General features: G+C 74.2%; 182 protein-coding genes and 4 tRNA genes. 61 read left to right on the top strand and 125 right to left on the bottom strand.

Going from position 1 to position 189403, the window contains the following annotated elements; all coding sequences use genetic code 11:
• Positions 1-96: 96 nt before the first annotated feature.
• From BD833_RS17205 to BD833_RS17145, 13 genes are all read right to left on the bottom strand, one after another.
• Complete coding sequence (locus tag BD833_RS17205; protein WP_029432918.1) at positions 97-417, bottom strand: DUF2469 domain-containing protein; 321 nt, start codon at positions 415-417, stop codon at positions 97-99.
• Positions 414-1202 carry a ribonuclease HII gene (locus BD833_RS17200; protein WP_166534356.1) on the bottom strand — a complete coding sequence of 263 codons (789 nt, stop codon included), beginning with the start codon at positions 1200-1202 and terminating at the stop codon, positions 414-416. The genes BD833_RS17205 and BD833_RS17200 overlap by 4 nt, the downstream gene beginning before the upstream one ends.
• A 110-nt stretch (positions 1203-1312) precedes the next feature.
• Positions 1313-2035: a LuxR C-terminal-related transcriptional regulator gene (locus BD833_RS17195; protein ID WP_166534355.1), complete on the bottom strand. Its 723-nt coding sequence runs from the start codon at positions 2033-2035 to the stop codon at positions 1313-1315.
• 148 nt (positions 2036-2183) lie between these two features.
• On the bottom strand, positions 2184-3134 hold the full coding sequence (gene lepB / locus BD833_RS17190; protein ID WP_166534354.1) for a signal peptidase I: 951 nt from the start codon (positions 3132-3134) through the stop codon (positions 2184-2186).
• 77 nt (positions 3135-3211) lie between these two features.
• Entirely contained in the window at positions 3212-3568 is a 357-nt protein-coding gene (gene rplS / locus BD833_RS17185; protein ID WP_166534353.1) for a 50S ribosomal protein L19, read from the bottom strand.
• A gap of 144 nt (positions 3569-3712) precedes the next feature.
• Positions 3713-4213: an NUDIX hydrolase gene (locus tag BD833_RS17180; RefSeq protein ID WP_166534352.1), complete on the bottom strand. Its 501-nt coding sequence runs from the start codon at positions 4211-4213 to the stop codon at positions 3713-3715.
• The gene (gene trmD / locus BD833_RS17175) at positions 4206-4943 is read right to left on the bottom strand and encodes a tRNA (guanosine(37)-N1)-methyltransferase TrmD (RefSeq protein WP_166534351.1); all 738 of its coding nucleotides are present in this window, start codon (positions 4941-4943) and stop codon (positions 4206-4208) included. Before trmD ends, BD833_RS17180 begins: the two co-directional genes overlap by 8 nt.
• Before the next feature lie 55 nt (positions 4944-4998).
• Positions 4999-5544, bottom strand: coding sequence for a ribosome maturation factor RimM (gene rimM, locus BD833_RS17170; RefSeq protein WP_208092729.1), 546 nt, complete (start codon positions 5542-5544; stop codon positions 4999-5001).
• Between the two features lie 25 nt (positions 5545-5569).
• Complete coding sequence (locus BD833_RS17165; RefSeq protein WP_104529572.1) at positions 5570-5806, bottom strand: RNA-binding protein; 237 nt, start codon at positions 5804-5806, stop codon at positions 5570-5572.
• A 3-nt stretch (positions 5807-5809) separates the two neighbouring features.
• Complete coding sequence (gene rpsP, locus BD833_RS17160; RefSeq protein WP_166534350.1) at positions 5810-6322, bottom strand: 30S ribosomal protein S16; 513 nt, start codon at positions 6320-6322, stop codon at positions 5810-5812.
• A 164-nt stretch (positions 6323-6486) separates the two neighbouring features.
• Positions 6487-6846 (bottom strand): ribonuclease E inhibitor RraB, encoded by a 360-nt coding sequence (locus BD833_RS17155; protein ID WP_166534349.1) that lies wholly within the window; start codon positions 6844-6846, stop codon positions 6487-6489.
• 4 nt (positions 6847-6850) lie between these two features.
• Complete coding sequence (locus tag BD833_RS17150) at positions 6851-8587, bottom strand: proline--tRNA ligase (protein ID WP_243737745.1); 1737 nt, start codon at positions 8585-8587, stop codon at positions 6851-6853.
• Positions 8588-8749: 162 nt separating this feature from the next.
• Positions 8750-8920, bottom strand: a complete 171-nt coding sequence (locus BD833_RS17145; protein WP_166534347.1) for a hypothetical protein — start codon at positions 8918-8920, stop codon at positions 8750-8752.
• Positions 8921-9220: 300 nt separating this feature from the next.
• Here BD833_RS17145 and BD833_RS17140 point away from each other — a divergent pair, with 300 nt between their 5' ends.
• Positions 9221-10621: an LCP family protein gene (locus tag BD833_RS17140; RefSeq protein ID WP_243737744.1), complete on the top strand. Its 1401-nt coding sequence runs from the start codon at positions 9221-9223 to the stop codon at positions 10619-10621.
• A 20-nt stretch (positions 10622-10641) separates the two neighbouring features.
• Here the strand turns inward: BD833_RS17140 and BD833_RS17135 are convergent, their stop codons facing one another.
• From BD833_RS17135 to BD833_RS17105, 7 genes are all read right to left on the bottom strand, one after another.
• Complete coding sequence (locus BD833_RS17135; protein ID WP_243737743.1) at positions 10642-11745, bottom strand: amidohydrolase family protein; 1104 nt, start codon at positions 11743-11745, stop codon at positions 10642-10644.
• The gene (locus BD833_RS17130) at positions 11742-12320 is read right to left on the bottom strand and encodes a phosphotransferase-like protein (protein ID WP_208092728.1); all 579 of its coding nucleotides are present in this window, start codon (positions 12318-12320) and stop codon (positions 11742-11744) included. Before BD833_RS17130 ends, BD833_RS17135 begins: the two co-directional genes overlap by 4 nt.
• A 32-nt stretch (positions 12321-12352) precedes the next feature.
• The gene (ffh, locus tag BD833_RS17125) at positions 12353-13930 is read right to left on the bottom strand and encodes a signal recognition particle protein (RefSeq protein WP_166534345.1); all 1578 of its coding nucleotides are present in this window, start codon (positions 13928-13930) and stop codon (positions 12353-12355) included.
• A gap of 77 nt (positions 13931-14007) precedes the next feature.
• A complete protein-coding gene (locus tag BD833_RS17120) occupies positions 14008-14199 on the bottom strand; it encodes a hypothetical protein (RefSeq protein WP_166534344.1) in 192 nt (63 codons plus the stop codon).
• 84 nt (positions 14200-14283) lie between these two features.
• Positions 14284-16653 carry a [protein-PII] uridylyltransferase gene (locus tag BD833_RS17115; RefSeq protein ID WP_166534343.1) on the bottom strand — a complete coding sequence of 790 codons (2370 nt, stop codon included), beginning with the start codon at positions 16651-16653 and terminating at the stop codon, positions 14284-14286.
• A gap of 159 nt (positions 16654-16812) precedes the next feature.
• Positions 16813-17151 carry a P-II family nitrogen regulator gene (locus BD833_RS17110; protein WP_104523071.1) on the bottom strand — a complete coding sequence of 113 codons (339 nt, stop codon included), beginning with the start codon at positions 17149-17151 and terminating at the stop codon, positions 16813-16815.
• Entirely contained in the window at positions 17148-18497 is a 1350-nt protein-coding gene (locus BD833_RS17105; protein ID WP_166534342.1) for an ammonium transporter, read from the bottom strand. The genes BD833_RS17110 and BD833_RS17105 overlap by 4 nt, the downstream gene beginning before the upstream one ends.
• A 214-nt stretch (positions 18498-18711) precedes the next feature.
• Between BD833_RS17105 and BD833_RS17100 the strand changes: the two genes are divergently transcribed.
• From BD833_RS17100 to BD833_RS17080, 5 genes are all read left to right on the top strand, one after another.
• Positions 18712-19416: an energy-coupling factor ABC transporter permease gene (locus tag BD833_RS17100; RefSeq protein ID WP_166534341.1), complete on the top strand. Its 705-nt coding sequence runs from the start codon at positions 18712-18714 to the stop codon at positions 19414-19416.
• A complete protein-coding gene (locus BD833_RS17095; protein ID WP_166534340.1) occupies positions 19413-19724 on the top strand; it encodes a PDGLE domain-containing protein in 312 nt (103 codons plus the stop codon). The genes BD833_RS17100 and BD833_RS17095 overlap by 4 nt, the downstream gene beginning before the upstream one ends.
• A gap of 1 nt (position 19725) precedes the next feature.
• A complete protein-coding gene (cbiQ, locus tag BD833_RS17090; protein ID WP_166534339.1) occupies positions 19726-20508 on the top strand; it encodes a cobalt ECF transporter T component CbiQ in 783 nt (260 codons plus the stop codon).
• On the top strand, positions 20505-21248 hold the full coding sequence (locus tag BD833_RS17085) for an energy-coupling factor ABC transporter ATP-binding protein (RefSeq protein WP_166534338.1): 744 nt from the start codon (positions 20505-20507) through the stop codon (positions 21246-21248). Before cbiQ ends, BD833_RS17085 begins: the two co-directional genes overlap by 4 nt.
• A 126-nt stretch (positions 21249-21374) precedes the next feature.
• On the top strand, positions 21375-21971 hold the full coding sequence (locus BD833_RS17080) for a hypothetical protein (protein ID WP_166534337.1): 597 nt from the start codon (positions 21375-21377) through the stop codon (positions 21969-21971).
• 9 nt (positions 21972-21980) lie between these two features.
• Here BD833_RS17080 and ftsY read toward each other — a convergent pair whose 3' ends face one another.
• Positions 21981-23207 (bottom strand): signal recognition particle-docking protein FtsY, encoded by a 1227-nt coding sequence (gene ftsY, locus BD833_RS17075; protein ID WP_166534336.1) that lies wholly within the window; start codon positions 23205-23207, stop codon positions 21981-21983.
• 85 nt (positions 23208-23292) lie between these two features.
• On the opposite strand from ftsY, the gene BD833_RS17070 reads away from it, so the two are divergent.
• Positions 23293-24981 carry an alkaline phosphatase D family protein gene (locus BD833_RS17070; RefSeq protein WP_166534335.1) on the top strand — a complete coding sequence of 563 codons (1689 nt, stop codon included), beginning with the start codon at positions 23293-23295 and terminating at the stop codon, positions 24979-24981.
• Between the two features lie 12 nt (positions 24982-24993).
• Positions 24994-25806, top strand: a complete 813-nt coding sequence (locus BD833_RS17065; protein WP_166534334.1) for an endonuclease/exonuclease/phosphatase family protein — start codon at positions 24994-24996, stop codon at positions 25804-25806.
• A 73-nt stretch (positions 25807-25879) separates the two neighbouring features.
• Here BD833_RS17065 and smc read toward each other — a convergent pair whose 3' ends face one another.
• From smc to BD833_RS17010, 11 genes are all read right to left on the bottom strand, one after another.
• On the bottom strand, positions 25880-29446 hold the full coding sequence (smc, locus tag BD833_RS17060) for a chromosome segregation protein SMC (protein WP_166534333.1): 3567 nt from the start codon (positions 29444-29446) through the stop codon (positions 25880-25882).
• Positions 29447-29571: 125 nt separating this feature from the next.
• On the bottom strand, positions 29572-29763 hold the full coding sequence (locus BD833_RS17055; RefSeq protein WP_166534332.1) for a hypothetical protein: 192 nt from the start codon (positions 29761-29763) through the stop codon (positions 29572-29574).
• A 168-nt stretch (positions 29764-29931) separates the two neighbouring features.
• Entirely contained in the window at positions 29932-30807 is an 876-nt protein-coding gene (mutM, locus tag BD833_RS17050; RefSeq protein WP_166534331.1) for a bifunctional DNA-formamidopyrimidine glycosylase/DNA-(apurinic or apyrimidinic site) lyase, read from the bottom strand.
• A 4-nt stretch (positions 30808-30811) separates the two neighbouring features.
• Positions 30812-31597, bottom strand: a complete 786-nt coding sequence (rnc, locus tag BD833_RS17045; protein WP_166534330.1) for a ribonuclease III — start codon at positions 31595-31597, stop codon at positions 30812-30814.
• A gap of 14 nt (positions 31598-31611) precedes the next feature.
• On the bottom strand, positions 31612-31791 hold the full coding sequence (rpmF, locus tag BD833_RS17040) for a 50S ribosomal protein L32 (protein ID WP_014377519.1): 180 nt from the start codon (positions 31789-31791) through the stop codon (positions 31612-31614).
• A 2-nt stretch (positions 31792-31793) separates the two neighbouring features.
• Positions 31794-32420 carry a YceD family protein gene (locus tag BD833_RS17035; protein ID WP_243737742.1) on the bottom strand — a complete coding sequence of 209 codons (627 nt, stop codon included), beginning with the start codon at positions 32418-32420 and terminating at the stop codon, positions 31794-31796.
• Between the two features lie 134 nt (positions 32421-32554).
• The gene (locus BD833_RS17030) at positions 32555-33250 is read right to left on the bottom strand and encodes an SPFH domain-containing protein (RefSeq protein WP_166534329.1); all 696 of its coding nucleotides are present in this window, start codon (positions 33248-33250) and stop codon (positions 32555-32557) included.
• On the bottom strand, positions 33247-33732 hold the full coding sequence (gene coaD / locus BD833_RS17025; protein WP_166534328.1) for a pantetheine-phosphate adenylyltransferase: 486 nt from the start codon (positions 33730-33732) through the stop codon (positions 33247-33249). Before coaD ends, BD833_RS17030 begins: the two co-directional genes overlap by 4 nt.
• Positions 33729-34283: a 16S rRNA (guanine(966)-N(2))-methyltransferase RsmD gene (rsmD, locus tag BD833_RS17020; RefSeq protein ID WP_166534327.1), complete on the bottom strand. Its 555-nt coding sequence runs from the start codon at positions 34281-34283 to the stop codon at positions 33729-33731. The genes coaD and rsmD overlap by 4 nt, the downstream gene beginning before the upstream one ends.
• Positions 34280-36472 (bottom strand): ATP-dependent DNA helicase RecG, encoded by a 2193-nt coding sequence (gene recG, locus BD833_RS17015; RefSeq protein ID WP_166534326.1) that lies wholly within the window; start codon positions 36470-36472, stop codon positions 34280-34282. The genes rsmD and recG overlap by 4 nt, the downstream gene beginning before the upstream one ends.
• Position 36473: 1 nt before the next feature.
• Complete coding sequence (locus tag BD833_RS17010) at positions 36474-38072, bottom strand: DAK2 domain-containing protein (protein ID WP_166534325.1); 1599 nt, start codon at positions 38070-38072, stop codon at positions 36474-36476.
• Positions 38073-38256: 184 nt separating this feature from the next.
• Between BD833_RS17010 and rpmB the strand changes: the two genes are divergently transcribed.
• Positions 38257-38448, top strand: a complete 192-nt coding sequence (gene rpmB / locus BD833_RS17005) for a 50S ribosomal protein L28 (RefSeq protein ID WP_104523111.1) — start codon at positions 38257-38259, stop codon at positions 38446-38448.
• Between the two features lie 105 nt (positions 38449-38553).
• Here rpmB and BD833_RS17000 read toward each other — a convergent pair whose 3' ends face one another.
• Complete coding sequence (locus BD833_RS17000; protein WP_166534324.1) at positions 38554-38835, bottom strand: helix-turn-helix transcriptional regulator; 282 nt, start codon at positions 38833-38835, stop codon at positions 38554-38556.
• A 67-nt stretch (positions 38836-38902) separates the two neighbouring features.
• On the opposite strand from BD833_RS17000, the gene map reads away from it, so the two are divergent.
• Positions 38903-39685: a type I methionyl aminopeptidase gene (gene map, locus BD833_RS16995; protein WP_166534323.1), complete on the top strand. Its 783-nt coding sequence runs from the start codon at positions 38903-38905 to the stop codon at positions 39683-39685.
• Between the two features lie 22 nt (positions 39686-39707).
• On the opposite strand, the gene BD833_RS16990 is transcribed toward map, so the two are convergent.
• From BD833_RS16990 to BD833_RS16975, 4 genes are read right to left on the bottom strand one after another with little or no spacing between them, the layout of a single operon-like run.
• Positions 39708-40217, bottom strand: a complete 510-nt coding sequence (locus BD833_RS16990; protein WP_208092727.1) for a GNAT family N-acetyltransferase — start codon at positions 40215-40217, stop codon at positions 39708-39710.
• Entirely contained in the window at positions 40214-40840 is a 627-nt protein-coding gene (locus BD833_RS16985) for a cytidylate kinase-like family protein (RefSeq protein ID WP_166534322.1), read from the bottom strand. Before BD833_RS16985 ends, BD833_RS16990 begins: the two co-directional genes overlap by 4 nt.
• Positions 40828-41355 carry a GNAT family N-acetyltransferase gene (locus BD833_RS16980; protein WP_166534321.1) on the bottom strand — a complete coding sequence of 176 codons (528 nt, stop codon included), beginning with the start codon at positions 41353-41355 and terminating at the stop codon, positions 40828-40830. The genes BD833_RS16985 and BD833_RS16980 overlap by 13 nt, the downstream gene beginning before the upstream one ends.
• Positions 41339-42379, bottom strand: coding sequence for a thiamine-phosphate kinase (locus tag BD833_RS16975; RefSeq protein ID WP_166534320.1), 1041 nt, complete (start codon positions 42377-42379; stop codon positions 41339-41341). Before BD833_RS16975 ends, BD833_RS16980 begins: the two co-directional genes overlap by 17 nt.
• Positions 42380-42471: 92 nt before the next feature.
• Between BD833_RS16975 and BD833_RS16970 the strand changes: the two genes are divergently transcribed.
• Positions 42472-42705: an Lrp/AsnC ligand binding domain-containing protein gene (locus tag BD833_RS16970; RefSeq protein WP_166534319.1), complete on the top strand. Its 234-nt coding sequence runs from the start codon at positions 42472-42474 to the stop codon at positions 42703-42705.
• Positions 42684-43289, top strand: a complete 606-nt coding sequence (locus tag BD833_RS16965) for a DUF3515 domain-containing protein (protein ID WP_243737741.1) — start codon at positions 42684-42686, stop codon at positions 43287-43289. Before BD833_RS16970 ends, BD833_RS16965 begins: the two co-directional genes overlap by 22 nt.
• A 35-nt stretch (positions 43290-43324) precedes the next feature.
• Here BD833_RS16965 and BD833_RS16960 read toward each other — a convergent pair whose 3' ends face one another.
• Together BD833_RS16960 and BD833_RS16955 are read right to left on the bottom strand one after the other, a co-directional pair.
• Complete coding sequence (locus tag BD833_RS16960; RefSeq protein WP_243737740.1) at positions 43325-44014, bottom strand: hypothetical protein; 690 nt, start codon at positions 44012-44014, stop codon at positions 43325-43327.
• Positions 44011-45147 carry a D-alanine--D-alanine ligase family protein gene (locus BD833_RS16955; protein WP_166534318.1) on the bottom strand — a complete coding sequence of 379 codons (1137 nt, stop codon included), beginning with the start codon at positions 45145-45147 and terminating at the stop codon, positions 44011-44013. The genes BD833_RS16960 and BD833_RS16955 overlap by 4 nt, the downstream gene beginning before the upstream one ends.
• A 98-nt stretch (positions 45148-45245) precedes the next feature.
• Between BD833_RS16955 and BD833_RS16950 the strand changes: the two genes are divergently transcribed.
• Positions 45246-46043 (top strand): CDP-alcohol phosphatidyltransferase family protein, encoded by a 798-nt coding sequence (locus BD833_RS16950; RefSeq protein ID WP_243737739.1) that lies wholly within the window; start codon positions 45246-45248, stop codon positions 46041-46043.
• Here BD833_RS16950 and BD833_RS16945 read toward each other — a convergent pair.
• From BD833_RS16945 to BD833_RS16935, 3 genes are read right to left on the bottom strand one after another with little or no spacing between them, the layout of a single operon-like run.
• Positions 46014-47156 (bottom strand): cystathionine gamma-lyase, encoded by a 1143-nt coding sequence (locus tag BD833_RS16945; protein ID WP_208092726.1) that lies wholly within the window; start codon positions 47154-47156, stop codon positions 46014-46016. The genes BD833_RS16950 and BD833_RS16945 overlap by 30 nt on opposite strands.
• A complete protein-coding gene (locus BD833_RS16940) occupies positions 47153-48148 on the bottom strand; it encodes an NAD(P)H-dependent glycerol-3-phosphate dehydrogenase (RefSeq protein ID WP_166534317.1) in 996 nt (331 codons plus the stop codon). The genes BD833_RS16945 and BD833_RS16940 overlap by 4 nt, the downstream gene beginning before the upstream one ends.
• Positions 48145-48948, bottom strand: a complete 804-nt coding sequence (locus BD833_RS16935) for a lysophospholipid acyltransferase family protein (RefSeq protein ID WP_166534316.1) — start codon at positions 48946-48948, stop codon at positions 48145-48147. The genes BD833_RS16940 and BD833_RS16935 overlap by 4 nt, the downstream gene beginning before the upstream one ends.
• A gap of 114 nt (positions 48949-49062) precedes the next feature.
• Here BD833_RS16935 and cofC point away from each other — a divergent pair, with 114 nt between their 5' ends.
• Genes cofC through BD833_RS16920 form a run of 3 tightly spaced genes read left to right on the top strand, consistent with a single transcriptional unit; the run spans position 49063 to position 52703 of the window.
• Positions 49063-49710 carry a 2-phospho-L-lactate guanylyltransferase gene (gene cofC / locus BD833_RS16930; RefSeq protein WP_166534315.1) on the top strand — a complete coding sequence of 216 codons (648 nt, stop codon included), beginning with the start codon at positions 49063-49065 and terminating at the stop codon, positions 49708-49710.
• Positions 49711-49714: 4 nt separating this feature from the next.
• The gene (locus BD833_RS16925) at positions 49715-51784 is read left to right on the top strand and encodes an RNA degradosome polyphosphate kinase (RefSeq protein WP_243737738.1); all 2070 of its coding nucleotides are present in this window, start codon (positions 49715-49717) and stop codon (positions 51782-51784) included.
• Complete coding sequence (locus BD833_RS16920; RefSeq protein WP_166534313.1) at positions 51768-52703, top strand: NUDIX hydrolase; 936 nt, start codon at positions 51768-51770, stop codon at positions 52701-52703. Before BD833_RS16925 ends, BD833_RS16920 begins: the two co-directional genes overlap by 17 nt.
• Positions 52704-52768: 65 nt before the next feature.
• Here BD833_RS16920 and leuD read toward each other — a convergent pair whose 3' ends face one another.
• Positions 52769-53377, bottom strand: coding sequence for a 3-isopropylmalate dehydratase small subunit (gene leuD / locus BD833_RS16915; protein ID WP_166534312.1), 609 nt, complete (start codon positions 53375-53377; stop codon positions 52769-52771).
• Positions 53378-53394: 17 nt separating this feature from the next.
• Complete coding sequence (gene leuC, locus BD833_RS16910; protein ID WP_166534311.1) at positions 53395-54801, bottom strand: 3-isopropylmalate dehydratase large subunit; 1407 nt, start codon at positions 54799-54801, stop codon at positions 53395-53397.
• Positions 54802-54856: 55 nt separating this feature from the next.
• Between leuC and BD833_RS16905 the strand changes: the two genes are divergently transcribed.
• Entirely contained in the window at positions 54857-55579 is a 723-nt protein-coding gene (locus tag BD833_RS16905; protein ID WP_481748699.1) for an IclR family transcriptional regulator, read from the top strand.
• A 14-nt stretch (positions 55580-55593) separates the two neighbouring features.
• Here the strand turns inward: BD833_RS16905 and BD833_RS16900 are convergent, their stop codons facing one another.
• The 10 genes from BD833_RS16900 to BD833_RS16855 form a co-directional block, all read right to left on the bottom strand.
• Positions 55594-55881 carry a hypothetical protein gene (locus BD833_RS16900; protein WP_166534309.1) on the bottom strand — a complete coding sequence of 96 codons (288 nt, stop codon included), beginning with the start codon at positions 55879-55881 and terminating at the stop codon, positions 55594-55596.
• 14 nt (positions 55882-55895) lie between these two features.
• Complete coding sequence (locus tag BD833_RS16895; protein WP_166534308.1) at positions 55896-57557, bottom strand: sodium:solute symporter family protein; 1662 nt, start codon at positions 57555-57557, stop codon at positions 55896-55898.
• Between the two features lie 28 nt (positions 57558-57585).
• Positions 57586-58755 carry a galactokinase gene (gene galK / locus BD833_RS16890; RefSeq protein ID WP_166534307.1) on the bottom strand — a complete coding sequence of 390 codons (1170 nt, stop codon included), beginning with the start codon at positions 58753-58755 and terminating at the stop codon, positions 57586-57588.
• Positions 58752-59843, bottom strand: a complete 1092-nt coding sequence (gene galT, locus BD833_RS16885; protein ID WP_208092725.1) for a galactose-1-phosphate uridylyltransferase — start codon at positions 59841-59843, stop codon at positions 58752-58754. The genes galK and galT overlap by 4 nt, the downstream gene beginning before the upstream one ends.
• A 202-nt stretch (positions 59844-60045) precedes the next feature.
• A tRNA-Glu gene (locus tag BD833_RS16880) sits at positions 60046-60118 on the bottom strand.
• A gap of 100 nt (positions 60119-60218) precedes the next feature.
• Positions 60219-60291: transfer RNA gene (locus BD833_RS16875), tRNA-Glu, on the bottom strand.
• 35 nt (positions 60292-60326) lie between these two features.
• Positions 60327-60398 (bottom strand) — tRNA-Gln (locus tag BD833_RS16870).
• A 79-nt stretch (positions 60399-60477) separates the two neighbouring features.
• Positions 60478-61533, bottom strand: a complete 1056-nt coding sequence (locus tag BD833_RS16865; RefSeq protein WP_166534306.1) for a CPBP family intramembrane glutamic endopeptidase — start codon at positions 61531-61533, stop codon at positions 60478-60480.
• Entirely contained in the window at positions 61530-62999 is a 1470-nt protein-coding gene (gene gltX, locus BD833_RS16860; protein WP_208092724.1) for a glutamate--tRNA ligase, read from the bottom strand. The genes BD833_RS16865 and gltX overlap by 4 nt, the downstream gene beginning before the upstream one ends.
• 38 nt (positions 63000-63037) lie before the next feature.
• Entirely contained in the window at positions 63038-63856 is an 819-nt protein-coding gene (locus BD833_RS16855; protein ID WP_166534304.1) for a fumarylacetoacetate hydrolase family protein, read from the bottom strand.
• A 55-nt stretch (positions 63857-63911) separates the two neighbouring features.
• Here BD833_RS16855 and BD833_RS16850 point away from each other — a divergent pair, with 55 nt between their 5' ends.
• From BD833_RS16850 to BD833_RS16840, 3 genes are all read left to right on the top strand, one after another.
• Positions 63912-64292, top strand: coding sequence for a VOC family protein (locus tag BD833_RS16850; RefSeq protein ID WP_166534303.1), 381 nt, complete (start codon positions 63912-63914; stop codon positions 64290-64292).
• A 258-nt stretch (positions 64293-64550) separates the two neighbouring features.
• On the top strand, positions 64551-64877 hold the full coding sequence (locus BD833_RS16845) for a putative quinol monooxygenase (RefSeq protein WP_166534302.1): 327 nt from the start codon (positions 64551-64553) through the stop codon (positions 64875-64877).
• 7 nt (positions 64878-64884) lie between these two features.
• On the top strand, positions 64885-65613 hold the full coding sequence (locus BD833_RS16840; protein ID WP_166534301.1) for a glutamine amidotransferase: 729 nt from the start codon (positions 64885-64887) through the stop codon (positions 65611-65613).
• Here BD833_RS16840 and cimA read toward each other — a convergent pair.
• Positions 65604-67205 (bottom strand): citramalate synthase, encoded by a 1602-nt coding sequence (cimA, locus tag BD833_RS16835; protein ID WP_166534300.1) that lies wholly within the window; start codon positions 67203-67205, stop codon positions 65604-65606. The two genes, BD833_RS16840 and cimA, sit on opposite strands and share 10 nt — an antisense overlap.
• Positions 67206-67400: 195 nt before the next feature.
• On the opposite strand from cimA, the gene BD833_RS16830 reads away from it, so the two are divergent.
• Positions 67401-67796 carry a hypothetical protein gene (locus BD833_RS16830; protein WP_166534299.1) on the top strand — a complete coding sequence of 132 codons (396 nt, stop codon included), beginning with the start codon at positions 67401-67403 and terminating at the stop codon, positions 67794-67796.
• A gap of 35 nt (positions 67797-67831) precedes the next feature.
• Here BD833_RS16830 and BD833_RS16825 read toward each other — a convergent pair whose 3' ends face one another.
• Positions 67832-68854, bottom strand: a complete 1023-nt coding sequence (locus tag BD833_RS16825; protein ID WP_166534298.1) for a 3-isopropylmalate dehydrogenase — start codon at positions 68852-68854, stop codon at positions 67832-67834.
• Between the two features lie 202 nt (positions 68855-69056).
• Between BD833_RS16825 and BD833_RS16820 the strand changes: the two genes are divergently transcribed.
• Together BD833_RS16820 and BD833_RS16815 are read left to right on the top strand one after the other, a co-directional pair.
• Positions 69057-69785 (top strand): proline-rich domain-containing protein, encoded by a 729-nt coding sequence (locus tag BD833_RS16820; protein WP_166534297.1) that lies wholly within the window; start codon positions 69057-69059, stop codon positions 69783-69785.
• A gap of 127 nt (positions 69786-69912) precedes the next feature.
• Complete coding sequence (locus BD833_RS16815) at positions 69913-70488, top strand: hypothetical protein (RefSeq protein WP_166534213.1); 576 nt, start codon at positions 69913-69915, stop codon at positions 70486-70488.
• A gap of 61 nt (positions 70489-70549) precedes the next feature.
• Here the strand turns inward: BD833_RS16815 and ilvC are convergent, their stop codons facing one another.
• The 5 genes from ilvC to ilvD form a co-directional block, all read right to left on the bottom strand.
• On the bottom strand, positions 70550-71578 hold the full coding sequence (ilvC, locus tag BD833_RS16810) for a ketol-acid reductoisomerase (protein ID WP_166534296.1): 1029 nt from the start codon (positions 71576-71578) through the stop codon (positions 70550-70552).
• Between the two features lie 61 nt (positions 71579-71639).
• Complete coding sequence (gene ilvN, locus BD833_RS16805) at positions 71640-72167, bottom strand: acetolactate synthase small subunit (protein WP_166534295.1); 528 nt, start codon at positions 72165-72167, stop codon at positions 71640-71642.
• 11 nt (positions 72168-72178) lie between these two features.
• Positions 72179-74077 carry an acetolactate synthase large subunit gene (locus tag BD833_RS16800; protein ID WP_208092723.1) on the bottom strand — a complete coding sequence of 633 codons (1899 nt, stop codon included), beginning with the start codon at positions 74075-74077 and terminating at the stop codon, positions 72179-72181.
• Positions 74078-74310: 233 nt separating this feature from the next.
• Entirely contained in the window at positions 74311-77037 is a 2727-nt protein-coding gene (locus tag BD833_RS16795; RefSeq protein ID WP_166534294.1) for a putative bifunctional diguanylate cyclase/phosphodiesterase, read from the bottom strand.
• 158 nt (positions 77038-77195) lie between these two features.
• The gene (ilvD, locus tag BD833_RS16790) at positions 77196-78920 is read right to left on the bottom strand and encodes a dihydroxy-acid dehydratase (RefSeq protein ID WP_208092722.1); all 1725 of its coding nucleotides are present in this window, start codon (positions 78918-78920) and stop codon (positions 77196-77198) included.
• Between the two features lie 64 nt (positions 78921-78984).
• Here ilvD and BD833_RS16785 point away from each other — a divergent pair, with 64 nt between their 5' ends.
• Positions 78985-79386: a PH domain-containing protein gene (locus tag BD833_RS16785; RefSeq protein WP_166534293.1), complete on the top strand. Its 402-nt coding sequence runs from the start codon at positions 78985-78987 to the stop codon at positions 79384-79386.
• Here BD833_RS16785 and BD833_RS16780 read toward each other — a convergent pair.
• Positions 79380-80324, bottom strand: coding sequence for a 2-hydroxyacid dehydrogenase (locus BD833_RS16780; protein WP_208092721.1), 945 nt, complete (start codon positions 80322-80324; stop codon positions 79380-79382). The genes BD833_RS16785 and BD833_RS16780 overlap by 7 nt on opposite strands.
• 75 nt (positions 80325-80399) lie before the next feature.
• On the opposite strand from BD833_RS16780, the gene BD833_RS16775 reads away from it, so the two are divergent.
• On the top strand, positions 80400-81530 hold the full coding sequence (locus BD833_RS16775; protein WP_166534292.1) for a PQQ-dependent sugar dehydrogenase: 1131 nt from the start codon (positions 80400-80402) through the stop codon (positions 81528-81530).
• A gap of 127 nt (positions 81531-81657) precedes the next feature.
• Here BD833_RS16775 and gatB read toward each other — a convergent pair whose 3' ends face one another.
• From gatB to gatC, 3 genes are read right to left on the bottom strand one after another with little or no spacing between them, the layout of a single operon-like run.
• Positions 81658-83160 carry an Asp-tRNA(Asn)/Glu-tRNA(Gln) amidotransferase subunit GatB gene (gene gatB / locus BD833_RS16770; RefSeq protein ID WP_166534291.1) on the bottom strand — a complete coding sequence of 501 codons (1503 nt, stop codon included), beginning with the start codon at positions 83158-83160 and terminating at the stop codon, positions 81658-81660.
• Positions 83157-84710, bottom strand: coding sequence for an Asp-tRNA(Asn)/Glu-tRNA(Gln) amidotransferase subunit GatA (gene gatA / locus BD833_RS16765; RefSeq protein WP_166534290.1), 1554 nt, complete (start codon positions 84708-84710; stop codon positions 83157-83159). Before gatA ends, gatB begins: the two co-directional genes overlap by 4 nt.
• Complete coding sequence (gene gatC, locus BD833_RS16760) at positions 84707-85024, bottom strand: Asp-tRNA(Asn)/Glu-tRNA(Gln) amidotransferase subunit GatC (protein WP_166534289.1); 318 nt, start codon at positions 85022-85024, stop codon at positions 84707-84709. Before gatC ends, gatA begins: the two co-directional genes overlap by 4 nt.
• A gap of 166 nt (positions 85025-85190) precedes the next feature.
• Here gatC and BD833_RS16755 point away from each other — a divergent pair, with 166 nt between their 5' ends.
• Positions 85191-85871: an ACT domain-containing protein gene (locus BD833_RS16755; RefSeq protein ID WP_166534288.1), complete on the top strand. Its 681-nt coding sequence runs from the start codon at positions 85191-85193 to the stop codon at positions 85869-85871.
• Between the two features lie 46 nt (positions 85872-85917).
• Here the strand turns inward: BD833_RS16755 and BD833_RS16750 are convergent, their stop codons facing one another.
• From BD833_RS16750 to BD833_RS16740, 3 genes are all read right to left on the bottom strand, one after another.
• Positions 85918-86562, bottom strand: coding sequence for a glyoxalase superfamily protein (locus BD833_RS16750; RefSeq protein ID WP_208092720.1), 645 nt, complete (start codon positions 86560-86562; stop codon positions 85918-85920).
• Positions 86563-86757: 195 nt separating this feature from the next.
• Positions 86758-88896 carry an NAD-dependent DNA ligase LigA gene (gene ligA / locus BD833_RS16745; RefSeq protein ID WP_166534287.1) on the bottom strand — a complete coding sequence of 713 codons (2139 nt, stop codon included), beginning with the start codon at positions 88894-88896 and terminating at the stop codon, positions 86758-86760.
• Positions 88897-88963: 67 nt separating this feature from the next.
• Positions 88964-91204: a peptidase M16 family protein gene (locus BD833_RS16740; protein ID WP_166534286.1), complete on the bottom strand. Its 2241-nt coding sequence runs from the start codon at positions 91202-91204 to the stop codon at positions 88964-88966.
• A 132-nt stretch (positions 91205-91336) separates the two neighbouring features.
• On the opposite strand from BD833_RS16740, the gene BD833_RS16735 reads away from it, so the two are divergent.
• The gene (locus tag BD833_RS16735; RefSeq protein ID WP_166534285.1) at positions 91337-91702 is read left to right on the top strand and encodes a hypothetical protein; all 366 of its coding nucleotides are present in this window, start codon (positions 91337-91339) and stop codon (positions 91700-91702) included.
• A 1-nt stretch (position 91703) separates the two neighbouring features.
• Here BD833_RS16735 and BD833_RS16730 read toward each other — a convergent pair whose 3' ends face one another.
• The 13 genes from BD833_RS16730 to BD833_RS16670 form a co-directional block, all read right to left on the bottom strand.
• Positions 91704-92753, bottom strand: coding sequence for a uroporphyrinogen decarboxylase/cobalamine-independent methonine synthase family protein (locus tag BD833_RS16730; protein WP_243737736.1), 1050 nt, complete (start codon positions 92751-92753; stop codon positions 91704-91706).
• A gap of 31 nt (positions 92754-92784) precedes the next feature.
• Complete coding sequence (gene mnmA, locus BD833_RS16725) at positions 92785-93882, bottom strand: tRNA 2-thiouridine(34) synthase MnmA (RefSeq protein ID WP_208092719.1); 1098 nt, start codon at positions 93880-93882, stop codon at positions 92785-92787.
• A gap of 2 nt (positions 93883-93884) precedes the next feature.
• Positions 93885-95075 carry a cysteine desulfurase family protein gene (locus BD833_RS16720; protein WP_166534284.1) on the bottom strand — a complete coding sequence of 397 codons (1191 nt, stop codon included), beginning with the start codon at positions 95073-95075 and terminating at the stop codon, positions 93885-93887.
• Positions 95072-96460 (bottom strand): MFS transporter, encoded by a 1389-nt coding sequence (locus BD833_RS16715; RefSeq protein WP_243737735.1) that lies wholly within the window; start codon positions 96458-96460, stop codon positions 95072-95074. Before BD833_RS16715 ends, BD833_RS16720 begins: the two co-directional genes overlap by 4 nt.
• Positions 96461-96589: 129 nt before the next feature.
• Positions 96590-97552: an electron transfer flavoprotein subunit alpha/FixB family protein gene (locus BD833_RS16710; RefSeq protein WP_166534283.1), complete on the bottom strand. Its 963-nt coding sequence runs from the start codon at positions 97550-97552 to the stop codon at positions 96590-96592.
• A 46-nt stretch (positions 97553-97598) separates the two neighbouring features.
• Entirely contained in the window at positions 97599-98378 is a 780-nt protein-coding gene (locus tag BD833_RS16705; protein ID WP_166534282.1) for an electron transfer flavoprotein subunit beta/FixA family protein, read from the bottom strand.
• Positions 98379-98495: 117 nt separating this feature from the next.
• Complete coding sequence (gene cds1 / locus BD833_RS16700; protein ID WP_166534281.1) at positions 98496-99614, bottom strand: L-cysteine desulfhydrase Cds1; 1119 nt, start codon at positions 99612-99614, stop codon at positions 98496-98498.
• On the bottom strand, positions 99611-100693 hold the full coding sequence (locus tag BD833_RS16695) for an ABC transporter ATP-binding protein (protein WP_166534280.1): 1083 nt from the start codon (positions 100691-100693) through the stop codon (positions 99611-99613). Before BD833_RS16695 ends, cds1 begins: the two co-directional genes overlap by 4 nt.
• Positions 100690-101568: an ABC transporter permease gene (locus tag BD833_RS16690; protein ID WP_208092718.1), complete on the bottom strand. Its 879-nt coding sequence runs from the start codon at positions 101566-101568 to the stop codon at positions 100690-100692. Before BD833_RS16690 ends, BD833_RS16695 begins: the two co-directional genes overlap by 4 nt.
• Positions 101565-102374, bottom strand: coding sequence for an ABC transporter permease (locus BD833_RS16685; protein ID WP_243737734.1), 810 nt, complete (start codon positions 102372-102374; stop codon positions 101565-101567). Before BD833_RS16685 ends, BD833_RS16690 begins: the two co-directional genes overlap by 4 nt.
• Positions 102375-102469: 95 nt before the next feature.
• Positions 102470-103624, bottom strand: a complete 1155-nt coding sequence (locus tag BD833_RS16680; RefSeq protein WP_166534279.1) for an ABC transporter substrate-binding protein — start codon at positions 103622-103624, stop codon at positions 102470-102472.
• 144 nt (positions 103625-103768) lie between these two features.
• A complete protein-coding gene (locus BD833_RS16675) occupies positions 103769-104554 on the bottom strand; it encodes an enoyl-CoA hydratase/isomerase family protein (RefSeq protein WP_166534278.1) in 786 nt (261 codons plus the stop codon).
• A gap of 38 nt (positions 104555-104592) precedes the next feature.
• On the bottom strand, positions 104593-105360 hold the full coding sequence (locus BD833_RS16670; protein WP_243737733.1) for an ABC transporter ATP-binding protein: 768 nt from the start codon (positions 105358-105360) through the stop codon (positions 104593-104595).
• A 107-nt stretch (positions 105361-105467) separates the two neighbouring features.
• On the opposite strand from BD833_RS16670, the gene glgX reads away from it, so the two are divergent.
• A complete protein-coding gene (glgX, locus tag BD833_RS16665; RefSeq protein ID WP_243737732.1) occupies positions 105468-107639 on the top strand; it encodes a glycogen debranching protein GlgX in 2172 nt (723 codons plus the stop codon).
• A gap of 31 nt (positions 107640-107670) precedes the next feature.
• Positions 107671-108387, top strand: coding sequence for a Clp protease N-terminal domain-containing protein (locus BD833_RS16660; RefSeq protein WP_243737731.1), 717 nt, complete (start codon positions 107671-107673; stop codon positions 108385-108387).
• Positions 108388-108526: 139 nt separating this feature from the next.
• On the opposite strand, the gene BD833_RS16655 is transcribed toward BD833_RS16660, so the two are convergent.
• The 3 genes from BD833_RS16655 to glgP form a co-directional block, all read right to left on the bottom strand.
• Positions 108527-109054: a hypothetical protein gene (locus BD833_RS16655; protein WP_166534276.1), complete on the bottom strand. Its 528-nt coding sequence runs from the start codon at positions 109052-109054 to the stop codon at positions 108527-108529.
• An 81-nt stretch (positions 109055-109135) separates the two neighbouring features.
• Positions 109136-110086 (bottom strand): FHA domain-containing protein, encoded by a 951-nt coding sequence (locus BD833_RS16650; protein ID WP_166534275.1) that lies wholly within the window; start codon positions 110084-110086, stop codon positions 109136-109138.
• A gap of 155 nt (positions 110087-110241) precedes the next feature.
• Positions 110242-112791, bottom strand: a complete 2550-nt coding sequence (glgP, locus tag BD833_RS16645) for an alpha-glucan family phosphorylase (RefSeq protein ID WP_166534274.1) — start codon at positions 112789-112791, stop codon at positions 110242-110244.
• 156 nt (positions 112792-112947) lie between these two features.
• Between glgP and BD833_RS16640 the strand changes: the two genes are divergently transcribed.
• The 5 genes from BD833_RS16640 (at position 112948) to BD833_RS16620 (ending at position 122920) form a co-directional block, all read left to right on the top strand.
• Positions 112948-114981: an alpha-1,4-glucan--maltose-1-phosphate maltosyltransferase gene (locus tag BD833_RS16640; protein ID WP_166534273.1), complete on the top strand. Its 2034-nt coding sequence runs from the start codon at positions 112948-112950 to the stop codon at positions 114979-114981.
• A gap of 130 nt (positions 114982-115111) precedes the next feature.
• Positions 115112-116929, top strand: coding sequence for a maltose alpha-D-glucosyltransferase (gene treS, locus BD833_RS16635; protein ID WP_166534272.1), 1818 nt, complete (start codon positions 115112-115114; stop codon positions 116927-116929).
• A complete protein-coding gene (locus tag BD833_RS16630) occupies positions 116926-118293 on the top strand; it encodes a maltokinase N-terminal cap-like domain-containing protein (protein ID WP_166534271.1) in 1368 nt (455 codons plus the stop codon). Before treS ends, BD833_RS16630 begins: the two co-directional genes overlap by 4 nt.
• A 53-nt stretch (positions 118294-118346) precedes the next feature.
• Positions 118347-121409: a 1,4-alpha-glucan branching protein GlgB gene (glgB, locus tag BD833_RS23305; protein ID WP_166534270.1), complete on the top strand. Its 3063-nt coding sequence runs from the start codon at positions 118347-118349 to the stop codon at positions 121407-121409.
• Between the two features lie 119 nt (positions 121410-121528).
• Positions 121529-122920 (top strand): neutral zinc metallopeptidase, encoded by a 1392-nt coding sequence (locus BD833_RS16620; protein ID WP_166534269.1) that lies wholly within the window; start codon positions 121529-121531, stop codon positions 122918-122920.
• Between the two features lie 25 nt (positions 122921-122945).
• On the opposite strand, the gene BD833_RS16615 is transcribed toward BD833_RS16620, so the two are convergent.
• The 4 genes from BD833_RS16615 to BD833_RS16600 form a co-directional block, all read right to left on the bottom strand.
• Entirely contained in the window at positions 122946-123908 is a 963-nt protein-coding gene (locus BD833_RS16615; protein WP_208092717.1) for a tetratricopeptide repeat protein, read from the bottom strand.
• A gap of 554 nt (positions 123909-124462) precedes the next feature.
• Positions 124463-124828: a VOC family protein gene (locus tag BD833_RS16610; protein ID WP_166534268.1), complete on the bottom strand. Its 366-nt coding sequence runs from the start codon at positions 124826-124828 to the stop codon at positions 124463-124465.
• Between the two features lie 26 nt (positions 124829-124854).
• Positions 124855-126534, bottom strand: a complete 1680-nt coding sequence (gene icmA, locus BD833_RS16605; protein WP_166534267.1) for a coenzyme B12-dependent isobutyryl-CoA mutase large subunit — start codon at positions 126532-126534, stop codon at positions 124855-124857.
• A 40-nt stretch (positions 126535-126574) separates the two neighbouring features.
• Positions 126575-127102, bottom strand: a complete 528-nt coding sequence (locus BD833_RS16600) for a MarR family winged helix-turn-helix transcriptional regulator (RefSeq protein ID WP_166534266.1) — start codon at positions 127100-127102, stop codon at positions 126575-126577.
• Between the two features lie 183 nt (positions 127103-127285).
• Between BD833_RS16600 and BD833_RS16595 the strand changes: the two genes are divergently transcribed.
• Entirely contained in the window at positions 127286-128176 is an 891-nt protein-coding gene (locus BD833_RS16595) for a type IV toxin-antitoxin system AbiEi family antitoxin (protein WP_166534265.1), read from the top strand.
• Between the two features lie 63 nt (positions 128177-128239).
• Here BD833_RS16595 and BD833_RS16590 read toward each other — a convergent pair whose 3' ends face one another.
• Positions 128240-129718 (bottom strand): phytoene desaturase family protein, encoded by a 1479-nt coding sequence (locus BD833_RS16590; protein ID WP_166534264.1) that lies wholly within the window; start codon positions 129716-129718, stop codon positions 128240-128242.
• Positions 129719-129854: 136 nt separating this feature from the next.
• Here BD833_RS16590 and BD833_RS16585 point away from each other — a divergent pair, with 136 nt between their 5' ends.
• Positions 129855-130343 carry a hypothetical protein gene (locus BD833_RS16585; RefSeq protein WP_166534263.1) on the top strand — a complete coding sequence of 163 codons (489 nt, stop codon included), beginning with the start codon at positions 129855-129857 and terminating at the stop codon, positions 130341-130343.
• Positions 130340-131242: an HTTM domain-containing protein gene (locus BD833_RS16580; protein ID WP_166534262.1), complete on the top strand. Its 903-nt coding sequence runs from the start codon at positions 130340-130342 to the stop codon at positions 131240-131242. The genes BD833_RS16585 and BD833_RS16580 overlap by 4 nt, the downstream gene beginning before the upstream one ends.
• A 16-nt stretch (positions 131243-131258) precedes the next feature.
• Here the strand turns inward: BD833_RS16580 and meaB are convergent, their stop codons facing one another.
• Entirely contained in the window at positions 131259-132290 is a 1032-nt protein-coding gene (gene meaB, locus BD833_RS16575; protein WP_243737730.1) for a methylmalonyl Co-A mutase-associated GTPase MeaB, read from the bottom strand.
• The gene (locus BD833_RS16570) at positions 132287-133477 is read right to left on the bottom strand and encodes an acetyl-CoA C-acetyltransferase (RefSeq protein ID WP_166534261.1); all 1191 of its coding nucleotides are present in this window, start codon (positions 133475-133477) and stop codon (positions 132287-132289) included. Before BD833_RS16570 ends, meaB begins: the two co-directional genes overlap by 4 nt.
• A gap of 207 nt (positions 133478-133684) precedes the next feature.
• On the opposite strand from BD833_RS16570, the gene mce reads away from it, so the two are divergent.
• From mce to BD833_RS16540, 6 genes are all read left to right on the top strand, one after another.
• Positions 133685-134161, top strand: a complete 477-nt coding sequence (gene mce, locus BD833_RS16565) for a methylmalonyl-CoA epimerase (RefSeq protein ID WP_166534260.1) — start codon at positions 133685-133687, stop codon at positions 134159-134161.
• A gap of 137 nt (positions 134162-134298) precedes the next feature.
• Positions 134299-135630 (top strand): crotonyl-CoA carboxylase/reductase, encoded by a 1332-nt coding sequence (ccrA, locus tag BD833_RS16560; protein WP_166534259.1) that lies wholly within the window; start codon positions 134299-134301, stop codon positions 135628-135630.
• Between the two features lie 156 nt (positions 135631-135786).
• Positions 135787-136998: a hypothetical protein gene (locus BD833_RS16555; protein ID WP_166534258.1), complete on the top strand. Its 1212-nt coding sequence runs from the start codon at positions 135787-135789 to the stop codon at positions 136996-136998.
• 105 nt (positions 136999-137103) lie between these two features.
• Positions 137104-138009 carry a hypothetical protein gene (locus BD833_RS16550; RefSeq protein ID WP_166534257.1) on the top strand — a complete coding sequence of 302 codons (906 nt, stop codon included), beginning with the start codon at positions 137104-137106 and terminating at the stop codon, positions 138007-138009.
• Between the two features lie 106 nt (positions 138010-138115).
• Positions 138116-138949 (top strand): DUF4397 domain-containing protein, encoded by an 834-nt coding sequence (locus BD833_RS16545; RefSeq protein ID WP_243737747.1) that lies wholly within the window; start codon positions 138116-138118, stop codon positions 138947-138949.
• Positions 138950-138963: 14 nt separating this feature from the next.
• Positions 138964-139584 (top strand): class F sortase, encoded by a 621-nt coding sequence (locus BD833_RS16540; protein ID WP_208092716.1) that lies wholly within the window; start codon positions 138964-138966, stop codon positions 139582-139584.
• Positions 139585-139599: 15 nt separating this feature from the next.
• Here the strand turns inward: BD833_RS16540 and BD833_RS16535 are convergent, their stop codons facing one another.
• The 3 genes from BD833_RS16535 to nucS form a co-directional block, all read right to left on the bottom strand.
• On the bottom strand, positions 139600-139809 hold the full coding sequence (locus tag BD833_RS16535; protein ID WP_166534255.1) for a hypothetical protein: 210 nt from the start codon (positions 139807-139809) through the stop codon (positions 139600-139602).
• Positions 139810-139920: 111 nt separating this feature from the next.
• Positions 139921-141702, bottom strand: a complete 1782-nt coding sequence (locus BD833_RS16530) for a 3-hydroxyacyl-CoA dehydrogenase family protein (RefSeq protein WP_166534254.1) — start codon at positions 141700-141702, stop codon at positions 139921-139923.
• A 74-nt stretch (positions 141703-141776) separates the two neighbouring features.
• Positions 141777-142448: an endonuclease NucS gene (gene nucS, locus BD833_RS16525; RefSeq protein WP_166534253.1), complete on the bottom strand. Its 672-nt coding sequence runs from the start codon at positions 142446-142448 to the stop codon at positions 141777-141779.
• A gap of 106 nt (positions 142449-142554) precedes the next feature.
• On the opposite strand from nucS, the gene BD833_RS23555 reads away from it, so the two are divergent.
• From BD833_RS23555 to BD833_RS16510, 3 genes are read left to right on the top strand one after another with little or no spacing between them, the layout of a single operon-like run.
• Positions 142555-143529, top strand: a complete 975-nt coding sequence (locus BD833_RS23555; protein ID WP_166534252.1) for a sensor domain-containing phosphodiesterase — start codon at positions 142555-142557, stop codon at positions 143527-143529.
• The gene (locus BD833_RS23550) at positions 143412-143774 is read left to right on the top strand and encodes an EAL domain-containing protein (RefSeq protein WP_243737746.1); all 363 of its coding nucleotides are present in this window, start codon (positions 143412-143414) and stop codon (positions 143772-143774) included. The genes BD833_RS23555 and BD833_RS23550 overlap by 118 nt, the downstream gene beginning before the upstream one ends.
• A 55-nt stretch (positions 143775-143829) precedes the next feature.
• Complete coding sequence (locus BD833_RS16510; RefSeq protein ID WP_166534251.1) at positions 143830-144741, top strand: hypothetical protein; 912 nt, start codon at positions 143830-143832, stop codon at positions 144739-144741.
• Between the two features lie 50 nt (positions 144742-144791).
• Here BD833_RS16510 and BD833_RS16505 read toward each other — a convergent pair whose 3' ends face one another.
• The 3 genes from BD833_RS16505 to BD833_RS16495 form a co-directional block, all read right to left on the bottom strand.
• The gene (locus BD833_RS16505; RefSeq protein ID WP_166534250.1) at positions 144792-146138 is read right to left on the bottom strand and encodes a dicarboxylate/amino acid:cation symporter; all 1347 of its coding nucleotides are present in this window, start codon (positions 146136-146138) and stop codon (positions 144792-144794) included.
• Positions 146139-146326: 188 nt separating this feature from the next.
• Positions 146327-147100 (bottom strand): enoyl-CoA hydratase-related protein, encoded by a 774-nt coding sequence (locus tag BD833_RS16500; RefSeq protein WP_166534249.1) that lies wholly within the window; start codon positions 147098-147100, stop codon positions 146327-146329.
• Between the two features lie 77 nt (positions 147101-147177).
• On the bottom strand, positions 147178-149232 hold the full coding sequence (locus BD833_RS16495) for a protein meaA (protein WP_166534248.1): 2055 nt from the start codon (positions 149230-149232) through the stop codon (positions 147178-147180).
• A gap of 59 nt (positions 149233-149291) precedes the next feature.
• On the opposite strand from BD833_RS16495, the gene BD833_RS16490 reads away from it, so the two are divergent.
• Positions 149292-149657: a hypothetical protein gene (locus tag BD833_RS16490; RefSeq protein ID WP_243737729.1), complete on the top strand. Its 366-nt coding sequence runs from the start codon at positions 149292-149294 to the stop codon at positions 149655-149657.
• Here the strand turns inward: BD833_RS16490 and murA are convergent.
• Positions 149654-150931 carry a UDP-N-acetylglucosamine 1-carboxyvinyltransferase gene (murA, locus tag BD833_RS16485; protein WP_166534247.1) on the bottom strand — a complete coding sequence of 426 codons (1278 nt, stop codon included), beginning with the start codon at positions 150929-150931 and terminating at the stop codon, positions 149654-149656. The two genes, BD833_RS16490 and murA, sit on opposite strands and share 4 nt — an antisense overlap.
• A 95-nt stretch (positions 150932-151026) precedes the next feature.
• Here murA and BD833_RS16480 point away from each other — a divergent pair, with 95 nt between their 5' ends.
• Positions 151027-151638, top strand: a complete 612-nt coding sequence (locus BD833_RS16480) for a cob(I)yrinic acid a,c-diamide adenosyltransferase (RefSeq protein ID WP_166534246.1) — start codon at positions 151027-151029, stop codon at positions 151636-151638.
• A gap of 38 nt (positions 151639-151676) precedes the next feature.
• On the opposite strand, the gene BD833_RS16475 is transcribed toward BD833_RS16480, so the two are convergent.
• From BD833_RS16475 to argS, 24 genes are all read right to left on the bottom strand, one after another.
• Positions 151677-152078 (bottom strand): DUF2550 domain-containing protein, encoded by a 402-nt coding sequence (locus tag BD833_RS16475; protein ID WP_166534245.1) that lies wholly within the window; start codon positions 152076-152078, stop codon positions 151677-151679.
• A gap of 21 nt (positions 152079-152099) precedes the next feature.
• Positions 152100-152489, bottom strand: coding sequence for a F0F1 ATP synthase subunit epsilon (locus BD833_RS16470; RefSeq protein ID WP_166534244.1), 390 nt, complete (start codon positions 152487-152489; stop codon positions 152100-152102).
• Positions 152490-152675: 186 nt separating this feature from the next.
• A complete protein-coding gene (locus tag BD833_RS16465; RefSeq protein ID WP_166534243.1) occupies positions 152676-152870 on the bottom strand; it encodes a hypothetical protein in 195 nt (64 codons plus the stop codon).
• A gap of 228 nt (positions 152871-153098) precedes the next feature.
• Positions 153099-154541 carry a F0F1 ATP synthase subunit beta gene (gene atpD / locus BD833_RS16460; protein WP_166534242.1) on the bottom strand — a complete coding sequence of 481 codons (1443 nt, stop codon included), beginning with the start codon at positions 154539-154541 and terminating at the stop codon, positions 153099-153101.
• A gap of 44 nt (positions 154542-154585) precedes the next feature.
• Complete coding sequence (locus BD833_RS16455) at positions 154586-155560, bottom strand: F0F1 ATP synthase subunit gamma (RefSeq protein ID WP_166534241.1); 975 nt, start codon at positions 155558-155560, stop codon at positions 154586-154588.
• Positions 155561-155563: 3 nt separating this feature from the next.
• Positions 155564-157201: a F0F1 ATP synthase subunit alpha gene (gene atpA / locus BD833_RS16450; RefSeq protein WP_166534240.1), complete on the bottom strand. Its 1638-nt coding sequence runs from the start codon at positions 157199-157201 to the stop codon at positions 155564-155566.
• Positions 157202-157247: 46 nt separating this feature from the next.
• The gene (locus BD833_RS16445; RefSeq protein WP_166534239.1) at positions 157248-158120 is read right to left on the bottom strand and encodes a F0F1 ATP synthase subunit delta; all 873 of its coding nucleotides are present in this window, start codon (positions 158118-158120) and stop codon (positions 157248-157250) included.
• Positions 158120-158731, bottom strand: coding sequence for a F0F1 ATP synthase subunit B (locus BD833_RS16440; RefSeq protein ID WP_208092715.1), 612 nt, complete (start codon positions 158729-158731; stop codon positions 158120-158122). The genes BD833_RS16445 and BD833_RS16440 overlap by 1 nt, the downstream gene beginning before the upstream one ends.
• A gap of 26 nt (positions 158732-158757) precedes the next feature.
• On the bottom strand, positions 158758-158967 hold the full coding sequence (locus tag BD833_RS16435; protein WP_166534238.1) for an ATP synthase F0 subunit C: 210 nt from the start codon (positions 158965-158967) through the stop codon (positions 158758-158760).
• 83 nt (positions 158968-159050) lie between these two features.
• Positions 159051-159833, bottom strand: coding sequence for a F0F1 ATP synthase subunit A (atpB, locus tag BD833_RS16430; RefSeq protein WP_208092714.1), 783 nt, complete (start codon positions 159831-159833; stop codon positions 159051-159053).
• Positions 159834-159916: 83 nt separating this feature from the next.
• Positions 159917-160168, bottom strand: a complete 252-nt coding sequence (locus BD833_RS16425; protein WP_166534237.1) for a hypothetical protein — start codon at positions 160166-160168, stop codon at positions 159917-159919.
• A complete protein-coding gene (locus BD833_RS16420) occupies positions 160165-160611 on the bottom strand; it encodes a Cg1360 family ATP-synthase-associated protein (protein WP_166534236.1) in 447 nt (148 codons plus the stop codon). The genes BD833_RS16425 and BD833_RS16420 overlap by 4 nt, the downstream gene beginning before the upstream one ends.
• A gap of 58 nt (positions 160612-160669) precedes the next feature.
• Positions 160670-161884 carry a glycosyltransferase family 4 protein gene (locus BD833_RS16415; protein ID WP_166534235.1) on the bottom strand — a complete coding sequence of 405 codons (1215 nt, stop codon included), beginning with the start codon at positions 161882-161884 and terminating at the stop codon, positions 160670-160672.
• Between the two features lie 4 nt (positions 161885-161888).
• Positions 161889-163187: a serine hydroxymethyltransferase gene (locus BD833_RS16410; protein WP_243737728.1), complete on the bottom strand. Its 1299-nt coding sequence runs from the start codon at positions 163185-163187 to the stop codon at positions 161889-161891.
• A 307-nt stretch (positions 163188-163494) separates the two neighbouring features.
• Entirely contained in the window at positions 163495-164136 is a 642-nt protein-coding gene (locus BD833_RS16405) for an L-threonylcarbamoyladenylate synthase (protein WP_166534234.1), read from the bottom strand.
• Between the two features lie 21 nt (positions 164137-164157).
• Complete coding sequence (gene prmC, locus BD833_RS16400) at positions 164158-165021, bottom strand: peptide chain release factor N(5)-glutamine methyltransferase (protein WP_166534233.1); 864 nt, start codon at positions 165019-165021, stop codon at positions 164158-164160.
• A gap of 2 nt (positions 165022-165023) precedes the next feature.
• The gene (prfA, locus tag BD833_RS16395) at positions 165024-166103 is read right to left on the bottom strand and encodes a peptide chain release factor 1 (RefSeq protein ID WP_166534232.1); all 1080 of its coding nucleotides are present in this window, start codon (positions 166101-166103) and stop codon (positions 165024-165026) included.
• 87 nt (positions 166104-166190) lie between these two features.
• Positions 166191-166427, bottom strand: a complete 237-nt coding sequence (gene rpmE / locus BD833_RS16390; RefSeq protein ID WP_166534231.1) for a 50S ribosomal protein L31 — start codon at positions 166425-166427, stop codon at positions 166191-166193.
• 181 nt (positions 166428-166608) lie between these two features.
• Positions 166609-168699, bottom strand: a complete 2091-nt coding sequence (rho, locus tag BD833_RS16385) for a transcription termination factor Rho (RefSeq protein ID WP_243737727.1) — start codon at positions 168697-168699, stop codon at positions 166609-166611.
• Between the two features lie 370 nt (positions 168700-169069).
• Positions 169070-170020, bottom strand: a complete 951-nt coding sequence (gene thrB / locus BD833_RS16380; RefSeq protein WP_243737726.1) for a homoserine kinase — start codon at positions 170018-170020, stop codon at positions 169070-169072.
• Positions 170017-171090 carry a threonine synthase gene (thrC, locus tag BD833_RS16375; RefSeq protein WP_166534228.1) on the bottom strand — a complete coding sequence of 358 codons (1074 nt, stop codon included), beginning with the start codon at positions 171088-171090 and terminating at the stop codon, positions 170017-170019. Before thrC ends, thrB begins: the two co-directional genes overlap by 4 nt.
• A complete protein-coding gene (locus tag BD833_RS16370; protein WP_166534227.1) occupies positions 171087-172379 on the bottom strand; it encodes a homoserine dehydrogenase in 1293 nt (430 codons plus the stop codon). The genes thrC and BD833_RS16370 overlap by 4 nt, the downstream gene beginning before the upstream one ends.
• On the bottom strand, positions 172376-173869 hold the full coding sequence (gene lysA / locus BD833_RS16365; RefSeq protein ID WP_166534226.1) for a diaminopimelate decarboxylase: 1494 nt from the start codon (positions 173867-173869) through the stop codon (positions 172376-172378). The genes BD833_RS16370 and lysA overlap by 4 nt, the downstream gene beginning before the upstream one ends.
• Positions 173866-175527 carry an arginine--tRNA ligase gene (gene argS, locus BD833_RS16360; protein ID WP_166534225.1) on the bottom strand — a complete coding sequence of 554 codons (1662 nt, stop codon included), beginning with the start codon at positions 175525-175527 and terminating at the stop codon, positions 173866-173868. Before argS ends, lysA begins: the two co-directional genes overlap by 4 nt.
• A gap of 152 nt (positions 175528-175679) precedes the next feature.
• Between argS and BD833_RS16355 the strand changes: the two genes are divergently transcribed.
• The 5 genes from BD833_RS16355 to BD833_RS16335 all read left to right on the top strand — a co-directional run bounded on the left by BD833_RS16355 (position 175680) and on the right by BD833_RS16335 (position 178742).
• A complete protein-coding gene (locus tag BD833_RS16355; protein ID WP_166534224.1) occupies positions 175680-176432 on the top strand; it encodes a DUF3105 domain-containing protein in 753 nt (250 codons plus the stop codon).
• A 48-nt stretch (positions 176433-176480) separates the two neighbouring features.
• Complete coding sequence (locus tag BD833_RS16350) at positions 176481-177152, top strand: DUF305 domain-containing protein (RefSeq protein WP_166534223.1); 672 nt, start codon at positions 176481-176483, stop codon at positions 177150-177152.
• 70 nt (positions 177153-177222) lie between these two features.
• Positions 177223-177294, top strand: a tRNA-Arg gene (locus BD833_RS16345).
• A gap of 75 nt (positions 177295-177369) precedes the next feature.
• Positions 177370-178266: an alpha/beta fold hydrolase gene (locus tag BD833_RS16340; protein WP_243737725.1), complete on the top strand. Its 897-nt coding sequence runs from the start codon at positions 177370-177372 to the stop codon at positions 178264-178266.
• A 56-nt stretch (positions 178267-178322) separates the two neighbouring features.
• Positions 178323-178742 carry a hypothetical protein gene (locus BD833_RS16335; protein WP_166534222.1) on the top strand — a complete coding sequence of 140 codons (420 nt, stop codon included), beginning with the start codon at positions 178323-178325 and terminating at the stop codon, positions 178740-178742.
• On the opposite strand, the gene BD833_RS16330 is transcribed toward BD833_RS16335, so the two are convergent.
• Entirely contained in the window at positions 178732-179502 is a 771-nt protein-coding gene (locus tag BD833_RS16330; RefSeq protein WP_166534221.1) for an SDR family NAD(P)-dependent oxidoreductase, read from the bottom strand. The genes BD833_RS16335 and BD833_RS16330 overlap by 11 nt on opposite strands.
• Before the next feature lie 124 nt (positions 179503-179626).
• Here BD833_RS16330 and BD833_RS16325 point away from each other — a divergent pair, with 124 nt between their 5' ends.
• From BD833_RS16325 to BD833_RS16310, 4 genes are read left to right on the top strand one after another with little or no spacing between them, the layout of a single operon-like run.
• Positions 179627-181129, top strand: coding sequence for a long-chain-fatty-acid--CoA ligase (locus BD833_RS16325; RefSeq protein ID WP_166534220.1), 1503 nt, complete (start codon positions 179627-179629; stop codon positions 181127-181129).
• On the top strand, positions 181126-181521 hold the full coding sequence (locus tag BD833_RS16320) for a hypothetical protein (protein WP_243737724.1): 396 nt from the start codon (positions 181126-181128) through the stop codon (positions 181519-181521). The genes BD833_RS16325 and BD833_RS16320 overlap by 4 nt, the downstream gene beginning before the upstream one ends.
• Positions 181505-182629 (top strand): alpha/beta fold hydrolase, encoded by a 1125-nt coding sequence (locus tag BD833_RS16315; RefSeq protein WP_166534219.1) that lies wholly within the window; start codon positions 181505-181507, stop codon positions 182627-182629. The genes BD833_RS16320 and BD833_RS16315 overlap by 17 nt, the downstream gene beginning before the upstream one ends.
• Position 182630: 1 nt before the next feature.
• A complete protein-coding gene (locus tag BD833_RS16310) occupies positions 182631-183179 on the top strand; it encodes a GNAT family N-acetyltransferase (RefSeq protein ID WP_166534218.1) in 549 nt (182 codons plus the stop codon).
• Between the two features lie 31 nt (positions 183180-183210).
• On the opposite strand, the gene BD833_RS16305 is transcribed toward BD833_RS16310, so the two are convergent.
• Positions 183211-184848 carry an ABC-F family ATP-binding cassette domain-containing protein gene (locus tag BD833_RS16305; RefSeq protein WP_166534217.1) on the bottom strand — a complete coding sequence of 546 codons (1638 nt, stop codon included), beginning with the start codon at positions 184846-184848 and terminating at the stop codon, positions 183211-183213.
• Between the two features lie 63 nt (positions 184849-184911).
• The gene (locus tag BD833_RS16300) at positions 184912-186027 is read right to left on the bottom strand and encodes an adenylate/guanylate cyclase domain-containing protein (protein ID WP_166534216.1); all 1116 of its coding nucleotides are present in this window, start codon (positions 186025-186027) and stop codon (positions 184912-184914) included.
• 156 nt (positions 186028-186183) lie between these two features.
• Here BD833_RS16300 and BD833_RS16295 point away from each other — a divergent pair, with 156 nt between their 5' ends.
• The 4 genes from BD833_RS16295 to BD833_RS16280 form a co-directional block, all read left to right on the top strand.
• Positions 186184-187224 carry an ABC transporter ATP-binding protein gene (locus BD833_RS16295; protein ID WP_243737723.1) on the top strand — a complete coding sequence of 347 codons (1041 nt, stop codon included), beginning with the start codon at positions 186184-186186 and terminating at the stop codon, positions 187222-187224.
• Positions 187221-187970 carry an ABC transporter permease gene (locus BD833_RS16290; RefSeq protein ID WP_166534215.1) on the top strand — a complete coding sequence of 250 codons (750 nt, stop codon included), beginning with the start codon at positions 187221-187223 and terminating at the stop codon, positions 187968-187970. The genes BD833_RS16295 and BD833_RS16290 overlap by 4 nt, the downstream gene beginning before the upstream one ends.
• A 115-nt stretch (positions 187971-188085) precedes the next feature.
• Positions 188086-188883 carry an ankyrin repeat domain-containing protein gene (locus BD833_RS16285; RefSeq protein ID WP_243737722.1) on the top strand — a complete coding sequence of 266 codons (798 nt, stop codon included), beginning with the start codon at positions 188086-188088 and terminating at the stop codon, positions 188881-188883.
• A gap of 138 nt (positions 188884-189021) precedes the next feature.
• Positions 189022-189403: 2-oxoglutarate dehydrogenase E1 subunit family protein (locus BD833_RS16280; protein WP_424945175.1), on the top strand; the 382-nt coding region annotated here is incomplete at its 3' end.

Genomic DNA, 189403 nt, shown 5'->3' with positions numbered 1-189403 from the left:
GACCCCGACAACATGAGGTTCGTCAGCCCAGAGGAGAACGCCCGGCTGCCCCGTGACGAGCCAGAGGCGTGACTACAACCTCATGACACAACACAGCTAGGGCAGACGCGGGCCGTCGGGCAGCTCGAGGTCGGGCTTGTCCAGCTCCTCGACGTTGACGTCCTTGAACGTCAGCACGCGCACGTTGCGGACGAACCGGGCCGGCCGGTACATGTCCCACACCCAGGCGTCGGAGAGCTTCAGCTCGAAGAACACCTCTCCCCCGGCCTCGCGCACCTGCAGGTCGACGGAGTTGGCCAGGTAGAACCGCCGCTCGGTCTCCACCACGTAGGTGAACTGCCGGACGATGTCCCGGTACTCGCGATAGAGCTGCAGCTCCATCTCGGTCTCGTACTTCTCGAGGTCCTCGGTGCTCATCGGTCCTCGGTGCTCGTCAGGGCTCGGGACTCAGGGCGCATGGCCCCATCATCGACCATGCCCCCCGGAGCGGGCACCCGGGCGGTGCGCGCGGCGTGCGCGTCGCGGGCGCTGCGGACGTTCACGAAGCGCATCCGGTGCTCCGGGCACGGCCCGTACCGCTCCAGCGCGGCGGTGTGGACGTCGGTGATGTACCCCTTGTGCCCGGCGAAGTCGTACTCCGGGAAGCGCTCGTGCAGGTCGAGCATGATGCGGTCGCGGGTCACCTTGGCCAGCACCGAGGCGGCGGCGACGCAGGCGGCCACCCGGTCGCCCTTCCAGACGGCGAGGCCGGGCCGGGCCAGGCCGGGCACCGGGAACCCGTCGGTCAGCACGTAGTCCGGCCCCGGGTCGAGCAGGCAGACGGCGCGGCGCAGCGCCTCGATGTTGGTCACGTGCATGCCGCGCGCGTCCAGGTCGGCGACCGGGAGGACGACGACCGACCACGCCACCGCGCGCTCCACGATCTCCGCGTACACCCGCTCCCGGGCAGCAGCGGTCAGGAGCTTGGAGTCGGCCAGCCCGGGCACCCGCCCCCGCCGGCCGGCGGGCAGCACGCAGGCGGCGGCGACCAGCGGCCCCGCGCAGGCACCCCGCCCCGCCTCGTCCGCGCCGGCGATGCTCTCGAAACCGCGACGCCGCAGCGTGCGCTCCATGTCCCAGAGCGCATCGGTCCGGTCGTCGGCGAGCGCGCGCCGGCCGCTGACGACCGGAGCGGCACGGGTGTGGGTGGGACGGGCAGCCATCGCGGACCGACAGTACGACGCCCCGGGGACGTCCTTCCCGACCCCCGGACGCCCCGCGGGCCGGCTCCCGCGAACGGGAGCCGGCCCACGGAGCCAGAAGGAGGATCCGGTCAGAGATCGGCGGTCGCCTCAGGGGCGGACGCCGACAGCGAGTGAGCACCACAGGTGCATCCCGGCGAGCGGGAGGAGAGCACGAGCGACACCGCGTGCGCCCGGTCGCGGGCACCGAGCTTGCGCAGGATGGCCTTGACGTGGGACTTGACGGTGTCCTCGCTGATGAACAGGTTGCGGCCGATCTGCCGGTTGGACTGGCCCTGCAGCAGCTCGTCCAGGACGTCCTGCTCGCGGCGGGTCAGCGGCACCTCGGGGGCGAACGGCTTGGCGGCCGGCACGGCCGAGGGCTCGACCCGGCGGATCTGGGGGTCGACGACGACGCGGCCGGCGCGGGCGGCGAGGATCGCCCAACCTAGCAGGGTCGGCGACGTGTTGATCATCAGGTAGCCGCGGATGCCGGCGGCGAGCGCCTCGTTGACCACGGCCGGGTCCTCCGACGTCGCCAGCGCGATGATCGCCACCCGCGGGAAACGGCGACGCAGATCCCGGCAGGCGCCCAGCGTCGCGGCGCGGCCCGGGCCCAGCTCGACCACGACGGCGTCGGGGCGGGCGGTCTCGGCGAGAGTGAGCGCGCGGCGCAGCTCGCCGGGCGTGCCCACCGACTGCATGCCGGCGGTCTCGTTGATCATGCTGACCAGCCCCCGACGCAGGACGGGTGCGTCGGCGAGGAGGAGCACGCGGGTGACCCCGCGGGCGGTGCTCGCCACAGGTGCAGACACAACAGACTCCGTTTCGACTTCCGGGAACATGCAATACCTGCAACGGAAGGAAGAAAGGAGTACTTGAACGTTTTTCGAGCATTTTCTTGCCGAGAACTGCACCGACCATTCGATCGGGGTGAGTCACACGCGCAACGGCGCGACCATTTCAGTCGTCGGTACGTGCGCCCCGGATGCGCCGCCGCCGGCGCCAGGCGGCGACCGGTGCTGCCCCGAGCAGGCCCACCGCGTAGGGCAGCACGGCGACCGCGCCGACCGGGGAGGCGGGCCCACCGGCGGGCTCGCTCGGGGCGACCGCGGCCGCACCGGCGTCCTGGATGTCGGGTGAGTCGAGCAGGCCGAACCGGTCCAGCGGCCACACGATGACGGCGGCCTTGCCGATGACGTCGTCGACGCCGATCGTCCCGGCGTACTTGTCCCCCATGTGCTCGCGGGAGTCCGCCGACGCCGACCGGTGGTCACCCATGACCCACAGCCGCCCCTCGGGCACGGTCACCGGGCCGAACGCACGGTTCTCGAGCGGGTTGTTCTCGAAGATGTAGGGCTCCTCGAGCGGTTCGCCGTCCACGGTGACCCGGCCCTCGGCGTCGCAGCACTGCACGGTCTGGCCCTCGGTGGCGATGACCCGCTTGACGAAGTCGTCCTCGCTCGGCGGGGCGACACCGACCGCGCGGCCCAGCCACAGCAGGCTGCCGGTGAACCAGTTGTCCGGTTCGTCCACCGAGATCTCCGGCGTCCAGGTGTCCGGGCCGCGGAAGACGACGATGTCGCCGGGCTCCGGCTCCCCGAACCAGTACGGCACCTTGTTGACCAGGACGCGGTCCCCGGTGCACCCGGCGCAGCCGTGCAGCGTCTCCTCCATGGAGCCGGACGGGATGAAGAAGGCCTGCACGAAGAAGGTCTTGACGACCAGTGCCAGGACGAAGGCGACCAGCAGCAGGACAGGCAGCTCCCGCAGCAGCGACCCCTTCTTCGCGTCGGCTCCGCCCCGCCGGCGACGCGGCCTCCCGGCTCCCGTCCCGGTCGTGGACGGCTCGTCGGGCTCGTCCGGTTCCCCCGGAACGACGTCGGCGGGCCCCCCGGGCCGGTCGCTGCTCATCGAGGTCAGCGTACGGCGCGGGGGACCCGCCGAGATCCAGCCGGTCGGGCCGGCTGCAGGCGTGTCCTCGCGGGAGGTCAGCGCGCGACGGTCTCGCGCTTCTCCTTGATCTTGGCGGCCTTGCCGCGCAGCTCGCGGAGGTAGTACAGCTTGGCGCGGCGCACGTCACCGCGGGTGATGACCTCGATCTTCTCGACGACCGGGGTGTGCACCGGGAAGGTGCGCTCCACGCCGACGCCGAAGCTGACCTTGCGCACGGTGAAGGTCTCGCGGATGCCACCACCCTGACGGCGGATGACGACGCCCTGGAAGACCTGGATGCGCGAACGGTTGCCCTCGATGACGCGCACGTGCACCTTGACGGTGTCCCCGGGGCGGAACGAGGGGATGTCGTCGCGCAACGAGTCGGCGTCGAGTGCGTCCAGGGTGTTCATCTCGGCAGTCCTCAGTCTCAGGTGGTCGTTCTCGGTGCGGACAGCGGAACGCCCCGGCTGTCCGTTCCGGGGAGCTGCGGCTCCTCAGGGAGCTCCCGGCGGCGGGGCCGTCGGTCAGCAGCAGCTCTCTACTGTGCCACATCCTCAGCCGACGACGCGCGGGGGCCCCGTCCACCGGCCGCCGGACAGCTCGGCCAGCAGGGCGGGCAGGTCCCCCGGCACGAGATCCACCCCGCCGGCCGCCAGCTCCTCGGGCCGCCACCAGCGATGCGGCTCGTCGGCCAGCAGCTCGAGCTCGGTGAGCGCCCCGGGCACCACGTCGTGGACGACGCCCCGGAGCACGAAGTAGGTCTCCCGCGTGTCGTAGACCTGGTCACCGAACGGCCCCACGTGGCGGCGCAGCCAGACAGGGCCCTCGAGTGCGGCCGCCTCGACGCGCAGCCCGATCTCCTCGGCGAGCTCGCGCACGGCGGCCTCGCGCAGCGTCTCGCCGTCCTCCAGCCCGCCCCCGGGGGTGTACCAGAACAGCACCTCGCCCGGCGGCATCGAGGGCTCGGGGAGGCGGGCGCCGAGCAGCAGCACCCGGCCGGCGGGATCCAGGACGACGATCCGCGCGGTCGTGCGCAGGACCGGCCGGTCAGTCACCGGCGAGCGCCGCCCGCTCGGCATCGGTGAGCGCGCCGTCGGGCAGCGCGGCGAGGAGATCGGGCCGCCGGTCGGCGGTGCGGCGGAGCGATTCCGCGCGCCGCCAGCGGTCGATGGCCGCGTGGTCGCCGGAGAGCAGCACCGGAGGGACATCGTGCCCGCGCCAGGTGGCCGGCCGGGTGTAAGAGGGCCCCTCGAGCAGCCCGTCGGCGTGCGAGTCGAACTCCGCGGACTCCCGGTTGCCGAGCACACCCGGGATCAGCCGGGTGACCGCCTCGGTCATGACGAGGACGGCGGACTCCCCGCCGGCCAGCACGTAGTCGCCGATGGACACCTCGGAGACCGGACCGGCCTCGGCCGCCCGGTCCGCGACCCGCTGGTCGATGCCCTCGTAGCGGCCGCAGGCGAAGACCAGCCCCGGCTCGGCCGCCCACTCCGCCGCCAGGGCGTGGGTGAAGGGACGGCCCGCGGGCGTGGGCACCACCAACCGGGTGCCGGGCGGGCGGACGGCGTCCAGCGCCCTGCCCCACGGCTCGGGCTTCATGACCATGCCCGGGCCGCCGCCGTACGGTGCGTCGTCGACGGTGCGGTGGACGTCGTCGGTCCACTGCCGCAGGTCGTGGACACCGACCTCGACCAGACCCCGCTCGATGGCCTTCCCGAGCAGCGACTGGCGCAGCGGCGCCAGGTACTCGGGGAAGATCGTGACGACGTCGATGCGGAAGGTCACGTGCCGCCTCGTCGCTTCGCTCCCGCCCGGCGGAGCCGGCCGATCACAGAGCCGCTCACAGGTCGAGCAGCCCCTCGGGCGGGTCCACCACCAGGAACCCGCCGGCGACGTCGACGGTCGGCACGATCGCCGAGACGAACGGGATCAGCACCTCACCACCCTCCTCGCGGCGGACGGTCAGCAGGTCCTGCGCCTCGTGCCGGACGGCGGTGACCTCGCCGAGGACGCTGCCGTCGGGGAGGCGCGCGGACAGGCCGACGAGCTGGTGGTCGTAGTAGGAGTCGGGCTCCTCGATCTCCGGCAGGTCCGCGACGGGGACCACCAGGAGGGTGTTGCGCAGCTCGTCCACGGCCTCGCGGACGTCGTACACCTCGCCGGAGGGGGCGGCCAGCTGCAGCAGCAGCGTGCCGCTGTGCCAGCGACGGTCGACGACGGTCAGCGGCCCCCGTTCCGGCGGATCGGTCAGGAGGACCGTGCCGGGGGCGAAGCGCAGGTCGGGATCGTCGGTGCGGACCTCGACGGTGGCCAGACCACGGACACCGTGGGGTCGGCCGATGCGGCCGACCACCACGGTGTCGGTGGGTTCGCGCTCTGCTGTCACGTGCCGGTGTTCACAGAGCTCGTGCTCAGCGCCCGTCGGTGTCGACGACGTCGACCCGGAGGCCCCGTCCGCCGACGCCGGTCATCACCTGGCGCAGCGCCTTGGCGGTGCGCCCGCCACGGCCGATGACCTTGCCGAGGTCGTCCGGGTGCACCCGGATCTCGAGGGTCTTGCCGCGGCGGTTGGTGAGCAGGTCGACGGTGACGTCGTCGGGGTTGTCGACGATGCCCCTGACCAGGTGCTCGAGCGCTTCTTCGAGCACGTCTTACTCGGCCGGCTTCTCAGCGGCGTCCGCGGCCGGAGCCTCCGTCGCGGCATCGGCGGCCGGAACCTCGGGCGCAGCGTCGGCGGCCGGAGCGTCGGCCGGGGCCTCGGCAGCGGCGGCCTTCTTCGGGGCGGCCTTCTTCTTGGCGGTGGTCGCCTCGGTGGTGGGCTCGTCCATGCCCGCGCGGACGGCGGCCTCGTAGAGGGCCTTCTTGTCCGGCTTCGGCTCGGCGACCTTCATGGGGGCCGGAGCCGGCTCGCCCTTGAACTGCTGCCAGTCACCGGTGACCCGGAAGATGGCGGCGACGGCCTCGGTCGGCTGCGCGCCGACACCCAGCCAGTACTGCGCCCGCTCGCTGTTGACCTCGATGAAGGAGGGGTCCTCCTTCGGGTGGTACTTGCCGATCGTCTCGATCGAGCGACCGTCCCGCTTGGTGCGGGCGTCGGCGACGACGATGCGGTAGTACGGCGCGCGCATCTTGCCCAGGCGCATGAGCTTGATCTTGGTGGCCACGGTGTGTGGTGTTCTCCTCGAAAGCTGTGTGGTTGCTCGCCGGGCGACGTGTGGGGTTACGCCGGGGCGGAGCGATGGACACGCGCGGGCATGGTGAGAGGGCCGCACCCGACGTGTTCGACCAGCCATTGTGCCAGATGTGGCTCAGCCGATGACGGGCCGCATCAGGACCCCGCACCGGCCTCGTCGTCCGCAGCCACCAGGAAGCCGCCCCAGCCGTCGTAGGTGCCGCCGTGCCGGTCCACGATGCCCACGACTTCGCGGGTGAACGCGGCGGCGGTGGCGGAATCGACGGCGGTCATGGCGCTGAACTCCAGCCAGACGGTGAGAAGGCGCCGCCGCAGTCCGTCGATGCGGTAGCCGGCGGCGACCAGCTCCTCCCCCGCCGCGGTCGCCGCCCGGCGGGAACGGAACCCGGCGAGGTGGTCGATCGGGCGGGGCTCGTGCACCTGGTCACCCAGGCTCAGGCGCTCCTCGACCAGCTGCGCACCGAGCGCCACCTGCTCCTCGACGTCCCGGGGCACGTCCTCAGCCCCGGACGGCGGACAGCACGCGGGCAGCGGCGCCGTCGACCGGGATCTCCTCGCGCTCGCCGGTCCTGCGGTCGCGCAGCTCCAGGACTCCCTCGGCGAGACCGCGGCCGACGGTGACGATCGTGGGCATCCCGAGCAGCTCGGCGTCCTTGAACTTCACCCCGGGCGACACCTTCGGCCGGTCGTCGTAGAGCACGGTGAGGCCCTGCCCTACGAGCTCGGCCGCCAGCGCCTCAGCGGCTTCGAAGATCGCGGCGTCCTTGCCGGTGGCGACGACGTGCACGTCGGCCGGGGCGACCTCGCGGGGCCAGACCAGGCCGAGCTCGTCGTGCGTGGACTCGGCGATCGCCGCGACCGCGCGGGAGACGCCGATGCCGTAGGAGCCCATGGTGACGGTGACGAGCTTGCCGTTCTCGTCGAGCACCTTGAGGTCCAGCGCCTCGGCGTACTTGCGGCCCAGCTGGAAGATGTGGCCCATCTCCACGCCGCGCGCGAGCTCCAGCGGGCCGGAGCCGTCGGGGGCGGGGTCACCGGCGAGCACCTCGGCGGCCTCGATGACGCCGTCCCAGGTGAAGTCGCGGCCGGCCACCAGGTCGAAGACGTGCTTGCCGGGCTGGTTCGCCCCGGTGATCCACCGGGTGCCCGTCACCACCCGCGGGTCGACCAGGTAGCGGATGCCCGACTCGCTCTCGCTGCCGAGCACCTGGGGGCCGATGTAGCCCTTGACGAGCGCCGGGTGCTTGTCGAACTCGGTGAACGGCTCCACCTCGGCGGGGGCGACCTGCGCCTCCAGCCGCTTGGCGTCGACCTCGCGGTTGCCCGGCAGGCCGATGACCAGCGGCTCCCGGGTGCCGTCGGGGTGCACCAGGGTGACGACGACGTTCTTCAGCGTCGACTCGGCGGTGTAGCCGGCGTCGGGGAACAGCTGCCGGGCGACGGCGACCAGCGACTCGATGGTCGGGGTGTCGGGGGTGTCCTCGACGTGCGCCTCGGGCAGGCCCTCGAGCGGGACCGCGTCGGGGACGACGGTGGTGACGGCCTCGACGTTGGCCGCGTAGCCGCCGGGCGAGCGCACGAAGGTGTCCTCACCGATCGCCGTCGGGTGCAGGAACTCCTCGCTCCTGGAGCCACCCATGGCGCCGGACATCGCCGAGACGATGGCGTACTCCAGGCCGAGCCGGTCGAAGATCTTGATGTAGGCGTCGCGGTGCGCGGCGTAGCTCTTGTCCAGGCCGGCGTCGTCGACGTCGAAGGAGTAGCTGTCCTTCATCGTGAACTCGCGGCCACGGAGCAGGCCGGCGCGGGGACGCGCCTCGTCCCGGAACTTGGTCTGGATCTGGTAGAGCGACAGCGGCAGGTCCTTGTACGACGAGTACAGGTCCTTCACCAGGAGCGTGAACATCTCCTCGTGCGTGGGGCCCAGCAGGTGGTCGACGCCGCGCCGGTCCTTGAGGCGGAACAAGTTGTCGCCGTACTCGGTCCAGCGACCGGTGGCCTCGTAGGGCTCCTTGGGCAACAGCGAGGGGAAGTGCACCTCCTGCGCGCCCATCGCGTCCATCTCCTCGCGGATGATGCGCTCGACGTTGCGGAACACGCGGAAGCCCAGCGGCAGCCAGGTGAACCCGCCGGGGGCGGCCCGCCGGATGTAGCCGGCACGGGCCAGGAGACGGTGACTGGCGACCTCGGCGTCGGCCGGGTCGTCCCGAAGGGTCCGCAGGAACAGGGTGGACATCCGCAACAGCACGGTGCACATTGTCGCCCGCCGGGCTCCCACCGCGGCCAGCGGGTTCCCAGCGCCACGCTGAGCCGAGAACCGTGTCCCCGGCGGGGAGCCTCCGGCCCTCGCGCCGGGTCCACCGCCGGCTGCACCGGCGCCCGTACCGGCGACGGGCGCTCAGGCCGGCTCGGGCACCCCGCCCGGGTCGCCGCCGGGGTCGTCGGGCGAGGGCTCGACCGGCGCGGGCGGCAGCGTGTCCGGGGTGTCGGGCATGAGCTCACCGGGATCGTCGGGCACCGGCTCGGTCGGATCGAGCACCGGGTCCGGCTCCGGGAGTGGCGACACCATGGCAGGAGTCAACCAGCGCGGCCCGCGTCCGGCATCCCTTCGCCGCCGCCGGAACCGCCCGGCCGGAGCGCTCCCTCCCCTGACCGGCCCCCCGGGGGACGCCGTCTGACTACGATCGACGCTTGGTCCACGCGCCGACCAGCGAGCGAGGGAGCAGTGAGCGGAGAACGCCCGCAGCGAGGCGGTCCCGGCCGTCCGCCGCTGCCACCCCACCTCGACCCCCGGGGCGGCGGGCGGCAGCGCTCCGGTGGCCGAGCGTCCGCCGGCGGGCCGGCGCCCTCCGGCCGCGGTCGCCGCGCCGTGGTCGCCCTGCGCGCGGTGGCCGGGGTGCTGTCCGTCCTCCTCCTCGCCGGGTCCGGCTGGGGGTGGCACCTGGGCCAGGTCGCCGACGCGACCGTCAACCGGACCGACGCCATCCCCACCGAGGGCAACGAGGAGACCGGGAACGCCGGAGAGGCGATGAACCTGCTGCTGGTCGGCAACGACAGCCGCAGCAACCTGACCGACGAGCAGCTGGCCGAGTTCCAGGCCGGCGCCGACTCCGGCATCAACACCGACACGATGATCCTGGTGCACGTGCCCGCCGACGGGTCGCGCGCCTCGTTCGTCTCCTTCCCCCGCGACTCCTACGTCGACATCCCCGGGCACGGCAGGGACAAGCTCAACGCCGCCTACGCCTACGGGTACTCGGCGGCCGCGGACGACGCGGACGAGGCCGCCCGCGACGCCGCCGGCGCCCGGCTGCTCGTGCAGACGATCAGCCGGCTCACCGGCCTGGAGATCGACCACTACGCCGAGGTGGACCTGCTGGGCTTCTTCGAGCTCAGCTCGGCCGTGGGCGGTGTCGAGGTCAACCTCTGCAACGCGGTGGACGACCGCGAGTGGTCGGGGGCGTACTTCCCGGCCGGGAAGCAGACGATCAGCGGCGCGGACGCGCTGAAGTTCGTCCGCCAGCGGCACAACTTCGGGCCCGACGGTCGCGGCGACTTCGACCGCATCGTCCGCCAGCAGGTGTTCCTCGCCGGGGTGCTGCGCAAGATGCTGTCGGAGGACGTGCTGCTCGACCTCGGCAAGCAGCGGGAGCTGGTCGAGGCCGCCGCCGCGTCGCTCACGGTGGACCAGGACCTGGACCTGCTGCAGCTCGCCCAGCAGATGCAGTCGGTCACCACCGGCAGCATCGAGTTCCAGACCGTGCCCAACCTCGGGGTCGACCGGGAGGACGGCAAGTCGATCGTCCGGCTCGAGGACCCGGAGACCCTGCGCCAGTTCTTCGCGCAGCTGTCCGCGGAGCCGGAGGAGACCGCACCGGAGGAGGTTCCCGCGCCGGAGTCCGTGGATCCCTCCGACGTCCAGGTCGCCGTCTACAACGGCGCCGGCACCAGCGGCCTGGCCGCGCAGGCCGAAGGCGAACTGGAGGCGGCGGGCTTCCCGGTGGTCTCGACCGGCAACGCGGCCTCCTCCGACCTCACGCAGACCGAGGTCCGGCACGCCGCCGGCGACGAGGCCCTCGCGGCGGCGGTCGCCGCCGCGGTTCCGGGCGCCGTCGTCGTGGCCGCCGACGACGCCACGCCGGGCACCGTGCAGCTGGTCCTCGGCTCGGACTTCAACGGCATCGGCCAGCAGACCGACGCCCAGCCGCCGGCGGCCCCCGTGGCCGACCCAGACGCCCGCACCGCCGCCGATACCGGCTGCATCAACTGACTACAGCGACTGCAACGACCTCACCCGACGACCCGGCCGCGCAGGATCGTCCGCTGCGGTCGCTGCAACGCGTCCAGGTCGGCTCGGGGGTCGGCGTCGTAGACGACGACGTCGGCCTGCGCCCCCTCCTCGATCCCCCGCAAGCCCAGCCACTCGCGCGCCCTCCAGGAGCCCGCGGCCAGCGCCGCCTCGGCGGGGATGCCGGCGTCGCACAGCGCCCGGATCTCGTCGGCGATGACGCCGTGGTCGATGCCGCCGCCGGCGTCGGTGCCGGCGAACACCGGGACGCCGGCCTCGAAGGCGGCCCGCACCACGGCGCCGGAGCCGGCGTGGAGGCGGCGCATCGTGCTGGCGTAGGCGGGGAACTTCTTCTCCCCCGCGGTCGCGAAACCGGGGAAGTTCTCGACGTTCACCAGCGTCGGGACGACGGCGGTGCCACGACGGGCCATCTCGCCGATCAGCTCCTCGGTCAGCCCGGTGCCGTGCTCGATGCAGTCGATCCCCGCCTCGATCAGCCCGGGCAGCGCATCGGTGCCGAAGGTGTGCGCGGTGACCCGCGCGCCCTCCTCGTGCGCGGCCGCGATCGCCGCCGCCAGCGCGTCGGCCGGCCACTCGGGGGCCAGGTCGCCGACCGACCGGTCGATCCAGTCACCCACGAGCTTCACCCAGCCGTCGCCCCGGCGGGCCTGCAGCCGGATCTGCGCCACCAGGTCGTCGGGCTCGATCTCGACGGCGAGCCCGGGGATGTACCGGCGGGTGCGGGCGATGTGCCGCCCGGCGCGGATGATCGTCGGCAGCTCCGGGTCGTCGTCCAGCGCGCGGGTGTCCACCGGGGAGCCGCAGTCGCGCAGCGCGAGGACCCCGGCCGCACGCTCGGCGAGCGCCTGGGTGCGCGCGTGCGCGAGGTCCTCGACGTGGCCACCGCCGCGCGCGATGCCCACGTGGCAGTGCGCGTCGACCAGGCCCGGCACCAGCCAGCCACTCCGGCTCACCGTCTCCGCGCCCGGCACCGGCTCGAACGTGAACCGGCCCCCGCGCACCCAGACGTCGCGGTGCTCGCCCTCGGGGAGCACCACCCCGGACAGGTGCAGCGACGGGAGCTGGTCTCCTCCGATGGCGGTCACGACGTCCCTCCAGCAGCCTGCATGGCGAAGAAGTGTCGCCGAATGCGGCCGGCCACCGCGACAGCGGGTTCCGTCGTCGTGTCGACCTCGAGGTCGTAGCGGATCCCGGTGTGCACCGCCCGGGCCTGCGCGAGCGCCATCCCGGAAGTCCGGTCGCCCCGGCGGCGCTCCCGGTCGGCGGCGGTCACCGGATCGCAGTGCACGCCGATCCACCCCACGGGGACCCGGGCCAGCGCGCCGCGCCACCGCTCCTGGGCGCTCGGGCCGCTCACGAAGTTGTCCTCGACGAGGATCCGGGCGCCCAGCTCCGCCATGCGCGCGACCCCACCCATCCAGAGGTCCTCCACGGCCACGAAGCCGTCGCCGACGCCGACCGCACCGCCGTCCCCCAGGAGCAGGCCGTCGCCGGCGAGGAGCGCCGGGGGCAGCGCCCCGACCAGGGTGTCGACACCGAGCCGCAGCCACACCCCGTCGAGCACGGTCTGCAGCTCCCGCGCCACCGAGGACTTCCCCGAGCTGGAGCCCCCGTTGAGCACCAGCACGCGAGGCGAGGCCCCCCGCCCCACCGACGTCACCGGGGCAGGATCCCGCGGGAGCACGGACCGCCTCAGCGGCCGGGCCGCTCGTCCTTCAGCTGGTCGAAGTTCAGCTTGGTGAGATCGGGCATGCCCTGGCCCGGGGGGAGGCCAGGCATCCCGCCGCCGAATGGGTTGGCCCCGAAGGTGTTGCCGGCGCCCGGGGGCAGGCCGGGGGCGCCGACGGGACGGCGGGCCGGACCGCCCTTCGCCTTGCCCTTGCCCTTCTTGCCCTTGCCTCGCGCCTGGGCCTGCTGCTGACGGCCGCGCGCCTTCTTGGACATGGGCCCCATGCCGGGCAGCCCCATGCTGCCGGCCATCTGCCCCATCATCTTCTGGGCCTGGGCGAAGCGCTCCAGCAGCTGGTTGACCTCGGTGACGGTGACGCCGGAACCGTTGGCGATGCGCACCCGCCGCGACGAGTTGATGATCTTGGAGTTGACCCGCTCCTGCGGCGTCATCGACCGGATGATGGCCGCGGTGCGGTCCAGGTCGCGGTCGTCGATCTGCTTGAGCTGCTCCTTCATCTGCCCCGCGCCGGGCAGCATGCCGAGCAGGTTGGCGATCGGGCCCATCTTGCGGATCGCCATCATCTGCTCGAGGAAGTCCTCGAGCGTGAAGCCCTCGCGGGAGGCGAGCTTGCCGGCCATCTTCTCGGCCTGGTCGGCGTCGAAGGCCTGCTCGGCCTGCTCGATGAGGGTGAGCACGTCGCCCATCCCGAGGATGCGCGAGGCCATCCGCTCCGGGTGGAAGACGTCGAAGTCGGTGAGCTTCTCGCCGGTGGAGGCGAACATGATCGGCTGGCCGGTCACGTACCGCACCGAGAGGGCCGCACCACCGCGGGCGTCACCGTCGAGCTTGGTGAGCACGACGCCGGAGAAGCCGACGCCCTCCTGGAACGCCTGGGCGGTGGTGACCGCGTCCTGACCGATCATCGCGTCGACGACGAAGAGGGTCTCGTCGGGGCTGACGGCGTCGCGGATGTCGGCCGCCTGCTCCATGAGCTCGGCGTCGATGCCGAGCCGGCCAGCGGTGTCGACGACGACGACGTCGTGCATGGTCCGGCGGGCGTGCTCGATGGACTCGCGCGCCACCTGGACCGGGTCGCCGACGCCGTTGCCCGGCTCGGGGGCGAAGACGTCGACCCCGGCCTGACCGGCCACGATCGACAGCTGGTTGACGGCGTTCGGCCGCTGGAGGTCGGCGGCCACGAGCAGCGGCGCGTGGCCCTGCGACTTGAGCCACCGGCCCAGCTTGCCGGCGAGCGTCGTCTTACCGGCACCCTGCAGACCGGCGAGCATGATCACCGTCGGCGAGGTCTTGGCCAGCCGGATGCGGCGGGTCTCGCCCCCGAGGATCTGGATGAGCTCCTCGTTGACGATCTTGATGACCTGCTGCGCCGGGTTCAGCGCCTGGGAGACGTCCGCACCGCGGGCGCGCTCCTTGACCGCGGTGATGAACGCGCGCACGGCCGGCAGCGCGACGTCGGCCTCCAGCAGCGCGATGCGGATCTCGCGCGCCGTCGCGTCGATGTCGGCGTCGGAGAGCCGACCCTTGCCCCGAAGGCCGGTGAAGACCTTGTCGAGGCGGTCGGAGAGGGTCTCGAACACAGCACGTCCTCAGCAGTCACGGGCGCGGGCTCGCCGCGCCACCTGACAGCCAGGGTATCGGGGAACCGCGACGCGGTTCAGGCCGCGCGGGCCAGCCGCGCCGCGACCGGCGCGACGGCGGTGCTCCCGCCGACCACGGCGGCGCCGCAGTCGGCGCAGGCCCACTCGGGGCACTCCCCGCCGTCCGCGGTGTGCCCGTCGACGCACGGCGGCTGCACGAAGTCGCGGTCGTCCCCGCAGGAGGGGCAGGGCCACTGGTGGCTGTCCACGGGAGGCTCCTCTCGGCAGAGGGGACCGGTCCGTCCCCGTTCTCCCGTCGACGGTCGCACGCACCTGCGACAGAACCGGGAACCTCAGGACGGCGTGTCGGGCCCCACCGTCACCGCGCCGCCCCGCGTCGCCGCGACCAGCGCCGCCTCGACCCGCTCCCGCTGACCGGCGTCCACCGGGGAGCCCGACGGGTTGCACACGTAGAAGCAGTCGACCGCGTCGGCGCCCAGGGTCTCGATGCGGGCGCCGGTGACGTCGAGCCCCTCCCCCGCGATCGCCGCGGTCAGCCGGTAGAGCAGCCCGGCCCGGTCACCGGCGCGCACCTCGACGATGCCGGTGGCGCTGCCGCTGACCTCGTGGTTGTGCCAGGAGATCCGCGGCGGCGCCGACCTCGTCTCCTGGCGGTAGTCGGCCTCGCGCTGCCGCAGCCGCTCGGACAGCGACAGCGTCCCCTCCAGGGCGGCGCGGACGCCGTCGGCCAGGATCTCCGGCACCGGCGCCCGGCCGAAGCGGGGTCGGACCGCGAAGACGCTGGTGCCGTAGCCGTCGACGACGGTCAGCTTCGCCGCGCGCACGTCGAGCTGGTTGAGCGCCAGGACGCCGGCGCAGGTGCTGAGCAGCCCGGGGCGGTCGGGGGCGCCGATGGTCACCTGCTGCCCGTCGGCGACCTCCTCGAGGCCCACGGTCACCCCGCGGCTCCCGGCGGGGACCCCGGGGGCGGGCACGGTCGCCGTCGCCTGCGCCGGGTGCAGCACCGGCTCGGGCTCGGCCAGCTGCGGACCGCCGAGCCGCGCCTGCACCCGGGCGACCAGCGCCGCGACCAGGTGCGCCTTCCACGGCGACCACGCCGAGGCGCTGGTGGCCGCGCCGTCGGCCTGGGCCAGGGCGTGCAGCAGCTGGAGCACCGAGGCGTCGTGCCCGATGGTGGCGGCGACCCGCTCGATGGTCGCGGGGTCGTCGATGTCCCGCCGGGTCGCGGTCGCCGGCAGCAGCAGGTGGTGGCGCACGAGCGTGGCGACCACGGTGACGTCGGTGGCGGTGAAGCCCATCCGCGCCGCGATCTCGGCCGCGACGGGCTCGCCGACCACGCTGTGGTCACCGGGCCACCCCTTGCCGATGTCGTGCAGCAGGGCGGCCACGAGGAGCAGATCGGGGCGGTCGACGTCGCGGGTCAGCTCGGCCGCGGCCGCGGCGGCCTCGATGAGGTGCCGGTCGACGGTGTACCGGTGCCAGGGGTGGCGCTGGGGCAGCGACCGCACCCGGTCCCACTCGGGCAGGATCCGGGAGAGCAGGCCCTCCTGGTCCAGCTGCTCCAGCACCGGGACCGCGGACCGGCCGCTGGCCAGCACCCGCAGGAAGGACCAGCGCGCCTCCGGCGGCCAGGGTTCGGGCAGCGGCGGGCTGTGCACCGCGAGGACCTTGAGCGTGTAGGGCGAGAGCAGCAGGTCGGCCCGGGCCGCCGCCGCGGCGGCGCGCAGCACCAGCCCCGGATCGGTCGCGGGCCGCGCGTCGCGGGCGAGGACCACCTCGTCGCCCTGCCGGACGACGCCCTCGGCCAGCGGCTCGCGGCGCACCCGGCGGTACCGGCCGCGCGGCCGGCGCACCAGCGCGGCCTCCACCCGGCGCCAGGTCTCGTCGGCGACGAACGCCAGCCGCCGGCCGGCCAGGCTCACCTCGCGCAGCAGCACGTCCTCGTCGGCGAAGCCCAGCGTCGCGGCGACCGCCCGCTGCTCCTGGCGCACCAGGACGTCGGAGGGGCGCCCGGACCGCCGGCGCAGCTCGTCGCGCACGTCGAGCAGCAGGGCGTAGGCCTCCTCGGCCTCGGCGCTGGGCTCGTCGGCGAGCTGGGCGGCGGCCGCCGCCCGCAGCACCTGCCCCTCGCGCAGCCCGCCGTAGGCCTCCTTGAGGTCCGGCTCGAGCAGGAAGGCGAGCTCGCCCAGCCGCCGGGCCCGCTCCCGGCGCAGGTCGCGCAGCTGCGGCAGCAGACGGGCGGCCGACTGCCGCCAGCTGGCCAGGGTCGCCGAGCGCAGCCGGGCGGCGAGCTCGGCGTCCCCGGCCACCAGCCGGGCGTCGAGCAGGCCAAGGCCGGCCTTGGCGTCGGTCGAGGCGACCGTGACGGCCTCGGCGACCGAGCGCACCGAGTGGTCCAGGCGCAGGCCCGCGTCCCAGACCGGGTACCACAGCGCGTCGGCGATCGCGGCGATCTCCGGACGGTCCTCGTGGACCAGCACCAGGTCCAGGTCGCCGTGCGGCGGCAGCTCCCGGCGCCCGAGGCTGCCGACCGCGACCAGGGCCAGCCCGTCGGTGCCGGTGCGCGGCGGGGGCCCGCCGCGGCGGGCCCGCGGCGGCGGCGTGCCGGCGACGGCATCGGCGAGCAGCCCGGCGAGCCAGTCGTCCAGGGCCGCGACCCGCGCGGCCCGGCCCAGGCCGGGCAGTGCCCCGGTGTCCAGCACGGCTCCCCCTCGATGTGGTCCTGCGCCTGGTGGTCCTGCGCCTGGTGGTCCTGCGCCTGGTGGTCCTGCGCTGGTGGTCCCGCGCAGGGCCGGAACGGGAGTCGGCCGGGGCGGCGGGTGCTCCCACCACCCCGGCCGACGTGTCAGCCCGGCGTCGGGCTAGACGGCGTCCTCGCCGCGTTCCCCGGTCCGGACGCGGACGATCTCGTCGATCGTGGTCACCCAGACCTTGCCGTCACCGATCTGGCCGGTGGAGGCGGCCTCGACGACGGCGTCCACCACCCGGGCGGCGTCGAGCTCGCTGACCACGACCTCGATGCGGACCTTGGGCACGAAGTCCACCTGGTACTCCGCCCCGCGGTAGACCTCGGTGTGACCCCGCTGACGGCCGAAGCCCTGGACCTCGCTCACGGTGAGCCCGGCGATGCCGATCAGCTCGAGGGCGTTCTTGACGTCGTCCAGCTTGAACGGCTTGACGATCGCGGTGACCAGCTTCATGCCATCGTCCTCTCGGTGTTCCGGGCCAGGCTGTCAGTGGAGGTGGCACGCGCCTGGCCGGCCAGTGGGGCGGTCGAACCGCTGCTGCCGAGGGAGGCCAGGTCGTAACCCGACTCGGCGTGCAGGACGTTGTCGATGCCGGTGATCTCGTCCTCCTCGGTGATGCGGAAGCCCATCGTCTTCTGGATGACCGTGCCGATGATCCAGGTGACGACGAACGAGAAGAGCATGACAGCGACGGCTCCGACGACCTGCCGCCACAGCTGGTCGACACCGCCACCGTAGAAGAGGCCGTCGACGCCCGCCGGGGACTCCGCCGAGGCCAGGAAGCCGATGGCGATGGTGCCCCAGAGGCCACCGACGAGGTGCACGCCGACGACGTCGAGCGAGTCGTCGTAACCGAGCGCGTACTTCAGGCCGACGGCGAGCGCGCAGAGCGCACCGGCGATGACGCCGATCAGGATGGCGCCGACGGGCGAGACCGCGTTGCAGGCGGGCGTGATGGCGACCAGGCCGGCGACCACGCCGGATGCAGCGCCCAGCGAGGTCGAGTGACCGTCCCGGATCTTCTCCACGAGCAGCCAGCCGAGCGTGGCCGCGCCGGTGGCGACCAGCGTGTTCACCCACGCCACGGCCGCGGTGTTGTTCGCCGCCAGGGCGGAGCCGGCGTTGAAGCCGAACCAGCCGAACCACAGCAGGCCGGCGCCGATCATGACCAGGGGCAGGTTGTGCGGCCGCATGGCCTCGCGGCCGAAGCCGCGGCGCTTGCCGAGCACGAAGGCCAGGGCCAGACCCGCGGCGCCGGCGTTGATGTGCACCGCGGTGCCACCGGCGAAGTCGAGCGCCAGCAGGTCGTTGGCGATCCAGCCGCCCACGACGTCGTCACCGTCGAAGGCGAACACCCAGTGGGCCACCGGGAAGTACACGATCGTCGCCCAGATGCCGGCGAAGACCATCCACGCGCCGAACTTGGCGCGGTCGGCGATGGCGCCGCTGATCAGGGCCACGGTGATGATGGCGAACACGGCCTGGAAGCCGACGAACGCCATGGCGGGCAGCCCGCCCTCCTCGCTGGTGGCGTCCTCCATGAGGCCGGCCAGGCCGAAGTACTCGAACGGGCTCCCGAACAGGCCGGCACCGCCGACGCTGTCGCCGAACGCGATCGAGTAGCCGTAGAGCACCCAGAGCACGCTGATGAGGGCCAGCGCGCCGAAGCTCATCATCATCATGTTCAGCACGCTCTTCGCGCGGACCATGCCGCCGTAGAACAGTGCGAGGCCTGGGGTCATCAGCAGCACGAGCGCCGCGCTGGTGAGGATCCAGGCGGTGTCGCCGGTGTTGACCACGGCAACCTCCTGAAGGTTTCGGGGTCGTGGGCGACCCTGGGTGTCGAGTGGCGTTCACCGTGCCGGGACCGTGTTTCCGGCGGCTTCGCCGCCACGTTTCGGCGCCGTGAACTCCTGCCCGCGTGTCCCGCTCCGCGTTGCGGGCGTGTTGCGGCGGCCGGTGCCGCGGGGTGCGACGAGCCAGTTGCGAACTATGTGCAATAAGCTCGGCGGCGTGCACGTACCCGATGGCTTCCTCGATCCGGCCACCTCCGTCGCCACCGGCGCGCTGGCGGCCGGCACCGTCGCACTGGCGCTGCGCAAGGCCCGGGAGGAGCTCGACGACCGCACCGCACCGCTGGCCGGGCTCACCGCGGCCTTCGTCTTCGCCGGCCAGATGATGAACTTCCCGCTCCCCGGGCTGCCGGTGAGCGGGCACCTCATCGGCGCGGTGCTCACCGCGGTGCTCGTCGGGCCCTGGACCGCGGTGCTGTGCATGACCGTCGTCCTCCTGGTGCAGGCCGCCCTCTTCGCCGACGGCGGGATCACCGCGCTCGGCACCAACGTCACGCTCATGGCCCTGCTCGCCGTCGTCGTCGGGTACGGCGTCTTCCGCGGCCTCGCCGCGCTGCTGCCGCGGACCCGGACCGGCGTCCTGGCGGCCACCGGGATCGCCGCCTTCCTGTCCGTGCCGGTCGCGGCGCTGTCCTTCGTGGGCCTGTTCGCGATCGGTGGCAGCGTCGACCTCCCGCTCGGTACCGTGGCCGCGGCGATGACCGGGGTCCACCTGCTCATCGGCCTCGGGGAGGCGGCGATCACCGTCGCCGTGGTGGGCGCGGTCCTGGCCGTGCGCCCCGACCTCGTGCACGGAGCGGCCCGGCTGCGCACGGCGACCCCGCTGGCCGGCCGGCCCACCGGCGCCGCGACGGTGCTCCGGTGACCCGCCGCGGCCGCACCCTGTGGCTCGCCGGCCTCGTCGCGGCGCTGCTCGTCGCGGGCTTCCTGAGCTGGTACGCCAGCGGCTCCCCCGACGGGCTCGAGCACGCCGCCGAGGAGGCCGGGTTCGCGCACACCGCCGAGGACAGCGTCACCGCGGGCTCCCCGCTGGCCGACTACCTCGTCGACGGCGAGGAGAACCGCCTCTCCGCCGGCGCGGCCGGGGTCATCGGCGTGGTCGTCACGCTCGCGCTGGCCGGGGGCCTGACGCTCGTCCTGCGCCGGCGCGGCAGCTCCGCCGACCGGAGCTGAGGTGGGCGCCGGTCCCGGCGGCACGCTCCTCGCCCGGTACGTCCCGGGCACCAGCGCCGTCCACCGGCTCGAGCCGCACCTGAAGCTGGTGTCGGTGCTGGCGTTCGCCCTGGTCGTGGTGGCCACGCCGGTGCACGCCCCGTGGGCACCGGCCGCCTACGCCGGGTACCTGCTCGCCGTCCTCACCGCTGCCGCGGTCGCCGGGGTCTCCCCCGCGCGGCTGGCGCGCGGCCTGGTCGTCGAGGTGCCCTTCGTCGCCTTCGCCGTCCTGCTGCCGTTCGTCGCCGCCGGCCCGCAGGTGGAGGTGCTCGGCCTCTCGGTGTCCCGCACGGGGCTGGCCGCCGGCGGCGGGCTGCTGGCCAAGGCCACCCTGTCGATCCTCGCCGCCACGATCCTCTCGGCGACGACGGAGCCGCGGGCGCTGCTGCGCGGACTGGAACGGCTGCGGCTGCCCCAGGTCCTCGTGCAGATCCTGATGTTCATGATCCGCTACGCCGACGTGGTGGGCGGCGAGCTGCACCGGATGCGGGTGGCCCGCGAGTCCCGCGGGTTCCACGGCGGGGGCCTGCGCGGGCTGCGGGTCATGGCGGCCACGGCCGGATCGCTGTTCGTCCGGTCCTACGAGCGCGGTGAGCGGGTGCACCTGGCGATGCTCAGCCGCGGGTACACCGGCCGGCTGCCCACCGGGGCGGTGTCCGCCGCGGCGCCCGGGGCGTGGGCGGTGGCGCTCAGCCTGCCCCTGGCCGCGGCCGCGGTGCTGCTGGCCGGGATGCTGCTGGGGTGACCGCTCCCCCGCCGTCCCTGCTGGTCGAGGACCTCGCCTTCGCCTACCCCGACGGGCACCAGGCGCTGTTCGGCGTCGACCTGCGGATCGAGCGCGGCGAGCGGGTGGCGCTGCTCGGGCCCAACGGCGCAGGGAAGACCACCCTGGTGCTGCACCTCAACGGCATCCTGCGGGCCGGGCGCGGGGAGGTGACCGTGGCGGGGCTGCCGGTGGCGAAGCGCTCGCTGCCGGAGATCCGCCGCCGCGTCGGAGTGGTGTTCCAGGACCCCGACGACCAGCTGTTCATGCCCACCGTCGCCGACGACGTCGCCTTCGGGCCGCGCAACCTCGGCCTGCCGGAGGAGGAGGTGGCCGCCCGCGTCACCGCCGCGCTGGAGCAGGTGCGCATGGCCGACGCCGCCGACCGGCCGCCGCACCACCTCTCGTTCGGGCAGCGCCGCCGGGTCGCCGTCGCCACGGTGCTCGCGATGCAGCCGGAGATCGTGGTGCTCGACGAGCCGTCGTCCAACCTCGACCCGGCCGGCCGGCGGGAGCTGGCCGAGGTGCTCACCGAGCTCCCCGTGACCCTGCTGATGGTCACCCACGACCTGCCCTACGCCGCCCAGATGTGCCCGCGGTCGGTGATCCTCGACGGCGGCGTCGTGGTCGCCGACGGCCCGACGCCGGACGTGCTGTCCGACGCCGGCCTGCTCGCCGCGCACCGGCTGGAGCTGCCCTACGGGTTCTCGCCGGCCGGGTGAGCCCCCGGGCGGCGGCAGCGCCCCCGTGACGCTGCCGCCCCCTCTCCGCCCCTCCTGGGTCACGGGGCTCGCGCGGGTCGCAACTGGTGCCGCGGCCGGTACCCGCGCAACGCGGTCACCGGCGCGGTGCGGGACCTGGACGCCTGGGCCCTGGACCACGTGCCCGGCTATCCGCACGCCGCGGGCGCGCCCCGGCTGGTGGAGACCTGCGGCCCGACCGACGCCCCGCCCCCGGTCGCGGTGCCGCCCGCCGTGCCGGCACCGGAACCCGAGGCGGTTCCCGGCCCCGCTCCGGCGGCCGCCCCCCCGGCCCGCCGTCGGTGGGCGGTGGCCGCCGCGGCGGTGCTCCTGGTCGCCGCCGGGGCCACCACCGCCGCGATGGTCCTCGGCGAGGACGAGCCCGAGGCCCTGCCCACCCTGCCGAGCACCGGAGACGGCCGGCTCCGCCCGGAGACGACGGGCAGCCTCGGGGCGAACACCTTCACCGACCCCCGCACCCTCCAGGGGCAGGCCCAGCCGATCCCGCCGGACACCACCGTGCAGGTGCGCTGCCGGTACTACGCCCCGAGCATCCCCAGCGTGGTGCCCGACGGGTTCTGGTACCTGGTCGACTCCGGCGAGTGGGCCGGGCGCTGGTCACCGGCCAACTCGTTCATGAACGGGGACGTGCCCGGGGAGCCGACCCTGCACAACACCGACCTGGACGTCCCGGTCTGCCGCTGACCGGCCGCCTCAGACCTCGCCGACGAGCCCCTCGGCGAAGGCGCGGGGCTCGAAGGGCGCGAGGTCGTCGGGGCCCTCCCCCAGGCCGACCAGCTTCACCGGGATGCCGAGCTCCTGCTGGACCCGCACCACGATGCCGCCCTTGGCGGTGCCGTCGAGCTTGGTGAGCACGACACCGGTCACCTCGACCGCCTCGGTGAACACCCGGGCCTGGACGACGCCGTTCTGCCCCGTGGTGGCGTCGAGCACGAGCAGCACCTCGGTGACCGGGGACTGCTTCTCCACCACGCGCTTGACCTTGCCCAGCTCGTCCATGAGCCCGGACTTGGTGTGCAGCCGCCCGGCGGTGTCGATGACGACGGTGTCCACCTCGGCCTCGACGCCGGTGCGCACGGCCTCGAACGCGACCGCCGCGGGGTCACCGCCCTCGCGCCCGCGGACGGTCAGCACCCCCACCCGCTCGCCCCACGTCTCCAGCTGGTCGGCGGCCGCGGCCCGGAAGGTGTCGGCCGCGCCGAGGATCACGCTCTTGCCGTCGCCCACGAGCACGCGGGCGATCTTGCCGACGGTGGTGGTCTTCCCCGCGCCGTTCACGCCGACGACGAGCACCACGCCCGGCCGGCCCTCGTGCCGGGCGGTGCCGAGGGTGCGGTCGAGGTCGGGCCCGAGGACGGCGGTGAGCTCGCGGACCAGCAGCTCCCGCAGTTCGGCGCCGGAGGCGGTGGCCAGCACCAACGACTGGGTGCGCAGCCGCTCGACGATCCGGGTCGTCGCCGCGACGCCGACGTCGGCGGCCAGCAGGGTCTCCTCGATCTCCTCCCAGTCGTCCTCGGTGAGCTGCTCGCGGGCGAGCACGGTGAGCAGACCGCGACCGAGCGAGGACTGCGACCGGGCCAGGCGGGAGCGCAGCCGCACCAGCCGCCCGGCCGACGGCAGCGGGGTGTCGAAGACCAGGCCCGGCTCCGGCCGGGCCGGGGGCAGGTCGACGGCCGGCGGCGCCTCGGGCACCCCGGCGTCGGTCTGGTCGACCGGCGGCAGCCCGAGCCCCGAGGCGGTGGCGCCGGTGGGGCGCGGCTGCTGGACCGGGGGCGCCGGGGGTCGTGGCCGGGTGAGCGTCGTGCCGCTGGCGGCGTCGTCGTCGAGCCGCGTCGTCTTCCGGCCGCGGCCGACGAGGAGGCTGACTCCGAGGATCAGTGCGACGACCAGGATCGCGAGGGCGATCAGCACGAATTCCATGGCCCCGAGTCTCCCAGCCCGCGCGGGAAGGAGTCCGCCGGGACGCCGACTGCGGCCGCACAGGTTCGTAGGCCAGGCTGTTCCCATGCCGCATCCCGCCGCCAGCGCCCCCGCCCTCGTGCTCGGGCCCCTCCTGCGGCACGTCGACCCGGTGTCGGCGACCGTTTGGGTCGAGACCGACCGGCCGTGCGAGGTCGACGTGCTGGGGCGCCGCACCCGCACCTTCTGCGTGGGCGGCCACCACTTCGCGCTCGTCGTCGTGGAGGGCCTCGAGCCCGGCAGCACCACGCCCTACGAGGTGCGCCTCGACGGGGCGCAGGTGTGGCCCCCGGAGGACTCCGCCTTCCCGCCCAGCCGGATCCGCACCCCCGGCGGTGCCGGGGCGTTCCGGCTGGCCTTCGGCTCCTGCCGGTACGCCAGCCCCTACACCGTCGAGGAGTCCGAGGGCATCCCGCCGGACGCGCTCGACCTCTACGCCCAGCGGCTGGCCGCCCAGCCCGAGGACCGCTGGCCGGACGCGCTGGTGCTGCTCGGCGACCAGGTCTACGCCGACGAGTTGACGACGCAGACCCGCGGCTGGCTGGCCCGCCGCCGCGACCAGGCGCTGCACCGGCGCGCTCCGGAGGACCAGGTGGCCGACTTCGAGGAGTACACCCGGCTCTACGTGGAGTCCTGGCAGGACCCGCAGGTGCGGTGGCTGCTGTCGACCATCCCGTCCTCGATGATCTTCGACGACCACGAGATGATCGACGACTGGAACACCTCGGCCGCCTGGCGCGAGCGGATGAGCGGCACCGACTGGTGGGCCGGCCGGATCACCGGCGGCCTGGTCAGCTACTGGATCTACCAGCACCTCGGCAACCTGAGCCCCCAGGAGCTGGCCGAGAACAAGGTGTGGCGGGCCATCCAGGACCTGGTGGACGCCTCACCGGGCACGCCGGCGGACGCCGAGCCCCTGCTGCGGGAGATGGCCGCGCGGGCCGACGCCGACCCGGCGAGCGTGCGCTGGAGCTTCGTCCGGCACTGGGGCGACGCCCGGCTGGTCATGATCGACAGCCGCGCCGGCCGGGTGCTCGAGGAGAGCGACCGGCGGATGCTCGACGACGCCGAGTTCGAGTGGGTCGAGGCCGCGATGCGCCGGGCCGCCGAGGAGGGCGTCGAGCACCTGATCCTCGGCACCTCCCTGCCGTGGCTCCTCCCGCACGCCGTCGACTCGCTGGAGCGGTGGAACGCCACGCTCAACCGCCGCCACCACGGCCGGTGGCGGGGGCGGCTGGCCGAGGCTCTGCGCCAGGCCTCCGACCTCGAGCACTGGGCCGCCTTCGGGCACTCCTTCGACCGGCTCGGGCGCGCCGTCCTGGCCGTCGCGCGCGGTGAGCACGGTCGCGCCCCGGCCACCACGCTGGTCGTGTCCGGCGACGTCCACCACGCCTACGCCGCCGAGGTGGTGCGCCCCGGCGGGCTGGAGTCGCGGGTGCACCAGCTGACCGTGTCACCGCTGCACAACCAGGCGCCGCACCCCATCCAGGTCGCCTTCCGGATCGGCTGGAGCCGGCGCGCGCGGCGGCTCACCGAGCGGCTGGCCCGCCTGGTCGGCGCGGTGCCCGCGTCGCTGGAGTGGGAGAAGCAGGCCGGCCCCTACTTCGGCAACCAGGTGGGCGAGCTCGTGCTCGAGGGCCGGGAGGCGCGCTTCGTGCTCTCCGTGAGCGGGAAGGACGGCGTCCACGACGGCCGCCTGCTGCAGGTCCTGGACATGCCGCTGTCCGAGGCCTGAGAGGGTGGTCCGGTGACCAAGCCGGCCCCGGGCCCCGACCAGCCACCCATCCCCGTGCGGCTGGTCACCTTCAACACCCACCACGGCGTCGGCGACGACGACCGGCACGACCTCCCCCGCCTCGCCACCCTGCTGGCGTCGGTCGACGCCGACATCATCTGCCTGCAGGAGGTCGACCGCCGCTTCGGGGAGCGCAGCGAGGACGTCGACCAGGCGCTGCTGCTCTCCCGCGCGCTGGACATGCAGCTGGCGTGGGGGCCGGCGATCGACCGGGGCCCGGTGGACGGCGCCGGCGAGGGCGAGCCGCGCCGGCAGTACGGCAACGCGCTCCTGTCGCGGCTGCCGATCCTGATCAGCGACGTGCACCCGCTGCCCGGCACCGGCGAGCCGCGCAGCGCGCTGCGCACCATGGTGGAGCTCGACGGCGGCGCGCTGTGGGTGACCGGCACGCACCTCACCACCCGGTCGGCGGAGGAGCGCGCCGCCCAGGTGGGCTCGCTGGCCGGCCTGCACACCGACGCGATGGAGACCGGCGTCCTGGTCGGCGACTTCAACAGCACGCCCGACGCCCCCGAGCTCGACGCGCTGCGCCAGCGGTTCACCGACGCCTGGCAGCTCGCCCGAGCCCGCGACGACCAGGCCGGCTGGCGGTTCTGGCAGAGCGACGCCGGCATGACCCACCCGGCGCGCTCCCCGCACCGCCGGATCGACCAGGTGTGGGTCTCCTCCGGCGTCGCCGTGGCGGGGGCCTACGTGCTCGACGCCGAGGGCGCCTCCGACCACCTGCCGGTCGTCGTCGACCTCGAGGTCCGCAGCGGCGTCTAGGCATAGGAAGCTCTACCTACGGATGCGGGCCCCGATCCGTAGGTAGAGCTTCCTATGCCCGGGGGGGGGGGCGTCAGGCGGTCTCGAGCTCGCGGAGCCGCTGGCTGATCACGCCGGTGATGCCGTCGCCGCGCATGCTCACGCCGTAGAGGGCGTCGGCGATCTCCATCGTCCGCTTCTGGTGCGTGATGATGATCAGCTGGGACGTCGACCGCAGCTGCTCCACCAGGACCAGCAGCCGGCCGAGGTTGACGTCGTCCAGCGCCGCCTCGACCTCGTCGAGCACGTAGAACGGCGAGGGCCGGGCGCGGAAGATCGCCACCAGCATCGCGACGGCGGTCAGCGAGCGCTCGCCGCCGGACAGCAGGGACAGCCGCTTGACCTTCTTGCCCGGCGGCCGGGCCTCGACCTCCACGCCGGTGGTGAGCATGTTCTCGGGGTCGGTGAGCACCAGCCGGCCGGAGCCGCCCGGGAACAGGGTGGCGAACACCTGCTCGAACTCCCGGGCCACGTCGGCGAACGCGGCGGCGAAGACGTCGTGGATCCGGCCGTCGACCTCGCGGACGACGGTGAGCAGGTCCCGGCGGGTGTTCTTGAGGTCCTCCAGCTGGGTGGCCAGGAACGTGTGCCGCTCCTCCAGTGCCGCGAACTCCTCCAGCGCCAGCGGGTTCACCTTGCCCAGCGTGGCGAGATCGCGCTCGGCCCGGGCCACCCGGCGCTCCTGCGCCGCCCGCTCGTAGGGCGTCGGCTCGGGCGCCGGCTGCCCGGCGGCCTCGGCCTCGGCCAGCTGCTGCGGCGACGGCGGCACGGCCGCCGCGGGGCCGTACTCGGCCACCAGCGTGGGCAGGTCGACGCCGAACTCCTCGGCAGCGCGGGTCTCCAGCGTCTCGATGCGGTACCGCTGCTCGGTGCGCGCTACCTCGTCGCGGTGCACCTCGTCGGTGAGCCGGTCCAGCTCCGCGGTGGCCGCCCGCACCCGGCTCCGCACCTCCAGCAGCTCCGCCTCGGACGAGTTCCGCGACGCGGCCAGGGCGTCGCGCTCGGCGCCGGCGCGGGTCAGCGACGTCTGCAGCGCCACCCCGGCGGCCTCCGCGTCCGCCCGCACGGCGGCGGCGACGGCCGCCCCGCGCTCCCGGGCGGCCCGGGCCGCGGCGGCGCGCTCGCGCGCGGCCCGCTCCTGCCGGGCCTGACGGCGCAGCGACTCGGCGCGGCCCTGGAGCGCGCGGGCCCGCTCCTCCGCCGTCCGCACGGCCAGCCGCGCCTCGGTCTCGCCCTGCCGGGCCGCGGCCACCTCGGCACGCAGCCGGTCGCGCTCCTCGGTGGGCGGCTCGTCCTCCAGCGGGGCCGCCTGGGCCTCGGTGAGCCGCGCCTCCAGGGTGGTCAGCGCGGTGAGCGCCCGCTCCAGGGACTCCTCGGCGCGCACCCGGGCGGCGGCGTGCCGCTCGGCCTCGGCGGTCGCCGACCGGGCGGCGGCCCCCAGCTCGGCGAGCGCGGTCGCCTCGGCGGAGCGGCTCCGGTCCGCGACCTGCCGGGCGGCGAGCGCGGCGTCGACGTCGACGGAACGCTCCTCGGCGGTGCGCCGCGCCTCGCTCAGCTCCTCGGCGAGCCGGGCCGCGTGCACGGTGGCGGCGTCCAGCTCGGCCGCCGCCTCGTCGACGCGGGCCCGCATCTCCAGGTTGGACGGGGCGTCGGACTGCCCGCCTACCGCCCAGTCGGCGCCCAGCAGGTCGCCGGTGGCGGTGACGGCGCGCACCCGGGGGTGCACGCGCACCAGCGCGACCGCGGCGTCCAGGTCGGGCACGAGGGCGACCCGCTCCAGCGCCCGGGCCAGCGCCGGCCGCAGCGGCTCGGGAGCCTCCACCGCGTCCAGCGCCCAGCGCGCGCCCGCGGGCAGCTCGGGCCACCCGTCGCGCGGCACGGGCGGCAAGCCCCCGGTGACGAGGAGACCGGCGCGGCCGCCCTCGGTGCGCGTCAGGTGGGCCAGCGCGGCGGCGGCCTCGGCCACCCCTGAGACGACGACGGCGTCGGCCATGCCACCGAGGGCGGCGGCGACCGCCACCTCGTCGCCGGGAGCGACGGTGAGCTGCTCGGTCAGCGGCCCGAGCACCCCGGCGAGGTCCCCGCCGAGCACGGCGGCCGCGCCGTCGGCGGGGGTCAGCCCGAGGGCGAGGGCGTCCCGCCGGGCCTGCCACGACGCGCGGTCGCGCTCGGCGGCGCGCTCGGCCTCGGCCAGCTCGGCGACCCGCCGGGCGACCGCCGCGTGCGCCGCGACGGCGTCCTCGTGCGCCGCGACGAGCGCGACGTCGGTGTCCTCCTGCTCCGCCACCTGGCCGCGGCGGTCGGCCAGCCGGTCGGCGGCCACCTCGGCGCGGTCGGCGGCCTCCGCGGCGGCGAGGGCGAGCCGCTCGATCTCCGCCTGGCCGGCACCCGCCCGGGAGCGCGCCGCGGCCACCTCGCCGGAGAGCCGGGCCAGGCTCTCCCGCCGGTCGGCCAGCGCCCGCGCGGCCGCGACCCAGGCCTTCTCCGCGTCGGCGAGCGCGCGCTCGAGCTCGGTGCGGGCGGCGACGACCCGGCCCAGCCGGTCCCGCTCGGCCGCCAGCCCGTCGGCGAGCTCCGCCTCCGTGGCCGCGACCCGGTCGGCCTCGGCGTCCAGCTGCTCCGGGTCCCGCCCCGGCGCCGCGGCCGCGGCGGGGGCCGACAGGTGCCGGTGCCGCTCGGCCGCCAGCTGGGCGACGCTGCGGAACCGCTCACCGAGGGCGGAGAGCCGGTACCAGGTGTCGGACGCCAGCTGCAGCTGCGGCGCGGTCTCGGCCAGCCGGCTCTCCAGCGCGCCCTCCCGGCGGGACACCCCCGCCAGCTCCCGCTCGACGACGGTGCGCCGCTGCCGGGCAGCGGTCTCGTCGGCGACGTCGCGGTCGAGGGCGTCGCGGAGCTGGACCAGGTCGTCGGCGAGCAGCCTCAGCCGGGCGTCCCGGAGATCGGCCTGGACACCGGCCGCGCGGCGGGCCACCTCGGCCTGCCGGCCCAGCGGCTTGAGCTGGCGGCGCAGCTCGGCGGTGAGGTCGGCCAGCCGGTCGAGGTTGGCCTGCATCCCGTCGAGCTTGCGGAGGGCCTTCTCCTTGCGCTTGCGGTGCTTGAGGACGCCGGCGGCCTCCTCGATGAAGGCGCGGCGGTCCTCCGGGCGGCCGGAGAGGACGGCGTCCAGCTGCCCTTGGCCGACGATGACGTGCATCTCGCGGCCGATGCCGGAGTCGCTGAGCAGTTCCTGGACGTCGAGGAGCCGGACCTTGTCGCCGTTGATCTCGTACTCGCTCTCCCCGGAGCGGTACATGCGGCGAGTGATCGACACCTCGGTGTACTCGATCGGCAACGCGCCGTCGGAGTTGTCGATCGTGAGGGTGACCTCGGCGCGGCCGAGGGCGGGGCGGCCGGCGGTGCCGGCGAAGATGACGTCCTCCATCTTGCCGCCGCGCAGGCTCTTCGCGCCCTGCTCGCCGAGAACCCAGGAGATGGCGTCGACGACGTTGGACTTGCCCGACCCGTTGGGGCCGACGACGGCGGTGATCCCGGGCTCGAGCCGCAGCGTGGTGGCGGACGCGAAGGACTTGAAACCCTTCAGCGTGAGGCTCGACAGGTGCACGGTACGAAGACTCTAGCCGCGATCGGGCCTGGTCAGGTGCCCTGCGGGACCGCTGGTGCGGATGTGACAGGAAGCCGGCCGGTCCGGCGGCCCGCGCAGGGGCGGGCGGCCTTGGGGCAGAACCGCTAGGCGAGGGCGGGCTCGACGTTGTCGCCGGCCAGCGAGAGCAGCTCGTGGGCGATCGCCGCGTCGCGCTGGGCGCGCAGCTCGGCGAGCTCGGCCTCGAGCCGGCGGACCTTGGCCCGCAGGACGGCGTTCTCCTCGACCACCCGGAGCTCCACGGGGCTGACGACCGAACCGAACAGGGCCTTGGCCATGGCTGCGACGGCCTTTCGACTGCGAGAGGGATGAGCCGGCGCCCCGGGAAACGGTCGGCGCGGCTGGGTGATTCCAGGGTGACACCCGCTGATCCGCAGGTCAACGGCGGCCGCCCGGGGATGCTGTGTCCGGGTGATGTCGGCTTCGTCACGTCGGGGGAACGCCGGTCAGCGCCGCTTCGCCCGCGGACGTGGTTGGCAGGTGGGGCAGCTGTAGCTCGAGCGGTTCATGAACGACTCCCGGCGGATCGGCGTCCCGCAGCGGGGGCACGGCCGGTCGCCTTGCCCGTAGACGGCCAGGTGCCGGGAGAAGTAGCCGCTCTGCCCGTTGACGTCGACGTAGAGGGAGTCGAACGAGGTGCCGCCCTGCGCCAGGCTCTCCCCGAGCACGTCGCGGACCCCGTCGAGCAGCTCCACCACCTGCGCCCGGGTCAGCTTGTCGGTGGGGCGGGCACCGTGCAGCCGGGCCCGCCACAGCGACTCGTCGGCGTAGATGTTGCCCACCCCGCCGATCAGCGTCTGGTCCAGCAGCGCCCGCTTCACCTCGGTCCGGCGACGGCGGAGCGCCGCCGCGAAGGCGTCGACGTCGAAGGCGTCGTCGAGCGGGTCGATGGCGATGTGCGCCAGCCGCGGGGGGATCTCCTCCCCCGCGCTGTCCTCGACCGCCAGCCCCCCGAAGGTGCGCTGGTCGACGAAGCGCAGCTCGCGGCCGCCGTCGGTGAAGGTGACGCGTGCCCGCAGGTGCGTCTCGTCCGGGGCGGAGCGCTTCTCGACGAGCAGCTGACCGCTCATCCCGAGGTGGGCCACGAGCGCGCGGTCCGACGGCGTGCCGTCGGACTCGGCCAGCGGGAGCCACAGGTACTTGCCCCGCCGGCGCGCGGCGACCAGCGTGCGGCCGGTCAGCTCCCGGACGAAGTGGTCGGCGCCCTCGAGGTGCCGGCGGACGGCGCGGGGGTGGTGCACCTCGACGGTGGCGACGGTGCGGCCGGCGACCCACTGCTCCAGCCCCCGCCGCACCACCTCGACCTCGGGCAGCTCCGGCACGGTCCTACTCCTCCGACAGGGCCCGCCAGGCGGCCTCGGCGGCCTCCTGCTCGGCGGCCTTCTTCGTCCGTCCCGTCCCGGTACCGCGCGGGATGCCCGCGAGCAGCACCTCGGCGGTGAACGTCTTGGCGTGGTCGGGGCCCTCGTCGGCCACCTGGTAGACCGGCGCCCCGAGCCCCTGGGCGGCCCCGAGCTCCTGCAGGCTGGTCTTCCAGTCCAGCCCGGCGCCCCGGGTGGCGGACTCGACCAGCAGCGGGTCGAAGAGCCGGTGGACGACCGCGGACGCGGTGTCCAGCCCGCAGCCGAGGTGGATCGCGCCGATCAGCGCCTCGAGCGCGTCGGCGAGGATCGAGTCCTTCTCGCGGCCGCCGGTCGTCTCCTCGCCCCGGCCCAGCAGCAGGTGCGGGCCGAGGCCGCCGTCCCCCAGGCGCCGGGCGACGGAGGCCAGCGAGGTCATGTTGACCACCGAGGCACGCAGCTTGGCCAGCTGGCCCTCGGGGAGGTCCGGCTGGCTGCGGTAGAGCTCGTCGGTGACGACCAGCCCGAGCACCGAGTCGCCCAGGAACTCCAGGCGCTCGTTGGTCGGGAGCCCGCCGTTCTCGTACGCGAACGAGCGGTGGGTCAGCACCAGGCCGAGCAGACCCTCCGGCAGCTCGACGCCGAGGGCGTCGTGCAGCCAGGCGGTGGCCCGCTCGGCGTGCGCCGCACCACCGGGGTGCGGCACGTCGCCCGGGGCGCGGCCGTCGGCCGCATCCTGCGCAGGATGCGTTCCGGCGGCCGTCGTCCCCATGGCGGTGCGGGAGATCAGACCGAGAGGACCTGGCGGCCGTCGTACTGGCCGCAGGTCGGGCACGCCTGGTGCGGGGGCTTGAGCTCGCCGCAGGCGCGGTTCGGACACGGCGACAGGGTCGGCGCGGTGGCCTTCCACTGCGACCGGCGCATGCGGGTGTTGGCGCGCGACATCTTCCGCTTCGGAACGGCCACGATCAGTTCTCCTCTGGGGTGGTGGATTCGCCGGGGGTGCCCGGCGAGGAAGCGAAACGGTCCGCGAGGGCGGCCCACCGGGGGTCGGTCACCTCGTGGGTGTGGTCGGCCGGCAGATCGTCGATCCGCTGGCCGCAGTCGACGCACAGGCCGGCGCAGTCCTCGGAGCAGACCGGCGAGAGCGGGAGGCTCAGGACGATGGTGTCGCGGGCGAGCGGCTCCAGGTCGAGGAAGTCGCCCTCGAGCCGGCGCACCTCGTCCTCCTCGCTCGTGGCCTCCGTGGTGCTGCCCGCGTAGGCGTACAGCTCCTGGACGTCGAGGGAGAGGGTGTCCTCGATCGGCTCGAGGCAGCGCGCGCAGGAGCCGACGACGGGGACGTCGAGATCGCCGGTGACCAGGACGCCCTCCATGACTGACTCCAGCCGCAGCCGGAGGTGGACCTCGGCCTTCTCCGGGACCCGGATGAGCTCCAGGCCCCAGCCCGCGGGCGCCGGGGCGGTGCGGTCGAGCTCCTGCATGGCCCCCGCGCGCCGGCCGAGCTCCCGCAGGTCGTACTTCCAGGGGTTGGCGGCGGGACGCCGGTCCTCGCGGGACTGGGCGCCGGGGCGGTTCGGGAAAGCGGCAGGCATGTCGGTACTCGCGGTCGGGAGCGGGAGGGGTGGACGACCGGGCGTCAGCCGTCGGTCGGACCAGTGGACGAGCCTACCCGATCCCCGCGGACCCTTTCAGGGTCCGGCTGTGAGCTTGCGGACGGGCGGGCCTGCTAAGGCTCGCGGAGGGCGGTGCGGGCCTTGTCGACCGAGCGCAGCATCCGCTCCAGGGTGCCGCCGAACTCGGCCAGGCGGCTGTCCACGTACTCGTCGACCTCCGCCCGCATCCGGGTGGCGTCGGCGTGCGACTGCGCGCCCAGCTCGTCCGCGCGGTCGACGGCGGTGCGGTAGACCTCGGTCTCGGTGATCAGCCGCTCGTGCTCGGCCTGCCCCTCGGCGATCAGCGCGGCCCGGTGCTGGCGGCCCTCGGCGACGAGCGCCTCGGCCTCCGCCTCGGCGTCGACGATGATCTGCTCGGCCTCGGCCTGCGCCTGGGCCAGCAGCTCGTCGCGCTGCCGGCGGGCGGTGCCGAGGATCTCCTCGCGCTGCCGGCGGGCCTGGGCGAGCAGCTGCTCGCTCTCCCCCCGCGTGCGCCCGGTGAGCCGCTCGGCCTCCGCCTGGGCCTGCTGGAGGATCTCGGTGCGCTGCTCGACGATCGCCCCGGCCGCCTGCACGTCCTCGGGCAGCGACTCGCGCAGGTCGTCCAGGAGGTCGAGGACGTGGTCGCGGGGCACCATGCAGGAGCTGGACATCGGCACGCTGCGGGCGTTCTCGATGACCGTCGTCAGCTCGTCGACCGTCTCGTACAGGCGGTAGACGACCTCGGTCGTGGATCCCCGGGGCGGTCCGCCGCGGGGTGGCCGGGTCACTTGCCGCCTCGCCGGGCGTGCTCGGCCAGCCGGTCGTGCACGACCTTCGGGACCAGCCGGGAGACGTCGCCGCCGAAGGTGGCGATCTGCTTGACCAGGCTGGAGGACAGGTGCCCGACCTGCGGCGCCGTGGGCACGAACAGCGTCTCGATCCCGGCGAGCTCCCGGTTCATCTGGGCCATCTGCAGCTCGTACTCGAAGTCGCTGACCGCCCGGAGTCCCTTGACGATGACCGGCACGTCGTGGGCGCGGCAGTAGTCGACCAGCAGGCCCTGGAAGCTGTCGACGGTGACGTTCGGCAGGTCGGCGACGGATTCGCGCAGCAGCTCCATGCGCTCCTCGACCGGGAAGAACCCGGCCTTGCCGGGGTTGACCAGCACGGCGACGACCAGCTCGTCGTACAGCGCGGCGGCCCGGGTGATGACGTCGACGTGCCCGTTGGTCACCGGGTCGAAGGAACCTGGGCAGACGGCGCGTCTCACGGACGCCGACCGTACCGGAGCACCGCCTCGCCGTAGCGCCGTTCGCGCAGTCCTTCCAGGGGTGTCGGCCAGTCCCACTCCCGTTCCCGGCTGGAGCGCTCGACCACGACGACGCCCCCGGGGACGAGCCACTCGCCCGCGACCAGGGCGCGGAGCAGCTCCCGCACCTCCTCCGCCGGCACCGCGTAGGGCGGATCGGCCAGCACGACGTCGAAGGCCCGGGGGGCCGGGCCGGCGACCACGGCCGGCACGGAGCCCGCGACCACCCTGCCCCCCGGCAGGCCGACGGCGGCCAGGTTGGCCCTCAGCACCGGCAGCACGCGCGGGCCGGACTCCACGAACACCACGTCCGAGGCGCCGCGGGAGAGCGCCTCCAGGCCCAGCGCCCCGGAGCCCGCGTAGAGGTCGAGCACCGCCGCGCCCTCGAGGTCGACGAGCGATCCGAGGGAGTTGAACAGCCCGCCCCGCGCCTTGTCGCCGGTGGGGCGGACCCCGGCGGGTGGGACCTGGAGCCGCCGGCCACCCGCCGACCCCGCGATCACCCTCGTCACGCCTTCTCCAGCCACTCGGCGCGCTCGTCGCTGGCCAGGGCGGCGACCTCCGCGGCCAGGCCGGGGTGGTCGGCCAGCCCGCGGTCGGTGCCGAGCAGGGCGGTCGCCTCGGCCCGGGCCTGGGCGATGAGCTCCTCGTCCGCCAGGAGGGAGAGCAGCCGGATGCCCGAGCGGCGGCCGGACTGCGCGGCGCCGAGGACGTCACCCTCGCGGCGGGTCTCGAGGTCCAGCCGGGCGAGCTCGAAGCCGTCGGACGTCGACGCGACGGCGGCCAGCCGCTGCCCCGTGGGCGACCCCGACGGGGCCTCGGTCACGAGCAGGCACAGCCCGGCGTGCTTCCCACGGGCGACCCGGCCGCGCAGCTGGTGCAGCTGGCTGACGCCGAACCGGTCGGCGTCCATGACCACCATCACCGTGGCGTTGGGGACGTCGACGCCGACCTCCACGACGGTGGTGGCGACCAGCACGTCGGTCTCCCCCGCGGCGAAGGCGCGCATGACGCCGTCCTTCTCGTCCGGGGACATCCGGCCGTGCAGCACGTCGAGCCGCAGGCCGGCCAGCGGACCGCCGCGGAGGGCCTCGGCGACGTCCAGCACCGCCAGCGGCGGCCGGCGGTCGCTGCGGCCGTCGTCGTCGGGCGGGGCGCCGTCGGCGTCCTCGGGCTCGTCGTCGGCGCCGGTGACGTCGCCGATCCGCGGGCAGACGACGTAGGCCTGCCGGCCGGCGGCGACCTCCTCGCGGAGCCGTTCCCACGCGCGGTCGAGCCAGCCCGGCTTCTCCACCACCGGCACCACCGAGCTGGTCACGCCGCCGCGCCCGCTGGGCAGCTGCCGCAGCGTGGAGATCTCCAGGTCGCCGTAGACGGTCATGGCCACGGTCCGCGGGATCGGGGTGGCGGTCATGACGAGGACGTGCGGCGGGCGGCTGCCCTTGGCACGCAGGGCGTCGCGCTGCTCCACCCCGAACCGGTGCTGCTCGTCGACGACGACCAGCCCCAGGTCGGCGAAGTCCACGCCCTCCTGCAGCAGCGCGTGGGTGCCGATCACGATGCCGGCGCTGCCGTCGGCGACCTCTGCCAGCGCCTGCCGCTTCGCCGCGGCCTTGAGCGAGCCGGTGAGCAGCGTGACGCGGGTGCCGGCGGCGTCGCCGTCGAGCTCGCCGGCGCGGCCGAGCGGGCCCAGCAGGGCGCGGATGCCGCGGGCGTGCTGGGCGGCCAGCACCTCGGTGGGCGCGAGCAGGGCGGCCTGGCCGCCGGCGTCGACCACCTGGGCCATCGCCCGCAGCGCGACGACGGTCTTGCCCGAGCCGACCTCGCCCTGCAGCAGCCGGTGCATCGGCTGGTCGCGGTCGAGCTCGGCGGCCAGCTCCTCCCCCACCTCCCGCTGGCCCTCGGTGAGGGCGAAGGGCAGGGCGGTGTCGACGGCGTCGAGCAGCCCGCCGGCCCGACGGGGGCGCGCGGTGCCCGGCTCGAGGGCGGCCGCCCGGCGGCGGGCGGCGAGGGTGAGCTGAAGGACCAGCGCCTCGTCCCACTTCAGCCGGTGCGCGGCCCGCTCGACGTCCTCGGTCGTGGTCGGGCGGTGGATGTCCAGCAGCGCGGAGGCGAGCGGCAGGAGACCGAGGCGGGCCCGGATCTCCTCGGGCAGCGGGTCCTCGACCAGCTCGCCGAGCCCGCCCCCGGCCCCCAGCAGCAGCTTGACCGACTTCTGGATCACCCAGCTGGAGACGTCCTTGCTCGCCGGGTAGATCGGCACGAGGGCGCGCGCCCAGTCGGTGTCGTCGTCGGAGGCGTCGAGCAGGTGCATGTCGGGATGGGCGAACTGCTTCTCCCCGCGGTACTCGCCCACCGTGCCGGCGAACATGCCCCACGAGTTCACCGCGAGCGACGCGTGGCGGTGGTTGAAGAAGACCAGCTTCATCCGGCCGCTGCCGTCGCCCACCACGACCTCGGTCAGGCTGCCCCGGCGGTTGCGCATGGGCCGGGTCGTGACGCTGCGGACCTGGGCGAGGACGGTGACCCGGTCACCGACCTGGACGTCGGCGAGGTCGGCCTGCTCCCCGCGGCGGGCGTAGCGGCGCGGGTAGTGCCGCAGGAGGTGCCGCACGGTGTGCAGGCCGAGCTGCTCGGCCATGCCGGTCGCCGTCTTGGGCCCCAGCACCCGGGACAGCGGCGTCTCGAGGGTGACGGCCACCTCACTCCACCCCGATCTGCAGGGGCAGCGAGCTCGGGCCGCCGCCGTAGCGGACCACCTCGATGGTCGGGTGGACCGAGGCGAGGTGCCGGCAGACGGTGTCGCCGAGCTCCTCGTCGGGGCCGGCGACCAGCGTGGCCATCTCCCCGCCCGCGGAGAGCAGCCGGTCGAGCAGGTCGCAGGCGACCGCGGCGAGCTCGGCGCCGATGACGACGACGTCGCCCTCCGCCGAGCCGAGCACGTCACCGGGGTGGCAGCGGCCGGCGGAGGTGAGCGCCTCCTGGTCGGCGACGGTCACCTCGGCCCAGCGGGTCGCCGCGGCCGCCTCGGCCATGGCGATGACGTCGTCACCGAAGCGCCGCCCGGGGTCGGCGACCGCGACCGCGGCCAGCCCCTGCACCGGCGAGCGGGTGGGCACGACGCCGATCTCCCGGCCGGCCTCGCGGGCCCGGGTGGCCGCGCGCGCGGCGACCGGCAGCAGCGCGGCGTCGTTGGGCAGGACGACGACCTCCTGCGCGCCGCAGGCCACGACCTCCTCCAGGAGGCCGTCCTCGGTGATGCCGTCGGCACCGCAGACGACGACCCGCACGCCCTCGGCGCGGAACAGCTCGGCCAGCCCCTCGCTCTGCACCGCCGCGACCACGGCGCGCAGCCCGGGGACCGGCTCCGGCGGCGGCACCGGCGCCAGCGGGGTGACGGTGATGCGGTGCGGGCGGCCCGCCTCGACGCCGGCCTCGATGGCCGCGCCGACGTCGGACACGTGCACGTGCACGTTCCACTCCCGGCCGGTCGGGGTGTCGACGCCGACGACGACCAGGCTGTCGCCCAGCGCGGCGAGGCGCTCGTGCAGCCGGGCGACCGCGGTCTCGTCGGCGTCGGCGAGCAGGTACTGCACCTCGCTGCCCGGACCCGGTGGCGGCTGGTGCGGGGCGCTCCCGGCGTCGTGCCGGTGCCGGTGCGGGACGGAGAGCGCCGGGCGGACCGGTCTCACCCCGGTGACGGTCCGCACCAGCGCGTCCAGCACCAGGCACAGGCCGGCGCCGCCGGCGTCGACGACGCCGGCGGCCCGCAGCGCGGCCAGCTGGCCGGGGGTCCGGTCGAGCGCGGCCCGGGCGCCGTCGGCGGCGGCCAGGACGACGTCCCCGAGGGCCGTGCGGCCCTCGTCGACCGCCGCGACGGCTGCCTCACCGCTCGCGCGGGCGACGGTGAGGAACGTGCCCTCCTCCGGGTCGGCGACCGCCGTGTAGGCGCTCTCGGCGGCCTTGCGCAGCGCGGCGGCGACGGTCGGGCCGTCGGCGGGGGGCTGGTGCGCCAGCTGGTCGGCCAGGCCGCGCAGCAGCTGGGCGAGGATGGTGCCGGAGTTGCCGCGGGCGGCGAGCACGGCGCCGCGCGCCATCACCACCCAGGCGGGCTCCGCCGGACCGGCCGAGTCCAGCGCGGCGAGCGCCCCCTCGGCGGTGTGCAGGAGGTTGGTGCCGGTGTCGCCGTCGGGGACGGGGAAGACGTTGAGGTCGTCGAGCCGGCCCCGGGAGTCGGACAGCGCCTCGACCGCGGCCCGGCACCACTGACCGACCGCGGCGTCGTCCAGCGCCTGCAGCACGGGTGGAGGCTACCCACCCGTGCCGACAGGTCCGGTCGCCGAGCGCGGGAAGCCACCGATCGGGACGCCGGGGGCAGGGCGCCGCGACGTCCCGGCCCGGGAACGGTTAGAGTGGTCGACGGTCTTGTCGCGGGTGCCACCTGGCCCCGCCGTCTGTGAACGATTTTTCTGGGAGTGATCAACCGTGGCTGCCAACTGCGATGTCTGTGGCAAGGGCCCCGGTTTCGGTATGTCGGTGTCGCACTCGCACCGCCGCACGCCGCGCCGTTGGAACCCGAACATCCAGTCCGTGCGGGCGCTGATCGCCCCCGGCAACCGTCGCCGGATCAACGCGTGCACCTCGTGCATCCGCGCCGGCAAGGTCGTCCGCGCCTGAGCACGGGCCCCCGCCAGGGGGCCGACCGAAGCATCGAGAACCCCGGAGGTCATCGACCTCCGGGGTTCTTCGTGCGCCCGGCACCGCTGGCAGCGGGGCCGGGACCTAGGAGGCGAGCCGCGCGTCGCCCCCGGCGCCGGCCCCCGGTCGGCTGATCTCGGCCCAGACCACGTCGAGGGAGAGACCGAGGACGTCGGCGATCGCCGCGACCGTCGGGAACGCGGGGGTGGCGACCCGGCCGGACTCGATCTTGCGCAGGGTCTCGGGCGAGATCCCGGCGTCCAGCGCGGTCCCGAGCATCGAGCGCTCCCCGCGGGCGCGCCGCAGCACGGCCCCGAGGCGCTGCCCGCGCTCGACCTCCGCGGGAGTGAGGGGCAACCTGACCATGGCCGGATTCTAATACCGGGATAGGCTGGCCGGGATAGTTATCGCACCCGCGCACAGGAAGACCCCCATGATCGAGATCCTGGACCCCACCGACCTCCCACGGGCGAGGGCCACCGGCGCCCTGGTCGCCGACATCCTGCAGACCCTGAAGGGCCGCAGCGCCGTCGGCACGAACCTGCTCGACATCGACCGGTGGGCCCAGGACATGATCCGCGAGGCCGGCGCGCAGTCCTGCTACGTCGACTACGCCCCGTCCTTCGGCCGCGGGCCGTTCGGCCACTACATCTGCACGTCGGTCAACGACGCCGTGCTGCACGGGCTGCCGCACGACTACGCGCTCGCCGAGGGCGACCTGCTCTCGCTCGACCTCGCCGTCTCCCTGGGTGGGATCGTCGCCGACTCGGCCGTCAGCTTCGTCGTGGGCGGCGCCGCGCCCCCGGAGGACGCCGCGATGATCGCCGCGACCGAGGAGGCGCTGCGGGCGGGGATCGCCGCCGCCGGCCCGGGCACCCGCCTCGGTGACGTCTCCGCCGCGATCGGCTCGGTGCTCACCGCAGCCGGGTACCCGATCAACACCGAGTTCGGCGGGCACGGCGTCGGATCGACCATGCACCAGGACCCGCACGTCCCGAACACCGGGCGGCCCGGGCGGGGGTACCGGCTGCGCCCCGGGCTGCTGCTCGCGCTGGAGCCCTGGGTCATGGCCGACACCGCCCGGCTGGTCACCGACCCCGACGGCTGGACCCTGCGTAGTGCGACGGGCTGCCGGACGGCGCACAGCGAGCACACGATCGCCATCACCGACGACGGCGCCGAGATCATGACCCTCCCGACGCAGGGCCGCCCCTGACCCGAGCGGGTGCCGCCACCGGTCAGGACGCCGCAGCGCCCTTCCCGAGGCCCTTCTCCAGCAGCACGACCGGGTCCCAGCCGGAGTCGAACACCCGCCGGCCCACCTCGGTGAACCCCCGGTCGCGGTAGTACCGGCGCAGCCGGGGGTTGCTCTCGACGCAGTCCAGCCGCAGGCGGGAGCGCCCCGCGCCGGCCGCCGTCGCGGCCGCCCAGGCCAGCAGCGCGGCCCCGATCCCGGCGCCGGCGTGCGCCGGGTCGACCACGAGGCCGTGCACGTACGCGGCGTCGCCGGGCACGTCGCCCCAGACGACGGCGTCGGACCACAGCAGCCGCAGGCCGGCGACGAGCCGGTCACCGGCCTCCAGGACGTGCCACTCACCTGCGGCGACCTGCGCCTCGACCTCCCCGACGCCCACCTCGCCGGGCCGCCACTGCCGGATGCCGGCGTCGGTCATCCAGCGCGCCCGCTGCTCCCGCAGGGCGTGCAGCACCCCGGCGTCCGGGCCCCTCGCCGGTCGCGGGGAGATCACCGGCCGATGCCCCGCCCGCGGGCCGCCGTCACCACCAGGTCGACGACCGTCTCCACCGGCAGCTCCGTGCCGTCCACCACCAGGTGGTAGTGGGCGGCCGACGCCGGATCGCAGCGGTAGAAGTGCCGCACGTAGGCCTCCCGGCCGCGGTCGTTCGCCGCCATCTCGCGCGCCACCTCCTCCCGCGGCCGCCCCGAGCGGGCCACCGCCGCGGCGAGCCGCCGCTCCCGCGAGCCGTCGAGCCGGACGTGCAGCGCGTCGGACCGGTCGCGCAGCACGATCGCCGCGGCCCGGCCGAGCACGACGCCGCCGTCACCCCCGGCGATCTCCGCCAGCACCCGCTCGGTCTGCTCCCGGTAGGCCCGGGCGTCCGGCAGGGGTGCACCGGGGACCACCCCGCCCACCGGATCGGGCATGGTGCCCAGCGAGGCCACCAGCCGCCACAGCCCGCGCACGACCGTCTCGTCGTTCGCCTCCGCCTCCGCCACCGGCACGCCGAGCCGGCCGGCGACCCGCGCCGGGATCGCCCGGTCGTGGAACGGCAGCCCCAGCCGCTGCGCGACGGCCGGGGCGATCTCGGCTCCCCCGGCGCCGTAGGACGCCGAGACGGTCACGATGCCCATGTCGCCTCCTCCTCCGCCGGCGGGAGCAGATCCTTGCCCAGGAAGACGGCGTCCGGCGAGCAGGCGTAGACGCCGTACCCCGCGACGGGGAGGTAGCCCAGCTCCCGGTAGAGGGCGACCGCCTCGGGCTGCTTCTGCCCGGTGTTCAACACCACCGACCCGTGGCCCGCCCGCGCGGCCGAGGACTCCAGCTCGGCCATGAGCACCTGGGCCAGCCCGCGCCGGCGGAAGCCCGGCGCCACGTACACCCGCTTGATCTCCACGCCGCCGGGCGGGTACACCCGCCACGCCCCGCAGCCGGCCGGCACGCCGTCGACCTCGGCCACCAGGAAGAGGCCGGCCGGGGGCCGGAACTCCGCCGGGTCGACGACGGCCGCGTCGCGGCCGCCGTACCGGGTGACGTACTCCTGCTGCACCGCCTCGACCATGGCCTGCGCGACCGGGTCGTCGTAGGGCACCGGCCGCAGCCGGACTCCCGTCCCGTCCCGCAGCAGCCGCTCACCCGAAGTGCACATGCCCCGCCCTCTCCGCCCCGACGCCGCGCAGCGCCTCCTCCGCGGCCTCGCCGCCGACGCGGACACCGGCCCCCCGGTTCCCCGGGCGCACCGTGCCCACCGCCACCCAGCCCTCGGGCAGGATCGCCTTCTTCGGGAACGTGGCCAGCAGGGCGTGGTCCTCGCCGCCGCTGAGCACCCACGCCATCGGATCGATCCCGAGGGCCGACCCGACCTGCTGCAGGGGCCCCACCGGCTCCAGGCACGCGCGCACCAGCGCCGCGCGGTCGAAGTCCAGCACGACGCCGCTGGCCCGTGCGATGTGCCCGGCGTCGGCCACGAGGCCGTCGCTGACGTCGCACATCGCGCTCGCCCCGGCGTCGGCCGCCGCCGGGCCGGCGGCGTACGGCGGGGTCGGCCGGCGGTGCGCCGCCACCACCGCGAGCGGGCTGGTGAAGCCCCGGCGCAGCACCGCCAGCCCCGCGGCCGACCAGCCGAGCCGCCCGGCGAGGGCGATGACGTGACCGGGCCGGGCGCCGGAACGCTGCACCGGCGCCCGCCCGCCCAGATCGCCCAGGGCGGTCACCGACAGGACGACGGCGGCGCTGTCCGGCGCCGCGGCCACGGTGTCCCCGCCCACGACCGCCGCGCCCAGCGGGGCGCACTCCTCGGCCAGCCCGGTGGCGACGCCCTCCAGCCAGCTCGTGGGGGTGTCCGCCGGGCAGGCCAGCCCCACGACCAGCGCGGTCGTCCGCCCGCCCATCGCCGCCACGTCGGCGAGGTTGGCCGCGGCCGCCTTGTGCCCGACGTCCTCCGCCGAGGACCAGTCCCGCCGGAAGTGCCGGCCCTCGACCAGGACGTCGGTGGTGACGACGACGCGCTGGTCCGGGGTGCGCAGCACCGCCGCGTCGTCCCCGGGCCCGACCTCGGCCGCCGCCGCGGTGCCCGACCGGGCCAGCACCCGGGCGATGACCTCGAACTCGCCCACCACGCGGACGGTGTCGGCGGGATCACCGCGCGGGACCAGCGGGCGGGGTCGGCTCATGGGTGCACTCCAGTTGCTGCGGTAGGTTGCCGACGAGTCCGCCAGCCGGCGGGGACGACGTCTCGGCACTGTTGCCGGAGGAAGGATCTCCCGTGGTCCACGCCTACATCCTCATCCAGACCGAAGTCGGCAAGGCCGCCCAGGTCGCCTCGACGATCAGCGAGATCAGCGGGGTGACCAGGGCCGAGGACGTCACCGGGCCGTACGACGTCATCGTCCGCGCCGAGGCCGACACCGTCGACGAGCTCGGGCGCCTGGTGGTGGCGCGCGTCCAGTCCGTCGACGGGATCACCCGCACGCTGACGTGCCCCGTCGTCAACATCTGAGCGAGGCACCCGTCGACCCGGTGCGCCGGGTCGCGGTGCTGGTCGCGGCGATCACCCTGCCCGTGGTGATCGCCCTGGTGGTGCTGGTCAACGTTCGCGGCGACGACGCCGGGGACGACGCGACGGCCGGCGGCGCCGGACCGGCCGAGGTCGACAGCGGCGAACCCGTCCGCCCGGAGGACCTCCCGGTGCTGCCGCTGGACACCCCACCGGTCACTCCGGAGGCCGATGCCGCCTGCCCGGCGCTCATGGCCAACCTGCCGCTCGAGCTCGCCGGGGACCCGTCCCGCCGGGTGGACTCCGATTCCCCCTACGTCTACGCGTGGGGCGAGCCGCCCGTCGTGCTCACCTGCGGGGTCGACCGGCCCGCCGGCTGGCAGGTCGGCACGTCGGCGATCCAGATCAACGGCGTGCAGTGGTACGTGGACACCAGCGATCCGGAGAGCACGGTCTGGACCGCCGTCGACCGGCCGGTCTACGTCGAGGTCCGCCTGCCCAAGGGGGTCGACAGCGCACCGGTCACCGCGCTCACCGTCCCCCTGGCCGAGGCGCTGCCCTACCAGGAGCCGCAGCCGGGCCCCTGAGCCCCTCGCCGCCGGCACCGCCCTCCCCGGAGCGCTCACGCCGGCGGGAGCAGCGCCAGCTGCCGCTCGAGCACCGCGCCGACCTCCTGGAGGGCGTCGTCGGTCGTCCCGGCCATCGCCGTCACCGAGACGCTGAAGACGCCGTGCCAGCACCAGGCGAACGCGGCCGGGTCGACCAGCCCCGCCTCCGGGACCGGCGCCTCCACGGTGAGCAGCCGGCAGTTCGCGGGCAGCTCGGGCGGATCGTCGCTGAGGACGCCCGCGTACAGCTCCGCGTCGTTCCGGGCGAGCGCCTCGGCGTAGGCGCCGGCGCCGGCCCGCTGCTCGAACTGGTCGACGAAGACACCGGTCATCGGGCCGGTCTCCCGGCCCCAGAAGCGCTCCCAGCCGAACCGGTAGCCGTAGCTCTCGAGCACCTCCAGCTCCCTCGCCGGGTCCGGGGCGTAGCCGGCGACGTCCTCGAGCCGCTTCTCGCCGGCCGGCGGGTCCAGCTCGTCGTCGGGCACCCGGGGCAGCCCGGAGGGCACCTCCTCGACGACCAGCCGCTCGAGCTCCGCGGGCGTCGAGGGGCGGCCCGACGGCGGCGCGGCGGTCGGCACGCCGTCGACCGACCGGCCGCAGCCGGTGACCACCGCTGCGGCGACGAGCGCGGCGCCCAGCAGCACGCGCGCGGGCCGGGGCGGGGCGGGGCGCAGGTCGCGGAGGACCGGCCGCCCCGGGATCACCGGCCCGGCCGGGCGCGGTCGGCGAGGGCGCCGGTGACCAGCCGGTCGACCAGCTCGGCGAACTCCACCCCGGTCGCGGCCCACATGCGGGCGAACATCGAGATCGGGGTGAACCCCGGCATGGTGTTCACCTCGTTGATCACCAGCCGGTCCGCGCCGTCGGGGCCGGCACCGAGGAAGAAGTCGACGCGGGCCAGGCCCCGGCAGTCCAGCGCCAGGTAGGCGCGCCGGGCGGCGTCCTGCACGGCGGCGATCCGCTCCGGCGAGAGGTCGGCCGGGATGTCGAACTCGGCGGCGTCGTCCAGGTACTTGGCGGCGAAGTCGTACCAGTCGACGCCGGACCGCAGCCGGATCTCGGCCGGCAGGCTGGCCTCCGGCAGCCCCGATCCGCGGGCCGCGAGGACGCCGCACTCGATCTCCCGCCCGGGGATCGCCGCCTCGACGATCACCTTGGGGTCGACGGCGGCGGCGGTGGCCACCGCCGCCGGGAACTGCGCCCAGTCGGTGACCTTCGTGATCCCGATGCTGGAGCCGGCCCGCGCCGGCTTGACGAAGACCGGCAGCCCGAGCCGCTCGCGGGCCGCGTCGTCCAGGACGGCGGCGTCGGCGCACACGGCACCGTGCTCGTCGCGCAGGACGACGTGCTCGCCCTGCGGCAGGCCGGCGGCGGCCAGCAGCTTCTTCGTGAACTCCTTGTCCATCGACGCCGCGCTGGCGAAGACGCCGGACCCCACGTAGGGCAGGCCGGTCATCTCCAGCAGCCCCTGGACGGTGCCGTCCTCCCCGAACGTGCCGTGCAGGACGGGGAAGACGACGTCGACCTCGGTGAGCGCGCGGCCGATCGCCGCCCCGGGCTCGAGCACGGCCAGCCCGCGGGCCGCGGGGTCACCGACCAGGGAGACCGCCGTTCCCCCGGCGACCTCGGGCAGCACGCCGTCGCTGATCGCCAGCTGCTGACCGGGGTCGGGGAGCACCCAGCGCCCTTCGCGGGTGATGCCGACCGGCACCACCTCGTACCGCGCGGGGTCGAGGGCGGCCATCACGCTGCCGGCCGAGACGCAGGAGATCGCGTGCTCCTCGCTGCGCCCGCCGAAGACGACCGCCACCCGCACCCTGCCCGCCTGTCCGCTCATTGCGGGGACCCTAACCGAGGCCCGTCCGCCACCCCCGAGGCGACGCCGGTGCACGCGTCGGCCCGCCGGGGGAAGCGGTGTGTGGCAGCCTCGTCGCCGTGCACGACGACCCAGCCGACCAGACCGCACCCGGAGCGGTGCGCGCCACCGACGGGCCCGGGCACTCCCGAGGAATGCGCCTCGCCGGCGCCGCGGTGCACCTCTACACCGCCAGCGGCTCGGTGCTCGGCCTGCTCATCGTCCTGGCGGCCTTCGACGGCGCCGTGGAGACCGCCCTGTGGCTGATCCTCGCGACGCTGTTCATCGACGGCACGGACGGGATGCTGGCCCGCGCTGCGCGGGTCAAGGAGACGATCCCGTGGTTCGACGGCGCCCGGATGGACGACATCGTCGACTACCTGACCTACGTCTTCGCCCCGATCGTGCTGCTCTGGACGACCGACCGGCTGCCCGGCGGCGCGCTGGGCTGGGTCCTGGCCGCGCTGCCGCTGCTGGCGTCCTGCTACCAGTTCTGCCGGGTGGACGCGAAGACCGAGGACCACTACTTCCTCGGCTTCCCCAGCTACTGGAACGTGGTCGCCTTCTACGCGATCATCCTCGGCATCGGTCCCACCGGGGTCGGCATCGCGCTCGCCGTCCTGACGGTGCTGGTCTTCGTGCCGATCAAGTACGTCTACCCCTCGCGCACCAAGCTGCTGCGGGGCGTGAACCTGGGGCTGGCGACGGTCTGGCTGGTGGCCTGCGCGGTGCTGATCGTCCAGTACCCCGACCCGCACTGGCTGGTCGTCGCGGTGAGCCTGGTCTACCTCGCCTACTACTTCGGCGTGAGCATCTGGCTCACCGTGTCCGGCGCCCGCCGCCGCGGATCAGCCGAGCGCATCGAGACCGCCGGCTAGGTCGGCGACCAGGTCGGCGGTGTCCTCGATGCCGCAGGACAGCCGGACGAACCCGGCCGGCACGTCGTCCCCGCCCCACTGCGCCCGCCGGTCGATGGTGCTGTGCACCCCGCCGAAGCTGGTCGCCGCGGCCCACAGCCGGCTCTTCGACAGCAACCGGGAGACCGCCGCCTCGTCGGCGAGCTCGGCGGACAGCACGCCGCCCGGGCGGAGCATCTGCCGCGAGGCCAGGGCGAACGACGGGTCGCCGGGGCGCCACGGCCAGCGCAGGTCCGACACGGCGCGGTGGCCGGCCAGGAGCTCGGCGACGGCCGCGGCGTTGGCCGCCTGCCGGGCCAGCCGCAGGTCCAGGGTGCTCATCGAGCGGTGCCCCAGCCAGGCCTCGAACGGGCCGGGCGTGCTGCCGGTGCGGTCGCGGAAACCCTTCACGGCCGCGTAGAGCTCGTCGTCGGTGACGGTGACGTGCCCGAGCAGGACGTCGCTGTGGCCGGTCAGCGCCTTGGTGTCGCTGCCGACGGTGAGGTCCGCGCCCAGCGCGAGCGGGCGCTGGCCGAGCGGCGTGGCGGTGGTGTTGTCGACGGCGACCAGCGCGCCGGCCGCGTGCGCCGCGGCGGCGACCGCGGCGATGTCGCAGACGTCCAGCTGCGGGTTGCTGGGCGTCTCCAGCAGCACCATGCGGGCGCCGGCCAGCCCGCCGTCCGCGGCGACCCGCTCGACGTCCGGCGTGGCCACGTACTGCACGTCGATGCCGAACCGGGCGAGCTCCTCGGCCGCCAGCAGCCGGGTCGTGTAGTAGCCGTCCGACGGCAGGACGACGCGGTCACCGCTGCGCGCGCAGGCCAGCACGGCCGCGGTCAGCGCCGCCATCCCGGTGGCGAAGGACAGGCAGCGGCCGCCGTCGAGCTCGCCCACCGCGTCCTCGAAGACGCGCAGCGTCGGGTGCTCGGTGCGCCCGTAGGCGTCCGCGCCGCCCGCCCGCGGCGGCTGGTCACCCAGGTGGAAGGGCGCGGCGAACACCGGCGAGGGCCGCAGCGGCGCACCCGGCACCGCCGGGTCCTCCCCCGCGCGGACCGCCCGCGTCCCGTCCCCGTAACCGGCCAGCTCTGCGCTCACTCCGGCTTCGCCTCCCGCGACATGATCTCCCGCACCATCTGCGCCGGCGCCTCGCCCTCGTGGCACACCCGCACGACCGCCTCGGTGATCGGGACGTCGATGCCGTGGGCGCGGGCCAGGTCGAGCACCGAGCGACAGCTCTTCACACCCTCGGCGGTCTGCCGGGTGCCCCGCTGGACCTCCTCGAGGGACATCCCGCGGCCGAGCTTCTCCCCGAACGTGCGGTTGCGCGAGAGCGGAGAGCTGCAGGTGGCCACCAGGTCGCCGAGGCCGGCCAGGCCGGCGAACGTGGTGAGCTCCGCGCCCAGCGCCATCCCGAGGCGGGCGGTCTCGGCCAGGCCGCGGGTGATCAGGGAGGCGCGGGTGTTGTCCCCGAACCCGAGCCCCTCGGCGATGCCCGCGGCCAGCGCGATCACGTTCTTCACCGCGCCGCCGAGCTCGCAGCCGACCACGTCGGGGTTGGTGTAGGGCCGGAAGTAGGCGGTGTGGCAGGCGGCCTGCAGGACGGCCGCGCGGTCGCCGTCCGAGCAGGCGATGACCGTCGCGGCGGGCTGCTCCTCGGCGATCTCGCGCGCCAGGTTCGGCCCGCTCAGCGCCGCGACCCGCTCGGGCCCGGCCCCGGTCACCTCGCAGATGACCTCGCTCATGCGCTTGGTGCTGCCGAGCTCGATGCCCTTCATCAGCGACAGCAGCGTCGCGTCCGGCGGCAGCAGCGCCCGCCAGGCGCCCAGGTTGTCCCGCAGCGACTGGGATGGGACGGCCAGGACGACGACGTCCGCGCCGGCCAGCGCCTCGGCGGGGTCGGCGGTGGCGCGCAACCGCTCGGGCAGCCGCACGCCGGGCAGGTAGTCGGCGTTCTCCGCGTCCTCGGCGATCGCCTTGGCCAGCTCCGGACGCCGGGCGTGCAGGACCACGTCGCTCCCGGCGTCGGCCAGCACCTTGGCGAACGTCGTCCCCCACGAACCGGCACCGAGCACCGCGGCCCGGGTCACGCGGCGGTCCCGGGGCCGCCGGCGCGGCGCTCGCGGGCCGGACCGGGGTGGACCGACGGCGGCGCCGGTTCACCGCGGAGCTCGGCCAGCTGGTCGCGCACTCTGGACATCATCAGATCGGTCGTCTCCCGCAGCAGGTCGGTGGTCAGCGGGCGGCCCGCCCGGACCTCGGCCCGAAGGGCGCAGAGGTCGATCGGCTCGCCGACGAGGTAGTCGGTGGGCGTGCGCAGCCGCAGGTGCAGCTTCGCGGAGTGGTAGTCGTGCACCCGTTGCGGGCCCCACTGCGCGACCGGCAGGACGACGGTCTCGGTGCGGAGCGCCAGGTGGGCCGCGCCGGTGCGCGCCTGCATCGGCCACCAGTCCGGGTCCCGGGTGACCGTGCCCTCCGGGTAGATGACCACCAGCCCACCGGCCGCCAGGTCGGCCACGGCCGCGTCCAGAGAGCCGCGTACGGCCGAGGAGTATCGGGCGACGGGGATCTGGCCGGCCGCCCGCAGGATCCGGCCGGCCCGCCCCCGGAACACCGCCTCCTTGGCGAGGAAGTGCGGGATGCGCCCGTGGTCCAAGACCAGCCGGGCGCAGGCGAAGGGGTCCAGCACCGAGACGTGGTTGACCACGAGCAGCACCGGCCCGCGCACCGGGATCCGGTCGCCGTGCCGGTAGCGCAGGCGGAACAGCAGCGCGGCCACCGGGTAGATGACCGCGATGCACAGCGTCAGTGCCGGGGAGAGGGGCCCGCGGGTGGCCCACCTGCCGCGGCGGGCCGCGCCCGGGCCGCGCGAGGAGGATCCTCCCGTCATCGCGCCGCCTCCCCTCTCCTGTGGGCCCGCCCATGATCGACCCGTGCCCCGGCCGGTGGACGACCGGGTCCCGGCCGGCCGGCCGGTCCGCTCCGGTGTGCTCACATTGTGACCGTGCCCCTCTGGTCGGTCGTCGTCCCCGCGAAACGGCTCGCCGTCGCGAAGACCCGGCTGCAGCCGCTCACCGGGCGGCCCGGCGCCGACCACGCGGCCCTGGTGCTCGCCCTGCTCGCGGACACCGTCGCCGCGGCGGTCGCCTGCCCGCGGGTCGGGTCGGTGGTGGTGGTCACCGACGAGCCGGTGGCCGCGGACCTGGTGCGCGGGCTGGGCGCCCGCACCGTCGCCGACGAGCCGGACCGGGGGCTGAACCCCGCGCTCGAGCACGGCGCCCGGCAGGCCGACGGGCCGGCCGTCGCCGCGCTCTCCTCCGACCTGCCCGCGCTGCGGCCCGCGGAGCTGGCGGCGGCCCTGGCGGCGGCGGAGGCGCGGCCGCGCTGCTTCGTGGCCGACGCGCAGGGCACCGGCACCACCCTGCTGACGGCCTACGGCGAGGCGCTGCGGCCGCGGTTCGGCCGCGGGTCGGCCCGTGCCCACCTCGACGACGGCGCCGTCCCGCTGACCGGCGACTGGCCCGGGCTGCTGCGGGACGTCGACACCCCGGACGACCTGCGGGCCGCCCTCGACCTGGGGGCGGGGCGGCGCACCGCGGAGCTGGTCTCGACCTCGCCGATTCTCGCCATTCACCTCCGTGCGGCACGATGACCAGGTGCCCAGCGACAGCGACCGGACCCCCGACCTGCCCGCCGACCGGTTCCTGAACCGGGAACTGTCCTGGCTGGACTTCAACGCCCGCGTGCTCGAGCTCGCCGAGGACGACTCGGCGCCCCTCCTCGAGCGGGTCAAGTTCCTGGCCATCTTCGCCAGCAACCTCGACGAGTTCTTCATGGTGCGCATCGCCGGGCTGAAGCGGCGGCAGAGCACCGGCCTCACCGTCCGCTCCCCCGACGGCCTGACCATCCGGGAGCAGCTGGAGCTGGTGACCGCCCGCACCCAGGAGCTGGTCCAGCGGCACTCCGACGTCTTCAACAAGGACGTCCTCCCCCGGCTGGAGGAGTGCGGCATCCGCATCGTCCACTGGGAGGACCTCGCCGACGACGCGGCTCGGCGGCTGCGGGACTACTTCCGCGACCAGGTCTTCCCGGTGCTCACCCCGCTGGCCGTCGACCCCGCGCACCCCTTCCCCTACATCAGCGGGCTGTCGCTGAACCTCGCCGTCTCGGTCCGCGACCCCGAGACGGGGGCGCCGCGGTTCGCCCGGCTGAAGGTGCCGAACAACGTCCCGCGCTTCGTGGCGGTGAACACGGGTGACGACACCGCGACCTTCCTCCCGCTCGAGGACCTCATCGCCGCCCACCTGGGCCAGCTGTTCCCCGGGCTCGAGGTTCTCGACCACCACTTCTTCCGCGTCACCCGCAACGCCGACGTCGAGGTGGAGGAGGACCGCGACGAGGACCTGCTGCAGGCCCTGGAGCGCGAGCTCGCCCGGCGGCGGTTCGGGCCCGCGGTGCGGCTGGAGGTCGCCGAGCCGATGGACCCGCGCATCCTCGAGGTGCTCATGTCCGAGCTGGAGGTCTCGCCGGACGACGTCGTGCACGTGCCCGGGCTGCTGGACCTGGCCGCGCTCATGGCGCTCTACGACCTGGACCGGCCCGAGCTCAAGGACGACCCCTTCGTGCCGGCCACCCACCCGCGGCTGTCCGAGGGCGAGACGCCCAAGAGCGTGTTCGCCACCCTCCGCGAGGGCGACGTCCTGGTCCACCACCCGTACCACTCGTTCGCCACCAGCGTGCAGCGGTTCATCGAGCAGGCGGCCGCCGACCCGAACGTGCTCGCGATCAAGCAGACCCTCTACCGGACCTCCGGTGACTCGCCCATCGTCAACGCGCTGATCGAGGCGGCCGAGGCGGGCAAGCAGGTCGTCGTCCTGGTCGAGATCAAGGCGCGGTTCGACGAGGAGGCCAACATCACCTGGGCCCGCTCGCTGGAGCGCGCCGGCTGCCACGTCGTCTACGGCCTCGTGGGTCTGAAGACCCACTGCAAGACCGCGCTGGTGGTGCGCCGGGAGCAGGGCGTGATCCGCCGCTACTGCCACATCGGCACGGGCAACTACAACCCCAAGACCGCCCGGATCTACGAGGACCTCGGCATCCTCACCGCCGACCCGCGGGTCGGCGCCGACCTCACCGACCTGTTCAACACCCTCACCGGGTACTCGCGGCAGACCAACTACCGCACCCTGATGGTGGCGCCGCACGGCATCCGCAACGGGCTGCTGGAGAAGATCCGCCGGGAGGCGCGGCACGCCGCCGAGGGCCGGCCCTCCGGGATCCGGATCAAGGTGAACTCGCTGGTCGACGAGCGGCTCATCGACGCCCTCTACGAGGCGTCGAGGGCAGGCGTGCCGGTGGAGCTGTTCATCCGCGGCATCTGCGCGCTGCGGCCGGGTGTCCCGGGGCTGTCCGAGACGATCCGGGTGCGCTCGATCGTCGGCCGGTTCCTCGAGCACTCGCGGGTCATCTCCTTCGAGAACGCCGGTGAGCCCGAGTGGTGGATCGGCAGCTCCGACCTCATGCACCGCAACCTGGACCGCCGGGTCGAGGTGCTGCTGCGGGTCTGCGACGAGGCGGCGCGCACCCAGCTGGACCAGTCGCTGAGCCCGGCCATGGCTCCGGGCGTGCGCTCCTGGGAGCTGGGCAGCGACGGGCAGTGGGTGCGGTCGGAGGGACGGGACTACCAGGCAGAGCTGCTGCGCCGGATCCATGGCCTCGCCGGCTGACCCGCGCACCATCGCCGCCGCCGGCGGCGTGGTGTGGCGCCCGGCCGGGGACGACGGCCTCGAGATCGCCGTCGTCCACCGGCCCCGCTACGACGACTGGTCCCTGCCGAAGGGCAAGCTCGACGCCGGGGAGCACGCGCTGGCCGCCGCCTGCCGCGAGGTGGTCGAGGAGACCGGCCTCGACGTGGTCGCCGGGCGCCGCGGGCCGACGACGCAGTACTCGGTCGACGGCGTGCCCAAGCACGTGGACTACTGGCTCATGCGGTGCGTCGGGGGCTCCTTCGCCGCCAACGACGAGGTGGACGAGCTGCGCTGGCTCGCTCCCGACGACGCCGCCGCGCTGGTCACCCACGACCACGACCGGCTGGTGATCACCGACGCGGCGCGGACCGACGTCCCGCGCGAGGTGGAGCTGCTGCTGGTCCGCCACGGCCGGGCCGGGAGCAAGCAGGAGTTCGACGGCCCGGACGAGCAGCGCCCGCTGGACGAGAGAGGGCGACGGCAGGCGCGGCGGCTCGCCGAGGCGCTGTCGCTCTTCGAGCCCGAGGCCATCGCGACGGCACCCCCGCTGCGCTGCCGCGCGACGGTCGAGCCCCTCGCGGAGACCATGGGCCTGGGGGTGCACGACCGGCCCGAGTTCGGCGAGGCGTGCTTCGCCGACGACCCGCAGGCCGCGCTCACGGCGGTCGATCGGCTGCTCGTGCCCCGGGCGCACCCGGGCGTCACCGTCGTCTGCAGCCAGGGCGGCGTGATCCCCGCGGTGCTACAGGCGCTGGGCGTGCACGGCCACGGCGTCCGGGGGCTGCTCCCGCCCGCGGCCAAGGGCAGCACGTGGGCCCTCGGTGGCCGGCCGGGCGCGCTGGTGGCCGACTACTACCGCGACTTCGAGCCCGACCCCGACGCCCCCTCCCAGGCATAGGAAGCTCTCCGTGCGTTCCCGGGGCCGAGAACGCACGTAGAGCTTCCTATGCCCATGGGCGCAGGTCAGAGCGCCGGGAGCGCCGGGAGGGCCGTGGGCAGCCAGGCCGGCCGCCGGCCCTCGAACGCCTCGATGTCGTCGAGGTGCCGCTCGGTGAGCCCGACGTCGTCGAGCCCCTCGAGCAGCCGCCACCGCACGTAGTCCTGGATCTCGAACGGCACCGTGGTGTCGCCGTAGGTGACCTGCTTGGTCTGCAGGTCGACGGTCACCGGGGTGGTGGGGTCTGCCTCGACGGCGGCCCACAGCGCCTCGACGTCGGCCTGCGGCAGCACGACGGTGAGCAGCCCCGACTTGGTGGAGTTGTTCTTGAAGATGTCGGCGAACCGGGAGGAGATGACCACCCGGAAGCCGCCGTCGAGCAGCGCCCAGACGGCGTGCTCGCGCGAGGACCCGGTGCCGAAGTCGGGGCCGGCCACCAGGATCGAGGCGTCGGCGTACTCCGGCTTGTTCAGCACGAAGTCGGGCTCGTTGGTGCGCCAGGCGACGAACAGCCCGTCCTCGAAGCCGGTGCGGGTGATCCGCTTGAGGTACTCGGCCGGGATGATCTGGTCGGTGTCGACGGCGCTGCGGCGCAGCGGCGCGGCCGTGCCGGTGTGCGTGGTGAAGGCGTCCATGTCGCTCGCTCCGGGGCTCAGGCGGTGGTCAGGTCGGCGGGGGCGGTCAGGCGGCCGGTGAGCGCGGTGGCGGCGGCCACCGACGGCGAGACCAGGTGGGTGCGCCCGCCCTTGCCCTGGCGGCCCTGGAAGTTGCGGTTGCTGGTCGAGGCCGACCGCTCGCCGGGCTTGAGCTGGTCGGGGTTCATGCCCAGGCACATCGAGCAGCCGGCACCGCGCCACTCGGCGCCCGCCTCGACGAACACCCGGTCCAGCCCCTCGGCCTCGGCCTGGTTCTTCACCCCGACCGAGCCGGGGACGACGAGCATGCGGGTGCCCGCGTCGATCCGCTTGCCGCGCAGCAGGTCGGCGGCGACCCGCAGGTCCTCGATCCGGCCGTTGGTGCACGAGCCGAGGAAGACGGTGTCGACCTCGATCTCGGTGAGCGGCGTGCCCGGCGTCAGGCCCATGTAGGCCAGCGCCTGCTCGGCGGCGTGGCGCTCGCCCTCGTCGGCGATCTGCGCCGGGTCGGGCACCCGCTCGCTGATCGGCAGGCCCTGGCCCGGGTTGGTGCCCCACGTGACGAACGGCGTGAGCGTCCCGGCGTCGAGGACCACCTCGGCGTCGAAGACCGCGCCCTCGTCGGTGCGCAGCGTCGACCAGTACTCGACGGCGGCGTCCCAGTCGGCGCCCTGCGGGGCGTGCGGGCGCCCCTGCAGGAAGTCGAAGGTCGTGCGGTCCGGGGCGATCAGACCGGCCTTCGCGCCGGCCTCGATGGACATGTTGCAGATCGTCATCCGCGCCTCCATCGACAGCGCCTCGATCGCGCTCCCGCGGTACTCGATGACGTGACCGGCGGCGCCGTTGGTGCCGATCTGCGCGATGACGGCCAGGATGACGTCCTTCGCCGAGACGCCGGGCGCCAGCTCGCCCTCCACGGTGACCGACATCTGCTTCGGCCGGTACTGCGGCAGGGTCTGGGTGGCCAGCACGTGCTCGACCTCGCTGGTCCCGATGCCGAAGGCCAGGGCCCCGAAGGCGCCGTGGGTGGAGGTGTGACTGTCGCCGCAGACGATGGTCATGCCCGGCTGGGTGAGGCCCAGCTGCGGGCCGATGACGTGCACGATGCCCTGGTCGCGGTCGCCCATCGGGGCCAGCCGGATGCCGAACTCCGCGGCGTTCTTCCGCAGCGCCTCGACCTGGGCGCGGCTGACCGGGTCGGCGATGGGGGCCAGGATGTCCAGCGTGGGGACGTTGTGGTCCTCGGTCGCCATCGTGAGCTCGGGGTGGCGGACCGTGCGCCCGGCGGCCCGCAGCCCGTCGAACGCCTGCGGGCTGGTGACCTCGTGCACGAGGTGGAGGTCGATGTAGAGCAGGTCGGGCTCACCCTCGGTGCTCCGCACGACGTGGGCGTCGTAGACCTTCTCGGCCAGGGTCTTCGGCACGGTTCGTCCTCTCACCGGGCACCCACTCGGGTGGTCGCTGTAGCGATCTCACATTGTGGGATGCAAGTATTGCTGTGTGGGACAGCCTAACCCGGTAGCGGTCTTGGACAAAGCGGTATCGATCCTGCACGCCGTGGCACAGGAGCCGGCGACGCTCGCCGAGCTCGTGACGCGCACCGGCCTGCCGCGCGCGACCGCCCACCGGCTGGCCGTCGCGCTGGAGGGTCACCGCCTGGTGCGCCGCACCGACGGGGGCAGCTGGGCACCCGGCCCGGCGCTCGCGGAGCTCGGCCGCGGCACGGCCGACATCGGCGAGATCGCCGGCCGGCACCTGGCCACCCTGCGCGACACCACCGGCGAGAGCGCCCAGTTCTACGTCCGGGACGGCGCGACCCGCGTGTGCGTGGCCGCCGCGGAGCGCACCAGCGGGCTCCGGGACACGGTGCCGGTGGGCGCCCGCCTCCCCATGACCGCGGGCTCGGCCGCGCACGCCCTGCTCGCCTTCATGCCCGCCGACGAGGTGAACCGGCTGCTGCCCAACGCCAGCTTCACCGCCCGGACGCTGCTCGACGTCCGCCGCCGCGGCTGGGCGCACAGCGTCGCCGAGCGCGAGGCCGGGGTGGCCTCGCTGTCGGCGCCCGTGCGCGACGGCTCGGGCGCGGTCCTCGGCGCAGTGTCCATCTCCGGCCCGGTGGAACGGCTCGGCCGCCGGCCCGGCGCCGAGGTCATCGGGGCGGTGCTCGACGCCTCGGCGGCAATCTCCCGAGCCGCCCGCTGAACGGTCGGGTGGGCTCAGTGCGCGGCCGGGTCCTCGTCCCCGGTCACGTCGGCGCCGGGGTCGACGACCACCGGGCGCAGCCACGTCCAGAGGGCGAAGGCCAGGGCGAAGACGGCCATGGCGATCCCCGCCCACAGGTTGGCGTTCACGTCGCCGGTCTTCTCCCGGTCGGCCGCGGACTGGCCGAACAGGCCGACCAGGACCAGGACGACCCCGTACAGCCCGATCAACCCGGCGATGACGTTGCGGACGTCGAACGCCCCGGCGGAGTGGCGCGACGACTGGTTGTCGGTGCTGCTCATGTCCGGCTCCTGACTCAGCGGAAGACGAGGTTGAGGGCGATGACCAGGACCAGCGAGATGCCGGCGAGCTTGGTCGGGGACTGCCACCAGGGCAAGCGGTGCGCCTCGGGATCGGTGCGGTCCTCCTTGGGCGTCTCGGAGTACACGAGGCCGGCCAGCTCGTGCGCCGGCTTGGGCTGCGTCACCTGGGTGACGGCGACGCTGACGAGGATGTCCACCACGAACGCCGCGCCGGCGGCCACGAAGGCGGCGCCCTGACCGGGCAGGTCGAACACGCCGGTCTCGCTGAGGACGAACACGGTGACTGCGGCGAGGGTGCCCGACACCAGCCCGGCCCAGCCGGCCGTCGGCGTCATCCGCTTCCAGAACATGCCGAGGATGAAGGTCGCGAACAGCGGGGCGTTGAAGAAGCCGAACAGCGTCTGCAGGTAGTCCATCAGGTTGCTGTAGCCGGCCGCGATCAGCGCCGTCCCGATCGCGACCACCGTGGCCCCGACGGTCGCCCACCGGCCCACCACCAGGTAGTAGTGGTCGGGGCGGTCCTTGCGCACGTACTGCTGCCACAGGTCGTAGCTGAAGACCGTGTTGAACGCCGAGATGTTCGCCGCCATGCCGGCCATGAACGCGGCGAGCAGGCCGGCGATCGCCACCCCGAGCAGCCCGTTGGGCAGCACGTCGCGGATCAGCGCCAGCAGCGCCTCGTTGTAGGTGAACGGGCTCTCCTGCCCTGCCTCCAGCTGCTGGATCTCCGGCACCAGGACCGACGCGATCAGCCCCGGGATCACCACGATGAAGGGGATGAACATCTTCGGGAACGAGCCGATGATCGGCGTGCTCCGGGCGGCGGACATCGACTTCGTGGCCATCGCGCGCTGGACCTCGACGAAGTTCGTGGTCCAGTAGCCGAAGGACAGCACGAACCCGAGGCCGAACACGATCCCGACGGCCGACCAGACCGGGCTCTCGAATCCCGACAGCGCGGTGGCCGGCCAGGACGACAGCTTCTCCTCGCCGCCGGCGGCGGTGACCTCGTCGATCAGCCCGCCGACCCCGCCGACCCGGTGCAGGCCGATGAGGGTGAGCGGCAGGAGCGCCGCGACGATGACGAAGAACTGCAGCACCTCGTTGTAGATCGCCGCCGACAGCCCGCCCAGGGTGATGTAGCTGAGCACCACCGCCGCCGCGACGACGAGGGAGATCCACAGCGGCCAGCCCAGCAGCGCCTCGACGATCGTGGCCAGCAGGAAGAGGTTGATCCCGGCGATGAGCACCTGGGCGACGGCGAAGCTGATCGCGTTGACCAGGTGGGCGCCGGTGCCGAACCGGCGGCGCATGAACTCGGGAACGCTACGGACCTTGGACCCGTAGTAGAACGGCATCATCACGATGCCGAGGAACAGCATGGCCGGGACCGCGCCGATCCAGAAGTAGTGCATGGTGGCCATGCCGTACTGCGCGCCGTTGGCCGACATGCCGATGATCTCGACCGCACCCAGGTTGGCCGAGATGAACGCCAGCCCGGTCACCCACGCGGGCAGCGAGCGGCCGGACAGGAAGAAGTCGAGGCTGTCGGACACCCGGCGACGGGCGGCGAAGCCGATCAGCATGACGACGGCGAAGTAGGCGATGACCAGGCCGTAGTCGACGATGTTCGCGTCGAGTCTCAGCTCGTCCACGGGTGTCCTCTGCTTTCCGGGATCAGGGTCAGGCCAGCCGACGCGCGCCCGCTGCGGGCACCACGACGAAGCTGCGCGGGGCGGGGTGCCCCTCGCGGGCGAAGCGCTCGGTGACGGCGGCGGTGACGTCGTCGGCGGCGCCCGCCTCGATCAGCGCCACGGCGCTGCCGCCGAACCCGCCACCGACCATCCGGGCGCCGTGGGCGCCGGCTGCCACCGCCGCCTCCACGGTGGCGTCGAGCAGCGGCACCGACACCTCGAAGTCGTCGCGCAGCGAGGAGTGCCCGGCGGTGAGCACCGGGCCCATCGCCCGCGGGTCGGCGTCCCCCCGCAGCGCAGCGACCACCTCGAGCACCCGGGCGTCCTCGGTGACCACGTGCCGGGCGCGCCGCGCCAGCAGCTCGCCGTCGGCCGTGCCGTCGGCGAGCGGCTCCAGCGCGGCGACGTCGTCGATCTCGCGCAGCAGGTCCACGCCCAGGCGCCGGGCGGCCTCCTCGCACTCTCGGCGCCGGTCGCCGTAGCCGCCCTCGGCGTGGTCGTGGGTGGTGCCCGTGTCGAGGACGAGCAGCGCCAGCCCCGCCCCGGCCAGGTCGAACGGCACCTGCTCGCGGGTGCCGTCGCGGGTGTCCAGGAAGAGCGCGTGGCCGGCGGTGCAGAGGATCGCCGCGGCCTGGTCGAGGACCCCCGTCGGCGCGCCCACGAAGTCGTTCTCGGCCCGCCGGGCGACGTCGACCAGGTCGTCGGCATCGAGGTCCAGCTCCAGCAGGTCGCGCACCGCCAGGGCGACCGAGCACGACAGCGCGGCCGACGAGGACAGCCCGGCGCCGGCGGGGACGTCGCCGTCGACCAGCACGCTCAGACCCCCGGCCGCCCGGTCGGCCAGCGCGTGCACGACGCCCGCCGGGTAACCCGCCCATCCCCCGGGCCGGCCGGGCCGCAGGTCGGCCACCGCGATCTCGGCGTCGGCGTCGGGGTGCTGCGCCGAGGCGAGCACGAGCAGTCCGTCGTCCCGCCGGGCAACGGCCGCCCGCGTGGTGTGCGGCAGGGCGACCGGCAGCACCCAGCCACCGTTGTAGTCGGTGTGCTCCCCGATCACGTTGACCCGGCCGGGGGCGGCCCAGACGCCGTCGGGCCGGCTCCCGAAGCGGGCGGCGAAGGCCTCGCTCGCCCGGCGCGCCGGGTCCTCGGCGGCGGTCACGGCAGCACGACCGCGCGCAGCTGCTCGGCGACGTCCTCGGGGTTGGTGTCGGTGATGAAGGCGCCCATCCCCGACTCGGAGCCGGCCAGGTACTTGAGCTTGCCGGGGGCGCGGCGCAGCGAGAACAGCTGCAGGTGCAGCCACCAGTCGTCGCGGCCGTCGCCCACCGGCGCCTGGTTCCAGGCGGCGATGTAGGGCATCGGGGTGTCGAACCGGGAGGCGAACCGGCCGAGGACGTCGAGGTACACCGCGACGAACCCGTCGCGCTCCGCACCGGTGAGCGCCGGGAGGTCGGGCACCTTGCGGGTCGGGAACAGCTGGACCTCGTAGGGCCAGCGGGCCGCCGCCGGCACGAAGGCGGTCCAGTGCTCGTTCGCCGCGACCACCCGGGGGCCGGTGCGCTCGGCGGCGAGCACCTCGCCGAAGAGATCGGCGCCGGTGGCCGCGCGGTGCCGCCGCACGGAGGCGAGCACCTTCTCGATCCGCGGCGGGACGAAGGGGTAGCCGTAGATCTGGCCGTGGGGGTGCGAGAGCGTCACCCCGATCTCCTCGCCGTGGTTCTCGAAGCAGAACACCTGCGCCACGCCGTCCAGAGCGGAGAGCTCGGCCGTGCGGTCGGCCCACGTGTCGACGACCAGCCTCGCCCGCTCGGGGCCCAGGTCGGCGAACTGGCGGTCGTGGTCGCTGGTGAAGCAGACCACCTCGCAGCGGCCGAAGCCCGGGCGCAGCTCGGCGAGCGGGTTGCCCGCCGCCGCCGGTGGCACGTCGCGGTCCACGTCGGTGGCCAGCGAGGGGAACCGGTTCTCGAACACCGCGACCTGGTAGTCGCTCTCCGGCACCTCGGTGGGCCGCCCCGGCCGCGACGGGCACAGGGGGCACTGGTCCGCGGGGGGCAGGAAGGTCCGGCTCTGCCGGTGGGCGGCGACGACCACCCACTCGCCGAGCAGCGGGTCGAACCGCAGCTGCGACCGGGTGGCCACCGGCGGCAGGTCCCGGGCGTCCTCGGCCTCGCGCGGCGCCGGGTGGCGGTCGTCGTCGTAGTACAGGATCTCCCGGCCGTCGGCCAGCTGACGACTGGTGCGGATCACCGCGCGACCCCTCTCCGCCGTCACGGTGCGTGAAGGCCGCCCGACCGTAGCCCCGGCGGTGATCACGCTGCCACCGGGGACCGTGCGATCTCCGTAACGCCCGATCGGGTACCGCCGGGACGCCGGGGTGGTGCGGTCGCGACGAGGCCGGGGCGGGAACGGCGAGAGCCCCCGGCCAGGTGGCCGGGGGCTCTCGGTTGCGTAGCCCCGAAGGGATTCGAACCCTCGCTACCGCCGTGAGAGGGCGGCGTCCTGGGCCGCTAGACGACGGGGCCGTGCGTGCAGCATTTTGCCACGCCCGCGGCCGTGGACGTCACGGGGGTCCCCGGGAACGGCGAGAGCCCCCGGCCGGGTGGCCGGGGGCTCTCGGTCGCGTAGCCCCGAAGGGATTCGAACCCTCGCTACCGCCGTGAGAGGGCGGCGTCCTGGGCCGCTAGACGACGGGGCCGTGCTGGGTGGTGCTGGAGGAACCAGGATTCCTCGCTGGGGTACCAGGACTCGAACCTAGACTAACGGAACCAGAAACCGTCGGGCTGCCAATTACCCCATACCCCATGGGTAGCACCTCGCGGCGCCGTCAGAGACTCTACCTGACGCCCCGGGAGGGGGTCGCACCAACCCGCCGGTCGGCGGGTCAGCCCGCCGGCTCGGTCTCAGCGGACGGGCGCAGGTCCACGGCGGGCGTGCGCGTCTCCGGAGCCGCTCGCCGCCGCCACCAGGCGACCAGCGCCACGTAGAGCACCAGGCCGGCCAGGCCCAGCGCCGCTCCCGCGGGGCCGGTGGGGATGCCGCCGCCCTCCCCCAGCACGGCCGACGCGTGCAGCAGCACCGCTGTGACGGCGTGCAGGGCGATCGTGGCCTCCAGCCCGCCGGTCAGCAGCACGACCGCCGAGGCTGCGAGGCCCAGCGCGACGAGCGCCAGGAAGCCGGAGAGGCCGTCGGGCCGGTGGACGAGGGCGAACAGGGCGGCGGTGAGGACCGCCGCCACCCCCGCGCCCGCGGTCCGCCGGCCGATCCAGCCGGCGATCGCCTGGCTGAGGTAGCCGCGGAACAGGTGCTCCTCCGCCGCCGCCTGCACCGGGGCGACGAGCAGGACGACGGCGAGCACCCACCCCCAGGACGCCACCGGCCCGTCGCCCCCGGCGGTCCCGTCCGCGGCGGCCGCGAGGGCTCCCGCACCCCCGACCGCCAGCAGCGCGAACGCGGCGAACCGGGGCAGCAGCCGCCAGCGGAGCCGGGCCAGCACCGACGTGGACCACCCCGGCCGCATGCCGTGCGCCACCGCCCACGCCAGCCGGACGACCGGGAGGGCGACCGCCACGGCCACGCCGGTGAGCAGGAGCACGGCCGGATCGGTCGGGTCCGTCAGGGAAAGGTCGGCGTGGACGCCGCTGAGGATGCCGACGACGCCGAGCAGCGAGCCGACCACGAGCGCCGCCAGGGCCAGCAGCAGCAGCCCGGCCACCGGCCGCCACCAGGCCCAGTCGCGGGCGCGCATGGCCAGCAGGTAGGGCTGGGGCTCGTCGTGCGGCGGCGAGCCGGGCGGCGGCGGCCAGAGGACCGGCGGCGGAGCGCCCCCGTCGGCCGGCGGCCAGGGGCGGACCGGCGACTGCCCGGCGTCCGGGCGCAGGGTCGGCGGCGGCCCGGCGTAGACGTCGGCCGGCCCGCCGCCGGGCCCGGTCGGGCTCATCCCGCGGTGGCCACCGCACGGGCCGCCGCCAGGCGCGCCAGTGTCCGCTCCCGGCCGAGCAGCTCCATCGACTCGTACAGCGGCGGCGACACCGTGCGGCCGCTGACCGCCACCCGCACGGGTCCGAAGGCCTGCCGCGGCTTGCGGCCGAGCCCCTCGACCAGCGACTGCTTGAGCGCCTGCTCGATGGCCGGCGTGCTCCACTCGGGGAGGTCGCGCAGCGCCGCCGTCGCGGCGTCCAGCACCTCGACGGCGGCCTCACCGGCCAGCTGCTTCTCCGCCGCCGCGGGCTCGATCTCGACGTCGTCGACGAAGAGGAAGCCGAGCAGCCCGACGGCCTCGGACAGCACCACCATGCGCTCCTGCGCGAGCGGCGCGATCGCCCGCAGCACCGCCTCCTGCTCGGGGGTCGGCGGCTCGCCGACCAGCCCGGCCGCGGCCAGGTGCGGGACGACGCGGGCGGTGAACTCCTCCACCGGGAGCGCCCGCAGGTGGGTGGCGTTGATCGCCTCGGCCTTCTTGAGGTCGAACCGCGCCGCGTTGGCGTTGACCTTCGTGACGTCGAAGGCCTCGACCAGCTCCGCGACCGAGAAGACGTCCCGGTCCTCGGCGATCGACCAGCCGAGCAGCGCCAGGTAGTTGACCAGGCCCTCGGGCAGGAAGCCGCGCTCGCGGTAGACGTCGAGGTTCGACGTGGGGTCCCGCTTGGAGAGCTTCCTGGTCCCCTCGCCGGTGACCAGTGGCAGGTGCCCGAAGCGCGGGGTGCCGGTCGCGACCCCGATGTCGGTGAGAGCCGCGTACAGGGCCAGCTGCCGGGGGGTCGAGGGCAGCAGGTCCTCGCCGCGGAGCACGTCGGTGATGCCCATGAGGGCGTCGTCGACCGGGTTCACGAACGGGTACAGCGGTGCGCCGTTCCCCCGGACCAGCACGAAGTCGGGCACCGCCCCGGCCGCGAACCGGACCTCGCCGCGCACCAGGTCGGTCCAGGCCAGGTCCTCGTCGGGCATGCGCAGCCGCAGCACGGGCTGGCGGCCCTCGTCCCGGAAGGCCGCCTTCTGCGCCTCGGTGAGCGTGCGGTCGTAGTTGTCGTACCCGAGCTTCGGGTCCTGGCCGGACGCCCGGCGCCGGGCGTCGACCTCCTCGTTCGTGGAGAACGACTCGTAGGCGTGGCCGGCCTCGAGCAGCCGGGCGGCGACGTCCCGGTAGATCTCGGACCGCTCGGACTGCCGGTAGGGCCCGTGGGCCCCACCGACCTCCGGGCCCTCGTCCCAGTCCAGGCCCAGCCAGCGCAGGCTGTCGAGCAGGTGCCGGTAGGACTCCTCGGAGTCACGGGCGGCGTCGGTGTCCTCGATCCGGAAGACGAACGTGCCGCCGGAGTGCCGCGCGTGCGCCCAGTTGAACAGCGCCGTCCGGATCAGCCCGACGTGGACCAGCCCGGTCGGCGACGGGCAGAAGCGGGTGCGCACGGCACCGGGCGTGGCGGGCGGCGGGGCGGGGACCGCCGTCACCGGGCGCCGCCGACGGTCGAGACGGCGTCGGCGCCGGACACGGGGTTGGTGAGCGTGCCCAGCCCCTGGACGCTGCACGACACCGTCTGGCCGGGCCGGATCAGGCCGACCCCGGCCGGGGTGCCGGTGAGCACCACGTCGCCCGGCAGCAGGGTCATGATCTGCGAGATGTAGGAGATCAGCACGGGGATGCCGAAGAGCAGCTGGCTGGTGCGGCCGGACTGGCGGCGCTCGCCGTCGACGTCGCAGGTGATCTCGAGGTCGGAGGGGTCCAGGCCGATGCCGCCCAGGTCCGTCTCGATCCACGGGCCCAGCGGGCAGAACGAGTCGAACCCCTTGGCGCGGGTCCACTGCCCGTCGCTCTTCTGCATGTCCCGCTCGGAGACGTCGTTGCCGATCGTGTAGCCGAACACGCTGCCCAGCGCCTGCTCCGGGGAGACGTTGCGGGCGCCGCGGGCGCCGATGACGACGGCGAGCTCGACCTCGTGGTGCACGTTGGTGCTGCCCGGCGGGATGCGGATGGCGTCGCCCGGGCCGATGACCGACGTCGACGGCTTGAGGAAGATCAGCGGCTCCTTCGGCGCGTCGCCGGTGAGCCCCTTCATCTCCTCGATGTGGTCGGCGTAGTTCTTGCCGACGCACACCACCTTGCTCGGCAGGATCGGCGAGAGCAGCCGGATGTCGGCCTGCGCGAAGCGCGCTCCGGTGAAGGAGATCTGGCCGAAGGGGTGGCCCTCGATCTGGGCGACCTGGCCGTCGCCGTCGAGGACGCCGAAGGACATGCCCTGGGGGGAGGCGAAACGGACGATGCGCACGGGCCGAGGTTAGCCGCCGGGCGCCCGGCCGCCTCCCGGCCTACCGTCTGACCCCATGGCCTGCCGCTTCTCCGAGCTCGTCGTGAACAGCCGGGACCCCGAGTCCCTGGCCGCCTTCTGGGCGGCGGTGCTCGACTACCGGGTGCTGGGCCGGGAGGACGACGGCAGCATCGAGATCGGCCCGGCCGAGGGCTTCGGCGGCGCCGCGCCGACGCTGATCTTCGGACCGGTGGCCGACCCCACCCCCGGACGCCGCCGCCTGCACATCGACGTCAACCCGACCGACCGGGACCAGGACGCCGAGCTGCAGCGGCTCCTGGACCTCGGCGCCGTCCCGGCCGACGTCGGGCAGTCCGGCGAGGAGAGCTGGCACGTCCTGGCCGACCCCGAGGGCAACGAGTTCTGCCTGCTGCGGAGCCGGCTGGACCCCCTGTAGCCCGACGGCGCGGCCTGGCGACCGGCGGTTCGCCGGAGCCCGGGACGGGTGCGGACGGACGTCCAGGCGGCGGAGCCTGGCTCCGGAGAGTCCCGCGCAGGCGCGACGGACCCGCTCCACGCCGCTGGGCACCGCACGTGGTCGCAGGGTCGTGCCGAGTGGGGCCCGGAGGGTCCCGGGCAGCCGTGACGAAGCGGCTCCACGCCGCTGGGGAACGGCACGTGGTCGCGGTGTCGTCCGGAGGACGACAATGTCACCGTGATCCTCATCGTCGTGAAGTTCCCCGTCCACCCCGAGCGCGCCGACGAGTGGACCGGACTGGCCGCCGACTACGCCCGCGCGGTGAACGCCGAGGAGGGCTCGCTGTTCTTCGAGTGGTCCCGGAGCCTCGAGGAGCCGCACACCTTCGTCTGCGTCGAGGGCTTCCGCGACGCCGCTGCCGGCGCGGCGCACGTCGGCACCGATGCCTTCAAGCGCTTCGTCGAGCTCGCGCCGGACCTGGTCTCGGCGCAGCCGCAGATCATCTACGTGGACGCCCCCGACGTCTCGGGCTGGGGTCCGATGGGCGAGATCCAGCCGCGCTGACACCCCCGTGCGACCGTTCCTGCTGCTCTCCTCCCGCGCCGAGGACGAGGCCGCGGATGCCGAGCTCGCCGGCTTCCTGCGCTTCACCGGGCTGCCGGAGGCCCGGCTGCACCGGATCCGGATGGAGGCCGGCCCGCTCCCGTCGCTGACCCTCGACGACTACGCCGGTCTCCTCCTCGGCGGCGGGCCGTTCAACTCCAGCGACCCGCGGGAGGAGAAGTCGGCGGTCCAGCTGCGGGTGGAGCGGGAGGTCGGGGCGCTGCTGGACGAGGTGGTCGACCGGGACCTGCCCTTCTTCGGCGCCTGCTACGGCATCGGGACGCTCGGCACCCACCAGGGCGGGATCGTCGACCGCACGTACGCCGAACCGGTGTCGGCGGTCGAGGTGGCGCTCACGGCCGCCGGCCGGGACGACCCGCTGCTGGCAGGGATCCCCGAACGGTTCCAGGCGTTCGTCGGGCACAAGGAGGCCTGCCGGGAGCTGCCGCCGGGCGCGGTGCTGCTGGCGTCGTCGGCGACCTGCCCCGTGCAGATGTTCCGGGTGCGGCGGAACGTCTACGCCACGCAGTTCCACCCCGAGCTCGACGTCGAGGCCATCGTGCAGCGGGTGCGCATCTACCAGCACGCCGGCTACTTCGCGCCGAGCGAGACCGCCGCGGTGATCGACCGGCTGACCCCGGCGGTCGTGACCGCGCCGGGCCGGCTGCTGGCCAACTTCGTCGCCCGCTACGGCTGAGGCGAGCCCTCCGGCCGGGGACGGCGCAGCACGGCGTAGGTCAGCGCGTCGACCAGCGCGTGCCACGAGGCCTCCACGATGTTCGCGTGCACCCCGACGGTGGTCCACTCCCCCGTCCCGTCGGTCGTGTCGATGAGCACGCGGGTGGTCGCGGACGTGCCGCCCCGCCAGCCGAGGATGCGCACCTTGTAGTCGGCCAGGGCGACGTCGGCCAGTTGCGGGTACCGGTGGACCAGCGCCTGGCGCAGCGCGTTGTCCAGGGCGTTGACCGGGCCGTTCCCCTCGCCGGTGCTGATGATCCGCTGGCCGTCGACGTGCACCTTCACGGTGGCCTCGCTGACCACGACGCCGTTGCCCCAGTGCTCGACCGAGGTGCGGTAGCTCTCCAGCTCGAACAGCGGGGCGGGGCCGCCGGGCAGCTGCGCGCGCAGGAGCAGCTCGAAGGAGGCGTCGGCCGCCTCGAACGACCAGCCGTCGGCCTCGAGCACCTTGACCTGGTCCACCACCCGGCCGATGGCGTCCGCCTCGCCGGCGAGGTCGACCCCGAGCTCACGGCCCTTGAGCTCGACCGACGCCCGGCCGGCCATCTCGGTCACCAGGATCCGCATGTCGTTGCCGACGGTGGTCGGGTCGAGGTGGTTGTACAGCTCCGGGCTCACCTTGATCGCGCTGGCGTGCAGGCCGGCCTTGTGCGCGAACGCCGAGGTGCCGACGTAGGGCTGGTGGTCGTCGGGGGCGATGTTGGCCAGCTCGGCGATGGCGTGGCTGACCCGCTGCAGCTCCGGCAGGCACTCCGCGGGCACCGCCGGGATACCCATCTTGGTGACCAGGTTCGCGACGAGCACGAAGGTGTCCGCGTTGCCGGCCCGCTCGCCGTAGCCGTTCGCCGTCCCCTGCACGTGGGTGACGCCGGCCTCCACCGCGGCGAGGGTGTTGGCCACCGCGCACCCGGTGTCGTCCTGGCAGTGGATGCCCAGCCGCCCGCTCACCCGCGCCCGCACGTCGGCCACCACCCGCCCGACGTCCATCGGGAGCATGCCGCCGTTGGTGTCGCACAGGACGCCGACCTCCGCGCCGGCAGCGAACGCCGCCTCGAGCACCCGGACGCCGTAGTCGCGGTCGACGGCGTACCCGTCGAAGAAGTGCTCGCAGTCCAGGAACACCCGCCGGCCCTGGGCGACCAGGAAGGCCACGGTGTCGCCGACCATCGCCAGGTTCTCCTCCAGCGTGGTCCGCAGCGCCTCTCGCACGTGCCGGACGTCGGACTTGGCGACCAGGCACACCACCGGCGTCTGCGCGTCGAGCAGGGCCCGCACCTGGAGGTCGTCCTCGACGGCCACCCCCGCCTTGCGGGTGGAGCCGAAGGCGACCAGCTGCGCGTGCTGGAGCTTCAGCTCGGTGCGGGCGCGGGCGAAGAACTCGGTGTCCTTGGGCAGGGCACCGGGCCAGCCGCCCTCGATGAAGCCGACACCGATCTCGTCGAGCAGTCGCGCCACGGCCAGCTTGTCGGCGACCGAGTAGCTGACGCCCTCGCGCTGGGCGCCGTCGCGCAGCGTGGTGTCGAAGACGTGGAAGTCGGTGTCGGTGGGCACGAGGGGCTCCTCGGGTCGGTGGTCGACGGTCCCGGAAAAGCAAAAAGACCCCCCGGGAACGGGAGGTCTGCGCGCGGTCGGGAGGGACTGCGCGCTAGGCGGTAATGATCGTGCTGGGAGCGGTCATCGCCGACGAGTAAAGCACGGACGGAAAACGGCGTGATCGCGACGGCGGCCCCTGCCAGGCTCCCGGTCGTGATCCCCCTCTCCTGGACCGCGGTGCACCGGGACGACGGCGAGCTCGTCGGCTGGCTCGAGCCCGACGGCGACCGGGTGCGACCGCTCCTCCTGACCGGCGCACCGCTGGCGGGCGCCTGCCCGCGCGGCGACGCCGTGGCGCTGCTGCGGTCCCGCGGCCTGGCCGCCCTGGACCGGCGGTGGTGGGCCCGGCTGCCCGCCCCGCTGCCCGCGGGCCTGGTCGCGGCCGGCGAGCCGGACGAGGGCTGGGTCTGGCAGCCCGTGGTGCTGGTCGAGTCCTCCCCCACCGGCTGCACGGTGCGTCCGGAGTGGCCGGCGCCCGGCGAGACCGGACGGGCTGCCCTCCCCGTCCCCGTCGGCGACCTGCTGCGCGCGCAGCCCCCGGAGGGCTGACCGCCGGCCGGGGACCCGCGCGCGGACCCGGTCGCTCAGCCGCCGGCGAGGGCGGCCAGGCGGTCGCCCACCTCGGTGGTGCGCACCGGCCCGTGCGGGTCGCGCGTGGACAGGTCGAAGGCGACGGCGGCGTCGACCTTGCGCGCCTGCTCCGTGCGGCCCAGGTGGCCGAGGAGGAGGCCGACGGACAGCACCGTGGCGGTCGGGTCGGCCACTCCCTGGCCCGCGATGTCGGGCGCCGAGCCGTGCACCGGCTCGAACATGCTCGGGTTCCTGCCCGAGGCGTCGAGGTTCCCGCTCGCGGCCAGCCCGATGCCCCCGGTCACCGCGGCGGCGACGTCGGTGACGATGTCGCCGAAGAGGTTGTCGGTGACGATGACGTCGTAGCGGCCCGGGTCGGTGATGAAGAACATCGAGGCGGCGTCGACGTGCTGGTAGGCGACGGTGACCTCCGGGAACTCCACCGACACCTCCTCGACGATGCGCGACCACAGCCCACCGGCGTGGGTGAGGACGTTGGTCTTGTGGATCAGCGTCAGGTGCTTGCGGGGGCGGGCGGCGGCCCGCTCGAATGCGTACCGGACCACCCGCTCCACGCCGAAGGCGGTGTTGAGGCTGACCTCGGTCGCCAGCTCCTGCGGGGTGTCCTTGCGCAGGACGCCGCCGTTGCCCACGTACGGGCCCTCGGTGCCCTCGCGGACGCACAGCATGTCGATCGGCCCCGGGGCGGCCAGCGGGCTGCGGACGCCGTCGAACAGGCGGGCCGGCCGCAGGTTGACGTGGTGGTCGAGCTCGAAGCGCAGCCGGAGGAGGAGCCCGCGCTCGAGGATGCCCGGCGGAACCCCCGGGTCGCCGATGGCGCCGAGCAGGATCGCGTCGTGCTGGCGCAGCTCGTCGAGGACCGTGTCCGGCAGGAGCTCACCGGTGCGCTGCCACCGGGCGGCGCCGAGGTCGTACGGGGTGGTCTCCAGGTCGGGGACGACGGCGCGGAGCACCTTGAGGCCCTCCGCCACCACCTCGGGGCCGATGCCGTCTCCAGGGATCACTGCCAGGCGCATGGACAGGGACCCTAGGTCAGAGGGCGGGAGGGTCGCGGCCCGGGCGCCGATGCGGGGCCGGGGATCCGCCCGAGCGGCTGGTGGCCGCCCGGGCTCTGGGCGGCGCGCGCCGGGCCCGCCGTCCGCGTCCTTGCTCCCGTGGGGGCGCCCGGCCATCCTGACCGCGGAGAACCGGGACCACCCGGTGCGACGGAGGAGAACAGTGAGCCAGTCCGACGACCAGGGTCGTTCCGAGTCCTACCCGCGCGGCCCCGGCGGTGACCCGCAGCAGGGCCCGCCGCAGTACGGGCAACCCCAGCAGCACGCGCAGCAGTACGGGCAGCCCCAGCAGGGCCACCCCGGCTACGGCGAGGCCGCCTACCCGCAGCAGTTCACCACCCCGGTCGACTACGGCCAGCAGTACGGCCAGCAGTACGGCCAGCCCGCCGGGTACGGGCAGCAGTACGGGCAGTACGGCAGCTCCGCGGCGCCGGCGAAGCCCGCGGGCGTGATCACGGCGGCCGTGCTCGGCTTCGTGTTCGCGGCGATCGGCGCCCTGCTGGGCCTGGTCGGGATCGTCGCGGGCGCGGCCGCCAGCGGCGCGGGCGCCGAGCTCGACGAGGAGATCCCCGGCTTCGGCTCGGTGGCCGGCGCGGTCGGCGGCCTGCTCCTCGTGCTGGGCCTGCTGGCCCTCGCCTGGACGGTCGTCATGGTCTGGGGCTCGGTGTGGGCGCTGACCGGGCGCAGCCGGGTGCTGCTGCTCGTGGGCGGCTCCATCGCCGTCGCGCTCACCGCGATCGGCTTCCTCAGCAGCCTGGCCGAGGGGACCACCGGCGACGTCGTGGGCAACCTCGTGTTCCTGCTCGCCTCCGTGGCCATCGTCGTGCTGCTGGCGATGCGGCCCGCCGCCGAGTTCTTCGCCGCGCACCGGGCCCGGCGCTCGGGTCGCTGATCCGGGTGGTTCCTGGCCGTTTCGGCGGCCGCCAGGCTGCCCTGCCGCCCGGGGCGGTGTGACCATTTCTACGACCCGCCCCCAGGTGGCACGAACGCGGCCGCCGCACCCGCAGGGAGACGCTGCCATGTCCAGCCCGACCAACGGTCCCGACGGCTCCCAGGGCGGTGGACCGCAGGGACAGCCCGGCTGGGGTCCCCCGCCGCCCCAGGGCGGCTACGGCCCGCCGCAGCCGCACCCCGGCTGGGGTCCCCAGCCCGCCCAGGGCGGCTACGGGGCGGCGCCCGGCTACGGCGCCGGCCCGGGGGCGAGGCGCCCCGGCGCGGTGACCGCGGCCGGTGTCGTCGGCATCGTGATCGGCGCGCTCGTGGCGCTGCTCAACCTGCTCGGCCTCGCGCTCGCCGACGACGTCCTCGTCGAGGTCACCGCCCTCGACGTGCTGCTGTCCGTGCTGGCCATCGCCGCGGGCGTCGCGCTGGTCGCCGGGGGCATCCAGGTGCTCCGGAACGCCGCACCGCACCTGCTGCTCTTCGCCGCCTACGGCACGGCCGCGGTGTGGGTTATCAACCTGGTCGTCGTCCTCTCCCGCGGTGACGGCTTCGCCGGAGCCGGGCTGCTCCTGATCGTCGGAGCGGCCGTGATCGCGGGCCTGCTGCGCGGCGCGTCGGCGCAGCGGTGGTACGGCGGCCGCGCCGGCGTCTGACCGACCGACGGCGACGGCCCCCGCTGCACCAGCAGCGGGGGCCGTCGTCGTCCCGGCCCGATCAGCTGCGGGCGGCGGTCCCGGTGTAGTCGTCGGACGCCGACACCCAGCTCATCAGCCCGCGCAGCTTGCGCCCGGTCTCCTCGATCGGGTGCGCCTCCGCGGCGGCCCGCTTGGCCTTGAAGTCCGGCGCCCCGGCGTCCTGGTCGGCGATGAAGGCCGCGGCCCACGAGCCGTCCTTGATCGCGGCCAGCACCTCGCCCATCGACTCCTTCACGCGGGCGTCGATGACCTTGGGGCCGGAGGTGTAGTCGCCGTACTCGGCGGTGTCGGACACCGACCAGCGCTGTTTGGCGATCCCGCCCTCGTACATGAGGTCGACGATCAGCTTCAGCTCGTGCAGGCACTCGAAGTACGCGACCTCGGGCTGGTAGCCGGCCTCGGTCAGGGTCTCGAAGCCGGCGGTGATCAGCGCGCTCGCGCCGCCGCAGAGGACGGCCTGCTCGCCGAAGAGGTCGGTCTCGGTCTCCTCGGCGAACGTCGTCCTGATGACGCCGGCGCGGGTGCCGCCGATCGCGGCCGCGTAGGAGAGCGCCAGCTGCAGCGCGGACCCGGAGGCGTCCTGCTCGACGGCGACCAGGCAGGGCACGCCCTTGCCGTTCTCGAACTCCCGGCGCACCAGGTGGCCCGGGCCCTTGGGGGCGACCATCGCGACGTCGACGCCGGCCGGGGGCTTGATGTAGCCGAACCGGATGTTGAAGCCGTGGCCGAAGAACAGCGCGTCGCCGTCCTGCAGGTTCGGCTCGACCGACTCCGCGTACAGCGTCCGCTGCACGTGGTCCGGCGCCAGGATCATGATCAGGTCGGCCTCGGCGGCGGCCTCGGCCGGCGTCAGCACGCGGAGGCCCTCGGCCTCGGCCTTGGGGCGGCTCTTGGACCCCTCGGGAAGACCGACGCGCACGTCGACGCCCGAGTCGCGGAGCGACAGCGCGTGGGCGTGGCCCTGGCTGCCGTAGCCCAGGACGGCGACCGTGCGCCCCTGGATGATGGAGAGGTCGGCGTCGCTGTCGTAGAAGATCTCGGCGGCCATGCGGTGGTGCACTCCTTCGATTGGTGGACCGGCCGGTACGGCCGGGAGATCGGTACGGGTCTCAGGCGGTGCGCTCGACCGGGCGCAGGCTCCCGGCGCCGGACATCGACCGCGGGCCCCGGCCCAGGGCGACGGTGCCGGACTGCGCCATCTCCTTGATGCCGAGGGGGGCGAGCACCGACAGCAGCGCCTGCAGCTTGTCCGGCGTGCCGGTGGCCTCGAGGGTCACCGTGTCGGGGTTGACGTCGATGACCCGGGCGCGGAAGAGCTCGGCCGTCTGCAGCACCTGGGTCCGCTCGGCCATCGGCGCCCGGACCTTCACCAGCAGCAGCTCCCGCTGCACGGCGGCGCCGGGCTCCAGCTCGACGATCTTGATGATCTCGATCAGCTTGTTGAGCTGCTTGGTGATCTGCTCCAGCGGCTGGCTCTCCGCGTCGACGACGATCGTCATGCGCGAGAGGTCGGGGTTCTCGGTCGGCCCGACGGCGAGGGACTCGATGTTGAACCCGCGGCGGCTGAACAGCGCCGAGACGCGGGCCAGGACACCGGACTTGTTCTCGACCAGGACCGACAGCGTGTGACGTGGCATCGCGGGGCCCCTCAGACCTGTCCGTCGCCGAAGACCGGGCGCAGGTCGCGCGCGGCCAGGATGTCGTCGTTGCTGGCGCCGGCGGCGACCATCGGCCACACCTGGGCGTCGGCACCGACCACGAAGTCGATGACGACGGGCGCGTCGTGGATCGCCATCGCCTTCTCGATCACCGCGTCCACGTCCTCCCGGCTCTCGCAGCGCAGGCCGACGCAGCCCAGCGCCTCGGCGAGGGCGACGAAGTCGGGGATCCGGACCGGCTTGGGCGTCCCGTCGGGGTTGCGCGCGTGCAGCTTGGTGTTGGAGTACCGGCCCTCGTAGAAGAGGGTCTGCCACTGCCGGACCATGCCCAGGTTGCCGTTGTTGATGACGGCGATCTTGACCGGGATGCCCTCGATCGCGCAGGTGGCCAGCTCCTGGTTGGTCATCTGGAAGCAGCCGTCGCCGTCGATCGCCCAGACGGTGGTGTCCGGGCAGCCGTACTTGGCGCCCATGGCGGCCGGGACCGCGTAGCCCATGGTCCCGAGCCCGCCGCTGTTGAGCCAGGTGCCCGGCTTCTCGTACCGGATGAACTGGGCGGCCCACATCTGGTGCTGGCCGACGCCGGAGGTGTAGATCGCGTCGGGCCCGGCGATGGCGCCCAGCCGCTCGATCACGTACTGCGGCGACAGCGCGCCGTCCTCTGGCCAGTCGTAGCCGAGCGGGTAGCGCTCGCGCCAGTCGTCCAGGGACGTCCACCACGCGGCGAGGTCGGGCGTGCGGCCGGCGGCGTGCTCGGCCCGCAGCGCCTCGACCAGCTGGGCGATCGTCTCCTTGGCGTCCCCGACGATCGGCACGTCGGCCTTGCGGTTCTTGCCGATCTCGGCCGGGTCGATGTCGGCGTGCACGACCAGCGCGTCCGGCGCGAAGGTCGAGAGCTGACCGGTCACGCGGTCGTCGAACCGCGCACCCAGGGCGACGAGCACGTCGGCCTTCTGCAGCGCGGTCACCGCGGCCACCGTGCCGTGCATGCCGGGCATGCCCAGGTGCTGGGGGCTGCTGTCGGGGAACGCGCCGCGGGCCATAAGGGTCGTGACCACCGGCGCACCGGTCAGCTCCGCGAGCTCGGCGAGCTCCTCGGAGGCGTGCGCCTTCAGCACCCCGCCACCGACGTAGAGGACCGGCCGGGAGGCCCCGGCGATCAGCGCGGCCGCCTCGCGCACCTGCTTGCCGTGCGGCCGGGTGGTGGGCTTGTAGCCGGGCAGGTCCAGCCGCGGCGGCCAGGAGAAGTCGGTCGTGGCCTGCAGGACGTCCTTGGGGACGTCGACCAGCACCGGGCCGGGGCGGCCGGTGGCGGCCAGGTGGAAGGCCTCGGCGATCCGCTGCGGGATCTCCGCGGCGTCGGTGACCAGGAAGTTGTGCTTGGTGACCGGCATGGTGATGCCCCGGATGTCCGCCTCCTGGAAGGCGTCCGTGCCGATGGCGCCGCTGGGCACCTGGCCGGTGATGGCCACGATCGGCACCGAATCCATGTAGGCGTCGGCCAGCGGCGTCACCAGGTTGGTCGCGCCGGGGCCGGAGGTGGCCATGCAGACGCCGACCCGGCCGGTGGCCTGGGCGTACCCCGTGGCCGCGTGCCCGGCGCCCTGCTCGTGGCGCACCAGCACGTGCCGGACGTGGGAGTCGAAGAGCGGGTCGTAGAGCGGGAGGATCGCGCCGCCCGGGATGCCGAAGACCACGTCGACGCCGACGGCCTCGAGGGAGCGGACGAGGCTCTGCGCGCCGGTGATGCCGGTGGCCGGCTGCGCCGCGCTCTCGGCGACGGACCGGGCGGTGGTCTCGACGCCGGTCAGCGACGCGGCAGCCTCGCGGGTGGGGGCCTCGCGGGTGGGGGACGGGGAACCCGGGGCCGGGGTCGGGGTGGTGGTCATCGCGCGGTCTCCTGTGCCTTGCGGCGTGGTACGGGCTGGTGCGACGGACAGCGTGCTCGCTGTGCGGCAGGTCACGGCCAACAAAAAACCCCTCGTGCCGCAGGCACGAAGGGTCAGCGCGTCGGTCGGTGACCGGACGCGCTACGCGAGTACGAGGACGCCGCGGGTGCGGGCGTCGGCGGGCATGCTGGTGCGAGGCACGCAGACACTGTGCGCCCGGCGGCCCTCAGCCGTCAACCGTCCTGTCCCACCAGATGGACACCGGCGTCCACTTCCGGCTCCACCGGGCCGCCCGCGTCGAGGACCGAGGGGTCGAACCCCGACAGGAGCGCCCGCAGCTGCTCGAACGGCATGGGCCGCCCGAACAGGTAGCCCTGCAGGAAGCGGCAGTCCATGGCCCGCAGCTGCTCCAGCTGGCCGTCGGTCTCCACCCCCTCGGCGACGACGTCCATGCCGAGGGTGCGCCCGAGCTCCACCACGCCGGCGACCAGCACCCGGACGCGGGGATCGGTCTCGATGCCGGCCACGAACTCGCGGTCCATCTTGAGCACCTGCACGGGCAGCCGGGCGAGGTAGGCCAGGGAGGAGTAGCCGGCGCCGAAGTCGTCCAGCGAGAGCACGCAGCCCATGCCGCGCAGCGTCGCGAGGTCGCTGAGCAGCCGGTCGTGCATGTCGAGCAGCACCGACTCGGTGATCTCGAGGATCAGCTTGCCCGCGGGGAGCTGCGCCGCCGTCAGCGCCGCGGCCACGTCGGGGGCCAGGCAGCCGGCCTGCAGGTGCCGCGCCGAGACGTTGACACCCATCTGCACGTCCCAGCCGTCGGCCAGCAGGACGGCGGCCTTGCGGGTGGCCACGCCGAGGACGTAACGCTGCAGCGGGACGATCAGTCCGTCCTCCTCCGCGAGCGGGATGAACTCGTCGGGCGGGATCGTGCCCAGGAGCGGGTGCTCCCAGCGCACCAGCGCCTCGAGCCCCAGCACCCGCCGGTCGTGCACGCCGACGACGGGCTGGTAGAGCACCCGCAACTGGCCCTCGTCCAACGCCGCGGGCAGGTCGCGGGCCAGCCGGGTGCGCCGGCTCAGCGCGGCGTCGATCGCCTCGCCGGAGGAGCGCACGCAGCGCTTCCCGGCCGCCTTGGCCGCCCGGAGCGCGAGATCGGCGTGCCGGACCGTGGCCGACGGGTCGTCGGCGGGGTCCAGCCCGGCCACCCCGATGCTGCCGGAGACGGCGAAGCGCGGACCCGACCCCGTGCCGCGCGGTCCCGGTGCCCGGAACGTGCGGTCCAGCGCCGCGACCAGCCGCTCGGCCAGCCCGGTCGCCTCGTCGATGCCGCCGGCCACCAGGAGGGCGAACTCGTCGCCGCCGAGCCGGGCCACCAGGTCCTGCTCGCGGGCGCCGCCGCGCAGCTGGTCGGCCACCTGGACCAGCAGCTGGTCCCCGGCCTCGTGACCGGCCACGTCGTTGACCGCCTTGAACCCGTCGAGGTCCACGAGCAGCACGCAGCTGGGCTCCCCCGCGGCCGCCCGCCCGCGGGCGTCGTCCAGCGCCGCGACGAAGCGGGCGCGGTTGGGCAGCCCGGTGAGGTAGTCGGTGAACGCCATCCGCTCCAGCTCGCGCTGGGCCGTGCGGCGCTCGGTCACGTCCCGCAGGTGCAGGACCAGGCCGTCGCGCAGCGCGGTCCCGGGGACGCCGGCCCGGGCGGCGCCGGAGATCTCCACGTCGCGCCAGTGACCGCCGCGGCTGCGCAGCCGCACGGTCGGCGGCAGGCCCGCGGGCACCGCCGTGGTCACCTCCGCCGCGACGCGGTCGAGGACGCCGCGGTCGGCCGGCTCCACCAGGTCGGCCAGCCGGCGGCCGGTGAGCTCACGCGCGGTCCAGCCGAGCTGGCGGTCGGCGGCGCCGGAGATCCAGCGCACCCGGCCGCCGGCGTCCAGGATCACCGTCACGTCCTCGGCACTGGCGGCCAGGGCCCGCAGGTACGCCTCGGTCTGGAGCAGTCGGCGGATCAGCGTGCCGCCGTCCCGGGCCCAGAGCAGGCTGCGAATGCAGGTGAGCGCGATCAGCAGCCCGCCGAGCACCAGCTCCACGGCCGTGAGGACGTGCCCGAGGGCCAGCAGGACGAGGAGGACCCCGGCCACGCCGTACGCCGTGACGTGGCTGACGACGACGCCCAGCAGCGCCGGGGCGGGTGCGTCGTCGGCGTGCGCCTCCGGGACGCCCGGATCGCTGTCCACGGCCCGGACGGCGGCCGCCAGCATCGCGGTCCACGCGAGCACGGTCAGGATCCCGGCCGCGCGGTCGCCGACGACGTTGGCCAGCGCGCCGGAGACGGCGACCACCGCCAGCGCGAGCATCGTGACCAGCAGCCAGGACGCGGCGCGGCGACGGGGCGCGTCGGCCCGGACCACGACCATCACGGCGACGCCGGAGAGCAGCGCAGCGGTGACCGGGTAGCCGACGACGAGCAGCGCGCCGAGCGGGCCCCGGCTGCTCGCCAGGACGTCGGACAGGACGAGGGCCGCGGCGAGTGCCACGGCCACCAGGACGATCCCGCCGTCGAGGAGGTCCCGCGTCACCGCGCCCCGGCGGGTCCGCGAGGGCAGCAGGAGCAGGCAGGCGGCGACCGCCAGGGGGACGGCGGGGACCTGGGGCAGCTGCGCCCAGGCGCTCAACCCCGGGCCACCGGCCGGGTCGAGCACGTACAGCAGCTGCGCGGCGACGAGCAGGCCGGCGACGACCGTCAGCGCGCGCCAGGGCCGCCGCGACCGGCGGTCCAGCCGGCCGGCGTGCCGGGCCACCACGACGGCGGCCAGGGCGGAGGCGAGCGCCAGCAGCAGCGGCGTCAGCTGCGGCAGGCCGCGCACGGCCAGGGCCGCGAGGCCCAGGACGGCCAGGGCGGCCGTCGCGACGGCCGACTCCCGGCGCGACCGGGCGTCCTCGCGGGCGGAGACGGTGGGCACCGGCGCCGCGAGGCGTGGCGCGGGTGCGAACGGCGCGGACGGAGGTCCCACGAGCCCCTCGGGGGGCGAGGTGGGACGACGCGCGGTCACGGACCCTGGATCGGCACTCCGGGAGGGCCCGATGAGCCGGGGTGTCCTCCCCCTCACCCCTTGGGGGGTCAGCCGCAGATCGCGCCTTGCGCGGCCGAGCCGACGAGCTTGGCGTACTTGCCGAGCACGCCGGTGGTGTAGCGCGGCGGCAGGGGCTCCCAGCCGTCGGCCCGGCGGGCCAGCTCGTCGGCGTCGACCAGCAGGTCCAGCGTGCGGTGGACCAGGTCCAGGCGGATGCGGTCGCCGTCGCGCACGAAGGCGATCGGACCGCCGTCGGCGGCCTCGGGCGCGACGTGACCGATGCACAGGCCCGTGGTGCCGCCGGAGAACCGGCCGTCGGTCAGCAGCAGGACGTCCTTGCCCAGCCCGGCGCCCTTGATCGCGCCGGTGACGGCGAGCATCTCCCGCATGCCTGGGCCGCCGCGCGGGCCCTCGTACCGGATCACCACGGCGTCACCGGGCTCCAGCGTGCCCTCGGTGACGGCGTCCATCGCGCCCTGCTCCCCGTCGAAGACCCGGGCGGTGCCCTCGAAGACGTCGGCGTCGAAGCCGGCCGACTTCACCACCGCCCCCTCCGGGGACAGCGAGCCGCGCAGGATCGTCAGTCCGCCGGTCTTGTGGATCGGGTTGTCCATCGCGTGCACGATCGTGCCGTCGAGGTCCGGCGGCGCGATGTCGGCGAGGTTCTCGGCCATCGTCTTCCCGGTGACGGTGAGGGTGTCGCCGTGCAGCAGGCCGGCGTCCAGCAGCGCGCGGAGCACGACCGGGACGCCGCCGACGCGGTCGATGTCGGTCATGACGAAGCGACCGAACGGCTTGACGTCGGCCAGGTGCGGGGTGCGGTCGCCGATCCGGTTGAAGTCGTCCAGCGTCAGCTCGACCTGCGCCTCGTGCGCGATCGCCAGCAGGTGCAGGACGGCGTTGGTGGAGCCGCCGAGCGCCATGACGACCGTGATGGCGTTCTCGAACGCCTCCTTCGTCATGATCTGGCGCGCGGTGATGCCCTTGCGCAGCAGGTTGACGACCGCCTCGCCGGAGGCCACCGCGTAGGCGTCGCGCCGGCTGTCGGGGGCGGGCGGGGCCGCGCTGCCCGGCAGCGCCATCCCGAGCGCCTCCGCGACGCTGGCCATGGTGTTGGCGGTGTACATGCCGCCGCACGAGCCCTGCCCCGGGCAGGCCGCCTTCTCGATCTCGACCAGCTCCTCGCGGGTGATCAGCCCGCGGGCGCAGGCGCCCACGCCCTCGAAGACGTCGATGATCGTGAGGTCCCGGTCGGCGAGCTTGCCGGGCAGCGTGGAGCCGGAGTACAGGAACACGCTGGCCAGGTCCAGCCGCGCGGCCGCCATGAGCATGCCGGGCAGCGACTTGTCGCAGCCGGCGAGCAGCACCGAGCCGTCGAGCCGCTCGGCGAACATGACCGTCTCGACCGAGTCGGCGATGACCTCGCGCGACACCAGCGAGGCGCGCATGCCCTCGTGGCCCATCGAGATGCCGTCGGAGACGGAGATGGTGCCGAACTCCAGCGGGTAGCCGCCCGCGGCGAACACACCCTCCTTGGCCCGCTTGGCCAGCCGGTCCAGGGAGAGGTTGCAGGGGGTGATCTCGTTCCAGGACGAGGCCACGCCGATCTGCGGCTTGGCGAAGTCCTCGTCGCCCATGCCGACCGCCCGCAGCATGGCCCGCGCCGGCGCCTTCGCGTCGCCGTCGGTCACCTCGTAGCTGCGCGGCTTCAGCGGGCTGTGCGTCCCGCTCGCGGGCTCGTTGCCGGGGATGAGGTCCTCGCCGATCGTCACGCTCGGGGATGGTAGGCCTGCGGCCGGACCGGACGACCAGCCCGGGGTGGGAGGATCGCCGGCCGTGAGCTCTCCCGCCCGGTTCCAGATGCCGCGCAGCGCCCTGATCCCCGTCGTCGTGCTGGCCCTGTGCATCCTCCCGACCGCCGCGGCGACGTGGTGGACGCTGCTGCTCCTGCTGGTGCCGGTCGCCGTCGCGGTCGCCGTGCTGCGCCGGGGGGTCGACGTCACCGACGACGGGGTCACCGCGCGGGCGGTGCTGGGGGCCCGCACCGTCCCCTGGACCGAGCTGGCCGGCATCCGCGTGGGCGAGCGGGGCGACCTCTGGCTGGTGACCACCGCGGCGACCGAGGTGCGGCTGCCGGTGCTGCGGGCGCGCGACCTGCCCGCGCTCGCCGCCGCCTCCGGCGGGCGCATCGACGTCTCCGCGCCGCCGTCCCGGCCCGGGGGCGACCGGGCTCAGTAGTCGCCGACGACGTCGGCCAGCGGCTCCCCGGCCAGGATCCGGCCGATCTGGGCGGTGACCGCCGCGAGCGCCCGCTGCCCGGTCTGCGGCACCTCGCCGGCGACGTGCGGGGTGAGCAGCAGGCCGGGGGCACGCCAGAGCGGGTGGTCGGCGGGCAGCGGCTCGGGATCGGTCACGTCCACCGCGGCCCGCAGCCGCCCCGCGGTGAGCTCGGCCAGCAGGGCGTCGGTGTCGACGACCGGTCCGCGGGCGGCGTTGACCAGCAGCGCCCCGTCGGGCATCGCGGCGAGGAACTCCGCGTCGACCAGCCCGGTGGTCTCCGCGGTCAGGGGGACGAGGAGCACCACGACGTCGGCCTGGGGCAGGAGCTCCGGCAGCTCGTCGACCGTCCGCACGCCGGGGCGCGGGCTGCGCGCCACGTAGGTGAGCTGCACGTCGAACCCGCTGAGCATCCGGCCGACCGCCGTCCCGATGTCGCCGGCCCCGATCACCAGCACCCGCGCGCCCACGAGGGTCGAGTGCGTGGCGAACGACCACCGGCCGGCGTCCTGCTCGCGCACGAACGAGGGCAGCCCCCGCTGGGCGGCCAGCGTGGCAGCCATGACCCACTCCGCGGTCGACGGCGTGTGCGCGCCGCGGGCGTTGCACAGCACCAGGCCCTCGGGGAGCCGCCCCACCACCCCCTCGGCGCCGGCGCTGGTCAGCTGCACGAGCCGCAGCCGCGGCAGCGCCTCGAGGAAGCCCTCGGGCAGCGGCACGGACCCGCGGGAGTGCACCCACATCTGGGCCAGGGCGGCCTCCCCCTGCGGTGGGCCGTCCTCGGCGCTCACCCGGTGCGCCCGGACCCGCGGCGAGAAGGCCTCCACCGCCTCCGCCAGCCGCCGGGAGGGCACCAGCACGTGCAGGGTCTCGTCCGCGCCGAGCTCCAGGATGGTCACGCCCCCACGCTAGCCACCGGCGTCCGCGCCGCCGGAGGACGGCCATCGGCCGGCGGCGCACGTACTCTGGGCCCGGTGAGGCGGACGAGCGTGCGGCGCGCGCCACGGGTGGTCGTCGCTCTGTTCGCCGGGCTGCTGCTGACCGCCTGCGGGAACGGCGGCTACGAGCCCGCCGGCCCGTTCCGCCCGCTGCCCGAGGGCGCCCCGCCGGAGGTGGGGCCGCCGGCGCCCACCGCCCCGGCGCCGGTGGACCCCGCGCAGCCCGGATCGGGCGAGCAGGAGGGCGACCCGAACGTCGTCGCCTCCGGTCTGAGCATCCCGACCGGCCTGGTGCTGCTGCCGGACGGCACGGCGATCGTCGGCGAGCGGGACACCGGGCGGCTGCTCCAGGTCTTCCCCGACCGGTCCCCGGCCAGGGAGCTCATGACCGTCCCTGGCATCGACACCGCCGGTGACGGCGGCCTGCTGGGGTTGGCCCTCTCCCCCACCTTCGCCGAGGACGGGCTGCTGTTCGCCTACGTCTCCACCGCCACCGACAACCGGGTGGTGCGGTTCCCGATCGGCGGCACGCCGAACCCGGTGCTCACCGGGATCCCCCGCGGGGAGACCGGCAACGGCGGTGGCCTGCTGACCGGCGCCGACGGCGCGCTCTACGTCGGCACCGGTGACGCCGGGGACCCCGCGCTGGCCGCCGACCCGGCGTCCCTGGCCGGCAAGGTGCTGCGGATCGACATCTTCGGCCGGCCGGTCCTGGGCGCCGACCCGGTGTTCAGCCGGGGCCACCGCGACGTCACCGCCCTGTGCCAGGACGAGGAGCGCCTCTACGCCACCGACGAGGCCCGCCAGGGGGCGGACGAGTTCGACGTGGTCACCGCGGCCGGCGACGGCGCCCCGCTGCTCGAGATCGCGCCCGCCGAGGGCGGGCTCGGGGGCTGCGCCGTCGCCAACGGCACCGTGTTCCTGGGCGCGCTGGACGGTCAGCGGGTGCACGTCATCACCCTCGACGAGAACGGCGTGCCGGTGGACGGCGCCGGCGACGAGGTCCTCGGGGGCAGCTACGGCCGGCTGCGCACGGTCGTCCTCGACGCCCAGGGCGCGCTGTGGGTGACGACGTCCAACCGGGACGGGATCGGCACCCCGGCAGAGGACGACGACAAGGTGCTGCGGATCCAGCCGCCGGGCGGCCAGCCCACCTCCCCGCTCTGACATTGCGATCCTCCGGATCGCACCGCGGCCACATGCCGTCCCCCGGTGAGCTGAGCCGCTGAGTCACGGCTGCGCGGGACCCTCCGGGCCCCACTCGGCGTGACGTGGTGCCCGGAGAGTCCCGACCTCAACTGCTGACCAGGCGCTCCTCGAGCATCCGCTTCACGGTCGCGGCGTCGGCCTTCCCGCGGGTGGTCTTCATGACCGCGCCGACCAACGCGCCGATGGCCTGCACCTTGCCGCCGCGCACCTTCTCGGCGACGTCGGGGTTCCCCTCGATGGCCGCGTCGACCGCGGCGACCAGCTCGTCGGACTCGCCCATGACGGCCAGGCCGCGGGCCTCGACGACGGCCGCCGGGTCGCCCTCGCCGGCGAGCACGCCGTCGAGCGCCTGCCGGGCCAGCTGGTCGTTGATCGTGCCGGCCGAGACGAGGCCGATCAGCTCGGCCACCTGCGCCGGGCTGATGGCCAGCTCGCCGAGGTCGGTCCCGGCGTCGTTGGCCCGGCGGGCGAGGTCGCCCAGCCACCACTTGCGCGCGTCGCCCGGGGAGGCGCCGGCGGCCACCGTGTCGCTGACCAGCTCGACGGCGCCGGCGTTGACCAGCCACGCCATCTCGGTCGGCGAGATGCCCCACTCCTGCTGCAGGCGCACCCGGCGGGCGGCGGGGAGCTCCGGGAGGGCGACCCGCAGCTTCTCGACCCACTCCTCGTCGGGGGCGATGGGCACCAGGTCGGGCTCGGGGAAGTACCGGTAGTCGGTCGCCTCCTCCTTGCTGCGCCCGGGCGAGGTACTGCCGGTGTCCTCGTGGAAGTGACGGGTCTCCTGCACCACGCGCTCACCGGCGTCCAGGACGGCGGCCTGCCGGCGCATCTCGAAGCGCACCGAGCGCTCCACCGACCGCAGCGAGTTGACGTTCTTGGTCTCCGTGCGGGTGCCCCACTCCAGGCTGCCGGTCGGCGCCAGGGAGGTGTTCACGTCGCAGCGCAGGTTGCCCTGCTCCATCCGCACCTCGGAGACGCCGAGGGCGAGCAGGATCTCCCGCAGCTCCGTGACGTAGGCACGCGCCACCTCCGGCGCCTTGGCGCCGGCGCCTGGAACGGGCCGGGTGACGATCTCGACGAGCGGGATGCCGGCCCGGTTGTAGTCGACCAGCGAGTGGTCGGCCCCGTGGATGCGCCCGGTGGAGCCACCGACGTGCAGGTTCTTGCCGGTGTCCTCCTCCAGGTGCACCCGCTCGATCTCCACCCGGTAGATCTCGCCGTCGACCTCGACGTCCAGGTGCCCCGCGGTGCAGAGCGGCTCGTCGTACTGGCTGGTCTGGAAGCCCTTGGGGATGTCCGGGTAGAAGTAGTTCTTGCGCGCGAACCGGGACCAGGTGGCGATGCGGCAGCCGAGCGCCAGCCCGATCCGGATGGTCGCCTCGATGGCGGCCTCGTTCGCCGCGGGCAGCGACCCGGGCAGCCCCAGGCACACCGGGCAGGTCTGGGTGTTGGGCTCGGCGCCGAAGGTGGTGGAGCAGCCGCAGAACATCTTCGACGCGGTGCCCAGCTCGACGTGGGTCTCCAGCCCGATCACCGGCTCGTAGCGGGTGAGCAGCTCGTCGAAGTCGACCAGGGTGTCGGTGCTCATGAGGGCGTGTCCTCCTTCGAGCCGAGGCGGCCCAGCTCGTCCAGCAGCCGGTGCCCGCGGGCGGCGTCCTGCGCCGCCTCCAGCGCGGCGGCGACGCGGTAGCAGCGGTCGTCGGCGAGCGCCGGGGCCATGATCTGGAAGCCCACCGGCAGCCCCTCGGACAGCCCGCAGGGCACCGAGATGGCCGGCACCCCGGCGAGGCTCGCCGGCAGCGTGCACAGGTCCGCGGCGTACATGGCGATCGGGTCGTCGACCCGGGACCCGATCGGGAACGCGACCGTGGGGGTGGTCGGGCTGACCAGCACGTCGAGGCCCAGGCCGTCGTCGGTGCTGAACGCGGCGGTGAAGTCGCGGCCGATCAACGTGCGCACCTTCTGGGCCTGGCCGTAGTAGGCGTCGTAGTAGCCGGCCGACAGCGCGTAGCTGCCCAGGATGATCCGGCGCTTCACCTCGGCGCCGAAGCCCTGCTCGCGGGTGAGCGCCATGACCTCGTCGAGGTCGCGGCTGCCGTCGTCGCCCACGCGGAGCCCGTAGCGGACCCCGTCGAAGCGAGCCAGGTTGGACGAGGCCTCGCTGGGCGCGATCAGGTAGTAGGCCGGCAGCGCGAGGTCGAAGGCCGGGCAGGAGACCTCCCGCACCTCCGCACCCATGCTCTCCAGCAGGGCCACCGCCTCCCGGAAGCGGTCGAGCACGCCCTGCTCGTACCCCTCGGTGTGCCCCTCCCCGCCCAGCTCGCGGACGACGCCCACCTTCAGGCCGGCGAGCTCTCCCCCGGCGCCGCGGCGGGCCGCCTCGGCCAGCACGGGAATGGGGCAGTCGATGCTCGTCGAGTCGTAGGTGTCGTGGCCGGCGATGGCCTCGTGCAGCAGCGCCGCGTCCAGGACGGTGCGGGTCATCGGGCCGGCCTGGTCCAGGCTCGAGGAGAAGGCGATCAGCCCGTACCGCGACACCGAGCCGTAGGTGGGCTTGTGCCCGACCAGCCCGGTGAGCGCGGCCGGCTGCCGGATCGAGCCACCGGTGTCGGTACCGATCGACCAGGGGGCCAGCCCGCCGGCGACCGCCGCGGAGGACCCGCCCGACGAGCCGCCGGGGATCCGGTCGTGGTCCCACGGGTTGCGGGTGACCCGGTAGGCGGAGTTCTCCGTGGAGGAGCCCATGGCGAACTCGTCCATGTTGGTCTTGCCGAGCAGCACGGTGCCCGCGGTCTTGAGCTTCGCGGCCAGGGTGGCGTCGTACGGCGGGCGCCAGCCCTCGAGGATCTTCGAGCCGCTGGTGGTGGGCACGCCCTCGGTGACGACGACGTCCTTGAGCGCCAGCGGGACACCGGCCAGCGGGCCCAGCTCGCGGCCCTCGGCCCGGGCGGCGTCGACGGCGCCGGCGGTCGCCAGCGCGGCCTCCGCGTCGACGTGCAGGTAGGCACCCAGCGCGCCGTCCTCGGTCGCGATCCGGTCGAGGTAGGCGCGGGTGACCTCGGCGGAGCTCAGCTCCCCCGCCTGGAGTGCGCGGCTCAGGTCGGCGGCGCTGGTGGTGGTCAGGTCGGGAGAGCTCACGCCTCCTCCCCCAGGATGCGCGGCACGCGAAACCGGTCGTCCTCCGCGGCGGGCGCGCCGGCCAGGACGGCGTCGCGGGGCAGGCTCGGACGGGCGACGTCGGGCCGCATGACGTTGGTCATCGGCACCGCGTGCGTCGTGGGGGCGACGTCGGCGACGTCGGCCTTGCCGACCTGCGCGACGGCGTCCAGCACGGCGGCGAGCTGACCGGCGAAGAGCTCGAGCTCCTCGTCGCTGCACGCCAGCCGGGACAGGTGCGCCAGGTGCGCCACCTCGTCGCGGGTCAGCCGGCCCTTCGGGGAGGGGGTGCTCATGCTGCGGGAGAACTCCACTTCGGCAGTGCCCGTCGGCCCGCTCTCGGCCCGGGACGTGACCGGGACACTGTACGTGGGGCCTTCCGGCCACCCGTCGGCGTGAGAGGCTGCGGCTGACCGCGATCGACGGAGATCGGCCGGACCGGCGAGGCTCCCCGGAGGATGCGTGTCCTATCTCCTGCGACTGGTGCTGCCCGACCGCCCCGGCATCCTCGGCTCGGTGGCGTCCGCGCTGGGCGCGGCCGGCATCGACATCGTCTCCCTCGACGTCCTCGAGCGGGGCCACGGCATCGCCGTGGACGACGTGGTCGTCGACCTCCCGGCCGACCGGCTGCCCGACAGCCTGATCACGGTCGCGCAGGCGGTGCCGGGGGTGCAGGTGGAGTCGCTGCGGCCGTTCGCCGGCCCGCTGGACACCCACCGGGAGCTGGAGCTGCTCGACGCCCTGGCCCGCGGCGGCGACGGGACGGCGGCCGGCGTGCTGGTCGCCGAGCTGCCCCGGGTCTTCCACAGCGGGTGGGCGGTGATCCTCGACGGTGCCGGCCAGCCGGCGCCGCTGGACGCCTCGGCCGTGGTGGCGGCGTCGGAGGCGGCACCGGAGTTCACCGGTCTCACGCTGCCGTGGCTGCCGCTGGGCGGGCCGGTGCTGCTGCCCAGCGACGACGCGTGGCTGCCCGAGCGCTGGCAGGAGATGGCCATCGAGATGATGGCCGCGCCGTCGGGCACCGGGACGCGCGCGGTGGTCGTCGGCCGATCGGGCGGCCCGGCGTTCCGCCGCTCGGAGCTGCTCCGGCTGGCGCACCTGACCGGTATCGCGGCCACGGTCACCCACCTCCCGCCGACCTGACCTCACCGCCGCCGGCGTCCCACCCCGGTCGTCGACCACCCGGCGGTCAGCCGCCGGACCCGGCTCCTCCCCACGCCGGCAGCACCCGCCGGGCGTCGGCGTCGTCGGGCTCGTTGAGGTGCAGGTGGTTGCCGAACGGATCGGCGAGGGTCAGCACGCGGGCTCCCCACGGGGCCTGCTCGATCTCGGGGACCCAGACCGCCGGACCCCAGACCGGCACCTCCGCCCGTCGGGCGTCGAGCTCGGCCCGGAGCCGGTCCAGCCCCGTGACCCAGACCAGCACCGTCGCCCCGACGCCGGGGGCGTAGGGGACCTCGGTGAGGTGCACCGTGGTGGCCGCCCGGGTGACCTGTCCGTAGTAGGGCGTGCCCGGGCCGCCCGACGGCCCTCCGAAGTCCAGCTGGAACCCCAGGAAGTCCACGTAGAACTGCAGCGCCGCCGCCACGGAGAAGATCCGGAGCACCGGGATCGTGGCCCCGGCCGCTCCCCACGGGACCTCCGCCGTGCCGCGGGGAGGCCGGGCGACCAGGGTGTTCCAGTCGGCCGCGCCGTGCTGGCGGGCCACCAGCTCCAGGCACTGGCCGTGGGTGAGCTCGACCGCGTGGTGCGCGCGCAGGTCGGCGCGGAGCCTCACGGCCATCTGCTTGGCGCGCAGGCTGCCGGGCGCGGAGCCCGGGTCGGTACCCGACATGGATCCTCCGATCGGCGAACCGTCGGTGCGCGTCAGTGCTCGCGTTGCCGACTCGTTCGCCGTGGTGGACCGGTCGACGGATCAGACGGTGCCTCGATGCGTTCACCAGACCCCGGAGGGGCGCGAGCGGCCGGCCGCATCAGCCGACCAGAACCTAGGCAGCCACCGCGGGCCGGTCAACCCGGCCCGGGCCGGCTACTCCGAGCCGTCGCCGATGGTCGCCACCTCGCGGGCGGCCTCCGGCCCCTCCTCGAGCAGCACCCGGAAGCCGTCGTCGTCGAGGACCGGCGCCTTCACCTGCACCGCCTTGTCGTACTTGCTCCCGGGGTCGGCGCCCACGACGACGAAGCCGGTCTTCTTCGACACCGAGCCGGTGACCTTGCCCCCGCGCTCCTGGATCGCGGCGATCGCCTGGTCGCGGCTGTGGTCGCGCAGCGAGCCGGTGACCACGACGGTGACGCCGGTGAGCGGCCCGGGCGGGACGTCGTCCGCGGCGTCGGCCATGCGGACCCCGGCGTGCCGCCACTTCTCCACGACGGCGCAGTGCCAGTCGACGCCGAACCAGTCGCGCACCGACTTCGCGATCGTGGGACCGACGCCGTCGGCGGCGGCGAGCTCCTCCTCGGTGGCGGCCATGAGGCGGTCCATCGAGCGGAAGTCGCGGGCCAGCGCCTGCGCCGCCGTCGGGCCGACGTGCCGGATCGACAGCGCGACGAGCACCCGCCACAGCGGGACGTCCTTGCGGGTCTGCAGGTTCACCAGCAGCTTGGCGCCGTTGGCCGAGAGCGTGCCGTTCTTCTTCGTGAAGAACGCCGAGCGCTGGAGCTGCTCCTCGTCGAGGAAGAACAGGTCGCCCTCGTCGGTCAGCAGGGAGCTCTGCAGCAGCGCGATCGCGGCCTCGTAACCCAGGTTCTCGATGTCGAACGCACCCCGGCCGGCGACGTGGAAGACCCGCTCCCGGAGCTGGGCGGGGCAGGACCGGGCGTTGGGGCAGCGGATGTCGGCGTCGCCCTCCTTCTCGGGCCGCAGCTCGGTGCCGCACTCGGGGCAGTGCGTGGGCATGACGAACGCGCGCTCGTCGCCGGTGCGGGCGGCGGCGACCGGCCCGAGCACCTCGGGGATGACGTCGCCGGCCTTGCGGATGACGACGGTGTCGCCGATGAGCACGCCCTTGCGCACGACCTCGCTCGCGTTGTGCAGGGTCGCCAGCTGCACCGTGGAGCCGGCGACCTTCACCGGCTCCATGTACGCGAACGGGGTGACCCGGCCGGTGCGCCCGACGTTGACCCGGATGTCGAGCAGCTTCGTGGTCGCCTCCTCCGGCGGGTACTTGAAGGCGATCGCCCAGCGCGGGGCCCGGGACGTCGACCCGAGCCGGCGCTGCAGCGCCACCTGGTCGACCTTCACCACCACGCCGTCGATCTCGTGCGCGACCGAGTGCCGCTGCTCGCGGTAGCGCTCGATGTAGGCCCACACGCCCTCGAGGTCGTCCACCACCTCGAACCGGTCACTCACCGGCAGGCCGAGGGCGCGCAGCCCGTCGTAGGCCGCGGACTGGCGGTCCGGCTCGAAGCCCTTCCGGGCACCCAGCCCGTGCACCACCAGCCGCAGCGGGCGGGTGGCCGTCACCTTCGGGTCCTTCTGCCGCAGCGAGCCCGCGGCCGCGTTGCGCGGGTTGGCGAACGGCGGCTTGCCCGCCTCGACCATGCCCGCGTTGACCTCGGCGAAGGCCTCCACGGGGAAGTAGATCTCGCCGCGGACCTCCAGCAGCTCCGGGACGTCGGGCCCGGTCAGCTGCTGGGGGACGTCGGCCATGGTGCGGACGTTCGCCGTGACGTCCTCCCCGGTGGTCCCGTCCCCACGGGTGGCCGCGCGGACCAGCCGGCCCTGCTCGTAGACCAGGTCGACGGCCACGCCGTCGACCTTCAGCTCGCACAGGTAGCCCGCCCCGGCGGCGCCCTCCCGCTCGGCGCGGGCGGCCCAGGCCGACAGCTCGTCGCTGCTGAACGCGTTGTCCAGGCTCTGCATGCGCTCCAGGTGCTGCACCGGGGCGAACGTCGCGGTGAACCCGCCGTTGACCTTCTGGCTCGGCGAGTCGGGGCTGACCAGCGCGGGGTGCGCGGCCTCCAGCGCCTTGAGCTCGCCCATCAGCTCGTCGTACTGGCCGTCGCTGATCAGCGGCTCGTCCCGGACGTAGTACGCGAACGCGTACCGGTCCAGCTCCTCGGCCATGTCGCGATGCCGCGTGCGCGCGTCGTCGGGAACCTCGGTGAGGTCCTCGCGGTCGGCCACCGGGGTGACGGACGGTTCGACGAGGTCGGCGTCGGTGCTCACGGACGAACGGTATCCGGCGGGTACGACGTCCAACCGGCCCTCACCCGCCCGTGGCGCGCGCCGGCGCTCACCGGGTCGGCGTGGGCCGCGGCTCCTCCACCGGCCGGTCCTCCACCGTCGGCCCGGCCGGCCCGGGCCGCCGCGGTGGACGGGTCTCCCACAGGCAGTTCACCAGACCGGAACCGGCCAGCACCCAGACCGCGATCTCCCCGAAGCCGCCGTCGAGGAGGTCGGGAACGGTGACGAGGGCGTAGAGCACCGCGGCGGCCAGCAGCGCACCGCACGCGTTGGCCGCCCGGTACCAGCCCGGCCGGGTGTGCGTCAGCCGCATCCACCGGTCCACGGGGCCGCCGCTGCCCTCCGGGCCGACGAAGTCGCCCCGCACGGAGGCACGGAAGGCGCCCGCGATGCCCTGCCCCTCGACGCGCTCGGCGCGCGTGGGTTCAGCGCCCGCCATCAGGGCGGGTACCTCGAGTGGCAGCCCCAGGGCGAGGACGACGTGCTGCAGGATCTCGTCCGTCGTCCCGACGACGCCCAGCAGGTGGGCCGTGTGGGCGTCCGGCCGTCCGGTGGCCCGTGCGAGCAGCTGCGGATTCCCGGGCGAGGCCCCCCAGCCGTGCCGGTCGACCTCCTTGGCCCCGCGCAGCAGCACGTAGCCGACGTCGACGTGGGAGCGGCGCAGGACCAGGCCCGTGGTTCCCCGGCCGAGCACGGCGGACAGGTCGTCGGCGACGGACTCGGCCGTCCGGCCGCCCTCGGGCAGGACCGCGGTCCACTCCCCGTTGGCGACCAGGCGCGCTCCGTACCTCTCGTGGGCCACCGCCTCGCGGACCCGGTGGGCGGGAGCGCGCAGCAGCAGCAGCCCGTCGTCGAGGGCGTCGTCGTCGACGACCTGGAGCTCCTCGGGAACCGCCGCGAGGGCGAGGGCGAGGGCCTCCGCACCGTTGCGCCAGTCCTCCGCCGACAGCGGCAGGCTGAAGCCGTCCGGCCCGACGAGGAGGCACTCGTCGGGGCCCTGCCGGACCAGTCCGACCGCCTCGCGCCAGCGGACGGTGATCAGCCGGTCCTCGTCCAGGACGAGGGTCGCACCCTCGTCGCCGACGACCAGCCGCGCCTCCTTGGGCACGCCGCGCAGCCGCTTGCGGGGAAAGACGCGTCCGGTCACCACGTCCGCCGACCACTCGGGCAGCCGGACGAGGCCCGGTAGCCGCGGGTCCGTGTCCGCCGGCACCAGCAGCACGGCGGAGGCGAGCAGCGCGCCCGCGACCTCGCGGACGGCGTCCCCGCTGAGCTCCGCGGCGTTCCGCCGCAGCTCGGCGGCGGCGATGACCGGGATCCCGGTCACGGTCGCGTGCGCCGTCGCGCACGCCTCCTCGAGGTCCGCCCGCGGGTCGTCGAGGAACGCCGTGACCTCCGCACGCTCCCGTTCGATCTCCGCAGGTTCGGGCCCGAGGTCGGCCAGCCGGTGCAGTTCCCGCCAGATCAGTTGCGCCGCGAACGCCTCGTGGCCGGGGCGCACGTCCGTGGTCAGCACCGCAACCCGGGTCGACGCGTCGACGGCCGGTCTGTCCAGCTCGATGGAGTAGGCGACGCCCCGGCGGTGCCGGAGCTCGTCCTCCACCCGCGTCCGGAGTACGCCCATGGTCGCGGTCAGCGCCGGATGCGGAGGAACCTCCGCCCCGAGGGTCACCCGCTCCTCGACCGGGATCTGGCCCCAGGCCGGCGTGGCGGGCGCGAGCCGGGGCTGCGCGGCACGCTCGGGCGCCGGCCCCTCCGGGAGCGGTAGCCGCAGGCCCTCCGGGACCGGGCCGGTCAGCCACAGCGCCGCGTTCCCGCGGGTGAAGAACCGACGCACCCAGCCCCGCACGTCCTCCGGGCCGAGTGCCCGGACGCCGGGCTCCCGTGACGCGGCGAGCCCCGCACCACGACTGCCGTAGAGCTCACCCAGCAGGAGGGCGACGGCCGGGGGCGCGACGGTCCCGCCCTCGGCGCGGAGGACGTCGGCCTCCACGGCCAGCTCGGCGACCGGCAGGTTCCCGAGGGCGCCGCAGACGGCGTGCAGGAACGCCACGACGTGGTCGGCAGGCCCGCTGGCGGTGAACTCGGTGCTGGTCAGGTCCACCGAGGCGTTCACCTCGATGGCGGTCCGCCCCACCGCGCGCATGACCAGGTGCTCGACGAGGTGGGTGATCCCGCCCCCCACGAAGGTCTCGTCGCGGCGGCCGACGCCGAAGACCAGACCGGCGCTCAGCGGCGGCGGGCCCTGGGCGAAGAAGACCGGGACGCCGTCGACCGATGTCGTGAACACGGCGGCAGGCTAGGTGCTGCGGCCCGGTCCGGCCGACTCATTTCCCGGCGGGTCGTGACCGTCGGTCAGCCGGCGGGCACTTCGCCGCGTCACGGACCTGGCGCGGCACCGGGATGGGCCAGGATGCGCGGCATGACTTCCCCGCTCAGCGACCGGAGGCCGGGCGCCCGCGCCTACTGGTACGTCCTGGGCGTGCTCTGGCTGCTCCCGGCGCTGGCCGTGGTCGTCGGCTCGCTGGTGCTGCCGGACGAGAACGCGGACGGCCAGTGCACCGGCATCGGGTTCGGCTGCTCCGTGACGCCGGCCGACGGCGTGGGCCTCGCGGCAGCCTTCGCCGCCCCGTTCCTCGGCATCGGCGGCCTCCTCGGCATGGTTCTCCTGGCCCTCCTCCGGGACCGGCCGGCGTTCGCCCGGATGCCGCCGTCGCTGCAGGCGCTCGCGGTGCTGGCGGTCCTGGTCGCCGCCGCTGTCGGCATCGCCGTCGCGGTCCTGGACTGAGCTACTCCGGCAGCAGGTACTTCGCCGCTTCGCGGACCTGCCGCATCGCCGCGCGGGCGTAGGCGGGCGTCGCCCCGGCCAGCCCGCACGCCGGGGTCAGGGTGACCGCGGCCGGCAGGTCGTCCGCGGGGAAGCCGAGCTCGCGCCACCAGGCCGCCACCCGGGAGGCCGTCGCCTTCGGCGCCGGCAGGGTCGCATCGGTGCCCGGCACGACGCCGGGCAGCAGGTGCACGCCGGCCTCGACCGCGGTGCCGACCGCGTCCAGGTCCTGGACGAGGCCGAGGTCGAAGGAGAGGCCGCCGGCGCCGGCGGCGCGGAGCAGGTCCAGCGGCACCCGCCGGTCGCAGCAGTGCACGACCACCGGGCCGGGCAGGGCCCGGATCACCGCGGCCAGCTCCTGCTCCACCACGTCGGCCGCCACGGCCCCGAGCTTCCCGAACCCGCTGGCGGTGGGCAGCCCGCCCTGCAGGACGGCCGGGAGCGACGGCTCGTCGAGCTGCACCACGACCCGCGCGCCGGGCACCCGGGCCCGCACGGCGGCCACGTGGGCGGCGAGGCCCTCGGCCAGGGACTGCGCGAGGTCGCGGCGGGCGCCCGGGTCGACGACGGCCCGGTCCCCGCGGGTGCGCTCGAGGCCGGCGGCCAGCGTCCACGGCCCGGCGGCCTGCACCTTGAACGGGCCGGTCCACCCTTCGGCGACGTCGTGCAGCGCGTCGAGGTCGCGGGCCAGGAACTCCTCGGCCCGCTGGTGGTCGATCCCGGGCCGCGGGACCAGCCGCCAGCCGGCCGGCGTCAGGTCCACGGCGAGGTCGACCAGCAGCGCGGCCGAGCGGCCGAGCATGTCCGCGCCCGGCCCGCGGCCGGGCAGCTCGGGCAGGTGCGCGAACCCCGGCAGCTCCCCCACCACCGTGCGCAGCGCCTCGGCCGGGTCGGCGCCGGGCAGCGATCCGACGCCGGAGGCACCTCCCCACGGCTCAGGAGCCGGGACCGGCTCCGCAGCGCCGTCCCCGCCGGGCAGGACGAGGGCGGGGGGATCGGGCGGGGTGGTCACGACGGCGACGGTAGCCGTCCGGTGGTCCGCCTCAGCGACCGACCGCGGCCGGCCGCCTGCGGGTGGCGCGGATCGCGGCCTGGCCCAGGACGCGGTCACCGCGCACGGCGTCGGGCTCGTAGAGGACGGCGGACTGCCCGGCCGCCACCCCGCGCTGCACCGCGTCGAGGGCGATCACCAGCCCGCCGTCGGCGCCCGCGACGACCTCGCAGGGCACCGGCTCCCCGTGCGCCCGCAGCTGCACCTGGGCCCGCAGCGGCAGGGCCGGCGCGGCCGACGTCCAGGTCGCCCCCGCCGTCGTGATCTCGTCCACCCCGGCGAGCTCGGCGGTGCCGATGGTGACGGTGCGGGTCACCGGCTCGATGCCGAGCACGTAGCGAGGCTCCTGGTCGCCGGTGCTGACGCCGAGCCCGCGCCGCTGGCCCACGGTGAACCCGTAGGTCCCCTCGTGCGCACCGACCGTGGCACCGGTGGCGGCGTCGACCACCGGCCCCGGGCGACTGCCGAGCCGGCGGGCCAGGAAGCCGCGGGTGTCGCCGTCGGGGATGAAGCAGATGTCGTGCGAGTCGGCCTTGGTGGCCACGGCGAAGCCGCGCTCGGCGGCGATCTCCCGCACGCGGTCCTTGGTCATGCCACCGAGCGGGAACACCGCCGCGGCCAGCTGGTCGGCGGTGAGCACGCCGAGCACGTAGGACTGGTCCTTCGCCGCGTCCACCGAGCGGCGCAGCTCGCCGTCGGCCAGCCGGGCGTGGTGGCCGGTGACCACGGCGTCGAAGCCGAGCGCCCGCGCCCGGTCCAGCACCGCGGAGAACTTGATCTTCTCGTTGCACCGGAGGCACGGGTTGGGGGTGCGGCCGGCGGCGTACTCGGCCACGAAGTCGTCGACGACGTCCTCGGTGAACCGGTCGGCCATGTCCCAGACGTAGAACGGGATGCCCAGCTCGTCGGCCACCCGCCGGGCGTCGTGGGAGTCCTCGACGCTGCAGCACCCGCGGGAGCCGCTGCGGAGGGCCTGCCGGTCCTGCGACAGCGCGAGGTGGACGCCGGTGACGTCGTGCCCCGCGTCCACCGCGAGCGCGGCGGCGACCGCGGAGTCCACTCCCCCGCTCATGGCGGCCAGGACGCGCACGGTCAGCGCCGTCCCATGCCGGCCCGCCGGGCGCGCTCGACCACGGGGCCGATCACGTCCAGCAGTGCGTCGACGTCGGCGTCGGTGCTGGTGTGGCCGAGGCTGAACCGCAGCGAGCTGCGCGCCCGGTCGGGATCGGCGCCGACGGCGAGCAGCACGTGGCTGGGCCGGGCGACGCCGGCGCTGCAGGCGGAGCCGGTGGAGCACTCGATGCCGCGGGCGTCGAGGAGCATGAGCAGCGCGTCGCCCTCCGCACCCGGGAAGGAGAGGTGGGCGTTGCCGGGCAGCCGGCCGGGCCCGGAGCGCACCACGTCGTCCAGTGCCGGGCCGTTGAGCTGGGCATCGGGCACCTGGCCGACGACCCCGGTCACCAGCCGGTCGCGCAGGTGCGCCAGCTCCGCGGCGCGCTCCACCCGGCCCTCGACCGCCGCGGCCGCCGCCACGGCGAGCCCGACGATCGCGGCGACGTCCAGGGTGCCGGAGCGGACGTCGCGCTCCTGGCCGCCTCCGTGCAGCAGCGGCGTGCACTCCGCCTCGCGGCGCAGCAGCAGCGCTCCCACGCCCATCGGCCCACCGAGCTTGTGCGCCGTCATCGTCAGCGCGTCCACGCCGCTGGCGCCGAAGTCGACCAGCACCTGGCCGACCGCCTGCACCGCGTCGGTGTGCAGCGGCACGCCGACGTCGTGCGCCGTCGCGGCGAGGGCGGCGATGTCGCTGACCGTGCCGATCTCGTTGTTGGCCCACATCACGCTGGCGACGGCGACGTCGGTCCCGTCGCCCAGGGCCTCGGCCAGCGCCCGCGGCGTGACCCGCCCCGACGGCTCCACGGAGAGCCAGGTGACCTCGGCGCCCTCGTGCTTGGCCAGCCACTCCACGCTGTCGAGGACGGCGTGGTGCTCGGCCGGGCTGACCACGATCCGGCGACGGCGGGAGTCGGCCTGCCGCCGGGCCCAGAACAGCCCCTTGACGGCGAGGTTGTCGCTCTCGGTGCCACCGCCGGTGAACAGCACCTCCGACGGGCGGGCGCCGAGCGCCTCGGCCAGCCGCTCACGCGCCTGCTCGGCGGCGCGGCGGGCCGCCCGGCCGCTGGCGTGCAGGGAGGAGGCGTTGCCGACCCGGCCCAGCTGCTCGGCCATGGCGGCCACGACCTCGGGGAGCACCGGCGTGGTCGCCGCGTGGTCGAGATACGTCATGACGCAGCCAATGTAGTCGCGCCCTCTGCAGCGCCTCGGCTCGGCGACGTGGTGCGGCCGGCGATGCCCGCGCCCAGCAGCGCGGGAACGGTCAGGACGGCGACCGCGACGAGGACCGCGGGCCACAGCGGGCCGTCGCCGTCGGCAGCACCGGCCACCAGCACGCCGGCGAGCCCGACGAGGAGGGCCGAGGCCGTGACATCGGAGATCTGCAGGGCCGCCGAGTTGGCGCCGCGCTCGGCCTCCGGCGACTGGTCCAGCAGGAGCACGCCGACGCTCGGCATCCCCAGGCCCATGCCGACGCCGGCCAGCCCCCACGTCAGGTAGGCCGGCCAGCCGCCGAGCCCGGGGACGGCGATCGTGGCGGTGGCGGCCAGACCGGCGGCGAGCACGAGGCACCCCGCCCGCAGGACCCGCTGGCGGGGGAGGTCGGGCCGCCGTCCCTGGAGCTGCGCGGCGAGCACCCAGCCGACCGCACCCGCGGTCAGCGGCAGCCCGGCGGTGGCGGCGCTCCAGCCGTGCTGCTCGGTCAGCACGAACGGGATCAGCGCGTCCATGCCGAAGAAGGCGCCGGCGAGCAGCCCGCGGGAGGCGACGACCGCCGGGATCCCGGCGCGGGCCCGGACGGTGCCGCGGGGCAGGAGGCGGCGCAGCCCGAGGCCGAGGGCGGCGGCACCCGCGACGGCGAGGGCGACGGCGACGAGGTCCAGGCGCTGGCCGGCGTACTGGAGCGCCGCGATGCCGGCACCGGTCAGCAGCGCCCAGCCGGCCTTGCTAGGCCGCGGTGTCCCGCCACCGGCAGGTGCCTGCCCGGGCCCGGCGGTGAGCAGCAGCGCCAGCCCGGCCGCCACCAGCGGCACGAGCCCGAGGAAGACGCCGCGCCAGCCGACGTGGGTGGTCACCAGGCCGGCGGCCAGCGGGCCGATCAGCGCGGGCAGCACCCAGCCCGCCGCGAAGGCGCCGAACAGGCGGGGCCGCAGCCGTGAGGAGTACGCCTGCCCGGCGATGACGTAGAGCAGCACGATGACCACCCCGGCGCCGAGCCCCTGGACGGCGCGGCCCAGGACGAGCACGGCCATGTGCTGGGCGATCCCGGCGATGACCAGGCCGGCCGCGAACACCAGCACGCCGGCCAGGACGCCCCGGCCGGGAGCTCGCCGGTCCCCCACCTCCCCGCCGACGACCATGCCGACGACCGAGGTGACGAGGAAGGCGCTGAACGGCCAGGCGTACCAGGCGACCGCGTCGAGCTCGGCCACCGCGCTGGGCATCGCCGTGCCGACCGCCATGGCTTCGAAGGCGATGAGCGTGACGAGGGTCAGCAGCCCGGTCGTCGTCCGCCGGTGGTCGGCGTCCCAGATGCTCTCCTCGGCCCGACCGTCCACGTTCCGCCCAACCCTGCATCGCCGCGTGTGCTTCCCGTTCGGCGGCGATATTCCCGGTGTTGAGCCCGGAGCGGCGTCGAGCGCCGATCCCCGCAGGGATCGGCGCTCGACGGTGGAGCTGCTGTGCCCTTACTTGCGGGCGTTGATCTGCTCGGTGGCGGCCGGCACGACCGTGTTCAGGTCGCCGATGACACCGAAGTCGGCCAGCTCGAAGATCGGGGCCTCGGGGTCCTTGTTGATGGCCACGATGGTCTTCGAGGTCTGCATGCCGGCGCGGTGCTGGATCGCACCGGAGATGCCGACGGCCACGTAGAGGTTCGGCGAGACGGTCTTGCCGGTCTGCCCCACCTGGAAGGAGTGGGGGTAGAAGCCGGAGTCGACCGCGGCGCGGGAGGCGCCGACGGCCGCGCCGAGCGAGTCGGCCAGGCCCTCGATGACCGAGAAGTTCTCGGCGCTGGCGACACCGCGACCGCCGGAGACGACGATCGAGGCCTCGGTGAGCTCGGGGCGGCTGCTCTTCTGCTCCACCACGCGCTCGACCACGCGGACCTGCTTGGCGGCGTCGCTGATCGACACCGACACCGGCTGCTCGGCGCCCGCGGCCGGAGCCGGCTCCGGGGTGACCGAGTTGCCGCGCAGGGTGTAGATCGGGGTGCCGACCGTCACCTGCGAGTGCACGATCGTCGCCCCGGCGAAGGCCGCCTGGGTGGCGGTGCCGTCGGAGGCGATCTCGGTGACGTCGGTGAGGAAGCCGCTGCCGGTCTTGATGGCCAGGCGGGCGGCGATCTCCTTGCCCTCCGGCGAGGAGGGGATGACGACGGCGGCGGGCGACTTCTCGCTCACCAGCTGCGCCAGCACCTCGGCCTTGGGGGCCACGAGGTAGGCGTCGACGTCGTCGGACTCGGCGACGTAGACGGTCGCGGCGCCGTACTCCGCGAGGGCGTCCTTGACACCGGCGGCCGTGCCCGGCGCGCCGAGGACGACGGCCGACGGCTCACCGAGCGCACGCGCCGCGGTCAGGGCTTCCAGGGTGGTCTTGCGGACTCCGCCGCCGGCCGGGTTGAGCTCGGCCAGGACCAGGACCTCTGCCATAACTAGTTGGTCTCCTCTGCAATCGGTCTGTCGAACCGGGCCGTGCTCAGACGATCTTCTGGCCGGCGAGGTAGTCGACGAACTTCTGCGCGCCGTCGCCCTCGTCGGTCACCTTCACGCCCTCGCCCTTGGGCGGGCGGCCGGCGAAGTCGAGCACCTTGCTGGTGGCGCTGGCCAGGCCGACGCTGCCGGCGTCGAGGCCGAGGTCGGCCAGCGACCTGGTCTCCACCGGCTTCTTCTTGGCGGCCATGATCCCCTTGAACGAGGGGTAGCGCGGCTCGTTGATGGTGTCCCAGGTGGAGATGATCGCCGGCAGCGGGGCCTCGAGCGCCCAGAAGCCGCCGTCGGTCTGCCGCTCGACCTTCGCCGTGCCGCCCTCGATGGTGACCTTGCGGGCACCGGAGAGCTGCGGGAGGCCGAGGCGCTCGGCGAGCAGGGCCGGCATGACACTCAGCTGGGCGTCGGTCGCCTCGGCACCGCACATGACCAGGTCGTACTCCATCTGGCCCAGGGCCGCGGCGATGACCGCCGAGGTCTGCACCGCGCAGGAGCCGTGGATGGCGTCGTCGACGACGTGCACGGCCTTGTCGGCGCCCATGGACAGCGCCTTGCGGATGGCGTCGGTGGCGGAGTCGGGGCCGACGGTCAGGACGGTGACCTCGCCGCCCTGCGCCTCCTTGATGGTGAGCGCCTCCTCGATGGCGTACTCGTCCATCTCGTTGATGACGTTGTCCGCAGCGGCGCGGGCGACGGTGTTGTCGGCCGGGTCCAGCTTGCGCTCACTTCCGGAGTCCGGGACCTGCTTGACTAGAACGACGATGTTCATCGCGCTGAACCTTCCTCAGGACGCGTTCAGGATGCGGGCACGGTGGCCCGCCTGGCTCCGATGATGGAGGTTACTGCGGAGTAACGCTGCCGCGCGCCGAGGGGCCGGTGACCCCGGTCACGGGCTCCGGACGGGGACGGCCGGCCACTCCCCGGTGGCGGCGAAGCGGTCCAGCGTCTCGGTGTGCGGCGCGAGGTCCAGCCCCTGCGCGGCCACCCAGTCGTCGGAGTAGTAGGTGCGGGCGTAGCGCTCGCCGCCGTCGCACAGCAGGGTCACCACGCTCCCCCGGCGCCCGGCGGCCACCAGCTCGGCCACCAGCCCGAAGGCGCCCCACAGGTTGGTGCCGGTGGAGCCGCCCGCCCGGCGGCCGGTGGCCCGCTCCAGGTGCCGCATGGCGGCCAGCGACGCCGCGTCGGGTACCGCGATCATCCGGTCGACGATCGTCGGCACGAACGAGGGCTCGACCCGTGGCCGGCCGATGCCCTCGATCCGCGACGGCGTCCCGGTGGTCCAGCCGCGGTCGCCGGTCTCGTAGCCGGGCAGGAACGCCGAGTTCTCCGGGTCGACGACGGCCAGCCGGGTCGGGAAGCGGCGGTAGCGCAGGTACCGGCCGATCGTCGCGCTCGTGCCGCCCGTGCCGGCCCCGACGACCACCCACTCCGGCACCGGGTGCCGCTCGGCGGCGAGCTGCTCGAAGATCGACTCGGCGATGTTGTTGTTCCCGCGCCAGTCGGTGGCCCGCTCGGCGTAGGTGAACTGGTCCAGGTAGTGCCCGCCGCAGTCCGCGGCGAGCCGGCGGGCCGCCTCGTACATGTCCGAGGCCTTCTCGACGAACGTGCACCGGCCGCCGTGGAACTCGATCAGCGCCACCTTCTCCGCGCTGGTCGACCGCGGCATGACCGCGACGAACGGCAGCCCGAGCATGCGGGCGAAGTACGCCTCGCTCACCGCCGTCGACCCGCTGGAGGACTCCACGACGGTGGTGCCCTCGGTGATCTGCCCCGAGCACAGGCCGTAGAGGAACAGCGACCGCGCCAGCCGGTGCTTGAGGCTGCCGGTGGGGTGCGTCGACTCGTCCTTGAGGTAGAGGTCGACGCCCCACTCCGGGGGCAGCGGGTAGACCAGCAGGTGGGTGTCGGCGCTGCGCCTGGCGTCGGCCTCCACCGCGGCGACGGCGCGGTCGACCCAGGCGCGGTCCCCGGCGCCGGACCGGTCGACGACGACGCCGGTGGTCATGCCGGCACCACGAGCACCGGCCGGTCGGCGGGGACGACCGTGACCGGGGCGCCGGGCACGAGCGCCTGGCTCTCGGCGCTGGCGACGTCGATGCGCACCTCGACGCCGTCGGGCAGGACGACGAGCACCCGCGTGGAGGCGCCGGAGAAGGTCCGGGTGACCACGCGGCCCGCCCCCACCGGGTCCGCCGTCACCACGAGCGACTCGGGGCGCACCAGCGCCACCACCGGGCCGCCCGAGGGGGCCGCCCCGCTGACCGGTCGGCGGGTGCCCAGCAGCTCGACCGCACCGCCGCCCAGGGTCGCGGGCAGCCGGTTCATGGTGCCGACGAACTCGGCCACGAAGGCGGTCGCGGGCCGCTCGTAGAGCTCGTCGGGCGAGGCCACCTGCTCCAGCCGGCCGGCGCGCATGACCCCCACCCGGTCGGCGACCGAGAGCGCCTCCGCCTGGTCGTGGGTGACGAACACCGCGGTGATGCCCAGCTCCAGCTGGATCCGGCGGATCTCCTCGCGCAACTGCACGCGCACCTGGGCGTCCAGCGCCGAGAGCGGCTCGTCGAGCAGCAGCACCTTCGGGGCCACCGCCAGCGCCCGCGCCAGCGCGACCCGCTGCTGCTGACCGCCGGAGAGCTGGTGGGGGTACCGGGCGGCGCGGTCGGCCAGGCCGACCAGCTCGAGGAGCTCCGCGGCCCGCGCCGTCTGCTCCGACCTGGGCCGCCGGCGGACCCGCAGCCCGAAGGCGACGTTCTCGGCCACCGTCAGGTTGGGGAAGAGGCTGTAGGCCTGGAAGACCATGCCCATGTCCCGCTTGCTCGCCGGGACGTCGGTGACGTCCCGGCCGTCGAGCAGCACCTGCCCGGCGTCGGGCCGGTCGAACCCGGCGATGGCCCGCAGCGCCGTCGTCTTGCCGCACCCGGAGGGGCCGAGCAGGGCGAGGAACTCCCCGCCGGCGATCTCCAGGTCCAGCCCGTCGAGAGCCACGACGGAGCCGTAGCGCCGGGTCAGGCCCGCGAGCCGGATGGGCACTCCGGGAGAGCTTCCCGGGCCCGCCTCCGCGGTCCGCAGCGAGGTGGCGGTCATGCGGTCTCCTTCGTGCCGCGCCGGCGGTCCAGCGCGGAGATCATCAGCAGCAGCATCCAGGTGACCAGCAGCGACAGCACCGAGACCGCCACCGACAGCTGTGGCTGCGAGCCGGAGATCCGCACGATCCAGGTGGGGAAGGTCTCGAAGCCCAGGATCACCGCGATCGTGTACTCGCCCATCACGAGGGCGAGGGTGAGGAACGATGCGTTGAGCACCGACGTCCGGAGGACCGGCAGGACCACCGAGACGAGCACCCGCGGCCACGAGGCGCCGAGGTTGCGGGCGGCCTCGGTCAGCGTCTTCAGGTCCGATCCGCGAACCCCCGCGTCCAGCGCGCGGTAGACGAACGGCAGCGCCAGGACGACGTAGACGAGGACCAGGATCCAGGGCAGCGCCGGCTCCTGGAGGGCGAAGAACGCCTCGGCGAGCGGCGTCCCGTAGAAGTAGTCGGGCGCCCAGGCCAGCACGCTGCGCACCCCGACGACCAGGGCGATCGGCGGCAGCATCAACGGCATGAGGGTGAGCAGCTCGACCGTCGTCCGGAGCCGGGGCAGCCGGATGTCCACCAGCACCACGGTCGGCACCATCAGCAGCAGGGCGATGACGACGGTCAGGCCGGCGATGGCCAGGGACCGCGTGATGGCCTCGACGAAGCCTTCGGCACCCGGGATCTCGGCGTAGGTCTCCAGCGAGACGCCGTCGCGCTCACGGACCGTGAACCACACCGACGCGGCGATCGGCACGAGGAAGTACAGGCCGAGGAGGGCCAGGACGGCGTACCGCCAGGCGCCGGTACGCCGTCGTCCCGGGCGGACAGGGGTCTGCGGAGCGACCCCGCCGGCGCCGGCCACCCCCTCGACGAGGGCCGTCATGCCAGCCACCGCTGGGTGCGGCGCTGGACCCAGGCGTAGAAGATCATCACCAGGCCGATGAGCACCACCATGCCCAGGGCCAGGGCCTTGCCGCGGCTCTCCGAGCCGACCACGACGTCACCGGAGAGGGAGTTCGCGATCTGCAGGGTGACCAGCGGGACGCTGCTGCCCACGAGCGCGGCCGCGGTGGCGTAGGCGGCGAAGGCGGATGCGAACAGCAGCATCGTCGCCCCGAGCACCGGCGGCGCCAGCACCGGACCCCCGACGTGGCGCCAGTACTGCCAGCCGCTGGCCCCGAGGTTGTCGGCGGCCTCCCGCCACTGGGACCGCAGCGCCTCGAGCGCCGGGACGATCGTGAGCACCATCAGCGGGATGAGGAAGTACAGGTAGACCAGCCCCAGGCCGGTCATCGAGTACAGGGAGAACCCGCCGAGCCCCAGTCCGAGGGTGTCCCTGAGCAACGCGGTGACCACGCCCAGGTTGCCGATGGTGGCGATGAAGGCGAACGCCAGCGGGATGCCGCCGAAGTTGGCCAGGACGCCGGAGGCGGTGAGCACCAACCGCCGCAGCAGCCGGCTGCGGCGGGCACGGAGGATCGCCACGGCGAGCGCCAGGCCCAGCACGGCACCGAGCAGCGCGGTGATCCCCGACAACTGCAGGCTGCCCACGTAGGCCCGCCGGTAGGGCCCCTCGGTGATCGCGGCCACGGAGTCGGTGGACCAGGTCTCGGCGAAGGTGACCGGGTCGGTCGCCCGGAACGCCTCGACCGCGAGCACGCCGATCGGCAGCATCAGGAAGACGGCCACGTAGAGGAAGAACGGCAGCGCGCCCAGGACGACGAGCGCGCGGCCGCGCCGGCCCCTCCCGCGAGGGACCGGCGCGACCTCGGTCGCTGCGGTACTCAGCCGGACATCTCCGCGTTCCAGCGTTCGCCGACCACCTGCTGCGCGGCGGTCTCCTGCTCCGCGGTCGGGAACGCCGCGGTCCCCTCGACCTCGGGCAGCGTCGCGAGCGCCTCGGCGTCCGCGGTGCCGGCGTCCTCCATCTCCGGCAGCCGCACCGGCCGGGCGCCACCCTTCAGCCAGATGTTCTGGCCCTCGTCGCTGTAGAGGAACTCCTCCCAGAGGCGGGCGGCGGCCGGGTGCGGGGCGAACCTGCTGATCGCCTGGCTGTAGTAACCGCCGAAGAGCCCGTCGGACGGGACGTGCACCTCCCAGTCGACGCCCTCCTCGGCGAAGGTGTCGGTGAACGAGGCGTTGAGGTAGTCCCAGTCGATCGCGATCGGCGTCTCGCCGCTCTGGATCGTCGCCGGGGTGATCTCGACCGGGTTGAAGTTGCCGACCTGCTTGAGCTGCGAGAAGAAGTCGATCCCCGGGCCGATGTCGTCGAGGCTTCCGCCGTTGGCGAGCGACGCGGCCCACACGCCGCTGAACGCGGCTGCGGCCGAGGTCGGGTTGCCGTTCAGCGCGACCTTCCCGGCGTACTGCGGGTCGAGCAGGTCCTCGAACGTGGTGGGGCACTCGTCGATGACCGTGGCGTTGCAGCCGAAGGAGATGTAGCCGCCGTAGTCGTTGAACCAGTGGCCCTCGGGATCCTTCTGATCTGCGGGGATCTCGTCCCAGGTCTCCACCTGGTACGGCGCCGTGAGGCCCTCCGCCTTCGCCTGGCGGGCGAAGTTGGTGCCCAGGTCGAGGACGTCGGGGGCGCGATCCTGGCCCCGCTGGCTCTCGACGGCGTTGAGCTCGTCCTGGCTGTTGCCGTTCGGGTTGGCGCTGTTGATCTCGATGTCGTACTTCTCGCTGAAGGTGTCCAGCATCTCGCCGTAGTTGGCCCAGTCCGGCGGCAGCGCGATGACGTTCAGCTCGCCCTCGGCCTGGGCGGCCTCGACGAGGGCGTCCATCCCGCCGCCGTCCTCGACCGAGGTGGCGGTGGCCCAGTCCGAGCCGCTCCCGCCGGAGCCGCTCCCGCCGGAACCGCCGTCGTCGGAGCCGCAGGCGGTCAGCGTCAGGCCCGCCGTCACGACCGCGACCGCGGCCCGCAGGGTGCTTCGTCGCACGTGTCCTCCTGGTGTGGAGCCGCGCCGACCGGGGTCCGGTTGACCCCCGTCACGCGGCTCGGGGATTGTCGCCGACGCGGTACCGCGGTGGGCAGTACCGGGAGCTGACCGTTACGCGACCGTTGGGCTCGGGACCGCCGGCGGTCAGCGAGCGGTGAAGGTCGCCTTGCCCGGTCCGTTCTCCAGGAAGGAGCGCATGCCGGCGGCCTGGTCCTCGGTGTCGAACAGCCCGGCGAACAGCCGGCTCTCCAGGTCCAGCCCCGCGTCCAGCGGCAGGTCCAGCCCCTCGTCGATCGCCCGCTTGGCGGCGGCGAGCGCCAGCGGCGGGCCGGCGGCGAGCTTGCGCGCCATGGCCGTGGCCGTGGCGTACACCTCCGCGTCGGGGACGACGGCGTCGGCCAGCCCCATCTCCAGGGCCTCCTCCGCGCCGACGTGCCGGCCGGTGAACACCAGGTCCTTGGCGCGGGCGGGGCCGACCAGGCGGGCCAGCCGCTGGGTGCCGCCGGCCCCCGGGATGACGCCGAGCAGGATCTCCGGCTGGCCGATCTTGGCCCCGGCCCCCAGCACCCGGAAGTCGGCGCACAGCGCCAGCTCGTAGCCACCGCCCAGGGCGTAGCCGGTGACCGCGGCGATGACCGGCTTGGGGATGGCCGCGACCGCCCGGAAGGAGTCCTGCAGCTCCTTGCCCCAGGCGGTCATGCCCGCGGCGTCGAGCTGCGACATCGCCTTGATGTCGGCGCCGGCGGCGAAGACCCGCTCGCCGCCGTAGATCACCACCGACCGCACGTCGTCGCGGTCGCCGGCCTCTCCCGCGGTGGCCCGCACCTCCAGGTGGAGCTGCTCGTCGATCGCGTTCATCTTCGGGCGGTCGAGCCGGATGGTGCCGACCCCGTCCTCGACCTGCAGGGTCACGAACTCGCGCTCAGCCATGGCCGCACCCTAGCCAGCCGCGGGACCGGCCGCCCCGCTCAGCGTGCGCGGCGGGCGGTGAACCGGCCGTCGGTGCGGGTCAGCTCGAGCGCGACCCCGAAGGTGTCGGAGAGGTGCGCCGCGGTCAGCACGTCGTCCGCCGCCCCGGCCGCCACGACCGCGCCGTCGCGCAGCAGCATCGCGTGGGTGTAGCCGGGCGGGATCTCCTCGACGTGGTGCGTGACGAGCACCTGGGCCGGCGCATAGTGGTACTTCGCCAGGTCCGAGAGCCGGGCCACGAGGTCCTCCCGGCCGCCGAGGTCGAGGCCCGCGCCGGGCTCGTCGAGCAGCAGCAGCTCCGGATCGGGCATCAGGGCTCGGGCGATCTGGGCGCGCTTGCGTTCCCCCTCGCTCAGCGTGCCGAACGGCCGGTGCGCGAACTGGGCGACGCCCCACTGCTGCATCAGCATCCCGGCCCGGGTCAGGTCGTGGACGTCGTAGCGCTCCCGCCAGCGGCCCACGACGGCGTAGCCCGCCGACAGCACGATGTCGCCGGTGCGCTCCGCCGGCTCGATCCGCTGCGCCAGCGCCGCGCTGGTCAGGCCGATCCGGGGGCGCAGCTCGAAGACGTCGACCGCCCCGAGGGTCTCGCCCAGCAGCCGCACCTCGCCGCGGGTCGGGTGCATGTGGGCCGCGGCCAGCTGCATGAGGGTCGTCTTGCCCGCCCCGTTGGGCCCCAGCACCACCCACCGGTGGTCGGCCTCGACGAGCCAGTCGACGCCGCGCAGCAGGTGGTTCTGCCCGCGCACGACGTCGACGCCGGTCATCCGTACGACCGCCCCCTCGGGGGCGCCAGGGTTCGACACGTCCCCCATCCAACCTTCCCCGGCGTCCCTGCGCCCGCTCCGGTGCCCGAGACGGCACGATCACGCAGGTGAGCCATTCCTCCCCCGTCACCCCGGTCCCCGGCGTGCTCCCGGGGATGCCCAGTCCCCTGGGCGCCTCGTGGGACGGCCGCGGGACGAACTTCGCCCTGTGGTCGGGCGGCGCCTCCGCGGTCGACCTGTGCCTGTTCGACCCCGACGGCACCGAGCACCGCCACCGGCTGGAGGAGACCACCCACCAGGTGTGGCACGGCCGACTGCCCGGGGTGGGGCCGGGGCAGCGCTACGGCTACCGGGTGCACGGCGGCTACGACCCGTTCTCGGGCTTGCGCTTCAACCCGGCCAAGCTGCTGCTGGACCCCTACGCGCGGGCCGTCGACGGCGAGCTGCGGTTGGACGAGGCGCTCTTCGGCCACCCCTTCGACGCCCCGGACTCCGCCACCCCCGACGACCGGGACTCCGCGCCCCACGTGCCCCGCGGCGTGGTGGTCCACGACCCGTTCCCGTGGGACGGCGACCGGCCGCTGCGCCGGTCCTGGTCGGACACCGTGATCTACGAGTTGCACGTGAAGGGGGCGACCGCCGCGCACCCCGACGTCCCGCCGCACCTGCGCGGCACCTACGCGGGCCTCGCCCACCCGGCCTTCGTCGGTCACCTGCGCGACCTCGGGGTGACCGCGGTGGAGCTGCTGCCCGTGCACCACTTCGTCAGCGAGCCGCACCTGCTGCGCCGCGGCCTGACCAACTACTGGGGCTACAACACCCTCGGCTACTTCGCCCCGCACGCCGGCTACAGCTCGTCGGGCACCGGCGGCGGGCAGGTGACGGAGTTCAAGACGATGGTGAAGGAACTGCACGCGGCCGGGATCGAGGTGATCCTCGACGTCGTCTACAACCACACCGCCGAGGGCGACCACACCGGGCCGACGCTGTCGTTCAAGGGGATCGACAACCCCGGCTACTACCGCCTCGACGGCGGCAACCGCGCCCGCTACACCGACTACACCGGCTGCGGGAACACCCTGGACGTCCGCCGCCCGGCGGTGCTCGGCCTGCTGATGGACTCGCTGCGGTACTGGGTCACCGAGATGCACGTCGACGGCTTCCGGTTCGACCTCGCCTCGGCGCTGGCGCGCTCGCTGCACGACGTCGACCGGCTCTCGGCGTTCTTCGACGTCGTCCACCAGGACCCGGTGGTCAGCCAGGTGAAGCTGATCGCCGAGCCCTGGGACGTCGGCCCGGGCGGCTACCAGGTGGGCAACTTCCCGCCGCCGTGGACGGAGTGGAACGGCCGGTACCGCGACACGGTGCGCGACGTGTGGGCCGGGGCGCACGGCGGCGTCCGCGACCTCGCCTACCGGCTGACCGGCTCCTCGGACCTGTACCGCTCCGACGGCCGCCGGCCCTTCGCCAGCGTCAACTTCGTCACCGCGCACGACGGCTTTCCGATGGCCGACCTGGTCGCCTATGAGCAGAAGCGGAACGAGGCCAACGGCGAGGAGAACCGGGACGGCGAGAGCCACAACCGGAACTGGAACTGCGGCGTCGAGGGGCCCACCGACGACCCGGCGGTGCTGGAGCTGCGCGCCCGCCAGGTCCGGAACCTGCTCACCACGCTGCTGCTCTCCACCGGCGTGCCGATGCTCACCGCCGGCGACGAGCTCGGCCGGACCCAGCGGGGCAACAACAACGCCTACTGCCAGGACAACGAGCTGTCGTGGCTGGACTGGGGCTCGGTCGACGAGGACCTGCTCGCCTTCGTCACCCGGCTGGTGCGGCTCCGCCGGGGCACGCCCGTGCTCCGCCAGGAGGCCTTCTTCGAGGGCCACGAGCTGCCCGGGACCGGCGGCACCCGCGACCTCGCCTGGTTCGCCCCCGCAGGTGGCCAGCTCACCACCGGCGACTGGTTCGACGCCGGGCTGCAGACCATCGGCATGTACCTCGACGGCCGCGGCATCCGGCACCGCGACGAGCACGGCCACCCGATGGTCGACGACTCCTACCTGGTGCAGCTGCACGCCGGCCCCGACCCGGTCACCGTCACCCTGCCCGGCCCGCCGTGGGCCGACGGCTACGAGCTCGTCGTCTCCACGGAGTACCCGACCGGCGCCCCGCCGAAGCCGACCTTCCTCGCGCCCGGCCCGGTGGAGCTCCCCGCCCGCTGCGTCTGGCTGCTCCGGGTCGAGCGTCGCCCAGAGCCGAGTGCGTCAACCAACGGTTGACGACGTCTCATCGTCAACCTACGGTTGTCGCATGACGCCTCCGCAGATGCCCCCGACCGTCCGGCTCGACGACCTCATCTCGGCGATCCAGAAGGTGCACGACGAGCCGCTCGAGCAGCTCACCGATGCGGTGCTCGCCGCCGACCACCTCGGCGACGTGGCCGACCACCTGATCGGGCACTTCGTCGACCAGGCCCGGCGCTCCGGGGCCTCGTGGACCGAGATCGGCCGGAGCATGGGCGTCACGAAGCAGGCCGCGCAGAAGCGCTTCGTGCCCAAGGACCCCCCGCTGGACCCGGAACAGGGCTTCACCCGCTTCACCCCCCGCGCGCGCAACGTGGTCGCCGCCGCGCAGGAGGAGGCCCGGGCCGCCGGCAACGCCGAGGTGGGAACGACGCACCTGGTGCTGGGCCTGCTCGCCGAGCCCGAGGGGCTCGCCGGTCACGCGATCACGGCGCAGGGGGTCGCGCCGGAGACCGTGCGCGCGGCCGCGACCGCCGCCCTGCCACCGGCCTCGGGCGAGGTCCCCCCGCTGATCCCCTTCGACGGGGCGGCCAGGAAGGCGCTGGAGCTGACCTTCCGCGAGGCGCTGCGGCTCGGCCACAACTACATCGGCACCGAGCACGTCCTGCTGGCGCTGCTGGAGCAGGAGGAGGCGGCCGGGCTGCTCTCCGGCATCGGCCTCGACAAGACCCGCGTCGAGCGGGACCTGGCCGCAGCGCTGGCCGCGCTCGCGCCGCCGGCCTGATACCCGCAGCCGAGCAGGAGCCGGCCCGCCCGGTCGACCGAACCCGACGATCGGGCAGTTGCGGTCGCCGACACGGGCCGACCCGCCGCGGGCAACGGCTGAAACTGCCCATTCGCCGAGCCCCGGGCGCGACGGCGGGTCATCCCCGGTCGATGCGCACCGGGTGGTCCAGGCCCGGGCCGTAGGACCACAGGTTCAGGTCCTCGTCGGCCTCGTCGAGAACCCCGACGACGTCGCCGAGGGGGTGGATCCCGATGCCGCTGCCGGCCACGTCCACGACCACCGACAGCGGCCCCGACCCGTCCGGCGAGTCGTCCAGGTAGTGGACCAGCAGCGCCTCGCCCCCGGCGGTCCCCGCGGCGTCGTCCCCGCGCATCCGCACCAGCGAGCCCGGTCGCGGCGATCCGGGCGGCACGGGCCCTACGGGCGCCGCGAGCACCCAGTGCACCGTCGCGCCGTGCGCGCCGTACTCGATCGCCTCGCCCGGGTACCAGACCACCCACGTCGGCCCGGCGACGTCGCGGCACCGCCCGTCGGCGTCACGCACCCACATGCGGCCGGAGAGCAGGATCAGCAGGACCTTCTGCGACAGCCGACGCGCGGTCACCGGCAGGTGGCCCGCCGAGCTGAGCGCGAGTTCGTGGGCGGTGTCCGCCTCCATCTGCATCCGCTGATTCTGCGCTGCCGTCGAACCGGAGAGGCCCAGGACCGGTGCGGTCCTGGGCCTCTCCGGTGCAACGCGGCGCGGCTACTCCTGCGGCTGCTCGAAGGTGATGACGGTCCAGCCCAGCAGCAGCCGGTCGCCGTCGGAGAGCGGGTGGGCCACACCCGGCTCCAGCTGAGTCCACTCGGTGGCCTCGGGGCCGGCGACGTGGGTGCCGTTGAGCGATCCCAGGTCGACCAGGGAGACCTCGCGGCCGGAGCGGGTGAGCGCGGCGTGCGCCGAGGAGAGCACGTTCTGGGTGTCGGCTATCGGCACCGCCCGCGCCGAGCCGCTGGCCACCATCTCGTGGTTGTCGGGACGCCGCCCGAGCACGAGGTCCTCGTCGATGGTGACGACCATGCCGTCGTCGAACCGGAGGATCGGGGCGGCCTCGGACGGGTCGGGCCGCCAGAAGGCGGTCTGCTCGCCGGAGTCGGGGCGCGCGGCCGACGCGCCGCGGCCGGCGCCGAACCCGGCGTCCGTGCCGGTCGAGAACGACGACTGCGCGGGCGCCTGCACCGGGGCCGCGGCGGCCGGAGCGGCCGCGGAGAGGTGCAGCGTCGCGCCGCCACCGGGCACGGTGCCCTCGACGAGGTCGTAGCTGACCCCGGGCGGAGTACCCGGGGCCGACTGGCCGGGGCCGACGTAGAGCGACCGCCCGAGCGCGAAGCCGGTGGCGAGCGTGCCGCCGTCCACCGACGACCCGGAGACGGGGACGCCGTCGACGGCCGGCTGGCCCTTGCCCGCCCACAGCGCGACACCGGTGCCGGCGTCGTTGGACAGGACGAGGGCGAACGAGACGCCGCCGGAGGCGAGCGAGCTCACCTGGCCGGCCACGGCGGCCAGGACGCGGTCGGCGCCGGGGCCCGTCACGCCCAGGCAGGCGTGGAGGGCCGACACGAGGGCGGGCGAACCCGGAGCGTCGACCCACAGCAGGCCGCCGCCACGGCGGGCGACGACGGCATCTCCGGGGAGGACTTCACAGCGGTCGGGCATGGCGTCCAGCCTAGTGATGTCCGGCCGGTCTGGCTGGGCGCGCACCACCGCCACGCCGAGGTGGTCCGACATCACAAGAGGTCACAGTGACCGGCGTGACCTGAGCGCCTGGAGGGGCTCCGTCCCGAGGATGTGACCCCGGGCGGGGTCCTTCCTCACGCGCTGCTGACGACGCCGAGCTCTGCGGGATCCGCCAGGTGCGAAGAGTACGGAAGAACGCGCACCGTGTAACCGAACGCGCCGGTCCGCTCCAGCGGCAGCGTGGCGGTGAACCAGTGCCTCGACCCGTCGGTGTGCTCGTGGGCCATGGGCACCGTCGTCACGTCGTGCAGGCCGTCGGCGTCGTCGACCCGGCCGTAGGCGGCCTGCACCTCCACGTCCGCCGGCGCGAGCCCGGGCAGCTCGACCTCCGCCCGCAGCGCCAGGCTCGACCCGATCTCCGGGGTGTCCCCCGCGCCGACCGCCTCGACGTGCGCCACCCGGACGTCGTGCCAGTGGTGCAGCAGGTGCGCCCGCCAGGAGGCCTCGGTGCGGGCCGGCGCGTAGCCGTCGGTGGCCATCGAGCGCGCCGAGCCGGCCGCCGGCACGTACAGGTCGCGGACGTAGTCGCGCACCATCCGCGTCGCCTGCACCTTGGGCCCGGTCTCCCGCAGCGTGTGGCGCACCATCTCCACCCACCGGCCGGGCACGCCGTCGCCGTCGCGCTCGTAGAAGCGCGGCAGCACCTGGTTCTCCAGCAGGTCGTAGATGGCGCGCGCCTCGACCTCGTCGCGGCGGTCGGCGTCGGTGACGCCGTCGGCGGTCGGGATCGCCCAGCCGTTCTGGCCGTCGAACCACTCGTCCCACCACCCGTCGCGGATGGACAGGTTCAGCCCGCCGTTGAGCGCCGCCTTCATCCCGGACGTGCCGCAGGCCTCCAGCGGGCGCAGCGGGTTGTTCAGCCAGACGTCGCAGCCCCAGTACAGGTAGCGCGCCATGCCGATGTCGTAGCCGGGCAGGAAGGCGATCCGGTGCCGGATGGCGGGGTCGTCGGCGAACGCGACCATCTGCTGGATGAGCTTCTTGCCGCCGTCGTCGGCCGGGTGGCTCTTGCCCGCGATGACCAGCTGCAGGGGGCGCTCGGGGTCGAGCAGCAGCGCCTTGAGGCGCTCGGGGTCCCGGAGCATGAGGGTCAGCCGCTTGTAGGAGGGCACCCGCCGGGCGAAGCCGATGGTGAGCACGTCGGGGTCGAACGCGGTGTCGGTCCAGCCGACCTCGACCTCGCTGGAGCCCCGGGAGAGCGCGGTCTCCCGGATGCGGCGGCGCACCTCGTCGACGAGCCGGCCCCGGAGCATGCGCCGGGTGCTCCACAGGTCGGCCGCGGGGATCTTGTCGACCCCGTCGAAGTGCACCGGCCCGTCGACGTCGACCGGATCGCCCTGGCTGGAGGTCTGGGTGCCCATCTCGACCAGCTCGCGCGCGGTCCAGGTGGGGGCGTGCACGCCGTTGGTGATCGAGCGGATGGGCACGTCGCGCTGGTCGAAGCCGGGCCACAGGTCGTTGAACATGCCGCGGCTCACCTCGCCGTGCAGCTCGCTGACCCCGTTGGCGCGCTGGCCCAGCCGCAGGCCCATGTGCGCCATGTTGAACTTCGCCGGGTCGTCCTCGGCGCCGAGCGGCAGCAGCTGGTCCAGGGGGACGCCGAACCCGGCGAAGTAGCGCTCGATCAGCGCCTTCGGGAAGCGGTCGATGCCGGCCGGGACGGGCGTGTGCGTGGTGAAGACGGTGCCGGCGCGGACGGCCTGCAGCGCCTCGGCGAAGGTGAGCCCGTGGGCCTCGGTGAGCTCGCGGATGCGCTCCACGCCCTGGAAGCCGGCGTGCCCCTCGTTGGCGTGGAACACCTCCGGCTGGGCGGTGCCGGTCAGCGAGCAGTAGGCCCGCAGGGCCCGCACGCCACCGATGCCGAGCAGCATCTCCTGGCGCAGCCGGTGGTCCTCGTCGCCGCCGTAGAGCCGGTCGGTGACCAGCCGCTCCGACGGCGCGTTCTCCTCGATGTCGCTGTCGAGCAGCAGCAGCGAGACCCGGCCCACCTGCGCGCGCCAGACGTGCGCGTGCAGCGTGCGGCCCTCGGGCAGCGGCACGGTGATGACGACGGCCGATCCGTCGGACTGCCGGAGCAGCTTGATCGGCAGGCCGTGCGGGTCCAGGGACGGGTAGTGCTCCAGCTGCCAGCCGTCGGCGGACAGGCCCTGGCTGAAGTAGCCGGCCCGGTAGAGCAGCCCCACCCCGACCAGCGGGACGCCGAGGTCGGAGGCGGCCTTGAGGTGGTCGCCGGCCAGGATGCCCAGACCGCCGGAGTACTGCGGGAGCACCTCGCTGATGCCGAACTCGGCGGAGAAGTAGGCGATCGTCGCGGGCGCCTCGTCGCCCAGCGACTGGTACCACCGCGGGGTCGAGAGGTACTCCTCCAGGTCGTCCACCGCGTCGGTCAGCCGGCGGACGAAGCGGCGGTCCTTGGCCAGCGCGGCCAGCCGCTCGGCCGACACCTCGCCGAGCGCGCGGACCGGGTCACCGCCGCAGCTCTGCCACAGGTCGGGGTCCAGGGCCTCGAAGAGGTCCCTGGTCTCGGCGTGCCACGACCAGCGCAGATTGCTGACCAGCTGGGACAGCGGCAGGAGCGGCTCGGGCAGAGCCGCGCGGACGGTGAACCGACGGAGAGCTCGCACCCGGCGAGCCTAACGAGTTCCGGGCACACCGCCAGGCCGCCGGAACCGGCCCCGGTCGCCGGCACACCCGTCCGCGGCAGCCCCAACGGGTGAGACCGGAGGGGCGGATGAGCGGCCGAGATGCTGGTGGGGCGGTGGCTCGATAGCGTGGCAGGGATGAATGGCCGCGCTGACCTCCGCCTCGGCATCACCGATGTCGCCCCCGTCGTGTCCTGCGGGTCCTTCTCCGCCCGCGCCGTGGTCGGGGAACACCTCCCGATCACCGCCACCGTCTTCCGCGAGGGCCACGACGCCGTCGCGGCGAACGTCGTCTGGACGCCGCCCGGCGGCGACGGCGACGTCGGCCCGCTGCGCCGGATGGCGAAGTACGGCGAGGAGCCCGACCGGTGGCTCACCACCGTCGTGCCCGACCGGGAGGGCTCCTGGACCTTCCGCATCGAGGCGTGGAGCGACCCGCTAACCACCTGGCGGCACGCCGTCGAGGTGAAGGTCGAGGCGGGTCAGGGCGCCGACGAGCTGGCCAACGACCTCGAGGAGGGCGCCCGCCTGCTCGACCGGGTCGCCGCCGAGGCCGACGAGGAGCACCGCGGCCGGTTCACCGCCGCGGCCGAGGCCCTGCGCGACACCTCCCTGGAGCTCACCGTCCGCATCGCCCCGGCGCTGGCCGCGGGCCTGCAGCGGTACCTCCACGACCACCCGGTCCGCGAGCTGGTCACCAGCACCGAGTCCTTCGAGGTCTGGGTGGACCGCCGCGAGGCGCTGTACGGCTCCTGGTACGAGTTCTTCCCGCGCTCGGAGGGCCCGGTCGTCGCCGGGCAGGCCACGCACGGCACGTTCACCACCGCCGGCGACCGGCTGCCGGCCATCGCCGACATGGGCTTCGACGTCGTCTACCTGCCCCCGATCCACCCGATCGGCACGGTCAACCGCAAGGGGCCGAACTCGGCGCAGTTCCCCGGCGGCAACCCGCACGACATCGGCCCCGACGAGGTCGGCTCCCCGTGGGCGATCGGCAGCGCCGAGGGCGGCCACGACGCCGTCCACCCGCAGCTGGGCACCATGGAGGACTTCAAGGCCTTCGTCGGCCGCACCCGCGAGCTGGGCATGGAGGTGGCGCTGGACCTGGCCCTGCAGGCCGCGCCCGACCACCCGTGGGTGGAGAAGCACCCGGAGTGGTTCACCACCAAGCCCGACGGCACCATCGCCTACGCGGAGAACCCGCCGAAGAAGTACCAGGACATCTACCCGATCAACTTCGACAACGACCCCGAGGGCCTGTACGCCGAGGTGCTCCGGGTCGTGCGGGTGTGGATGGACGCCGGCGTGCGGATCTTCCGCGTCGACAACCCGCACACCAAGCCGCTGAACTTCTGGCACTGGCTGATCTGGGAGGTCAAGAAGACCGATCCGGACGTCCTGTTCCTCGCCGAGGCCTTCACCCGGCCGGCGATGATGCACCAGCTGGCGCGGATCGGGTTCACGCAGTCCTACACGTACTTCACCTGGCGCACCCAGCGGCAGGAGATCGAGGAGTACGGCCGGGAGCTGGCCGAGAACGCCCACTACATGCGGCCGAACTTCTTCGTGAACACCCCGGACATCCTCCACGAGTCGCTGCAGTTCGGCGGCCCGCCGATGTTCAAGATCCGGGCCGTGCTCGCGTCGATGCTGAGCCCCACCTGGGGCGTCTACTCCGGGTTCGAGCTGTTCGAGCACGTGGCGGTCAAGCCGGGCAGCGAGGAGTACCTCGACAGCGAGAAGTACCAGCTCCGGCCCCGCGACTGGGCCGGGGCCGAGGCGTCGGGCCGCAGCCTGGCGCCGTACCTGCGCCGGCTGAACGAGGTCCGGCGGGCCCACCCGGCGCTGCAGCAGCTGCGCACGCTCCGGTTCCACCAGGTCGACAACCCGAACCTGCTCTGCTTCTCCAAGACCGACCCCGGCTCGCAGGACGCCGTCCTCGTGGTCGTCAACCTGTCCAGCCGGGACACCCAGATCGGGACGACCGCGCTGCACCTCCCCGAGCTGGGCCTGGACTGGCACGAGCGCTTCTCGGTCACCGACGAGCTCTCCGGCGCCCGGTACGACTGGGGCCAGTTCAACTACGTGGAGCTGGACCCCTACCGGGAGCCGGCGCACGTCTTCGCGGTCACGTTCCCGCGGCCCGTGCAGTTCCCCCCGCCCGTCGCCTGAAAGAGGACCCCGTGCCCCCCGCCGCGCTCGCGCTCGCGACGGGACCCGGCACGGGGGCCACCCCGCCGCGCCCGCAGGCGGGCCACGACATACCGCCCACAGCACCGACCCAGAGGGGAACCCGCTCCCGATGACCGTTCCCGTCCCCGATTCCCGCGGCAGCCACTCCCCGCTGCCGCCGCCGGGCACCGACCCCGAGTGGTACAAGCGCGCGGTCTTCTACGAGGTCCTGGTCCGCGGCTTCGCGGACAGCAACGCCGACGGCGTCGGCGATCTCCGCGGCATGATCGACAAGCTCGACTACCTCCAGTGGCTGGGCGTCGACTGCCTCTGGCTCCCGCCGTTCTTCGCCTCGCCGCTGCGCGACGGCGGGTACGACGTCAGCGACTACACCGCCGTGCTGCCGGAGTTCGGCAACATCGAGGACTTCCACGAGTTCCTCGACGCCGCCCACGCCCGCGGCATGCGCGTGATCATCGACTTCGTCATGAACCACACCTCGGACCAGCACCCGTGGTTCCAGGCCAGCCGCAGCGACCCGGACGGGCCCTACGGCGACTTCTACGTGTGGGCCGACGACGACACCGGCTACGCCGACGCGCGGATCATCTTCGTCGACACCGAGAGCTCCAACTGGACGTTCGACCCGGTCCGCAAACAGTACTTCTGGCACCGCTTCTTCTCCCACCAGCCGGACCTCAACTTCGAGAACCCGAAGGTGCAGGAGGCGATCATCGACGCCCTGCGCTTCTGGCTGGACCTGGGTATCGACGGCTTCCGGCTCGACGCCGTGCCCTACCTCTTCGAGGAGGAGGGCACCAACTGCGAGAACCTGCCGCGCACCCACGAGTTCCTCAAGCACGTGCGCAAGATCGTCGACGAGAACTACCCCGACACGGTCCTGCTCTGCGAGGCCAACCAGTGGCCGGCCGACGTCGTCGAGTACTTCGGCGAGGACGGCGACGAGTGCCAGATGGCGTTCCACTTCCCCGTCATGCCGCGCCTGTTCATGGCGGTGCGCCGGGAGCAGCGGTTCCCGATCTCGGAGATCATGGCCCAGACGCCGGACATCCCCGACAACTGCCAGTGGGGCGTCTTCCTCCGCAATCACGACGAGCTGACGCTCGAGATGGTGACCGACGAAGAGCGCGACTACATGTGGGACGAGTACGCCAAGGACCCCCGCATGAAGGCCAACATCGGCATCCGCCGCCGGCTGGCCCCGCTGCTGGACAACGACGTCAACACCCTCGAGCTGTTCAACGCGCTGCTGCTGTCACTGCCGGGCTCCCCGGTCCTGTACTACGGCGACGAGATCGGCATGGGCGACAACATCTGGCTCGGTGACCGCGACGGCGTCCGGACCCCGATGCAGTGGACGCCGGACCGCAACGGCGGCTTCTCCACCGCCGACCCGCAGCGGATGTACCTGCCGCTGAACGGCGACCCGGTCTACGGCTTCCAGGTCACCAACGTCGAGTCGCAGCTGCGCAACAGCAACTCGCTGCTGCAGTGGGTGCGCCGGATGATCCAGGTCCGGGGTCAGCACCCCACGTTCGGGCTGGGCAGCTACGCCGAGATCGGCTCCCGCAACCCGACGGTGCTGTCCTTCGTCCGCGAGTTCGGTGACGACGTCGTGCTCTGCGTGAACAATCTGTCCCGGTTCCCGCAGCCGGTGGAGCTGGACCTGCGCCGCTTCGAGGGCTACACCCCGGTGGAGCTCACCGGGCGGGTGGAGTTCCCGCAGATCGGCGTCCTGCCGTACATGCTCACGCTGGCCGGGCACGGCTTCTACTGGTTCGAGCTGTCCAAGCCCACCGAGCCGGCTCCCGACGAGCACGAGGACTGGGCCAACGCCACGTCCAGCGCCGTCGCCGACTCCCTGCTGGCCGCCGGTGTGGTCAGCGCCGCCGACGAGCCGTCCGACGAGTCCGGAGATGCCCGATGAACGCGCTCACCGACCTGTTCCGCGAGTGGATCCCGCAGCAGCGCTGGTTCGGCGGCAAGGGCCGCGAATGGGCCGGCGTCACCGAGGACGGCTTCTTCCTCGACCGCGGCAACCCGGTGCTGTCGGTGCACCGGGTGCGGATCGAGTACGCCGACGGCGGGCGGGACACCTACCTGGTGCCGCTGTCCTGGCGCGACCAGCAGTCCGAGGAGCTGGAGCACGCCTACATCGGGGCGGTCGCGGGCGAGGGCCAGGAGAGCTACGCCTACGACGCGATGCGCGACCGCGAGTCCACCGCGCCCTGGCTGATCCACCTGGCCAACGGCTCGTCGGTGGGGCCGATGCACTTCTCCCCCGCCGGCGAGGGCGACATCCCCGAGGGGCTGCCCGGCGACATCGTCTCCACCGAGCAGAGCAACACCTCGCTGGTCTACGGCCAGGAGGCGATCTTCAAGCTCTTCCGGCGCCTGGAGCCGGGGCTGAACCCCGACGTCGAGGTCCACCGTGCGCTCCGCCGGACCGACAACGAGCACATCGCGCCGCTGCTCGGGCACGTCGAGATCGACGACGCCGCCGGCGGCGAGCCCGCCACGGTGGCCATGCTCCAGACGTTCGTGCCGAACGCCAGCGACGGCTGGCGACTGGCCACCGCGAGCGTCCGCGACCTCTACGCCGAAGGCGACCTGCACGCCGACGAGGTGGGCGGCGACTTCGCGGCCGACAGCGAGCGGCTCGGGGCGGCGACCGCCTCGGTGCACGCCGACATGGCCGCGGTGCTGCCGACGGAGCCGGCCGCGCCCGAGTGGTACGCCACCGTGGCGCGGCAGATGACCGAGCGGCTGGCCGCGGCGATCGAGGTCGTCCCCCAGCTCCGGGAGCACGCCGACGGCATCCGGGAGGTCTACGCGGCCGTCGCCGGCAGCAGCGAGCCGGTGGTGCGCCAGCGGGTGCACGGCGACCTGCACCTCGGCCAGGTGCTGCGCACCGCCACCGGCTGGATCATCCTCGACTTCGAGGGCGAGCCGGCCCGCCCGCTCGCCTCCCGCCGCGAGCTCGACAGCCCGCTGCGGGACGTCGCCGGGATGCTGCGCAGCTTCGACTACGCCGCGCGCCACATGCTCGTGGAGCAGCCCGAGGACACCCAGCGCGCGTACCGCGCCCAGGAGTGGGCGGCCCGCAACCGGGCCGCGTACTGCGCCGGCTACTCCGAGGCCAGCGGGCTCGACCCGTGCGGCGATTCACCACTCCTTCGGGCGTTCGAGGCGGACAAAGCCGTTTACGAATGCGTCTACGAGGCGAGGAACCGTCCGCACTGGCTGATGATCCCGCTCCAGTCGCTGGCCCGGCTCGCCGGACGCGACTGAGCTGCCGAACCCGACGGACCAGAGCACCGAGAACGGACGAGGACGGCGAGACGATGACGAGCGACGACCGAGGCAGTGGCCCCGTGGCCGGCAAGGACGACCTCCAGGACGCCGTGGAGCGGAAGGTCGCGGAGGCCGAGGCGGCCGCCGGCGGGCCGGTGGTGAACGCCGAGCCGGCGAAGAAGGCGACCCGGCGCACCGCCGCGAAGAAGGCGCCCGCCGGTGACGGCACCGCGCCGGCCGCGGCGCCGGCGAAGAAGGCGGCCGCGAAGAAGGCGGCCCCGGCCAAGAAGGCCACCCCGGCCAAGAAGGCGGCGGCCGCCGAGGCCGCCGCGTCGGGCACGAAGGCGACGACCGCCAAGCGGTCGACGGCGAAGAAGGTCGCCGCCGAGCCCACCGCGACCGAGGCCACGCCCGAGCCCGGCAGCGAGGACACCGAGACCACCGCCAACCCGGTGGTGGCGCCCGCGCCGATCGCCGAGCCCGGCTCCCCCAGTGGTGCCCCCGCCGGGCAGCCCGAGGCACCCGACCCCGACCCGGCGACGCCGCCCACCCCCCAGGCGCCCGAGGACGCGTCCGACGGCGCCGCGGAGCCGGCGGCCCCCCAGCCCGCGGCGCCGGAGCCCGCGGCTGACGGCGCCCCCACCCCGGAGGCGACGCCCACGACGGGCCCGGCGGCGACGCCCACCACGGGCCCGGCGGCGACGCCCGCCTCGGGCCCGGCGGCGACGCCCGCCTCGGCCGACCCGGCTCCGGTGGTGGCTCCCGTCCAGGCCCCCGGGCCGGCCGGCGGCACCACCGCCGGCGCACCCGAGGACGCGACGATCGAGACGTTCACCGACGAGAACCTGCGGGCGGTCGTCGAGGGCTGGTCGCGCGATCCGCACCGGATCCTCGGCGCGCACCGCACCGCCGACGGCTGGGCGGTGCGCACGCTGCGCCCCGACGCCGTCGCCGTCGCCGTCCTGGACGAGGACGGCAGCCGCTACGACGCCGCGCAGCTGCACGACGGCGGGATCTACGAGGCGAGCCTCCCCCGGCAGCCGGGTGACTACCGCATCGAGGTCGTCTTCGCCGACGGCCAGGGCGGCACCACCACGCACACCGTGGACGACCCCTTCCGCTGGATGCCCACGCTGGGCCCGCTCGACGAGCACCTCATCCGCGAGGGCCGGCACGAGCGGCTGTGGGAGGTGCTGGGCGCGCACGTCCGCCGGTACGAGACCGCGCGCGGCACCGTCGAGGGCGTCTCGTTCGCCGTCTGGGCGCCGAGCGCCCAGGGGGTCAAGGTCACCGGCGACTTCGACTACTGGGAGGCCCGCGCCTACCCCATGCGCCACCTCGGGTCCTCCGGGGTCTGGGAGATCTTCATCCCCGGGGCCCCGGTCGGCACCCGGTACCGGTACCACGTCCTCGGGGCCGACGGCGTCTGGCGCGAGAAGTCCGACCCGCTGGCCTTCGCCACCGAGGTCCCGCCGCTGAACGCCTCGGTCGTCACCGAGTCCAGCTACGAGTGGAACGACGACGACTGGCTGGCGACGCGCGCCGAGGCCGGCTGGCACGCCCGGCCGATGAGCGTCTACGAGGTGCACGCCGGCTCCTGGCGGCAGGGCCTCTCCTACCGGGAGCTCGCCGACGAGCTGGTCGACTACGTCGCCGCCGCGGGCTTCACCCACATCGAGTTCATGCCCCTGGCCGAGCACCCCTTCGGTGGCTCCTGGGGCTACCAGGTCACCTCCTACTACGCGCCGACGTCGCGCTTCGGCAGCCCGGACGACCTGCGCTACCTGATCGACCGCGCCCACCAGGCCGGCATCGGCGTCATCGTCGACTGGGTGCCCGCCCACTTCCCCAAGGACGAGTGGGCGCTGGCCCGCTTCGACGGCACGTCCCTGTACGAGCACGGCGACCCCCGCCGCGGCGAGCAGCTGGACTGGGGCACCTACGTCTTCGACTTCGGGCGCTCCGAGGTCCGTAACTTCCTCGTGGCCAACGCCCTGTTCTGGGCCAAGGAGTTCCACGTCGACGGCATCCGCGTCGACGCCGTCGCCTCCATGCTGTACCTGGACTACTCCCGCACCGAGTGGCTGCCGAACAAGTACGGCGGCCGGGAGAACCTGGAGGCGGTCGCCTTCCTCCAGGAGTTCAACGCCACCATCTACCGCGAGGTCCCCGGCGTCGTGACCATCGCCGAGGAGTCCACCGCCTGGCCGGGGGTCACCCGGCCCACGCACCTGGGCGGCCTGGGCTTCGGCTTCAAGTGGAACATGGGCTGGATGCACGACTCGCTGGCCTACGTCGAGCGCGAGCCGGTGTACCGCAACTACCACCACGGCCAGCTCACGTTCTCGATGCACTACGCCTACAGCGAGAACTACCTGCTGCCCATCAGCCACGACGAGGTCGTGTACGGCAAGGGCTCGATGCTGCGGAAGATGCCCGGGGACCGCTGGCAGCAGCTGGCCAACCTGCGCGCCTACCTGGCCTACATGTGGGCGCACCCGGGCAAGCAGCTGCTGTTCATGGGGTCGGAGTTCGCCCAGGACTCGGAGTGGGCCGAGAGCCGCTCGCTGGACTGGTGGCACCTCGACGACCCCGCCCACCGCGGCATGCTGCAGCTGGTCACCGACCTCAACGGCCGCTACAAGGACATCGACGCGCTCTGGTCGCAGGACGTCGACCCCGAGGGCTTCCAGTGGATCGACGCGAACGACGCGTCGGGCAACGTGCTCTCGTTCCTCCGCTACGGGGTCGCCCCGGCGGCGGACGGCGGCAGAGCGATCGCGTCGGCGGAGCCGGCCGGCGACGACGGCGCGACCGCTGAGGACAGCGCCGCCGACGGCGACCCGGTGACCGGGCCGGCCGCTCCGCAGGGGTCGGCGCTGGCCTGCGTGGTGAACTTCGCCGGCTCCCCGCACCACGAGTACCGGATCGGCCTGCCGCGTCCCGGCCACTGGCGCGAGGTGCTCAACAGCGACGCCGAGGGTTACGGCGGCTCCGGCGTCGGCAACTACGGCGGCATCGAGGCCGTGGCCGAGCCGTGGCACGGGCAGCCGTACTCGGCAACCATCTCCGCTCCGCCGCTGGGCACCGTCTGGTTCCTGCACGAGGGCTGACCCCTCCACCCTCCGGCGCGCCGTGCGTGCCGGAGGGTGGCCCGGTCCGCCGCGCACCAGGCATGCTGTGCGGCGCGCGTCCGCCCGGACGGGCGCCGCGGGGCGTGGAGGAAGTCCGGATGAGACCGCTGCTGCACCGGGCCCTGCCCGTGGCCGCCGCCGCACTGCTGCTCACCGGCTGCGCCGTCGACACCGTCCGCGGGCAGGCGTCCCCCGGCGCCGGTGAGCCGACCGAGGTCACGGCCGAGCAGTTCCCGATCACCGGGGTCAGCGAGGAGCCGATCGACCAGCTCGCCCGCGCCGCGCTGGCCGACGTCGAGCGCTTCTGGTCGGAGGCCTACCCCGAGTACTTCGGGGAGGCGTACGTGCCGCTGGCCGGCGGCTACTTCTCCGTCGACCCGGGCGACCTGGACGAGAGCCGCTACCCCGAGACCGGCATCGGCTGCGCGGGCTCCTACACCGCACCCGAGGACGTGGCCGGCAACGCCTTCTACGACCCCGCCTGCGACGTCATCGCCTACGACCGGACGATGCTCCAGGAGCTCTCCGACGACTACGGCCGCTTCCTCGTCCCGGTGGTGATGGCGCACGAGTTCGGCCACGCCATGCAGGGGCGGTTCGGGTTCGCCGCCTCCGGCCGGAGCATCCAGGACGAGACCCAGGCCGACTGCCTGGCCGGTGCGTGGACCCGCTGGGTGGCCGACGGCCGGGCCGAGCACCTGTCCCTGCGCGAGCCGGAGCTCGACGACGTGGTCCGCGGGTTCCTCCTCCTCCGGGACGACGTCGGGAGCGACCCCGACGACGTGGAGGCGCACGGCTCCTACTTCGACCGGGTGTCGGCCTTCTACGACGGCTTCGACACCGGCGTCGCCACCTGCCGTGACGCCTTCGGCGAGGACCGGCTGTTCACCGCCGCGGAGTTCACCCCCTACGACCTCGACGAGGGCAACGCGGAGTTCGACGACATCGTCGACTGGGTGGGCACCACGCTGCCGGCGTTCTGGGACGAGGTGTTCCCCGCCGCGTTCGGCACGGAGTTCCGGCCACCGGCCGTGGCGGGCTTCCGGTTCGACGCCCCCGACTGCGCCGGGCTCGGCGACCGCGACCTCGGCTACTGCCCCGACGACGACACCGTCTACCTCGACGAGAGCGAGCTCGCCGTACCCGCGTACGACGAGATCGGCGACTTCGCCCTGGCGACCGCGATGGCCCTGCCCTACGCGCTCGCGGCGCGGGACCAGGCCGGGCTGAGCATCGACGACCGCGCCGCCATCGACTCGGCCGCCTGCCTCACCGGCTGGTACGCGCAGCAGTGGTACAGCGACGCGTTCGGCGACCTCATCGACGCCCAGATCAGCCCGGGCGACCTCGACGAGGCGGTGCAGTTCCTGCTCCAGTACGGCGTGGACGACCAGGTGTTCGCCAACGTGGACGCCTCCGGCTTCGAGCTGGTGGGCGCCTTCCGGACCGGCTTCCTCGGGGGCGGCGCCGGCTGCGGCCTCGGCGGCTGAGACCGCGGGACCGGGAGGCCCGCCGTCAGAAGAGCGCGGCGGTGAGCTGACGCCGGGCCTGGTTCACCCGCGGGTCCTGGTCGCCCACCACGGCGAACAGCTCGACGAGGTGCTTGCGCGCCGCGTCGCGGTCCTCGCCGGCGGTGCGCCGCACGACGGCCAGCAGCCGCTCGAACGCGGCCTCGATCTCCCCGGCGCCGAGGAGGAAGTCGGCGGCGCGGGCCTGCGCCGAGACGTCGTCCGGGGCGGCGTCGGCGGCCTCGAGCGCATCGGGCCCGGCCTCCTCGGCCCGGCGGAACAGCTGCACCTGGCGGAGGGCGAGGGCGGCGTCGGGGTGGTCGGGCTCGGCATCCACGATGGCCTGGTAGGCGGCCTCCGCGGCGGCGAGGTCACCGCGCTCGAGCGCGGCCTCGGCGGCGTCCAGGCGCGGGTCCTCGGCCGGCTCGGGCTCGGCGGCGCCGGGAACGGCCCCACCGGTGGTCGCCTGCACCAGCTCGGTGACGAAGTGCCGCGCCTGCTCCTCGGGGATCGCGCCGGTGAACTCGGCCACCAGCTGGCCCTGCCAGACGGCCTTCACCGCCGGGATGCCCTGCACCCGCAGCCCCTGCGCCAGCGTCGGGTTCGCCTCCACGTCGATCTTCGCGAGGACCCACGAGCCGCCGCCCTCGACGGCCAACGCCTCCAGCACGGGTGAGAGCTGCTTGCACGGCCCGCACCACTCGGCCCACAGGTCGAGCACCACCGGCACCTGGAAGGACCGGTCGAGCACCTCGGCCTGGAAGGTCGCCTCGGTGACGTCGACGACGGCGCCGCCCGGCGCACCGGCCGACGCGGCCGCGCTCGGCGGAGGTGCTGCCTGGGCCCGCGCGGCGGCCTCGGAGCGCGCCTTCACGGCGGCGAGGTCCACCGCACCGGCCATCGTTGCCGCGATCTGGGCCTGCTGGGCCTGTGCGCGCGGGTCGGGGCGTCCGGGACGGGTCGGCTGCATGCACCTATTGTCGCCCTCCGGGCTCCGACCGCGGCCAGGGGGCGTCCCCCACCTGGTCAGAGCCCTTCCGTCGCGCCGTCCGGGAAGCCTCCGGCCCCGCCGCACGACCCGACCCTCGCAGGCGACTCACCCGCCGAACCGCGGCCAGGGGGCGTCCCCCACCTGGTCGGAGCCCTTCCGTCGCGTCGCCCGGGGAGCCTCCGGCCCCGCCGCACGACCCGACCCTCGCAGGCGACCCGCGCGCCGAACCGCGGCCAGGGGGCGTCCCCCACCTGGTCGGAGCCCTTCCGTCGCGTCGCCCGGGGAGCCTCCGGCCCCGCCGCACGACCCGACCCTCGCAGGCGACCCGCGCGCCGAACCGCGGCCAGGGGGCGTCCCCCACCTGGTCGGAGCCCCTCCGTCGCGTCGCCCGGGGAGCCTCCGGCCCCGCCGCACGACCCGACCCTCGCACGCGGCTCGCGCGCCGAACCGCGGCCAGGGGGCGTCCCCGCCTGGTCAGAGCCCCGCCCGGTACCGCGACCAAGGGGTGTCCCTCGCGTACTCGGGGACGGGGGTCAGGTCTCGGACCACACCCCCAGCTCGTTGCCGCTGGGGTCGCGGAAGTGGAACCGCCGCCCGCCGGGGAACTCGTAGGGACCGGCGGTGACCTGCCCACCAGCGGCCCGCACCGCAGCGACGGTCCGGTCGAGGTCGCCGGAGAAGAGGAGGACGAGCGGGCCGCCCGGCCGGGGCGGTTCGGCGTCCAGCCGGAGTCCGCCCGCGTCGCCGGACCCACGGCGGATGCCGGCGTACTCCGGTCGGTAGTCGGTGAACTCCCAGCCGAAGGCCTCGGCGTAGAAGCGCTTCGCCGCGGCGAGGTCGGTGACGGTGAGCTCGACGTAGTCGATGCCGTGATGGGTGTGCGCGGTGGTCTCGGCCATGCCCGGCATGGTGGCGGAGGGGTACGTCAGAACCGCGCGGGCTCGGTGTAGCCGCCCCACTCGGCGCGCAGCGCGTCGCAGATCTCCCCGAGGGTCGCCTCGGCCCGCACCGCGTCGAGCATCGCCGGCACCATGTTCTCCTCGGTGCGGCCGACCTCGACCATCCGGGCGACCGCGGCCCGGGCGGCGTCGTCGTCCCGGCGCGTGCGGCGCTCGGCCAGCTCGGCGTTCTGGTCGATCTCGACCTGGTGGCTCACCCGGAGGATCTCCAGCTTGTCGTCGGCGTCCACCGAGCCGACCAGCGTGTTCACGCCGACGACCTTCTTGTCGCCCTTCTCCAGCGCGCGCTGGTAGCCGAACGCCGCCTCGGCGATCTCGCCGGTGAACCAGCCGTCCTCGATGCCGCGCAGGATGCCCGAGGTCATCGTCCCGTCGGTGCCCATGTCGCGGATGCGGGCGAAGATCTCCTCGGCCTGCCGCTCGATGTCGTCGGTGAGCGCCTCCACGTACCAGGACCCACCCAGCGGGTCGGCCACGTTGGCCACCCCGGTCTCCTCCGCGATCACCTGCTGCGTGCGCAGGGCGATCTGGGCGGCCTTGGCGCTGGGCAGCGCCAGCACCTCGTCGAGGGCGTTCGTGTGCAGCGACTGCGTCCCGCCCAGCACGGCGGCGAGCGCCTCGACCGCCGTCCGGACGATGTTGTTGTCGGGCTGCTGCGCGGTCAGGCTGACCCCGGCGGTCTGGGTGTGGAACCGTAGCTGCTGGGCCTTCTCCGTCCGCGCCCCGTACACGTCCCGCAGCCAGCGGGCCCAGATCCGGCGCGCGGCGCGGAACTTGGCGATCTCCTCGAAGAAGTCGACGTGGGCGTCGAAGAAGAACGACAGCCCGGGCGCGAACTGCTCGACGTCCATGCCGCGGGAGAGGCCGAGCTCCACGTAGGCGAAGCCGTCGGCCAGCGTGTAGGCCAGCTCCTGCGCGGCGGTCGAGCCGGCCTCGCGGATGTGGTACCCGGAGACGCTGATCGGCTTGTACGCCGGGATGTTCTCGGCGCAGTACTCCATCAGGTCGCCGATCAGGCGCAGGTGCGGCTCGGGCGGGAAGAGCCACTCCTTCTGCGCGATGTACTCCTTGAAGATGTCGGTCTGCAGCGTCCCGTTGAGCGCGCCCAGGTCGGCGCCCTGGCGCTCGGCCGCGACCAGGTACATGCAGAACACCGGGACGGCAGGGCCGCTGATCGTCATCGACGTCGTGGTGGCCTCGAGGTCGATGCCGTCGAAGAGGACGTCCATGTCGGTGGCGGTGTCGACGGCGACGCCGCAGTGCCCGACCTCGCCGAGCGCCCGCGGGTCGTCGGAGTCGCGGCCCATGAGGGTGGGCATGTCGAAGGCGACGCTGAGCCCGCCGCCACCCTCGGCCAGGATCATCTTGTAGCGCTCGTTGGTCTGCTGGGCGTTGCCGAACCCGGCGAACTGGCGGATGGTCCAGAGCCGGCCGCGGTACCCGGTGGCGTGCAGACCGCGGGTGAACGGGAACTCGCCCGGATAGCCGATCCGCTCGAAGCCCGGGACGGCGCTCTCATCGGCCGGGCCGTAGACGGGGTCCACCTCGACCCCGGAGAGGGTGCTGTAGTCGGCGTCGCGCACCCGACCCGCCGCCAGCGCCGAGTCGTACCGCTGCTGCCACCGCTGCCGCGCGTCCTGGGTCATGCACCCAATAGTAGGACGTCCAACTATCGTGTGTCGACGGTCACCCTGCGTGTCCGCCTGCCCCGTCGGCGACGTCCCCGGCCCCGAGCCGGACCGACCGCAGCACGGCGAACAGCTGGTCGCGCTCGGCCTCCGACAGCTCGGCCAGGCCGAAGTCCACGGCCATCAGCGCGGCGGTCGCCGCGTCGACCACCGCGCGCCCCCGCTCGGTGATCGTCGCGAGGACGCCCCGCCCGTCGGCCGGGTTGGGCCGCCGGTCCACGTACCCGGCCGCCACGAGCCGGTCGATCGCGTTGGTGACGCTGGTGGGGTGCACCATCAGCCGGCTGCCGATCACCTTGAGCGGCAGCTCGCCGCTCCGGCTGAAGGTGAGCAGCACCAGCACCTCGTAGCGGGCGAAGGTCAACCCGTGCGGCTTGAGCACCCCGTCGAAGCGCGCGAGCAGGATCTGCTGCACCCGGAAGACCGACGTCGCGGCGCGCATCGCCGAGGCCGGCCCGAACCGCTCCTCCCACGTCTCCCCCGCCCGCTCGATCGGGTCGAAGGGCAGCCCCAGCGGTCGGACCATGCGCGGAACGCTACCGGGGCGCCCGTCCGCGCCGATTCCCGCCGATATCCGCACGGACGCGGGAAAGCAGCCGCCAGAACGACGTCCATGCGCATGAGCGCGAATCGGCAGGGGCGCGCTGCCCGCCGCGGGGCCTGTGGACGACGTCCACGGGAGAACGGCACGACCGGGGAGAGTGCCGCGGTGACCCGCACCCCCACCCGGCCACCGGAGCTCCGCGGCCGGATCTTCCGCGGATCGGAGCAGGTCCGCGCCGGCCTGCTGACCCCGGGGCACCTGCGCAGTTCCGCGTGGCGGCGGCTGTTCCCCGACGTCTACGCGTGCGCCTCGCTGCCGGTCACCCACGAACGGCGCGCACGGGCGGTGGCCGGACTACTGCTCCCGGGCGCGACGGTCAGCGGGCGGAGCGCCGCCGTGCTCTGGGGAGTGGAGGCCGCGCGCAGCGACGATCCGGTCGAGTGCACGCTGCCCACCGCGCGGCGCTGCGGTGCCGTCCGCGGGGTCCACGTGACCCGCCGGCACCTGCCGGCCGGCGACGTGACGAGATGGCGCGGCGTCCTCGTCACGACCCCGATGCGGACAGCGCTGGACCTGGCGCGCATCCAGCCGGCGGATGACGCGGTGGTCGCCGTCGACCAGTTCCTCGGCTCCCGGCTCATCACCCTCGACGACCTCCGTGCGGCGGCCGCCGGCGTCACCGGACCGGGGTGCCGCAGCATCCGCCTCGCGGTCGGCCGGGCCGACGGGCTCGCACAGTCACCTCAGGAGACCCGCCTGCGGCTGCTCCTGCACGGCTCGCCCCTGCCACGACCGGTCGCCCAGCACAGGGTGTGCGACGCCGACGGACGCTTCGTGGCCCAGGTCGACTTCGGCTGGCCGGAGCGGGCGGTCGCCGTCGAGTACGACGGCGTGTGGCACGGCGAGGCGCAGCAGGTCGGCAAGGACCGACGGCGGCTCAACCGGCTGACCGCAGCCGGCTGGACGGTGATCTTCGTGACCGCGGCCGATCTGCGCGACCCGGTCATCCTCGTCGCCCGGATCCGGGCTGCGCTGGATGCGCCGAGATACGCATGACTGCGGTTCTGCCGGCGTCATACCTGCAGTCGTGCGCATACCGGCGGGCCGGCCCGCCGAAGGTCAGCCCGCGGGCGGGCGCAGCGGCGGGGCCTTCCGCACGCCGAACACCTCGCGCAGCGCCACGCGGGCGGCGTTGTCGCCGCACGCCCCGTGCACCGCGGGCCCGGGCGGGGTCGCCGCCGAGGCGAGGTAGACGCCGCGCACCGGGGTCTTGTAGGTGTTCCACCGGGGCACGGGGCGGGCCAGCATCTGCCGCAGCGTGGCCTGGCCGTTGGAGATGTCGCCGCCCAGGTAGCTCGGGTTCCACTGCTCCATCTGGACGGCGGTCTTCGTGTGCCGCTCGACCACGGTGTCCTTGAACCCCGGGGCGAAGCGCTCGATCTGGTTCTCGATGGCCTCGGTCATGTCGACGTCGGCGCCGTGCGGCACGTGCACGTAGGCCCAGAAGATGTGCCCGCCCGCGGGGGCGCGGGTCGGATCGGGCACGGTCGGCTGGACCGCGAGCACGTACGGGCGGTCGGTGATCCGGCCCTCGTTCGGGGCCCGCTCACCGGCGATCGTCTCCTCGAGGTTCCCCGCGACGTGGATCGTGCCCGCCCGGCGCACGTCGGGGTTGGTCCACGGCACCGGCTCGGACAGGATCCAGTCGATCTTGAACACGCCCGCCCCGTGCTTGTAGCGGCGCACCCAGCGGCGGTAGCCCTCGTTGAGCCGGTCCCCCGCCATGGTCACGAAGTCCTCGGGCGTGGTGTCGAGCAGCACGGCGGGCACGCCCTCGAACTCCCGCAGGTCGGTCACCCGGTGCCCGGTGACCACCTCACCGCCCTGCTCCTCGAGCGCGGTGACCATCGCGTCGGCCAGCTTCTGCGACCCGCCCTCGATCAACGGCCAGCCGACGTGGTGGGACAGCATCGCCAGCAGCATGCCCAGCGCCGAGGTCAGCGGCTGGGAGAGGTCGAGCATCCCGTGCGCCCCGGCGCCGGCGACCAGGGCCCGCCCCTCCTCGGTGTCGAAGTACCGGTGCGACAGCCAGCGCACGTTCGGCAGCCCGGTCAGCCCGAACTTCACCACCTGGGCGACGCTCTTCGTGGGCAGCGAGCGCAGCCGGCTGGTCAGGAAGAAGTCGACGATGTCGGTGCCGTGCTCGACCAGCGGCCCGAACAGCCGGCGGTACGCGTCGCCGTCCGCCCCCAGGCCGGCCGCGGTCTGCTCCAACGACCGGAACGACAGCGCGGCGCCCCCGCCGTCGAGGGGGTGCGCGAAGTTGATCTCCGGGTGGGCGAAGCGCACACCGCGGCTCTCGGCGTCGAACTCCCGGAAGAACGGCGCCGCGACGGCGAGGGGCTGCACGATCGAGCAGACGTCGTGGTGGTAACCGGGGCGCATGAGCTCCTCGGTGCGCATGCCGCCACCGGGCCGCTCGCCCGCGTCCACCACATGCACCCGCAGTCCCGCGGCCGACAGGCGCAGGGCCGCGGCCAGGCCGTTCGGTCCGGCCCCGACGACGACGGCATCCGGACGTCCCGCAGCCCCGCTCATCCGGCGATCCTCACGAGCGCACCAGGGATGCGCAAGTTCGCTGCCGGTGGGTCGGCTGTGACGGGTGCGCCCCCTCCCCGACCGCAGCCGTGCGCGGCAGCCCCCGCTGCGGCACCTCCGGTCCTAGCCTGCCCCCGTGCCGCTCCCGCCTCCTCCCGAGCCGACGGGGTCGCCGGTCCTCCGGCTGACCCCCGCCGCCCGCCGCGGACGCCTGGCCGCGACGGGCGTCGTCCTCGCCCTGTTCCTCACCGGCACGCTGTTCGGGAACGACGACGAGTTCCCGTTCGGCCCGTTCCGGATGTACTCGACCCGCGCCGATCCGGACGCCCCGGTCGTCTCCACCCGCACGGTCGGGCTCACCGCGACCGGTGAGGAGGTCCGGCTCTCCGGCGGCGAGGTCGGGCTGCGGCGGGCGGAGTTCGAGGGCCAGCTGGACCGCGTCCAGGAGAACCCGGCGCTCCTCGGGCTGCTGGCCGAGGCCTTCGCCGAGCGGCACCCCTCCGCGCCCGAGCTCGTGACGGTGCAGGTGGTGCAGCGCCGGATCGAGCTGGTCGACGGCCGCCGGACCGGGACCCGGACCGACCGGGTGCTGGTGGAGTACGCGCTCGAGGAGGGCGACCGATGACCGCACCGGCTCCGACCGGCGATGCGCCGGCGCCCGACCGCTGGTGGTTCCGGCCGGTCCCGCTGGCCCGGATCGCGGTGTTCCGCGTGCTCGTCTACCTCTTCATCCCGGTCGACGTCTTCCTCACCACCGCCTGGGCCAAGGCGCACGCGCACGTGCCCACGGAGTGGTACGACCCGCTGCTCATCGGCCGCCTGCTGCCCCTGCCCACCCCGACCACCACCGTGGTGCTCGTCGTCCAATGGGCGCTGCTGGCCGCGGCGCTGGCCGCGGCGACCGGCCGGGCACCCCGGCTGCTCGGGACCGCCGTCTTCCTCCTCTACGCGGAGTGGATGGTGATCGCGATGAGCTACGGCAAGGTGGACCACGACCGGATCGCCTTCCTGGTCGCCCTCGCGGTGCTCCCGACCATCGGCCGGGCCCGGCTCCGCGACCGGCGGTCGTCCGAGGCCGCCGGCTGGGCGATGGCCGCGGTGTTCGTGACCATCATGCTCACGTACTTCCTGGCCGCCTGGGCCAAGATCCGGTTCGGCGGCCTGGACTGGCCGACCGGCGCCACGCTGACCCGGGCGCTGGTCCGCCGCGGGACCGACCTGTCGGAGTGGACCCTCGACGTCCCCTACCTGCTGGCGGCCGCCCAGTGGGTGATGCTCGCGCTGGAGTTCGCCGCGCCGTTGATGCTGCTGGTGCGCAGCGACCGGGCCCGGATCGCCCTCGCCGTGTTCCTGCTCGGCTTCCACGTCATGGTCTACGCCGGCGTGCAGATCATCTTCCTGCCGCACTGCGTGGCGATCCTGTCGCTGCTGCCCTGGGAACGGCTCACCGCGCGGTTCGCGCCGCCGGCGCCCGCGCCGGTCCACCCCGACCCCGTCCCCCGGCCGAGTCCCGCCCCCGCCTGACCCGCCAGGGGTGCGCTCAGAGCCGGCCGAGCAGCTCGTCGGCGGCGCGGTAGGGATCGGTGCCGCCGGCCACCACCTGGTCGGCCAGCGTCCCGAGCGCCGCGGAGCCGTGCACGTCGCCCATGCGCTCGCGCAGGGTGGCCAGGGCGATCGCCTCGATCTCCCGGGCCGCCCGCTCGCTGCGCCGGCGGTGCCCCTCGCCCGAGGCCTCCAGCCACTGCCGGTGCTCCTCGATCCTGGCGAGCACCTCGTCAACACCGTTGTCGGTGTCGCGGGCGGCGACGGTGCGGCAGATGGGCGGCCGCCAGTGGCCGGCCTCGGAGTGCCGGCCGCCCAGGGACAGCATGTAGCGCAGGTCCCGCACGGTCTGGTCGGCGCCGTCCCGGTCGGCCTTGTTGACGACGAAGACGTCGGCGACCTCGAGGATGCCGGCCTTGGCCGCCTGGATGCCGTCGCCCATGCCGGGGGCGACCAGCACCAGCGTGGTGTCGGCCAGCGAGGCGATCTCCAGCTCCGACTGCCCGACGCCGACGGTCTCGATGAGGACGACGTCGCAGCCGGCCGCGTCGAGCACCCGCAGCGCCTGCGGGGTCGCCCAGGACAGCCCGCCCAGGTGGCCGCGGGAGGCCATCGAGCGGATGAACACCCCGCTGTCCCCGGCGTGGTCCTGCATGCGCACGCGGTCGCCGAGCAGCGCCCCGCCCGAGAAGGGCGACGACGGGTCGACGGCGAGCACCCCGACCCGCTTGCCGTCGGCCCGGAGCGCCCGGACCAGCGCCGTCGTCGAGGTCGACTTGCCCACGCCCGGCGAGCCGGTCAGCCCGATCACCTGGGCGGAGCCGGTGTGCGGGGAGAGCGCCGCCGCCACCTCGCGCAGCGCGGGGCTGGCGTCCTCCACCAGGGAGATCAGCCGGGCCACCGAACGGGCGTCGCCCTCGCGGGCGCGCTCGACCAGCGCGGGGACGTCGGCGGCACGGCGTCCGCGCCGTCCGGTGGGACGCGACGGCGCGGACGTCTGGACTGCGGTCCCCTCCGGGGACCCGGTCACGCCTTCGCGGGGACGTGCAGGATCAGGGCGTCGCCCTGGCCGCCGCCGCCGCACAGCGCCGCGGCACCGACGCCACCACCGCGGCGGCGCAGCTCCAGCGCCAGGTCGAGGACGATCCGGGCGCCGCTCATGCCGACCGGGTGGCCCAGGGCGATCGCACCGCCGTTGGGGTTGACCTTCTCCGGGTCGATGCCGAGCTCACGGGTGGAGACGATGCCGACGGCGGCGAAGGCCTCGTTGAGCTCGACCAGGTCGAGGTCCTTGGGGTCGATGCCCTCGCGGGCGCAGGCCTTCTGGACCGCCCGCGACGGCTGGCTCTGCAGCGTGGCGTCGGGCCCGGCGACGACGCCGTGGGCGCCGATCTCGGCGATCACCGTGCAGCCGAGCTCGGCGGCCTTCTCGGCGCTCATGACCACGACCGCGCACGCGCCGTCGGAGATCTGCGACGCAGTGCCCGCGGTGATCGTGCCGTCCTTGGCGAACGCCGGCCGGAGCTTCGACAGGCTCTCGGCGGTGGTGTCGGGGCGGATGCCCTCGTCCTCGCGGAACTCGATCGGGTCGCCCTTGCGCTGCGGGATGAGGACCGGGGTGATCTCCTCGTCGAAGATGCCGTTCTTCGCCGCCCGGGCCGCCTTCTGGTGGCTCTCGGCGGCGAACTGGTCCTGCTCCTCGCGGGTGAGGTCGTAGCGGCTGTTGGCCTGCTCGGTGAGCACCCCCATCGCCACCTGGTCGAAGGTGTCCGACAGCCCGTCGTGGGCCATGGAGTCGACCAGCGCGGTGTCGCCGTACTTCGTGCCGGTGCGCGAGTTCGCCAGCAGGTGTGGCGCCTGGGTCATCGACTCCATGCCCCCGGCGACGACGACGTCGAACTCCCCGGCGCGGATCAGCTGGTCGGCCAGCGCGATGGCGTCCAGGCCCGACAGGCAGACCTTGTTCAGCGTGAAGGACGGCACCGACATGGGGATGCCCCCGGCGACGGCGGCCGGGCGGGCGGGGTTCTGGCCGGCGCCGGCCTGGATGACCTGGCCCATGATCACGTAGTCGACCTGGTCGCCGGAGATGCCGGCCCGCTCCAGGGCCGCCTTGATCGCGACGCCGCCGAGGTCGGCCGCCGAGAAGTCCTTGAGCGAGCCGAGCAGCCGCCCCATGGGGGTGCGGGCGCCGCCGACGATGACCGAGCGGGACATGAGGCCTCCAGTGCCGGGCCGCCGGCTCCGGCGACCGTTCAACAGGGCAGACCGCGCAGGCCGCGCGGTTCGGGCTGCCCACCAGGATAGGACCGTGCTCTTCTGCGGGGTGCAACGAGCGGACCGGGCGGGGGATGCCGGTCACCCGGCCGTGAAGCGTGCCACATCCACGTGTCGTCTCAGACGTCTTACCGGCACTATGCCCGGGTGACCACCAACGACGCCGATCACACCAGCAGCCCCCCGGGTCTGCCCGCCGGGCTGTTCACCACCATCGACCACGTCGGCATCGCCGTCCCCGACCTGGACGAGGCGATCGCCTTCTACTCCCGCGCCTTCGGCGTGCAGTCGGTGCACGAGGAGACCAACGAGGAGCAGGGCGTCCGCGAGGCCATGCTCGCGGTCGGGGACGGCGAGACCCGGATCCAGCTGCTCGCGCCGCTGACCCCCGAGTCGACGATCGCGACGTTCATCGGCCGCTCCGGGCCCGGCCTGCAGCAGCTCGCGTTCCGCGTCGAGGACGTCGAGGCGGTGAGCGCCACCCTGCGCGAGCGCGGGCTCCGGCTGCTCTACGACGTCCCCAAGCGCGGGACCGCCGGCAGCCGGGTCAACTTCGTCCACCCCAAGGACGCCGGCGGCGTCCTCGTCGAGCTCGTGCAGCCCGCCGCGCCGGGCGCGCACTGACCCCCTCCCGCGATTGGTTACCCACCGGTAACATCGCGCCACCGCTCGCTCTGCCGCACCACCCCGCCGCACCACCCCGCCGCACCACCGCCCTCCGAGCCCGGCCGACTCCGGCCACCGATGACCCGGGAGTACGCGTGAACGAGATCAGGGACGCCATCCTCGCCGACCAGCTGGACGCGCTGGGAGGCCTGGCCGTGCCGGAGTCCTACCGGGCCGTGCTGGTCCGCAAGGACGAGCAGGACATGTTCGAGGGGATCCCCACCAAGGACAAGGACCCCCGCAAGTCCCTCCACGTCGAGGAGGTCGCCACCCCCGAGCTCGGCCCGGGCGAGGCGATCGTGGCCGTCATGGCGTCCTCGGTGAACTACAACACCGTGTGGACGTCGATCTTCGAGCCGGTCTCGACCTTCGGCTTCCTGGAGCGCTACGGCCGGCAGAACGACCTGACCAAGCGGCACGACCTGCCCTACCACGTGGTGGGCTCCGACCTCGCCGGCGTCGTCCTGCGGGTCGGCCCGGGCGTGAACAAGTGGAAGCCGGGCGACGAGGTCGTCGCGCACTGCCTCTCGGTGGAGCTCGAGGACCCGGCCGGCCACGACGACACGATGATGGACCCGCAGCAGCGGATCTGGGGCTTCGAGACCAACTTCGGCGGCCTCGCGGAGCTGGCGCTGGTCAAGAGCAACCAGCTCATGCCCAAGCCCGCCCACCTGTCCTGGGAGGAGGCGGCCAGCCCCGGGCTGGTCAACTCCACCGCCTACCGGCAGCTGGTGAGCCGGAACGGCGCGGCCATGAAGCAGGGCGACACCGTGCTCATCTGGGGCGCCTCCGGCGGCCTGGGCTCCTACGCCACCCAGATGGCGCTCAACGGCGGGGCGATCCCGGTCTGCGTGGTGAGCAGCCCGGAGAAGGCCGAGATCGTCCGGAACATGGGCGCCGAGCTGGTCATCGACCGCTCCGCCGAGGGCTACCGCTTCTGGAAGGACGAGCGGACCCAGGACCCCAAGGAGTGGCAGCGCCTGGGCAAGAAGATCCGTGAGCTCACCGGCGGCGACGACGTCGACATCGTGTTCGAGCACCCCGGCCGGGAGACCTTCGGCGCCAGCGTCTACGTCGCCAAGAAGGGCGGCACGATCGTCACCTGCGCCTCCACCACCGGCTACATGCACGAGTACGACAACCGCTACCTCTGGATGAACCTCAAGCGGATCGTCAGCTCGCACTTCGCCAACTACAAGGAGGCGTGGGAGGCCAACCGCCTGATCGACAAGGGCCTCATCCACCCGACCCTGTCGAAGGTGTACCCGATGGCCGAGGTCGGCCAGGCCGCGCTCGACGTCCACCGCAACGCCCACCAGGGCAAGGTCGGCGTCCTCACCCTCGCTCCCGAGGAGGGCCTGGGCGTGAAGGACGCCGAGAAGCGGGCGAAGCACCTGGACGCGATCAACCGCTTCCGCGGCATCTGAACGACGACCCGCTCGGGGTCGACAGGGGCCGGGCCGCGCTGCGGCCCGGCCCCTGTCGGCGCGTCACCCGGCGTGTCAGCAGGGACGGCCGGGGCGCGTGGTATCCCACGACCCCGGAACGGTGACGAGCCCTTCCCCTTCTGCGAGGATGGAGCCATGAACGACCCCCGCCACGATCTCCCGGTCCACGAGGCGCAGCACTCCTTCGACGTCGTGCTGCGGGGGTACGACCGCAACCAGGTCGCCGACACGATCGAGCGGCTCGAGGCCGACTTCCGCATCGCGCTGGCCGACCGCGACGCCGCCGCCGCGCGGTCCGCGGACCTGGCCGGTCAGCTGTCGGCGCTGCACGGCGAGATCGAGCAGCTGCGCCGCAAGGCCGCCACCGCCGCCGCGCCGACCTTCGAGAACATCAGCGAGCGCATCCAGCACATGCTGCAGCTCGCCGAGGAGGAGGCGGCGGACATCCGCCGCGCCGCCGAGGCCGACGCCATGGCCGTGCGCGAGCAGACCGCCGCCGAGGAGCGGGCGCTGCTGGAGCGGCACGCCGCCGGGCAGGCCGAGATCGAGCGGATGATCGCCGAGGCCCGCCAGGGCGCGGAGCAGATCGCGCAGAAGGCCCAGATCCGGGCCGACGAGCTGGTGGCCAAGGCCCAGGAGCGGGTGGCCCGGCTGGACGCCGAGTCCCAGGCCCGGCGGGCCAAGGTCGAGGAGGACTTCGACATCGCCCAGCGCGCCCGCCGCGCCGAGGCGGCCCGCGCCGAGGAGGAGCGGGAGCGCGTCTCCACGCAGGCCGCCCGCCAGCGGATCTCCGCCGCCGAGCAGCACGCGACCCAGCTGGTCGCCGAGGCCGAGGCGCGCGCCGAGGCGATCCGCGAGGTGCGCGACGAGCTGACCAGCCGGCTGGTCCAGGCCCGCCGCCTGCTCGACAGCCTGCCCGACCTCGGTGACCGCTCGCAGCAGTCCCGGGACCAGGCCGCCTCCGACCGCCGCTCCCAGCCGGCTCCTGCCGCGGCGGAACAGCAGACCCCCGCCGCGCAGCCGGCCCCGGCGGCGGAACGGCCCCGGGCCGAGTCCCCCGCCCAGGTCACCGGGCCCCAGACCGGTCAACAGCCGGCCGTCCAGGTGACCCGCGGTGAGAGCGAGGCCGCGGCGGCACGGCAGCCCACCCGTCCGGACCCGGTGACGGCCACCTTCCCCGCCGCCGCGCGCCCCGGGGAGCCGACGACCCGGCAGCTGCCCCTCCCACCCCGCCCGACCCCCACCCCGGCCGGTCCCCCCGCGGAGTCCGGGGCGGGGTCCACCGACACACCGGCGGCGACCTCCTCCACCCAGTCCATCGACCAGCCGGTCCGGGCGCGGGGCTGACCCCCGTAGCCCACCACCCGCGGTAGCGAGCCCTCGCGCGACCGCGCGCGGGCCGACCGGCGGCCCTGCGACGGAGCGCTCCACGGACGCCGGGTAGGAGGTGCGGTGCCTTTCCGCAGCCCACGGCACCGGCACCGGCACCGGCACCGCGCCGGGGGACCGCTCGACGCGATCGTCGGCAACCGTCGCGGGCAGCTCGTCCTGGTCCTCGCCATCGTGCTCGTGGCGGTGCTGGCCGCGGCGACGATCGCCCTGGTGACGCGGCCGGAGCGGGCGGACCGGTCCAGCGCCGGGGGGACGACGCCCGCCCCGGACAGCGCCCCGGCGACGGACACCGGCGCCGCCGGCCGGACGGGCGCTCCGGCCGCGGCCGCCCTGCTGGACTGGGCCGACCGCGAACTGCCTCCGCGCACGCAGCTGCGCGCCGAAGGAGACGTGCGCGACGACCTGCTCGCCGCCGGAGCGCCCGATGACCTGGTGGCGACCGACCGGCCCACCGGCCCGGACGACCTCGTCCTCACGGTGACCGACCGCTCCGCCGAGCCCGGCGGTCGGGTGATCGCCCGTTTCGACGGCCTCGCGCTGCGCGACCCCGCCCCCGGCACGCCCACGGTCGACCAGCTCGACCGGCGACGCTCGCTGGCCGGGGCCATCCTGGCGAACCCCACGACGCGCGCGCCGGAGCAGGCCGCCGAGGTGCTGCGGTCGGCCGACGTGGACATGCGGCTGCTGTCCCTGCTGGCGGTGCTCACCGCGCGCCAGGGCCTCGGCGTGGCCGCCTTCCCTCGGGCCGAGGGAGCCGAGGGGCCGGCGCGCAGCGTGCTGCTCGACGCCGTGGGGAACGCGCCGGTCGGCGCGGGCGAAGCGGCCACCGCGGAACTGCGCACCTGGCTGGAGGCCCAGCTCCCACCTTTCGCCCCCGACCGCGTCGAGGTAACGGACGACGGCGTTCTGTTGTCCTACCACTACGCATCGGACCCCGACGCGCTGGTCGCCGAGGCGTCCCCGTGACGCTCAGTTGGACAGGAGTCGCGTGGAGTGGGCGAATGGACCCCAGGACCTCTTCCCGGTCCGCGTCCGATCTGCTGGAGGAACCGTGCACCGGTTGACCCGTGTGATGTCCGTGGCCGCGCTGAGTGCCGGTTTCCTGCTCGTCGTCCCCGCCGGCGCGGGCGCCTCCGAGGACGACGGGCTGCTGCGTCTCGCCCACCTCTCACCGGACACCCCGTCGGTCGACGTGTACGTCGACTCCGTCGCCGACCCCGGCGACGGGACGGCGCTGCTCACGGTGCCCGGCGTCGGTTACGGCACCATCTCCGAGTACCAGGACGTCCCCGCGGGGGTCTACACGGTGAGCATGCGGCAGGCCGGTGCCGAACCGACCGCCCCGCCGGTGCTGTCGACCACCGTAGAGATCGGCACCGGGGACGCCCGCACCGTCGCCGGCGTCGGCCGCTTCGCCGACCTCGGCCTGGAGGTGCTGGAGGACGACCTCACGCTCGCGCCGTCCGGTCAGGCCCGGGTGCGGGTCGTCTCCGCGGCAGGCACGGCACCGACCCTGGACGCCGCCGTCGGCGGCACCGAGCTGGCCACCGGTCTGGCCTTCGCCGAGGCCGGTGACTACGCCACCGTCCCCGGCGACGCCGGCGCGCTGCAGGTCACGGTCGGCGGCAAGCCCACCGAGCTGCCGCTGGACCTGGCCGCGGGCTCGGTGTACAGCCTCTTCGTCCTGGACCGGCCCGAGGGCGGGCTGACCGTGCGCACGGTCCTGGACGCCGCCGGCTCGGGCGTGGTGCCGGCCGGCGGCGTGGAGGCGGGAGCCGGCGGGACCGCGGCCGGCGAGCCCGACCCGGCCGTGGTGGGCGGCGCCGTGGGCCTGACGATCCTCACCGGCCTGCTGGTGGCCCGGCGGTCGCGCCGCGGTCCGGCCCGGCACGCCGCCCGCTCCTGAGTCGCGCGCGCCCCGTGGGCTCCCACCGTCGGCCGCGGCGGCCGGCGCAGCCGCTGCTGCGGCTGCTCGCCGCCGGCGTGCTGGGGGTGGCCGGCACGGTCGCGCTGATCTCCCCCGGCACGGACGTCCCGGCGGTGGGGGCCACCGCGGCCGCGCCGGTCCCGGTGGTGGCCGAGCACGGCAGTGCCGGAACGGCGACGCTGCCGGTCCGGGTGCGTCTCCCGGCGATCGGCGTGGACAGCGCGCTGGTCGAGCTCGGCGTGGACGGCGAGGGCGTCCTGGTGCCGCCGACCGATTTCGCCCGTGCCGGCTGGTTCGCCGCGGGACCGACCCCCGGTGAGGTCGGGCCGTCCGTGATCGCCGGTCACGTCGACTCCCGGGACGGACCCGCGGTGTTCTTCCGGTTGGACCAGCTGGTCGCCGGTGACGAGGTCCTCGTCGACCGCGTCGACGGCACGACGGCCCGATTCACCGTCACGAGCACCGAGCGGTTCCCCAAGGACCGGTTCCCGACCCAGGAGGTCTACGGTCCGACGCCACGCGCCGAGCTGAAGCTGATCACCTGCGGCGGGGAGTTCGACGCCGACCGGCGCAGCTATCGCGACAACGTCGTGGTCACCGCCGTCCTCGGCTGACGGCCGCCCACGACGTCAGCGGCGATGGTCGCGGGCCCGCCAGCAGGTGGCGTGCCAGTGCCGGCGCCGGTCCGCGGCCGAGTCGACGTCCCACGGGTCGAGGTCGGAGTCGCGGGCGTAGGCCGGCCAGGTCACCACGTGCGGCGTCCCGGGGCGGATCTCCTGGTCGCAGCCCGGGCAGCGGTAGGTCTTGGACGTGGCCGACCCGGTGATCGTCCGGACCACCCAGTCACCGTCGTCGGCCTCCTCGACCGGGTCGGCGCGACGGACCGGCCCCCGGCCGGCTGACCGGGGACCGGATGCTGCCCCGGGACGGGGCCGGCGACGGGGCACGCGTCAGGCGCGGGCGTGGTCCCGGAACCCGCGGCCGGTCTTGCGGCCGAGGTAGCCGGCGGTGACGAGGTGCTCGAGCAGCGGCGCGGGGGCGAACCCGGGCTCGCGGAACTCGGTGTAGAGCTCCCGCTCGATGGCCAGCGAGACGTCCAGACCGACGACGTCCAGCAGTTCGAAGGGCCCCATCGGGTAGCCGCAGCCGACCTTCATGGCCGCATCGATGTCGTCGGCGGTGGCGTAGTGCGCCTCGAGCATCTTCACGGCGTCGTTCAGGTACGGGAAGAGCAGGGCGTTGACGATGAAGCCCGCCCGGTCGGTGCACGACACCGCGTGCTTGCCGAGCTGCGCGCTGACCGCGTGCGCGGTGGCTGCGACGTCCGGCGCGGTGGAGATGGTGGAGACGACCTCGACCAGCTTCATGACCTGCGCCGGGTTGAAGAAGTGCATCCCGACGACGTCGGCCGGGCGCCCGCTGGCCTTGGCGCACTCGATGACCGGCAGACTGGAGGTGGTGGTGGCGAGCACCGCGCCGGGCTTGGCGATCTCGCCGAGGTTGGCGAAGAGCGCCTCCTTGACCGGCAGCGACTCCACGACCGCCTCGATGACCAGGTCGCGGTCGGCGAGCTCGTCGAGCGACGTCGTCCCCGAGACCCGGGCGAGGATCTCGTCCCGGGCGGCCTGCTCGAGCCGGCCGCGCACCACCTGCTTGTCCAGGGACTTGGTGAGCGCCGTGCTGACGGCCGCCACCTTCTCGGGCGACCGGGCGACGAACCGGACGTCGTAGCCGCCCTTGGCCACCACCTCGATGATCCCGGTGGCCATGGTCCCGGAGCCGACGACGCCGACCGTCCGCACCTCGCGCGCGCCTTCGGCGGCCCCGCCTGCGGGGGGCGTCGCGGCGTCGGCCACGACCTCCGCGGAGCCCGGCTCGGCGTAGGTGTAGAAGCCGCGGCCGGACTTCCGGCCCAGCAGCCCGGCCGTCATCATCTGCTTGATGACCGGGCTCGGCGCGTGCAGCCGGTTGCGCGACTGCTTGTACATCGTGTCGAGGATCTCGTAGGCGGTGTCGATGCCGATGAGGTCCATCAGCGAGAGCGGGCCCATCGGCAGGCCGCAGCCCAGCCGCATGGCGGCGTCGATGTCCTCGCGGCTGGCGTACCGGTTCTCGTACATCGAGACGGCGTGGTTGAGGTAGCCGAACAGCAGCGCGTTGGCGATGAAGCCGGCCTTGTCACCGATCGTGACGTCCACCTTGCCCAGCCGCTCGGCCAGGGCCTCGACGTCCTCGACCACCGAGGGCTCGGTGACGACGGTGCGGACCACCTCGACCAGCTTCATGACCGGGGCCGGGTTGAAGAAGTGCATCCCGATGACCTTGCTCGGCCGGCCGGTGACCACCGACAGCTCGGTGACCGACAGGCTCGAGGTGTTGGTGGCCAGGATGGTGTCCGGCGGGCAGATCTTGTCCAGCTTGGTGAACAGGTCGGCCTTGAGCTCCATCCGCTCGGGCACGGCCTCGATGACCAGCTCGGCCGTGCCGAGATCCTCCAGCGAGGTGGTGAACCGGACCCGCTCGAAGATGGCGTCGCGCTCGGCCGGGTCGAGCTTCCCGCGGGCCACGGCGCGGTCGGTCGACTGCTCCAGGTGGCCGCGACCGCGCGCGAGCGCGTCGTCGGAGATCTCCACCGCGGTGACCGACAGCCCCGCGCGGGCCAGTACCTCGGCGATGCCGGCCCCCATGGTGCCCAGCCCCACGACGCCGACCTCGTTCAGTTCCCTGGCCACGAGCCATCTCCTCCCAGCGGTGGTGATCGCGGGAAGTCTCTCATCACGGCGGCCGACGTCCCCCGGCCCCTCTGTCAGAAGAGACGCTGCGTCGGGTCGTCGGTGCCCTTCAGGACGGCGTAGTCGACGGTCACGCAGTCGATCCCCCGGTCGGCGGCCAGGACGCGGGCCTGCGGCTTGATCTCCTGCGCGGCGAAGACGCCCTTCACCGGCGCCAGCAGCGGATCGCGGTTGAGCAGCTCCAGGTACCTGGTCAGCTGCTCGACCCCGTCGATCTCCCCCCGCCGCTTGATCTCCACGGCCACCACCGCACCCGAGGCGTCCCGGCACAGCAGGTCCACCGGGCCGATCGCGGTGGGGTACTCGCGGCGGACCAGCGACCAGCCCGCCCCGAAGGTCTCCACGTGCAGGGCGAGCAGCCGCTGCAGCTCGGCCTCGACGCCGTCCTTCTGCAGCCCCGGGTCGATGCCCAGCTCGTGCGAGGAGTCGTGCTCCACCGACTCGATCGTGATCACCAGCTGCTCGCCGGCCTTGTTCGTGACCGTCCAGGTCCCCGCGCCGTCGGTGAGCTCGTCCTTGAGCGTGCAGGGCGGCGTCATCCAGTTCAGCGGCTTGTAGGCGCGGTCGTCGGCGTGCACGGACACCGAGCCGTCGGCCTTCACCAGCAGCAGGCGGTTCGCCATGGGGAGATGGGCGGTGAGCCGACCGATGTAGTCGACGGAGCAGCGGGCGATGACCAGGCGCACGGGCGACGACGGTACCGGCCGGGGGCCGGAGCGCCACCGCGGGGAGATACGGAAACAGGCCGCCCGGAATGTGGTGACGGACGTCTCAGGACCGGACAATGAGCACGTGTCTGACCTCGGGATGACCGCGACCGTGGACGACTCCGGACTCGGGGGCGAGTGGGTGCGCTGGCTGCTCGACACCGCCCGCGGCCGGCTGGGCATGGACATCGCCTGGGTCTCGCTGTTCTCCGGCGACCAGCAGCTGATCGCCTCGGCCACCGGCGACCTCGACGCCATGAACGTCCGCGAGGGCATGAGCACACCGCTGGAGTCCTCCTTCTGCGTGCGGGTGCTGAGCGGCCAGCTGCCGCCGGTGGTCACCGGGGCCGGGCGCGATCCCCGCACCCGTGACCTGCCGGTGACCAGCGACCTGGGTATCGGGTCCTACGTCGGCGCCCCGTTGCTCGACGCCGACTCCCGTCCCCTCGGCATGCTCTGCTGCCTGAGCCGCGAGCCGGGGGTCCAGCTGGACCACGAGTCCGTGCGCACCGTGGAGCTGCTGGCCGACCTGATCAGCGACCACGTGCGGCAGGGCCGTGCCGCGGCGCTGGGCGACCTCCCCCGCCGACGCGACCGGCTCCGGGCCTACCTCGCCACCGGAGCCGCGGTGACGACCTACCTGCAGCCGGTCGTCGACATGGTCGACGGTGCGGTGATCTGCCACGAGGCGCTCAGCCGCTTCCCCGGGTGGGTCGACGGCGGACCGGCGACGGTGTTCTCGGAGGCCCTGGCGGTGGGGCTCGGCGTCGAGCTGGAGGAGCGGGCGACGCGGGCGGCCCTGGGTGCGGCCCGGAATGCGCCGAGCGCCGTGCCGATCGCGGTGAACCTCTCCCCGATGCGCTGCTGTGCCCCACGGTCGTCGACCTGCTGCTCGGGCGCGGCGAGACCCCGCTGGCCGTCGAGATCACCGAGCACAGCCGGATCGACGACTACCCGGCCGTCCTGGCGGTCACCAGCCGGCTGCGGGCCTCGGGCATCACCGTCAGCGTCGACGACGCGGGTGCCGGGTACGCCAGCCTGCGGCACATCCTGCGGCTGAGCCCCGACGTCATCAAGCTCGACATCGGCCTGGTCATGGGCCTGCACACCGACCCGGCACGGCAGGCCCTGACCTCGGCGATGGTCGCCTTCGCCGCCGAGACGGGGGCCCGGCTGGTGGCCGAGGGGGTCGAGGACGCCGCCGAGCGGGACGCGCTGCTCGCCCGCGGGGTGCGCTACGGGCAGGGCTACCTCTTCGGCCGGCCCCGGCCCGCCGACCTCGTGCTCGCCGCGTCGGGCGGCTAGGACGCGATCCGGCGGGCAGCGGAACCCCGGGGCCCCCGAACACCGTCATTCCCGTATGACGACATTTCTGCCGCGTGCCGCAGCCGCCGTGGTGCTGGCCCTGGTGCTCAGCGCCTGCGCCGCCCGCGTCGGGGAAACCGGCTCCCCGACGGACCCGTCACCGGCTCCGGAACCGGACCCGGCGACCGTCGTCCTCCAGGTGAGCGAGGTCGGTGGCTACACCACGCCCGCGCTCCTGGCCGGCCGGGTCCCGGGCGCCACCGTGTACGCCGACGGCCGGGTGATCACCACCGGACCCGTGCCGGCCATCTGGCCCGCTCCCGCGCTCCCGAACCTGCAGGTGCACCACCTCGCCGACGGCGGGGTGCAGGAGCTCGTCGACCTGGCGCTCGCCGCGGGCGTCAACGGGACGACCGACCTGGGCAGCCCGCCGGTGGCCGACGTGACCAGCACCCGGTTCCTCGTCCGCACCGGTGGGGAGACGGTCACCCGCGAGGTCTACGCCCTCGGCTTCGGCGCCTCCCGGCCCCCGGGCGGCGACCCGGCCGAGCCGGCCGACGACGCGTCCGGCCTGACGGAGGAGCAGCAGGAGGCCCGGGCCCGCCTGGCCGAGCTGGCCGGCGCGCTGCACGACCCGGCCGGCGCTCTGGGCCCCGACCAGGTGTCCGGGCCGGAGCCGTACGTGCCCGAGGCGGTGGCCGCGCTGGTCAGCCCCTACGTGGACCCGGCCGAGGACCTGCCCCAGTCGGAGGTGCCCTGGCCCGGGCCGGCCCTGCCCGGCGAGCCGATCGCCCCGGGGGTCACCTGCGTGACCGCCACCGGCGAGCAGGCCGACGCGGTGCTGGAGGCGGCCGCGTCGGCGTCCTCGGCCACCCCGTGGACGTCGGAGGACGGCTCGCGCTGGTCGATCGTCCTGCGCCCGCTGCTGCCGCACGAGTCCGGCTGCGTGGACCTGCTGCCGGAGTGACGGCGGGCCCGGACCTCCGTCGAGGTCCGGGCCCGCCAGTGGATCGCGGCCTACGCCGGCTGCGTCGCCCGCAGGTCGGCGTCCACGCCGTTCCGCTCCTCCACCGGGGCGAGCGGCTCGGCGCTGGAGACGCCGCGGAACCGGTCGAGGTCGAGGATGCCCTCGCGCTTGGCCACGATCGTCGGCACCAGGGCCTGCCCCGCGACGTTCACCGCGGTGCGCCCCATGTCGAGGATCGGGTCGACCGCCAGCAGGAGCCCCACCCCGGCCAGCGGCAGCCCGAGGGTCGAGAGGGTGAGGGTCAGCATGACGACCGCGCCGGTGACCCCCGCGGTGGCCGCCGACCCGACGACGGAGACCAGCGCGATCAGCAGGTAGTCGGTGATCGAGAGATCGACGTCGAAGAAGCCCGCCACGAAGATCGCGGCCAGCGCCGGGTAGATCGCCGCGCAGCCGTCCATCTTGGTCGTGGCGCCGAACGGGACGGCGAAGGACGCGTAGGACCGCGGGACGCCGAGGCTCTGCTCGGTCACCCGCTCGGTCACCGGGAGCGTGCCGATGGAGGAGCGGGAGACGAACGCGAGCTGGATGGCCGGCCAGGCGCCGGCGAACCAGCGCAGCGGCGAGAGGCCGTGGAGCTTCAGCAGCACCGGGTAGACGACGAAGAGCACCAGCGCGAGCCCGGCGTACACGGCCCCGGCGAAGGCACCGAGGGAGCCGAGGGACTCCCAGCCGTAGCTGGCCACCGCGTTGCCGATCAGGCCGACGGTGCCCAGCGGCGCGAGCAGGATGACCCACCAGAGGACCTTCTGCACGATCGCGAGCGCGGAGCGCACCACGGCCAGGAACGGCTCTGCGGCCTCGCCGACCTTGAGGACGGCGACCCCGATCGCCACCGAGATGACGATCAGCTGCAGCACGTTGAACGACAGCGCGCCCTCGGCCGAGCCCTGGAGGCCGAGGATGTTCCCGGGCACGAGCCCGGTGAGGAAGTCCCACCAGCCACCGGTCGTGCCGTCGTACTCGGCGGCGGCGGCGTCGACCGAGCTGTTCCGGCCCGGGTCGGTGAGCAGGCCGAGGCCGATGCCGATCGAGACGGCGATCAGCGCGGTGATGGCGAACCAGAGCAGCGTCTGGCCGGCCAGCCGGGCGGCGTTGGAGACCTGCTTGAGGTTGGCGATGCTGACGATCACCGCGGTGACGATCAGCGGCGGGACGAGCGCCTTCAGCAGGGTGACGAACGTGGCGCCGATGGTCTGCAGGGTGCTGGTCAGCCAGTTGGGGTCCTCGGGGCCGACCGGACCCATGTCGCGGGCGACCAGACCGAGGACGACGCCCAGGACGAGCGCGAGGAGGACCTGCGCCGCGAACGGGACGCGGCGGAGACGAGCGAGCACGGGGATGTGCCTTTCGGGGGCGTGCGGGCGGGGGACGTCAGTGCGCGCGCCCCGGACAGGCGGCGGTCGTCACCCGCCCGAAGTCCAGCGCCCGCCGGCGCGTCAGGTCCCACACGTTCTGCACGGCGGGATCAATGCCGGGGCCGCCCGCCACCATCCCGGTTGTGGCGGCTTTCACCCGTCCGTGGCTAGTCGGTCCAGACCGGACGGCGCTTCTCCAGGAACGCCGACATGCCCTCGACCGCGCCAGGGAGCTGGCTGGCCGCGGCCATCACCTCGATCGCCGTCGTGTACGCGTCCCGCTCGGGCCGGTCCAGCTGGGCGTACATGGTCTGCTTGCCCCATGCCTTGCTGGCCCGCGAGCCGCGGGTGGCCCGGCCGATGAGGTCGGCGACCGCGCTGTCCAGCTCCGCGTCGGGTACCACGCGGTTCACCAGCCCCCAGTCCAGGGCGGTGGCGGCGTCGATGACGTCCCCGGTGAGCGCCAGCTCCATCGCGCGCTTGCGCCCCACGTTGCGGGCGATGGCGACCATGGGCGTGTGGCAGAACCAGCCGCCCTTGCCCCCCGGTGCGGCGAAGCCGGCCGACTCGGCGGCCACCGCCAGGTCGCAGGAGGCGACCAGCTGGCAGCCCGCCGCCGTGGCGAGCGCGTGCACCCGCGCGAGCACGACCTGGGGCACGTCCTGGATCGTCTGCATGAGCTCGGTGCACAGCGCCAGCAGGCTGCGCACCTCCGGCAGGGCCGCGCCGGCCACGTCGGCGAAGTCGTGCCCGGCGCTGAACACCGGTCCCTCGGCGGCCAGCACGATGCCGGTCGCGTCGGACTCCCCCGCCTCGGTCACCGCGGCGAGCAGCTGGCCCAGGTGCTCCCGCGACAGCGCGTTGCGGCGGGCCGCCCGCGTCATGGTGATCCGGACGACGTCCCCGTCCCGCTCGACCCGCGGCGCACCCTCGCTGCTCATGCGCCGACCCCACCACGCCCGCGACCGGTCCGGCAACCGGTACCGGCCCGGCGGGACGGGCGCGCTCGGCCCCGGGCTCAGGCCGGGGCGGGCACCGGCTGCTCGGCCGTGCCGGGCAGGCCGTGGGCGTCGCGGACCACGTCGACGACCTGGCCCATGATGTCGTTCAGCCCGAAGTCCTTGGGGGTGAAGACGCGGGCCACCCCCTGCTCGCGCAGCCGCCGGGCGTCGCTGTCGGGGATGATGCCACCCACGACGACCGGGACGTCGTCCAGCCCGGCCGCCCGGAGCCCGCGGAGCACGGCCGGCACCACCTGCAGGTGCGAGCCGGAGAGCACCGACAGGCCCACGACGTGCACGTCCTCCTCGACCGCGGCGGAGACGATCTGCTCGGGGGTGAGCCGGATGCCCTGGTAGACGACCTCGAAGCCCGCGTCCCGGGCGCGCACCGCGATCTGCTCGGCGCCATTGGAGTGCCCGTCCAGGCCGGGCTTGCCCACCAGGAACCGCAGCCGGCCACCGATCTCCTCGCCGGTGGACCGCACCCGCGCGCGGACCGCCGTGAGCGTCTCATCGGCCTCTCCACCGCCGGTGGCCGCGGCGACGCCGGTGGGCGCCCGGTACTCGCCGAACACCTCGCGCAGCACCCCGGCCCACTCCCCCGTCGTCACACCGGCGCGGGCGCAGTCGAGCGTGGCCGGCATGAGGTTGACGCCGGAGGACGCCGCCTCGCGCAGCGCGGCCAGGGCGGCGCGGACCGGCTCCGGTTCCCGCTCGGCGCGCCACTTCTGCACCGCCTCCTGGGCGGCGGCCTCGACGGCGGGGTCCACCACCATGATCGCGGCGTCCAGGTCGGCGGTCAGCGGGTTGGGCTCGGTGGTGGCGAACCGGTTGACGCCCACCACGACGTCCTCGCCGCTCTCCATCCGGCGCCGGCGCTCGGCCAGCGAGGCGACCAGCTCGCCCTTCATGTAGCCGGACTCGACGGCGGCCACGGCCCCGCCCATCTGCTGCACGCGGGCGATCTCGGCCCGCGCGCCCTCGACGATCTCGGCGACCTTCTTCTCGACGACCACGGACCCGGTGAACAGGTCCTCGTACTCGAGCAGGTCGGTCTCGTAGGCGAGCACCTGCTGCAGCCGCAGCGACCACTGCTGGTCCCACGGGCGGGGCAGCCCGAGGGCCTCGTTCCAGGCCGGCAGCTGCACGGCGCGGGCGCGGGCGTCCTTGGAGAGGGTCACCGCGAGCATCTCCAGCACGATCCGCTGGACGTTGTTCTCCGGCTGCGCCTCGGTGAGGCCGAGGGAGTTGACCTGCACGCCGTAGCGGAACCGGCGGTGCTTGGCGTCCGTGACGCCGTAGCGCTCTTCGGTCAGCTCGTCCCAGAGCTGGGTGAAGGCGCGCATCTTGCACATCTCCTCGACGAATCGCACGCCCGCGTTGACGAAGAAGGACATGCGGGCGACGACCTCGCCGAACCGCTCCTGCGGCACCTGACCCGAGTCCCGCACCGAGTCCAGGACGGCGATCGCGGTGCTCATCGCGTAGGCGATCTCCTGCACCGGCGTGGCCCCGGCCTCCTGCAGGTGGTAGCTGCAGATGTTGATCGGGTTCCACTTGGGCATCGTCGTCACCGAGTAGGCGACCATGTCGGTGATCAGCCGCATCGAGGGCGCCGGCGGGAAGACGTAGGTCCCCCGCGACAGGTACTCCTTGATGATGTCGTTCTGCGTCGTCCCGGCGAGCCGGCGCACGACCTCGTCCGGGTCGGCGCCCGCCTCCTCCGCCTGCTCGATGGCGACGGCCTGGTAGAGCGCGAGCAGCCACATCGCCGTCGCGTTGATGGTCATCGACGTGTTCATCTCGTCGAGCGGGATGCCGTCGAAGAGCGCCCGCATGTCCCCGATGTGCGTGACGGGCACGCCGACCTTGCCGACCTCGCCGACGGCGAGCTGGTCGTCCGGGTCGTAGCCGGTCTGCGTCGGCAGGTCGAACGCGACCGAGAGGCCGGTCTGCCCCTTCGCCAGGTTGCGGCGGTACAGGGCGTTGGACTCGGCCGGCGAGGAGTGGCCGGCGTAGGTGCGCATGACCCAGGGGCGGTCGCGCTCCGCCGGCGTGTGCGGGAACGGCATGCCAGCGGAGTGTAGGGCGGTTACCGGCCAGTAGCAGCCCCGTCCGGTCGACGTGTGGGATGGCACACTCGATCGGGGCGACGGGGAGGACGATGCTGGTCGGCGTGGGCGACCTGCACTACGTGCTCGCGCCGGCGGTGGTCCTGGTCGTGGTGGCCCTGCTGGCGCTCTTCCTCCGCTGGGCCTTCGGCTCCGGGCGGGGCCGCGGCACGCCCTCGGCCGCCGATGACGGCCTGCTCGTCCGCGTCGCGACGCTGAGCCGGCGGGACTGGGCCGCGCCCCTGCAGGCGCACCTCGCCGCCGCCGGCATCCGCTCCACCGTCCGCACCCCCACGGCGCACCGCACGGAGGTGCTGGTCTTCCCCGACGACGCCGGCCGGGCAGCCGCGCTGGTGGCGTCCTTCGACGTCGGCGGTGGGACCTAGGCCGGCCGGGTGACCCGGTCGATCCGGGCGCCCAGCCCGCGCAGCTGGTCGACGAAGTCGGGGTAGCCGCGGTCGACGTGGTGCACGTCCTGCACCTCGGTCACGCCGTCGGAGCACAGCCCGGCGAGCACCAGCCCGGCCCCGGCCCGGATGTCGGTGGCCAGCACCGGGGCGCTGGAGAACCGCTCCCGGCCACGGACGACGGCGTGGTGCCCGTCGATGCGGACGTCGGCGCCCAGGCGGACCAGCTCGTTGACGAACATGAACCGGCCCTCGAACACGTTCTCGGTGATCAGCGCCGTCCCGGTGGAGACCGCGGCCAGGGCGACGGCCATCGGCTGCAGGTCGGTCGGGAACCCCGGGAAGGGCAGCGTGACGACGTCGACGCAGCGCGGCCGGCCCTCCATCGCCACCCGGATGCCGTCGGGCAGCGCCTCGACGGTCGCGCCGGCGTCGATGAGCTTGTCCAGGGCGACGGTGAGGTGCTCGGCGACGCCGCGCTCGATGACGACGTCGCCGCGGGTCATGACCGCGCCGATCGCCCAGGTGCCGGTCACGATGCGGTCGGCCACCGTGGTGACCTCGACCGGCTGGAGGGAGTCGACGCCCTCCACGGTGATCGTCGAGGTGCCGGCGCCGTCGATCCGGGCCCCCATCTCGACGAGCATCCGGCACAGGTCGACGATCTCCGGCTCGCGGGCGGCGTTGTCCACCACGGTCGTCCCCTGCGCGAGCACCGCCGCCATGACCAGGTTCTCGGTCGCCCCGACGGACGGGAAGTCCAGCCAGATCGACGTCCCGGTGAGGCGCGGGGCGGTGGCGACGAGGAAGCCGTGCTCGCTGACGATGGTGGCCCCGAGCCGTTCCAGCCCGGAGATGTGCATGTCGAGCCCGCGGGAGCCGATGGCGTCACCGCCGGGCAGGGCGACCCGTGCGCTGCCGCACCGGGCGACGAGCGGGCCGAGCACGCTGATCGAGGCGCGCATCCGGCGGACCAGGTCGTAGTCGGTCTCCGTCGACGGCTGCTCGGGCACCTCGATGGTGAGCCGGCCACCCCCGGTGCCCGGCGCCCGCTCGTAGGACACGTCGCAGCCCAGCCGCCGGAGCACCTCGCTCATGATCGAGACGTCGAGGATGTCGGGGACCTCGTGGATCGTCGACCGGCCGGGCGCCAGGAGCGCGGCCGCCATGAGCTTCAGGGCGCTGTTCTTCGCGCCGGTGACCCGCACCCGGCCCGCGAGCCTCGCTCCCCCGGTGACCTCGAAGCACTCCACCGGCCCAGCCTACGGCGGACCGCCTGCCGGCACGGCCGGCTGCCGGGGCCCGCCGCGGGCGTGGACCGGCGGAGGGATGTCATTAGGCTGCGGGGATGACGGTCCGGCTGACCCGCATCTACACGAAGACCGGCGACGCCGGCCAGACGCACCTGGGCGACATGAGCCGGGTGTCGAAGACCGACCCGCGCCTGGTCGCCTACGCCGACGTCGACGAGGCCAACAGCGCGATCGGGGTGGCCCTGGCCCTCGGCGCGGCCGGCCCCGAGGTGGGCGAGCTGCTCCGGAGCATCCAGAACGACCTGTTCGACGTCGGCGCGGACCTCTGCACGCCGATCGCCCCGGACCCGGAGTACCCGCCGCTGCGGATCACCCCCGCCTACACCGAGCGGCTCGAGGCGGCCTGCGACACCTACAACGAGACGCTGCCCAAGCTGGCCAGCTTCATCCTGCCCGGGGGCACCCCGCTGGCGGCGCTGCTGCACCAGGTGCGGGTGATCGTCCGCCGGGCCGAGCGGAGCGTGTGGGCGCTGCTGGAGGCCGATGCCGAGCGGACCAACCCCGAGACGGCGCGCTACCTCAACCGCCTGTCGGACCTGGTGTTCATCCTCGGGCGGGTGGCCAACCCCGACGGCGACATCCTCTGGGAGCCCGGCGCGCACAGCGGTGTCCACGCCCAGCGCGAGGCGGCGGCCCGGAAGGACTGACGGCCCCGAGCGGGCGAGGGTGGGGAGGGGGTCCTTCCTCAGCTGCCCGGCGGGGCGGACTCCACCCACGACAGGAAGCCGGTGAGGGTCGAGGGCTCCATCGCGATCTCCCGGCGCCCGCCGGTCGTGCTGCAGGACAGGACGAGCACGTCCCCCGGGAGCGCCAGGTCGTCGCGCCCGGCGGGCCGCTGGGACAGGACCCGGAAACCGGCGCGCGCCAGCCGCTGCTGCGGACGCACCGACAGCGACAGCGCCCGGTACCACAGCAGCGCGTCACCGCCGTACCAGGCGACCCCCACCGACCAGCGCGGAGATCCCTCCGGGCGGAGCCACATCGTCACCGCGCCCAGGCCGAACAGCAGGAACCGGCGGCGGAGCAGGAAGACCACGACGACGAGCAGCAGCAGGACGCCGATCACGACCAGCAGGGCCGTGGTCATCCCGCGCGCTCGCCCGGTGGGTCAGACGGTCTCGCCGGCCGCCCGGAGCCGGGACTGCGCGCGGCGGGCGGCTGCCTGTGCCTCCGGGGAGTCACCCTCGCCCTCGGCCCGGCTGAGCGCCTCGCGGGCGCGCGGCACGTCGATCTCGGAGGAGATCTCGGCCGTCTCGGCGAGGATCGACACCCCGCGCTCGGTGACCGAGAGGAAGCCTCCGTGCGCGGCGACGACGAGGTCCTCACCGGAGTCGGTGTGGATGGTCACCACGCCGCCGTCGGCGAGCTGGCCCAGCAGCGGCGTGTGCCCCGGCAGGACACCGAGCTCACCCTCGGTGGTGCGGGCGATGACGCTCGTGGCCTCGCCGGACCAGATCTTGCGCTCGACGGCCACCAACTCGACCTGCAGGGTCGCCACGACACTCCTCGGGGTCGCCCCTCCACGGAGGGGTGCGGTGCATGCGGGACGCCGTCCAGCGGAACGGCGTCAGGTGGGTCCACTGTAGCGGCGTGTCGCGGAGCGTCCGCCGCCCCCGTCCGGAAGCCGCCCCCAGCGCCCGCGGCACGGCGGGCGCCTTCGCGGTCCAGGAGGAGGGGACCCGGGTCAGGCGGCGCGGCGGTACAGCACGGTCCAGCGCCCGACCCGCACCCACGGGTGGCGGACGCAGGCGGCCGACGCCCAGTGATCGGTGTCGAAGGCGGCCACCGGGGCCTCCACCGGCGCGTACGGCGGCCAGGTCCAGTCCGCACCGCGGCCCACGGACCGCAGCTCCGCGCTGTCCCGCTCCACGTCGTCCACCTTCGCTCCTGCACCCGTCGCTCCGGGTGCGTCCGCAGAGATGGTCGGCACCTGCCGCGCGGTACTGGAGACATCCCGGGGCAGAAACACCCGATCAGGCGACCGGCGCCGTCGACGCCGACGGCCGGGCCCCCTGCGGGAACCCGGCCGTCGGAACGTCCTGGAACGGCGACCCTCCAGGAACCCGCGCCGAGCCTGCGAGGCGTGGGAGGAAGGGTCTCCCTTCTCCTACTTCTTGAGCTTGTCCGCGTTCTTCTCGAGGTCCTCGAGACCACCGCACATGAAGAACGCCTGCTCCGGCACGTGGTCGTAGGTGCCCTCGGTGAGCGCCTTGAACGCCTCGAGGGTCTCCGACAGCGGGACGTAGGAGCCGGGCTGACCGGTGAAGGCCTCGGCCACGAACATGTTCTGCGAGAGGAAGCGCTCGATGCGCCGGGCCCGGTTGACCGTGACCTTGTCCTCCTCGGAGAGCTCGTCGATACCGAGGATCGCGATGATGTCCTGCAGCTCCTGGTAGCGCTGCAGGATCTGCTTCACCGTCTGGGCGATCTGGTAGTGCTCCTGACCGACGTACTGCGGGTCGAGGATCCGGCTGGTGGAGTCCAGCGGGTCCACGGCCGGGTAGATGCCCTTCTCCGAGATCGGCCGCGAGAGCACGGTCGTCGCGTCGAGGTGGGCGAACGTGGTGTGTGGCGCCGGGTCGGTGATGTCGTCGGCGGGCACGTAGATCGCCTGCAGCGAGGTGATGGAACGACCGCGCGTCGAGGTGATCCGCTCCTGGAGCTGACCCATCTCGTCGGCCAGCGTCGGCTGGTAGCCCACGGCCGAGGGCATGCGGCCCAGCAGCGTGGAGACCTCGGAGCCGGCCTGGGTGAACCGGAAGATGTTGTCGATGAAGAGCAGCACGTCCTGGTGCATCTCGTCGCGGAAGTACTCCGCCATCGTGAGGGCCGAGAGCGCGACGCGCAGCCGGGTGCCCGGCGGCTCGTCCATCTGGCCGAACACCAGCGCGGTGGACTCGATGACGCCCGACTCGGTCATCTCCGTGATCAGGTCGTTGCCCTCACGGGTGCGCTCGCCCACACCGGCGAACACCGACACGCCACCGAACTCCTGGGCGACGCGACGGATCATCTCCTGGATGAGCACCGTCTTGCCGACGCCGGCACCGCCGAACAGCCCGATCTTCCCGCCCGCCACGTAGGGGGTCAGCAGGTCGATGACCTTGATGCCGGTCTCGAGCAGCTCGGTGCGGCCCTCGAGCTGGTCGAACCGCGGCGCGTTCCGGTGGATCGACCAGTGCGTGGCGTCCTCGGCGTAGCCGGGGGTGTCCAGGCACTCGCCGAGGGCGTTGAACACGTGCCCCTTGGTCACGTCGCCCACCGGCACGCTGATCGGGCCGCCGGTGTCGGTGACCGCGGCGCTGCGGACCAGCCCGTCGGTCGGGGCCATGGAGATGGTCCGGACGACGTTCTCGCCCAGGTGCTGGGCCACCTCGAGGGTGAGCGTCTTGCTCAGGTCGGTCAGGGTGACGTCGACCTTCAGGGCGTTGAACAGGTCGGGCATCGCGTCGCGCGGGAACTCGACGTCGACGACCGGCCCGGTGACCCGCACGACGCGGCCGGTGGCCTGGGTGTGCGAGGTGGTCGGACGGTCCTCGGTGACGGTCATCTGTACTGCTCTCCTGCCCTGGGGCTCGGGGGTTCGTTCTGTGGTCAGTCGTTGGCGCCGGACGAGACCAGCGCGTCGGCGCCACCGACGATCTCGCTGATCTCCTGCGTGATCTCGGCCTGGCGCGCCTGGTTCGCCTGCCGCGACAGGTTCTTCGCCAGCTCCTCGGCGTTGTCCGAGGCCGACTTCATCGCCCGCCGGCGCGAGGCCGACTCGGAGGCCGCCGACTCGAGCATGGCCGCGTAGATCCGTGTGGTGACGTACTTCGGCAGCAGCGCGTCGAGGAGACCCTCGGCCGACGGCTCGAACTCGTAGGACGTCGGGATGCCCGAGTCCCCGGCCGTCGTGCCCGACTCCCGGTCCTCGCGCTCGTAGTCGAACTCGTCGACCTCCTCGACCTCCAGCGGAGCCATCCGCTTGGCGACCGGGACCTGCGCGAGCAGCGAGCGGAACTCGGTGTAGACGATGTGCAGCTCGTCCACCCCGAGGACGCCGTCCGCCCCGGCTCCGCCGTCCTCGTCGTCCTGACCGGCGGTGAAGACGTCGATGAGCGCGCCACCGACCTCCTGCGCGTCGGTGTAGTTCGGCTGCTCGGAGAAGCCGGTGAAGGTGGCGGCCGTGTCGCGGTTCCGGAAGGAGTAGTAGGTCTCCCCCTTCCGGCCGACCACGTACAGGACCGGCTCCTTGCCCTCCTGCCGGAGCAGGGCGAGCAGCTCCTCGGTGCGGCGCAGCACGTTCACGTTGTACGAGCCGGCGAACCCCCGGTCGGAGGTGATCACCAGCACGGCGGCCCGCTTCGGGTTGTCCCGCTCGGTCAGCAGCGGGTGGTCGAGGCTGGCCGAGGAGGCCAGCGCCGACAGCACCCGCGTGATCTCCCGGGCGTAGGGCTTCGAGGCCTCCACCCGGGCCTGGGCGCGCACGATGCGGGCGCCGGCGATCAGCTCCTGCGCCGAGAAGATCTTCTTCGTCGACTTCGTGGAGCGGATGCGGCGCCGCAGCGCGCGGAGGGTACCGGCCATGGGTCAGCTGCTCCGCTTGACCTGGACGCGCTCCTGACCCCGCTGCGAGGCGTCCAGGGCTTCGGCCTCCGGCTCGTTGACCGTCAGCGACTCCCCGTCGGAGGTCGTGAACTGGCCGTAGAACGTCTCGACGGCCCGCTCCAGGCTGGCGACGGCGTCGTCCTCGAGCTTCTTGGTCTGCTGGATCGACTCGAACACCGCGTTCTCGCCGCGGCCGATGTAGTCGAGGAACTCCGACTCGAACCGGCGCACGTCGGAGACGGGCACGCGGTCGAGCTTGCCGGTGGTGCCGAGCCACAGGGAGACGACCTCGCGCTCCACCGGGTACGGCGAGTACTGCCCCTGCTTGAGCAGCTCGACCAGCCGCTGCCCGCGCTCCAGCGTGGCGCGGCTGGAGGCGTCCAGGTCGGAGGAGAAGGAGGCGAAGGCCTCCAGCTCGCGGTACTGGGCCAGGTCCAGCCGGAGCCGGCCGGCGACCGACTTCATCGCCTTGATCTGGGCCGAGCCACCGACGCGGGACACCGAGATGCCGACGTTGATGGCCGGGCGCACACCGGAGTTGAACAGACCCGTCTCGAGGAAGATCTGCCCGTCGGTGATCGAGATGACGTTGGTCGGGATGTAGGCCGACACGTCGTTGCCCTTGGTCTCCACGATCGGCAGGCCGGTCATCGAGCCGGCCCCCAGCTCGTCGGAGAGCTTGGCGCAGCGCTCCAGGAGGCGGGAGTGCAAGTAGAAGACGTCGCCCGGGTAGGCCTCGCGGCCCGGCGGCCGGCGGAGCAGCAGCGAGACGGCGCGGTAGGCCTCGGCCTGGCGGGACAGGTCGTCGAACACGATGAGGACGTGCTTGCCCTCGTACATCCAGTGCTGGCCGATGGCCGAGCCGGTGTAGGGCGAGATGTACTTCATGCCGGCGGACTCCGACGCGGGAGCGGCGACGATCGTCGTGTACTCCAGGGCGCCGGCGTCCTCGAGGGACTGGCGGATCGCCGCGATCGTCGAGCCCTTCTGACCGACGGCGACGTAGATGCAGCGCACCTGCTGCGTCGGGTCGCCGGTGGCCCAGGCCTGCTTCTGGTTGATGATCGTGTCGATCGCGATCGCGGTCCGGCCGGTCTGCCGGTCACCGATGATCAGCTGGCGCTGGCCACGGCCGATCGGGGTCATGGCGTCGATGGCCTTGATCCCGGTCTGCATGGGCTCGTGCACCGACTGCCGCTGGACCACGGTGGGCGCCTGCAGCTCCAGGGCCCGGCGGCCGGTGGTCGCGATCGCGCCCTGCCCGTCGATGGGGTTGCCGAGCGGGTCGACCACGCGGCCGAGGTACCCGTCACCGACGGCGACCGAGAGCACCTGACCGGTGCGGCGGACCTGCTGGCCCTCCTCGATGCCGGCGAAGTCACCCAGGACGACCACACCGACCTCGCGGACGTCGAGGTTCAGCGCCAGGCCTCGGACACCGCTCTCGAACTCGAGCAGCTCGTTGGTCATGACCGAGGGCAGGCCCTCGACCCGGGCGATGCCGTCGCCGGCCTCGGTGACCGTCCCGACCTCTTCGCGGGAGACGTCAGGCGAGTACTCGGTGACGTAGTTCTGGATGGCACTGCGGATCTCGTCTGCGGAGATCGTCAGCTCGGCCATGGCGTGAATCCTCTTCCCTGCGGGGTCGTGATCTGGGGTGGTGCGGTCAGCCGGCGAGCTGCCGGCGGGCGGCTTCCAGCCGGTGGGCGATGCTGCCGTCGATGAGCTCGTCGCCCACCTGGACGACGAGACCACCGAGGATGCTCGGGTCCACGGTCACCTGCAGCCCGATGGTCCGCCCGTAGAGGCGGCCGAGCACGTCGGCGAGCCGCTGCTCCTGGCCGGCGGTGAGCGGCACCGCGGTGGTCACCCGGGCCACCGACTGACCGCGACGGCGGCTGGCGAACTCCGAGAGCCGCTCGATGGCGACCCCCGCCGTCCCGACGTGCGAGCCGGTGAGGACGTTGCGCAGCAGCACCTCGGTGACCGGGCTGACCCGGCCGGAGAGCAGCTGGTCCAGCAGCGCCGACTTGCCCGCCGCCGGACCCTTCCGGTCGCTCAGGATGCGGGAGAGCTCCTGGTCGGCACCGACGATCCGCCCGAAGCGGAACAGCTCGTCCTCCACGCTGTCCAGCTCGCCGCGGGCGTCCGCGGCGTCCAGCGCGGCCTCGCTGGCCAGCTCCGTGGCCGCGTCGACGAGGTCGAACGGCCGCGACCAGCGCTGCCGGACGCTGACCTCGACGACGTCGTTCGCCACCGGCGACAGCCGGGCCCCGAAGAGCCGCTGCGCCAGCGCCGCCCGCTCCTCGGGCTTGCCCGAGGGGTCGGACAGGGCCCGGCGCAGCGAGGGCTGGGACTCGAGCAGCCGGGCCACGGCGAACAGCTCCTCCGCGAGCGTGAGCTGCTCGTCGGCGGTGGTGGCCCGGGACTGCCGGGTCACCACGTCGCGCGCCCTGCCCAGCAGCCCCGAGGGGTCGCGGGTCAGCTCCTCCAGGCGCTCGCGGGCGACGGCGAGCGCTACCCGGCTCGACGCCTCCATCAGCGGGTGCCCTCGGATGCTGCGGTGGCGCCCCCGCGTCCGCCGGCGCCGACCATCCCGTCGAGCTGGTCGAGGAAGCGGTCCACGGTCCCGTTCCGGCGGGCGTCGTCGGCGAGGGACTCCCCGACCACCCGGCCGGCGAGGTCGACGGCGAGCGCGCCGATCTGCCCGCGCAGCTCGTTGATCACCTGCTGGCGGGAGGCAGCGATCTGCTCCTCGCCGCGGGCGACGATCCGCGCCGACTCCTCCTGCGCCTGGGTCCGCAGCTCCTCGAGGATCTGCTGCCCCTCGGCACGGGCCTGGTCACGGATCTGCGCGGCCTCGTTGCGGGCCTCGGCGAGCTGGGCGCGGTACTGCTCGAGGGCCGCCTTCGCCTCGGCCTGCATGGCCTCGGCGCGCTCGATGCCGCCCTCGATGGTGCGCTGGCGCTCGGCGAGCATGGTCTCCAGGCGCGGGACCACGTACTTCTTGTAGAGGAAGTAGAGGGCGGCGAAGGAGATGATGCCGACGATCAGCTCACCCGGGTGCGGGATGACCGGGTAGGTGTCCTCCCAGAAACCGCCCTCGCCGCCCTCGGCGGCCAGGACGCCGACCGCGTTGTCGATCGCCATCAGATGTGCTCCTTCCCGGTCCTCGGTCAGCCCGAGAAGACGAAGGCCAGGGCGATGCCGAAGATGGCCAGCTGCTCGCAGAGCACGAAGCCCAGGATGGCGATGGTCTGCAGCACACCGCGGACCTCGGGCTGGCGGGCCACGCCGGCCACGTAGGCGGCGAAGATCAGGCCGATGCCGATGCCCGGCCCGATGGCCGACAGGCCGTAGCCGATGATCGCGAGGTTGCCTTCCATTGGGTGTGTCCGTTCCTCTCAGTCGGTCTGTGCGGCCGGCTGGCTCACACGGGTCTTACAGCTGGGGTGGGGCCCCGCGGACGTCAGTGGTCGTCCGCGTAGACCTCGGCGATGTAGATCGAGGCGAGCAGGATGAAGACGTAGGCCTGCAGGAACGCGATCAGGATCTCGAACGCGCTGAACAGGAAGAACATCAGGAAGGCGGGGATCGAGACCAGCTTCAGCAGACCATCGCCGTGCAGGAGCAGGAACTCCCCGCCGAGCGCGAACAGCAGCAGCAGGATGTGGCCGGCGAACATGTTGCCGAAGAGTCGCAGCGTGAGGGTGACCGGGCGGGTGATCAGGAAGGTCACGAGCTCCAGGACGAAGACGACCGGCACGACGAAGAGGGGCAGCCCGCTGGGCACCAGGTTCTTCAGGAAGCCCCCGATCCCGCGGCGGCGGACGCCGGCGACCAGGTAGACGACGTAGACCCCGAGCGCGAGCGCCAGCGGGAAACCGATCCGGCTCATCGTCGGGAACTGGATGGGCGGGATGATGCCCATCAGGTTGTTCACCAGGATCAGCGTGAAGAGGGTGAACAGCAGCGGGATGTAGGGCTTGAAGTGCGCCGACCCGATGATGTCGCGGCCGATCGAGTTCCGGACCAGGCCGTACATGCCCTCCAGGCGGAACTGACCCCGCCCGGGGACCACCGCGAGCCGACGCGTCACGAGCATCATGACGACGGCGAGGCCGATGGTCACCAGCACCATCACGACCATCGAGCGCGTCAGGGCGAAGGCGCCGTCACCGACCAGCGGCTGCCAGAAGTCTGGCGCGCTCGGCGGGACGAACTCCTCGGCGGCCGAGACCTCGGTCGTCACTACTCAGCCTCCGTCAAGAACTGCTGCGGGTGGATTCGTGCCACGGCCCGGAGGGTCGCCCACCTCCAGCGGAGAGGCGCGCCTCACGGGCCGGGGTCACTGTAACGGACCCACACCGCGTAGATCGCGGCGGCCATCCCCAGCACCAGGGCGACCGGGAGGATCCACACCTGCCCGGTGGCCTCGCTGAGCCACCACGCCGGCAGCCCGAAGACGAGCATCCCCGACAGCAGCATGCCCAGGGCGTCCCAGCCCTGCCGCAGGTGGGCGCCCGCGACCATCTGGGTGTGGACCGGCGCCGGCCGCTCCCCCGCACCGTCGCCGGCGTCGGTCAACGCGCTGCTCCGGAGGCCGTCGTCGGCTCGTCGTAGATGTAGGTCTTCACCCTGGTGAAGGCGACGACCTCGCCGATGGTCCCCGCCAGGGACACGACGATCGCGGTGACGGCGAAGGCGATCGGCGAGAGCCACTCGGCGTTCCGGAACAGGATCAGGAAGACCCCGAGCAGCATGACCTTGAAGAAGTAGCTGACCATCGCGCCCAGGAAGACCACGCGCGGGTCCAGGCCGGCCATCTTCCGCAGGATGAGCATGGTCGAGACCGTGCTCAGCACGACGAGGACCGACGCGAGGGCGCTGCCGGCCAGCCCGAGCGAGCCGTCGACCAGCGTGAACACCGCGATGGCTACGACGGCGACGGCGATCGAGGGCACCGCGCCACCGCGGAGCATCGCGGCGTAGGGGTCGGGGCGCGCGGACGGGTTGCGTTCGGAGGACACGCCTCACGGTACCTGGACCGCTGCCCCGTCCGGCCGGCCACGGAGCGCCGCCACCGGGTCAGGGGACGGGCTCGCGCTGCCCGACGGCGGGCGCGCTGCGCGCCCGGGACGTCGGGTGGTCGGCCCGGCTGCGCCGGCGCTGGGCCTCGAGTTCGGCCGCCCGGGCCTCCCGGGCCGCCCGGCGCGCACGGGGGCTCAGCACCACGACGACCCCGATGACGAGCAGCACGGCGATCACCACCAGCAGCTCCGCCCGGCCGCCGGTGATGGACAGTCCGACCGCCCCGAACGACAGCAGCGCCGCCCAGAAGTACATGACCAGCACGGCCCGCCGGTGCGAGTGGCCGATGGACAGCAGCCGGTGGTGCAGGTGCATCTTGTCCGGGGAGAACGGGGAGCGGCCCTTCCTGGTCCGGCGCACGACCGCCAGCACCAGGTCGGTGAACGGGATGAACAGGATGGCGATCGGCACCAGCAGCGGCAGCGTCAGCGGCAGCAGGCTGGCCGCGGAGCCGAAGGTCTGGGCGTCCACTCCCCCCGTCGCGGTCACCGCGGCGGCCGACAGCATCAGGCCCACGAGCATCGAGCCGGAGTCGCCCATGAAGATGCGGGCCGGGCTGAAGTTGTGCGGCAGGAAACCCAGGCAGGCGCCGGCCAGCACGGCGGTGATCAGCGCCGGGGTGCTCGCGACGTCGTCGTACCCGGTCAGCCCGAGGTGGTAGCTGTAGGCGAAGAAGGCCAGCGCCGCGATCGCCGACACCCCCGCCGCCAGGCCGTCGAGGCCGTCGATGAAGTTCAGCGCGTTCACGGCGAAGACGGTCAGCAGGATCGTCGCCGGCACGCCCACCTGCGAGCCGAGGACCAGCGTGCCGATGTCGGCCACCGGCAGGAACAGGAAGGCCAGCTGCACGCCCAGCAGGACCATCACCCCGGCCGCCGCGATCTGGCCGGTGAGTTTCGTCAGGGCGTCCAGGCCCCACTTGTCGTCCAGCACGCCGAGCAGGCAGATCAGCCCGCCGGCGACCAGCACCGCGTAGACCTGGGTGTCGTCGAACGTCCGCTGCAGCGCCGGCAGGCGGGAGGCCACGAGCACCGCGGCCACCACGCCCAGGTACATGGCCACGCCACCGCCCCGCGGGGTCGGGATGACGTGCACGTCGCGCTCCCGCGGGGCGGCCATCATGCGCAGCCGGATCGCCGCCATGCGCACCACGGGGGTGGCCAGGTAGGTGACCAGCCCCGCGGTGAGCAGGACGACGACGTACTCGCGCACGGGCTCAGGCGGGCCGGGGGTAGGCGGGGTGGTCGCCGACCAGTTCGCGGACGCCGGCGGCGACCTCGGAGGTGCGGCTGCCGTCGGCGTCCCGGATCGCGGCGCCGATCAGCGAGGCGATCGACTTCATGTCCGGCTCGGTCATGCCCTGGGTGGTCACCGCGGGGCTGCCGACCCGGATGCCCGAGGCGACCGAGGCCGGCTGCGGGTCGAACGGGATCGCGTTCTTGTTGAGGACGATGCCCGCCGCGCCGCACCGGGCCTCGGCGACCGCCCCGGTCACGAGGGCGCCGGCGGTGTCCTCGACGGCCTGCAGGTCCAGCAGGGCCAGGTGGGTGTCGGTGCCACCGGCGACCGGGCGGAGCCCTTCCGCGGCCAGGCCCTCGGTCAGCGCCTGGGAGTTGGCGATGACCTGCCGGGCGTAGGCCTGGTACTCGGGCTGCAGGCACTCCTTGAAGTTGACCGCCTTGGCGGCGATGGCGTGCATGAGCGGCCCGCCCTGCATCATCGGGAAGGCCGCCTTGTCGATGGCCTTGGCGTGCTCGGCCTTGCAGACGATCGCGCCACCGCGCGGGCCGCGCAGGACCTTGTGCGTGGTGAAGGTGACCACGTCGGCGTAGGGCACCGGGCTCGGGATCGCCTTGCCGGCGACCAGGCCGATGAAGTGCGCCGCGTCGACCATCAGGATCGCCCCGACCTCGTCGGCGATCTCGCGGAAGGCCGCGAAGTCGATCAGCCGCGGGATGGCCGAGCCACCGCAGACGATCATCTTCGGCCGGTGCTCGCGCGCCAGGTCTCGGACCTGGTCGTAGTCGATGTGCTCGGTCTCCGGGTTCACGCCGTACTGCACGGCGTTGAACCACTTGCCCGAGAACGAGACCTTCGCGCCGTGGGTGAGGTGCCCACCGTGCGGGAGCGCCATCGCCAGCAGGGTGTCCCCCGGCTGCATGAACGCGCCGTACGCCGCCAGGTTGGCGTTGGCCCCCGAGTGCGGCTGGAGGTTGGCGTGCTCGGCGCCGAACAGCTCCTTGGCGCGCGCGATGCCGATCTCCTCGGCGACGTCGACGACCTCGCACCCGCCGTAGTAGCGCCGGCCCGGGTAACCCTCCGCGTACTTGTTCGACAGCGTGCTGCCCAGGGCCGCGAGCACCGCGGGGCTGGTGAAGTTCTCGCTGGCGATCAGCTGCAGGCCGGCGCGCAGCCGGTCCAGCTCCCCGGTCACCACGCCGGCGATGTCGGGGTCGAAGGCGGTCAGGGCGTCGAAGTCCGGCCCCCAGAACGGAGTCATGGCGGGGGTACTCATCTCAGGCGCACTCCATGGTCGGTGCGGGCGCCCGCGATGCCCGGGCTCGGGCGGCGCGGCGGTCGCCCAACGGTAGCGCTATGACCTTGCAACGCTCCGCGTTGCACCGCTGCCACGTGCCGTTCCCCTGCTGCGCTGAGCGTGTCCGCACGCTCCTCGCCGGACCCTCCGGGCCCACCTCGTCGGTGCCCTGCCCTTCGGCCTGCGGTCGAACACTCCTCGCGGACCCCCCACCTCGTCGGTGTCCTGCCCGTCGGCCGGCGGTCGAGCACTCCTCGCGGACTCCTCCGGGGCCTGCTCGTCGTACTCAGTCGGTGATCTCGGGGACGACCTGTTGCAGCCGCTCGACCGGGACGGCGCCCACCCGCAGCACCCGGGGCACCGGGCCGGTGCAGTCGACGATGGTGCTCGCCGCCGAGCCCGTGCGGGGCCCGCCGTCGAGGACGACGGCCGCGTGCGCGCCCAGCTGCATGTCGGCCTCCTGCGCGGTCGTCGCGGCCGGGCGCCCCGAGCGGTTCGCGCTGGAGACGGCGAGCGGCCCGGTGCGCCGCAGCAGGTCCCGGGTCAGCTCGTCGCCCGGCAGCCGGACGGCGACCGTCCCCTCGGCGTCGCCGAGGTCCCAGGCCAGGGAAGGGGCGTGCTCGAGCACGAGGGTGAGGCCGCCGGGCCAGAACTCCTGGGCCAGCCGGGTGGCCGTCTCCGGGGTCTGGAGCACCAGACCGGCCAGGGTCGAGGCCTCCCCGATCAGGACCGGGACCGGCATGGCCCGCCCTCGGTTCTTCGCCGCCAGCAGCCGGCCGACCGCCGCCGGGGTGAACGCATCGGCGGCCACCCCGTAGACGGTGTCGGTGGGCAGCAGGACCAGCTCCCCGCGGCCGATCGCCGCCGCGGCGGCGTCCAGGGCGGTGGTGCGGGTCCCGGCATCGGAACAGTCGTAGAACTCGGCCACGGGCAGAGTCTCCCGCAGTGCTCAGCCGGTGCGGCGGGCGGTGGTGAAGCGGGGCCGCCCGGCGAGGTCGGGGTGGTCGTCGACGTCGGCGAACTCGCGGCGGGTGCGCACCAGCGCCGGCAGCGTGCGGCCCTGCTGGTCGGCGTGCTCGATGCCCAGCACCCCGCCCGGCCGGAGCAGCCGGGCCGCGGTCACCAGCAGCCCTCGGACGACGTCGAGACCGTCCGGGCCGCCCCACAGCGCCAGCGGCGGGTCGTGGTCGGCCACCTCCCGGGGCACGCGCGCGCCGTCGGGCACGTACGGCGGGTTGCTGACCACCAGGTCGACGTCGCCGTCGAGCTCGCGCAGCAGCCCGGGGTCGGTCATGTCCCCGGCCAGCACCTCCACCCGGGCATCGCCCGCGGCGGCGCGGGCCGCGGCGTTGTGCCGGGTCCACTCGATGGCGCCGGGGTCCCGCTCGACCGCGGTGACCCGCGCGCCGGGGTGCTCGGAGGCGATCGACAGGGCGATCGCGCCGGAGCCAGAGCCGAGGTCGACGACGACCGGTGCGACGGTGCCGCGCAGCTGCTCCAGGGCCCAGCCCACCAGCTGCTCGGTCTCCGGCCGCGGCACGAAGACGCCCGGCCCGACGGCGAGCTCGAGGTGGCGGAAGGGAGCCCGGCCGGTGAGGTGCTGCAGCGGCACCCGGTCGGCCCGCTGGGTGAGCAGCTCCTCGAAGCGGGCGGCGACGTCGTCGTCGACACCGTCCAGGGTGAGCAGCCGGGCCCGCGGTACCCCGAGCACGTGCGCCAGCAGCAGCTCGGCGTCCACCCGGGGCGACTCGATGCCGGCCGCGGAGAGGCGAGGCACCGCCGCGGTGAGCAGCGCTCGGCAGGTGGCGGGCACGGTCAGGAGCCGGCGGCCAGGAGCTCGGCGGTGTGCGCGCTGACCAGCGCGTCGATGACGCCGTCGAGCTCGCCGTCGAGCACCTGGTCGAGGTTGTGCGACTTGTAGCCGACGCGGTGGTCGGAGATCCGGTTCTCCGGGAAGTTGTAGGTGCGGACCCGCTCGCTCCGGTCGACGGTGCGGACCTGGCTGCGCCGCTGGTCGCTCGCCGTGGCGGCGGCCTCCTCGCGGGCGGCGGCCAGCAGCCGCGACCGCAGCACGCGCAGCGCCGACTCGCGGTTCTGCAGCTGGCTCTTCTCGTTCTGCGAGCTCACCACGATGCCGGTCGGCAGGTGCGTGATGCGGACCGCGGAGTCGGTGGTGTTGACGCTCTGCCCGCCCGGGCCGGAGGAACGGAAGACGTCGATGCGGAGGTCGTTCGGGTCGACCGTGACGTCGACCTCCTCGGCCTCCGGGAGGACCAGCACGCCGGCGGCCGAGGTGTGGATGCGCCCCTGGCTCTCGGTGGCCGGCACCCGCTGGACGCGGTGCACACCGCCCTCGAACTTCAGCCGCGACCAGATGCCCTCGTCGCTGCGCGACTTGATCGCGACCGCGACGTCCTTGTAGCCGCCGAGCTCGGCGTCCACGGCGTCGAGCACCTCGGTGGCCCAGCCGCGGCGCTCGGCGTAGCGCAGGTACATCCGCAGCAGGTCGCCGGCGAACAACGCCGACTCCGCACCGCCCTCCCCCGCCTTGATCTCGAGGATGACGTCCTTGTCGTCGTCGGGGTCCTTGGGCAGCAGCTGCTCGCGCAGCCGGTCGGTCAGCTCGGCGATCCGCCGCTCGAGCCCGGCGGCCTCCGCCGCGAAGGACGCGTCCTCCTCGGCCAGCTCGCGGGCGGCGCTCAGGTCGTCGCGCGCCTGGTCGAGGGCGCGCGCGGTCTCGACCAGCGGGGCCAGCTGCGCGTAGCGGCGGCCCATCCGGCGGGCGCGGGACTGGTCGGCGTGGACCGCGGGGTCGGCGAGCTCCTGCTCGAGCCGGGCGTGCTCGGCCAGCAGCCCGGCCAGCCGGTCGGGGGCCGACGTGTCGGTGCTGCTCATCGGAGGGTGCCTCTCGGGCTCGCGTCGGGTCCGGACATGACGACGGCGCCCGCCCCACCGAGGTGGGAACGGGCGCCGTCGGGGGTGCTACTGGGCGTCGGCCGCCGCTGCGCCGGCGTTGCGCTTGCCGAAGCGCTTCTCGAAGCGGGCGACGCGACCGCCGGTGTCGAGGATCTTCTGCTTGCCGGTGTAGAAGGGGTGGCAGGCCGAGCAGACCTCGACGGTCAGCTGACCGCTGGGCGCCGTGCTGCGGGTGGTGAAGGTGTTCCCGCAACCACAGGTCACGGTGGTCTCGTGGTACGCGGGGTGGATGTCGGGCTTCATGCCGATTGCCTCTTCCGAGAAGTCTGTGCGGTTCGCTTGGTGGAACGCCGGGCGGCGGGTGGTATTCCGCGCCGCGGGAGGGGCTCGGTCGACCAGTCTCCCAGATCGCCGAGAAGTGCTGGAACGGGCCCCGTCCAGGGCCCGCCCCCGGCTCGCGAAGGGTGGGCCCTGGACGAGTCCGTCAGTCCTTGTCCGGTCCCAGCGTGGTCTTCTGGATCTGCATGAGGAACTCGACGTTGTTGCGGGTCTTCTTCAGCTTGTCGAGCAGCAGTTCCAGCGCCTGCTGGGGCTCCAGTGCGGCGAGCACCCGGCGCAGCTTGATGACGATGGCCAGCTCGTCGGGCGACATGAGGATCTCCTCCTTGCGCGTGCCCGACGCGTTGACGTCGACGGCCGGGAAGACCCGCTTGTCCGCCAGCCGGCGGTCCAGCTTGATCTCGGCGTTCCCGGTGCCCTTGAACTCCTCGAAGATGACCGTGTCCATCGTGGAGCCGGTCTCGACCAGCGCCGAGGCGATGATCGTCAGCGAGCCGCCGTTCTCGATGTTGCGGGCGGCACCCAGGAAGCGCTTGGGCGGGTAGAGCGCCGTGGAGTCGACACCACCGGACAGGATCCGCCCGCTGGCGGGGGCCGCCAGGTTGTAGGCGCGGCCCAGGCGGGTGATCGAGTCCAGCAGGACGACGACGTCGTGGCCCATCTCGACCAGGCGCTTGGCCCGCTCGATGGAGAGCTCGGCGACCGTGGTGTGGTCCGACGGCGGCCGGTCGAAGGTCGAGGCGATGACCTCGCCCTTCACCGAGCGCTGCATGTCGGTGACCTCCTCCGGACGCTCGTCGACGAGGACGACCATCAGGTGGCACTCGGGGTTGTTCGTCGTGATCGCGTTGGCCAGCGACTGCAGCACCATCGTCTTGCCGGCCTTGGGCGGCGACACGATCAGCGCGCGCTGCCCCTTGCCGATCGGCATGACCAGGTCGATCACCCGGGTGGTGAGCAGGTGCGGCTCGGTCTCCAGCCGCAGGCGGTCCTGCGGGTAGAGCGGCGTGAGCTTGGTGAACTCCGGCCGGTTGCGCGCCTGCTCGGGGTCCAGGCCGTTGACCGAGTCGAGCCGGACGAGCGCGTTGTACTTGTCCTTGCGCTCGCCCTCCCGGGGCTGCCGGACGGCGCCGGTGATCGCGTCACCGCGGCGCAGCCCGTAGCGGCGGACCTGCGACAGCGAGACGTAGACGTCGTTCGGCCCGGTCAGGTAGCCCGAGGTGCGGACGAAGGCGTAGTTGTCGAGCACGTCCAGGATGCCGGCGACCGGCAGGAGGACGTCGTCCTCGCTGACCGTGGGCTCGCCCTGGTCGAAGCGGTCCCGGCCGGTGCCGCGCTTGTTGCGGTCCCGGTACCTGCGCCCGCGACGGCCGCGGCCGCCCTCGAAGTCGTCGTCGTCCTCGTCGGCGGGGTTGGGCCCGCGACCACCGTCGTTGCGGTTGTCCGTCCGGTTGTCCGGCCGGCCGCCGCGGTCGTTGCGGTCGCGGTCGGGCCCGCGGTTGCCGTCGCGCTCGGTGCGGTCCCGGTCGTTGCGGTCGCGACCGCTGTCACGGTCGCTGCGCTCCCGGTTGGCGTCGCGGTCGGCGCGGTCCCGGTTGGCGTCGCGGTCGGTGCGGTCCCGACCGTTGTCGCGGCCGTTGTCCCGGTCGTTCCGGTCCCGGCCGGCGTCCCGGTCGTTCCGGTCGCGGCTGCCGCGGTCGTCACCGTCGCGGTTGCCGCTCTCGCGGTTGCCCTCCCGCTCGCCGCGGCCGCGGTTGCGGTCGCGGTTGCGCTGCGGGCGGCCGCCGTCCTCGCCGTCGCGGGGCTCGGTGCCGGCCGGGGCGGGGGCCTCGGCGGGCGCGGAGCCCTGGACCGGCGCGGAGTCCTGGACGGGGGCGGAGTCGGCCGCGGGGGCCTGCTCGGCGGAGGGCTCGCTCGTGGTGGTGGGCGAGCCGGCCGGCCGGCTGGCCCCGCGCCGCGCCCGCGTGGGCGCAGGCGTGCTCTCGCCGGTGAGCGGGCCGCCGTTGGCGCCCCCGCTGACCGGGGCCTCGAGCGGCGCGGACGACGCCGCCACACCGCGAGCGGTGTCGGCGCCGTCGGTGCCGGCCGGCTCGGTGCGCGGCGCCGGGGCGCCGGCCTCGGCGTCCCCGCCGATCTGGCGGGCCGAGATGGCTGCGACCAGATCGCTCTTGCGCATCCGGCCGGTGCCGGCGATGCCGAGCTCGCCGGCGAGGCGCTGCAGTTCGGGCAGCAGCATGCCCGAGAGTCCGTTGCCGCGGCGGCGGGGTCGGCCCGCCGTCCCAGGAGCGGCAGTGCCCTCGGTGGACGGTGCGTCGGTAGGCGCGCCGTTTCCGCCGAGGTCCGTGGTTTCGCTCACGTACAGGTCCTTCCCTGCGGTGACCTGCGCGTCTCAGCGCAGGGGGTGCCCGGTCCCCGGCGGACCGGCCCTGGGAGTGGACGGGTGCGCGTCAGGAGACAGGTCGAGAGGTGCGAGGCGGATCAGCGGCGAAGAGGTTCGGTCATCTGCTTCGGCCCCGCGCGAGGCTCGCCCGAGTGGGCGGCTACGCCGTGAGCCTAGTCCCAGCTCACGGGCAGGACAACACCGGATGATCTCGGCGTGTTCCCCGTTACCGAGACGATACCTCCGGAGCCTCGCGCAGCACCCGCGCGCCGGCCAGGTCGATCGGCAGCGGGAGCACGCGCCAGCCGGCCGGCACCAGCGCGGCGACCTCCCGCACCCGCAGCGCGGCGGCGGGGTCCCCGGCGGGGTCGTCGGGGTGCCTGCGGGTCAGCACGAGGACGCTCGGTCCGGCGCCGGACACCACGGCCGCGTGCCCCGCGTCGCGCAGCCGGTCGATCACCGCCAGCGACTCCGGCATCGCCGCCGCCCGCTGCCGCTGGTGCAGCCGGTCCTCCGTGGCCTCGAGGAGCAGGCCCGGTTCCCTGGTCAGCGCATGCACCAGGAGCGCGGCGCGGCCGGCGTTGAAGGCGGCGTCGCCGTGCGGCACGGACCCGGGCAGCAGGGTGCGCGCCACGTGCGTGGGCAGCACGAGCTCCGGCACGAGCACGACCGCGAGCACCTCGTCGGAGACGTCCAGCCGATCGGCCCGGGCACCGCCGGCCGTCGACCACGACAGCGTGGCGCCGCCGAGCAGGCACGGGGCGACGTTGTCCGGGTGGCCCTCCAGGGCGTCGGCCAGCCGCAGGACCGCGTCGCCGTCGACGGCGTCCACGTCCGGGCACAGCGACCATGCCGCGAGCAGCCCGGCGACCACCGCCGCGGCGGAGGACCCCATCCCCCGCCCCTGCGGGATGCCGTTGTCCGCCTCGATCCGGAGCCCCGGGGCGTCCCACCCCAGCTCCGCGCACCCGGCGCGGAACGCCCGTGCCACCAGGTGCGACTCGTCCGGCGCCAGCGTCCCGGCGCCCTCGCCGCGCACCACGATCTCGGTCGAGCCCCGCTCGAGCAGGGAGAAGTCGAGGACGTCGTGGCACGCGAGCGCCAGCCCGGCGCAGTCGAAGGCGGGTCCGAGGTTGGCGCTCGTGGCGGGGACCCGGATCCGGACCACCCCGGTCACAGGCCGAGCTGGGCGGCGGCGGCCGCGGCGTCGACCGGGATCGTGACCGGCGCGGGGGCACCCGAGATCGCCCATTCGGGGTCCTTCAGGCCGTTGCCGGTGACGGTGCAGACGATCCGTTGCCCCGGCTCGAGCTCCCCCGCGGCGGCGACCTGCAGGAGCCCGGCCACCGACGCCGCGGACGCCGGCTCGACGAACACTGCCTCGCTGCGGGCCAGCAGCCGGTACGCGGCGAGGATCGCCCGGTCGGTCACCGCGTCGATGCGGCCGCCGGACTCATCACGGGCGGCCAGCGCCTTGGTCCAGGACGCGGGGTTGCCGATCCGGATGGCGGTGGCGATGGTGCTCGGGTTCTCCACCACCTGGCCGCTCACGATCGGTGCGGCGCCGGCGGCCTGGAAGCCCCACATGCGGGGGGTGTGCGAGGCGGGCCCGGGGTCCTCCGACGTGTCGCAGTACTCGCGGTAGCCCTGCCAGTAGGCGGTGATGTTGCCGGCGTTGCCGACCGGCAGGCAGTGGATGTCCGGAGCATCGCCGAGCGCGTCGACGATCTCGAAGGAGGCGGTCTTCTGCCCCTCGATGCGGAACTGGTTGACGCTGTTGACCAGACTCACCGGGTAGTCGATGGCCAGCTTGCTGGCCAGGGCCAGGCAGTCGTCGAAGTTGCCCTCGACCTGGAGCAGCCGGGCGCCGTGCACCAGCGCCTGGGCGAGCTTGCCCATCGCGATCTTGCCCTGCGGCACGAGGACGGCGCAGGTCATGCCGGCCCGCGCGGCGTAGGCGGCGGCGCTGGCGCTGGTGTTCCCGGTGGAGGCGCAGATGACCGCCTGCGCGCCCTCCTCGAGGGCCTTGGTGATGGCCATCGTCATGCCGCGGTCCTTGAAGGAGCCGGTCGGATTGGCCCCCTCGACCTTGAGGAAGACCTCGCAACCGGTGCGGCGGGAGAGCTCCCGGGCCGGCACGAGCGGCGTCGCCCCCTCCTGGAGGGTGACCACCGGGGTCGACTCCGAGACCGGCAGCCGGGAGCGGTAGGCCTCGATGAGGCCCGGCCAGACCGGGGACACGCTCATGACAGACCCTCCACGCGCAGCACGCTGGTGACCCCCCGGACGGCGGGCATCTCCCGCAACGCGGAGATCGTGGCCGACAGCGCCGCGTCCGGGGCGCTGTGGGTCACGATGACCAGCGTGGCGGCGTCGCCGCGGCCGGTCTGGCGGACGGTGGAGATGCTCACGTCGTGCGTGGCGAACTCCTGCGCGACGGCGGCGAGCACACCCGGCTTGTCGGCCACGTCGAGGCTGACGTGGTACCGCGTCGGCGTCTCGGCCATGGGTCGCACGGCGAGGTTGGCGTAGCCGGTGACCCCGGGCCCCGGAGCGCCGGTCATCCGGTTGCGCGCGACGGCGACCAGGTCGCCCAGCACGGCGCTGGCGGTGGGCTCCCCGCCCGCACCCTGGCCGTAGAACATCAGCTGCCCGGCCGCCTCGGCCTCGACGAAGACGGCGTTGAACGCGCCGCCCACCGAGGCCAGCGGGTGGGACGTCGGGATCATCGCCGGGTGCACCCGGACCGCGACCGAGTCGCCGTCCTCGCCCGGGACCCGCTCGCAGATGGCGAGCAGCTTCACCGTGCAGCCGATCTCCGCCGCCCGGGCGACGTCGGTGGCGGTGACCGTGGAGATCCCCTCGCGGTGGACGTCGGCGGCCGACACCGGCGTGTGGAACGCCAGCGACGCGAGGATCGCGGCCTTCGCGGCCGCGTCGAAGCCGTCGACGTCGGCGGTCGGGTCGGCCTCCGCGTAGCCGAGCTCGGTGGCCTCGGCCAGCGCCTCGCCGAAGCCCGCGCCGGTCTCGGCCATGCGGGACAGGATGTAGTTGGTGGTGCCGTTGACGATGCCCACGATGCGGGAGAGCTGGTCGCCGACGAGGGACTCGCGCAGCGGCCGGAGGATCGGGATCGCGCCGGCGACGGCGGCCTCGTAGTGCAGGTCCACGCCGGCCTTCGCGGCCGCGGCGTGCAGCGCCACGCCGTCGTCGGCCAGCAGCGCCTTGTTGGCGCTGACCACCGACTTGCCGGCCTCGAACGCCGCCAGCATGAGCGAGCGCGCCGGCTCGATGCCCCCGATGACCTCCACGACGAGGTCGACGTCGTCCCGGGTGACCAGGGCGTGCGCGTCGGTGGTGAGCAGGTGCGCCGGCACGTCCGGGTGGTGCGCGGGGCGGCGCACGGCCACCCCCGCCACCTCCACCGGGCGGCCGATGCGGGCGCCGAGCTCGTCGGCCTGCCCCTGCAGCACCCGCAGGACGGCGCTGCCGACCGTGCCGCAGCCGAGCAGGGCCACCTTGAGGGGTCCGGTCACGAGGTCGCTCCCGCGGGGTGCTCGGGCGCCGGCTGGTCGATCGCCGGCGAAGGGGCGGGGCGGTCGGCGAGGACCGCGTCGAGGGCGAACACGTCGGACAGTGTCTGACGTCGCACGATCTCGGTGGCCGCGCCCCCCCGGACGGCGACCACCGGCGGCTTGAGCAGGTAGTTGTAGTTGCTCGCCATCGACCAGCAGTAGGCGCCGGTGGCGGCCACGGCGAGCAGGTCTCCGGGGACGACGTCGGAGGGCAGCCACAGGTCGCGGACCAGGATGTCGCCGCTCTCGCAGTGCTTGCCCACCACCCGGCACAGCGCCGGCGGGGCGTCGGAGACCCGGTTGGCCAGCACGCAGGTGTAGGCCGCGTCGTAGAGGGCGGTGCGGATGTTGTCGCTCATCCCGCCGTCGACGGAGACGTAGTTGCGCACCAGCGGCGTGCCCGGCGCGCCGGAGGCCCCGAGCCGGACGGGCTTGATCGTCCCGATCTCGTAGAGCGTGACCGTGCCCGGACCGGCGATGGCCCGGCCCGGCTCCACCGCCAGCCGCGGCACCGGCAGGCCGAGCTCCGCGCACTCCGCGGCGACGACGGTGCGCAGCTTCGCCGCGAGGTCGGCCGGGGTGACCGGGTCGTCCTCGGGCAGGTAGGCGATGCCGAAGCCGCCGCCGAGGTTGAGCTCGCCGACGACCTGCCCGGTGGCGTCGCGGACGGCGCCCATCAGGCCGACGACCCGGTGCGCGGCGGCCTCGAACCCGGCGGTGTCGAAGATCTGCGAGCCGATGTGGCTGTGCAGCCCGGCCAGGTGCAGCGCGGGCTCGGCGGTCACCCGGCGGGCCGCCTCGAGCGCGTCGCCGGTGGCCAGCGAGAAGCCGAACTTCTGGTCCTCGTGCGCGGTGGCGATGAACTCGTGGGTGTGCGCCTCGATGCCGACGGTCGCGCGGATGAGGACCCCCACCGGCGCCCCTCCCCCGGCGACCCGCGCCGCGGCCAGCGGGACCAGCCGGTCGATCTCGTCGAAGGAGTCGAGGACGACCAGCCCGATCCCCGAGTCGACGGCGAGCCGCAGCTCGACCAGCGACTTGTTGTTGCCGTGCAGCGCGATCCGCTCGGCGGGGAACCCGGCGGCCAGGGCCACGGCCAGCTCGTTGCCGCTGCAGGCGTCCAGGTGCAGGCCGTCGTCGGCGATCCACCGGGCCACCTGGCCGCAGAGGAAGGCCTTCGACGCGTAGTGGACGTCGGCGCCCGCGAAGGCCGTGGCGAACTCCGCGGCCCGGCCGCGGAAGTCGCCCTCGTCGAGGACGAACAGCGGGGTGCCGTGCGCCCGCGCCAGGTCGGTGACCGCCCGGCCGCCGAGGTGCAGCTCGCCGTCGATCCGCTCCGCCGAGCGGGGCCAGACGTGCGGGTCGAGGGAGCCGAGCTCGGCCGGGGGCGCGCCGGCGGCCGTCGGCGGGGTGATGTTCCCGTGCAGGGGACCCGCGGGGTGGGCCCTCACATCCGCTCCGGCGCGGAGACGCCGAGCACGGCCAGCCCGTTGCGCAGCACCACCGCGGTGGCGGCGCACAGCCACAGCCGGGCCGTGGTGAGCACCGTGGCCTCCTCGTCACCGCGGGGCAGCACCCGGCAGGAGTCGTAGAAGCGGTGGTAGGTGCCGGCCAGCTCCTCCAGGTAGCGGGCCACCCGGTGCGGCGCCCGCAGCTCGGCCGCCGACGTGAGCACCCGCGGGAACTCCCCGAGCGCCCGCAGCAGGTCGTTCTCCCGCTCGTGGGTGAGCTGGGCGACGTCGACGTCCCCGGCTTCGCCGAGGGCCAGGCCGAGGTCGCCGGCGTTGCGCAGCACCGAGGAGATGCGGGCGTGCGCGTACTGCACGTAGAAGACCGGGTTGTCGTTGGTCTTCCGGGTCCAGAGGTCGATGTCGATGTCGATCTGCTGGTCGACCGAGGCGCGGGCCAGCGCGTAGCGGGCGGCGTCGCCCCCGATCGCGTCGACCAGGTCCTCCAGGTTGACCACGGTGCCGGCGCGCTTGCTCATCCGGACCGGCTCCCCGTCGCGGAGCAGGTTCACCAGCTGACCGAGCAGGATCTCCAGGTGCGTCGCGGGGTCGTCACCGGCCGCGGCCACCAGCGCCTTGTACCGGCCGACGTACCCGGAGTGGTCGGCGCCGAGCATGATCACGACCTTGTCGAAGCCGCGGCCGCGCTTGTCCAGGTAGTAGGCGCAGTCGGCCGCGAAGTAGGTCGACTCGCCGTCGGCCTTGACCAGGACGCGGTCCTTGTCGTCGCCGAACGTGGTGGTGCGCAGCCACACCGCGCCCTCGGACTCGTAGACGTGGCCCTGCTCGCGCAGCCGGGCCACCGCCTTCTCCAGGGCGCCGGCCTCGTGCAGCGACGTCTCGGAGAACCAGACGTCGAAGTGGACGCCGAAGCCCGCCATGGTGCTGCGGATCTCGTCGACCATGAGCTCCACGCCCCGGGCGCGGAAGACCGGCAGCTGCTCGTCCTCCGGCCGGTCGAGCAGGCCGGGCTCGGCCGCGACGACCTGGGTGGCGATGTCGCCGATGTAGCTGCCGGCGTACCCGTCCTCGGGCACCGCGCGGCCGTTCGCCGCGGCCTGCAGGCTGCGGGCGAACCGGTCGATCTGGGCCCCGGCGTCGTTCAGGTAGTACTCGCGGGTCACGTCGGCACCGCTGGCCTGCAGCAGCCGGCCGATCGCGTCACCGACGGCCGCCCACCGGGTGCCCCCGATGTGCACCGGCCCGGTCGGGTTGGCCGAGACGAACTCCAGGTTGAGCTTCTGCCCGGCCAGCGAGGTCGTGCGGCCGTAGGCCTCCCCCGCCGTCACCGCGTCGACGGCGATCCGGCCCAGCGCACCCTGGGCGAGGGTGATGTTGAGGAAGCCCGGGCCGGCGATGTCGACCGTCGCGATCCCCGGGTGCGTGCGCAGCTCCGCGGCCAGCAGCTCGGCCACCTCGCGCGGCGGCCGCCCGGCCGGCTTGGCCAGGCGCAGGGCCACGTTGGTCGCGTAGTCACCGTGCTCGGGGTTCTTCGGGCGCTCCACCACGACGCCGGCGGGCACGTCGACGGGCAGCGCGCCTCGCTCGACCACCGCGGCCACGGCGGTGCGAACGGCGTCCTGAAGCTGCTCCGGTGTCACCCGGCGAGCGTACTGACCGCATGATGACGCCCCGTCGGGCCGCCCGCCTCCCAGCCGACGCACAGGTGCGCGACCTAGACTCGCCGCCGGTACGAGGGGCTGTCCGGGCCCCGCACGCCCGGCGCGGACGCGCCCTGTGACGAGGAGAGGCCTTGGCCAAGGACCGCACGCCCGACAAGAGCCGAGCGACCGGCGGTGGGGCCTCCCGCGCCGGCGGGCGCGGCACGGGCGGCCGGACCAGGCCACCGACGCAGGTGGTCGCCCACCAGCGCCCGTGGGGGCTCATCGCCGGCGCCATCGCCGTGGTGGTGTTCGCCGCCGCCGTCATCGGCTACGCCGTCGTGCAGGTGCGCGAGGCCGACGCCCTCAACGTCGAGTCGATCGACGAGATCGCCGGGGCCGGGGTCTACGAGTACGAGGGTGGCCAGCACGTGACCACCCCGGTCGAGTACGAGCAGTCGCCGCCGGTCGGCGGGGAGCACGACCCCTACTGGGCCGACTGCACCGGCAGCGTCTACGACGTCGACATCCGGCACGAGAACGCCGTGCACAGCCTCGAGCACGGCGCGGTGTGGATCACCTACAACCCCGACGAGGTCTCCGACGACGACGTCGCGACGCTCGCCGAGCTGGTCGACGGCGTCTCCGGCCGGATGCTCTCCCCCTACGAGGGGCTCGACTCCGCCGTGAGCGTGCAGTCCTGGGGCGAGCAGGTGAAGGTCGACAGCGCCGACGACCAGCGGATCAAGCAGTTCGCCGACCTGATGACGTACAAGTCCGGCGACTTCCCGGAGCCCGGCGCCACCTGCGAGAACCCCGCGTTCCTCGCCGACCCGCTGGTCGCGGGCGCGCCGAGCTCGGCCGGCACGGACACCGACACCGACGGCGCCGTGACCAACCAGTGAGCAGCACCTCCTGACCGCCGTCCGACCCGCCCTCGCGGAGGTGATCCCGTGACCGATCCGACCGCATCCCGCCGCAGCCCGCTCCGCGTCGCCCTGCTCGCCGTGATCGGCGTCGGCCTGCTCCTCCTCGGCGGGGGGCTGGCCGTCGCGCTGGGCCTGGGCGGGGACGCCGACCCCGCGGCCGACTCGGTGGACGCCGGCTTCGCCCGGGACATGTCCCGCCACCACCTCCAGGGGGTGGAGATGGCCAACCTCGTCGCCGAGCGCAGCGAGGACCCGGAGGTGGAGCAGCTGGCCTTCGACATCTCCGCGACGCAGACCAACCAGGCCGGCCGCATGCAGGGCTGGCTGGCGCTCTGGGACGTGCCGCTCACCGGCGGCGAGACGATGGCCTGGATGCCCGAGGGCGAGGGCCACGCCGGGCACGACATGGCCGGGATGTCCATGGGCGCCGGCGCGCTGATGCCCGGCATGGCCACCGAGGACGAGCTGGCCGAGCTCCGCGGCCTGTCCGGCCGTGCCTTCGACGTCGAGTTCCTGCAGCTGATGATCCGGCACCACCAGGGCGGGTTCGAGATGGCCGAGTACGCCGCGGCGAACGCCGAGGAGCAGGCCGTGCGCGACCTCGCCCGGTCCATCGAGCAGTCGCAGGGCGTCGAGACCGAGACGATGACCGACATGCTCGCCGCCCGGGGCGGCGCCCCGCTCCCGGCGCCGTGACCCCGGCCCGGGAACCTGCGTCCCGGGCCGTCGTGGGGGGCTGGTAACTTCTCTCCTGCCCCACCACCGAGCCCCCGTAGCTCAGGGGATAGAGCACCGCCCTCCGGAGGCGGGTGCGCAGGTTCGAATCCTGCCGGGGGCACCCTTCCGCACCACCCGCCCGACGTCCTCCAGGCCGGTGATCCCGAGCCTCCCGCACTGGGCTAGCGTCCGCGGCATGGCGACCAGCGAGATCCAGCGGGCCCGTGTCGGTGAGCTCGAGCTGGCCTACGAGACCTTCGGCGACGCGGCGAACCCGCCGGTCCTGCTGGTGATGGGCCTGGCCACGCAGATGATCGGCTGGCCCGACGACTTCTGCCGGGGCCTGGCCGACCGCGGCCTGTTCGTCGTCCGGTTCGACAACCGCGACATCGGGCTCTCCACGCACCTGGACTCCCTCGGCGCCCCCGACGTCATGGCGGTCCTGGGCGGCGACCGGTCCGCCGCCGCCTACGCGCTGGCCGACCTCGCCGAGGACACCGTCGGGCTGCTCGACGCCATGGGCCTGGACAGCGCGCACGTGGTCGGCGCCTCGATGGGCGGCATGGTCGCCCAGCTGGTCGCGATCGCCCACCCGGAGCGGGTGCGCAGCCTCACCTCGATCATGTCCACCACCGGCGACCCGGCCGTCGGCGCGCCGGACGAGGCGGCGATGGGTGTGCTGCTCGCCGCTCCCGCCGGTGACCGCGAGGGCGCGATCCAGCGGGTCGTCGACACCTATCGGGTGATCGGCTCCCCCGGCTTCGAGTTCGACGAGACGGCCGTGCGCGACCGCGCCGGGCTCTCCTTCGACCGCGCCTACGACCCGGCCGGGGTCGCCCGCCAGCTCGCCGCGATCCTGACCACGCACGACCGCACCGCCGACCTCGGCCGGCTGACCGTGCCCACCCTGGTGATCCACGGCGCGCAGGACAGCCTGGTGAACGTCTCGGGCGGCCGGGCGACGGCGGCGGCGGTGCCGGGCGCGGAGCTGCTGGTGGTCGACGGCATGGGCCACGACCTGCCCCGCGAGGTGTGGCCGCAGCTCACCGACCGGATCACCGCACTGATCGAGGGCGTCGAACGCCGAGCGTGACCGCCGCTCCGGCGGGGCTCCCCACGGCCGGGGGGTCGGCGTAGCGTCGAGGAACTGTGAACTGGGTCACGATCGAGGTCTTCGACGGCGGCACACCGGCCGCCGGATGGCTGCGTGCCTGGCACGACCTGCTCGTCGAGACCGCGGTGACCTCGGGAGCCCGCTTCTGGGACGAGCACGAGCACCGCTGGGGCGTCGTCCTCGAGTTCGTGTTCGACGAGGAGACCCAGCGCGACGGGTTCCGCGACTCCCCCGCGGTGCGGGCGGCGCTGGACGCCGCGCCCGACCCGGTCAACGGCGTCCTCGTCTACCCGCACCGGGGCGGCGGCAGCGGCAGCCGCCAACCCCGGCACCCGCGCCCGGTGCGGGGCAGCGGTGCGGCGGCGCTGCCGGAACCGGACCCGGACGCCGACCGGGTGCGCCCGTGCACCGCGCGGACCGATCTCGCCGCCGGCGGTTCGCCGGTCAGCTGGTGAGCATCCCGCCCTCGACCGGGATGGTGGTGCCGGTGACGTACCCGCCGGCGTCGCTGACGAGGAAGACGAGCGCGGCGGCGAGCTCCTCGGGCTCGCCCTTGCGCCCGACCAGCACCCGCGTCAGCTGCGACTCGATGTAGCCCTCGGGGTACTGGTCGGTCATCTCGGAGGTGAAGAAGCCCGGCGCCAGGGCGTTGACCCGGATGCCCTTGCGCCCGGTCCACTGCTGCGCCAGGTCGCGGGTGAGCCCGATGAGAGCGGCCTTGCTGGCCGCGTACGCCGCCTGCGGCAGGCCGGCCGTGGTCAGCCCCAGGACGCTGGAGATGTTGACGATCGAGCTCCCCGGCTGCATCACCCGGCCGCACGCCTGGGCCATCCAGTAGCAGCCGTTGAGGTTGACGTCGATGACCTGCCGGAACTGCTCGGGGGTCTCCCGCGTCGCGGGCGCGGCGGTGCCGACCCCCGCGTTGTTGACCAGGATGTCGACCTTGCCGAACTCGGCCATCGCCGCGTCGACCAGCGCCTGGCAGTCCTCCGGCCGGGAGACGTCGGTGGCCACGCTGATCGCCCGCCGACCCGTCGCCTCCACGGCCCGCTGGGTGTCGGCCAGCCGGTCGGCGCGGCGCGCGCCCAGGACGACGTCGCAGCCGGCCTCGGCCAGGGTCCGGGCGAAGACCGCACCGAGCCCGGAGGAGGCGCCGGTCACGACGGCGACGCGGTCGTCGAGGCGGAACAGGTCGAGGATCGAGCGGTCGGCCATGAGCGGTGTTCTCCCTCGGGGGGACGGCGGGGCGGTCGCGTCACCGTATCCGTCCTGTGCGGTAGATCACCCGGTGAGCGGGTAGGGGGCCGGAGTCCAGCCGTCGGGCCAGGGGGGACCCACCATGACCAACCTCGCGCAGAACCTGCTCGACTCCGCGAGCCAGCACCCGGAGCGCCCGGCCCTCCGGATGGACGACGCCGAGCTGAGCTACGGCGAGTTCCGGGACGCCGCCCTGGGGGTGGCCGCGTCGCTGCGGGAGCGCGGCGTGCAGCCCGGCGACCGGGTGGGGCTGGTCCTGCCCAACGTGCTCGCCTTCCCGGTCGCCTTCTACGGCGCGCTCCTCGCCGGCGCCGCGGTCGTCCCGATGAACCCGCTGCTCAAGGCGCGCGAGGTGCAGTACTTCCTCGAGGACTCCGGGGCGCGCGTCGTCGTCACGCTGGAGGCCACCGCCGGACCGGTGCGCGAGGCGGCCGACGTCGTCGGCGCCGAGGCCGTCGTGGTGGGGCCGGCCTCCCCCGCCGAGCTGATGGCCGCCGAGCCGCTGGACGCCCCGGTGGAGCGGGACGGCGAGGACCTCGCCGTCATCCTCTACACCTCGGGGACGACCGGGCAGCCCAAGGGCGCCGAGCTCACCCACGCCAACCTGAGCGGCAACGCGCTGACCACCGCCGACACCCTGGCGGAGAACACCGCCGACGACGTGATCATGGGCTGCCTGCCGCTGTTCCACGTCTTCGGCCTGACCTGCGGGCTGAACACCGCGGTGCTGCGCGGCTCGCTGCTCACGCTCATCCCCCGGTTCGACGGCGCGAAGGCGCTCTCGGTCATCGCGCGCGACCGGGTGACCATCTTCGAGGGCGTCCCGACGATGTTCGCCGCGATGCTGCACTCCCCCGGCGACGGCGAGCACGACGTCTCCAGCCTGCGGCTGTGCGTCTCCGGCGGCTCGGCCATGCCGGTGGAGATCATGCGGTCGTTCGAGGAGCGGTTCGGCTGCACGATCCTGGAGGGCTACGGCCTGTCCGAGACCTCCCCGGTGGCCTCCTTCAACCACCCGCACGCCGAGCGCAAGCCCGGCTCCATCGGCACCCCCATCCGCGGCGTGGAGATGCGCCTGGTCGACGACGACGGCAACGCGGTGGGCGCCGGCGAGGTCGGCGAGATCGCCATCCGCGGCGAGAACGTGATGCGCGGCTACTGGGAGCGGCCCGAGGAGACGGCGAAGGCGATCCCCGACGGCTGGTTCCGCACCGGCGACCTCGCCCGCACCGACGAGGACGGCTACTTCTTCATCGTCGACCGCAAGAAGGAGATGATCATCCGCGGCGGCTACAACGTCTACCCGCGGGAGATCGAGGAGGCGCTGTACGAGCACCCGGCGGTGGCCGAGGTGGCCGTGGTCGGCATCGCGCACCCCGAGCTGGGCGAGGAGGTCGCCGCGGCGGTCGCCCTGAAGCCCGGCGCCGCGGCCGAGCCCGACGAGCTGCGCGAGTTCGTCAAGGCGCGGGTGGCCGCCTACAAGTACCCGCGGCACCTCTGGCTGGTCGAGACCCTGCCCAAGGGGCCGACCGGGAAGATCCTGCGCCGCGCCGTGGAGGTCCCGCAGGAGGTGGGCACCCGATGAGCCGGCCCCCGGCCCCGCGCACTCCCCCGCCGGCCCCGCCGCTGTGGCGACAGGCGTTCGACGCCGCCGAGCGTGCGGTCGCCCCGCGAGCCGAGGACGTGGTGCGCAACGAGTACTTCGCGCTGGCCACCGCGCTGGTCCGCCGCGCGCAGAGCGTCGCGGGCGGATCGGTGCAGAGCCTCAGCGCCCGCGCCTGGCACCTGCTGAACCTGCCCGCCGGCAGCGACATCAGCCGGCTGCGCGCCCAGATCGGCTCGCTCGACCGCGAGGTGCGCCGGCTGACCATCCAGCTGGAGCAGGAGCGGCGACGCAGCTCCCCGTCCCGCCGCCGCGGTGCCCCCCGTCCGACCGACGCGCAGACCACGGAGGACAGCGATGCCGACGGTGCCTAGCCCGCAGACGGTGCTCGACCGCGTCCGGCGCGACGTCGAGCGCAACACCCTCCGTGCCCGCAACGGGATCAAGATGGTCGCCGGCGTCGACCGGCCCGGCGTCGGGCAGACGCCCAAGGACGTCGTCTGGCAGCGGGGGCGCACCCAGCTCTGGCACTACCGCAACGACCCCGAGATCCACGGCGGCGTCCGCTACGGGCCGCCGCTGCTGATCGTCTTCAGCATGGTGAGCCGCAGCTACATCCTCGACCTCACCCCGGGCAACAGCTTCGTGGAGCAGCTGCTCACGGCCGGCTTCGACGTGTACATGCTCGACTGGGGGGAGCCGGACGAGCGCGACGCGAACAACGGGCTGGAGGACTACGTCGACGACTACATCCCCGCCGGCGTCGACCGCGTCCTCGAGCTCTCCGGTGCCGACGAGGTCAACCTCTTCGGCTACTGCTTCGGCGGGGACCTGGCCCTGCTCTACGCCGCGCACCACCCCGACGCGCCGTTGCGGAGCCTCACCGTGCTGGCGACCCCGGTCGACTTCCGGCACATGGGCCCGCTGGCGGACATCTTCGCCGTCGGCGGGATGGATGTCGGTTCGGTCCTCGACTCGGACGGCAACGTCCCGCCCTCGATCGTCGTCCAGGGCTTCCGGGCACTGACCCCCACCGCGGAGGTGACCCGTTACGTCACCCTGTGGGAGCGGCTCTGGAACGACGAGTACGTCGCCTCGTACCAGGCCATGACCGGCTGGTCCGACGACCACGTGCCCTTTCCCGGCGCCGCCGCGAGGCAGACGGCGGAGATGCTGGTGCGGGGCAACGGCATGGTCAACGACCGGCTCACCGTCGGCGGGGACCGGGTGCACCTCTCCGACATCCAGGTGCCGTTCCTGACCGTGCGGGCCAACCGCGACCACATCGTGCCGCCGGACGCGACCGCGCCGCTGATCGACCTGGTCGGTTCCCCCGACAAGCACGAGCTCTGCCTCGACGCCGGGCACATGGGGCTGGTCGTGGGCCGCACCGCGGCGAAGACGACCGTGCCCACGATCATCGACTTCGTCCGCCGGCGCAGCGACCCGCTCGATGCCGCCGAGACCAGCCGGGAGGCCTGACATGACGGTGGTGGAGCTCGGACCGGAGCGCTGCGACGCGCTGCTGCGGTTCTTCCGCGAGCTGCCCGAGGGCGACCTGACCTTCATCAAGGAGGAGGTCACCGATCCCGACGCGGTCCGCTCGTGGGCGGCAGACGGCACCGCGGGCGGCCGCTGGGTGGCCGTGGACGACGGCACGGACGAGGTGACCGGCTATCTGGCGGTGCGCCCGCTCCCGGGCTGGTCGGACCACGTGGGCGAGCTGCGGCTGGTGGTCGCACCGGGCCGGCGGGGCAGCGGGCTGGGCCGCGAGCTGGCCCGCCACGGGCTCGTCGAGGGGGTGCGGTCGGGGCTGCGGAAGATCGTCGTCGAGGTGGTGGCCGAACAGGGGTCGGCGCTGGCGCTCTTCAGCGACCTCGGCTTCAGCGGCGAGGCCCTGCTCCGCGACCACATCCGCGACCGCGGCGGCGAGCTGCGCGACCTGATGGTGCTGGCGCACCACGTCTCCGACACGTGGGCCGGCATGGACACCGTGGGCGTCGCCGACGAGCTGGGCGCGCCGGCCGGCTGACCGGCTCGGCCGCCCTCCCGGTGCCGTGGCCTCAGCGCTCGGTGACCCGGCCGACCTCGACCTCGAACCGCCGGGTGGTCGCGACCGCCTCGAGCATCCGGCGGTCGTGGGTCACCAGCAGCAGCGTGCCGGGGTAGTCGGCCAGCGCCTGCTCCAGCTGCTCGATGGCCGGCAGGTCCAGGTGGTTGGTCGGCTCGTCGAGCACCAGCACGTTGACCCCGCGCGCCTGCAGCAGCGCCAGCGCCGCGCGGGTCCGCTCCCCGGGCGAGAGCGTGACCGCCGGCCGCAGCACGTGGTCGGCGGTGAGCCCGAACTTGGCCAGCAGCGTGCGCACCTCGGCCGTCGGCCGGTCGGGCACCTCCGCTCCAAAGGTGTCCAGCAGCTGCCCCGAGCCGAGGAAGCGCCCCCGCGCCTGGTCGATCTCGCCGACCCGCACCGCCGGGCCCACCGCCGCGGAGCCCTCCTCGAGCGGCACCCGGCCCAGCAGCGCCGCGAGGAGCGTCGACTTCCCGGACCCGTTGGCCCCGGTGATGGCCACCCGGTCCCCCCAGTCCACCTGCAGGTCGACCGGGCCGAGGGTGAACCCGCCCCGGCGGACGACGGCGCCGCGCAGGGTCGCCACGACGGCGCCCGCGCGCGGGGCGACGGCGATCTCCAGCCGCAGCTCCCACTCCTTGCGGGGCTCCTCGACGACGTCGAGCCGCTCGATCATCCGCTGGGTCTGCTTGGCCTTGGCCGCCTGCTTCTCCGAGGACGCCCGGTTGGCGGCCTTGATGTGCTTGTCGCCGTCCTTGGACTTCTTGATCGAGTCGCGGACGCCCTTGGCCATCCAGTTCTTCTGCATCCGGGCCCGCGCCTCGAGCGAGGCCTTCGTGTCGGCGAACTCGTCGTACTCCTCGCGCGCGTGCCGGCGGGCCACCTCCCGCTCCACCAGGTAGGCCTCGTAGCCCCCGTCATGCACCCGGACGAGCTGCTGGGCGAGGTCGAGCTCCACGATCCGGTTGGTGGTGCGGGCCAGGAACTCCCGGTCGTGGCTGACCACGACCACCCCGGCGCGGGTCCCGGTCACGAACCGCTCCAGCTGGTCCAGCCCGGCCAGGTCCAGGTCGTTGGTCGGCTCGTCGAGGAGCAGGACGTCGTACCGGGACAGCAGCAGCGCGGCCAGCCCGACGCGGGCGGCCTGCCCGCCGGAGAGCCCCGCGGTCGGCGCGTCGAGCGCGACGCCGGGCGCCACCTCGGCCACCACCTCGGCGGCCCGCTCGTCCAGGTCGGCCCCGCCCAGGGCGAGCCACCGCTCCAGCGCGTCGCCGTAGTCGTCGTCGGCGCCCGTTGCGCCCGCGGTGAGTGCCTCGGTCGCGGCCTCCATGGCCGACTGGGCAGCGGCGACACCGGTCCGCCGGGCCAGCGCGGCCAGGACCGTCTCCCCCTCCCGTCGCTCGTGCTCCTGCGGCAGGTAGCCGAGGGTCGCGCCGGGCGGGCTGAGGACGATGCTCCCGGCCTCGGCCGGCAGGTGCCCGGAGAGGGTGCGCAGCAGCGTGGACTTGCCCGCGCCGTTCACCCCCACGAGCCCGACGACGTCGCCGGGGGCGACCACGAGATCGAGGCCGGAGAAGAGCACGCGGGCGCCGTGTCCGGCAGCCAGTCCGCGGGCGACGAGGGTGGCGCTCACCCCCACAGCCTGCCAAGGCCGCCGCGGCGGCCCGCGGCCGCCGTCACCGACGCGCCGGGCGGGTCACCCGCCGGGGCGCTCCCCGCCCTCGTCGGGCGCGTCCTGGTCGAGCGGATCCATGTCGGGCGCCTCCTGGTCGAAGGCGTCCTCGTCGTAGCCGCCGTCGCCCTCGGGCTCCCCCGCCGCGCCCTTCGGCCGGCGGACCAGCCAGGGCTGGAGGTGGTCGTAGCCGCGCACCGACACCCGGCGCAGCGGCCGCACCCGGTACCCGGGCAGCCCGCGCAGCCGGTCGGCCAGGTCGCGGTCGACCAGCAGCGCCCCCGGCCGGGCGAGCGAGGTCAGCCGGCTGGCCAGGTTGACCACCGGCGAGTAGACGTCGCCCAGCCGGGTGAGCACCCGGCCGTAGGCGGCGCCGACCCGCAGCGGCGGCCGCTCCGCCGTGCCCCACGTGCCGGGGAGCTCGAGCCCGATGTCGGCGGCGTCGGTGGCCGACCGGGCGGTGAACAGCACGCCGTCCCCGACCGTCTTGACCACCCGCCCGTGGTGCCGGGCGATGACCTCGGCGGCGATGCTCTCGAAGTCCTCGACCATCGCGCCGAGCTCGCGGCCGCCCATGCCCCGGCTGCGCGAGGTGTAGCCGACCAGGTCGGCGAACCCGACCGCGAGCTCGCGCCGGTCGCCGGGGCCGGTGGCCGCGAGGAGCCGGTCGACGTTGGCGGCGAGATGCCGGCGCCATACGTAGTCCTGCACCTCGCGCAGCCGTGGCAGGAGGGCCTGCGCGGCGGCGACCGCGCGCTCGGTGGTCACCTCGGCGGTGTCCCCCTGCCGCGCGCCGCGCAGGAGGGCGTCGGCCAGCATGTCGGTCTGCCAGTCGGCCAGCCGGGACAGCGACTGGCCCATCGCCCGGGCGATGGACGCCTCGGTGTCCTCGTCGACGAACCCGGAGTCGATGAGGGTGGAGAGCACCCCGAGCGCGGCGATGTCGGCGTCGGTGAACGCGGGGTCGTCGTCGGCGGCGTCCGGGAAACCGAGGGCGCGCCACAGCCGCTGGGTCCGTTCCGGCGGCATGCCCGCCAGCCGACCGACGTCCAGCCGGGTGTACCGGCGGGGGCCGTCGAGCAGCAGCCGCTCGAGCGCCTCCCGCGCGTCGGGCCCCGGGACCTCTCCGGGCTCGCTCACGCGCCGCACTCTAGGGGACCGCGACCCGCCGTGTGCCCGGGGTCACGGCCGGCCGGGCGGTGGCGCGGGGGCGACGATCCGGTGCACCGGGGACGACGACCGGGGAACCGGCGCCCGTCGCCCGGCGCGGGGGTCCCGCGGGGCCGCCGGGTGCGCTTGGATGGGAGCTCGCGAGCACGGACGAGGGAGCCCGCCATTTCCAGCGCCAGAACGTCCAGCGCCCCGAGGCCCGGCGCCGGGACGCAGAGGGTCGAGCCGGTCCAGGTCGAGATCAGCGGCCTCACCAAGAGCTTCCGGAACGTCCGGGCCGTCGCCGACCTCGGCTTCACCGTCGAGCCGGGCACGGTCACCGGCTTCCTGGGGCCCAACGGCGCCGGCAAGACGACCACCCTGCGCATGGTCCTCGGGCTCATGCAGCCCGACGCGGGCACGGCCACGTTCAACGGCCGGACCTACGCCGAGCTCGCCGAGCCGCTCCGCACCGTCGGCGCCGTGCTGGAGACCGCCTTCCACCCGGCCCGCTCCGGGCGCAACCACCTGCGCGTCTACTGCCGCGCCGCCGGGTTCCCCGTCGAGCGCGCCGACGACGTGCTCGCCCAGGTCGGCCTGACAGACGCCGGCAACCGGCGGGCCGGCGGCTACTCCCTCGGCATGCGCCAGCGGCTAGCGCTGGCCACGGCGCTGCTCGGCGACCCCGCCGTCCTCGTGCTCGACGAGCCGGCCAACGGCCTGGACCCCGAGGGCATCCAGTGGCTGCGCGGATTCATCCGGCACCTCGCGCACGAGCAGGGCCGGACGGTGCTGGTCTCCAGCCACCTGCTGTCGGAGGTCGAGCAGACCGTCGACCGGGTCGTCATCGTCGGCGCCGGGCAGCTGGTCCGCGAGGGCTCGATGGAGCAGCTGCGGTCGGGGGCCGACGGCGCCGGGACCGTCCTGGTGCGCAGTCCGGAGCCGGTCCGGCTGGCCGACGCCCTGCAGGCCGACGGCATCCAGGTCGCGGTGGACGGCGACGCGCTCACCGTGAGCGGTCGGACCACGGCGGAGATCGGGGCCCGGGCGTTCGCCGCCGGGGTGGAGCTGCACGAGCTCCGCTCGAAGACCAGCGGGCTCGAGGAGATCTACTTCCAGCTCACCGCCGGGCGCGGGCAGTTCGCCGCGCCGTCGGCCGACCCGGTCGCCCAGGAGGCCACCCGATGATGCGCCTCGTCCGTGCCGAGTGGACCAAGCTGTTCACCACCCGCGTCTGGATCGGGCTGCTGCTCGGGGCGGTCGCGCTGGCGGTGCTGTCCTCGGTCATCCTCACCGCCTTCGCCGGCGATCCGGAGGTCGGCATCCCGGCGGTGGGCACGCCCCTCTACGAGCAGCTCGCGCTGGCCGGCCCGTCCAATTCCGTGGTGCTCATGCTGGTGCTCGGGGTCATCGGGACGACCCAGGAGTACCGCCACCGCACGGCCACCCCCACGTTCCTCGCCACCCCGCAGCGCGGCCGTGTGGTGGCCGCCAAGGTCCTCGCCTACGCGCTGGTGGCCGTGCCGTTCGCGCTCGTGGTGACCGCCGTGAACTACGCCGTCCTGGCGGTCTACGCCGGCGCCCGTGGCGCCGTCCCGGGACTCACCGGGGACAACCTCCGTGTGGTCCTCACCGCTGCGCTGGCCCTGGTGATCTACACCGTCATCGGCGTGGGTCTGGGCGCCCTGATCCGCAACCAGGTCGGGGCGATCGTCGGTGCGCTCGTCTACCTGTTCGTGATCGAGGCCCTCATCCGCCAGTTCATCGGCGGGGCGTACAAGTGGCTGCCCGGGGGCGGCCTGGAGGCGCTCACCGCGACGTTCGAGGGCCCGGACCTCCTGGAGGCGTGGCAGGGCGGGGTACTCCTCCTCGGTTACGGTCTGGTGGCGGCCGTGCTGGGCACGCTCCTGGCCGTGCGCCGCGACATCGTCTGAACGACATCGTCTGGACGAGGACCGCGTTCCTCGCCGCTCCGGCCTCCCCCGGGACGGCGTCCGGGACCCGGCCGCCCCGACCGGCACGACGACGGGAGACCGCTTGACCACCCGCATGACCGTCCAACGACTCGGCCGGCTGATCGTCGAGGGGACCGCCGACGAGGTCCGCAGCGCCGTCAGCGAGGCACCCCGCCTGCTGTCGGGCACCCTGGAGCGCGAGGGGCAGGGCGGCTGGACGCCGCTGCACCTGGCCGTGGCCTGCGACCGGCCGGACGTCGTCGACGTGCTGGTCGCGGCCGGCGCCGACCTGTCCGCCCGCACCGACCAGCACCGCACCCCGCTGCACCTGGCCCTCGAGCATGCCCCGGACCTGGTCCCCTTGCTCGTGGAGAAGGGCGCGGTCGTCGACGCACCGAGCGCCGCCTACCTCGACGACGCCGACCGGCTCACCGCCGAGCTCGACGCCGGTGCCGACCTGACCGACCCGGCCACCGGGATGGACCTGCTCGCCTGGGCCGCGCTGGGCGGCGCGGTGGGCACGGCCCGCCTCCTGCTGGCCCGGGGCGCCGACCCCGACGGCGGGGCGCTGCACGCGGCGGCCGCCGGCGGCAGCCCCGACCTGGTCCGCCTCCTGCTCGGAGCCGGGGCCGACGTGGACCGCCACGACCCGGACACCGGCCGCACGCCGCTGCACGCGGCGGTGTCGGCGGGAGCCACCGCGGCCTCGCCGGAGATCGTGCAGCTGCTGCTGGACGCCGGCGCCGACGTCGACGCCACCACGCACGACGGCGCCAGCGCCCTGGACATCGGCCGGGTGGCGGCCGCGCGCCACCGGCGGGCGGACGAGGGGCGGGCCAGCGGCAACGACGCGCTGGTCGAGCTGCTCGTGGCCCACGGCGCCACCCATTGATCCCCACGGGGGCCGCGGCAGGCCCCGCCGCGCGCACCGGGTCGACCGCCCGGTGCGGGCGTAGACTCGATACCCGGTCCAGCGACGCCCCGTAGACGCAGCCCCCAGACGAAGAAGGCACTCGACCCCGTGTCAAGCGTGAGTTCATCCCGACCGTCGTCCACCTCGTCCCCCGTCGCCGGTTTCGGCACCAACGAGTGGCTGGTCGAGGAGATGTACCAGCAGTTCCTCGCCGACCCGTCCAGCGTCGATCAGGCGTGGCACGAGTTCTTCGCCGACTACCGGCCGGGCGGCCCGTCCGGTGGTGGCGAACGCGGCCAGGCGGCCCCGCAGCAGGCTGCCCAGCAGCAGGCGGCCCCGGCTGCGCCCGCCGCGCCGAAGCCCGACGTCCAGCGCCCGGGCCCCGGGTCCCAGCCGACGGGGAGCTCGGACGTGCAGAAGACCAGCCAGCCCGCCCCCAAGGCCGACCCCCCCAAGGCCGACCCCCCCAAGGCCGACCCCCCCAAGGCCGACGCCCCCA

The sequence above is a fragment of the Blastococcus xanthinilyticus genome (assembly GCF_008124835.1).
Classification (GTDB): domain Bacteria; phylum Actinomycetota; class Actinomycetes; order Mycobacteriales; family Geodermatophilaceae; genus Blastococcus; species Blastococcus xanthinilyticus.
Note: the sequence above shows the minus strand (reverse complement) of the source record. Positions and strands in the feature narration are given on the sequence as shown.

Coding starts and splice junctions, on each gene's coding strand:
- BD833_RS17205 (WP_029432918.1), bottom strand. CDS start 417: ATGAGCACCGAGGACCTCGAGAAGTACGAGACCGAGATGGAGCTGCAG.
- BD833_RS17200 (WP_166534356.1), bottom strand. CDS start 1,202: ATGGCTGCCCGTCCCACCCACACCCGTGCCGCTCCGGTCGTCAGCGGC.
- lepB (WP_166534354.1), bottom strand. CDS start 3,134: ATGAGCAGCGACCGGCCCGGGGGGCCCGCCGACGTCGTTCCGGGGGAA.
- rplS (WP_166534353.1), bottom strand. CDS start 3,568: ATGAACACCCTGGACGCACTCGACGCCGACTCGTTGCGCGACGACATC.
- BD833_RS17150 (WP_243737745.1), bottom strand. CDS start 8,587: ATGTCCACCCTGTTCCTGCGGACCCTTCGGGACGACCCGGCCGACGCC.
- BD833_RS17145 (WP_166534347.1), bottom strand. CDS start 8,920: ATGGTGTCGCCACTCCCGGAGCCGGACCCGGTGCTCGATCCGACCGAG.
- BD833_RS17110 (WP_104523071.1), bottom strand. CDS start 17,151: ATGAAGCTGGTCACCGCGATCGTCAAGCCGTTCAAGCTGGACGACGTC.
- ftsY (WP_166534336.1), bottom strand. CDS start 23,207: ATGGAATTCGTGCTGATCGCCCTCGCGATCCTGGTCGTCGCACTGATC.
- BD833_RS17070 (WP_166534335.1), top strand. CDS start 23,293: ATGCCGCATCCCGCCGCCAGCGCCCCCGCCCTCGTGCTCGGGCCCCTC.
- BD833_RS17055 (WP_166534332.1), bottom strand. CDS start 29,763: ATGGCCAAGGCCCTGTTCGGTTCGGTCGTCAGCCCCGTGGAGCTCCGG.
- rnc (WP_166534330.1), bottom strand. CDS start 31,597: ATGGGGACGACGGCCGCCGGAACGCATCCTGCGCAGGATGCGGCCGAC.
- BD833_RS17035 (WP_243737742.1), bottom strand. CDS start 32,420: ATGCCTGCCGCTTTCCCGAACCGCCCCGGCGCCCAGTCCCGCGAGGAC.
- BD833_RS17000 (WP_166534324.1), bottom strand. CDS start 38,835: ATGGTCAGGTTGCCCCTCACTCCCGCGGAGGTCGAGCGCGGGCAGCGC.
- map (WP_166534323.1), top strand. CDS start 38,903: ATGATCGAGATCCTGGACCCCACCGACCTCCCACGGGCGAGGGCCACC.
- BD833_RS16985 (WP_166534322.1), bottom strand. CDS start 40,840: ATGGGCATCGTGACCGTCTCGGCGTCCTACGGCGCCGGGGGAGCCGAG.
- BD833_RS16980 (WP_166534321.1), bottom strand. CDS start 41,355: ATGTGCACTTCGGGTGAGCGGCTGCTGCGGGACGGGACGGGAGTCCGG.
- BD833_RS16975 (WP_166534320.1), bottom strand. CDS start 42,379: ATGAGCCGACCCCGCCCGCTGGTCCCGCGCGGTGATCCCGCCGACACC.
- BD833_RS16955 (WP_166534318.1), bottom strand. CDS start 45,147: ATGAGCGGACAGGCGGGCAGGGTGCGGGTGGCGGTCGTCTTCGGCGGG.
- BD833_RS16935 (WP_166534316.1), bottom strand. CDS start 48,948: ATGACGGGAGGATCCTCCTCGCGCGGCCCGGGCGCGGCCCGCCGCGGC.
- BD833_RS16920 (WP_166534313.1), top strand. CDS start 51,768: ATGGCCTCGCCGGCTGACCCGCGCACCATCGCCGCCGCCGGCGGCGTG.
- leuD (WP_166534312.1), bottom strand. CDS start 53,377: ATGGACGCCTTCACCACGCACACCGGCACGGCCGCGCCGCTGCGCCGC.
- BD833_RS16900 (WP_166534309.1), bottom strand. CDS start 55,881: ATGAGCAGCACCGACAACCAGTCGTCGCGCCACTCCGCCGGGGCGTTC.
- BD833_RS16865 (WP_166534306.1), bottom strand. CDS start 61,533: ATGAGCCCGACCGGGCCCGGCGGCGGGCCGGCCGACGTCTACGCCGGG.
- BD833_RS16850 (WP_166534303.1), top strand. CDS start 63,912: ATGGCCTGCCGCTTCTCCGAGCTCGTCGTGAACAGCCGGGACCCCGAG.
- BD833_RS16825 (WP_166534298.1), bottom strand. CDS start 68,854: ATGCGCCTGGCAGTGATCCCTGGAGACGGCATCGGCCCCGAGGTGGTG.
- BD833_RS16815 (WP_166534213.1), top strand. CDS start 69,913: ATGTCCAGCCCGACCAACGGTCCCGACGGCTCCCAGGGCGGTGGACCG.
- ilvC (WP_166534296.1), bottom strand. CDS start 71,578: ATGGCCGCCGAGATCTTCTACGACAGCGACGCCGACCTCTCCATCATC.
- ilvN (WP_166534295.1), bottom strand. CDS start 72,167: ATGCCACGTCACACGCTGTCGGTCCTGGTCGAGAACAAGTCCGGTGTC.
- BD833_RS16800 (WP_208092723.1), bottom strand. CDS start 74,077: ATGACCACCACCCCGACCCCGGCCCCGGGTTCCCCGTCCCCCACCCGC.
- gatB (WP_166534291.1), bottom strand. CDS start 83,160: ATGAGCACCGACACCCTGGTCGACTTCGACGAGCTGCTCACCCGCTAC.
- gatC (WP_166534289.1), bottom strand. CDS start 85,024: ATGAGCACCCCCTCCCCGAAGGGCCGGCTGACCCGCGACGAGGTGGCG.
- BD833_RS16750 (WP_208092720.1), bottom strand. CDS start 86,562: ATGTCGGGTACCGACCCGGGCTCCGCGCCCGGCAGCCTGCGCGCCAAG.
- BD833_RS16735 (WP_166534285.1), top strand. CDS start 91,337: ATGACTTCCCCGCTCAGCGACCGGAGGCCGGGCGCCCGCGCCTACTGG.
- BD833_RS16720 (WP_166534284.1), bottom strand. CDS start 95,075: ATGACGTATCTCGACCACGCGGCGACCACGCCGGTGCTCCCCGAGGTC.
- BD833_RS16710 (WP_166534283.1), bottom strand. CDS start 97,552: ATGGCAGAGGTCCTGGTCCTGGCCGAGCTCAACCCGGCCGGCGGCGGA.
- BD833_RS16705 (WP_166534282.1), bottom strand. CDS start 98,378: ATGAACATCGTCGTTCTAGTCAAGCAGGTCCCGGACTCCGGAAGTGAG.
- cds1 (WP_166534281.1), bottom strand. CDS start 99,614: ATGACCACCGGCGTCGTCGTCGACCGGTCCGGCGCCGGGGACCGCGCC.
- BD833_RS16695 (WP_166534280.1), bottom strand. CDS start 100,693: ATGACCGCCACCTCGCTGCGGACCGCGGAGGCGGGCCCGGGAAGCTCT.
- BD833_RS16690 (WP_208092718.1), bottom strand. CDS start 101,568: ATGACGGCCCTCGTCGAGGGGGTGGCCGGCGCCGGCGGGGTCGCTCCG.
- BD833_RS16675 (WP_166534278.1), bottom strand. CDS start 104,554: ATGGCTGAGCGCGAGTTCGTGACCCTGCAGGTCGAGGACGGGGTCGGC.
- BD833_RS16670 (WP_243737733.1), bottom strand. CDS start 105,360: ATGACCGGCGTCGACGTCGTGCGCGGGCAGAACCACCTGCTGCGCGGC.
- BD833_RS16660 (WP_243737731.1), top strand. CDS start 107,671: ATGACGCCTCCGCAGATGCCCCCGACCGTCCGGCTCGACGACCTCATC.
- BD833_RS16655 (WP_166534276.1), bottom strand. CDS start 109,054: ATGCAGATGGAGGCGGACACCGCCCACGAACTCGCGCTCAGCTCGGCG.
- BD833_RS16650 (WP_166534275.1), bottom strand. CDS start 110,086: ATGCCCGACCGCTGTGAAGTCCTCCCCGGAGATGCCGTCGTCGCCCGC.
- BD833_RS16640 (WP_166534273.1), top strand. CDS start 112,948: ATGAATGGCCGCGCTGACCTCCGCCTCGGCATCACCGATGTCGCCCCC.
- treS (WP_166534272.1), top strand. CDS start 115,112: ATGACCGTTCCCGTCCCCGATTCCCGCGGCAGCCACTCCCCGCTGCCG.
- BD833_RS16630 (WP_166534271.1), top strand. CDS start 116,926: ATGAACGCGCTCACCGACCTGTTCCGCGAGTGGATCCCGCAGCAGCGC.
- glgB (WP_166534270.1), top strand. CDS start 118,347: ATGACGAGCGACGACCGAGGCAGTGGCCCCGTGGCCGGCAAGGACGAC.
- BD833_RS16620 (WP_166534269.1), top strand. CDS start 121,529: ATGAGACCGCTGCTGCACCGGGCCCTGCCCGTGGCCGCCGCCGCACTG.
- BD833_RS16615 (WP_208092717.1), bottom strand. CDS start 123,908: ATGCAGCCGACCCGTCCCGGACGCCCCGACCCGCGCGCACAGGCCCAG.
- BD833_RS16610 (WP_166534268.1), bottom strand. CDS start 124,828: ATGGCCGAGACCACCGCGCACACCCATCACGGCATCGACTACGTCGAG.
- icmA (WP_166534267.1), bottom strand. CDS start 126,534: ATGACCCAGGACGCGCGGCAGCGGTGGCAGCAGCGGTACGACTCGGCG.
- BD833_RS16600 (WP_166534266.1), bottom strand. CDS start 127,102: ATGGTCCGACCGCTGGGGCTGCCCTTCGACCCGATCGAGCGGGCGGGG.
- BD833_RS16590 (WP_166534264.1), bottom strand. CDS start 129,718: ATGAGCGGGGCTGCGGGACGTCCGGATGCCGTCGTCGTCGGGGCCGGA.
- BD833_RS16580 (WP_166534262.1), top strand. CDS start 130,340: ATGACCGCACCGGCTCCGACCGGCGATGCGCCGGCGCCCGACCGCTGG.
- BD833_RS16570 (WP_166534261.1), bottom strand. CDS start 133,477: ATGTCCCGCTCGGTCATCGTCGGCGGCGCCCGCACCCCCATGGGGCGG.
- BD833_RS16555 (WP_166534258.1), top strand. CDS start 135,787: ATGAACGACCCCCGCCACGATCTCCCGGTCCACGAGGCGCAGCACTCC.
- BD833_RS16545 (WP_243737747.1), top strand. CDS start 138,116: ATGTCCGTGGCCGCGCTGAGTGCCGGTTTCCTGCTCGTCGTCCCCGCC.
- BD833_RS16510 (WP_166534251.1), top strand. CDS start 143,830: ATGACGACATTTCTGCCGCGTGCCGCAGCCGCCGTGGTGCTGGCCCTG.
- BD833_RS16500 (WP_166534249.1), bottom strand. CDS start 147,100: ATGAGCAGCGAGGGTGCGCCGCGGGTCGAGCGGGACGGGGACGTCGTC.
- BD833_RS16495 (WP_166534248.1), bottom strand. CDS start 149,232: ATGCCGTTCCCGCACACGCCGGCGGAGCGCGACCGCCCCTGGGTCATG.
- BD833_RS16490 (WP_243737729.1), top strand. CDS start 149,292: ATGGCACACTCGATCGGGGCGACGGGGAGGACGATGCTGGTCGGCGTG.
- BD833_RS16480 (WP_166534246.1), top strand. CDS start 151,027: ATGACGGTCCGGCTGACCCGCATCTACACGAAGACCGGCGACGCCGGC.
- BD833_RS16475 (WP_166534245.1), bottom strand. CDS start 152,078: ATGACCACGGCCCTGCTGGTCGTGATCGGCGTCCTGCTGCTGCTCGTC.
- atpD (WP_166534242.1), bottom strand. CDS start 154,541: ATGACCGTCACCGAGGACCGTCCGACCACCTCGCACACCCAGGCCACC.
- BD833_RS16455 (WP_166534241.1), bottom strand. CDS start 155,560: ATGGCCGGTACCCTCCGCGCGCTGCGGCGCCGCATCCGCTCCACGAAG.
- atpA (WP_166534240.1), bottom strand. CDS start 157,201: ATGGCCGAGCTGACGATCTCCGCAGACGAGATCCGCAGTGCCATCCAG.
- BD833_RS16445 (WP_166534239.1), bottom strand. CDS start 158,120: ATGGAGGCGTCGAGCCGGGTAGCGCTCGCCGTCGCCCGCGAGCGCCTG.
- BD833_RS16440 (WP_208092715.1), bottom strand. CDS start 158,731: ATGGCGATCGACAACGCGGTCGGCGTCCTGGCCGCCGAGGGCGGCGAG.
- BD833_RS16435 (WP_166534238.1), bottom strand. CDS start 158,967: ATGGAAGGCAACCTCGCGATCATCGGCTACGGCCTGTCGGCCATCGGG.
- BD833_RS16410 (WP_243737728.1), bottom strand. CDS start 163,187: ATGAGTACCCCCGCCATGACTCCGTTCTGGGGGCCGGACTTCGACGCC.
- prfA (WP_166534232.1), bottom strand. CDS start 166,103: ATGAGCAGCACCGACACGTCGGCCCCCGACCGGCTGGCCGGGCTGCTG.
- rpmE (WP_166534231.1), bottom strand. CDS start 166,427: ATGAAGCCCGACATCCACCCCGCGTACCACGAGACCACCGTGACCTGT.
- rho (WP_243737727.1), bottom strand. CDS start 168,699: ATGCTGCTGCCCGAACTGCAGCGCCTCGCCGGCGAGCTCGGCATCGCC.
- thrC (WP_166534228.1), bottom strand. CDS start 171,090: ATGAGCGTGTCCCCGGTCTGGCCGGGCCTCATCGAGGCCTACCGCTCC.
- BD833_RS16340 (WP_243737725.1), top strand. CDS start 177,370: ATGGCGACCAGCGAGATCCAGCGGGCCCGTGTCGGTGAGCTCGAGCTG.
- BD833_RS16330 (WP_166534221.1), bottom strand. CDS start 179,502: ATGGCCGACCGCTCGATCCTCGACCTGTTCCGCCTCGACGACCGCGTC.
- BD833_RS16325 (WP_166534220.1), top strand. CDS start 179,627: ATGACCAACCTCGCGCAGAACCTGCTCGACTCCGCGAGCCAGCACCCG.
- BD833_RS16320 (WP_243737724.1), top strand. CDS start 181,126: ATGAGCCGGCCCCCGGCCCCGCGCACTCCCCCGCCGGCCCCGCCGCTG.
- BD833_RS16315 (WP_166534219.1), top strand. CDS start 181,505: ATGCCGACGGTGCCTAGCCCGCAGACGGTGCTCGACCGCGTCCGGCGC.
- BD833_RS16310 (WP_166534218.1), top strand. CDS start 182,631: ATGACGGTGGTGGAGCTCGGACCGGAGCGCTGCGACGCGCTGCTGCGG.
- BD833_RS16290 (WP_166534215.1), top strand. CDS start 187,221: ATGATGCGCCTCGTCCGTGCCGAGTGGACCAAGCTGTTCACCACCCGC.
- BD833_RS16285 (WP_243737722.1), top strand. CDS start 188,086: ATGACCGTCCAACGACTCGGCCGGCTGATCGTCGAGGGGACCGCCGAC.